Annotated in this window: 179 protein-coding genes, 1 tRNA gene, 3 pseudogenes and 1 riboswitch; of the genes and pseudogenes, 67 read left to right on the plus strand and 116 right to left on the minus strand. The window is 72.7% G+C overall.

Annotated elements, in window-relative coordinates:
* Positions 1-114 precede the first annotated feature (114 nt).
* The 11 genes from ABT354_RS14145 to ABT354_RS14195 form a co-directional block, all read right to left on the minus strand.
* Positions 115-450 (minus strand): RNA polymerase-binding protein RbpA, encoded by a 336-nt coding sequence (locus ABT354_RS14145; RefSeq protein WP_003957010.1) that lies wholly within the window; start codon positions 448-450, stop codon positions 115-117.
* A 135-nt stretch (positions 451-585) separates the two neighbouring features.
* The gene (secG, locus tag ABT354_RS14150; protein WP_351493655.1) at positions 586-813 is read right to left on the minus strand and encodes a preprotein translocase subunit SecG; all 228 of its coding nucleotides are present in this window, start codon (positions 811-813) and stop codon (positions 586-588) included.
* 118 nt (positions 814-931) lie between these two features.
* Positions 932-1,708 (minus strand): triose-phosphate isomerase, encoded by a 777-nt coding sequence (tpiA, locus tag ABT354_RS14155; protein WP_351493194.1) that lies wholly within the window; start codon positions 1,706-1,708, stop codon positions 932-934.
* A gap of 7 nt (positions 1,709-1,715) precedes the next feature.
* Positions 1,716-2,927, minus strand: a complete 1,212-nt coding sequence (locus ABT354_RS14160) for a phosphoglycerate kinase (RefSeq protein ID WP_351493196.1) — start codon at positions 2,925-2,927, stop codon at positions 1,716-1,718.
* A 144-nt stretch (positions 2,928-3,071) separates the two neighbouring features.
* Positions 3,072-4,079, minus strand: coding sequence for a type I glyceraldehyde-3-phosphate dehydrogenase (gene gap / locus ABT354_RS14165; protein ID WP_351493198.1), 1,008 nt, complete (start codon positions 4,077-4,079; stop codon positions 3,072-3,074).
* A gap of 445 nt (positions 4,080-4,524) precedes the next feature.
* On the minus strand, positions 4,525-5,514 hold the full coding sequence (whiA, locus tag ABT354_RS14170) for a DNA-binding protein WhiA (protein WP_009995792.1): 990 nt from the start codon (positions 5,512-5,514) through the stop codon (positions 4,525-4,527).
* Positions 5,505-6,539 carry a gluconeogenesis factor YvcK family protein gene (locus tag ABT354_RS14175; protein WP_351493202.1) on the minus strand — a complete coding sequence of 345 codons (1,035 nt, stop codon included), beginning with the start codon at positions 6,537-6,539 and terminating at the stop codon, positions 5,505-5,507. Before ABT354_RS14175 ends, whiA begins: the two co-directional genes overlap by 10 nt.
* Positions 6,536-7,474: an RNase adapter RapZ gene (rapZ, locus tag ABT354_RS14180; RefSeq protein ID WP_351493204.1), complete on the minus strand. Its 939-nt coding sequence runs from the start codon at positions 7,472-7,474 to the stop codon at positions 6,536-6,538. The genes ABT354_RS14175 and rapZ overlap by 4 nt, the downstream gene beginning before the upstream one ends.
* The gene (gene uvrC, locus ABT354_RS14185; RefSeq protein ID WP_351493207.1) at positions 7,471-9,576 is read right to left on the minus strand and encodes an excinuclease ABC subunit UvrC; all 2,106 of its coding nucleotides are present in this window, start codon (positions 9,574-9,576) and stop codon (positions 7,471-7,473) included. The genes rapZ and uvrC overlap by 4 nt, the downstream gene beginning before the upstream one ends.
* A 257-nt stretch (positions 9,577-9,833) precedes the next feature.
* On the minus strand, positions 9,834-10,667 hold the full coding sequence (locus ABT354_RS14190) for a hypothetical protein (RefSeq protein WP_351493657.1): 834 nt from the start codon (positions 10,665-10,667) through the stop codon (positions 9,834-9,836).
* Between the two features lie 5 nt (positions 10,668-10,672).
* Positions 10,673-11,314, minus strand: a complete 642-nt coding sequence (locus tag ABT354_RS14195) for a papain-like cysteine protease family protein (protein WP_351493209.1) — start codon at positions 11,312-11,314, stop codon at positions 10,673-10,675.
* Between the two features lie 264 nt (positions 11,315-11,578).
* Here ABT354_RS14195 and ABT354_RS14200 point away from each other — a divergent pair, with 264 nt between their 5' ends.
* The gene (locus tag ABT354_RS14200; protein ID WP_502983410.1) at positions 11,579-12,532 is read left to right on the plus strand and encodes a hypothetical protein; all 954 of its coding nucleotides are present in this window, start codon (positions 11,579-11,581) and stop codon (positions 12,530-12,532) included.
* Between the two features lie 127 nt (positions 12,533-12,659).
* On the opposite strand, the gene ABT354_RS14205 is transcribed toward ABT354_RS14200, so the two are convergent.
* Entirely contained in the window at positions 12,660-13,091 is a 432-nt protein-coding gene (locus ABT354_RS14205; protein ID WP_351493661.1) for a Rieske (2Fe-2S) protein, read from the minus strand.
* A 179-nt stretch (positions 13,092-13,270) separates the two neighbouring features.
* Here ABT354_RS14205 and ABT354_RS14210 point away from each other — a divergent pair, with 179 nt between their 5' ends.
* Positions 13,271-14,209, plus strand: a complete 939-nt coding sequence (locus tag ABT354_RS14210; RefSeq protein WP_351493211.1) for a carbohydrate kinase family protein — start codon at positions 13,271-13,273, stop codon at positions 14,207-14,209.
* Between the two features lie 72 nt (positions 14,210-14,281).
* Here the strand turns inward: ABT354_RS14210 and uvrA are convergent, their stop codons facing one another.
* Entirely contained in the window at positions 14,282-17,350 is a 3,069-nt protein-coding gene (gene uvrA, locus ABT354_RS14215) for an excinuclease ABC subunit UvrA (RefSeq protein ID WP_351493213.1), read from the minus strand.
* Between the two features lie 404 nt (positions 17,351-17,754).
* Between uvrA and ABT354_RS14220 the strand changes: the two genes are divergently transcribed.
* Positions 17,755-18,453 (plus strand): maleylpyruvate isomerase family mycothiol-dependent enzyme, encoded by a 699-nt coding sequence (locus ABT354_RS14220; protein ID WP_351493215.1) that lies wholly within the window; start codon positions 17,755-17,757, stop codon positions 18,451-18,453.
* 89 nt (positions 18,454-18,542) lie between these two features.
* Positions 18,543-19,199 (plus strand): MBL fold metallo-hydrolase, encoded by a 657-nt coding sequence (locus ABT354_RS14225; protein ID WP_351493217.1) that lies wholly within the window; start codon positions 18,543-18,545, stop codon positions 19,197-19,199.
* A gap of 124 nt (positions 19,200-19,323) precedes the next feature.
* Here ABT354_RS14225 and ABT354_RS14230 read toward each other — a convergent pair whose 3' ends face one another.
* The 5 genes from ABT354_RS14230 to ABT354_RS14250 all read right to left on the minus strand — a co-directional run bounded on the left by ABT354_RS14230 (position 19,324) and on the right by ABT354_RS14250 (position 26,686).
* Positions 19,324-20,352, minus strand: coding sequence for a TerC family protein (locus tag ABT354_RS14230; RefSeq protein WP_351493219.1), 1,029 nt, complete (start codon positions 20,350-20,352; stop codon positions 19,324-19,326).
* 280 nt (positions 20,353-20,632) lie between these two features.
* On the minus strand, positions 20,633-22,567 hold the full coding sequence (locus tag ABT354_RS14235) for a TerD family protein (protein ID WP_351493663.1): 1,935 nt from the start codon (positions 22,565-22,567) through the stop codon (positions 20,633-20,635).
* 136 nt (positions 22,568-22,703) lie between these two features.
* On the minus strand, positions 22,704-23,321 hold the full coding sequence (locus ABT354_RS14240; RefSeq protein WP_351493221.1) for a TerD family protein: 618 nt from the start codon (positions 23,319-23,321) through the stop codon (positions 22,704-22,706).
* Between the two features lie 223 nt (positions 23,322-23,544).
* Positions 23,545-25,659: an excinuclease ABC subunit UvrB gene (gene uvrB, locus ABT354_RS14245; protein ID WP_351493223.1), complete on the minus strand. Its 2,115-nt coding sequence runs from the start codon at positions 25,657-25,659 to the stop codon at positions 23,545-23,547.
* Between the two features lie 115 nt (positions 25,660-25,774).
* Entirely contained in the window at positions 25,775-26,686 is a 912-nt protein-coding gene (locus ABT354_RS14250) for an MHYT domain-containing protein (RefSeq protein WP_351493225.1), read from the minus strand.
* A gap of 288 nt (positions 26,687-26,974) precedes the next feature.
* Here ABT354_RS14250 and ABT354_RS14255 point away from each other — a divergent pair, with 288 nt between their 5' ends.
* The 5 genes from ABT354_RS14255 to ABT354_RS14275 all read left to right on the plus strand — a co-directional run bounded on the left by ABT354_RS14255 (position 26,975) and on the right by ABT354_RS14275 (position 32,336).
* Positions 26,975-27,901, plus strand: coding sequence for a glycerophosphodiester phosphodiesterase (locus ABT354_RS14255; RefSeq protein ID WP_351493227.1), 927 nt, complete (start codon positions 26,975-26,977; stop codon positions 27,899-27,901).
* Positions 27,902-28,010: 109 nt separating this feature from the next.
* Entirely contained in the window at positions 28,011-28,538 is a 528-nt protein-coding gene (locus tag ABT354_RS14260; RefSeq protein WP_351493229.1) for a methylated-DNA--[protein]-cysteine S-methyltransferase, read from the plus strand.
* Between the two features lie 398 nt (positions 28,539-28,936).
* On the plus strand, positions 28,937-30,163 hold the full coding sequence (locus ABT354_RS14265) for an MFS transporter (RefSeq protein ID WP_351493665.1): 1,227 nt from the start codon (positions 28,937-28,939) through the stop codon (positions 30,161-30,163).
* A 137-nt stretch (positions 30,164-30,300) separates the two neighbouring features.
* Entirely contained in the window at positions 30,301-31,200 is a 900-nt protein-coding gene (locus ABT354_RS14270; RefSeq protein ID WP_351493231.1) for a pseudouridine-5'-phosphate glycosidase, read from the plus strand.
* A 170-nt stretch (positions 31,201-31,370) separates the two neighbouring features.
* On the plus strand, positions 31,371-32,336 hold the full coding sequence (locus ABT354_RS14275; RefSeq protein WP_351493667.1) for a carbohydrate kinase family protein: 966 nt from the start codon (positions 31,371-31,373) through the stop codon (positions 32,334-32,336).
* On the opposite strand, the gene ABT354_RS14280 is transcribed toward ABT354_RS14275, so the two are convergent.
* The 8 genes from ABT354_RS14280 to ABT354_RS14315 all read right to left on the minus strand — a co-directional run bounded on the left by ABT354_RS14280 (position 32,270) and on the right by ABT354_RS14315 (position 43,099).
* Positions 32,270-32,680: a cupin domain-containing protein gene (locus ABT354_RS14280; RefSeq protein WP_351493233.1), complete on the minus strand. Its 411-nt coding sequence runs from the start codon at positions 32,678-32,680 to the stop codon at positions 32,270-32,272. The genes ABT354_RS14275 and ABT354_RS14280 overlap by 67 nt on opposite strands.
* Before the next feature lie 669 nt (positions 32,681-33,349).
* Entirely contained in the window at positions 33,350-34,081 is a 732-nt protein-coding gene (locus ABT354_RS14285) for a DUF7873 family protein (RefSeq protein WP_351493235.1), read from the minus strand.
* Positions 34,082-34,288: 207 nt separating this feature from the next.
* Positions 34,289-35,503: a cytochrome P450 family protein gene (locus ABT354_RS14290; RefSeq protein ID WP_351493237.1), complete on the minus strand. Its 1,215-nt coding sequence runs from the start codon at positions 35,501-35,503 to the stop codon at positions 34,289-34,291.
* Between the two features lie 149 nt (positions 35,504-35,652).
* Positions 35,653-36,078, minus strand: coding sequence for a hypothetical protein (locus tag ABT354_RS14295; RefSeq protein ID WP_351493239.1), 426 nt, complete (start codon positions 36,076-36,078; stop codon positions 35,653-35,655).
* 77 nt (positions 36,079-36,155) lie between these two features.
* Positions 36,156-37,592 carry an SWIM zinc finger family protein gene (locus ABT354_RS14300; protein ID WP_351493241.1) on the minus strand — a complete coding sequence of 479 codons (1,437 nt, stop codon included), beginning with the start codon at positions 37,590-37,592 and terminating at the stop codon, positions 36,156-36,158.
* Positions 37,589-40,696, minus strand: a complete 3,108-nt coding sequence (locus ABT354_RS14305) for an SNF2-related protein (RefSeq protein ID WP_351493244.1) — start codon at positions 40,694-40,696, stop codon at positions 37,589-37,591. The genes ABT354_RS14300 and ABT354_RS14305 overlap by 4 nt, the downstream gene beginning before the upstream one ends.
* 269 nt (positions 40,697-40,965) lie before the next feature.
* A complete protein-coding gene (locus ABT354_RS14310) occupies positions 40,966-42,009 on the minus strand; it encodes a slipin family protein (RefSeq protein WP_351493246.1) in 1,044 nt (347 codons plus the stop codon).
* A gap of 136 nt (positions 42,010-42,145) precedes the next feature.
* Entirely contained in the window at positions 42,146-43,099 is a 954-nt protein-coding gene (locus tag ABT354_RS14315) for an acyltransferase domain-containing protein (protein ID WP_351493249.1), read from the minus strand.
* 104 nt (positions 43,100-43,203) lie between these two features.
* On the opposite strand from ABT354_RS14315, the pseudogene ABT354_RS14320 reads away from it, so the two are divergent.
* Positions 43,204-43,479, plus strand: a pseudogene (locus tag ABT354_RS14320) (DUF6343 family protein); the annotation flags it as partial.
* Positions 43,480-43,644: 165 nt separating this feature from the next.
* On the opposite strand, the gene ABT354_RS14325 reads toward ABT354_RS14320, so the two are convergent.
* From ABT354_RS14325 to rpsA, 4 genes are all read right to left on the minus strand, one after another.
* Positions 43,645-44,013, minus strand: coding sequence for a DUF3592 domain-containing protein (locus tag ABT354_RS14325; RefSeq protein WP_351493253.1), 369 nt, complete (start codon positions 44,011-44,013; stop codon positions 43,645-43,647).
* 159 nt (positions 44,014-44,172) lie between these two features.
* The gene (gene coaE / locus ABT354_RS14330; protein WP_351493255.1) at positions 44,173-44,796 is read right to left on the minus strand and encodes a dephospho-CoA kinase; all 624 of its coding nucleotides are present in this window, start codon (positions 44,794-44,796) and stop codon (positions 44,173-44,175) included.
* A gap of 73 nt (positions 44,797-44,869) precedes the next feature.
* Positions 44,870-45,808, minus strand: coding sequence for a PAC2 family protein (locus ABT354_RS14335; RefSeq protein WP_351493669.1), 939 nt, complete (start codon positions 45,806-45,808; stop codon positions 44,870-44,872).
* Positions 45,809-46,261: 453 nt separating this feature from the next.
* On the minus strand, positions 46,262-47,755 hold the full coding sequence (gene rpsA / locus ABT354_RS14340) for a 30S ribosomal protein S1 (RefSeq protein ID WP_351493257.1): 1,494 nt from the start codon (positions 47,753-47,755) through the stop codon (positions 46,262-46,264).
* Between the two features lie 390 nt (positions 47,756-48,145).
* Here rpsA and ABT354_RS14345 point away from each other — a divergent pair, with 390 nt between their 5' ends.
* The gene (locus tag ABT354_RS14345) at positions 48,146-48,985 is read left to right on the plus strand and encodes a class I SAM-dependent methyltransferase (protein WP_351493260.1); all 840 of its coding nucleotides are present in this window, start codon (positions 48,146-48,148) and stop codon (positions 48,983-48,985) included.
* A 248-nt stretch (positions 48,986-49,233) separates the two neighbouring features.
* Complete coding sequence (gene hrpB, locus ABT354_RS14350) at positions 49,234-51,795, plus strand: ATP-dependent helicase HrpB (RefSeq protein ID WP_351493262.1); 2,562 nt, start codon at positions 49,234-49,236, stop codon at positions 51,793-51,795.
* Between the two features lie 91 nt (positions 51,796-51,886).
* On the opposite strand, the gene pgfA is transcribed toward hrpB, so the two are convergent.
* From pgfA to polA, 4 genes are all read right to left on the minus strand, one after another.
* Positions 51,887-52,846 (minus strand): cell envelope lipid trafficking protein PgfA, encoded by a 960-nt coding sequence (gene pgfA, locus ABT354_RS14355; RefSeq protein ID WP_351493264.1) that lies wholly within the window; start codon positions 52,844-52,846, stop codon positions 51,887-51,889.
* Between the two features lie 8 nt (positions 52,847-52,854).
* The gene (locus tag ABT354_RS14360; RefSeq protein ID WP_351493266.1) at positions 52,855-52,992 is read right to left on the minus strand and encodes an SPW_0924 family protein; all 138 of its coding nucleotides are present in this window, start codon (positions 52,990-52,992) and stop codon (positions 52,855-52,857) included.
* A 281-nt stretch (positions 52,993-53,273) separates the two neighbouring features.
* Positions 53,274-55,058 carry a lytic transglycosylase domain-containing protein gene (locus ABT354_RS14365; RefSeq protein ID WP_351493268.1) on the minus strand — a complete coding sequence of 595 codons (1,785 nt, stop codon included), beginning with the start codon at positions 55,056-55,058 and terminating at the stop codon, positions 53,274-53,276.
* A 320-nt stretch (positions 55,059-55,378) separates the two neighbouring features.
* Entirely contained in the window at positions 55,379-58,033 is a 2,655-nt protein-coding gene (gene polA / locus ABT354_RS14370; protein WP_351493671.1) for a DNA polymerase I, read from the minus strand.
* Between the two features lie 237 nt (positions 58,034-58,270).
* Between polA and ABT354_RS14375 the strand changes: the two genes are divergently transcribed.
* The 7 genes from ABT354_RS14375 (at position 58,271) to ABT354_RS14405 (ending at position 68,159) form a co-directional block, all read left to right on the plus strand.
* Positions 58,271-60,619 carry an FdhF/YdeP family oxidoreductase gene (locus tag ABT354_RS14375; protein ID WP_351493271.1) on the plus strand — a complete coding sequence of 783 codons (2,349 nt, stop codon included), beginning with the start codon at positions 58,271-58,273 and terminating at the stop codon, positions 60,617-60,619.
* Between the two features lie 160 nt (positions 60,620-60,779).
* A complete protein-coding gene (locus ABT354_RS14380; RefSeq protein WP_351493273.1) occupies positions 60,780-61,328 on the plus strand; it encodes a PaaI family thioesterase in 549 nt (182 codons plus the stop codon).
* Between the two features lie 1,189 nt (positions 61,329-62,517).
* Positions 62,518-63,750: a branched-chain amino acid ABC transporter substrate-binding protein gene (locus tag ABT354_RS14385; RefSeq protein ID WP_351493275.1), complete on the plus strand. Its 1,233-nt coding sequence runs from the start codon at positions 62,518-62,520 to the stop codon at positions 63,748-63,750.
* A 101-nt stretch (positions 63,751-63,851) separates the two neighbouring features.
* Positions 63,852-64,784 carry a branched-chain amino acid ABC transporter permease gene (locus ABT354_RS14390; RefSeq protein ID WP_351493277.1) on the plus strand — a complete coding sequence of 311 codons (933 nt, stop codon included), beginning with the start codon at positions 63,852-63,854 and terminating at the stop codon, positions 64,782-64,784.
* Between the two features lie 5 nt (positions 64,785-64,789).
* Positions 64,790-66,523 (plus strand): branched-chain amino acid ABC transporter permease, encoded by a 1,734-nt coding sequence (locus tag ABT354_RS14395; protein WP_351493279.1) that lies wholly within the window; start codon positions 64,790-64,792, stop codon positions 66,521-66,523.
* Between the two features lie 5 nt (positions 66,524-66,528).
* Positions 66,529-67,446 (plus strand): ABC transporter ATP-binding protein, encoded by a 918-nt coding sequence (locus ABT354_RS14400; protein WP_351493281.1) that lies wholly within the window; start codon positions 66,529-66,531, stop codon positions 67,444-67,446.
* Positions 67,443-68,159: an ABC transporter ATP-binding protein gene (locus tag ABT354_RS14405; protein WP_351493283.1), complete on the plus strand. Its 717-nt coding sequence runs from the start codon at positions 67,443-67,445 to the stop codon at positions 68,157-68,159. Before ABT354_RS14400 ends, ABT354_RS14405 begins: the two co-directional genes overlap by 4 nt.
* An 87-nt stretch (positions 68,160-68,246) precedes the next feature.
* Here the strand turns inward: ABT354_RS14405 and ABT354_RS14410 are convergent, their stop codons facing one another.
* Positions 68,247-68,900, minus strand: coding sequence for an ANTAR domain-containing response regulator (locus ABT354_RS14410; RefSeq protein ID WP_351493285.1), 654 nt, complete (start codon positions 68,898-68,900; stop codon positions 68,247-68,249).
* A gap of 99 nt (positions 68,901-68,999) precedes the next feature.
* On the opposite strand from ABT354_RS14410, the gene ABT354_RS14415 reads away from it, so the two are divergent.
* Positions 69,000-69,072: transfer RNA gene (locus ABT354_RS14415), tRNA-Leu, on the plus strand.
* Positions 69,073-69,144: 72 nt separating this feature from the next.
* Here the strand turns inward: ABT354_RS14415 and pyk are convergent.
* From pyk to ABT354_RS14455, 8 genes are all read right to left on the minus strand, one after another.
* Entirely contained in the window at positions 69,145-70,578 is a 1,434-nt protein-coding gene (pyk, locus tag ABT354_RS14420; protein WP_351493287.1) for a pyruvate kinase, read from the minus strand.
* A gap of 226 nt (positions 70,579-70,804) precedes the next feature.
* Positions 70,805-71,536 carry an SIMPL domain-containing protein gene (locus tag ABT354_RS14425; RefSeq protein ID WP_502983411.1) on the minus strand — a complete coding sequence of 244 codons (732 nt, stop codon included), beginning with the start codon at positions 71,534-71,536 and terminating at the stop codon, positions 70,805-70,807.
* A 169-nt stretch (positions 71,537-71,705) separates the two neighbouring features.
* Positions 71,706-73,118, minus strand: a complete 1,413-nt coding sequence (locus tag ABT354_RS14430) for a lysine N(6)-hydroxylase/L-ornithine N(5)-oxygenase family protein (protein ID WP_351493291.1) — start codon at positions 73,116-73,118, stop codon at positions 71,706-71,708.
* Positions 73,115-74,503 (minus strand): pyridoxal phosphate-dependent decarboxylase family protein, encoded by a 1,389-nt coding sequence (locus tag ABT354_RS14435; RefSeq protein ID WP_351493293.1) that lies wholly within the window; start codon positions 74,501-74,503, stop codon positions 73,115-73,117. The genes ABT354_RS14430 and ABT354_RS14435 overlap by 4 nt, the downstream gene beginning before the upstream one ends.
* A gap of 465 nt (positions 74,504-74,968) precedes the next feature.
* Complete coding sequence (gene pepN, locus ABT354_RS14440; protein ID WP_351493295.1) at positions 74,969-77,512, minus strand: aminopeptidase N; 2,544 nt, start codon at positions 77,510-77,512, stop codon at positions 74,969-74,971.
* Positions 77,513-77,664: 152 nt separating this feature from the next.
* Complete coding sequence (locus tag ABT354_RS14445; protein WP_351493298.1) at positions 77,665-78,444, minus strand: peptidoglycan-binding protein; 780 nt, start codon at positions 78,442-78,444, stop codon at positions 77,665-77,667.
* 289 nt (positions 78,445-78,733) lie between these two features.
* Positions 78,734-79,072: a chorismate mutase gene (locus ABT354_RS14450; RefSeq protein WP_351493300.1), complete on the minus strand. Its 339-nt coding sequence runs from the start codon at positions 79,070-79,072 to the stop codon at positions 78,734-78,736.
* An 11-nt stretch (positions 79,073-79,083) separates the two neighbouring features.
* On the minus strand, positions 79,084-79,968 hold the full coding sequence (locus ABT354_RS14455; protein ID WP_351493302.1) for a helix-turn-helix domain-containing protein: 885 nt from the start codon (positions 79,966-79,968) through the stop codon (positions 79,084-79,086).
* A 154-nt stretch (positions 79,969-80,122) separates the two neighbouring features.
* On the opposite strand from ABT354_RS14455, the gene ABT354_RS14460 reads away from it, so the two are divergent.
* A complete protein-coding gene (locus ABT354_RS14460) occupies positions 80,123-81,871 on the plus strand; it encodes a glycoside hydrolase family 35 protein (protein WP_351493304.1) in 1,749 nt (582 codons plus the stop codon).
* A 202-nt stretch (positions 81,872-82,073) separates the two neighbouring features.
* Here the strand turns inward: ABT354_RS14460 and ABT354_RS14465 are convergent, their stop codons facing one another.
* Complete coding sequence (locus ABT354_RS14465) at positions 82,074-85,133, minus strand: endo-alpha-N-acetylgalactosaminidase family protein (RefSeq protein WP_351493306.1); 3,060 nt, start codon at positions 85,131-85,133, stop codon at positions 82,074-82,076.
* A 337-nt stretch (positions 85,134-85,470) separates the two neighbouring features.
* Positions 85,471-86,250, minus strand: coding sequence for a S1 family peptidase (locus ABT354_RS14470; RefSeq protein WP_351493307.1), 780 nt, complete (start codon positions 86,248-86,250; stop codon positions 85,471-85,473).
* 377 nt (positions 86,251-86,627) lie between these two features.
* On the opposite strand from ABT354_RS14470, the gene ABT354_RS14475 reads away from it, so the two are divergent.
* Positions 86,628-87,587 carry a hypothetical protein gene (locus ABT354_RS14475; RefSeq protein ID WP_351493310.1) on the plus strand — a complete coding sequence of 320 codons (960 nt, stop codon included), beginning with the start codon at positions 86,628-86,630 and terminating at the stop codon, positions 87,585-87,587.
* Between the two features lie 32 nt (positions 87,588-87,619).
* Here the strand turns inward: ABT354_RS14475 and ABT354_RS14480 are convergent, their stop codons facing one another.
* Positions 87,620-88,549, minus strand: coding sequence for an SDR family oxidoreductase (locus tag ABT354_RS14480; RefSeq protein ID WP_351493312.1), 930 nt, complete (start codon positions 88,547-88,549; stop codon positions 87,620-87,622).
* A complete protein-coding gene (locus tag ABT354_RS14485; protein ID WP_351493315.1) occupies positions 88,546-89,397 on the minus strand; it encodes an SDR family oxidoreductase in 852 nt (283 codons plus the stop codon). The genes ABT354_RS14480 and ABT354_RS14485 overlap by 4 nt, the downstream gene beginning before the upstream one ends.
* 55 nt (positions 89,398-89,452) lie before the next feature.
* On the opposite strand from ABT354_RS14485, the gene ABT354_RS14490 reads away from it, so the two are divergent.
* Genes ABT354_RS14490 through ABT354_RS14505 form a run of 4 tightly spaced genes read left to right on the plus strand, consistent with a single transcriptional unit; the run spans position 89,453 to position 93,004 of the window.
* The gene (locus ABT354_RS14490) at positions 89,453-90,265 is read left to right on the plus strand and encodes an enoyl-CoA hydratase family protein (RefSeq protein WP_351493318.1); all 813 of its coding nucleotides are present in this window, start codon (positions 89,453-89,455) and stop codon (positions 90,263-90,265) included.
* The gene (locus tag ABT354_RS14495) at positions 90,262-91,146 is read left to right on the plus strand and encodes a CoA transferase subunit A (RefSeq protein WP_351493320.1); all 885 of its coding nucleotides are present in this window, start codon (positions 90,262-90,264) and stop codon (positions 91,144-91,146) included. Before ABT354_RS14490 ends, ABT354_RS14495 begins: the two co-directional genes overlap by 4 nt.
* Positions 91,143-91,958, plus strand: a complete 816-nt coding sequence (locus tag ABT354_RS14500; RefSeq protein WP_351493322.1) for a CoA-transferase subunit beta — start codon at positions 91,143-91,145, stop codon at positions 91,956-91,958. Before ABT354_RS14495 ends, ABT354_RS14500 begins: the two co-directional genes overlap by 4 nt.
* Entirely contained in the window at positions 91,958-93,004 is a 1,047-nt protein-coding gene (locus ABT354_RS14505) for an NAD(P)H-dependent flavin oxidoreductase (protein WP_351493325.1), read from the plus strand. Before ABT354_RS14500 ends, ABT354_RS14505 begins: the two co-directional genes overlap by 1 nt.
* Positions 93,005-93,057: 53 nt before the next feature.
* Here the strand turns inward: ABT354_RS14505 and ABT354_RS14510 are convergent, their stop codons facing one another.
* Positions 93,058-93,456, minus strand: coding sequence for a hypothetical protein (locus ABT354_RS14510; protein WP_351493327.1), 399 nt, complete (start codon positions 93,454-93,456; stop codon positions 93,058-93,060).
* Between the two features lie 318 nt (positions 93,457-93,774).
* Here ABT354_RS14510 and ABT354_RS14515 point away from each other — a divergent pair, with 318 nt between their 5' ends.
* Complete coding sequence (locus tag ABT354_RS14515) at positions 93,775-94,635, plus strand: SCO6745 family protein (RefSeq protein WP_351493329.1); 861 nt, start codon at positions 93,775-93,777, stop codon at positions 94,633-94,635.
* Between the two features lie 30 nt (positions 94,636-94,665).
* On the opposite strand, the gene ABT354_RS14520 is transcribed toward ABT354_RS14515, so the two are convergent.
* The 3 genes from ABT354_RS14520 to ABT354_RS14530 form a co-directional block, all read right to left on the minus strand.
* Positions 94,666-95,823, minus strand: coding sequence for an acetyl-CoA C-acetyltransferase (locus tag ABT354_RS14520; RefSeq protein WP_351493331.1), 1,158 nt, complete (start codon positions 95,821-95,823; stop codon positions 94,666-94,668).
* A 14-nt stretch (positions 95,824-95,837) separates the two neighbouring features.
* Positions 95,838-96,431: a TetR/AcrR family transcriptional regulator gene (locus ABT354_RS14525; protein ID WP_502983418.1), complete on the minus strand. Its 594-nt coding sequence runs from the start codon at positions 96,429-96,431 to the stop codon at positions 95,838-95,840.
* Between the two features lie 175 nt (positions 96,432-96,606).
* Positions 96,607-97,353, minus strand: coding sequence for an SDR family oxidoreductase (locus tag ABT354_RS14530; RefSeq protein ID WP_502983419.1), 747 nt, complete (start codon positions 97,351-97,353; stop codon positions 96,607-96,609).
* Positions 97,354-97,563: 210 nt separating this feature from the next.
* Between ABT354_RS14530 and ABT354_RS14535 the strand changes: the two genes are divergently transcribed.
* From ABT354_RS14535 to ABT354_RS14545, 3 genes are all read left to right on the plus strand, one after another.
* Positions 97,564-98,703 (plus strand): acyl-CoA dehydrogenase family protein, encoded by a 1,140-nt coding sequence (locus ABT354_RS14535; protein ID WP_351493338.1) that lies wholly within the window; start codon positions 97,564-97,566, stop codon positions 98,701-98,703.
* Positions 98,704-98,766: 63 nt separating this feature from the next.
* Positions 98,767-99,897: an acyl-CoA dehydrogenase family protein gene (locus ABT354_RS14540; RefSeq protein WP_351493340.1), complete on the plus strand. Its 1,131-nt coding sequence runs from the start codon at positions 98,767-98,769 to the stop codon at positions 99,895-99,897.
* A gap of 117 nt (positions 99,898-100,014) precedes the next feature.
* Complete coding sequence (locus tag ABT354_RS14545) at positions 100,015-101,511, plus strand: MFS transporter (RefSeq protein WP_351493342.1); 1,497 nt, start codon at positions 100,015-100,017, stop codon at positions 101,509-101,511.
* A gap of 266 nt (positions 101,512-101,777) precedes the next feature.
* On the opposite strand, the gene ABT354_RS14550 is transcribed toward ABT354_RS14545, so the two are convergent.
* From ABT354_RS14550 to ABT354_RS14560, 3 genes are all read right to left on the minus strand, one after another.
* Positions 101,778-103,238, minus strand: coding sequence for a glutamate synthase subunit beta (locus tag ABT354_RS14550; RefSeq protein WP_351493344.1), 1,461 nt, complete (start codon positions 103,236-103,238; stop codon positions 101,778-101,780).
* Positions 103,231-107,865, minus strand: coding sequence for a glutamate synthase large subunit (gene gltB, locus ABT354_RS14555; protein WP_351493346.1), 4,635 nt, complete (start codon positions 107,863-107,865; stop codon positions 103,231-103,233). Before gltB ends, ABT354_RS14550 begins: the two co-directional genes overlap by 8 nt.
* Positions 107,866-108,336: 471 nt before the next feature.
* Entirely contained in the window at positions 108,337-109,065 is a 729-nt protein-coding gene (locus ABT354_RS14560; RefSeq protein WP_351493348.1) for a VIT1/CCC1 transporter family protein, read from the minus strand.
* Positions 109,066-109,313: 248 nt separating this feature from the next.
* On the opposite strand from ABT354_RS14560, the gene ABT354_RS14565 reads away from it, so the two are divergent.
* The 8 genes and pseudogenes from ABT354_RS14565 (at position 109,314) to ABT354_RS14595 (ending at position 119,143) form a co-directional block, all read left to right on the plus strand.
* Entirely contained in the window at positions 109,314-110,465 is a 1,152-nt protein-coding gene (locus ABT354_RS14565; protein ID WP_351493350.1) for an ADP-ribosylglycohydrolase family protein, read from the plus strand.
* A gap of 974 nt (positions 110,466-111,439) precedes the next feature.
* Positions 111,440-112,627 (plus strand): ADP-ribosylglycohydrolase family protein, encoded by a 1,188-nt coding sequence (locus tag ABT354_RS14570; RefSeq protein WP_351493352.1) that lies wholly within the window; start codon positions 111,440-111,442, stop codon positions 112,625-112,627.
* Positions 112,590-113,759 (plus strand): ADP-ribosylglycohydrolase family protein, encoded by a 1,170-nt coding sequence (locus tag ABT354_RS14575; RefSeq protein ID WP_351493354.1) that lies wholly within the window; start codon positions 112,590-112,592, stop codon positions 113,757-113,759. Before ABT354_RS14570 ends, ABT354_RS14575 begins: the two co-directional genes overlap by 38 nt.
* Positions 113,756-114,052, plus strand: a pseudogene (locus ABT354_RS38060) (ADP-ribosylglycohydrolase family protein); the annotation flags it as partial. The gene ABT354_RS14575 and the pseudogene ABT354_RS38060, both read left to right, overlap by 4 nt.
* Positions 114,053-115,108: 1,056 nt before the next feature.
* Positions 115,109-116,155: pseudogene (locus tag ABT354_RS38065) on the plus strand (ADP-ribosylglycohydrolase family protein); the annotation flags it as partial.
* The gene (locus ABT354_RS14585; protein ID WP_351493358.1) at positions 116,152-117,060 is read left to right on the plus strand and encodes a PfkB family carbohydrate kinase; all 909 of its coding nucleotides are present in this window, start codon (positions 116,152-116,154) and stop codon (positions 117,058-117,060) included. The pseudogene ABT354_RS38065 and the gene ABT354_RS14585, both read left to right, overlap by 4 nt.
* Positions 117,057-118,328: a CaiB/BaiF CoA transferase family protein gene (locus ABT354_RS14590; RefSeq protein WP_351493361.1), complete on the plus strand. Its 1,272-nt coding sequence runs from the start codon at positions 117,057-117,059 to the stop codon at positions 118,326-118,328. Before ABT354_RS14585 ends, ABT354_RS14590 begins: the two co-directional genes overlap by 4 nt.
* Entirely contained in the window at positions 118,325-119,143 is an 819-nt protein-coding gene (locus ABT354_RS14595; protein ID WP_351493363.1) for an HpcH/HpaI aldolase/citrate lyase family protein, read from the plus strand. The genes ABT354_RS14590 and ABT354_RS14595 overlap by 4 nt, the downstream gene beginning before the upstream one ends.
* 116 nt (positions 119,144-119,259) lie before the next feature.
* Here the strand turns inward: ABT354_RS14595 and lgt are convergent, their stop codons facing one another.
* The 11 genes from lgt to hisI all read right to left on the minus strand — a co-directional run bounded on the left by lgt (position 119,260) and on the right by hisI (position 129,256).
* Positions 119,260-120,258, minus strand: coding sequence for a prolipoprotein diacylglyceryl transferase (gene lgt, locus ABT354_RS14600; protein ID WP_351493367.1), 999 nt, complete (start codon positions 120,256-120,258; stop codon positions 119,260-119,262).
* 88 nt (positions 120,259-120,346) lie between these two features.
* The gene (locus ABT354_RS14605; RefSeq protein WP_502983412.1) at positions 120,347-121,405 is read right to left on the minus strand and encodes a DsbA family protein; all 1,059 of its coding nucleotides are present in this window, start codon (positions 121,403-121,405) and stop codon (positions 120,347-120,349) included.
* Between the two features lie 97 nt (positions 121,406-121,502).
* Positions 121,503-122,327 carry a tryptophan synthase subunit alpha gene (gene trpA, locus ABT354_RS14610; RefSeq protein WP_351493369.1) on the minus strand — a complete coding sequence of 275 codons (825 nt, stop codon included), beginning with the start codon at positions 122,325-122,327 and terminating at the stop codon, positions 121,503-121,505.
* Entirely contained in the window at positions 122,324-123,562 is a 1,239-nt protein-coding gene (gene trpB / locus ABT354_RS14615) for a tryptophan synthase subunit beta (RefSeq protein ID WP_351493371.1), read from the minus strand. Before trpB ends, trpA begins: the two co-directional genes overlap by 4 nt.
* 334 nt (positions 123,563-123,896) lie before the next feature.
* The gene (gene trpM, locus ABT354_RS14620; RefSeq protein WP_351493373.1) at positions 123,897-124,094 is read right to left on the minus strand and encodes a tryptophan biosynthesis modulator TrpM; all 198 of its coding nucleotides are present in this window, start codon (positions 124,092-124,094) and stop codon (positions 123,897-123,899) included.
* An 8-nt stretch (positions 124,095-124,102) separates the two neighbouring features.
* Positions 124,103-124,912 carry an indole-3-glycerol phosphate synthase TrpC gene (gene trpC, locus ABT354_RS14625; RefSeq protein ID WP_351493375.1) on the minus strand — a complete coding sequence of 270 codons (810 nt, stop codon included), beginning with the start codon at positions 124,910-124,912 and terminating at the stop codon, positions 124,103-124,105.
* Positions 124,913-125,093: 181 nt separating this feature from the next.
* The gene (locus ABT354_RS14630) at positions 125,094-125,528 is read right to left on the minus strand and encodes a DUF2752 domain-containing protein (RefSeq protein ID WP_502983413.1); all 435 of its coding nucleotides are present in this window, start codon (positions 125,526-125,528) and stop codon (positions 125,094-125,096) included.
* A gap of 139 nt (positions 125,529-125,667) precedes the next feature.
* Positions 125,668-125,946 (minus strand): HGxxPAAW family protein, encoded by a 279-nt coding sequence (locus tag ABT354_RS14635; protein ID WP_351493379.1) that lies wholly within the window; start codon positions 125,944-125,946, stop codon positions 125,668-125,670.
* A gap of 717 nt (positions 125,947-126,663) precedes the next feature.
* Entirely contained in the window at positions 126,664-127,323 is a 660-nt protein-coding gene (locus ABT354_RS14640; RefSeq protein WP_351493381.1) for a TIGR02234 family membrane protein, read from the minus strand.
* A gap of 25 nt (positions 127,324-127,348) precedes the next feature.
* Positions 127,349-128,863: an anthranilate synthase component I gene (locus ABT354_RS14645; RefSeq protein WP_351493384.1), complete on the minus strand. Its 1,515-nt coding sequence runs from the start codon at positions 128,861-128,863 to the stop codon at positions 127,349-127,351.
* 9 nt (positions 128,864-128,872) lie between these two features.
* A complete protein-coding gene (hisI, locus tag ABT354_RS14650) occupies positions 128,873-129,256 on the minus strand; it encodes a phosphoribosyl-AMP cyclohydrolase (RefSeq protein ID WP_351493386.1) in 384 nt (127 codons plus the stop codon).
* Between the two features lie 84 nt (positions 129,257-129,340).
* Between hisI and ABT354_RS14655 the strand changes: the two genes are divergently transcribed.
* Positions 129,341-129,979: a TIGR03085 family metal-binding protein gene (locus tag ABT354_RS14655; RefSeq protein ID WP_351493388.1), complete on the plus strand. Its 639-nt coding sequence runs from the start codon at positions 129,341-129,343 to the stop codon at positions 129,977-129,979.
* Between the two features lie 82 nt (positions 129,980-130,061).
* On the opposite strand, the gene ABT354_RS14660 is transcribed toward ABT354_RS14655, so the two are convergent.
* The 8 genes from ABT354_RS14660 to hisD form a co-directional block, all read right to left on the minus strand.
* The gene (locus ABT354_RS14660) at positions 130,062-131,267 is read right to left on the minus strand and encodes a cytochrome P450 family protein (protein ID WP_351493673.1); all 1,206 of its coding nucleotides are present in this window, start codon (positions 131,265-131,267) and stop codon (positions 130,062-130,064) included.
* Between the two features lie 331 nt (positions 131,268-131,598).
* Positions 131,599-132,360: an imidazole glycerol phosphate synthase subunit HisF gene (gene hisF / locus ABT354_RS14665; RefSeq protein WP_351493390.1), complete on the minus strand. Its 762-nt coding sequence runs from the start codon at positions 132,358-132,360 to the stop codon at positions 131,599-131,601.
* Complete coding sequence (priA, locus tag ABT354_RS14670) at positions 132,357-133,082, minus strand: bifunctional 1-(5-phosphoribosyl)-5-((5-phosphoribosylamino)methylideneamino)imidazole-4-carboxamide isomerase/phosphoribosylanthranilate isomerase PriA (RefSeq protein WP_351493392.1); 726 nt, start codon at positions 133,080-133,082, stop codon at positions 132,357-132,359. The genes hisF and priA overlap by 4 nt, the downstream gene beginning before the upstream one ends.
* Complete coding sequence (hisH, locus tag ABT354_RS14675; RefSeq protein ID WP_351493395.1) at positions 133,079-133,723, minus strand: imidazole glycerol phosphate synthase subunit HisH; 645 nt, start codon at positions 133,721-133,723, stop codon at positions 133,079-133,081. The genes priA and hisH overlap by 4 nt, the downstream gene beginning before the upstream one ends.
* Positions 133,720-133,884 (minus strand): CG2302 family histidine operon protein, encoded by a 165-nt coding sequence (locus ABT354_RS14680; protein ID WP_351493398.1) that lies wholly within the window; start codon positions 133,882-133,884, stop codon positions 133,720-133,722. Before ABT354_RS14680 ends, hisH begins: the two co-directional genes overlap by 4 nt.
* 55 nt (positions 133,885-133,939) lie before the next feature.
* On the minus strand, positions 133,940-134,533 hold the full coding sequence (hisB, locus tag ABT354_RS14685; protein WP_351493400.1) for an imidazoleglycerol-phosphate dehydratase HisB: 594 nt from the start codon (positions 134,531-134,533) through the stop codon (positions 133,940-133,942).
* Entirely contained in the window at positions 134,530-135,660 is a 1,131-nt protein-coding gene (locus ABT354_RS14690; protein ID WP_351493402.1) for a histidinol-phosphate transaminase, read from the minus strand. Before ABT354_RS14690 ends, hisB begins: the two co-directional genes overlap by 4 nt.
* 22 nt (positions 135,661-135,682) lie before the next feature.
* Positions 135,683-137,005, minus strand: coding sequence for a histidinol dehydrogenase (gene hisD / locus ABT354_RS14695; RefSeq protein WP_351493404.1), 1,323 nt, complete (start codon positions 137,003-137,005; stop codon positions 135,683-135,685).
* A 260-nt stretch (positions 137,006-137,265) separates the two neighbouring features.
* Here hisD and ABT354_RS14700 point away from each other — a divergent pair, with 260 nt between their 5' ends.
* The 4 genes from ABT354_RS14700 (at position 137,266) to ybaK (ending at position 141,358) form a co-directional block, all read left to right on the plus strand.
* A complete protein-coding gene (locus tag ABT354_RS14700; protein WP_351493675.1) occupies positions 137,266-138,807 on the plus strand; it encodes an oxidoreductase in 1,542 nt (513 codons plus the stop codon).
* 164 nt (positions 138,808-138,971) lie between these two features.
* Positions 138,972-140,018, plus strand: coding sequence for a hypothetical protein (locus ABT354_RS14705; RefSeq protein ID WP_351493406.1), 1,047 nt, complete (start codon positions 138,972-138,974; stop codon positions 140,016-140,018).
* A gap of 40 nt (positions 140,019-140,058) precedes the next feature.
* On the plus strand, positions 140,059-140,799 hold the full coding sequence (locus ABT354_RS14710; RefSeq protein WP_351493408.1) for an LON peptidase substrate-binding domain-containing protein: 741 nt from the start codon (positions 140,059-140,061) through the stop codon (positions 140,797-140,799).
* A 64-nt stretch (positions 140,800-140,863) separates the two neighbouring features.
* The gene (ybaK, locus tag ABT354_RS14715) at positions 140,864-141,358 is read left to right on the plus strand and encodes a Cys-tRNA(Pro) deacylase (protein ID WP_351493410.1); all 495 of its coding nucleotides are present in this window, start codon (positions 140,864-140,866) and stop codon (positions 141,356-141,358) included.
* 258 nt (positions 141,359-141,616) lie between these two features.
* Here the strand turns inward: ybaK and ABT354_RS14720 are convergent, their stop codons facing one another.
* From ABT354_RS14720 to ABT354_RS14735, 4 genes are read right to left on the minus strand one after another with little or no spacing between them, the layout of a single operon-like run.
* On the minus strand, positions 141,617-142,303 hold the full coding sequence (locus tag ABT354_RS14720) for a DUF2567 domain-containing protein (protein ID WP_351493412.1): 687 nt from the start codon (positions 142,301-142,303) through the stop codon (positions 141,617-141,619).
* 34 nt (positions 142,304-142,337) lie between these two features.
* Positions 142,338-143,171 carry an ABC transporter permease gene (locus tag ABT354_RS14725; RefSeq protein ID WP_351493414.1) on the minus strand — a complete coding sequence of 278 codons (834 nt, stop codon included), beginning with the start codon at positions 143,169-143,171 and terminating at the stop codon, positions 142,338-142,340.
* Positions 143,168-144,133 (minus strand): ABC transporter ATP-binding protein, encoded by a 966-nt coding sequence (locus tag ABT354_RS14730; protein ID WP_351493415.1) that lies wholly within the window; start codon positions 144,131-144,133, stop codon positions 143,168-143,170. Before ABT354_RS14730 ends, ABT354_RS14725 begins: the two co-directional genes overlap by 4 nt.
* Before the next feature lie 46 nt (positions 144,134-144,179).
* The gene (locus ABT354_RS14735; protein WP_351493417.1) at positions 144,180-145,409 is read right to left on the minus strand and encodes an NYN domain-containing protein; all 1,230 of its coding nucleotides are present in this window, start codon (positions 145,407-145,409) and stop codon (positions 144,180-144,182) included.
* 411 nt (positions 145,410-145,820) lie between these two features.
* Here ABT354_RS14735 and ABT354_RS14740 point away from each other — a divergent pair, with 411 nt between their 5' ends.
* The gene (locus ABT354_RS14740) at positions 145,821-145,997 is read left to right on the plus strand and encodes a hypothetical protein (protein WP_351493419.1); all 177 of its coding nucleotides are present in this window, start codon (positions 145,821-145,823) and stop codon (positions 145,995-145,997) included.
* A gap of 151 nt (positions 145,998-146,148) precedes the next feature.
* Here ABT354_RS14740 and dnaE read toward each other — a convergent pair whose 3' ends face one another.
* Entirely contained in the window at positions 146,149-149,688 is a 3,540-nt protein-coding gene (dnaE, locus tag ABT354_RS14745; RefSeq protein WP_351493421.1) for a DNA polymerase III subunit alpha, read from the minus strand.
* A gap of 348 nt (positions 149,689-150,036) precedes the next feature.
* Between dnaE and ABT354_RS14750 the strand changes: the two genes are divergently transcribed.
* From ABT354_RS14750 to ABT354_RS14760, 3 genes are all read left to right on the plus strand, one after another.
* Positions 150,037-151,395, plus strand: coding sequence for a DUF2252 domain-containing protein (locus ABT354_RS14750; protein WP_351493423.1), 1,359 nt, complete (start codon positions 150,037-150,039; stop codon positions 151,393-151,395).
* A 114-nt stretch (positions 151,396-151,509) separates the two neighbouring features.
* A complete protein-coding gene (locus tag ABT354_RS14755; RefSeq protein WP_351493425.1) occupies positions 151,510-152,187 on the plus strand; it encodes a hypothetical protein in 678 nt (225 codons plus the stop codon).
* 137 nt (positions 152,188-152,324) lie between these two features.
* A complete protein-coding gene (locus ABT354_RS14760) occupies positions 152,325-153,137 on the plus strand; it encodes a DsbA family protein (RefSeq protein ID WP_351493427.1) in 813 nt (270 codons plus the stop codon).
* A gap of 38 nt (positions 153,138-153,175) precedes the next feature.
* On the opposite strand, the gene ABT354_RS14765 is transcribed toward ABT354_RS14760, so the two are convergent.
* Entirely contained in the window at positions 153,176-153,769 is a 594-nt protein-coding gene (locus ABT354_RS14765) for a dienelactone hydrolase family protein (protein ID WP_351493429.1), read from the minus strand.
* A 23-nt stretch (positions 153,770-153,792) separates the two neighbouring features.
* On the opposite strand from ABT354_RS14765, the gene ABT354_RS14770 reads away from it, so the two are divergent.
* Positions 153,793-154,995: a mechanosensitive ion channel family protein gene (locus ABT354_RS14770; RefSeq protein ID WP_351493431.1), complete on the plus strand. Its 1,203-nt coding sequence runs from the start codon at positions 153,793-153,795 to the stop codon at positions 154,993-154,995.
* An 8-nt stretch (positions 154,996-155,003) separates the two neighbouring features.
* Here the strand turns inward: ABT354_RS14770 and ABT354_RS14775 are convergent, their stop codons facing one another.
* The 4 genes from ABT354_RS14775 to ABT354_RS14790 all read right to left on the minus strand — a co-directional run bounded on the left by ABT354_RS14775 (position 155,004) and on the right by ABT354_RS14790 (position 159,270).
* The gene (locus ABT354_RS14775; RefSeq protein ID WP_351493433.1) at positions 155,004-156,590 is read right to left on the minus strand and encodes a Na+/H+ antiporter; all 1,587 of its coding nucleotides are present in this window, start codon (positions 156,588-156,590) and stop codon (positions 155,004-155,006) included.
* A gap of 181 nt (positions 156,591-156,771) precedes the next feature.
* Positions 156,772-157,713: an RluA family pseudouridine synthase gene (locus tag ABT354_RS14780; protein WP_351493435.1), complete on the minus strand. Its 942-nt coding sequence runs from the start codon at positions 157,711-157,713 to the stop codon at positions 156,772-156,774.
* A 145-nt stretch (positions 157,714-157,858) separates the two neighbouring features.
* Positions 157,859-158,425: a signal peptidase II gene (gene lspA / locus ABT354_RS14785; protein WP_351493437.1), complete on the minus strand. Its 567-nt coding sequence runs from the start codon at positions 158,423-158,425 to the stop codon at positions 157,859-157,861.
* A 62-nt stretch (positions 158,426-158,487) separates the two neighbouring features.
* Positions 158,488-159,270 (minus strand): TraR/DksA family transcriptional regulator, encoded by a 783-nt coding sequence (locus ABT354_RS14790; protein WP_351493439.1) that lies wholly within the window; start codon positions 159,268-159,270, stop codon positions 158,488-158,490.
* A gap of 600 nt (positions 159,271-159,870) precedes the next feature.
* On the opposite strand from ABT354_RS14790, the gene ileS reads away from it, so the two are divergent.
* Positions 159,871-163,014, plus strand: coding sequence for an isoleucine--tRNA ligase (ileS, locus tag ABT354_RS14795; protein WP_351493441.1), 3,144 nt, complete (start codon positions 159,871-159,873; stop codon positions 163,012-163,014).
* Between the two features lie 394 nt (positions 163,015-163,408).
* On the opposite strand, the gene ABT354_RS14800 is transcribed toward ileS, so the two are convergent.
* The 16 genes from ABT354_RS14800 to rsmH all read right to left on the minus strand — a co-directional run bounded on the left by ABT354_RS14800 (position 163,409) and on the right by rsmH (position 181,718).
* Positions 163,409-164,605, minus strand: coding sequence for a DivIVA domain-containing protein (locus tag ABT354_RS14800; protein WP_351493443.1), 1,197 nt, complete (start codon positions 164,603-164,605; stop codon positions 163,409-163,411).
* Between the two features lie 67 nt (positions 164,606-164,672).
* Positions 164,673-164,960: a YggT family protein gene (locus tag ABT354_RS14805; RefSeq protein WP_323446250.1), complete on the minus strand. Its 288-nt coding sequence runs from the start codon at positions 164,958-164,960 to the stop codon at positions 164,673-164,675.
* A 69-nt stretch (positions 164,961-165,029) separates the two neighbouring features.
* Complete coding sequence (locus tag ABT354_RS14810) at positions 165,030-165,647, minus strand: cell division protein SepF (protein ID WP_351493446.1); 618 nt, start codon at positions 165,645-165,647, stop codon at positions 165,030-165,032.
* 140 nt (positions 165,648-165,787) lie between these two features.
* A complete protein-coding gene (locus ABT354_RS14815) occupies positions 165,788-166,531 on the minus strand; it encodes a YggS family pyridoxal phosphate-dependent enzyme (protein ID WP_351493448.1) in 744 nt (247 codons plus the stop codon).
* Positions 166,528-167,328 carry a peptidoglycan editing factor PgeF gene (gene pgeF / locus ABT354_RS14820; protein ID WP_351493450.1) on the minus strand — a complete coding sequence of 267 codons (801 nt, stop codon included), beginning with the start codon at positions 167,326-167,328 and terminating at the stop codon, positions 166,528-166,530. Before pgeF ends, ABT354_RS14815 begins: the two co-directional genes overlap by 4 nt.
* Positions 167,325-168,524, minus strand: coding sequence for a cell division protein FtsZ (gene ftsZ / locus ABT354_RS14825; RefSeq protein WP_351493452.1), 1,200 nt, complete (start codon positions 168,522-168,524; stop codon positions 167,325-167,327). Before ftsZ ends, pgeF begins: the two co-directional genes overlap by 4 nt.
* 275 nt (positions 168,525-168,799) lie before the next feature.
* Positions 168,800-169,603, minus strand: a complete 804-nt coding sequence (locus ABT354_RS14830) for a cell division protein FtsQ/DivIB (protein ID WP_351493454.1) — start codon at positions 169,601-169,603, stop codon at positions 168,800-168,802.
* Positions 169,604-169,667: 64 nt separating this feature from the next.
* On the minus strand, positions 169,668-170,756 hold the full coding sequence (murG, locus tag ABT354_RS14835; RefSeq protein WP_351493456.1) for an undecaprenyldiphospho-muramoylpentapeptide beta-N-acetylglucosaminyltransferase: 1,089 nt from the start codon (positions 170,754-170,756) through the stop codon (positions 169,668-169,670).
* Between the two features lie 6 nt (positions 170,757-170,762).
* The gene (gene ftsW / locus ABT354_RS14840) at positions 170,763-172,130 is read right to left on the minus strand and encodes a putative lipid II flippase FtsW (RefSeq protein WP_351493458.1); all 1,368 of its coding nucleotides are present in this window, start codon (positions 172,128-172,130) and stop codon (positions 170,763-170,765) included.
* An 84-nt stretch (positions 172,131-172,214) separates the two neighbouring features.
* The gene (gene murD / locus ABT354_RS14845) at positions 172,215-173,633 is read right to left on the minus strand and encodes a UDP-N-acetylmuramoyl-L-alanine--D-glutamate ligase (protein WP_351493460.1); all 1,419 of its coding nucleotides are present in this window, start codon (positions 173,631-173,633) and stop codon (positions 172,215-172,217) included.
* On the minus strand, positions 173,630-174,700 hold the full coding sequence (mraY, locus tag ABT354_RS14850; protein ID WP_351493462.1) for a phospho-N-acetylmuramoyl-pentapeptide-transferase: 1,071 nt from the start codon (positions 174,698-174,700) through the stop codon (positions 173,630-173,632). The genes murD and mraY overlap by 4 nt, the downstream gene beginning before the upstream one ends.
* The gene (locus ABT354_RS14855) at positions 174,697-176,133 is read right to left on the minus strand and encodes a UDP-N-acetylmuramoyl-tripeptide--D-alanyl-D-alanine ligase (RefSeq protein WP_351493464.1); all 1,437 of its coding nucleotides are present in this window, start codon (positions 176,131-176,133) and stop codon (positions 174,697-174,699) included. The genes mraY and ABT354_RS14855 overlap by 4 nt, the downstream gene beginning before the upstream one ends.
* 4 nt (positions 176,134-176,137) lie before the next feature.
* Positions 176,138-177,823 (minus strand): UDP-N-acetylmuramoyl-L-alanyl-D-glutamate--2,6-diaminopimelate ligase, encoded by a 1,686-nt coding sequence (locus ABT354_RS14860; RefSeq protein ID WP_351493466.1) that lies wholly within the window; start codon positions 177,821-177,823, stop codon positions 176,138-176,140.
* 167 nt (positions 177,824-177,990) lie between these two features.
* Positions 177,991-179,967 (minus strand): peptidoglycan D,D-transpeptidase FtsI family protein, encoded by a 1,977-nt coding sequence (locus tag ABT354_RS14865; protein ID WP_351493468.1) that lies wholly within the window; start codon positions 179,965-179,967, stop codon positions 177,991-177,993.
* A 4-nt stretch (positions 179,968-179,971) separates the two neighbouring features.
* Complete coding sequence (gene ftsL, locus ABT354_RS14870; protein ID WP_502983414.1) at positions 179,972-180,694, minus strand: cell division protein FtsL; 723 nt, start codon at positions 180,692-180,694, stop codon at positions 179,972-179,974.
* Positions 180,695-180,761: 67 nt separating this feature from the next.
* Positions 180,762-181,718: a 16S rRNA (cytosine(1402)-N(4))-methyltransferase RsmH gene (gene rsmH / locus ABT354_RS14875; protein WP_351493470.1), complete on the minus strand. Its 957-nt coding sequence runs from the start codon at positions 181,716-181,718 to the stop codon at positions 180,762-180,764.
* Between the two features lie 351 nt (positions 181,719-182,069).
* Between rsmH and ABT354_RS14880 the strand changes: the two genes are divergently transcribed.
* The 4 genes from ABT354_RS14880 (at position 182,070) to ABT354_RS14895 (ending at position 187,938) form a co-directional block, all read left to right on the plus strand.
* Positions 182,070-182,612 carry a beta-class carbonic anhydrase gene (locus ABT354_RS14880; protein ID WP_351493472.1) on the plus strand — a complete coding sequence of 181 codons (543 nt, stop codon included), beginning with the start codon at positions 182,070-182,072 and terminating at the stop codon, positions 182,610-182,612.
* A gap of 368 nt (positions 182,613-182,980) precedes the next feature.
* Positions 182,981-183,988 carry an AAA family ATPase gene (locus ABT354_RS14885; protein WP_351493474.1) on the plus strand — a complete coding sequence of 336 codons (1,008 nt, stop codon included), beginning with the start codon at positions 182,981-182,983 and terminating at the stop codon, positions 183,986-183,988.
* Positions 183,988-185,433, plus strand: coding sequence for a DUF58 domain-containing protein (locus ABT354_RS14890; protein WP_351493476.1), 1,446 nt, complete (start codon positions 183,988-183,990; stop codon positions 185,431-185,433). Before ABT354_RS14885 ends, ABT354_RS14890 begins: the two co-directional genes overlap by 1 nt.
* A gap of 87 nt (positions 185,434-185,520) precedes the next feature.
* Positions 185,521-187,938 carry a transglutaminase TgpA family protein gene (locus tag ABT354_RS14895; protein ID WP_351493478.1) on the plus strand — a complete coding sequence of 806 codons (2,418 nt, stop codon included), beginning with the start codon at positions 185,521-185,523 and terminating at the stop codon, positions 187,936-187,938.
* A gap of 342 nt (positions 187,939-188,280) precedes the next feature.
* Here ABT354_RS14895 and ABT354_RS14900 read toward each other — a convergent pair whose 3' ends face one another.
* The 3 genes from ABT354_RS14900 to ABT354_RS14910 form a co-directional block, all read right to left on the minus strand.
* Positions 188,281-188,688 carry an SCO2097 family morphological protein gene (locus tag ABT354_RS14900; RefSeq protein WP_351493480.1) on the minus strand — a complete coding sequence of 136 codons (408 nt, stop codon included), beginning with the start codon at positions 188,686-188,688 and terminating at the stop codon, positions 188,281-188,283.
* A 249-nt stretch (positions 188,689-188,937) separates the two neighbouring features.
* On the minus strand, positions 188,938-189,654 hold the full coding sequence (locus tag ABT354_RS14905; RefSeq protein WP_502983420.1) for a class I SAM-dependent methyltransferase: 717 nt from the start codon (positions 189,652-189,654) through the stop codon (positions 188,938-188,940).
* 278 nt (positions 189,655-189,932) lie between these two features.
* Positions 189,933-190,499, minus strand: a complete 567-nt coding sequence (locus tag ABT354_RS14910) for an SAV_6107 family HEPN domain-containing protein (RefSeq protein ID WP_351493484.1) — start codon at positions 190,497-190,499, stop codon at positions 189,933-189,935.
* A 156-nt stretch (positions 190,500-190,655) separates the two neighbouring features.
* On the opposite strand from ABT354_RS14910, the gene ABT354_RS14915 reads away from it, so the two are divergent.
* The 5 genes from ABT354_RS14915 (at position 190,656) to ABT354_RS14935 (ending at position 196,881) form a co-directional block, all read left to right on the plus strand.
* The gene (locus ABT354_RS14915; protein ID WP_351493486.1) at positions 190,656-191,501 is read left to right on the plus strand and encodes an ATP-binding cassette domain-containing protein; all 846 of its coding nucleotides are present in this window, start codon (positions 190,656-190,658) and stop codon (positions 191,499-191,501) included.
* The gene (locus ABT354_RS14920) at positions 191,473-193,539 is read left to right on the plus strand and encodes a YhgE/Pip family protein (RefSeq protein WP_351493488.1); all 2,067 of its coding nucleotides are present in this window, start codon (positions 191,473-191,475) and stop codon (positions 193,537-193,539) included. Before ABT354_RS14915 ends, ABT354_RS14920 begins: the two co-directional genes overlap by 29 nt.
* A gap of 112 nt (positions 193,540-193,651) precedes the next feature.
* On the plus strand, positions 193,652-194,269 hold the full coding sequence (locus tag ABT354_RS14925; protein WP_351493490.1) for a TetR/AcrR family transcriptional regulator: 618 nt from the start codon (positions 193,652-193,654) through the stop codon (positions 194,267-194,269).
* Positions 194,270-194,709: 440 nt separating this feature from the next.
* The gene (locus ABT354_RS14930) at positions 194,710-195,351 is read left to right on the plus strand and encodes a DUF4126 domain-containing protein (RefSeq protein WP_351493492.1); all 642 of its coding nucleotides are present in this window, start codon (positions 194,710-194,712) and stop codon (positions 195,349-195,351) included.
* 30 nt (positions 195,352-195,381) lie between these two features.
* Positions 195,382-196,881, plus strand: coding sequence for a phytoene desaturase family protein (locus ABT354_RS14935; RefSeq protein WP_351493494.1), 1,500 nt, complete (start codon positions 195,382-195,384; stop codon positions 196,879-196,881).
* A gap of 156 nt (positions 196,882-197,037) precedes the next feature.
* On the opposite strand, the gene ABT354_RS14940 is transcribed toward ABT354_RS14935, so the two are convergent.
* The 6 genes from ABT354_RS14940 to ABT354_RS14965 form a co-directional block, all read right to left on the minus strand.
* A complete protein-coding gene (locus ABT354_RS14940; RefSeq protein ID WP_351493497.1) occupies positions 197,038-197,904 on the minus strand; it encodes a hypothetical protein in 867 nt (288 codons plus the stop codon).
* Positions 197,905-197,954: 50 nt separating this feature from the next.
* A complete protein-coding gene (gene metF / locus ABT354_RS14945) occupies positions 197,955-198,872 on the minus strand; it encodes a methylenetetrahydrofolate reductase [NAD(P)H] (RefSeq protein ID WP_351493499.1) in 918 nt (305 codons plus the stop codon).
* Positions 198,873-199,059: 187 nt separating this feature from the next.
* Positions 199,060-199,728 (minus strand): thiamine phosphate synthase, encoded by a 669-nt coding sequence (thiE, locus tag ABT354_RS14950; protein WP_351493501.1) that lies wholly within the window; start codon positions 199,726-199,728, stop codon positions 199,060-199,062.
* Positions 199,729-199,913: 185 nt separating this feature from the next.
* Positions 199,914-200,279 carry an Rv2175c family DNA-binding protein gene (locus tag ABT354_RS14955; protein WP_351493503.1) on the minus strand — a complete coding sequence of 122 codons (366 nt, stop codon included), beginning with the start codon at positions 200,277-200,279 and terminating at the stop codon, positions 199,914-199,916.
* Between the two features lie 237 nt (positions 200,280-200,516).
* A complete protein-coding gene (locus ABT354_RS14960; protein WP_351493679.1) occupies positions 200,517-201,731 on the minus strand; it encodes an NAD(P)/FAD-dependent oxidoreductase in 1,215 nt (404 codons plus the stop codon).
* 204 nt (positions 201,732-201,935) lie between these two features.
* Positions 201,936-202,274 (minus strand): avidin-fold protein, encoded by a 339-nt coding sequence (locus ABT354_RS14965; protein ID WP_351493505.1) that lies wholly within the window; start codon positions 202,272-202,274, stop codon positions 201,936-201,938.
* A gap of 161 nt (positions 202,275-202,435) precedes the next feature.
* Positions 202,436-202,549: riboswitch (TPP riboswitch) on the plus strand.
* On the opposite strand from ABT354_RS14965, the gene thiO reads away from it, so the two are divergent.
* The 5 genes from thiO (at position 202,546) to ABT354_RS14990 (ending at position 207,951) form a co-directional block, all read left to right on the plus strand.
* A complete protein-coding gene (thiO, locus tag ABT354_RS14970) occupies positions 202,546-203,916 on the plus strand; it encodes a glycine oxidase ThiO (protein ID WP_351493507.1) in 1,371 nt (456 codons plus the stop codon). (Overlaps the previous riboswitch by 4 nt.)
* Positions 203,913-204,173 carry a sulfur carrier protein ThiS gene (thiS, locus tag ABT354_RS14975; protein WP_351493509.1) on the plus strand — a complete coding sequence of 87 codons (261 nt, stop codon included), beginning with the start codon at positions 203,913-203,915 and terminating at the stop codon, positions 204,171-204,173. The genes thiO and thiS overlap by 4 nt, the downstream gene beginning before the upstream one ends.
* 5 nt (positions 204,174-204,178) lie before the next feature.
* Positions 204,179-204,973 (plus strand): thiazole synthase, encoded by a 795-nt coding sequence (locus tag ABT354_RS14980; protein ID WP_351493511.1) that lies wholly within the window; start codon positions 204,179-204,181, stop codon positions 204,971-204,973.
* A gap of 195 nt (positions 204,974-205,168) precedes the next feature.
* A complete protein-coding gene (gene pknB / locus ABT354_RS14985) occupies positions 205,169-207,091 on the plus strand; it encodes a Stk1 family PASTA domain-containing Ser/Thr kinase (RefSeq protein ID WP_351493513.1) in 1,923 nt (640 codons plus the stop codon).
* 8 nt (positions 207,092-207,099) lie between these two features.
* Entirely contained in the window at positions 207,100-207,951 is an 852-nt protein-coding gene (locus ABT354_RS14990) for a deoxyribonuclease IV (protein WP_351493515.1), read from the plus strand.
* A gap of 32 nt (positions 207,952-207,983) precedes the next feature.
* Here ABT354_RS14990 and ABT354_RS14995 read toward each other — a convergent pair whose 3' ends face one another.
* Entirely contained in the window at positions 207,984-208,616 is a 633-nt protein-coding gene (locus ABT354_RS14995; protein WP_351493517.1) for a sulfite oxidase-like oxidoreductase, read from the minus strand.
* Between the two features lie 160 nt (positions 208,617-208,776).
* Here ABT354_RS14995 and bfr point away from each other — a divergent pair, with 160 nt between their 5' ends.
* Complete coding sequence (bfr, locus tag ABT354_RS15000) at positions 208,777-209,256, plus strand: bacterioferritin (RefSeq protein WP_351493519.1); 480 nt, start codon at positions 208,777-208,779, stop codon at positions 209,254-209,256.
* Positions 209,257-209,308: 52 nt separating this feature from the next.
* Here the strand turns inward: bfr and ABT354_RS15005 are convergent, their stop codons facing one another.
* Positions 209,309-209,662, minus strand: a complete 354-nt coding sequence (locus tag ABT354_RS15005; RefSeq protein WP_351493681.1) for a (2Fe-2S)-binding protein — start codon at positions 209,660-209,662, stop codon at positions 209,309-209,311.
* A gap of 172 nt (positions 209,663-209,834) precedes the next feature.
* On the minus strand, positions 209,835-211,187 hold the full coding sequence (locus ABT354_RS15010; RefSeq protein WP_351493521.1) for a class II 3-deoxy-7-phosphoheptulonate synthase: 1,353 nt from the start codon (positions 211,185-211,187) through the stop codon (positions 209,835-209,837).
* Positions 211,188-211,522: 335 nt separating this feature from the next.
* On the opposite strand from ABT354_RS15010, the gene ABT354_RS15015 reads away from it, so the two are divergent.
* Complete coding sequence (locus ABT354_RS15015) at positions 211,523-213,523, plus strand: anthranilate synthase family protein (RefSeq protein ID WP_351493522.1); 2,001 nt, start codon at positions 211,523-211,525, stop codon at positions 213,521-213,523.
* Positions 213,524-213,547: 24 nt separating this feature from the next.
* Here the strand turns inward: ABT354_RS15015 and ABT354_RS15020 are convergent, their stop codons facing one another.
* The 4 genes from ABT354_RS15020 to ABT354_RS15035 all read right to left on the minus strand — a co-directional run bounded on the left by ABT354_RS15020 (position 213,548) and on the right by ABT354_RS15035 (position 217,665).
* Positions 213,548-214,576, minus strand: a complete 1,029-nt coding sequence (locus ABT354_RS15020; protein ID WP_351493524.1) for a 6-phosphofructokinase — start codon at positions 214,574-214,576, stop codon at positions 213,548-213,550.
* Positions 214,577-214,813: 237 nt separating this feature from the next.
* Positions 214,814-215,518: a response regulator gene (locus ABT354_RS15025; RefSeq protein ID WP_351493526.1), complete on the minus strand. Its 705-nt coding sequence runs from the start codon at positions 215,516-215,518 to the stop codon at positions 214,814-214,816.
* Positions 215,519-215,575: 57 nt separating this feature from the next.
* Positions 215,576-216,772, minus strand: a complete 1,197-nt coding sequence (gene macS / locus ABT354_RS15030) for a MacS family sensor histidine kinase (protein WP_351493528.1) — start codon at positions 216,770-216,772, stop codon at positions 215,576-215,578.
* Between the two features lie 77 nt (positions 216,773-216,849).
* The gene (locus tag ABT354_RS15035) at positions 216,850-217,665 is read right to left on the minus strand and encodes a lysophospholipid acyltransferase family protein (RefSeq protein ID WP_502983415.1); all 816 of its coding nucleotides are present in this window, start codon (positions 217,663-217,665) and stop codon (positions 216,850-216,852) included.
* A gap of 171 nt (positions 217,666-217,836) precedes the next feature.
* Between ABT354_RS15035 and ABT354_RS15040 the strand changes: the two genes are divergently transcribed.
* Together ABT354_RS15040 and ABT354_RS15045 are read left to right on the plus strand one after the other, a co-directional pair.
* Positions 217,837-218,616: an alpha/beta hydrolase gene (locus ABT354_RS15040; protein ID WP_351493686.1), complete on the plus strand. Its 780-nt coding sequence runs from the start codon at positions 217,837-217,839 to the stop codon at positions 218,614-218,616.
* Positions 218,609-219,187, plus strand: coding sequence for a hypothetical protein (locus ABT354_RS15045; RefSeq protein WP_351493529.1), 579 nt, complete (start codon positions 218,609-218,611; stop codon positions 219,185-219,187). Before ABT354_RS15040 ends, ABT354_RS15045 begins: the two co-directional genes overlap by 8 nt.
* Before the next feature lie 34 nt (positions 219,188-219,221).
* Here the strand turns inward: ABT354_RS15045 and ABT354_RS15050 are convergent, their stop codons facing one another.
* A complete protein-coding gene (locus tag ABT354_RS15050; protein WP_351493531.1) occupies positions 219,222-219,935 on the minus strand; it encodes an endonuclease/exonuclease/phosphatase family protein in 714 nt (237 codons plus the stop codon).
* Positions 219,936-220,189: the final 254 nt, after the last annotated feature.

The raw sequence follows: 220,189 nt of genomic DNA on the forward strand, positions 1-220,189 counted from the left end.
CCCGGGCGGGGCGCGGGGCGGGCGCGGGGCGGCTCCGCGTCCCGGCCCGGCCGGGGGGGGGCCGGGCCTGCGCGCCGGCGGGCCACCAGGGGTGCCCGGCCGGAGGGGGGTACGTCAGATCTCGCCCCGCAGTTTGGCCAGGGCCTCGGCGAGAATCGCCTCGCCGTCGGCGTCGCTGCGCCGCTCCCGTACATACGCGAGATGCGTCTTGTACGGCTCGGTGCGCGGCGGGTCCGGCGGATTGTCGCGGTCCTGTCCGGCCGGGAATCCGCAGCGCGGGCAGTCCCAGGTGTCGGGGACCTGTGCATCGCTGGCGAAGCTCGGCTGTGTCTCGTGCCCGTTGGAGCACCAGAAGGAGATGCGCAGACGCGGCGCGGACTCGCCGCGCTCGGCCTCGCCCATCGGCCCCGCCCCGACCCGGCTTCCCCGGATCGCGTTGCCACTTGCCACGGTCGTAACTCCCTGCGTGATGGTGCTGTACGGCGTCTCACAGCGGCCTGGCCGCGGTGCCCCAGTCTACGTAAGGCCCAACGCTCGTCCAGGGATTGGAGTTACCTCCCTGTCCCGGACAGGAAGCCCGTAGAACTAGTCCAGCTTCATCATCAGGCCCAGGACCACGATGCAGGCGAACCAGAGAAGACCGACCACCACCGTGATCCGGTCGAGGTTGCGCTCGGCGACCGAGGAGCCGCCCACGGAGGACTGCATGCCGCCGCCGAACATGTCGGAGAGGCCGCCGCCCTTCCCCTTGTGCATCAGCACGAGCAGCATCAGCAGCAGGCTGAAGACGATCAGGGCGATCGAGAACCCCATAACCACGGCTGGACCCTACTTCCTGGCAAATCTCTCGGAACATCTACGGACTGCGGGGGCCGGGTGGTCTGCCACCCCGGCCCCCGCAAGGGTACGACGGATCCGCCCTACCGCATACTCACTGGTCGCGGAAGCGGACGATCTTGACGAACTCGTCGGCGTCCAGCGCGGCGCCGCCCACCAGGGCGCCGTCAACATCGGGCTTCGCCATGATCGCGGCGACATTGCCGGACTTGACGGAGCCGCCGTACTGGATGCGGACGGCGTCGGCGACCTCCTGCGAGTACAGCTCGGCGAGGCGGGCGCGGATCGCACCGCAGACCTCCTGGGCGTCCTCGGGGGTGGCGACCTCGCCGGTGCCGATCGCCCAGACGGGCTCGTACGCGATCACGATGGTCTCGGCCTGCTCCGCCGGGACGTCCTTCAGTCCGCCGTCGAGCTGGGCGAGGGTGTACGGGACCTGCCGGCCGTCCTTGCGGACGTCGAGGCCCTCACCGATGCAGAGGATCGGGGTGAGGCCGTGCCGGAAGGCCGCCTTGACCTTGGCGTTGCAGATCTCGTCGGTCTCGCCGTGGTACTGGCGGCGCTCGGAGTGGCCGACGGCCACATAGGAGCACTTCAGCTTGGCGAGCATCGGGCCGGAGATCTCGCCGGTGTACGCGCCGGAGTCATGGGCCGAGATGTCCTGGGCGCCGAACTTCAGCTTCAGCTTGTCGCCCTCGACCAGGGTCTGGACGGACCGCAGATCGGTGAAGGGGACGAGCACGGCGACCTCGACGGCGGCGTGGTCCTTGTCCGAGAGGGCGAAGGCGATCTTCTGGGCGTGGGCGATGGCCTCAAGGTGGTTGAGGTTCATCTTCCAGTTGCCCGCCATGAGCGGGGTGCGGGTGGTCATGGGTTGTTCAGTCCTCCAGTGCGGCAAGCCCGGGAAGCGTCTTGCCTTCGAGGTATTCGAGGCTGGCGCCGCCGCCGGTCGAGATATGGCCGAATGCGTTCTCGTCGAAGCCCAGCAGCCGCACCGCGGCGGCGGAGTCCCCGCCGCCGACGACACTGAAGGCGGCGGAGTCGACGAGCGCCTGGGCCACGGCCTGGGTGCCCTCGGCGAAGTCGGGGTGCTCGAAGACGCCCATCGGACCGTTCCAGAAGACGGTGGCCGAGTCGGCGATCTTGGAAGCGAACAGCTCGCGGGTCAGCGGGCCGATGTCCAGGCCCTCCTGGTCGGCGGGGATGGCGTCCGCGGCGACGGTGGTGGGGTGGGCCGGGGCCTTGGTCTTCAGGTCCGGGAACTCCGGCGAGACCAGGACGTCGACGGGGAGCACCAGCTCCACGCCCTTCTCCTCGGCACGCTTCAGATAGCCCTGGACGGCCGGCACCTGCTCCTCCTGGAGCAGCGAGATCCCGACCTCGTGGCCCTGGGCCTTGAGGAAGGTGTAGGCCATCCCGCCGCCGATGAGGATGCGGTCGGCCTTCTCCAGGAGGTGGTCGATCACCCCGAGCTTGTCGGAGACCTTGGCACCGCCGAGGACGACGGTGTAGGGGCGCTTGACGTCGTCGGTGAGCTTCTTCAGCACACCGACCTCGGTGGCGATCAGCTGGCCGGCGGCGTGCGGGAGGCGCGCGGGCAGGTCGTAGACCGAGGCGTGCTTGCGGTGCACGGCGCCGAAGCCGTCGCCGACATAGAGGTCGGCGAGGGTGGCGAGCCGGTCCGCGAAGGCGCCGCGCTCGGCGTCGTCCTTGCTGGTCTCGCCCGGGTTGAAGCGGAGGTTCTCGATCACCGCGACCCGGCCGTCGGCGAGGGCGTCGACGGTGGCACGGGCCGACTCACCGACGGTGTCGGTGGCGAAGGCGACCTCGGCGCCCAGCAGCTCGCCGAGGCGGGCGGCGGCGGGGGCGAGCGAGAAGGCAGGGTCGGGAGCGCCCTTGGGGCGGCCCAGATGGGAGGCGACGACCACGCGCGCGCCCGCCTCGGCGAGCCTGGCGACGGTCGGGGCGACGGCGCGGATCCGGCCGTCGTCGGTGATGGTGGTGCCGTCGAGCGGCACATTGAGGTCGGCGCGGACGAATACCCGCCGGCCCCTGACCCCTTCGTCAAGAAGCTGGTCGATCGTCTTCATGGGACGGGACTCCTCGGATGGCTTGGCTGAGACGCGCGAGAGGGGCCCGGCGGCGCTTCCGTGCGCCGTCCGAGCCCCGTCGCTCACTTCGCAGAGCTGATCAGAACCGTACAGTCCGGATCTGGCCGGTCAGAGCCGTGCCCCTCAGAGCTGGTTGCCGACGAAGACGGTGAGGTCCACCAGGCGGTTGGAGTAGCCCCACTCGTTGTCGTACCAGCCGAGGATCTTCACCGAGTTGCCCTCCTGGACCATGGTCAGGGAGGAGTCGAAGGTGCAGGAGGCCGGGTCGCTGACGATGTCCGAGGAGACGATCGGGTCCTCGGTGTAGGCCAGGATGCCGGCCAGCTCGCCCTCGGAGGCCTTCTTGAACGCGGCGTTGACCTCGTCCTTGGTGACCTCGCGGCTCAGCTCGACCACCAGGTCGGTGGCGGAGCCGGTGGGGACCGGGACGCGCATGGCGATGCCGTCCAGCTTGCCCTTGAGCTGCGGGAGGACCAGCGCGGTGGCCTTGGCGGCACCGGTGGTGGTCGGGATGATGTTCTCCGCGGCGGCGCGGGCGCGGCGCAGGTCGGAGTGGGGGAAGTCCAGGATGCGCTGGTCGTTGGTGTAGGCGTGGACCGTGGTCATCAGACCGCGGACGATGCCGAAGTTCTCGTCCAGGACCTTGGCCATCGGCGCCACACAGTTGGTGGTGCAGGAGGCGTTGGAGATGACGTTGTGCTGCGCCGGGTCGTACTGGTCCTGGTTGACGCCCATCACCAGGGTGATGTCCTCGTCCTTGGCCGGAGCCGAGATCAGGACCTTCTTGGCGCCGCCGGCCAGGTGCTTCTCGGCGTCGGCCTTCTTGGTGAAGATGCCGGTGGACTCGATCACGATGTCGACGCCCAGCTCGCCCCACGGAATGTCGGCGGGGTTGCGCTCGGAGAGCACCTTGATCGTGCGACCGTCCACGGTGATGGTGTCGGCGGTGTGGGTCACCTCCGCCTTCAGCCGACCGAGGATGGTGTCGTACTTCAGCAGGTGGGCCGTGGTCGCGGTGTCACCCAGGTCGTTGACAGCCACGATCTCGATGTCTGCACCCTGCTCCAGCAGCGCGCGGAAGTAGTTACGACCGATGCGGCCAAAGCCGTTGATGCCTACGCGGATCGTCACGAACCGATCTCCTCGTTGGTACGCCGGGTTAACGCTTCCGGCGAGTTGTATGGGATGTCCCCGACCGCTTACGACCCTACCTCCCTGGAAGCCCCGAAGTGACATCGGAGGGCCCGTCCGTGGCCCGCTCGGCCACTGTCTTCCGGCGGAGCGCCGGAACCGCCTTTCACCTGCGCAAAGGTCGCTTCGGATGAGCGCTCAGAGGTCGTGTCGATGCTTCGTTTGAGCGCTTCGACGACCCTTCCGGACGGCCGGATCCAAGCCCTGCGAATCGCTCAAGCGTTCGAGTGCAAATCCATCCATAGCGGCATCGCCGGTGGTCATCGCGGTGCGACGGAAACGCCCCGGCCCGCCGACCCCTGGGCGGGGTCCGGCGGGCCGGGGCGAAGGACGGAGAGAGGGAAGCGGGAGCGGTAGCGGATTCCGGGGCGGGAGTGGAGGCGGGTCAGACGGCGAGGCCGTCGGCCATCTCCTCGGTCAGATTGGACTCGGTGCCCGGGATCCCCAGATCCTGCGCCCGCTTGTCGGCCATCGCGAGCAGCCGCCGGATCCGCCCGGCGACCGCGTCCTTGGTCAGCGGCGGGTCCGCCAGCGCCCCCAGCTCCTCCAGCGACGCCTGCTTGTGCTCCATCCGCAGCCGTCCGGCCGCCGCGAGATGCTCCGGGACCTCCTCGCCGAGGATCTCCAGGGCCCGCTGGACCCGGGCCCCGGCGGCCACCGCCGCCCGCGCCGACCGGCGCAGATTGGCGTCGTCGAAGTTGGCGAGACGGTTGGCCGTGGCGCGCACCTCGCGCCGCATCCGGCGCTCCTCCCACGCCAGCACCGACTCATGGGCGCCGAGCCGGGTCAGCAGCGCGCCGATCGCGTCGCCGTCCCGGACCACGACCCGGTCCACCCCGCGCACCTCCCGCGCCTTGGCGGCGATGGAGAGCCGGCGGGCGGCGCCGACCAGGGCGAGGGCCGCCTCGGGGCCGGGGCAGGTGACCTCCAGCGAGGAGGAACGTCCCGGCTCGGTGAGCGAGCCATGGGCCAGGAAGGCACCGCGCCAGGCCGCCTCGGCATCACAGGTGGCACCGGAGACCACCTGCGGGGGCAGCCCCCGGATCGGCCGGCCCCGGCCGTCGACCAGCCCGGTCTGCCGTGCCAGCTGATCACCGCCCGCGACCACCCGCACCACATAGCGCGAACCCCGGCGCAGCCCGCCCGGGGCCATGACCATCAGCTCGGAGGTGTGACCGAAGATCTCCAGGATGTCGCGCTTCAGTCGCCGTGCGGCGATACCGGTGTCCAGCTCCGCCTCGATCACGATCCGCCCGCTGACCAGGTGCAGTCCGCCCGCGAACCGCAGGATGGCCGAGACCTCTGCTTTCCTGCAGCAGGTCCGGGTGACGGGAAGCCGGGAGATCTCGTCCTTCACCGCTGCCGTCATCGCCATGGGCCGATCCTTCCATGCATCCGAAAAATACGGTCGTACGCGGCGGCCAACAGCTCCGGATCGTGCTTCGAGGCACTGTCGGGCGACGCCACGGGAGCCAGCTCGACCGCTGCCCCCAGGCGTTTGGCGGCGTCGGCGAGGCACTCGCGGTCGGGCACGGCTGCCTCGTCGGCGAGCACCACGTCCAGAGTGAGTTTAGGGGCGTGTCGTCCCAAAACCTCCAAATGACGCTGCGGGGAGAACCCTTCCGTCTCGCCCGGCTGCGGGGCCAGATTGAGGGAGAGCACCCGCCGGGCCTTCGTCTCCACCAGCGCGTCCAGCAGATCCGGGACCAGGAGATGCGGGATCACCGAGGAGAACCAGGACCCGGGACCCAGAACCACCCAGTCGGCGTCAAGAACGGCGGCGACCGCCTCCGGCACGGCGGGCGGATCGTGCGGAACGAGATGCACGGACTGCACATCGCCCGGGGTGAGGGCGACCGTCGCCTGGCCGCACACCGTCTGGAGCTCGTCCGGACGGGCCTGGTCATGGCCCCGTACCAGCGCCTGGAGCTCCAGCGGGACCGCCGACATCGGCAGCACCCGGCCCTGCGCCCCGAGCAGCCTGCCGACCAGGTCCAGGGCCTGGACATGGTCGCCCAGCTGCTCCCACAGGGCCACGATCAGCAGATTGCCCACGGCGTGCTCATGGAGATCGCCCTGGGACTGGAAACGGTGCTGGATCACCCGGGCCCAGGTCTGACCCCAGTCGTCGTCGCCGCAGAGCGCGGCCAGCGCCTTGCGCAGATCGCCCGGGGGCAGCACGCCCAGCTCCTTGCGGAGCCGGCCGCTGGAGCCGCCGTCGTCGGCGACGGTGACGACGGCGGTGAGGTCCCCGGTGATCCGGCGCAGCGCCGCCAGCGATGCGGAGAGCCCATGGCCGCCGCCGAGGGCGACGACCTTGGGCTGGGCGCCGCGCCGGCGGCTCACGGGCGTGAGTGCGGTCCTGCGCAGCCGGCGCAGGCGCAGGGAGCGAGTGGTCACTCGCGCCCCATGTCCCGGTGGACGACAACGGTCTCGATGCCCTCGGAGGCCAGGCGCGCGGCGAGCTTCTCGGAGGTGGCGACCGAGCGGTGCTTGCCGCCGGTACAGCCGACCGCGACGGTCACATACCGCTTGCCCTCGCGCCGGTAACCCGCCGCGATCAGCTGGAGCAGCTCCGTATACCGGTCCAGGAACTCCTTGGCGCCGGGCTGGTTGAAGACATAGTTCGACACCTCCTCGTTCAGTCCGCTGAAGGGGCGCAGCTCGGGGACCCAGTGCGGGTTCGGCAGGAACCGCATGTCGACCACGAGGTCCGCGTCGACCGGGAGTCCGTACTTGAAGCCGAAGGACATCACGGTGGCCCGCAGCTCGGGCTCCTCGTCGCCCGCGAACTGGGCGTCCATCTTGGCCCGCAGCTCATGGACATTGAGGCTGGAGGTGTCGATGACCAGGTCCGCGTCGCCGCGCAGCTCGCGCAGGAGATCGCGCTCGGCGGCGATGCCGTCCACGATCCGGCCGTCGCCCTGGAGCGGGTGCGGCCTGCGGACCGACTCGAACCGCCGGACCAGGGCGTCGTCGGAGGACTCCAGGAAAACGATCCTCCGGGTGACCTGCTTGGCGTCGAGGTCGGCCAGGGAGTCGCGCAGGTTGTCGAAGAAGCGCCGGCCGCGCACATCCACGACCACGGCGATCCGGGCGACATTCCCCTGCGAGCGGGCGCCCAGCTCCACCATGGTGGGGATCAGCGCGGGCGGCAGGTTGTCGACCACGAACCAGCCGAGGTCCTCAAGACATTTGGCCGCCGTGCTGCGGCCCGCACCGGACATACCGGAGATGATCACCAGCTCGGGGATGGCCGCCTCGGCGGCTCCGCCGGCCTCGGTGCTGCTGCCCGTACTCACGTCTGCTGCTCCGTCTGTGTCGTGCTCGTTCATGTGCTGCCCCCGTCGTTCTCTTCCATGATCTCTCCTGTCGCGGTGTTCACGGCAGGTGCGGCCACAGGTGTCCGGGCGAGGGCCGTGACCACGGACTCGGCGGTCTTGCGGCCCATGCCCGGCACCTCGCAGATCTGCTCGATTGTGGCCTGTCGCAGCCGCTTGACCGAGCCGAAATGCTTGATGAGGGCCTGTTTCCTGGTCTCCCCGAGACCGGGTACGTCATCGAGGGGGCTGGTCCGGACCCGTTTGGACCGTTTGGAGCGCTGATAGCGAATGGCGAAGTCATGGGCGGTGTCGCGGACCCGCTGGAGCAGATAGAGCCCCTCGCTGGAGCGCGGCAGGACCACCGGGTCGTCCTCGCCGGGCAGCCAGACCTCCTCCAGCCGCTTGGCCAGTCCGCAGACGGCGACATCGTCGATACCCAGCTCGTCCAGGGCCCGCTGGGCGGCGGCGACCTGGGGGGCGCCGCCGTCGACCACCACCAGCTGCGGTGGGTAGGCGAACCGCTTGGGGCGGCCGTCGTCGGCGGTGTCCCCTTCCATGATGGCCCCGGTGACCGCCGGAGCGCCTGTGGCCCCCGGGACGCCGGTGGTGCCGGGGCCTGCGCCTGCGGTGGTGCTGATGGCGCCGGTGGTGCCGGTGTTCCCCTCGTGGGGGGCGTCCTCCGGGCTGTCCGCGCCGATCCACTCCCCCGTCCGGTCCTTCTCGGCCAGATAGCGGCGGAAGCGGCGGCTGACCACCTCATGCATGGAGCGGACGTCGTCCTGCCCCTGGAAGCTCTTGATCGCGAAGCGGCGGTACTCGCTCTTGCGGGGCAGGCCGTCCTCGAAGACCACCATCGACGCCACCACGTCCTCGCCCTGGAGGTGGGAGATGTCGAAGCACTCGATCCGCAGCGGTGCCGAGTCCAGATCCAGCGCCTCGGCGATCTCCTCCAGCGCCCGGGAGCGGGTGGTCAGATCGCTGGCCCGCTTGGTCTTGTGCAGCGCGAGCGCCTGCTGGGCATTGCGCTGGACCGTCTCCATCAGGGCCTTCTTGTCCCCGCGCTGCGGAATCCGCAGGGAGACCAGGGAGCCCCGGCGGGCGGCCAGCCACTCGGCGACCGCCGTACTGTCCTCGGGCAGCGCCGGGACCAGCACCTCCTTGGGGACGGCGTCGCCGCTCTCCTCCCCGTACAGCTGCTGGAGGGCGTGCTCGACCAGGCCCGCCGTGTCGACGGCCTCCACCTTGTCGGTGACCCAGCCGCGCTGCCCGCGCACCCGGCCGCCGCGGACGTGGAAGATCTGGACGGCGGCCTCCAGCTCGTCCTCGGCGACGGCCATGAGGTCGGCGTCGGTGGCGTCGGTGAGGACGACGGCGCTCTTCTCCAGGGCGCGCCTGAGGGCGGTGATGTCGTCGCGGAGCCGCGCGGCCCGCTCGTACTCCATCTCCTCGGCCGCCTCGGCCATCCGGCGCTCCAGCCGGCGGATGTAGGCGCCGGTGCGCCCGGCCATGAAGTCGCAGAACTCCTCGGCGAGTTCCCGGTGTTCCTCGGGGGTGACCCGGCCGACACAGGGCGCGGAGCACTTGCCGATATAGCCGAGGAGGCAGGGGCGGCCCTTCTGCTGGTGGTTCCTGAGGACCCCGGCGGAGCAGGTGCGGACGGGGAAGACCCGCAGCATCAGATCGACGGTCTCCCGGATGGCCCAGGCATGCCCGTACGGACCGAAGTACCGCACGCCCTTGCGCTTGGCCCCGCGCATCACCTGCACCCGGGGGAATTCCTCGTTCAGCGTGACCGCGAGATAGGGATAGCTCTTGTCGTCGCGGTACTTGACATTGAAACGGGGGTCGTACTCCTTGATCCAGGAGTACTCCAGCTGAAGCGCCTCGACCTCGGTGGCCACCACGGTCCACTCCACCGAGGCGGCCGAGGTGACCATGGTGGCGGTCCGCGGGTGCATGCCGGCCAGGTCCTGGAAGTAGTTCCCGAGCCGCTGGCGCAGGTTCTTGGCCTTCCCGACGTAGATCACCCGGCGGTGCTCGTCACGGAACCGGTAGACCCCCGGGGAGTCGGGGATCTCTCCCGGCTTGGGACGGTAGCTGGAGGGGTCTGCCATGCCGTCCACCCTACTGGCGGGGACTGACACTCCGGTCGCCGCCGCCCACCCCCGGGGGACCCGCACCGGGAGGCGGTGCGACCGCTGTCGGGACCGGACGCCGGTGTGCCCGCCGACCGCCCCCCTCGGGGAGGGAACGGCCGGCGGGCACGGTCCGGGTGGCTCCGGCGGCGCGGTGCGTCAGCGGTCGGACATCAGCCGGTGACAGCGGACCGGCAGCCGGTAGCCGATGGCTGCCGGCCAGGGGCCGGTGACCGTCAGACGCTGCCCCGCCGTCGGGCCACGATCAGGCCGCCCAGGGCCAGGGCGAGGACCACCCCCGCTCCGGAGGCCACCGAGGTGACGGTGACCGTACCCGGGTCACGGTCGGCCGCGACGGTCGTCGCAGCCGCGGGAGCGGCCGGTGCGGGCTCCGCGGCCGGTCCGTACCCGCCGGCCACACCCTTCTTCGCGTAGGCGGAGCCGGGCAGCTTGTCGCCGTAGGCGTCCTGGACCCGGTCGCGGTAGGCGGTCAGGGTGGTCCCCTTCGCGCCGACCGCACGGATCGCGTCCCGGTCCAGCGGGAGCACCTTCGCCCCCTTGCTGACGTACCAGGCGTCGATCTGCGGCTCCCGGAAGACGGTGCCGCCGGGCAGCTTGCGCTCCCCCAGCCGGGCGTAGCGGAACTCGTCGTCGCCGGTGGCTATGTTGACGACCTGCCAGGAGCCCGCCTGGCGGGCCGCCCAGACCGACGCCCGCTGGCCGTCGGAGGAGGCCGCCGGGGTGGCGATGAACTCGGTACGGGCCACCGCCGCGCCCTTCTTGCCCGCCACGAACCCGGGGTCGAGTACGCGGACGGGGACGGACTTCCCGTCGGTGCGGGGCGCTGCGGCCGATCGGGCCACGGCGCCGTCGCGGGCGAAGAAACGGGAGAGGGTCTCCTGGGTGGCGGGGGCCGTGGCCGCCTTCCGCGCCGCCGTGAGATCGGCGGCCGAGGGGGCGGGTACGGCCACCGGTGCGGCGGGGTCCGCCTGGGCGACTCCCGCTCCCAGCGCCCCGACGGCGAGGCAGGCGGCGGCGCAGGCTCCGGTGAGGGTCGAGGTCCGCTTCATCGTGCTCACGCCCCGATCCGGTAGAGCGAGTGGGTCCAGGAGAACTCGTTGTTGTTCACGTACCAGGCGTGCGAGGCCCAGTTGTAGCGGCTGCTGGTCTGCCAGGGATCGCCCCAGTAGACCATCGAGTTGGCGTCGTCATACCCGTAGATGACATGCATATGACCGCCGCCGCTGGTCCACTGGATCCGGGTCTCGATGGGCCGGTTGGCGTTGATCTCGGTCTGCACGGCGGGGTAGCGCAGCCAGTTGCTGATGTACGACCCGGAGCTGACGCCCGCCCAGCGCAGCCCGGTCTGCACATTGGCGAGGGTGGCCTGGTTGTTGGGGCACTCGGTGTTCTGCTGCCGGTTGAAGGCGGCGTTGCAGAACTGGTTCTGGGAGTAGGAACGGCCGTAGTAGGTGGCGATGGTGTTACCGGCCGCGGCCCAGCACCAGTTGGTCTTCAGCTGGGCCTGCATGGTGATGTTGAGCCGCTTCCAGGCGAGGGCGCCCTGGCCGTCGCGGGCCTGGGAGGTGCCCTGGGTGACGGAGGGCCCGCCGGCGGGGTCACCGGCGGGAGCGGCGGTGGCGGAGGAGAGGGGAAGGGTGAGAAGAGTGGCGAGCACGGCCGCCGCCGAGGCGAGCCGTCTCCTGGTGGTGCGCATCGCGTTCCTCCCTGAGGGATGGGGGGTGGAGGAGCGCGTCCGGACGCTGCTGGTTGAGCATCGATCCTTGTCCGGAGCAGGTCAACAGGATTCAATGCGAACCACACGGAGCTGTGAACACGGCAGCCGGAGTGTGAATCCGTGCGCCCGCTGCCACCAAGGGCGCCCGCCACCGTCCGACCGCCGGGAGCCACCCCGTCGTGAACGTTCACCGCGACCGTGCGGTGTTCACGCGGGACCGTACGACCGGCTGGAGGATCCACCATGGGCCACACCGAAGCGGACATCGGCCACACCGAGGCCGACCTGGCACAGATGCTGCACACCGGCCCCTTTCACCTGGCTCTGAGGGCGGCCCTCGCGGTGCGCGGACTGCCGCTCCAGCGGGTGCGGCACCATCTCGCCCACCGGGGGATCACGGTGGGGGTGACCAGCCTCAGCTACTGGCAGCAGGGGGCGCGCCGCCCCCAGCGGCCGGAGTCCCTGCGGGCGGTGCGCGCGCTGGAGGAGGTGCTGGAGCTGCCGGGGAACTCCCTGATCCGGCTGCTGGACACCGGGGAGGGGACGGTACGCAAGGAGCTGGACCGGCCGCCCTCACGCTCGTACCGCTCGCTCCTGGAGGCATCGGGGACGGTGGAGCGGATGCTCGCGGAGCTGGAGGCCCCGGCCGACGGCGGGCTGCACACGGTGGGCCATCACGAGCGGGTACGGATCGGGGCCCGGCGGGAGCTGCTGGGCCGCGACTCCCAGCAGGTGGTACGGGCGCACCGGGACGGGGTGGACCGCTATGTCGCCATCCACCACGGGGACGCGGGGTGCGATCCCGCGCGGGTACGGGTGAGCGCGCTGGAGAACTGCCGGACCGGCCGGGTCCGGCGGCACCCCGGGACCGGTCTGGTCATGGCGGAGCTGCTCTTCGACGCCCGGCTGCGGGCGGGCGAGACCTATGTCTTCGGCTATGGCTTCGAGGACGGCACCGGCGGCCCCGGCCAGGAGTACGTCCGGGGGTTCACTTACGCGGGCGGGCAGTACGTGCTCCAGATCCGCTTCGACGAGGGGGCCCTGCCGGTGCGGTGCCGGAGGTTCGCCCAGGCGACGACGGGGGCGCCGCGCGGTGCCCGCACCGATCTGACGCTGAGCGGGCGGCACCGCACGGTCCATCTGGTGGAGCACGGGGTACGGCCGGGGATCCTGGGGATCGACTGGGACTGGGACTAGCCGGGGTCCCGGGGACCGTCCGGCACCGTCCGGGACCGGCAGCGGCCGGGCTTCCTGGGGCTCAGGCGTCGGGACCGGGGAGCCGGGGGGCCCGGGGCTCAGGCGTCGGGACCGGGAGGCCCGGGGCTCAGGCGTCGGGGCCGGCGATCAGGACGCCGCCCTCGGCCTTGATCGGCACCTCCGGCAGCGGCACGGTCGCCGGCCCGTTGAGCGCCTTGCCGGTGGTGACATCGAAGCGGCTGCCGTGGCAGGGGCAGTTGCCCTCATTGGCGACGATCTTGTCCAGGGCGCAGCCCGCATGGGTGCACTGGGCGCTGAACGCCTTGTACTCGCCCTTCTTCGGGCAGCTCACGATCAGCTTCTGCTCGCGGTAGAGCTTGGCGCCGCCCACCGGGACCGCCTCGGCGGGACCGAGGTCCACGGGGGCGGTGGGGGTGGGGACGGTGGCCCGGCCGAGCTTGGAGTCGGTGGAGCAGGCGGCGGCCCCGAGACCGGCGGCACCCGCGAGGGCGGCGCCTTTCAGCACGGTACGGCGGGCGGCTGGGGTGGGGCCGGGCATGGGGGACTCCAGATGTTCGGTGCCGCCGACGGTGGTGACGGGACCGGCGGCGCGGGCCGGGATGGCGGCGGAATCGACCATACCGAGCGGGAACGGCCGCCCGGCGGGCGGGCCCGCCCCCAGAGTGGCGCAGGTGCTCCTCTCCCGGGCGCGGGGGGTGATGGGCTACCTTCTGGGCCGTGATCGTCGTCGCCGGAGAATCCCTGATCGACCTGGTCCCCCAGCCGGACGCCCCGGTGGTACCGGAGGGCGGGCCCGGTCTGCCCCCGCTGCTGCCACGGCCGGGCGGCGGACCGTACAACACCGCCGTGGCCCTGGGACGGCTGGGGGCGCGGGCCGCCTTCTGCTCCCGGATGTCCACGGACGGTTTCGGGGCGGCCCTGCTGACGGGGTTGCGCGGCGCGGGCGTTGACACCTCCCTGGTGACCCGGGGCCCGGAGCCCACCACCCTGGCGGTCGCGTCCATCGGCGCGGACGGCTCGGCCGGGTACGGCTTCTACGCGCAGGGCACGGCCGACCGGCTCTTCGAGCTGCCGCCACCGCTCCCCGACGCGGCGCGCGCGGTGGCCTTCGGCACCTGCTCACTGGTGCTGGAGCCGGGGGCGACCGCCTATGAGCGGCTGCTGCGGCGGGAGGCCGGACGCGGTCTGCTGACCCTGCTGGACCCCAATGTGCGGCCCGGTCTGATCGGGGACGCGGACGCCTACCGGCGGCGGTTCACCGGCTGGCTGCCGTCGGTCTCGCTGCTGAAGCTCTCCGACGACGACGCCCGCTGGCTCGGCGGGGTGCCCCGGGGGCCCCGGGCGGTGGTGGTCACCCGGGGCGCCGGGGGGCTGACCGTACGGACCCGGGAGGGCCTGGAGGTCTCGGTCCCGGCGACCCCGGTCCGGGTCGCCGACACCATCGGCGCGGGCGACACCGTGAACGCGGCGCTCCTCCACGGTCTGGCCCAGCGGGACGCCCTCACGCCCGAGGCGCTGTCCGCCCTGGACGCGGGGGCCTGGCGGGAGCTGCTCGGCCTCGCCTCCCGGGCCGCCGCCCTCACCTGCTCCCGGCCGGGTGCCGAGCCCCCGTACGCGGCGGAGCTGGCCCGGTACCCCGGACCGGCGGACGGCTGAGCCCCACCGGCCCGGACCCACCGACCTGATCCGTCCGACCCATGGGCCCACGGGTCGGACGGATCAAGCGGATCAGGCGGACCGGGTACGCGCGGTCGCCTTCTTGGCCGCTCCCTTCGCCGGGGCGGCCGTCTTGGCCGTGGCCGACTTCGCCGTCTTGGCCGCCGTGGTCCTGGCGGCGCCCTTGGCCGTGCTCTTCGTGTTGACGGTCTTCGCCGGGGCGGCCTTCCGCGCGGCGGCGGTCTTCCTGGCCGGGGCCCTGCGGGCGGGGGCCGGCCCGGCGGCGTCGCTGATCCGCTCGGGGTCGAGGATGCCCCGGAGGAACTTGCCGGTGTGGCTCTCGGGCACCCCCGCGATCTGCTCGGGCGTCCCCTCGGCGACGACGAGACCGCCGCCGCTGCCGCCCTCGGGCCCCATGTCCACGACCCAGTCGGCCGTCTTGATCACATCGAGGTTGTGCTCGATGACGATCACCGTATTGCCCTTGTCGACCAGACCGGCGAGGACCGTGATCAGCTTGCTGATGTCCTCGAAGTGGAGACCGGTGGTGGGCTCGTCCAGGACATAGACCGTACGGCCGGTGGAGCGCTTCTGGAGCTCCGAGGCGAGCTTGACCCGCTGGGCCTCACCGCCGGAGAGGGTGGGGGCGGACTGGCCGAGCCGGACATAGCCGAGCCCCACCTCGTTGAGCGTGCGCAGATGGCGGGCGATGGTCGGCACCGCCTCGAAGAAGGCCAGCGCCTCCTCGATGGGCATGTCCAGCACCTCGGCGATGGACTTGCCCTTGTAGTGGACCTCCAGGGTCTCCCGGTTGTACCGCGCTCCGTGGCAGACCTCGCACGGGACATAGACATCCGGCAGGAAGTTCATCTCGATCTTGATGGTGCCGTCGCCGGAGCAGTTCTCGCACCGGCCGCCCTTGACATTGAAGGAGAAGCGGCCGGGGAGGTACCCCCGGACCTTCGCCTCCGTGGTCTCGGCGAACAGCCTGCGGACATGGTCGAAGACCCCGGTGTAGGTCGCCGGGTTGGAGCGGGGGGTACGGCCGATCGGCGACTGGTCGACATGGACGACCTTGTCGACCAGATCGTCGCCGTCGACCCGGGTGTGGCGGCCGGGAACCGACTTGGCGCCGTTCAGCTCGCGGGCGAGATGGGTGTAGAGGATGTCGTTGACCAGGGTCGACTTACCGGATCCGGAGACACCGGTGACCGCGGTGAGCACACCGAGCGGGAAGGACACATCGATGTCCCGGAGGTTGTTCTCCCGGGCCCCGTGGACGGTCAGTGCCCGGGACGGGTCGGTGGGGCGCCGCAGGTCGGGCGTGGCGATGCTCCTCTTCCCGGAGAGGTACTGCCCGGTCATCGACTCCTTGTTGGTCAGCAGCTGCTTCAGCGGTCCGGAGTGGACGACCTTGCCGCCGTGCTCACCCGCGCCGGGGCCGATGTCCACGACCCAGTCGGCGATCTTGATCGTGTCCTCGTCGTGCTCGACCACGATCAGGGTGTTGCCCATGTCCCGCAGCCGGACCAGGGTCTCGATCAGCCGGTGGTTGTCCCGCTGGTGCAGACCGATGGAGGGCTCGTCCAGCACATAGAGCACCCCGACCAGCCCGGAGCCGATCTGGGTGGCGAGCCGGATGCGCTGGGCCTCACCGCCGGAGAGGGTACCGGCGGCGCGGTTGAGCGAGAGATAGTCCAGGCCCACGTCGACCAGGAAGCGCAGCCGCTCGTTGACCTCCTTGAGGACCCGCTCGGCGATCTTCTTGTCGCGGGCGTTGAGCTTCATCCGGCCCAGGAAGTCCGCGCACTCGCTGATCGACATCGCGGAGACCTCGGCGATGGACTTCTCCATCACCGTGACCGCGAGCACGATCGGCTTCAGCCGGGTGCCCTCACAGGTGGGACAGGGCACCTCGCGCATATAGCCCTCGAAGCGCTCCCTGCTGGAGTCGGACTCGGCCTCCTGGTGCCGCCTGCGCACGAACTGCACCGCGCCTTCGAAGGCGGGGGTGGTGTAGGCGCGCTCCCTGCCGTAGCGGTTGCGGTAGCGGACCTCGACCTGGGTCTTGTGGCCGTACAGCAGGGCCTTCCTCGCCCGCAGGGGCAGCCCGGCCCAGGGCATCTCGGTGGAGAAGCCCAGCGCCTGGGCGAGCCCTCCGATCAGCCGCCCGAAGTACTCCTTGGTGTGGCCGTGGGACCAGGGGTGGATCGCCCCCTCATCCAGCGAGCGGTCCTCGTCCGGGACGATCAGCTCGGGGTCGACCTCCATCCGGGTGCCGATGCCGGTGCAGTCCGGGCAGGCCCCGAAGGGGGAGTTGAAGGAGAAGGAGCGGGGCTCCAGCTCCTCGAAGGAGAGGTCGTCGTACGGGCAGTAGAGATGCTCCGAGTACATCCGCTCGCGCTCGGGGTCGTCCTCGGGGAGGTCGACGAAGTCGAGCACGACCATGCCGCCGGAGAGACCGAGCGCGGTCTCGACCGAGTCGGTGAGCCGGCGCTTGGCGCCGTCCTTGACGGTGAGGCGGTCCACGACCACCTCGATGGTGTGCTTCTCCTGCTTCTTGAGCGCGGGCGCCTCGGCGAGCTGGACCGTCTGCCCGTCGACCCGGGCACGGCTGTACCCCTTGGTCTGGAGGTCGGCGAAGAGATCGACGAACTCTCCCTTGCGCTCGCGCACCAGCGGGGAGAGCACCTGGAACCGGCTGCCCTCGGGCAGCTCCAGCACCTTGTCCACGATGGCCTGGGGCGACTGGCGGGAGATGGGCCGGTGGCACTCGGGGCAGTGCGGCTTGCCGATGCGGGCGAAGAGCAGCCGGAGGTAGTCGTAGACCTCGGTGATGGTGCCGACCGTGGAGCGGGGGTTGCGCGAGGTCGACTTCTGGTCGATGGAGACGGCCGGGGAGAGGCCCTCGATGAAGTCCACGTCGGGCTTGTCCATCTGCCCCAGGAACTGGCGGGCGTAGGACGACAGCGACTCCACGTAGCGGCGCTGCCCCTCGGCGAAGATCGTGTCGAAGGCCAGCGAGGACTTGCCCGACCCGGAGAGCCCCGTGAAGACGATGAGGGAGTCACGGGGGAGGTCGAGCGAGACGTTCTTGAGATTGTGCTCGCGAGCGCCACGGACGATGAGACGGTCGGCCACGCCGGGTCCGCACCTTTCTTGAGGGGGTCCTACGGGATCTGGGGGTCCCACAAAATCTGGAGGTTCTGCGGGCTCTATGGGGTCCTGCGGATCTGGGTCCTACGGGATCTGAGGGGTCCTGCGGATCTGGAGGGGTTCTGCGGATCGTGAGCGGGTCCCGCACGGTCCGTGAGGACCCGCGAGGTCAGGGGGGAAGCGGGGTGGGCCCCCGGTCCGGGAACGTCCGGACCTTCCAGCCTAGGGGGCCACCGGTCGGTCGGAGGCCGGGCGGCCGGTGGACCGCCGGGGGCGGTGAGTGCCCGACTTCCAAGGATGCACCGCTCCAGGCTATAGCACGCACATTCGAATTATCGTGCCCGGCGACCTCCTTCACCCGAACGAGTGGCAGGGCTATCGTCTGGCCCATGATCAATCCCTTGCGCGACCTGGACTCTGTACGCGAGGCGACCGAGCGACTGCTCAGCGCGGTCGAGGCCCTGGACCGGGAACGGCTGTCCGGACCCTCCCGGCTCCCCGGCTGGACCAGGGGTCATGTCCTGGCCCACCTCTCCCGTAACGCGGACGCGATCGTGAATGTTCTCGAAGGGCGCCCGATGTACGCGAGCGCCGGGGCGCGCGAGGCCGACATCGAGCGGGACGCCCCCCGCCCGCTCGATGTCCAGCTCGCCGATGCGCACGACAGCGACGCCCGCTTCCGCTCGGTGGCCCGGCTCCCCGCCGACTGGAACCGCGTCGTCGCCCTGCGCAACGGAGTCACCGACCGGGCCGCCCGGCTGCCCTTCCGGCGCCTGGTCGAGGTCGAGCTGCACCATGTCGACCTGGACATCGGCTATGAGCTGGAGGATCTGCCCGAGGAGTTCACCCGGCGCGAGATCGCCTTTCTCGCGGAGCGGTTCACCGGCGCCCGGGACGTACCGCCGATCGCCCTCACGGCCGCCTCCGGGGAGACCTGGAGCACCGGCGGCACCACGGGATCCCCGATGCGCGTCGAGGGCCCCGCACCCGCCCTGCTCGGCTGGCTCGCCGGGCGCCGCGACCCGGACGCCTCCCGGGCCGCGCTGACCGCCGGGGGCGGCACCCTGCCCGCCCTGCCCCCGCTCTGAGGGCTCCCCGCACACCTCCCGCCCAAGGGTCCCGGGACCCGGCTCCCGGGGCCTGCTGGGCCCCGTGGCACGCCGATAGGCTGCCCCCCATGACGTACAGCGGAGCGGTAAAGGTCGGCGGCCCCGCCGATGTGCACGAGCTGACGGATCTGATCATCTCCAAGGTCGCCGTCGGCCCCATGGACAACAACAGCTATCTGCTGCGCTGCCGGGCCACCGGCGAGCAACTGCTGATCGACGCCGCGAACGAGCCGGAGACCCTGCTGCGGCTCATCGGGGACGACTCGATCGCCTCGGTGGTCACCACCCACCGGCACGCCGACCACTGGCAGGCCCTCGCCGCCGTGGTCGGCGCGACCGGGGCGACCACCTACGCCGGGGCCGAGGACGCCGAGGGGATCCCCGTCCCCACCGATGTCCCGGTCCGGGACGGCGGGGCCGTCCGGGTGGGACGGGTCGAGCTGCGCGCCCGCCATCTGGTGGGACACACCCCGGGCTCGATCGCGCTGGTCTACGACGACCCGCACGGCCATCCCCATGTGTTCACCGGTGACTGCCTCTTCCCCGGCGGGGTCGGCAACACCCGCGACGACCCGGAGGCCTTCGCCCGGCTCCTCCATGACGTGGAGACCCGGCTCTTCGCCGAGCTGCCGGACGAGACCTGGGTCTACCCGGGCCACGGCAGGGACACCACGCTGGGGGCCGAGCGCCCGCAGCTGCCCGAGTGGCGCGCCCGCGGCTGGTGACCCCGCGCACGGGAACGCCGTGCGGGAAACGGCCTGCGGGGAACGGCCTGCGGAAACGACGAAGGGGGCGGACGGCGATATGCCGTCCGCCCCCTTCGGGGTTCAGGGAGGAGTGCCGGAGCCGTCAGGCCTCGACGCTGTCCTTGCCCTTGTCCTTGTCCTCGCCGGCTTCCGCGCCGCCCTCGGCGGCAGCCTCCGCCGCCTCGCGCTCCGCCTGCTTCTTGGAGGCGATCAGGCTGGTGATCGTGGTGATGACCAGAACACCGCCGATGACCGAGAGGGAGAACGGAATCGAGATCTCCGGGACGTGGACGCCGCTCTCGTGCAGTGCGTGCAGCACCAGCTTGACGCCGATGAAGCCGAGGATGACCGAGAGGCCGTAGCTCAGGTGGACCAGCTTCTTGAGCAGTCCGCCGATGAGGAAGTACAGCTGGCGCAGACCCATCAGGGCGAACGCGTTCGCCGTGAAGACGATGTACGGGTCCTGGGTCAGGCCGAAGATCGCCGGGATGGAGTCCAGGGCGAAGAGGATGTCCGTGGTACCGATGGCGAGCATGACCACCATCAGCGGGGTCATGATGCGCTTGCCGTTGCGCTGGATGAACAGCTTGGTGCCGTGGTACTGGTCGGCGACGCCGAACCTCTTCTCGACCGACTTCAGGAGGCGGTTCTCCTCCCAGTCGTCCTCGTCGTCATCGGCACGCGCCTCCTGGATGAGCTTCCAGGCGGTGTAGATCAGGAACGCGCCGAAGATGTAGAAGACCCAGGAGAAGCTGGCGATGATCGCCGCGCCCGCCGCGATGAAGATGGCCCGCAGGACCAGCGCGATGAGCACACCGACCAGCAGCACCCGCTGCTGGAGGTGGGACGGGACCGCGAACTTCGCCATGATCAGAACGAAGACGAAGAGGTTGTCGACGCTCAGGGACTTCTCGGTGATGAAGCCCGCGAAGAACTCTCCGGATGCCTGGCCCGAGCCCCAGATCGCCAGGCCGACGCCGAAGAGCGCGGCCAGCACGATCCAGACGATGGTCCAGATTCCGGCTTCCTTGATCGACACGTCATGGGGCTTGCGCCCGATGAAGAAATCGACCGCGATCAGGGCTGACAGACCAAGAATGGTCAACACCCATGTGGTCAATGAAACGTCCACTGCGCCTCCGGCTTCGTACGGCTACTGATCAGCGTCGTCGCTGCCGGAGGTCTCTTCCACCCGAGCGGTCCTTGCCGCACGGGCCGACGCCCCGGGATCAGTGGTGATCCGTACTGACGGGAACGTCACAGTTCGGGAATACTCCCCTCCGCTGAGTGGAGCGTACAGGAGTCGCCAAGTGACGGTAAAGAGCTTGGTAAAGAGAGTTTCAAATCGCCTGGTCAGAGGCTTCTTATTGGTCTATACCGGTTGACTTTCCGGGGCTCTGGCGCCCCTTTCGTCACCCTGGCCCCGCCCCGCCGCGCCCCGCCTCGGCCACCTGGGCGAGGACCCGGTCGAGCACCTCGCTCCCGGGCGGGACCGTGAGCGGATGACAGGTCCAGGAGTGCCGTACCCAGGGATCCGCCAGGTGGTCGTCCGGCACCGGGCTGATCCGCAGCAGCGAACGCCACAGCGGATCCAGCTCCGGTCCATGGGCCGCGGCCTCCTCACGGTCCGCCACCATCATCAGATGGACCCCCGCCGCCGGTCCCTCGTCCGCGAGATAGCGCAGCCGGGCGACGGAACGGTCGTCGAAGCCGTGCGGGAAGTCGTGGACGATCAGCAGCTGCTCGGCCAGGTCCAGCCCCGGCGGCAGCGCGTCGGCGGCTCCCCCGCGCAGCGCCATGGTGACCAGATCGACCCGCTCCGTGAGCTGGGCCAGGGTCGCGGCGACCGCCGCGGCTCCGACGGCGGGCGGCACGGGCCGGACCCCGGAGGCGAGCAGCGGCGCCAGGGCCCCGGTGCCGCTCCCCACCGGGTCGATGACCCGCAGGGTGATCGACCCGGGGCGGTGGACGGCGAGCATCCGCGCGGCATGGGCGACGGCGCACTCCAGGGCGAGCCGTTTGAGCCGGTCGCTGTCGAGCGCCATCGCCGCCTCGGACCCGGTGCGCCCGCTGTCCACCCAGATCCCGCGCTCCAGCGGCAGCCGGACGAGGAAGGGGATGACCAGGCCGGGGGCCTCGGGCAGGCTCAGATCGCCGAGCCGCAGCGCCATCGGGTTCTCCTCGGGGACCCGGTAGGCGTGCCAGACGGGGTTGTCCCAGCCGGCCAGTGCGGGCGGCAGGGCGGGCTCGACCACATCGGACTCGGCGGTGAGCTGGACGAGGTCCCGGTCGAGGGCCTGGCGGGCCTGCCCGATCAACTCCTCGGAGCGGGTACGGGCGGCCTCGCGGGCGAGGTCGGCGGCGCCGCTGACCCGGGTGCGCGGGTCGCCCAGGATCCGGTCCAGCTCCTGGTCGAGCCGGGACTCGGCGAACTCGACGGCGCTGCGGTAGGCGGCGACGGTACGGGCCAGGTCCTCGAACATCCCCCAGACCTGGTTGTAGAGCCGCTCCTCCATGGACCAGCCGCCGGCGTCGCCCGCGACCGGCCCGGCGGAAGCACCCGGGGTCGCGGCGGGCGCGGCGGTCGGTGGTGCCGAAGGGCCCGGGGCCATGGCGGGCGCGGTCGGCGGCGGTACCGGAGGACCCGGGGGCGGGGACGGGCGGCGGCGGGGGTGGGCGTAGCTGACCGGGGTGGTGCCGGCGGGGTTCCGGGGGGCCTCACGGGTGGGCCGGGGGCCGGTGGAGCCGGGGAGCGCTCCGGTGGTGCCCGGGGTGGCCGGCCGGGCGGACGCGGTCGGGGCGGGCGGCACGGCGGCCCGCTGGATCTCCGCCGCTCTCTCCGGGGCCCGGTCGAGCCCCTGGTCGGCGAGGAGCCGGGCGAGGCCGTCGGCGTATCCCTGGCCGACGGCCCGGATCCGCCAGGCGCCCTGGCGGCGGTACAGCTCGACGGCGACGAGGGCGGTCTCGGTGTCCAGTCCGGTGATGGTGAAGGTGGCGGTCACGGCGGAGCCGGGCGCGGCGAGGGCGATCGACGGGGCGGCGGTGGCCCCGAAGCGGCCGGGTCCCCCGGCGCCCTCGGGCAGGGCGAGGACCAGGCTGATCCGGTGCACGGCGGCGGGGACCTCGGCCAGGTCGACGGTGCAGCGGGAGTCGGTCCCGGTGGCGCGGGGCACCTCGACGCCGGGGAGGGCGGGGGCGCCGGGGTGGGCGACGGCCGGGCCGGTGCGGGGGGCGTGCTCGCCGGAGCAGGTGGCGCAGACCAGGAGCGGGTGGCCCCCGGACACCCGGATCTCCAGCAGGGTGTCGGTCAGCGGAAGGTTCTGTCCCCGGACCAGTTCGGCCGTCATCGCCTGCTCCCCCATGTCACTGTTCTTCGGTTCCGCGCACGGCCCCGACGCCGTGCGGTCCCGCCGGCCGGGGCCGGGCGGTGGCACCCTGGGCCCGGAAGGCGCGGGTCCGCCGGCCCGGCGGCGGCGTCCCAGGTCAGAGATGCGGCAGGATCGCCGGGATGAGGTCCTGGAAGGTGCGGCCGTTGGCGGGGTTGCCGAGGGCGGTCATCGTCCAGCCGCCGGGGGTGGGCTCCTTGGAGTATCCCTGCGGGGGGCCGCTCCTGGCCCGGTGCACCTTGGCCATGATCTGGGCGGTGTAGTGGCCTCCGCCGTCGAGGGTGTAGCGGGCCAGCTCCTGGCCGTTGGTCTCGTCCACGATGCGACAGAAGGCGTTCTGCACCTCCTGGAAGGTCTGGCCGGTGAAGGAGTTCACCGTGAAGACGATCTGGTCGACATGGACGGGGACCCGGGCGAGATCGACCAGGATCGCCTCGTCGTCGCCGCCGGAGCCGACGCCGCCGATCAGATTGTCGCCGGTGTGGCGGACCGAGCCGTCATCGCTGACCAGATGGCGGAAGAAGACGACATCGACGGGCTGCTTGTCGGCGAAGAGGACGGCGGAGGCGTCGAGGTCGACCTCGCGGGTGCGGGAGCCGAACAGACCGCGCCGGGGGGCCGCCTGCCAGCCGAGTCCCATCCGGACCGCCGTGAGGGTTCCCCCGTCGCTTTTCCGCAGGCTGATGGCCTGACCCTTGGTCATATTGACCGTCACGCGCTGTCCCCTTTTCCCTCGGTGCCGCCGCCGCTCCGGACGGCTGGCAGCACCCTACGCAGTGGTATGAACTGAGCGGCACAATGGGCCAGTTATTGTGTCGCTCTTGCAACACAGCCCATGACATGAGCGGAATTTCGCCTTCCGATCATGTCCCCGGTGCCGCCTCCGGCCCTCTCCCGACGCTCTCCCGCCGCTCTCCCGGAAGGGGACCGTCCGGCCGTCAGGCCAGCCCCGCCTCCTTCATCTGACGCAGTTCCTTCTTCAGCTCCCCCACCTCGTCACGGAGCCGGGCGGCGATCTCGAACTGGAGGTCGGCGGCGGCGGCGCGCATCCGCTGGGTCATCTCCTCGATGATTCCGGCCAGCTCGGTGGCGGGCCGTCCGCTCGCCGCCGCCTTGCCGCCGGCCCGGTCGCCCAGCGCGGGCACCGGCGCCCGGCCGCCCTTGCCCGCCTTCTCCTTCGGCCTGCGGTAGTCGGTGCCGAGCAGCTCCTCGGTGTCGATCTCCTCGCGGGCGATGGTGGCCACGATGTCGTTGATCTTCTTACGGAGGGGCTGCGGGTCGATGCCCTTCTCCTTGTTGTACGCGATCTGCTTCTCCCGGCGGCGGTTGGTCTCGTCGATGGCCTTCTCCATCGCCGCGGTGATCTTGTCGGCGTACATATGGACCTGTCCGGAGACATTGCGCGCCGCCCGGCCGATGGTCTGGATCAGCGAGGTGCCCGAGCGGAGGAAGCCCTCCTTGTCGGCGTCGAGGATCGCCACCAGGGAGACCTCGGGCAGGTCGAGACCCTCCCGCAGCAGATTGATGCCGACCAGGACGTCGTACTCACCGGCGCGCAGCTCGCGCAGCAGCTCGACCCGGCGCAGGGTGTCGACATCGCTGTGGAGATAGCGCACCCGGATGCCGAGTTCGAGGAAGTAGTCGGTGAGGTCCTCGGACATCTTCTTGGTGAGGGTGGTGACAAGGACCCGCTCGTCCCGCTCGGTGCGCAGCCGGATCTCGTGGACCAGATCGTCGATCTGGCCCTCGGTGGGCTTGACCACGACCTCCGGGTCGACCAGACCGGTCGGGCGGATGATCTGCTCCACGAAGCCGTCGCCCCGGGACAGCTCATAGGCGCCGGGGGTGGCCGACAGATAGACCGTCTGCCCGATCCGCTCGGTGAACTCCTCCCACTTCAGCGGGCGGTTGTCCAGCGCGGAGGGCAGCCGGAAACCATGGTCGACCAGGGTCCGCTTACGGGAGGCGTCGCCCTCGTACATCGCGCCGATCTGCGGGACGGTCACATGCGACTCATCGATGACCAGCAGGAAGTCCTCGGGGAAGTAGTCGAGGAGGGTGTTGGGCGGGGAGCCGGGCTCCCGGTCGTCGAAGTGCATCGAGTAGTTCTCGATGCCGGAGCAGGAGCCGATCTGGCGCATCATCTCGATGTCGTACGTGGTGCGCATGCGCAGCCGCTGGGACTCCAGGAGCTTGCCCTGCTTGTCCAGCTCCGCCAGGCGCTGCTCCAGCTCCGCCTCGATGCCGTTGACCGCCTTCTCCAGGCGCTCGGGCCCGGCCACATAGTGGCTGGCGGGGAAGACATGGAGCGACTGGTCCTCGCTGAGGATCTCGCCGGTGAGGGGGTGGAGGGTGGAGAGCGCCTCGATCTCGTCGCCGAACATCTCGATCCGGACGGCGAGTTCCTCGTAGACCGGGAAGATCTCGATGGTGTCGCCGCGGACCCGGAAGGTGCCCCGGGTGAACGCCACGTCGTTCCGGGTGTACTGGATGTCCACGAAGCGGCGGAGCAGCTCGTCGCGGTCGATCTCGTCGCCGACCCGGAGCGGGACCATCCGGTCGACGTACTCCTGCGGGGTGCCGAGTCCGTAGATGCAGGAGACGGAGGCGACCACGATCACGTCCCGCCGGGTGAGCAGCGAATTGGTCGCGGAGTGGCGCAGCCGCTCGACCTCCTCGTTGATCGAGGAGTCCTTCTCGATGTAGGTGTCCGACTGGGGGACGTACGCCTCGGGCTGGTAGTAGTCGTAGTACGAGACGAAGTACTCGACCGCGTTGTTCGGCAGCAGCTCGCGGAACTCGTTCGCCAGCTGGGCGGCGAGGGTCTTGTTGGGCGCCATGACGAGGGTGGGGCGCTGGAGCCGCTCGATCATCCACGCGGTGGTCGCCGACTTGCCGGTGCCCGTCGCGCCGAGGAGGACCACATCCTTCTCACCCGCGCGGATCCGGCGCTCCAGCTCGGCGATGGCCGTGGGCTGGTCACCACCGGGCTGGAAGGGACTGACGACCTCGAAAGGCGCCACCGTACGTTCGATCTGGGAAACGGGCCGCATGGATCCACCGTACGACCCCCCACTGACAAGCGGGGGCGACCGCCGCCCGCCGCACCCCTCACGGATCTCCGCCACCGGTCGTTTGACCTGGTCACAGGGGTGCGGCGGGGGTTGATCACCAGCTGTCGGAGTAGGGCTGCTCCCGGTGGTGGGGGCGCTGCTCGCCGGGCCAGGGGTTCTGCCAGGGGTCGGCCGGGCGGGCGTCGGCGCGGCCCGCCGGTGCGTCGGGCCGCATTCCGGCGGCGACGCCGGGCAGGGGGACCTGCTTGCGGACCGGCTTGTCCCACGCGGGGTCGCCCATCACCAGCATCGGGTCGAACATCACCACCACGGCGGCGAGCAGCAGGAAGACCCCGGGGCCGAGCAGCATCGGCATGAGCAGGGAGGCGGGCGTGTCGCCGCCGGTCCGCGCGAGGGCGCTGCTGTGCAGATGGACGCTGACCGAGGCCATGCCGGTGTAGTGCATGCCGGTGACCGCGACACCCATCACCAGGCTGGCGCCCAGGCTGGCGCGGAAGCCATGGATGGAGACGGCGGCCCAGAGGGCGGCGGTGGCGGCGACGACCGCGATCACCACCGAGAGGGCGACGATCGGGGTGCTGTACTCGACCCGGCCCTGGAAGCGCATTCCGGCCATGCCGAGATAGTGCATGGTGGCCACGCCGAGACCGGTGATGGTGCCCCCGGTGACCAGGGCCATCCTGGTGGCGCCCCGGTATCCGACAATGAAGATGCCGATGCCGACCATGACGATGGCGACGCCGAGGCTGGCGTAGGTGATGGGCCGGTCGTAGGTGATGGGGGCCTCCGCGATGCTGAAGCCCATCATGGCGATGAAGTGCATCGTCCAGATCCCGGAGCCGATGGCGACAGCGCCCATGGCCAGCCAGCCGGGTTTGAAGGATCCCTCGGTGCGCACCGAACGGGTGGTGCAGCGGAGGCCGAGTGCCCCGCCGAGAGCCGCCATCACAAAGGCGGCCACGGGAGTGACCAGCCCATAGGTGAAGCCGTCGAGAGTTCCTTGCATCCGTGTGTCCTTCGCTCCGTGTGGTTCGCGTCGATCCCCTGGCGGTGATCCCGTGAGCCGCTGGTGGAACGTCTTTCCCGAGGTGAGGTTAGGGCCTGGCCATGCGGCGGCACACATGCGGGGTGTGATTTATCTGCGGAGAAACCGGCACGTGGGGTGCTCTGGGTGGATCTGTTCATATTTTGGCCGCACTTCACCTGTTCGCCGTGGGCACCACGTGGCAGGCTCGGCCGGGTCGCCACCCGTCCGCCACTTCACCGCTGCACCGTTCCGCCGTGAGGAGTCGAGATGTACGTGCGTACCGTCGCGACCGCCGCCGTCCTCGGGGCCGCCGCCGTCCTGAACCCCGGCCCGGTGGCCGCTCCGGCACAGCCCCCGGCAGCCCTCTCCGCCCTCGCGGGGATCCCGGAGGAGAGCGGAGCACCGCTGGTCATCGCCCACCGGGGGGCCTCCGCCCAGGCACCCGAGAACACCCTGGCCGCCGTCGACGCGGCGGCCCTGCTGGGCTTCCGCTGGGTCGAGAACGATGTCCAGCGCACCCGGGACGGCGAGTTGGTGGTGGTCCACGACGAGGGCCTGGCCCGCACCACGGATGTGGAGGAACGATTCCCCTCACGGGCCCCCTGGCGGGTCCGGGACTTCACGGCGGCCGAGATCGCGACCCTGGACGCGGGCGGCTGGTTCGGCCCCGCCTGGGCGGGCGCCCGGGTGCCCACCCTCAGGGCCTATCTCCACCGGCTCGACCGCAACCGGCAGCGGCTGCTGCTGGAGGTGAAACGGCCCGGGCTCTATCCGGGCATCGAGGGCGACATCCTGCGGGTCCTGCGCGCGGAGGGCTGGCTCGACCCCGACCGGGTACGGCGCCGGCTGGTGGTGCAGAGCTTCGACGCGGAGAGCCTGCGGACGGTGCGCCGGCTGGCGCCCCGTGTGGTCACGGGGTTCCTGGGCACTCCGCCGGTGGCCGAACTGCCCGCGTACGCCGCCTTCACCGATCAGATCAACCCCCCGCACACCACCCTCACCGCCGACTATGTGGCCGCCGTACAGCGCCTCAAAGGGCCGCACCACCGGCCCCTGCGGGTCAACACCTGGACCGTGAACGACCCGGCGGGCGCCCGCCGGGTGGCCGCCGCCGGGGTGGACGGGATCATCACCGACCGGCCGGACCTCGTCCGGGAGGCACTGGAGGAGCGGACGGAGCCGGGGAAGCGCTGACCGCCGTACCCCGGAGGGATCCGGCCTTGCCGGCCCTGTCGACCCTGTCGGCGTTGTCGGCGTTGTCGGCGTTGTCGGCGTTGTCAGTGGGGCGCCGTACCGTGGACGCATGAACAGCTTCACGTGGGCCGTCGTGGACTCCGGCATCGGGCCGCTGCTGCTCGCCGCCACCGGCCAGGGCCTGGTCAGCGTGGTCTTCCACGCCGACGAAACCGTCCGGGACCGGTCCCTGGACCGGCTGGCGGACCGGCTCGGGGCGCACCCCGTCGCCGACGGCACGGGTCTGCTCGCCGAGCCCATGGCGCAGCTCGCCGCGTACTTCCGCGGCGGGCTGAAGGAGTTCTCCCTGCCGCTCGACTGGACCCTGACCGGCGGCTTCCACCGTGCGGTGCTGCGTGAGCTGACCACCGTCCCCTACGGCACCGTCGTGGGGTACGGAGAGCTGGCCGCCCGGGTCGGGCAGCCGGGTGCCGCCCAGGCCGTGGGCGCCGCGATGGGCGCCAATCCCCTGCCGGTGGTGGTGCCGTGCCACCGGGTCGTGGAGGCCGGCGGCGAGCTGGGCGGATTCGGGGGCGGGCGGGAGACCAAGCGCCGGCTGCTGGAGCTGGAGGGGGTACTACCCCAGCCGCTCTTCTGACGCTCCTCCCCCGGAGCCGCTCCCCTGAGCCGCGGGCACGCCCCGGCCCGGCCGGAACGGCATCACTGACCTGCACGGGGACAGGGAGCAGCCGGGCGGGGGTGCGATGCCCACCGGGCGGGGCGGGCTGACACACTGCGCGAGTGAGCACCAGTCCCGACGCATCCGACACCTCTGGCATATCCGGCGGCCACGATCCCTCGCGGGCCCGACCGGGGCCGGACGGTCCGGCGGACGGGCGGGCCCACCTGGCGGCCGCCCCGGCGGACGGCCCCGTACCGGACACTCCCCCGGTGCTCGCTCCGACACCCGTCCCGCCACCCGCTCCGGCGGACACGGCGGAGGGCACGGCGGAGGGGCGGACGGCAGCGGCGGAGGGTGCCCCGGCGCCGGGGGCGGTGGTCCCCAAGTCGGCACTGCCCGAGCTGCGGCGGCGGATCACCACGGTCCTGGTCATCAGCCAGATCCTCGGCGGGCTCGGGGTCGCCACCGGGATCGCGCTGGCCGCCGTGCTCGCGGAGCGGGTCAGCGGCTCCCCCGCGCTCTCCGGGCTCGCCCCGACCGCGACCGTGGCCGGTACGGCCCTGCTCTCCATGCCGCTGGCCGCGCTGATGACCTCACGCGGCCGGCGCCCCGGCTTGGTGCTGGCCTATGCCATCGGGGCGCTGGGCGCGGGTGTGGTGGTGGCCGGGGCCGTCGTCGACAGCTTTCCGCTGCTGCTCATCGGCATGGCCGCGTTCGGCGCTGGCTCCTCGGCCAATCTCCAGGCCCGGTTCGCCGCCGCCGACCTCGCCCCGCCCGACCGGCGCGGCCAGGCGATCTCCCAGGTCGTCTGGGCCACCACCATCGGCGCGGTCCTCGGCCCGAACATCGCGGCCCCGGCGGGCCGCAGCGTCTCCGGTCTGGGCATCCCCGCCGAGGCCGGGCCGTTCGTCTGGGCGGCGGGGGTGTTCCTGGTGGCCGCCGTCGTCGTCCAGGCCCTGCTCCGGCCGGACCCGCTCATCACCGCACGGGCGCTGACCCCGGGGGACCACTCCCCGAAGGGACGCTCGCTGCGGGCCGGGATCGAGGCGGTACGGGCCTCCCCCGGCGCCCGGCTCGCCCTGGTCACCATCGCCGTCTCGCACACCGTCATGGTCGCGATCATGTCGATGACCCCGCTGGCCCTCGGCCACCACGGGGCCGGGATCGAGCTGATCGGCCTGGTGATCAGCGGTCATATCGCGGGCATGTACGCGTTCTCGCCGCTGATGGGGCGGCTGGCCGACCGGGTCGGCCGGTTCTCGGTGATCGCTCTGGCCGTGGGCCTGCTGGCGACATCGGCCCTGCTCGCGGGGACGGCGGGACCGAGCCACACCCAGGTGGCCGCCGGGCTCTTCCTGCTGGGGCTCGGCTGGTCGGCGGGGGTCGTCGCCGGTTCGGCGCTGCTCACCGACTCGGTGCCGCAGCCGGTGCGCGCGGCCGTCCAGGGCCTCTCCGACCTCGCCATGAACACCGCGGCGGGGATCGGCGGAGTGCTCGCCGGAGTGATCGTCGCCCAGCAGGGGTACGGGCTGCTCAATCTGGCCGGTGCCCTGCTGTTGCTGCCACTGGCCTGGAGCGTGCTGCGCGCCCGGCTGCGCTGAGCCCCCTGCCCCGTACCCCATAACCCGTAACCCGATCACCGGCCACCGGCCACCGGCCACCGGCCACCGGGAACGGTCCCGAGCCACACGGCCGACCGCCGGGTTTGGACCGCCCGTCGCCGTGCCAGGGATGGGACATGCTGCTCACCGAGGTGACCGAGGAAGTACGGGAAGCGCTCGACGCCCGCCGGCCCGTGGTGGCCCTGGAGTCGACGATCATCGCGCACGGCCTGCCCCGCCCCCGCAACCAGGAGGTGGCGCGGGAGCTGGAGGGGCTCGTACGGTCCGCCGGTGCCGTCCCGGCGACGATCGCCGTCCTGGGCGGCCGGGTCAGGATCGGCCTCGACCAGGAGGGGCTGGAACGGATCGCCGGGGACGGGGGGATCCGCAAACTGGGCCGCCGGGATCTCGCCCCCGCCCTGGCCGCCGGGGCCGACGGGGCGACCACGGTCTCGGCGACGGCCTTTCTGGCGGCACGAGCGGGGATCGAGGTCTTCGCCACCGGCGGTCTGGGCGGAGTGCACCGGGACTGGGCGCACGCCCAGGACGAGTCGGCGGATCTGCGGGAGCTGGCCCGGACCCGGATCACCGTGGTCTGTGCCGGGGTCAAATCGGTCCTGGACGTCCCCGCCACCCTCCAGCGGCTGGAGACCCTGGGTGTGGGGGTGCTGGGCTATGGCACCGACCGCTTCCCGGGGTTCTATCTGACCTCGTCGGGCGAACCGGTGGACTGGACGGTCCACTCCCCCGACGAGGTCGCGGCGGTGGTCCGGGCCCGCGCCGCGCTGGACGGACCCGGGGCACTGATCGTGGCCCGCCCGGTCCCCGAGTCCGAGCAGCTCGACCCCGCCCTGCACGACCGGGTCCTGGGCGAGGCGCTGGACGCCTGCCGGGAGCGGGGCATCTCGGGCCAGGCCGTGACCCCCTTCCTGCTGGACTATCTGACCCGGCGGACCGGCGGGGCCTCGCTGGAGGCCAATGTGGCGGCGGTACGCGGCAACGCCCGGCTGGCGGCGCTCATCGCGGCGGCCCTGTGACCGGCCCCCGTCCCGCCGAGCCCGGCACCGGCGGCGCCCCTGGTGACCGGCGGGTGGCCCCCGGCCCCGAGGCATCCGGTCCGGAGGCATCCGGACCCAAGGCGTCCAGTCCCGAGGCATCCGGCCGCGAGGCATCCGGTCCCGGGCCGTCGGGCCCCGCACCGGCGGGTCTGCTCGTCATCGGCGATGTGGTCGACGATGTGATCGTGCGGCACGGCGCACCCCCTCGGCAGGGCACCGACACCGCCGCCCGGATCCGGATCCTCCCCGGTGGCGCGGGGGCCAACGCCGCCTGCTGGGCCGCCCACCGGGGACTGGCGGACGTACGGCTCCTCGGCCGGGTGGGCCGGGCCGATCTCGCCCGCCACGAGGAACGATTACGCGCCGCCGGAGTCCGCCCCCTGCTGATCCCCGACGACACCGCCCCCACCGGCACGGTGGTCGTCCTGGTCGGCCCGGACGCCGAGCGCACCTTCCTCACCGACAGCGGGGCGGTCACCCTCGTCTCCCCCGACGACTGGTCGCCCGATCTGCTCTCCGGGACCGGCGGACTCCATCTCTCCGGATATCTCTTCTTCTCGGGAACCGCCCCCGCCCTGGCCCGGCTGGCGATGGACACGGCGCGTTCCCTGGGCGTCCCGGTGAGCGTGGACCCGGCCTCCACGGGCTTCCTCCGCACACTGGGCCCGGACCGGGCGCTCACCTGCTACGACGGGGTGGACATCCTGTTGCCCAACGCGGACGAGGCCCGTTGTCTCACCGGCCGTGCCGATCCGGCCGAGGCCGCCGCGGCACTGAGCCGGCGGGTGGCCCTGGTCGTGGTCACCCTCGGCGCGGCGGGCGCGCTGGTGGCCGAGAACGGGGTCGTCACCGCGCGGGTGCCCGCGCCCCGGGTCCGTCCACGGGACTCGACCGGCGCGGGGGACGCCTTCACGGGAGCGTTTCTCGCCGCACGGCTGGCGGGCGCCGACGCGCCGGCCGCGGCGGAGGAGGGCTGCCGGGCGGGCGCGGAGGCGGTCACCCTGATCGGCGGTCGGCCCGGGCACGCGGACCTGTCCCCCGCAGGCGCTCACTCGACCGCGCAGGACGGGGCGTCCGCCTCCTCGGCGAGCCGGCTCCCCTGGGGCAGCACATAGGTGGCGTACAGCACCACCGGCTCGGTGCCGAGATTCCGCCCGATGTGCCGGTGCTCCACCCCGGAGGGCTCGGTGAAGGCCGACCCGGCGGGCATCACCTCGACCGAGCAGTCGTGCAGGGTACGGGTCAGGGTGCCGGACTTGACCACCACCAGAAGCTGGCCGTCGTGGTAGTGCCAGCCGGTGGAACCGCCCGGTTCGATGGTGATCGTCCGTACCACCACATCGGTCGGCCCCTGCGCCTGGATCTTCAACCGCTTCGCCGAGACCCCCTGGGCCAGCAGTTGTCCGCTGACCCCGCCGGCCGGAGCGGCACCGGCCGGGGACGGCACCGTGGCGATCATCCCCAGGCACCCCGCCAGGACCACGGCCCCCGGGGCACGTCCCTGCCGTCCCGTGCTTCCCGGCCTTCCTTTGAACCTCATGGGAGCCCTCCAACTCATCCGCACCATAACGGTGTTGCTGTGCGCACTTCGGCGGCAGCCTGCCGTCAAAATCCGGATCACGCCACCGAAGCGGAAACAGTGAGAGAGAAGAGAGAAACGAAAGCACTCGGCTGGAAAGCGAGCACCGTGAAGCGACCGGACGGACACCGGACGGACATAAGTGGACCCGGGGGCGTAGCCGACCCCCGGGTCCTTTGGTGCCACCGCTCTTCGCACGCCCGATCGTTCGAGAACCGGGTCAGTCCTCATGTCGCCGCGTCCTGCCTTTGGACCACCGCGCATCGAGCTGCGCGGGCCGGACTTGAACCGGCATTTCGACGTCCCGTGGCCCGGTTCATTCGATCGGGCGATCGGTGGCGCATACTGAGTCTGGAGCAATAGTCTGAGTCTGACTGCGGTCGCCTCTGCCAGTGTTGGGCCACCGCGGCCCGGGGTATCCCGAGACCGCGAGGAGGACTCGAACCTCCACCGGAACCGCACCGATCACGACAAGCCTCAGCTTCAGCTTGCGCTCCTCGCGCACCCCGCCCGCTTTTCCCGCGGCCGGGGATCCTCACAGGCTACCCGTCAGCCGAACAGGTAACCGAAAACCGCGTCACCGACCCGCTGGTCGGCGACCTCCCCGCCATTGGCCTCCTCGCGGGCGTACTTCACGGCCTGCTGAAGTCGCTCCACCCGCTCCAGCAGCTCGTTCACCCGGCGGGCGGGCAGCGCGCCGGAGAACTTCACCGTCGTCCAGTAACCGACCGGGATGTCCTCGTAGTACACCTCGACCTGGGCCGGGTGCTTCTCGGTCGCCTCCGCCTTCACATGGTTGCGGGGGACCTTCTTCGTCCGTACGGTCCGGACCGCCTCGGTCTTCCACGCGTCGGTGGACGGATCCTGGGTCCAGGACTCGGATGCGTCCAGCACCGGGAGCTTCCGGATCAGCGAGGTGATCTCCGTCAGCTGCTTCTCCAGGAAGAGGAGATAGCCGACGGGCACATCGGCGACCAGCACCCGTCCGTCCACGGACACATCGGCCCGCGCGGTGCAGTTGGCCCAGTCCTTGGTGGCGGTGACATCGAACAGCCTCGTCAGGGACTTCGCGGCGGTACGCAGCACATCCTCGGCCTTCACCTGGACCCGGGTCGACTCGGGCGGCAGCTGCTCGCCCTCCTCGTCCTTCGGCTGGTACGTCCGCGCGATGCCGGCGAGCAGCGCGGGCTTCTGGAGCTGGTGGTGCGTGCTCGCGAGTTCCTGGTGCGCCTTGGTCTTGACGCCTTTCTCGACCGCGATGATCTGATTCAGTTTCGCCACGCCGTCAAAGTAGCAGCGCTCGCGCGGCCGTTCGAACGAATTACCGGGACGGGCCGGAGGGCGGGGCAGCTGGAGGGGGCGAGGGCGGGGTACCGGGACGGGCCGGAGGGCGGGGTGCGGACCCCGGCGGCTCCGGCGTCCCCTCGGCCCCGCCCCCTTCACCCCATCGAGTGGGCCGATCAGCGAGTGGGTCGGTCAGCGAGTGGGTCAGTAGCGGACGGGAAGGGCGATCAGCCCCCGGGCCCGGATCGACGGCCGTCGGCGCAGCTCGCTCTCGGGAACGTCCAGCGCCAGCCGGGGAAAGCGCTCCAGGAGCGCGCCCAGCGCCACCTCGGTCTCCAGCCGCGCCAGGGGGGCGCCCAGACAGTAGTGGATGCCATGGCCGAGGGAGAGATGGCCGGTGGCGTCCCGGCGGAGATCGAGCCGCTCCGGGTCGGGGAACCGCCCGGGGTCGCGGTTGGCCGCGCCCAGACAGAGCAGGACCGTCTCCCCCGCCGGGACCCTGGTGGTGCCGATGGTGAGGTCCTCCAGCGGGAAACGGCGGATGGCGAGCTGGGCCGGGCTCTCGTAACGGGCCAGCTCCTCCACCGCGCCCGCGATCCTGCCCGGTTCGGAGCGGAGCAGTTCGAGCTGGCCGGGGCTGCGGAGCAGGGCGTGCACGGCGTTGCCGATGAGCTGGACGGTGTTCTCGTACCCGGCCAGCAGGATCAGGAAGACCAGGGAGATCAGCTCGTCCTCGGTGAGCCGGTCGTCCGGCCGTCCACCGCCGTCCTCCCGCCCGTCCCGCTCCTCCCGGACCGCGATCAGCGCCGAGACCAGGTCGTCACCGGGGCGTTCGCGCTTGTGTGCCAGCAGGTCCGAGAAGAAGGCCAGCAGCCGGGCGACCCCGTCCCTGGCCCGCTGCGGATGGGCCGGGTCGGGCAGCAGCATGGCGTCGGACCACTCCCGGAAGTCCTGCCGGGAGTACTCGGGCACACCGAGCAGTTCACAGATGACGATGATGGGCAGCGGCGCGGCGTAGGCGGTGATCAGATCCGCGCGGCCGTGCTCCGCCATGGCGTCCAGCAGCTCATCGGCGGTCCGCCGGACCGGTTTCCGCAGCTCCTCGATCCGGCGGGCGGTGAAGGCACGGGTGACGAGTCTGCGGATACGGGTGTGGTCGGGCGGATCCATGTTGAGCAGATTGGCGTCCAGCGCGGGCGGCAGGCTGAAACCCCGGTAGTTGCCCGGCAGCGCATGGCGTTTGTCCAGGGAGAGCCGGGGGTCGGCGAGTCCCTGCCGGACGTCGTCGTACCGGGTGACGATCCAGACGGGCAGCCCGTCGGGCCCGGTGATCCGGTGGACGGGGGCGGAGGTCCGCAGGCGGTCGTAGACCGTGTACGGGTCGTCCAGCAGCTCACGCGTGGGGTCTTCGTGCGTCATGCGGTCACCCTAGACAGCGGGAGGGCGCCCGCCGCCCACCGTGCGCGCGTGCCGCGCGACGAGCCGCTGACGAGGGAGGAGGGGCGCGGCCGAGAGGCGGCGCCCTGCGGCCGGCCGCGGCCCGTGCGGGGCGAACACCCGGCGGGGGCTCAGGGGTTCGGACCCCCGAGGCGGAGTTCGCCGATGACACCCGCCTGGACGACCGTGCCGTGCTGGACGCCGCCGGTGATGGTGTTCTGGGTGACGACCGGGGCGGCGGCGGAACCGGGGGCCATCTCGTCCAGCAGCGCGCGCAGTTCGGCGGCGGCCCGGGGGTCGGCCTGGAGGGTGCGGCGCATTCTGATCCGCCACTCGGCCAGCACATCGGCGGCGGCCCCGTCGTCCTCGGTCCGCCGGGCGCCCAGCAGTTCGGCGCGGGAGGTCTCCAGCTCGGCGGTGACACCGTCGGGATCGGCCCCGCCCCGGGAGAAGAACCGGGCCAGCCGGTCCCGGGCGGGACCCCAGCTCTCCTGGATCATCTGCTGGACCAACGCCGCCGCCCCGGCCGTCGCCAGAGCCACCAACTCGGCTTCCACTGGGCCTCCTACGGATAGGCGACGGGCCTGCCCCGGCGGGGCTTTCCTGCCCTCCCCGGGTCCCCCGAGGGTAGCGGTCATCCGCCGAGGAGGGCGGCGAGTACGGCACAGGGATCCGGGCCGGGGCTCCCGCGCGGCCACCAGTCCTCCGCGCCGGGCTCTGACTCGTACCCGTACCAGAGGCCGTCGCGGCCCAGCCGGAGCTGATGGCGGTCGCCGGAGAGGCGGTTGCGCCAGGGGCGGAGGGCGGTCCGCTCGGCGGCGCCCGGGAGCCGGGCGGCGATGAGTGCGGGCCTGGCCCGGTCGAAGGGGCCCGCGGGCGGGTCCCACGCCTCCTCCAGCACGGCGAGGGCGGCCCGCCCGCCCTGCCGCCAGGCCGCGACCGCGCGCGCCAGCTCGGTCGGGGTACGGCCGGTGGCCCCGGCGAGATCGCGGTAGAGGGCGCGGGTGGAGGCGGTCAGCCCGGAACCCGGATGGGCGGCGGCCAGCCGGACCGCGTCCTCGTGGACGCTCAGCCCGGCGACCGGGTCGGTGCCCTCGGCGAGCAGGGCATGGGCCCGCACGGCGGACTCACCGGCCAGCAGATCCAGCGCCATCGGGTCGGGCGCGCCGGGAGCATGGGGGTACGAGGGAGGCCGGCCGGGGCGCTCCGGCGGGGGGAACGGGGGCGGCAGCGGGGGCAGTCGGCGCGGCGCCGACGCGGTGTGCGCCGGGACCGTGGCGGGCGGTGGCCCGGCCGGTGGCGGAGCGGGGTGGTCCGCATGACGGCGGGTCAGCTCCGCGAGGATGTCGTGCTCGCTCCGGCCCCGCATCAGGAAGAGGACGAAGGGGTCCTCGTCCAGCAGCCGCGCCGCCTGGTAGCAGAGGGCCGCCGCGTGCTTGCAGGGGTAGCCGTCGTCGGGGCAGGAGCAGTCGGGGACGAGATCGCCCGCCGTGGGCAGCAGCTCCGCCACCTCGGCCAGCTCACGGGGTACGTCCTTGTCGAGCAGGGCGGCGATGTGCTCGGGGCGGGCGGCGGCGGTGGCCAGCAGCAGCTCCCAGCTCTCGTCGGAGAGGGTCCGCAGCCGGATCTCGGTGCGGTACGGGCGGGCCCGGCCGCCCTGGACGGAGGCGGTGATCCGGCCCGGGGTGACGGTGACGGCGGCGACCCGGCCCCGGGCCGCGTATCGCCGGCCCCGGCCGAGCCGGGCGGGGTCGAGCGCGGCCTTCTCCAGCGCCTCCACCCAGGCATGTCCCCACCAGGTGGTGGCCGCGCCCGGGCCGCCGCTGCCGCCCGTGTTGTCTGTGCCGCCTGCGCCGCCCGCGCTTTCTGTGCCCTCTGTGTCTTCCGTGCCTTCTATGTCTTCGAAGGGAGGCGGCGCGAGGAAGGTGCGGCGCCGGTCGTCCGGCCGGGCGGCCCGGGTGGCCCGGCCGGTGTGCCGGACGCGCTCCCGGACGCCGGGGGAACGGCGGGGGACGGCCCCGGCGTCCTGGCCCGGAAGGCGGTCGTCGGTGCGGTCCGGCGGCGGGGTCATCCCGGCCCCCTCCTCAGCGAGACAAGATCGGCCAGCTCACGGTCGGTCAGCTCGGTCAGCGCCGTCTCCCCGCCGCCGAGGACCGCGTCGGCCAGGGCCTTCTTGGCGGCGAGCAGCCCGGCGATCCGGTCCTCCACGGTGCCCTCCGTGATCAGCCGGTGCACCTGGACCGGGCGGGTCTGGCCGATGCGGTACGCCCGGTCGGTCGCCTGCTCCTCCACGGCCGGGTTCCACCAGCGGTCGTAGTGGACGACATGGCCCGCCCGGGTGAGGTTGAGCCCGGTGCCGGCCGCCTTGAGCGAGAGGACGAAGACGGGGACGCCACCGGACTGGAAGCGGTCCACCATCCGCTCCCGCTCGGCCACCGGGGTCCCGCCATGGAGGAGCTGGCAGGGGATCCCCCGGGTGGTGAGATGCCGTACGAGCAGCCGGGCCATGGTGACGTACTGGGTGAAGACAAGGACCGAGCCGTCCTCCGCCAGGATGGTCGTCAGCAGTTCGTCGAGAAGGGCGAGCTTGCCGGAGCGGCCGGCGATCCGGGGGCCGGGTGCGCGCGGGACGGCGGAGGCCGGGGCCGTGGCGGAGCCCGAGCGGGTCCGGGGGCGTCCGGAGGCACGCTCGCGGGGCGGCTGTTCCTTGAGGAACTGGGCGGGGTGGTTGCAGATCTGCTTGAGATCGGTGAGCAGCTTCATCACCAGCCCCCGGCGGGCCATGCCCGCCGCCCCCTCGATGGTGGCCATCGCCTCGCGGACCACCGCCTCGTACAGCACGGCCTGTTCCCGAGTGAGGGGGACGGGGTGGTCGGACTCGGTCTTCGGCGGCAGCTCGGGGACGATCCCCGGGTCGGACTTGCGGCGCCGCAGCAGGAACGGCCGGACCAGCCGGGCGAGCCGCTCGGCGGCCTCGGGGTCCTCGCCCAGCTCCACCGCGCGGGCATGGCGGGCCCGGAAGGTCTTCAGGGGGCCCAGCAGACCGGGCGTCGTCCAGTCCAGCAGGGCCCACAGCTCGGAGAGGTTGTTCTCGACGGGGGTGCCGGTGAGCGCGACCCGGGCGGGCGCGGGAACGGCGCGCAGTGCTCGGGCGGTGGCGGAGCGGGGGTTCTTGACGTGCTGGGCCTCGTCGGCGATCACCATCCCCCAGCGCTGTCCGGCGAGGCGCTCGGCGCGGCCCCGGAGGGTGCCATAGGTGGTGAGGACGAAGCCGCCGCTCCCGCCGGTGCCGACCTCGTCGGTGTCGGTGGTGTCTGCGTTGTCGGTGTTGTCGGTGTTGTCGGTGGCGGTGTCATCGGTGGGGATGGGGTCGCCGGGGAGGGAGCGGTCGGCGCCGTGGAAGCGCCGGACCGGCACCCCGGGGGCGAACCGGGCGATCTCCCGCTGCCAGTTGCCCAGCAGGGAGGCGGGGCAGACGACCAGGGTCGGCTCGGGCCGGGCGCGGTGGAGGTGGAGGGCGATCACCGTGACCGTCTTGCCGAGACCCATGTCGTCGGCGAGGCAGCCGCCCAGGCCCAGTGAGGTCATCAGGTCCAGCCAGGCGAGCCCGCGCGCCTGGTAGTCGCGCAGGGTGGTGGCCAGCCCGGCGGGCGGGGCCATCGGGAGGGCGCCGCTGGTCAGCCGGTCCCGGAGTTCGGCGAGGGCCCCGGTGGGCACGGCCTCGACCGTCTCGCCGTCGACCTCGGTGGTGCCGCCGAGCACCGCGGCGAGGGCGTCGACGGGGCTCAGCAGACCCAGCTCCCGCTTCCGGGCCTTGCGGACCAGTGCGGGATCGACCACCACCCAGCTGTCCCGCAGCCGGACGACGGGGCGGTGGGACTCCGCCAGGACATCCATCTCGCTCTCCGTCAGCGGATCCCCGTCGAGGGCGAGCTGCCAGTGGAAGGCCAGCAGATCCTGGCTTTCGAAGAAGGGGGTGCCGTCGGTGGCGGAGCCCGGGGCGGGACGGACGGCGGCCCGGGCGGTCAGGGAACGGGCCAGCTCACGCGGCCAGTGGACGCTGACCCCGGCATCGGCGAGCCGGGCCGCGCCGGGACCGAGCAGCTCGGTCAGCTCGTCCTCGGTGAGCGCCAGCACATCCGGCGCCGCCCGCTCCAGCAGCCGGGCGAGCGGGGGCCAGACCCGCGCCGCCCGGCGCAGGGCGAGCACGGTGTCGATCCGGGCACGCGGCCCGAACCCCGGCGCCTCCCCCGCCCAGAGCCGGGCGGCGTCCACCACGAGGGTGGGGTCGGCGAGGCTGTGGACCTGGACGACGGCGGCCCCCGCGTCATGGACCGCTCCGGCGACCGGGACCGCCCCGGCGGGATCGGACGGCCCGATGGGATCAGCGGACTCGGGCTCGGTGGGCTCGCTGTCGAAGAGCCGGAAGGCCGAGAGGTCCAGCCGGAGCGAGACCCGGACCCCCGCGTCCATCGCCGCCGACGCGTCGGCGGCCCAGGCGCGCAGGGCGGGCAGCCGCCTCGGCTCGGCGGCGGCGAACGGCTCCCCCGCCGCGTGCGCCGCGGCCGGGGTGCGCGGCATGCTGTCGGCGACCACGTCGAACAACGCCCGTACCAGCGCCTCCGGCTCGGGCAGCAGCACGGCGGCCGGCCCGGGGACGGGTGTGGCGTACGCCTCGTACGGCATGGCGGCGGCGATCGCCCGCAGCTGGGCGATGTCATCGGCGTCGAGCGGCCCCGCCCGCCAGGTGTCGTGGTCGGTGGGGGTGAGTCCGGGCAGCAGCCGGCCGCGCGCCACGAGATGGAGCGCGTGCAGTACGGCGGCCCCCCAGCAGGCCGCGGCGGGGTGGGCGGCAGGGTGGTGCCGGGCCCGGATCAGGGCGGGCAGGGCCTCGGCGACGGGGAGGACGACGGCGGGCACGGTCCGGTGCCCGGCGGGTGCGGGTGCGGGTGCGGGTTCGAGGTCGGGGGCGGCCGGGGCGGACGGCGGACGGGTGCCGGGCGGGGGCTCCGGCCGCGGGGCGGCCACGACGGTGATCGTGTCCAGGGCGCCGGGCGGCGCGGTGCCATCGGGGTGCCAGAAGGCGATCCGGCCCCGGCGGGGCGGATCGGCGGGGAGGAAGACGGCCGCACAGGAGTACGGAGGGTATGGCGTGTCCGGGGTCCCGGCTGTCATCGCGGTCGCCTCCCTCCCTGTGGTCCCGGTGCCGACCGGCCGTGGGGGGGGCGCGGCCGGACGGCTCCGATGGCCGACGGCCTCGTACCCGCGTACCGCTTCCCCGCTCCACGACTTCCTTGCTCCACGAGCCTACGACGGGGGTCTGACAACGCGGCTCGGGCGCCCGTCCCTCCTGGTCGGAGCGGTGGGGGTGGCGGGCGGCACAGGGAGCGCCCGGGCACGGAAGGGGGCGCCGGGTGGGGTACGGGAGGGTCGGGGCGAGGGGGTCATCCGGGCGCCTGTTCCGGCCCGATGGGGTCGTCGGCCACCGGCCGGGCGGCGGAGTCGGGCCCGTCCGGCGCCGGGGCGGGAGAGCCCGCCCCGTCCGGTGGTACGGCCCCAGCGCCTCCGGGCGGTCCGGACCCCCGGTTTCCTTCGTCGCCCTCGGTCAGCTCCGTCAGCTCGGGCCGCTCGATCGGGGTGCTTCGCTCGGCCGGCTCGATCGGAGGGGTCCGCTCCGGCTCCCGCACGGCCGGTTGGGCGGGCCGCGCCTCCGGGGCGGCGACCGGGGTCTGCTGTGCCCGTTCCAGGAAACGCAGCAACTCCACCGGGAAGGGCAGCACCAGGGTGGAGTTCTTCTCCGCGGCCACCGCCACCACCGTCTGCAACAGCCGGAGCTGGAGCGCGGCGGGCTCCTTGGACATCTCCCCCGCCGCCTGTGCCAGCTTCTTCGACGCCTGGAGCTCCGCGTCCGCGTTGATCACGCGCGCCCGGCGCTCACGGTCGGCCTCCGCCTGCCGGGCCATCGACCGTTTCATGGTCTCGGGCAGCGACACATCCTTGATCTCGACCCGGTCGATCTGCACACCCCACCCCATGGCCGGGCTGTCGATCATCAGCTCCAGCCCCTGGTTGAGCTTCTCCCGGTTGGAGAGGAGATCATCGAGATCGCTCTTGCCGATGATCGAACGCAGCGAGGTCTGGGCCATCTGCGAGACCGCGAACCGGTAGTCCTCCACCGCGATGATCGCCTCGGGTGCGTCCACCACCCGGAAGTAGACGACGGCGTCGACACGTACGGTGACATTGTCCCGGGTGATGCCCTCCTGGGCCGGTACCGGCATCGTCACGACCTGCATATTGACCTTGCGCATCCGGTCCACCACCGGAACGACCATGGTGAATCCGGGGCCCCGGGCCTCGCCGTGCAGCCGGCCGAGCCGGAAGACCACACCCCGTTCGAACTGCTTGACGACCCTGGCGGCGGCCAGCGAGTACACCACCAGCGCCACGATCAGGGCCACACCCGCAGTCACCAGCGCCTCGACCATCGGGGGGCACCCCCTTGCGTCCGAGCCGACCACTCCCTACCACGGTATGCCCGCGGCACCCCGTACGACCAGGTATGGCCGACATGGCCGACACTCTGCCGGGTCCGGCCCCCTCGGACGGGGGCCGGACCGGGGGTCAGCGGCGGAGCCAGCCGTGGCCGACGTACCAGTGCCCGCCGGAGCGCAGATGGTCCCCGATCGCGCGTTCCAGGGAGGTGCGGCGCGGCAGCGTTTCCACGGGGAGTTCCGGGTCACCGAAGACGAAGCCGATGACCGCGGAGTCTGCGGGCTCGGTCCACTCCCCGTGCACGGAGAAGCGTTCCTGGAAGCGCCGGATATTGGAACGCTCGGGCAGCACCTCGGCGAGCTGGGGATCGAGCAGCCAGGAGTGGCAGGTCAGCAGGGGATAGGACGCTTCGGGGAAGCACCGGGCGAAGAAGGTCTCCGCCGCCTTGAACGCCCGGTCACAGGCGTCGGGGGTGAACGGGCCGAGGAAGTCGGGGATGTGCAGATCCAGCACGGAGTCGTCCGGGCCGTAGGGCTCCCCGATCGACCGCAGCCCGTTCGCCATGCGCTCCTCGAGCCGGGTGGGCTGGAACTGGAGCCGTCCCAGCTGGTACAGCTCGCCCCGGAAGTGGAGCGCGGGCCAGCCGGGGTGGTCCAGTCCACCCGTACCATGACGCCTCCGGTGCAGCGCCATATGACGGCCGAGATCGGCCAGCGTGCGGCGGGAAACCGCCTCGGGCACGGACCTCTCCCGGTGGTGGGCCCGGATGTACGGGAGCATCGCGACCAGCACACACACCGGGAAGTAGCGCCGCAGCGCGTCCCCCGGGGCGCCTTCGGCACCGTACGCGCCCTCGCCGAGGTCGGGCTCCGGACTGTGCTCCTCCCAGTCCCCGCAGATCCTGCCGATGCCCTCCACCTGCCGGCCCGCCGTCGCCGCCAGCAACCGCCGCAGACCGGGGTCGGCCCTGGTCCGGGCGGAGACGGCGAGCAGTTCGGCCATGTCCTCATGGGGGACGGTGAGATCGATCAGCGCGTCCGCGAGGTCGTCGTGGTCCGGCAGTGCGATATCGAAGGTGGTCATCCGGTTTCCCCTCCCGTGATTCCGGCGGCCCCGTCCCCCCGCCGGGCCTGCGGTGCGGGGGCCGGCCGGTCCCGTGGGGCATCCTGGAAGGCGGAGGCGAGACCATGCGCACCGGAAGTGAACCCGTCACCGCGCGCAGCGCGCTGCGGATGCGGTTCTGGCTGAGTGTATGGGGTGTGGTGTGGACGAGTGCGGGTACGGCGCTCTTCGCCCTCGCCGGTCATCCGGGCTGGGCGGCGCTCTGCGGGGCGCTGCTGGTGGTCGTCCTCGCCGATCTGGTGATCGTCGTCCGCCACATCCGGCAGGGGCCGCATTTCCAGCCGGGCCGGGACATCCCTCCGTATGAACCGGTCCATGACCGGCCGCTGCCGCCCCGCCCTCCGGAGTCCGGAAACCCGCCCTGGCCAGGGACGATACGAAGAGATCCCCCGGGTGACGGCGAAGACCCCGGGCAGGGCGGGCCCACCTCCCCCTGACGGGCCCGGGGCCCGCATCCGACAGCCCTGACACCCCGCCGGCGCGTCGGCATCCCCTGGCCGACGGGCCTAGGCCCCCAGGACCGCGACCAGCAGACCCACCGCCGCTATCACCAGACCGGCGGCCACGAATCCCCGGTCCACACCGGTCCGTTCATGTCCGGCGACGACGACCTCGCGCGGATCGTCCGGGTCGTAGGCGAGCCGTACATCCGTCCCGGCGGGCAGCGGCACCGGGGAGACGATCTCCATGATCCGGCCGTCCCGGGTCTCATACGCCAGCGACGGGCGCTCGGCCCCCGGCGGCGGGGACTTCACCAGGGCGATGGCGTAGTGGCCGGAGCGGGTCACCCGCCGGGTGCGGTACAGGCCATGGAGGCCCGCGACCACGGCCACCAGCCCGCCCAGGGCGGTGAAGACGGCGAAAACGATCTGCACTGGCGTGATGCTAGCGCCGTCGGGGCACCGGCGCGGGCGGCTTGACGGAAGCCTGATGCCGCCCCGGAGCCGACGTCATCCCGGAGCCGACACATTCCGGCGCAGGTGTCGTTCCGGAACGGGCGTCGTTCCGGAACAGGCGTCGTTCCGGAACAGGTGTCATGCCGACCCATCGGCTCCCGGGGCCGGGGCGGCCCGGCGGCCCAGTTCCGCCCAGACCTCCCGGACCTGCCGCTCCAGCTCCTCACGCGAGCCGTCGTTGTCGATGACGAGATCCGCGATGGCGCGCCGCTGCTCCCGGGTGGCCTGTGCCGCCATCCGTGCCCGCGCTTCGGACTCGGTCATGCCGCGCAGCTCCACCAGCCGTCCCAGCTGGGTCGCGGGGTCGGCGTCGACCACGACGACCAGGTCGTAGCGGGGGGCGAGTCCGTTCTCGGTGAGCAGCGGAACATCGTGGACGACGATCGCGTCGGGGCCCGCAGCGCCCTCCAGTTCCTGGGAGCGCGCGCCCACGAGCGGATGGACGATGGCGTTGAGCGTGGCCAGCCGCTCGGGGTCGGCGAAGACGACGGCGCCGAGAGCGGGCCGGTCGAGACTTCCCTCGGGGGTGAGGATCGCGGGGCCGAAGGCGTCCACGACGGCGGCGAGCCCCAGCGTACCGGGCTCGACGACCTCGCGGGCGATCCGGTCCGCGTCGATGACCACCGCGCCGTACGACGCCAGCAGCCGGGACACCTCGCTCTTGCCGGCGCCGATTCCGCCGGTCAGTCCTACGGACAGCATGGGCCGCAGCCTAGCCGCCCGGCCGGTGACCCGGCCGCCGGGGTGCGGTCCTGAGGTCTCCGGTGACCGGGGCTCAGGAGTCGCCCTCCCGTTCGGCGAGGAAGCGCTCGAACTCCTGCCCGATCTCATCGGCCGAGGGCAGATCCGCCGGTTCGGCGACCAGGCTGCCCCGGGTCTCGGCGCCCGCCAGCGCGTCGTACTGGTGCTCGAGGCCCTGCACCAGGGCGACCAGCTCGGCGTCGCCCTCGCCGATCTGACGCTCGATCTCGTTCTGGGTGCGGTGGGCCTCGGTGCGCAGGGCGTGCGCGACCCCGGGAAGCACCAGTCCGGTGGCGGCGGTGATGGCCTCCAGCGCGGTCAGCGCGGCGTCCGGGTAGGCGGAGCGGGCGACATAGTGCGGCACATGGGCGGCGACACCGAGGACATCGTGGTCCGACTCCATCAGCCGGTACTCGATCAGCGACTCGGCGCTTCCGGGCACCTGGGCCTCGTCGAAGGGGCTGCGATGGCCCGGCATGAGATCGGTGCGGTTGCCGTGCGGGGTGAGACCGACGGGACGGGTGTGCGGTACGCCCATGGGGATGCCATGGAAGTTCACCGCGAGGCGGACCCTGAGCCGGTCCACTATCTGGGTGACGGCGGCGGTGAACCGCTCCCACTCCACATCGGGCTCCGGGCCGGAGAGCAGCAGGAAGGGGGCGCCGGTCGCGTCCTGGACGAGCCGCAGCTCGATGCCCGGGGTCTCGTACGCGGTCCAGCGGTCGCGCCGGAAGGTCAGCAGCGGGCGGCGGGCCCGGTAGTCCACGAGCCGGTCGTGGTCGAAACGGGCGACCACCTGGTGGGGCAGGGTTTCCAGGAGGTTGCGGACAATCTGCTCACCGGTCTCCCCCGCGTCGATGTATCCGTCGAAGTGGTACAGCATGACCAGGCCGGCGGACTCCTGTGCGAGCGCCATGTCGACGACCGCGAGCCCCTTCGGCTCCCATTCGTACAAGCCCTGCGGATCATCCAGCACGATTACCGTTCCTCCTCGTGTTCACTACGCCACAACGTGCGGTGGCGGACGGGCATTCCCGTCACCCACGCGGACAGGCATTCCTGTCGACCCATCAGCACCAGGAGGACACCCCTGGCACGCCCCCTCGGAGAGGGCAGGGGTCCGCCGTATCCCCAGGTGATGGGTGCGCGGGACGAGGACGGTGCGGCGTGGTGCGGTGCTGTGCAGCGGTACGGGCGTGGCCCGGGGATCTCCGGCGGTGGGTGGCCCGGTGTCCCCGGCCGTGTGCAGTCTGCCCCGCCCCCCCCCAAAGCCGATCCGGAGGGAAGCCGGAGTGGAACCGGAGCCTCCAGGGAGCGGGGCCGCAGCCGTGGCGGCGACGTGCCCCGGACATGACCGAGGCCCGCTCCCCCAAGGGGGAGCGGGCCTCAGCTGTGGCTATCCGTCAGCCGCTGGTGGCGTCGAGCGTCAGCTCTGGCCGCCGGCCAGCTTCTCGCGGAGGGCGGCGAGCGCCTCGTCCGACGCCAGGGCGCCGGAGTTGTCGTCCGACTCCGAGGAGTAGGAACCACCGGTCGGCGCGGCGGCCGGAGCGGCGGTGCCACCCTCGGCAGCGGCGGCCTCGTCGGCCTCGCGGGACTTGATGACCTGAGCCTGGTGCTGCTCGAAGCGCGTCTGCGCCTCGGCGTACTGGGTCTCCCACGCCTCGCGCTGGGTCTCGTAACCCGGCAGCCAGTCGTTGGTCTCCGGGTCGAAGCCCTCGGGGTAGATGTAGTTGCCCTGGTCGTCGTAGGACGCGGCCATGCCGTACAGGGTCGGGTCGAACTCGACCGACGCCGGGTCGGCACCGAAGGACTCGTTGGCCTGCTTCAGCGAGAGGCTGATGCGGCGACGCTCCAGGTCGATGTCGATGACCTTGACGAAGATCTCGTCGTTGACCTGGACGACCTGCTCCGGGATCTCCACGTGGCGCTCGGCCAGCTCGGAGATGTGGACCAGACCCTCGATGCCCTCGTCCACGCGGACGAACGCACCGAACGGAACCAGCTTGGTGACCTTACCGGGGACGACCTGGCCGATCTGGTGGGTCCGGGCGAACTGCTGCCACGGGTCTTCCTGGGTCGCCTTCAGCGACAGGGAGACACGCTCGCGGTCCATGTCGACGTCGAGAACCTCGACGGTGACCTCCTGGCCGACCTCGACAACCTCGGACGGGTGGTCGATGTGCTTCCAGGACAGCTCGGAAACGTGGACCAGACCGTCGACGCCACCCAGGTCCACGAAGGCACCGAAGTTGACGATCGAGGAGACGACGCCGGAGCGGACCTGACCCTTCTGGAGGGTCGTGAGGAACGTCTGGCGGACCTCGGACTGGGTCTGCTCCAGCCAGGCACGGCGGGACAGGACCACGTTGTTGCGGTTCTTGTCCAGCTCGATGATCTTGGCTTCGAGCTCCTTGCCCACGTAGGGCTGGAGGTCGCGGACACGGCGCATCTCGACCAGGGAGGCCGGGAGGAAGCCGCGGAGGCCGATGTCGAGGATGAGACCACCCTTGACGACCTCGATGACGGTACCGGTGACGATGCCGTCCTCTTCCTTGATCTTCTCGATGGTGCCCCAGGCGCGCTCGTACTGGGCACGCTTCTTCGAGAGGATCAGGCGGCCTTCCTTGTCCTCCTTCTGGAGAACCAGGGCCTCGATCTCGTCGCCGACCTTGACGACCTCGTTCGGGTCGACGTCGTGCTTGATCGAGAGCTCGCGGCTCGGGATGACACCTTCGGTCTTGTAACCGATGTCGAGCAGGACCTCGTCCCGGTCGACCTTCACGATGACGCCGTCGACGATGTCGCCGTCGTTGAAGTACTTGATCGTCTCGTCGATCGCGGCGAGGAAGGCTTCCTCGTTACCGATGTCGTTGACCGCAACCTGCGGGGTGGTGGCGGTGGTCTCGGTGCTGCTCGTCATGTGGGAAAGGGCTCCGGTACGGACATTGAAGTCGTAGGTACTGCTACGCCGAGAGCCCGTATCGCAGCTGCAAGAAGCCGGACAGCCTTGGAGACACCGGCCGGCGGGGACTTCCGGTGAACCGGAAGCGATCCGCCCTAGGGCGCCTCGTGAACCGAGGGGACATACATACAGATGCGAGCGCGGCCTGCTCTGTCTGAGGCGCGCAGGCCCGCAGCGCAACTTGTAGCATACGGGGGCAGCCGGAGACGGTCAATGCGCGAAGACGCACACCCGGGGCGGATCGTTCCATTTCCGGCGCACCACCTGCGCGTGAAGGGCGTTTCGAGACCCTCGGCCACCCGCTCACGCCACCATGCGTCCGAAGCGCAAACTACAACGACGGTGAAGATGAGCCAATACATCAAGGACGCCGCTGACTCCCCCGCGACGGCCGGGGACGAGCCGGAGGCCACCCGCCGTGACACCGGCGCCACCGAGAGCAGCCGGGCGAGCCGGAGCTGGTGGGACCGGAACGCCGATGACTACCAGCGCGAGCACGGCCCCTTCCTCGGGGACGACCGTTTCGTCTGGGGACCGGAGGGCCTGGACGAGGCGGAGGCGGGGCTCCTCGGGCCGGCCGCGTCGCTGAAGGGCCTGGACGTACTGGAGATCGGCGCGGGCGCCGCGCAGTGCTCCCGCTGGCTGGCGGCGCAGGGCGCGCGGCCGGTGGCGCTGGACCTCTCCCACCGGCAGCTCCAGCACGCGCTGCGGATCGGGGAAGGACTGCCGCTGGTGGAGGCGGACGCGGGGGCCCTCCCCTTCCGCGACGGCTCCTTCGACCTCGCCTGCTCCGCCTATGGGGCGGTGCCCTTCGTGGCCGACCCGGTGGCGGTCTTCAGAGAGGTGCGCCGGGTGCTGCGGCCCGGGGGCCGCTGGGTCTTCTCCGTCACCCACCCCATCCGCTGGGCCTTCCCCGACGAGCCGGGGCCGGAGGGGCTGAGCGTGGCCGGCTCGTACTTCGACCGGACGCCGTACGTGGAACAGGACGAGCGGGGCCGCGCGGTCTATGTGGAGCACCACCGGACCCTCGGCGACCGGGTGCGGGACGTGGTCGCGGGCGGCTTCCGGCTGGTGGATCTGGTGGAGCCGGAGTGGCCCGCCTGGAACAGCCAGGAGTGGGGCGGCTGGTCCCCGCTGCGGGGGCATCTGATCCCGGGGACCGCGATCTTCGTCTGCGAACGGGACTGAGGGCGGGGCCCACGGGGGCCGGAGGCGGGGCCGCGGCGGGATCCGGGGCCCCGCCGTTGCGTGTGCGGGCCCTGGGCCGGGCCGCGCGGGTCCGGACGGGCCCAGGCCGCGCACGGGAGGGGCCCCGGGACGGGCCGCCGGGACGGGACCCGCCTCCCCTCCACCCCATTAGTCATATAAACCGATCACCATTTCGAAGCTGTGGAACAGTCGACGCGGGGCCCGGCCCGGCGTACGAGACTGGGCACATGATCCGAACCGACGCACTCGACCGTCTCCCGGTACGCGAGGCCCTGCCCGAGCTCTTCGCCGCGCTCGACGGGCACGGGACGGCCGTCCTCTCCGCGCCGCCCGGCACCGGCAAGACCACGCTGGTGCCCCTGGCCCTCGCCGGGCTGGCCGGGGAGCGGCCGGCCGCGCGGGTGCTGGTGGCCGAGCCCCGGCGGATGGCGGTACGGGCCGCCGCCCGCCGGATGGCCTGGCTGCTGGGACAGGAGACCGGGGACGCCGTCGGCTACACCGTCCGGGGCGAGCGGCGGGTGGGACGCTCCACCCGGGTCGAGGTGGTCACCACCGGCGTCCTCCTCCAGCGGCTCCAGCGCGACCCGGAGCTGCCCGGGGTCGATGTGGTGCTCCTGGACGAGTGCCATGAGCGCCATCTGGACGCGGACACCGCGATGGCGTTCCTGGTGGACGTCCGGGCCACCCTGCGGCCGGATCTGCGGGTGATCGCCGCCTCCGCGACCGGCGACACCGACGCCTGGGCCCGGCTGCTGACCTCGCTGGACGGGACCGCTCCTGCGCCCGTGGTGACCGGCCGGGGCGAGGGCCACGGCGCACGGGTGATCCAGGCCCCGCCGCCGGCCGGGATCCGTCCCGCCCACGGCACCTGGGTCGACCCGGCGCTGCTGCGCCATGTGGCGGCGACGGTGCGGGGCGCGCTCGACCGGGACGACGGGGACATCCTGTGCTTCCTGCCCGGCACCGGGGAGATCGCCCGGACGGCGGGGCTGCTGGACGGGGTCGACGCCGAGGTGCTGCAACTGCACGGCCGGGCCCCGGCGGCGGTCCAGGACGCGGTCCTCCGGGGCGGCGGCGGTCGGCGCCGGGTGGTGCTGGCGACCTCGGTGGCGGAGTCCAGCCTGACCGTGCCCGGGGTCCGGGTGGTCGTGGACTGCGGCCTCGCCCGTGAGCCACGGGTCGACCACGCCCGGGGGCTCGGCTCCCTGACGACGGTGACGGTGTCCGCGGCGGCGGCGGCCCAGCGGCTCGGCCGGGCGGGCCGGGAGGCGTTCGGCACGGTCTACCGGTGCTGGCCGGCCGCGGACGACGTCCGGCGGCCCCGCTTCCCCTCCCCCGAGATCAGGATCGCGGACCTCACCTCCTTCGCGCTGCGCGCGGCCTGCTGGGGCGACCCCTCGGCGACAGGGCTCGCCCTGCTGGACGCGCCCCCGGCGGGAGCCATGGCGGCGGCGGGGTCGGTGCTGACCGCGATCGGAGCGGTGGACACGGAGGGGCGGGCCACCGGGCGGGGGCTCGCGATGTCCAGGATGGGGGTCCACCCACGGCTGGCCAGGGCGCTGCTGGACGCGGCGCCCGAGGTCGGGGCGGAGCGGGCCGCCGCGGTGGTCGCCCTGCTCTCCGAGGAACCGCCGCGCGAGTACGGGGACGATCTGGCGGAGGCCTGGCGCCGGGCACGGCGGGGCGGTGACGCCTATGCGGCACGCTGGCGGGCGGAGGCCCGCAGACTGGCCGGGGCACTCCCCCGCCCGGACATGGGCGGCGGGGCGGCCCCGGGCGGCGGCGGGGGCCTCGGGGACGACGCGGTGGTCGGTCTGGTCACCGCGCTGGCCTTCCCCGAGCGGGTGGCCCGGGCGCGGGGCGAGGGGGCGTTCCTCATGGCCTCGGGCACCGGGGCGGAGGTGGGCGCCGGGTCCCCGCTGCGGGGGGCCCGCTGGCTGGCGGTCGCCGTCGCGGACCGCCCGGCGAACGCCGCGTCGGCCCGGGTTCGGCTCGCGGCGGTGGTGGACGAGGGGACGGCCCGGTCGGCGGCGGCCCATCTGCTGCGCTCCGGGACCGAGGTCGGCTGGCGGGACGGCGATGTGGTCGCCCGCCGGACGGAGCTGCTGGGTGCGATCGAGCTGGCCTCCCGCCCGGTGCGGGAGCCCGACCCCGGTGCGCTGCGGGCGGCCCTGGTGGAGGGGTTGCGGGAGGAGGGGCTCGGGCTCCTCTCCTGGAGTGCCGACGCCCGGGGGCTGCGGGAGCGGCTGGCCTTTCTCCACCGGGAGCTGGGCCCGCCCTGGCCGGATGTCTCCGACGAGGGGCTGCTGGCGGTCACCGACGAGTGGCTGGAGCCGGAGCTGTCCCGTGCCCGGCGGCGGGCCGATCTGGGGCGTGTCTCCGCCGGTGAGGCGCTGAGACGACTGCTGCCCTGGGCGGGCGGTGTGGCCGCCCGGCTGGACGAGCTGGCGCCGGAGCGGATCGAGGTGCCCAGTGGGTCCCGGATACGGCTGGAGTACGGGGGCGGCCGCCCGGTCCTCGCGGTCAAGCTCCAGGAGATGTTCGGGCTCCGGGAGACCCCCCGGGTCGCGGGTGTGCCGGTCCTCGTCCATCTCCTCTCCCCGGCCCGCAGACCGGTCGCGGTCACCGCCGACCTGGCGTCCTTCTGGGCGGACGGCTATCGCGCGGTCCGCTCCGAGCTGCGCGGGCGCTACCCCCGGCACCCCTGGCCCGAGGACCCCTCGACCGCGGAACCGACCCGCCACACCAAGGCCCGCCAGGCCAGGGAGCGCCCCTCCGGCCCCGCCTGACGCACCGCCCCGCCCACGCGGGGCCACCGGGGACGAGCCACGGAAACAGGGGGGCGGGGGCGGGGGGGGGGAGCCCCCCCCGGGGGGAAGGTCAGGTGGAGTGGGGGCGGGAGCGGGAGCGGGCTTCGAGGAGGAGGGAGAGGGCCAGCAGGGTGGCGCCGAGGAGGAGGAAGGCCCGGGGCAGGTGGGTGGTGAGCAGCAGGACCAGGGTGCGCTGGGAGCGCACCAGGTCGACGGTGTGGTCGACATAGTCGGGGCGCATCTTCACATGGCCGGCGAAGACGGTGACCCGGTCCCGGCCGCCCAGCAGGGTGCCGCCGCGCAGTTCCTCCCGGTGGATCTCCTCGCCGTTGACCGGTGCCCCGGTGACGGGGTCGACCCAGAACATGCGGCGGGTGGTGTACCAGCGGGTGGTGCCGGTCCCCTTCTCCAGGGTGGTGGCGTCGATGCCGGGGATGGGCATCTTCCGGGGGTAGGGGACCTTGGTCCAGGGGACGGTCTGCTCGAAGTAGTAGACGGTCAGCCCGCGGAAGGTGCGGGTGCCCCGGTAGTGGATGGGGGCGGAGGTGCGGGTCTGGGCGTCGAAGTAGCGGTAGTCGCGGCGTTCGGTGAGGAAGGGCCATTTGAAGGCGATGCCGTCGCGGCGGACCGGGGTTCCGTCGACGCTCTCGCCGGGGGCGTGGACGGGTGCCTGGGTATGGGCGTCGAAGATGTAGCGCTCGGGGATCTGGGAGATCATCCGGCCGTCGGGTCCCTGGACATGGGCGAGGGCGTCCCAGACGACGACATCGCGGCCGGTGGTCCGTTCGATCCGCTCGGACGCGGCCACATCGCCCTTGAGGGTCTGGACGATGGTGACCTTCTCCACCCGGCGGGAGCGCAGGGTGGTGTAGTCGAGGAGGGTGGCGGGCCGTGCCTCCATCACCACCTCCTGGTACTGCCCCGGGGGGACCTTGGCGAGGCGGGGAAAGGCGTACCAGCGCAGCAGCGGGGAGAGGGTGGCGAAGAGGACGGCGAGGGCGAGCAGCACCAGGGAGGCGCGACGGCGCATGGGCCCTCCTACTTCTTGGGGCCGGGGACGGTGGTGAGGAGGGGCCGGGGGGAGGTGTCCTCCTGGGGCGGGCCGACGGCCGTGACGGTGAGGACGAGGGCGACGGCGGCGAGCAGTCCGACAGCGGCGGCGGCTAGGGCGCGCATGGCTCGGCCTCCCGGTCTCCGGTTCCCTGGGAGCTGATGGCTCGTCAGGGGCAGGGCACCGTAGCAATCGGGCCGTGAGATGAGAACAGCCGTGCGCCGGGCAGGGCCGGGTCACCGGACGGGAGCACTGGAGGGGATCACCGGAGCGGGGCCGCGCCGGGGTACGGGACCGCCGGAGTACGGGATGGCACGCGGACGCGGGAGGGCGCCCGGACGCGGGACCGCCCCGCTGCCCGGGTGGGCGGCGGGGCGGTATCAGGTGGTACGGGCCGGGCGGAGCGTCAGCGGCGGGACGAGGCGCTCGACGAAGCGCTCGGCGAGGCGCTGGTGCTCGCGCTGGGCGAGGCGCTGCTGGTCGGGAGGGTGCTCGGGCGGGAGGTCGGCGCGGCGCTCACGGTCAGGTCCACGGAGATGGACTCGGCGCCGAAGGCGGTGAGGCGGAGGACATAGGTCCCGGCCTGTCCGTCGGTGAAGATCTTCGGCAGTTCGAGCAGACCCTTGGCGTCGGTGGTGAGACCGGTGAGGCTGCGCAGCGGCTTGCCGTCGGCGCCCTTGAAGAAGGGGCCGTTGGCGGGCGGCTTGTCCTCGCCCTTCTTCACCAGGGTCGCGGTGACGCCGACCTTGGCCGCGACGGCGCCCTTCAGGGTGGCCCTGACCTTGACCTGGTCGGCGAACTCGGCGTCGGTGACGGCCGTCAGCGGCTTGTTGCCGACGCGCAGCAGCTGGTCCGCCGTGCGGGCGGTGACCTGGGCGTTGACATCGACCGGGTCCACCGTGAGGCCGACGACGGTGGCGCGCACGGTGAACGCCTCGGTCTTCTCGCCCGCGGTGAGCACCGGCGCGGTGACCTTGCCGTCGGCGGCGGTGGTCCGGATGGCGGTGGTGCGGTCGCCGGGGAAGCGGGCGTCGGTCGCCCCGATGATCTCGAAGCGGATGCCCTGCCGGGCGACCGGGCGGCCCTTGGTGTCCTGGGCGCGGAGGATGATCCGCCCGGCGAAGTCCTGGCCGGCGACGGCGGTGATGGTGCCGGGGCCGGTGTTCTCGATCCGCTCCACGGTGGGCGCGGCCGGGGGCTTCGTCGGCGGGTCGGTGGGCTTGGTCGGCGGCTTCGTCGGGGGCTTGGTGGGCGGCTGTGTCGGCTTGTCCCCGCCCCCGGGCTTCGGCTTGGTGACCGGCGGGTCGGCCTTCGGCGGGATCGTGGGTCCGTCGGGGCGGGTGGCCGGGCTGTCGGGGGTGTTGGTGGAGGGCAGCTGGCCGGTGCCGTCGGGCACGGAGTGCGTGCCCTTCTTGTAGTACTCGAACCAGGAGAGGACGGTCCGCAGATAGGCCCGCGACTGGTTGTAGCTGAGGATGGCGCGGTCGAGGTCGGCCTGCCGGTCCAGGTCCCGCTCACCGGCGCAGAGGTAGCGGGCGGCGGCGAGCGCGGCGTCGTGGATGTTGTTGGGGTCCTTGCGGCCGTCGGCGTTGGCGTCCTGGCCCCAGGTCGCCCAGGTGGAGGGGATGAACTGCATGGGGCCGACGGCGCGGTCGTAGGTGGTGTCGCCGTCGTAGGCGCCGTTGTCGGTGTCGGAGATATTGGCGAAGCCGACGCCGTTGAGGACCGGGCCGAGGATGGGGCTGCGGGTGGTGCCGTCGGCGGTGACCTGTCCGCCGCGCGCCTGGCCGGACTCCACCTTGCCGATGGCGGCCAGCAGCTGCCAGGGCACATGGCAGCCGGGGTCGGTGGCCGCGACGGTCTTCTCGGCGTTCTTGTACGCGGTCAGGATGGTCGCGGGTATGCCCGCCTCGGACGCCGGCTTCCCCTGGGCGGGGAGGTCGATGCTGGCTCCCGGCTTGTCGGGGGTGGTCAGCGGCGGGAGGTCGGTGTAGTAGGGGGAATTGCCGGTGGCCGCGGGCTCGTTCCCGGGCTCCCCGTCGGGGGCGCCCTGCCCTGCGTCACCGCCGCCCCCGAGGTTCGCGTGGGTGATGCCGGGCGCCTGCGAGGCGGAGAGGGCCGCGACAGCCGCAGCGGCCACCGCCGTGGTCGTCGCTCCCCTGCGCAGCCGTCGGCTGAATTCCGCTGCCATACGTCTGTTTCCCTCCCCGAAAGCGGCTGTTCGCGCTCCCCAGTGCGATAACGGAAATATCTCTGGCGACCCTACGACACCTGTCGGCCGGGGAACACCACACCCTGACCGGTTTTCACCAGTTCGCCATCTCACGGACCGGAAACCCCCCGAGCCGGGCGGTTTCCCCGGTCCCGAGGTCACCGGCGGCGGTGGAGCCCCGCCCGTGCCCCGCCCGCGGTGGTGGTCGTCGGCGGGCCCGCCCCGGCCGGCGGCTGCCGCCCGAAGGAGCCGTTCCGCGGGGCCGGGTGGCGCGGTCGCCACCCGGCCCGGGAAGGGGCTCAGTGCGCGGCGGACTCCCAGTCCCGGCCCACGCCGACCGAGACATCCAGCGGGGCGCTCAGCTCGGCGGCGGCGGACATCTCCCGGCGCACGACGGCCTCGACCGCCTCGCGCTCGCCCGGGGAGATCTCCAGCACGATTTCGTCGTGGACCTGGAGCAGCATCCGGGAGGAGAGTCCGGCCTCGCGCAGGGCCCGGTCCACCCGCAGCATCGCAATCTTGACGATATCGGCGGCGGTGCCCTGGATGGGGGCGTTGAGCGCCATCCGCTCGGCGGCCTCGCGGCGCTGGCGGTTGTCGCTGTTGAGGTCGGGCAGATAGCGGCGGCGGCCCAGCATGGTGGCGGTGTAGCCGGTGGCTCGGGCCTCGTCCACGACATCGCGGAGATAGTCCCGGACGCCGCCGAACCGCTCGAAGTAGGTGTCCATCAGCGCCCGTGCCTCGCCCGCCTCGATATTGAGCTGCTGGGAGAGGCCGAAGGCGGAGAGCCCGTACGCGAGGCCGTAGGACATCGCCTTGATCTTGCGCCGCATCTCGGCGTCGACGTCGGAGGTCGCAACGCCGAACACCTGGGAGGCGACGGTGTTGTGCAGGTCCTCGCCTGAGGCGAAGGCGCGGATGAGCCCTTCGTCCTGGGAGAGGTGGGCCATGACCCGCAGCTCGATCTGGCTGTAGTCGGCGGTCATCAGCGACTCGAAGCCGTCGCCGACGACGAAGCCCCGGCGGATGGCCCGGCCCTCGTCGGTGCGGACCGGGACGTTCTGGAGGTTGGGGTCGGTGGACGAGAGCCGGCCGGTGGCCGCCACCGTCTGGCTGAAGGTGGTGTGGATGCGTCCGTCGCCCGCGACGGTCTTGATCAGGCCTTCGACGGTGGAGCGGAGCCGGGCCTGCTCGCGGTGGCGGAGCATGATGACCGGCAGCTCGTGCTCGGTCTGGGTGGCGAGCCAGGCGAGCGCGTCCGCGTCGGTGGTGTATCCGGTCTTGGTCTTCTTGGTCTTGGGGAGGTTCAGCTCGCCGAAGAAGACCTCCTGGAGCTGCTTGGGCGAGCCCAGGTTGAACTCATGGCCGACGGCGGCGTGGGCCTCCTTGACCGCCTGCTGCACCGCCCCCGCGAAGAGCTGCTCCATGGACTCCAGATGGTCGCGGTCGGCGGCGATGCCATGGCGCTCCATCCGGGCCAGGAGGATGGAGGTGGGCAGCTCCATGTCGTGGAGCAGTTCGGTGGCGCCGACCTCCTGGAGCCTGTCGGTGAAGGCGTCGCCGAGGTCGAGCACGGCACGGGCCTGGGCCATCAGGGCCTCGGCCTCGGCGTGCTCGTCGGTGCCGAAGGCGAGCTGCCCGTCGGCGGTGGCGGGGGCCAGCTCGCGGTGGAGGTATTCGACGGAGAGGGCGTCGAGGGCGAAGGAGCGGCGGCCGGGGGTGACGAGATAGGCGGCGAGGGCGGTGTCCATGGTGATGCCGTCGATCTGCCAGCCGCGCTCGGGGAAGACCCGCAGGGCGTCCTTGGCGTTGTGCATCACCTTGGGCCGGGCGGGGTCCTGGATCCAGGCGGCGAAGGCGTGCTCGTCGCTCTCGTCGAGCCGGGTGGTGTCGAACCAGGCGGCGTTGCCGTCGGCGGCGGCGAGGGCGATCTCGCTCACCTCGCCGGTGCCGAGGGCCCGGCTGGTGACGGTGGCGACACCGAGCGGCTGTCCGCCGTGGCGCTCCAGCCAGGGGGCCAGCTCTCCGGTGGCGAGGACAGCGCCGTCCAGCTCGACCCCGGCGTCGGGTACGGGGGCCTGGTCCTCCTCGGCGCCCGGGTCGACGGCGAGCAGCCGGTCGCGCAGGCTGGGGTTGCGGATCTCCAGGATCTCCAGGAAGTTCCGCAGGGCGGTGCGGTCGTACGGGGCGCGCTCCAGGCCGGCGACGGTCCTCGGCAGCTCGACGTCGCGGACCAGCTCGGTGAGGTGGCGGTTGAGCTTGACCGCTTCGAGGTGGTCGCGGAGGGACTGGCCGACCTTGCCCTTGACCTCGTCGGCGCGCTCGACCAGCTCGGCGAAGGAGCCGAACTGGTTGATCCACTTGGTGGCGGTCTTCTCGCCGACGCCGGGGATGCCGGGGAGGTTGTCGGACGGGTCGCCGCGCAGGGCGGCGAAGTCGGGGTACTGGGCGGGGGTGAGGCTGTACTTCTCCTGGACCTTCTCCGGGGTGAAGCGGGTCAGCTCGGAGACGCCCTTGGTGGGGTAGAGCACCGTGGTGTGCTCGCTGACGAGCTGGAAGGAGTCCCGGTCGCCGGTGACGATCAGGACGTCGAAGCCCTCGGCCTCGGCCTGGGTGGCGAGGGTGGCGATGATGTCGTCGGCCTCGAATCCGTCGACCGCGAACCGTGCCGCGTTCATGGTGTCGAGGAGCTCGCCGATCAGCTCGACCTGGCCCTTGAAGGCGTCGGGGGTGGCCGAGCGGTTCGCCTTGTACTCGGGGAAGTCGTTCGACCGCCAGGTCTTGCGGGAGACGTCGAACGCCACGGCGAAGTGGGTGGGCGCCTCGTCACGCAGGGTGTTCGCCAGCATCGACGCGAAGCCGTAGATGGCGTTGGTCGTCTGGCCGCTCGCGGTCGTGAAGTTCTCCGCGGGCAGCGCGAAGAACGCCCGGTACGCCAAGGAGTGCCCGTCCATGAGGAGCAGGCGGGGACGGGGGTCTTCTGGGGTCTTCTTCGATGCTGTCCGATCCACGGACACGATCCTGCCACGGACCACTGACATCGCCGTCCACACCGCCCGGAGGGGCGCCGTTGTCGGTGGCGCGTGACAGGATCGGTGGGTGGGTGGTGGTGTCCCGGTCCACCGCTCCGTAACCGAGGACCGCGTACCGAGGACCGCGTACCGAGGACGCCACACCGAAGGGGGAGCACGATGGCCAGTGGACCGCCCGCGGACGATCCGGTGCAGGACGCGCCGGAGGTCACCGCGCCCGCGCACGCGGCGGCCGGGCTGCCCGCGATCGGGCACACCCTGAGGGCCGCCCACCGCCAGATGGGGGCGCGGCGCACCGCCGCCACCCTGCTGAAGGTGAACCAGAAGGACGGGTTCGACTGTCCCGGGTGCGCCTGGCCCGAGGGTGAGAAGCGCCATGTGGCCGAGTTCTGCGAGAACGGCGCCAAGGCGGTGGCGGAGGAGGCGACGCTGCGGCGGGTGACGCCGGAGTTCTTCGCCGGGCATCCGCTGTCGGAGCTGGACGGCCGCAGCGGCTACTGGCTGGGCCAGCAGGGCCGGATCACCCATCCGATGTACCGGGAGCGGGGTGCGGACCACTATGTGCCGATCACCTGGGAGCGCGCCTTCGCGATCGTCGCCGAGGAGCTGAACGCGCTCTCCTCCCCCGATGAGGCCCTCTTCTACACCTCCGGCCGCACCAGCAACGAGGCCGCGTTCCTGCTTCAGCTGTTCGCCCGTGAGTTCGGCACCAACAATCTCCCCGACTGTTCGAACATGTGCCATGAGTCGTCGGGGTCGGCCCTCACGGAGACGCTGGGGGTCGGCAAGGGCAGTGTGTCGCTGGAGGATCTGCACCAGGCGGATCTGATCATCGTGGCGGGGCAGAATCCCGGCACCAACCATCCCCGGATGCTCTCGGCGCTGGAGCGGGCGAAGTCGTCGGGGGCGCGGATCATCTCGGTGAACCCGCTGCCCGAGGCGGGCATGGAGCGGTTCAGGAATCCGCAGACCCCGCGCGGGATGCTCCGGGGCACCGCGCTCAACGATCTCTTCCTCCAGATCCGGATCGGTGGCGACCAGGCCCTGTTCCGGCTGCTGAACCGCCTGGTCATCGAGGCCGACGGGGCGGTGGACGAGGAGTTCGTCCGGACGTACACCCATGGGTACGAGGAGTTCCGCGAGGCCGCCCTGAAGGCGGAGTGGGACACGACCCTGACGGCGACGGGCCTGGACCGCGCGGGGGTGGAGCGGGCCCTGGCGATGATCCTGGAGTCGCGGCGGACCGTGATCTGCTGGGCGATGGGGCTGACCCAGCACAAGCACGCCGTCGCCACCATCCGCGAGCTGGTCAATCTGCTGCTGCTGCGGGGCGCCGTCGGGCGCCCGGGGGCGGGGGTCTGCCCGGTGCGCGGCCACTCCAATGTGCAGGGCGACCGGACCATGGGGATCTTCGAGCGCCCCGCTCCGGCCTTTCTGGACGCCCTGGAGAAGGAGTTCGGCTTCGCGCCGCCGCGCCACCACGGGCTCGATGTGGTCCGCTCCATCCGGGCGCTGCGGGACGGCGGGGCGAAGGTGTTCTTCGCGATGGGCGGGAACTTCGTGGCGGCGACCCCGGACACGGCGGTGACGGAGGCGGCGATCCGCCGCGCCCGGCTGACGGTCCAGGTCTCCACCAAGCTGAACCGCTCCCATGTGGTGACCGGTGAGCGGGCGCTGATCCTGCCCACCCTGGGCCGTACCGACAAGGATGTGCAGCGTTCGGGGCGCCAGGTGGTGACCGTCGAGGACTCCATGGGGATGGTGCACGCCTCGCGTGGCAATCTGCCCCCGGCCGGTCCCCAGCTGCTCTCCGAGCCGGCGATCGTGGCCCGGCTGGCGCGGGCGGTGCTCGGGGCGGGTTCGAGGACGCCCTGGGAGGAGTTCGAGGCGGACTACGGGACGATCCGCGACCGGATCGCCCGGGTGGTCCCCGGCTTCGAGGACTTCAACGAGAAGATCGCCCGGCCCGGCGGGTTCACCCTGCCGCACGCGCCGCGCGACGAGCGCAGATTCCCGACCGCGACGGGCAGGGCCAACTTCACGGCGGCGCAGGTGGAGTGGCCCGAGGTGCCCGAGGGGCGGCTGCTGCTCCAGACGCTGCGCTCGCACGACCAGTACAACACCACGATCTACGGCCTGGACGACCGCTACCGGGGCATCAGGAACGGACGGCGGGTGGTGCTGGTGCACCCGGAGGACGCCCGGGAGCTGGGGCTGGCGGACGGCGCGTACACCGATCTGGTGAGCGAGTGGCGGGACGGGGTGGAGCGGCGGGCCCCCGGTTTCCGGGTGGTGCACTATCCGACCGCGCGGGGCTGTGCCGCCGCGTACTACCCGGAGACCAATGTGCTGGTGCCGCTGGACTCCACGGCGGACACCAGCAACACCCCGGTGAGCAAGTCGGTGGTGGTGCGGTTCGAGACACCCGGGACGAGCACTTCCGGGACGGGCGCTTCCGGGACGGGTGCTTCGGAGGCGGGCGCTTCCGGGGCGTCGCCCGCCCCCTAGCCGGGGGTGCGCGCCGTACCCAGGGGGGCGGGGTGCCGCACCCCGCCGGGGTGTGATCTTTCCTCCGGGGGAATCCCCGCCCTCGCCTAAGCGTTCGCTCAGCCAAGGTGATAGGAACGGTGGCCAGAGCACGCGACCGCACCGAGATCGGAGTCGGCCCATGGGCGAGCAGCCTTCCGTGAAGTTCCCGCACGAGGTCCTGGAGGAGTACGCGGCGCTCGGGGTGGATCTCACCGCGCTGTTCTCCGCCGGGCATCTCGGCAGCCGGATCGGGATCCAGGTGGTGGAGGCGTCGGCGGAGCGGGTCGTCGGCACCATGCCGGTGGAGGGGAACACCCAGCCGTACGGGCTGCTGCACGGGGGCGCGTCGGCGGTCCTCGCGGAGACCCTGGGTTCCATCGGCGCGATGCTCCACGGCGGTGTCTCGAAGATCGCGGTCGGGGTCGACCTCAACTGCACCCATCACCGGGGGGTGCGGTCGGGGCTGGTGACCGGGGTCGCGACCCCGGTCCACCGGGGGCGGTCGACCGCGACCTACGAGATCGTCATCAGCGACGAGCGGCAGCGGCGGGTGTGCAGCGCACGGATCACCTGCCTGCTGCGGGACGCTCCGGCGACCGGGGATCGGACGACCGAGGGCCGGACGGCCGGCGAAGACCGGACGGCCGGGGGCCAGACGACCGGGGCGGGGACCGACAGTACGGCCTGAGGCGTCGACCCTCCCGGGGCCACCCGGGGCCACCCGGGGCCACCCGCACGGGACCGGCCCCCTGGCGCCCCACCCCGTAACACCGCACCCCGCAAGGCCCCAGCCGGGGCGCCACGGCACCGTCGGCGGCCCGCACCGCCCCTACGCACAGCGACCGCCCGGATCATCTGTGTGTCCCCGGCGGCCGGACCGTCGGCGGCCGGCCACCCGTCCGACCCTCCGGCGCCCGGCGCGCCGTACTCGGCGCGGGAGCGGGCCCGACGGCGCGGAAGCGGCGCGGGGGCCGTGCGGAACGCAAGGGTCCGAGGCCCCGCCCGCCCCTCGGGAGCACCCCTGGAGCGCCTCCCCGGCACCGGGACCCCGCACCTCCGGCCCTCCGCGCCCCCACCGGCCGACGGGGGCGCCCCGGGCGTGTCCCGTCCGGCGCCGACCGCACGGCAGGGCCGCCCGGAGCCCTCCCGGATGCCTGACGGGACATCAATTCCCGTATGCCCCACTGAAGATCGGGTGTCACGGGAGTGACGCACCCCGTCCCGGACCCATCACCCCCGGCCCGGCGCACGGCCTCCACCGCACCCTCCCCGACCCTCTCCGGCCCCCGCCGGGCCTTCCCCCGACCGCCGGAGGGACGAGTTCCGGACACCGGGCGCCCCCGGGCGCGCGGGCACCCCCGGCGGACGGGTGCGGCGCGCGGCCCGTAACGACACGCCGGGCCCCGCCACCACGCCGCGATACCCCTCGGCACCCTGGGGGGCAGTACCAGGACACACCCCTCCCCCATCGAAAAATATGACCCTCCGTAATCACCGTCCGGAGGGGGGAGTCCGGCATCCGTACGCCGCGCGCCGCCCTCCGGGGCGACAACCGGACCCCAGGGGCACCCGCACCCCTGTCAGCACCATCACCCCCTCAAGGCCCTTAGCAGTACTGGCCGTTACGGACTTTTGAACAGATGTTTCATGACCCCAATCGCCCGATCTGCCCCACTCCCACCATCAACTCTTGGCCAGGTCATAACAAGAACGTCACATCCTGACGACCGTAGTGACCCTCCCCCTGGCATGCGCTTAGAGTCACCGCCAGTTACCGCGCCGCCGGGCGCAGTCAGCACGGCCCGTGTACCTCCATGTACGGCCCGGCGACCTCACGGCACCTCAGGAGAGGGGCCGCGCCAGGGAAAGGACTCATCGTGCGCAACCGTTCCTTGCTCATACTCACCGCCGTGGTCACCACGGGGGCCCTGTCTCTCACCGCCTGTGGATCGCGCGACGACGGCGGGTCCGATAGTGACAAGGGCGGAAAGACCACCGTGGTCATCGGCGTCGACGCCCCCCTGACGGGCTCGCTGTCGGCGCTCGGCCAGGGCATCCAGAACTCCGTGGACCTCGCCGTGAAGACGGCGAACAAGAACAACGAGGTCCCCGGCATCGAGTTCAAGATGACGGCCCTGGACGACCAGGCCATCCCCGCGTCCGGGCAGGCCAATGCCCAGAAGCTGGTGGCGGACAAGAACGTCCTCGGCGTCGTCGGCCCGCTGAACTCCGGTGTCGCCCAGTCGATGCAGGGCGACTTCGCCAAGGCGAACCTGGCCCAGATCTCCCCCGCCAACACCAACCCGGCCCTCTCCCAGGGCGACGACTGGGCCAAGGGCACCAAGAAGCGGCCCTTCGCGACGTACTTCCGCACCACGACCACCGATGTGATCCAGGGCAAGTACGCCGCCCAGTACCTCTACCAGGACGCCAAGAAGCGCAAGGTCTACATCGTCGACGACAAGCAGACCTACGGCGCCGGCCTCGCGGCCATCTTCAGCCAGGAGTTCAAGCGCCTCGGCGGCAAGGTCGTCGGCACCGACCATGTCACGGTGAAGGAGACGGACTTCTCCAGCACCGCCGACAAGATCAAGTCGTCCGGTGCGGACGCGGCCTACTTCGGCGGCCAGTACCCCGAGGGCGGTCTGCTCTCCGACCAGATCAAGAAGGCCGGGGCGAAGATCCTCACCATGGGCGGTGACGCCCTCTACGACCCGGCGTTCATCAGCGCCTCCGGTGAGTCCAACGACGGTGACATCGCCACCGGTGTCGGCCACCCGATCGAGAAGCTGGCGACCGCCAAGGAGTTCGTGGCCAACTTCGAGGCCGGCGACTACAAGGACCCGTACGGCGCCTACGGCGGCTACGCCTACGACGCGGCGTGGGCCATCGTGCAGGCCGTGAAGACGGTCGCCGCCGCCAATGACGGCAAGATCCCCGGCGACGCCCGCGCCAAGGTGACCGAGGCCCTCTCCAGCGTCTCCTTCTCCGGTGTCACCGGCCAGGTCGCCTTCGACGAGTACGGCGACACCACCAACAAGCAGCTCACCGTCTACACCGTCAAGGACGGCAAGTGGACGGACCTGAAGAGCTCCACCTTCAAGGACTGACCCGGGCCGTTCCGCCCCGTTTCCCCTGAACCAGCCGCGCGAGGGCGCACACAGCGCCCTCGCGCGGAGTCATATCCGACACGCTCATCGGAGGCTCTGCGGTGAACGAACTGCCGCAACAGCTGGCGAACGGCCTTGCCCTGGGTGCCCTCTACGGTCTTATCGCCATCGGGTACACCATGGTCTACGGCATCGTGCAGCTCATCAACTTCGCCCATGGCGAGATCTTCATGATCGGGGGCTTCGGCGCCCTCACCATCTACATCTGGCTCCCGAGCGGTGTGTCGCTGCCGGTCGCGATCCCCTTGATGATCATAGGTGGAGCGGTCGCGGCCGTGGCCGTCGCGACCGCCGCCGAACGCTTCGCCTACCGTCCCCTGCGCGGTGCTCCCCGCCTCGCACCCCTGATCACGGCGATCGGTCTCTCCATCGCCCTCCAGCAGATCGTCTGGGGCTTCTACCCCGACGCCAAGAAGCACAAGAGCTTCCCCGAGTTCGGTGGCGAGGCGTTCCGGGTCACCGACCATCTGCTGCTCCAGCGCGCCGATGTGTTCGTGCTGGTCCTGGCCCCGCTCTGCATGCTGGTCCTCGGTCTGTTCGTCTCCAAGAGCCGCAGCGGACGGGCCATGCAGGCCACCGCCCAGGACCCGGACACCGCCAAGCTCATGGGCATCAACACCGACCGGATCATTGTGATGGCCTTCGCCATCGGCGCTGCCTTCGCCGCCGTCGCGGCCGTCGCCTACGGCCTGGACAAGGGCCAGATCAACTTTGAGATGGGCTTCATCCTCGGGCTGAAGGCGTTCACCGCCGCGGTCCTCGGCGGGATCGGCAACATCTACGGGGCGATGGTCGGCGGGGTCGTCCTGGGGCTCGCCGAGTCCCTCTCGATCGCGTACATCGAGGAGATCCCCGGTATGCACCAGCTCGGCGGCGGTGCCTGGTCCAACGTCTGGGCCTTTGTCCTTCTCATCCTCGTGCTGCTCGTCAGGCCCCAGGGTCTGCTCGGTGAGCGCGTCGCGGATCGGGCGTGAGAACCATGACCACTGACACCACCAAGGCCACCGCGCCGGCCGGTCCCACCTCCTCGTACCCGCCCCGGGCGGTGCTCTGGACCACCGTGGCGGGCGGTGCCGCCACCATCGCGAGCGCCTTCCTGGCCTGGACCTTCACCTCCGAGTTCCCCGGTGATCTCACCGTCTACGGCTATCCGGGCGGCCTCCAGATCCTCACCCTCGCCGCGGGCGTCCTCGTGGTCGTCGGCGCGCTGGCCGTGCTCGGCGTCAAGGGGCTGCGCTGGCTGGTGCCTGCGGGGGGCACCCGGGCGCTGCGGATGTTCGCCCTCGGGGCGTTCGCCGTCACCTGGTTCACGGTCGTCGCCATCGCCGTCCAGCTCGGCGGGCTGGTCAATCTGGAGCCCGGCGGCTTTGTCGCCGCGGTGGCCTCGGCCATCCCGCTGGTCTCCTTCCTCCTCCCCGATGACACCCACCGGGCGGAGCGCGCCCGGGAGCTGCCGTCCTGGGCCGAGATCCTGATCATCGTCGCCGTCTTCGGCTTCGGTCTCACCGTGATCACCTATGGCATCGACACCGAGGGCGCCGAGCTGTTCAGCGGCTATCTCGTCACGGTCGGGTTCGCCACCGCCGGTCTGATCAGGTCGGGGGCGGTCGCCCGGCTCTCCGCGCTCACCGCCCGGTACCGCCAGGTCACGATGATCTCGGCCTTTGTCGCCGCGGCGGTCTTCCCGTTCACCCAGAACACCGATATGTACACCCTGATCGCGGTCAACATCCTGATCTTCGCGACCGTGGCCCTGGGGCTCAATATCGTCGTCGGCCTCGCCGGTCTGCTGGACCTCGGCTATGTGGCCTTCCTCGGGGTGGGCGCGTACACGGCGGCGCTGGTCTCCGGCACCACCGCCTCCGCGTTCGACGTCCAGTTCCCGTTCTGGGCCTCGGTGCTCACCGGGGCCCTCGTCTCGCTGATCTTCGGCGTGGTCATCGGCGCCCCGACCCTGCGGCTGCGCGGCGACTACCTCGCCATCGTGACCCTCGGCTTCGGCGAGATCTTCCGGATCGCGATGGGCAACCTGGACGGGGTCTCGGGGCCGCACATCACCAATGGCCCCAATGGCATCCCCAACATTCCCGACCTGGAGTTCTTCGGCTACAACTTCGGGGAGTCGCACACCGTCCTCGGATTCCAGCTGGGCTCCTACGCCAACTACTACCTGCTGATGCTGCTGGCGATGGTGCTGGTCGTGGTGGTCTTCACCCGGGCCGAGAACTCCCGCATCGGGCGTGCCTGGGTGGCCATCCGCGAGGACGAGACCGCCGCGACCGCCATGGGCATCAACGGCTTCCGGGTGAAGCTGATCGCCTTCGCGCTCGGCGCCACCCTCGCCGGCCTCGCGGGCACCGTACAGGCCCATGTCCAGCACACCGTGGTACCCGAGATGTACCAGTTCGCCGGGCCGGTGCCGCCCAACTCCGCCTTCCTGCTGGCCGCCGTGATCCTCGGCGGCATGGGCACGGTCAGCGGGCCGCTGCTGGGCGCCACGCTGCTCTACATGATCCCGGCCAAGCTCCAGTTCCTCCAGGACTACCAGCTCCTCGGCTTCGGCATCGCGCTGATCCTGCTGATGCGCTTCCGCCCCGAGGGCCTGATCGCCAACCGCCGGGCGCAGCTGGAGTACCACGAGTCCGATCAGACCGACGTACCGGACAAGCCGCTGGGCGAGTCGGGCGCCGGCCTCTCCAAGGCGGGGGCGTGACACCCATGACCACCACCACCGACAGCCCCGCCGTGCCGGTCCTGGACGCCACCGGGGTCACCATGCGGTTCGGCGGTCTGACCGCCGTCCGCTCGGTGGACCTCACCGTGGGGGCGGGCGAGATCGTCGGTCTCATCGGCCCCAACGGCGCCGGTAAGACCACCTTCTTCAACTGCCTCACCGGGCTCTATGTCCCCACCGAGGGGCAGGTCCGCTTCAAGGGGACGGTGCTGCCGCCGAAGCCGCATCTCGTCACCACGGCGGGGGTCGCCCGTACCTTCCAGAACATCCGGCTCTTCGCCAATATGACGGTGCTGGAGAACGTCCTGGTCGGGCGGCACACCCGGACCAAGGAGGGGCTCTGGTCGGCGCTGCTGCGCGGGCCCGGCTTCAAGAAGGCGGAGGCCGCCTCCCATGAACGGGCCAGGGAGCTGCTGGAGTTCGTGGGTCTGAGCGCCAAGGCGGATCACATCGCGCGCAATCTCCCCTATGGCGAGCAGCGCAAGCTGGAGATCGCGCGGGCGCTGGCCAGTGATCCCGGGCTGCTGCTGCTGGACGAGCCCACGGCGGGCATGAACCCGCAGGAGACCCGGGCGGCCGAGGAGCTGATCTTCGCCATCCGGGACCAGGGGGTGGCGATCCTGGTGATCGAGCACGATATGCGTTTTATCTTCAATCTCTGCGACCGGGTGGCCTGTCTGGTGCAGGGCGAGAAGCTGGTGGAGGGCACGGCCGAGGTGGTCCAGGGCGACGAGCGGGTGGTCGCCGCCTATCTCGGTACGCCGTTCGAGGGGGCGCCCGGCTCGGAGGAGGTCGCCGAGGTGGAGGCCGCCGAGGCCCACAGCGGCGGCCGTACGAGCGGTTCGTTCGGCCCCGCGTCCGCCGGTGACGGCACCGCGGGTGAGGAAGGGAAGGGCCAGTGACCGCACTCCTTGAGGTCGAGGACCTGCGGGTCTCCTACGGCAAGATCGAGGCCGTGAAGGGGATCTCCTTCAGTGTCGAGGCGGGTCAGGTGGTGACCCTCATCGGCACCAATGGCGCGGGGAAGACGACGACCCTGCGGACCCTCTCCGGGCTGCTGCGGCCGACGGCGGGGCGGATCGTCTTCGACGGTCAGCCGCTGGGTACGGTCCCGGCGCACCGGATCGTCGCGCTGGGTCTGGCCCACTCGCCGGAGGGGCGGCATATCTTCCCCCGGCTGACCATCACGGAGAACCTCCAGCTGGGCGCCTTTCTCCGGACCGACAAGGCGGGGATCGAGCGGGACATCCAGCGTGCCTATGAGCTGTTCCCCATCCTCGGGGAGCGCAGCAGGCAGGCGGCGGGCACGCTCTCCGGCGGTGAGCAGCAGATGCTGGCGATGGGGCGGGCGCTGATGTCCCGGCCGAAGCTGCTGATGCTGGACGAGCCCTCGATGGGGCTGTCGCCGATCATGATGCAGAAGATCATGTCGACCATCACCGAGCTGAAGCGGGACGGGACCACCATTCTGCTGGTGGAGCAGAACGCGCAGGCCGCGCTCTCGCTGGCGGACCGGGGTCATGTGATGGAGGTCGGCAGCATCGTGCTCTCGGGCACGGGCCGGGATCTGCTGGTGGACGAGTCGGTCCGCAAGGCGTATCTGGGCGAGGACTGAGGAGCGTCCTCCGGTGGTACGGGGGTACGCGACCGGGCCCGCATCCCGTAGGGGAGGCGGGCCCGGGGCACGGCGCGGGGAGGGCTGTTACTGCCCCTTCGCCGCCTTCTTCTCCTCGGAGTCCTGGATGACCGCCTCGGCGACCTGCTGCATGGAGAGCCTGCGGTCCATGGAGGTCTTCTGGATCCAGCGGAAGGCGGCCGGCTCGGTCAGCCCGTACTCCGTCATGAGGACGCTCTTGGCCCGGTCGACCAGCTTGCGGGTCTCCAGCCGCTGGGAGAGGTCGGCGACCTCCTGCTCCAGCGCCTTCAGCTCGGTGAAGCGGGAGACGGCCATCTCGATGGCGGGGACGACATCGCTCTTGCTGAACGGCTTGACCAGGTAGGCCATGGCTCCGGCGTCCCGGGCGCGCTCGACCAGCTCCCGCTGGGAGAAGGCGGTGAGCATCAGGACGGGTGCGATGGACTCGGCGGCGATCTGTTCGGCGGCGGAGATACCGTCCAGGATCGGCATCTTCACATCGAGGATGACCAGGTCGGGCCGGTGCTCACGGGCCAGGTCGACCGCGCGCTGGCCGTCCCCGGCCTCCCCGACGACCGCATAGCCCTCTTCCTCCAGCATCTCTTTGAGATCGAGCCGGATCAGGGCCTCGTCCTCCGCGATCACCACGCGGGTCGTCAGTGGAGGAATGTGCGATGCGTCGCCTTCGGCGGCGGGCTGGGGCGAGTCGGGGGCGGTCACGGGACTCCTCATTCCAAGGCAGGGTGCTCCCCATGAGCCTACCCAGCTCCTGTAAGGTGGGGACACGAAGGGTGTCCCAACCCCTTTGTTTCCAAGGGCACCCCGGTAGCCCAGCGGTAGAGGCAGTGGTCTCAAACACCATCCAGCGTGGGTTCGAATCCCACCCGGGGTACTTTACCTATCTTTCCAAGGTCACGATTGAGGCCCCTCACGTAGGGGCCTCCTCGCGTTTTCCGTGACCCCGTCAGTGGAAGCTCTCGCTCTCCCCGATGCGGTGCACCCGGACCAGATTGGTGGAGCCGGCCACTCCGGGCGGCGATCCCGCCGTGATCACCACGAGATCACCGCGACGGCAGCGGCCGATCCTCAGCAGCTCCTCGTCCACCTGGGCGACCATCGCGTCGGTGGATTCCACCCGGGGCCCGAGGAAGGTCTCGACACCCCAGGTCAGGGTGAGCTGTGAGCGGGTGGCCGGGTCGGGGGTGAAGGCCAGCAGCGGGATCGGCGAACGGTAGCGGGAGAGCCGCTTCACCGTGTCCCCGGACTGGGTGAAGGCCACCAGCAGCCCCGCCCCGAGGAAGTCCCCGATCTCCGCCGCGGCCCGGGCCACGGCCCCGCCCTGCGTCCTCGGCTTGTTCCGCTCGGTCAGCGGGGGCAGCCCCTGGGCCAGCACATCCTCCTCGGCCGCCGCGACGATCCGGCTCATCGTCCGTACCGTCTCGACCGGGTACTTGCCCACACTGGTCTCACCGGACAGCATCACCGCGTCGGTGCCGTCGAGCACGGCGTTGGCGACATCGGAGGCCTCGGCACGGGTGGGCCGGGAGTTGTCGATCATCGAGTCCAGCATCTGGGTGGCGACGATGACCGGCTTGGCGTTCCGCCGGGCCAGCTTGATCGCCCGCTTCTGGACGATGGGGACCTGCTCCAGCGGCAGCTCGACCCCGAGGTCGCCGCGGGCGACCATGATGCCGTCGAAGGCGGCGACGATGCCCTCGATGTTCTCGACCGCCTGCGGCTTCTCGATCTTGGCGATCACCGGGACCCGTCGGCCCGCCTCGTCCATCACCCGGTGGACGTCCTCGATGTCCCGGCCGCTGCGGACGAAGGAGAGCGCCACCGCGTCCACACCGATCTCCAGCGCCCAGCGCAGATCGGCGATGTCCTTCTCGGAGAGCGCGGGGACGGAGACCGCGACCCCGGGGAGATTGAGCCCCTTGTGGTCGGAGACCATCCCGCCCTCGATCACCGTGGTGCGCACCCGGGGGCCCTCGACGGCCGTCACCTCCAGGGTGACCTTGCCGTCGTCGACCAGTATGCGCTCACCGGGCGTGACATCGGCGGCGAGACCGGCATAGGTGGTGCCGCAGCCGGTGCGGTCGCCCGCGTGCTCCTCGACGGTGATGACAAAGGTGTCCCCGCGTTCGAGGAGTACGGGCCCCTCCTGGAACCGCCCCAGCCGGATCTTCGGGCCTTGAAGGTCGGCGAGGACTCCGACGCTCCGGCCGGACTCGTCCGACGCCTTGCGGACGCGGTGGTACCGCTCCTCGTGGTCGATGTACGAGCCATGGCTGAGATTGAAGCGGGCCACATCCATTCCGGCCTCGACCAATGCCTTGATCTGGTCGTACGCATCGGTGGCCGGCCCGAGGGTACAGACGATTTTCGCTCGGCGCATGGGCCCGACCCTACGCCTTACCGATGGGTAGAACGTGGGCCTCCGGTGAGTCCTCAATAACCTTGGCACGCAAGGACATTGACAACTGTTGAACTGTGCGCGACCCCGCTCCCATGAGCGCGATTCGGGCTCCCCCAGGGCCGGAATTCCGTATTCCGGCCCTGTCTCCGGCCCGGCCCCCCACCCGGGTGTCACTCGGTGTCACCCGAGGGGGGACCCTCCCGGGTCAGAGCCGGGGCGGGGACATCAGAAAGCGCGCGGTGACCTGAGCCTGGACGGTCTGGCGCTGCGGCTCCAGATCGAGCGCGGGCACCGACTCCGGCCCCCCGCCCCCCGCGAAGGCCGCCATGCGCAGACCCCCGTCCAGAGCGCCGTACGGAACTGGCTGCTCCGCTCCCTGGTCCGCCAGCTCCACCAGGGCGGTCAGCCGGGCGCCCAGGGCCTCCGCGTACTCACGGGCCCGCTGCACCGCCTCCCGTACCGCCGTCCGCCGGGCCTCGCCATGGGCGGGTGAGTCCGGTCGCAGCGCCCACCAGGGGCCGTCGATGCGGGTCAGCTCCAGATCGGCGAGGCGGGTGGTCAGCTCGCCCAGCGCGGTGAAGTCCCCCAGCTCGGCGCTGAGACGCACACTGCCCTGGTACGCCCGTACCCGCTCGCCCCGGCCGGACCGGGTCAGCTCCGGGCTGATGGAGAACGCGCCCGTCTCCACCTTCTCCACCGCCTCCCCGTACGACCTGATCAGCTCCAGGGCGGCGGCGTTGCGGCGGGTGAGGTCGTCCAGGGCGGCCCGCCGGTCGGCGCCCCGGGCGCTGACGGTGACCCCGATCCGGGCGATCTCCGGGTCGACCTCCAGCCGGGCCTCCCCGATGACGGCGACCCGGGGCGCCTCGGGTGTCCCGAAGGGCACGGGCCCCGGGTGCACTGCGGAAACTGCGGGGACGGGTGCGTCGGCGGTCAACGGTGGCCTCCCTCGTACGGCGGTCCGTCCGGACGGCGCGGACCGCGGCGATGGGCACCAGAGTACGGACGGCCCGCCACCGCCCGTCGCCACCGGGTCGGTGCCACCGCCCGCCGGGGCCGCCGGGTCCGGGCCGCCGTCCGCGGAAGCCACGCGGCGGCCACCCGGGTCAGAACCCCCCGGCGAGCGGGGTCAGCTGCACCGACTGCCCCGGGATGGCGGAGGCGGGGGCCCGGTCCAGACCGAAGCTGGTGAAGGCGGTACGGCGCGGCAGCGGATACGGCTCCTTGCCGGTCAGGGTGTTCAGGATGGCGGCGCTGCGCCAGGCCATGAGGCCCAGGTCGGGGGTGCCCACGCCATGGGTGTGGGTCTCGGCGTTCTGCACATAGACCGAGCCGGTCACCGAGCGGTCGAGGAGCAGCCGGAAGTCGCGGTCGATCCGGGGCCGGCCGGCCGAGTCATGGCGCTGATAGGGCTCCAGACCGGCCAGCATCGCCCCGACCGAGCGGTTCCGGTAGCCGGTGGCGAGGACGACGGCCTCGGTGGTCAGCCGGGTGCGGGCGCCCTGCTGGACATGTTCCAGATGGAGTTCGACCCGGGTGGTCGCGAGCCGGCCGGCGGTCCGCACGGTGACCCCGGGGGTGAGCACCGTGTCCGGCCAGCCGCCGTGCAGGGTGCGGCGGTACAGCTCCTGGTGGATGGCGTCGATCGTCCGGACGTCGATGCCCTTGTGGAGCTGCCACTGACGGGGGATCAGCCGGTCCCGGGTGGGCTCGGTGAGGGCGTGGAAGTAGTCCGTGTAGTCGGGGGTGAAGTGCTCCAGGCCCAGCCGGGAGTACTCCATGGGGGCGAAGGCGTCGCTGCGGGAGATCCAGTGGAGGCGTTCGGCCCCGGCCGGGCGGTGCCGGAGCAGATCGAGGAAGACCTCGGCACCGGACTGGCCGGATCCCACGACGGTGACATGGCCCGCCGCCAGCAGCCGGTCCCGGTGGGCGAGATAGTCGGCGGAGTGGATCACGGGGGCGCCGGAGGCGGTGGTGAGGGGGCGCAGCGCCTCGGGGACATGGGGTTCGGTGCCGACGCCGAGGACGATATTGCGGGCGTGGGTACGGCCGAGGGCCTCGGCCGCGCCGTCGGGGCCGGTCCGGGTGACGTCGACTTCGAACACCTGGCGTTCGGGGTTCCAGCGGACGGCGTCGACCCGGTGGCCGAAGTGGAGGTCGGGGAGGTGGTCGCCGACCCAGCGGCAGTAGGCGTCGTACTCGGCGCGCTGCACATGGAAGGTCTGGGCGAAGTAGAAGGGGAAGAGCCGGTCGCGGCCGCGGAGGTAGTTGAGGAAGCTCCAGGGGCTGGCGGGGTCGGCGAGGGTGACGAGGTCGGCGAGGAACGGCACCTGGAGGGTGGTGCCCTCGATCAGCAGCCCGGGGTGCCAGCTGAAGCGGGGGTGCTGTTCGAAGAAGGCGGTGGCGAGTCCGCCGGGGACGCCGTGGGCGAGTGCGGCGAGGGAGAGGTTGGACGGGCCGATGCCGATGCCCACCAGGTCGTGGGGCTGATCGGGGGCGGCTGTGGGCAGGGCGCTCATGTGGGGGTGCTGCCTTCCACGAGGTCGATCAGACGGGCCAGGTCATCAGGGGTGGTGTGGGGGTTGAGGAGGGTGGCCTTCAGCCAGAGGCGGCCGTCGGCGCGGGCCCGTCCGAGGACGCAGCGGCCCTCGGTGAGCAGGGTCCGGCGGATGGCCGCGATCTGTTCGTCTTCGGCGTGGGTGGGGCGGAAGAGGACGGTGGTGAGGGTGGGGTGCTCCCACAGCTCCATCCGGGGGTGGGCGGCGACCAGGCGGGCGAAGTGCCGGGCGCTGTCCATGACGGTGTCGACCAGCTGGGCGAGGCCGTCCCGGCCGAGGGCCGCGAAGGTGACGGCGATCTTGAGGACATCGGGGCGCCGGGTGGTGCGCAGCGAGCGGCCGAGGAGGTCGGGGAGTCCGGCGTCGGTGTCGTCCTCGGCGTTGAGGTAGTCGGCGGTGAGGCCGAGGGGGGCGAGGCGGTCGCGGTCGGCGACGGCCAGCACTCCGGCGGCGACCGGCTGCCAGCCGAGTTTGTGCAGGTCGAGGGTGACGGAGTCGGCGCGGTCGAGGCCGTCCAGGAGGGGGCGGTGGCGCTCGGAGAGGATCAGGCCGCCGCCGTAGGCGGCGTCGATGTGGAGTTCGGCGCGGTGGCGGGCGCAGAGGTCCGCGATGGCGCGGAGGGGGTCGATCCGGCCGGTGTCGGTGGTGCCCGCGGTGGCGACGACGAGCCGGGGGCCGGGGAGGTCGCCGAGGGCGGTGTCGAGGGCGGCGGGGTCGAGTCCGCCGTCGCCGGGGAGGGTGACCGGCGCGGGCAGTCCGAGGAGCCAGGCGGCCCGCCGGACGGAGTGGTGGGCGGCGGGGGAGCAGAGGACCCGGAGGGGGCCGGGGGCGCGCTCCCGGGCGAGCAGCAGGGCGAGGTGGTTGGACTCGGTGCCGCCGCTGGTGATCACGGCGTCGGGGGCGGGGGCGCCGGGGTGGATCTCGGCGGCGAGCGCGGTGGTGACGGCGGCTTCGAGGGCGGAGGCGGCGGGGGCCTGGTCCCAGGAGTCCAGGGAGGGGTTGAGCGCGGAGACGGCGAGGTCGGCGGCGGTGGCGAGGGCGAGGGGCGAGGTGTGCAGATGGGCGGCGCACGCGGGGTCGGCGGGGTCGGCGGAGCCCCGGGCGACGGCGTGGACCAGCCGGTGCAGTGCCTCGGCGGCGCCGGCGCCGTGGCGGGGCAGTACCTCGCCGACGGCCCGGCGCAGCGCGTCGCCGACCGCGTCGGGGCCGCCGGCCGGCAGGGGCCCGCCCCGGTCGGCCGCGCCACCGCGCAGCGCGTCGAGCACGGTCTCCAGGAGGGGGCGCAGGGCATCGGCGCCGGTGGGCCCCCCGGCGAGGGGCGGCAGGGGCGGCGGGGTCGCGGGCATACGGGGTCCTTCGGCGGGTCGTCGTCTGCTCAACGAGCGGGGGGCGGGGGAGTTTTGGGTGGGGTGCGTATGGGTACGGGGTGGTCTCCCCCGAGCGCGCCCCGCCGAAGCCCGGTTCCGGTACGGGAATGTCCCCCGGCGCCCACGCCGCCCGGCGCACCCGTGACCTGCCGAGGACATCACGACGGCCGGGCCCGTCACCCGGCCGGACGCGTCGGAACGTCCGCCGGAAACCCGGACCCCGGCCCCGGAACGCCGAACGCGGGTCACGGGACGCGAGAGGGGGTTCCTCACGGTCCGGCCGCCCGGGCCACGCGCGACGCATCGCGGAGCCCGGCGGACGGCGGACGGCACCTGGCCGGCGCGGGACCTCGGGAGCACCGCGTGCCCGCGCGGGCGGTGGTCTCCGGGAACGGCTGTGCCCCGGCCGGGGCCGGGGCACAGGGGGTCGGGTGCGGGGTGGGGCTAGTCGGTGACGGAGGCGCGGACCGCGAGGGCGCGGCGGAGGTCGTCCAGCTGGTCGGCGAGCCTGCGCCGGAGCGCGGGCAGCAGACCGGGCCGGTCGAGCGCCGCCTCCCCCTGGCGCAGGGTCTCCTCGTCCACCGCGTGCAGCGGGAAGGCGTATCGCCCCGCCGCCTCCGCGATGGCCGGGCCCCGCCGCTCGGCCAGGTCGATGACGGCCGGCCAGAAGCGCTCGATGTACTCCCGTACCAGCTCGGCCTGCTCCGGCTGCCAGAAGCCCTGCGCGGTGGCGGTGAAGAGGTAGTTGGTGAGCGTGTCCGAGGTGTACATCCGCTCCCACGCCGCCGCCTTGGCCTCGGCGGTGGGCAGCGCCGCCCGGCAGCGGGCCGCGCCCTCGCGCCCGGTGGCGCTGGGGTCCAGCTCCAGCTCCGCGGCGATGGCGCGCTCGTCGACCGCGCCGAGGACGGCCAGCCGGTAGAGGATCCGCCAGCGCAGCTCGGGGTCCAGCTCCGGCCCCCCGGTGACGCTGCCGTCGGCGAGCCACTCCTGGATGGTCTCGGGCTGCGCGGCGGCGGCGATGGCATGGCGTACGGCGATCAGCCGCAGCCCCGGGTCGCTGCCGTCCTCGGTGCGGCGCATCAGCGCCCGGCAGATGTCGCGGATCACCCCGAGCGCCGCGGGGCGCCGCCCGGCGGGCAGGCAGCGGTCGGCGATCTGTCCGGCGGCGAAGGAGAGGACGCCCTGCACGATGGCGAGGTCGCTCTCGCGCGGCAGATGGAGGCGGGCGGCCTCCAGATACTCCAGGGGGGCGAGTTCCCCGTCGCGGACCATGTCCCGGGCCGCGTTCCAGATCACGGCGCGGGTCAGCGGGTCCGGCACCCGGGAGAGGATCCGTACCGCGGTCTCCCAGGAGGTCGCGTCGAAGCGGATCTTGGTGTAGGTGGTGTCGTTGTCGTTGAGGACGACCAGGGCGGGGCGGCGGCCCGGGAAGGGTCCGGCGGGCTCCGTCTGGGGGATGTCCAGGTCGAACCGGCTCCGGACGACGACCCGCTCGGGGTCGACGGGGTCGAGGTCGTACGCGCCGACGGTGACGCGGTGTGGGCGCCCGCCGTCCCGGGCGACCGTCAGCGACCAGGTGCCCCCGGTCTCGGTGACGGCGGGCCGCAGGGTGTCGACGCCGGTGGTGCGCAGCCACTCCTCGGCCCAGGCGTGGACATCGCGGTCGGTGGCCCGGCCGAGGGAGTCGATGAAGTCGGCGAGGGTGGCGTTGCCGAATTTGTGCCGGGCGAAGTGGTCGTTGATCCCGGTGAGGAAGTCCTTCTCGCCCATCCAGGTCACCAGCTGCCGCAGTGCGGAGGCGCCCTTGGCGTAGGAGATGCCGTCGAAGTTGAGCATCGCGGAGGCGGTGTCGGGGACGGCCTCGGGGTCGGGGGCGACGGCGTGGGTGGAGGGCCGCTGGTCGGCGTCGTACCCCCAGCCCTTGCGGTTGACGGCGAAGTCGGTCCAGGTCTCGGTGAAGCGGGTGGCCTCGGTGAGGATCTGGAAGCCCATGTACTCGGCGAAGGACTCATTGAGCCAGAGGTCGTCCCACCAGACCATGGTGACGAGGTCGCCGAACCACATATGGGCCATCTCATGGGCGATGACCATGGCGCGGGTCTGGCGCTCGGTGTCGGTGACGGCGGAGCGGAAGACGAACTCGTCCCGGAAGGTGACCAGACCGGGGTTCTCCATCGCGCCCGCGTTGAACTCGGGGACGAACGCCTGGTCGTAGGAGTCGAAGGGGTAGGGCTCCTCGAACTTCTCGTGGTAGCGGTCGTAGCACTGCCGGGTGATCTCGAACAGCTCGTCGGCGTCCGTGTCGAGGTGTTCGGCGAGGGAGCGCCGGCAGTGCAGTCCGAAGGGGAGCCCGGCGTGCTCGGTGCGGACGGAGTGCCAGGGGCCGGCGGCGACGGCGACGAAGTAGGTGGCGAGCGGCGGGGTGGGGGCGCAGCTCCAGACGCCGTCGCCGCGGTGGGTGGCGACCCCGTTGCCGAGGACGGTCCAGCCCTCGGGGGCGGTGACGGTCACCTCGAAGACGGCCTTGAGGTCCGGCTGGTCGAAGGCGGCGAAGACGCGCTGGACGTCCTCCATGAAGAGCTGGGTGTAGAGGTACACCTCCCCGTCGCTGGGGTCGGTGAACCGGTGCATCCCCTCACCGGTGCTGGAGAAGCGCATGTCCGCCTCGACGGCCAGCTCGTGCTCGCCCGCGCCCAGCCCGGTCAGGGGGAAGCGGTTCCCGTCGAGGAGGGCGGGGTCGAGGTGTTTCCCGTCCAGCGTGACGGAGTGCAGCAGGGCCGGCTTCAGCTCGACGAAGGTGTCCCCGTCCGCACGGGCGGTGAAGTGTATGACGGACCGGGAGCCGAAGGTCGGCCCGGCCGCTCCACCGTCGTCGGCCGGGTCGGGCGGCCCCCCGGCCGCCCGGGACAGATCGAGGGCGATCGTGTACCGGTGGACGTCGAGGAGCTGGGCACGGATCTGCGCCTCATCGCGCGTGAGTACGGACATGGGGGCCATGCTGCCTGATGGGGGCGGTCGAGCACACGGGGAATGGGTTGCGCTGTGAGCACAGCCACGTGCCCGGACGCCCCGGGGCGCGCCCGGGGCGGGGAGCGGGGGCCTCCGGGGAGTGCGGGGCCATGCCGCCGGGCGTCGGGCGGTCAGGTGTTCGGGACCTTGAGCCGGGCCCAGCTGTCGGGGCCCGGGATGCCGTCGGCGGCCTGGCCGGTGTGGCCGAGCCTGCGCTGCCAGGCGGCGTAGGAGCGGCGGTCGGCCTCGGTCCACCGCGGCCCCGGACCGGACTGGTACCGTCCGCAGCCCTCGGCGACCAGCCGTCTGCCCATGGCGGTGATGACGGGGCTGCGGCGGCCGGGGGCGAAGAACGCGGCGCCGGGGTAGGGCTCGTACGCGGGTGGCTTCGACGGGGGCCGGACGGTCCCGCCGGGGCGGGGTGCCCCTCGGCGCACCCATGCGTACAGCGGTTCACCGGGACACTCGGTGGCGAATCCGTCGCGGTGGCCCTTGATCTCCGTCCCGGCCTTCCCGCGCTCCCGGAGGTACTCGATGGCGTCCCGTAAGCCGCCCAGCATGGCGTCGGTCGGCTGGGTGAGCCCGGTCTTGCCCAGCAGGGCGCAGACCGCGTAGTGGTCGGTGTTCAGCGCGGTGGAGCCGTTGGCGCCGGAGCGGCGGAGCGCGCCCCGGCCCTCGAAGACATGGCCGTGCTCGCAGACGAGCATGTTGTAGGCGATGTCGACATAGTTCTGGTCCGGGTCGTTGAGGTGGGTGGTGCGGATGGAGCGGACGGCGTCGTCGCAGCGGTCATGGGCGCGCGCGGGGTAGGCGGAGCCGACGTAGTGCACCTTCACGCCCCGCGTCGAGGCGATCGGGGAGGCGGCGGACTGGGCGGGCGCGCCCCACTGGGCGCGGGTGATCAGCTTCATGGCGTTCCTCCTGAGGGTCGGAACGGTCAGGGCCCGTAAGGGTCCTTCCCTCAGAGAGGCGGCCCGCACCGGAAGCGCGGGCGGTGATGGTGCGCGGGGCCCCGGAAGCGGGGCCGGTCGTGGTGGGGCCGGTGATGGTGGGGCGGGTGGTGGTGGGGCGGGTCACCGGGAGCACGGCCGGTGACGATGCGGGCCACTAGGAGCGCGCGGCCGGTGACGGTGCGCGGGTCCCGGCCGCCCGCGCCGTCACCACGGGGTGATGCCCCCGCGTATCACCCCCGGGCGGTCCTCAGGAGACCGGTCCGGTCTCCCCGTCGGTCGGCGGGGTGCCCGCGAGCTGCTCATGGTGGCGGATGACTTCCGCGATGATGAAGTTCAGCAGCTTCTCCGCGAAGGCGGGGTCGAGCCGGGCGCTCTCGGCCAGCTCCCGCAGCCGCCCGATCTGGCGGGCCTCGCGCGCCGGGTCGGCGGGGGGCAGATGGTGCCGGGCCTTGAGCCTGCCGACCTGCTGGGTGCACTTGAAGCGCTCGGCGAGCATATGGACGACGGCGGCGTCGATGTTGTCGATACTCCCCCGCAGCGCGTCCAGCTCGGCCCGTACGTTCTCGTCGATGTCCCTGGTGGTCATGGTCGCCGAGCTTACGTGGCGCCGGTCGGGATCGTCGGCGGGTGTTCGGGGTCCGGGACACGGTCGCTCCAGCCGCCGGGGACGGTCCGTCCCTGCTGCTCGCGGAAGCGGACGGGGGCGGTGCCGACCCGGCGGGTGAAGAGCCGGGAGAAGTAGGCGGGGTCCTCGTAGCCGACCCTGCGGGCGACCGAGGCGACCGGCAGTTCGGTGGCGGCGAGGAGTTCCTTGGCGCGGCCCAGCCGGATGGAGAGGAGATAGTCCTTGGGCGAGCAGCCCGCGCCGCGCCGGACGGCGGTGCGCAGCTCGGCGGGGGTCATGCCGTGGCGGGCGGCGTGTTCGGCGACGGTGAGCGGGAGGAAGGCGTCCCGGGCCAGCGCGGCGAGGACGGGGTCCCCGGCGGGGTTGGTGTCGGCGCGGGCCCGGCGCAGCGCGACCAGCAGCTCATGGACGGCGGCGGAGGTCTCGACCTCCAGGAGGGGGTTGCCCCGGCGGGCGGCGCGGGCGATCCGGCCGATGACGGAGCGGGGTCCGGCGCAGTCGCGGAGCGGGACCACGGTGCGCTCGGTGTCGATGTAGCCGAGTTCGGTGTACGTGGTGACGGCGGGTCCGGTGAAGTCGACGAAGCTCTCGTCCCAGCCGCCGGGGTCGGGGCCGTAGTGGTGCCGTTCGCCGGGCCGCAGCCAGAGCAGGGCGGGGGCGGCGATCCCGGTGCGGCGGCCGTCGGTGCCGATGGTCCAGCCGCCTCCGGCGCTGATGACGACGGCGACATGGTGGTCGAGGGCGCGGGGGCCGACGGCGGGCAGCGTGCCGTGCTGGAGGCCCACGCCGAGGCAGACCAGGCCCAGCCCGTGGTGGACGGGTCCGGGGGTGAAGTAACGCATCCAGGTGTGGTACATCCGCCTCTGCCCCGCTCCCGGCCGATGCGACGGCCTCTGTCCGCGCGCCGGCCGTACCGCCCATGGCTCGTCCACGGCCCGGTGCGAGCTTGCGTCCAAACAGCGCCGATCTTTGTCCATGGACCGGCCCGCCGCCAGAGCCGAAGGTGGGGCAATGGCGGATTTCTGTGTGGGCGAGAAGGACTTTCTGCTGGACGGGCGGCCGGTGCGGCTGCTGTCGGGGGCGCTGCACTACTTCCGGGTGCACGAGGAGCAGTGGGGGCACCGGCTGGCGATGCTGCGGGCGATGGGGCTGAACTGCGTCGAGACCTATGTGCCGTGGAATCTCCATGAGCCCGCGCCGGGTGAGTACCGGGATCCGGAGGCGCTGGGCCGGTTCCTGGACGCGGCGCGGGCGGCGGGGCTGTGGGCGATCGTCCGCCCCGGCCCGTACATCTGCGCCGAGTGGGAGAACGGGGGGCTGCCGCACTGGCTGACCGGTCCGCTGGGGCGGCGGGTGCGCACCGCCGACGAGGCGTTCCTCGGCCCGGTGGAGCGCTGGTTCGCCCGGTTGCTGCCGCAGGTGGTGGAGCGGCAGATCGACCGGGGCGGGCCGGTGCTGATGGTGCAGATCGAGAACGAGTACGGCAGTTGGGGCACCGACGGCGGCTATCTGCGGCGGATCGAGGGGGCGCTGCGCTCCTCGGGGGTGACGGTGCCGCTGTTCACCTCGGACGGGCCCGAGGACCACATGCTGACCGGGGGTTCGGTGCCGGGGGCGCTGGCGACGGTGAACTTCGGCTCGGGTGCGGCGGCGGCCTTCCGCACCCTGCGGCGGCACCGGCCGTCGGGGCCGCTGATGTGCATGGAGTTCTGGTGCGGCTGGTTCGACCACTGGGGCGACGAGCCCGCGGTCCGGGATCCGGCGGCGGCGGCACAGGCGCTGCGGGAGATCCTGGAGTGCGGTGCCTCGGTCAATGTCTATATGGCGCACGGCGGCACCAGCTTCGGCGGCTGGGCGGGGGCGAACCGTTCCGGCGAGGTGCAGGACGGCTCGCTGGAGCCGACCGTCACCTCGTACGACTACGACGCCCCCGTCGACGAGGCCGGCGGGGTGACCGAGAAGTTCCGGCTCTTCCGCGAGGTGCTGGCGCCGTACGCGGAGGGGCCGCTGCCGCCGGTGCCGCCCGCGCCGCCCCGGCTGGCGGCGCCGGTGGCCGTGCGGCCCGGGGTGTGGACCCCGCTGGCGGCGGTGGCCGACGCGCTGGGCGGCCCGGAGCACACCGGCGCCCTCCCGCCCTCCTTCGAGGAGCTGGATGTCGACCGGGGCCTGGTGCGTTATCGGGTACGGGTCCCCGGGCCGCGCCGCCCCTACCCGCTGCGGGCGCCCGGGGTGCGGGACCGTGCGGTGGTGTACGTCGACGGGGAGCGGGCGGGGGTGCTGAGCGAGGACCACGACACCCTCCCGGAGCCGGTGGCCGGCCCGGCCGAGGTGGAGCTGTGGGTGGAGTCGCTGGGCCGGGTCAACTACGGCCCCCGGGTGGGCGAGCCGAAGGGACTGCCCGGGGGGCTGCTGCACGAGCGCCAGTTCCTGCACGGGGTACGGGCCCAAGGGCTGCGGCTGGACTCCTTCACCGGCCCGGCGGTGGCGGCGCTGGACGGCGGACCGGTGACGGGCCGGGCGCCGGGGCTGTACCGGGCCTCGGCGACGGTGACGGGCGCCGGTGACGCCCGGCTGGGCCTGCCGGGGTGGGGCAGGGGCTTTGTCTGGGTCAACGGCTTCTGTCTGGGCCGGTACTGGTGGGTGGGGGCGCAGGACGCCCTCTTCGTGCCGGGTCCGGTGCTGCGGGAGGGGGAGAACGAGGTGTGGGTGCTGGAGCTGGAGGAGTCGGGGGACGGGATCTCGCTGACACCCGCCGGCTGAGCGCCGGCCGGCTGGGCCCCGGGGACCTCGACGGCGATCTGCCACCCGCAGGGTCTGTACGGGCCGGTCAACGCCGTGACCGAGCGGTAACGAACCCCGGCGGAGGGGCGGGAAGCCCCGCCCCTCTGCCCCGGGGGGAAGTGGCAGAGAGACGGGGCGGCTCGGTGGCGGCCGGGGCTCCACGCGCCGCCGGCCTCTCGGGTCAGACCTCGCGGACCTCGAAGGAGTCCAGGACGAACTCCGCGCCCCAGGCGTCACCGGTCTTGCGCAGGCCCACCCAGCTCTCGCCCTCCCCGGGGGCGGTGAACTCGTACTCCCAGAGCGTCGGCGCGGTCGCCACCGGCACCGGGACCCGGTCGGTCTCGCGGTCGTCGACGCCGGTCACCCAGGCGTACTGGCCGGCGCGTTCGTTCTCGTACCGGAAGGCGACCCGGTAGCGGCGGCCCGGCTCGAAGCGGACCAGGTGCTGGACGGTCCGGTAGACCAGGCCCTGGTTCTCGCCGCGTGACTTGAGCGACTCGGTGCCGTCGATGACATCGTCGATCGCCTTGCCGTTCCAGCCCCGCTGGGTGTAGGGGGCGTGCCGCTGGGCGATGTGGGTGCGCGGGTCGGTGGCGCCGCCCGCGTCGCCCTTGACGAAGACGCCCCAGCCCTGGGGGACGTTCTCGAAGTTCTCGTACGCGACGGTGCCGGGCCGGGTGGTGCGCCGCCCGGGGACGACCCGGAGGTTGTCGAAGCGGATCCGGGCCGTCCCGGGTGCCGCGCGCAGTTCCAGATCGGTGGGGCCGCCACCCTCGGGGACGGTGAACCAGGTGAACATCCGCTGGAAGCGGGTGCCGTGCTTGCGGTCGGCGGCGACCTGGTTGACGGCGGTGGAGACATCGGTCCAGTTGGTCGCGGTGACCCCGTCGGCGGTACGGACCACCAGGCTCGCCCGGCGCCGCTCCCCCGCGCTCTCCCCCACCTCGACCTGGACGGAGGCGGCATAGGTGCCGGGCCGCAGCCGGTGCAGCCGCTGGCCGACCGAGGCGGTGCCCGCGCCGATCACCAGTTCATGGTCGCCGAGGGCGCTGCGGACGACCGAGGCGTCCCCGGCGACCTCCCAGCCGTCCAGGGAACCGGCGCAGAAGCCGGGGTCGTACAGCGGGGTGCCCTGCCCCCAGCGGGGGTCGGCCGGCGGGCGGACCCGGGTACGGAAGAGCACATAGGGCTGGTCCGGGTCGGCGTCGACGGTCACCCGGCCGGAGCGGACCGGCAGGCTCCGCTCGTAGACCCGGCCCTGGTCGGTGAGGCGGTAGAGGGCCACCTCGGACTCGCCCGCCCAGCCGCGCGGCAGCCGCCAGGTGCTGGTGCCGCCGGCCGGGTTCCAGTGGTAGAGCTTCGGCGGGTCCAGCGCCCGGCGCGGCTCCCAGGGCAGCAGATAGCGGCCGTCCTCGTAGACCGTGCGGCCGTCGGTGACGATGGTGCGCACCCCGTCGTGGTCGCCGACGGAGGTGGCGCCGGGGCCGAAGAAGGTGATCTCGTGGTCGGTCCACTTCTTGATGGGCCGGGCCTGGAGGTACTTCGCGGGCAGCGACTCGGTCCAGATCAGCCGGTAGAAGACGGTCCAGTCGGTCTTGCCGACCCAGCCCTCGAAGTTCCCGGTGCGCGGGATGCCGAGGAGGGTGGGCCAGCGGTCGGCGAAGACGTCCTTCTGGTGGTTGCGGACGAAGCGGATGAGCCGGGAGTTGATGCCCCGGGAGGTGTCGGGGCCGTAGTCGGTCTCGGTGGCCCAGTGCGCCCAGAGGGCGGAGCGCTCCAGCCCGTGGCCCCACTCGGTGGTGATCTGCCAGCCCTGCTCGCGCAGCGCCCGCTGGAGGCGGTCGGAGGTCCAGCCGGACTCCCGGAAGACATCGATGTAGAGGGTGTTCAGCGCGGGGTGGGTCTCGGCCCGCAGATCGGCGAAGCGCCGGATCACATCACCGCTGACCAGGTCGCGGCGCTGGTCGATGCGGTACGACTGGTCCAGCCAGTCCCACTGCTTGTTCTCCTTGTCCACCAGCGTCTCGGAGAAGGCGCGGGCGACCGGGTAGGACTCGGTGCAGTTGACATGGACTCCGAAGTCGCTGTTCCACTTCCGGCCCTCGCGCAGCAGGGTGTTGAGGTCGGCGAGTCCGCCCGCGCGCCGGTTGTGGTTGCCCGCGTAGTCGGGGTGGGCCGAGTCGTGCCCCTCGGACTGGTAGCCCTTGAGGAGGGTGTACTGCCGCAGCCCGTCGGTGGCCAGATGGATCCGCTTCACCTGGTCGAGGGTGGCCAGAAAGGGGTTGGTCGCCTGGGAGGCGAAGTTGAAGGGGATGTGCGGGACCACCCGCAGATGCTGGTCGTCGGCGCCGAGCGGGTCGACCATGATGTCCCGGAAGGCGATGGCGGCGTCCTGCCAGTCGACGATCCCGTCGCCGTTGCGGTCGCCGGTGATGACCACGGTGGCGTACGGCAGCGGTTCGGTCTGACCGACGGGGGCGGTGGCGGCGCGGTGGGTCCACTCGCCGGGGGTCAGCCGGGCCTCCACGCGGCCGTCGTACGCCACCAGGCGCCGCCAGAGCCGGCCGTTCTCCCAGGTGGTGCCCGCCGCGCCGGTGGGCCTGTCGTAGACGGTATTGGTCTCGATCGCACCGCCGAGCCGGTCGTGCGCGACGACGGCGTAGGCGCAGCCGGTGGGCCGGTCCTCGGTGGGGGTGCCGGGGAGGGGCCGGACCAGGGTGTCGCCGTCGCCCGCCTTGTCCAGCTGGATCCGGGCGGCGAGCAGGACGGCGCCCGGCTGGTCGTCGCGGACGGAGAGCAGGGCGAGGCCGGGGAGCCGGAGGGTGCCGACCCGCAGGGTGTCGGTGTCCGCGATGCGGGTGACCCGCCAGTGGACGGTACGGCCGGTCACCCGGATCTCGACATCGATCTCGGTGGGGCCGAAGGCGAGGGTGTACGCGGCACGGTCGCGGCGGGTGCGGGCGGTGACCCGTCCCGGGGAGCGCTCGACGGAGTCGATCAGGACGGAGGTGACCGGTTCCCGCTGTCCGTGGAGGACCGCCCCGGTGGCGCGGTCGGTGTACGAGACGATGCGCGGGAAGCCGCTGTCGACCCGGACCTCCAGCTCCGGGGAGCGGAGCACCGCCTCGGCGGAGGGGGCGGCGAGGGCGGGTGCGCCGGTGCCCAGGGCGGCACCCGCTCCGGCCAGGGCGGTGGCCGCCACGACGGTCCTGCGGCTCGGGCCGGCCTCCGGTATGTGCACGGGTCTCCTCCTCCAGGCGGCGGATCCGGTCGGCGCCCGGGGCCCGCCGGTCCCGGGCGTCCGGGCGGCGGCCGGGGGATCCGGATCACGGCGGTGGTCTCAGGGACAATCTGCGGCCGGAGCGGTGCGGGGCCCATGGACAAAGCGGGGGCAGATGTTGGACTTACGGAGCCCCGGGCCGCGGTGACGGGGGCGGCAGGAGCCGCGGGGCCCCGGGGACGAGGGCCCCGGGGACGCCGGGCGCGGGCATGCGGCGGGCCCCCGGCCGCCCGCCGTGGGGCGGGTGACCGGGGGCCCGGGAATCCGCGGTGCCGTCGGACCGGAGTGTGCCGTCGGATCAGAGCGTGGCGGCGGCGGCGCGGATCTGGGCGGCGAAGGTGGAGACCTCGGCGTAGACACCGGGCCGGTTCGGCCGGGCGCAGCCCTCGCCCCAGCTCACGATGCCGACCTGGATCCAGGCGCCCGCGTTGTCACGGCGGAACATCGGGCCGCCGGAGTCACCCTGGCAGGTGTCGACGCCGCCCTGGGTGTAGCCCGCGCAGATCTCCTCACCGGCGACCAGAGTCGGGTAGGAGCTACTGCACGAGGCGTCCGACACGAACGGGACGGTCGCCTTCAGCAGATAGCGCTGCTGGGCGCCGCCCTCCCGGGCCGAGCCCCAGCCGGCCACGGTGAAGGTGCCGGTGTTGTACTCGGTGGAGTCGGCGATGTTGAGGGTGGGCAGGTTGATCGGCTGGGCGAGCTTGACCAGGGCCCAGTCCTTGCCGGTTCCGTTGTAGCCGGGGGCGCGGTAGACCTTGGTGGAGCGGACCCGGACGGCGCTGGCGCTGTTGAGGTCGACCACCCCGGCGGTCGCGGTGATGCTGGTGTTGTTCCCGGTGGCGGGGACACAGTGCGCGGCGGTGAGGACGATCTGCTGGGTGAGCAGGGAGCCGCCGCAGCCCATGGAGAGCCGGACCATGAAGGGGAACTCGCCCTGGGCGGCGCGCTGCCCGCCGACGACGGGCGGCGCCGGCGAGGAGGCCGCGGCGGAGGCGGACGAGGGCTGGAGACTGACGGCCGCGAGGACGGCGGCGCCGGCGACGGCACACCTCTTGAGCGTACGGAGAAGGTTCAACGGTCTGCCCTTCGTGGGGGGTTGGGAACCGGTGGAACAACGGGAGGTTACTGACGGGAACATGACAGAACAACAGGACGGAAGGGACCAATTTCTGTCATGGGCCCGACAATCAGATGATCGGGATTATGGGCAGTGGGTGACCCGGGCCACAAGGATCGTTTTTCGGCCAGGCGCGGGAACGACCGCTCCGGGACCGCGTCTGCGGCACCGTCACAGGGGGCTCGTACGCCCCTGGGGCACCAGGGATCCGGCGGGGGCGACCGTACAGTGGAGAGCGGGCCGACCGTCGTCGCCGAGGCGGTCCAGGGGTGCGCCGGGGGTACATCGGGAATGCCGCGGGGGTGCGGCGGGATGCTTCGGGGGAGGTGCGGAGGATGACGCGACCGGGCGAGGTGGTCCGGGGCTATCCGCATCTCGACACGGTGCGGGCCGCGATCACCGCGCTCTACCGGCGGCTCTCCCCCGAGGGCGTGCTCGCCTACGCGCCCAGCGTCCTCCCGGCGGAGGTGGCCTTCGACGACCGGGACGACCTGCACCTCGGGGTGCAGCGGGTGGCCGGGGCGCTGGTGCGCCATCTGCGGCTGCCCCAGGCCCGGATGATCGTGGGCTTCCGGGAGATGACCCATGCCGCGACGGTGGAACTGACCGCCGGGCCGGAGTACTTCATCGAGCTGAACGACCGCTTCCGGAACCATCGCCGGGACATCGGGGCGGCGCTGGCCCATGAGATCACCCATGTCCTGCTGCACCGGCTCGATCTGTCGTTCCCCGGCACCCGGCGGAACGAGATCCTCACGGACACCGCGACCACCTATCTGGGCGCGGGCTGGCTGCTCCTGGACGCGTTCCGGGAGTCCCGGCTGAGCAGCCAGAAGCTGGGCTATCTGACGCCGGAGGAGTTCGGCTATGTCCTCGCCAAGCGGGCGCTGGCCTTCGACGAGGACCCCGCGCCGTGGTTCACCAGTCCGCAGGCGTACACCGCGTACACCCAGGGGCGTGCGCTGGCCCTGCGGGACCTACGGCAGCCGCCGTTGACGACGGCGGGCCGGACGGGCCGCGTCCGCTACGCCCGGGACCGGCGGTACGCGGCCCGGTACGGCGGGCGCGCACCGGCGGGCGACCGGCCGGGCTTCCCGGGGCCCGCCCGCGCTCCCTGGCTCCCGGGTGGCCCGGGAGCCGGCGAGCACCCGGGGTACACCTTCGAGCCGGGCGAGAACGCGCTGCGGGTCTCCTTCCCCTGCCCCGTCTGCCATCAGCGCATCCGGCTGCGGGTCCAGGGCCGGGTCCGGGCGCGGTGCGGGGTGTGCGGGTCGATCCTGGAGTGCGATACCTAGGTCGTCTCTTTCGGATCTTGCCGGGCTCGCCGTCAGGGAGCAGGCGGGCGGGCGCCGTAGACCGGGCGGGGCTCGGTGGCGCGGGTGAGCAGGGCGCGGGCCGCCGGGCCCACGGTGGCGGGGGTCCAGCCGGGGCCGGGGCCGGGGGCCGTGGCGGTGGGGCCCGGGTGCCAGCCCTCCATGACGGTGACCCGGCCCGCCTCCGCCTCGAAGACCCGGCCGGTGACCCCGGCGCTGTCGGCGGAGCCCAGCCAGACCACCAGCGGGGACACCTCATCGGGCCGGGCGGTGAGCCCGGCGAAGGTGCCCTCCGTCATCCGGGTACGGGCCGCCGGGGCGATGGCGTTGACCTGGACGCCATAGGGGGCCAGCTCGGCGGCGGCGACCAGGGTGAGGGCGACGACCGCGGCCTTGGCGGCGGCGTAGTTGCCCTGCCCCACACCGCCCAGCAGACCCGCGCCGGAGGTGGTGTTGACGACCCGGGCGGCGGCCGGACGGCCCTCCTTGGCCAGGGTGCGCCAGTACGCGGCGGCCTGGCGCAGCGTCAGGAAGTGGCCCTTGGCGTGGACCCGCAGCACCGCGTCCCAGTCGTCCCCGGTGAGGTTGACCAGCATCCGGTCCCGCAGGAAACCGGCGTTGTTGACCAGGGTGTCCAGCCGCCCATAGGTGTCGAGGGCGGTGGCGACGAGGGAGGCGGCCCCCTCCTCGGTGGCGATGTCGCCGGTGTGGGCGACGGCGTCGCCGCCCGCCGCGCGGATCTCCTCGGCGACGGTGTGCGCGGGGCCGTCCGGGCCATCGGCGCGGCCCCAGCCGTCGAGGGCGGTGCCCAGGTCGTTGACGACGACCCGCGCCCCCTCGGCGGCGAACGCCAGGGCATGGGCGCGGCCGAGCCCCCGGCCGGCGCCGGTCACCACGACCACCCGGTCCCGGCGGCCGTCCGCCGCCGGTGTCGTCCCGTTCATCGGTCCTCCCGGTGTGCTGTCGCGGCGTCGAGGAAGGCGGGCCGCTCACCGCCGCCGTGCAGCTGGAGCGAGGCGCCGGTGATGTATCCGGCGCGTTCGGAGGCGAGGAAGACGGCCGCCTCGCCGACCTCGTCCGGTTCGGCGAGCCGCCCCAGCGGGACGGTGCGGGCCACGGCCGCGATCCCGGCGGCGTCGCCGTAGTGCAGATGGGCGCGTTCGGTCCGGACCATGCCCAGGACCAGGGTGTTGACCCGGACCTCGGGGGCCCATTCGACGGCCATGGAGCGGGCCAGGCTCTCCAGCCCGGCCTTGGCCGCCCCGTACGCGGCCGTCCCCGGCGAGGGCCGCCCGCCGCTGACGCTGCCGATCATCACGATGGAGCCCCGGGCGGCGCGCAGATACGGGTACGCGGCGAGCGAGACGGTGAGCGGGGCGAGCAGATTCAGCTCCACCACCCGTGCGTGCCGGGCCGGGCCGCCCTCGCCGAGCGGGCGGAAGGGGGTGCCGCCCGCGTTGTTGACCAGGGTGTCCAGCCGTCCGTGGCGGCGTACGACGGTGGCAAGGAACTCCTCGACGGCATCGGGGTCCCGCAGCTCGACCCGGTGGAACTCGGCCCCCGCGACACCGCGGGCCGAGGGGCCCCGGGGCGGCGGACGGAACCGCCCCCCGCCGGGCCGGGGCCCCGGGGCAGCCGGGGCGGCCGGGGCGGCCGGGGCGGCCGGGTCGTCCGGGGGGTGGCGAGCGCAGATGATCACATGGGCGCCGGTCCGCAGAAAGGCGCGGGTGAGGCCCGCACCGACACCCCGGGTGCCTCCGGTGACGACCACGACTCTCCCGTCCGGCCCCATCCGCTGCTACCTTCCGACCTAACAAACGTTTGGTGGAAAGGTAGCTGATCCTCCTATGGGTGTCTCCACCACCGACCCGGCCGACGGAATCCGCCGGGTCACCGTCGACCACCCGCCCGTCAACGCCCTTCCGGCGCACGGCTGGCACGCGCTGGCCGACGCGGTCCGCGCGGCGGGCCGGGACCCCGCCGTCCGCTGTGTGGTGCTGGCCGCCTCGGGCCGGGGCTTCAACGCCGGGGTGGACCTCAAGGAGATCCAGCGGGACCCCGGCCATGACGCCCTGCTCGGGGCCAACCGGGGCTGCGCGGACGCCTTCGCCGCCGTGTACGAGTGCGAGGTCCCGGTGGTCGCGGCCGTCCAGGGCCACTGTCTCGGCGGCGGGATCGGACTGGTGGGCAGCGCGGACGCGGTCGTCGCCGCCGAGGACGCCGTCTTCGGCCTCCCCGAGCTGGACCGGGGCGCCCTCGGCGCCGCCACCCATCTCGCCCGGCTGGTACCGCCGCAGCTGATGCGGGCCCTGTACTTCACCTCCCGTACCGTCACCGCCGCCGAACTGCACCGGCACGGCGCCGTCTGGCGGGTGGTGCCGCGCGCCGCCCTCGCCGCCGCCGCGCTGGAGCTGGCGGCGGAGATCGCCCGCAAGGACGGCACCCTGATCCGCCTCGCCAAGGCGGCGATCAACGGCATCGACCCCGTCGACATCCGCCGCGCCTACCGCTTCGAGCAGGGCTTCACCTTCGAGGCCGCGCTCAGCGGCGTGGCCGGCCGGATCCGCGACACCTTCGGCACGGGCACGGGCACGGGCACGGCCGCAGCGGATACCGGAGCGGCGGGCACGGCGGATCCGGCCGGGGGGAGTAAACCGTGACCGACAAGACCATGACCCCCGACGAGGCCGTCGGCCGGCTCCGCAGCGGCATGACCCTCGGCATCGGCGGCTGGGGCGCCCGCCGCAAGCCCATGGCACTGGTCCGGGCGCTGCTCCGGTCCCCGGTCACCGATCTCACCGTGGTCTCCTGCGGCGGCCCCGATGTGGGCCTGCTCGCCGCCGCGGGCCGGATCCGCCGGCTGGTCACCCCCTTCGTCACCCTGGACTCCGTACCGCTGGAACCGCACTACCGGGCCGCCCGCGAACACGGCACCCTGGCCCTCACCGAACTCGACGAGGCGATGTTCCTGTGGGGGCTGCGCGCCGCCGCGTACCGGCTGCCGTTCCTGCCGCTGCGGGCCGGGCTCGGCTCGGACGTCCTGCGGATCAACCCGGAGCTGCGTACCGTGGTCTCGCCGTACGAGGACGGCGAGGAGTTCATCGCCGCGCCCGCGCTGCGGATGGACGCGGCGCTGGTCCACCTCAACCGCGCCGACCGGCGGGGCAACGCCCAGTACCTGGGCCCCGACCCGTACTTCGACGATCTGTTCTGCGAGGCGGCCGACACCGCCTATGTCAGCTGCGAACGGCTGGTGGACGGGTTCGCGGGCGCGGTGCCGCAGACCCTGCTGGTCTCCCGGCACCGGGTGACGGGTGTGATCGAGACCCCCCGGGGCGCCCACTTCACCTCCTGTGCCCCGGACCACGGCCGCGACGAGGAGTTTCTGCGGATGTACGCGACCACCCCCTGGCCGGAGTTCGCCGGGCGCTTCCTCGCCGGCGACGAGGCCGACTACCACCGGGCCGTCGCGGAGTGGCGGAAGGAAACGGAAACAGAACGGGACCGGCGGGAAGACCGGCGGACGGAGCGGACCCGATGACCGCGCGGACAGACGGCGGGACCGGCGGCGGGACAGGTGACGGGGCGGGGGCAGGGGCCGGGGCGGGGGCCGGGGGCCCGGCCTCCCGGGCCGAACAGGCCGTGGTCGCCTGCGCGGACGTCTGGCGCGGCGACGGCGAGATCCTCGCCGCCCCCATGGGGCTGATCCCCTCCCTCGGCGCCCGGCTGGCCCGCCGGCTCTTCGCCCCCGATCTGCTGCTCACCGACGGCGAGGCCCTGCTCGTCGGGGACGACGGGGAGCTGGAGGGCTGGCTCCCGTACCGCCGCCATCTGGCCCTCGTCACCGGCGGACGGCGCCATGTGATGATGGGCGCCAGCCAGCTCGACCGCTTCGGCAACCAGAACATCTCCTGTGTGGGCCCCTGGGAGCGGCCCGCGCGCCAGCTCCTGGGGATGCGCGGGGCGCCCGTCAACACCCTCAACAACCCGGTCAGCTACTGGATCCCCCGCCACTCCCCCCGGGTCTTCGTCCCCCGGGTCGACCTGGTCTGCGGCGTCGGCAACGACCGGGCCCGGGAGGCGGGCCCCGCCGCGACCCGCTTCCACCGGCTGCGCCGGGTGGTCACCGATCTCGCCGTGCTGGACTTCGCCACCCCCGACGGCGCCCTGCGGCTGGCCTCCACCCACCCCGGGGTCACCGCCGCCGAGGTCCACGCGGCGACCGGCTTCGACCTCGCCGTCACCGGCCCGGTCCCCGCCACCCGGGAGCCCACCGGGCCGGAGCTGCGGCTGATCCGGGAGGTCCTCGACCCCCGGGGGCTGCGCGAGCGGGAGCTGGGGGCGAGGCGCTGATGGAGACGGCGCTGACCCGGCTCACCGGGGTGCGCCACCCCGTGGTGCAGACCGGAATGGGCTGGGTGGCCGGGCCCCGGCTGGTCACGGCCACCGCCGAGGCGGGCGGGCTCGGCATCCTGGCCTCCGCCACCCTGACCGTGCCCGAGCTGCGGCGGGCGGTGCGCGCGGTCCGCTCCCGTACCGCCGCCCCCTTCGGGGTCAATCTGCGCGCCGACGCCGAGGACGCCCGCGCCCGGGTGCGGATCATCGTGGAGGAGGGGGTACGGGTGGCGTCCTTCGCCCTCGCCCCGACCCGGGAGCTGATCGCGGAGCTGAAGGACGCGGGGGTGGTGGTGATCCCCTCCGTCGGGGCCCGCCGGCACGCCGAGAAGGTGGCCGCCTGGGGCGCCGACGCGGTGATCGTGCAGGGCGGCGAGGGCGGCGGCCACACCGGCGAGGTGGCCACCAGTGTGCTGCTGCCGCAGGTGGTGGACGCCGTACCGCTGCCGGTGGTCGCGGCGGGCGGCTTCCGGGACGGCCGGGGGCTGGTGGCGGCGCTGGCCCTGGGCGCCGCCGGGATCGCCATGGGCACCCGCTTCCTGCTGACCTCGGACTCACCGGTCCCGGACGCGGTGAAGGCCCGCTATCTGGCGGCGGGGGTCGGGGATGTGACGGTCACCACCGCCGTCGACGGGCTGCCGCACCGGATGCTCCGCACCGAACTGGTCCGCTCCCTGGAGGGGCAGGGCCGGGCCCGGACCCTGCTGCGCTCGCTGCGCCACGCGGCGGCCTTCCGCAGGCTCTCCGGGACGGGCTGGGCCGCACTGCTCCGCGAGGGCCGGGCGATGCGCCACGGCCGGGAGCTGAGCTGGGGGCAGACCCTGCTCGCGGCCAACACCCCGATGCTGCTGCGGGCGGCCATGGTGGAGGGGCGCACGGATCTCGGGGTGATGGCGGCGGGACAGGTCACGGGGGTGATCGAGGACCTGCCGAGCTGTGCGGAGCTGATCGCCTCGGTCATGGCGGAGGCGGAGACGGTGATCCGCGACCTCCCCGGCCGGTAGGGCCCGCCGGAGCCGGTAAAGGCCTCCCGGGGTGGCGGGGCACCGGCCTCCGCTCACCCCGTACGGGCCCCCTGGCCGGAGGGGGCCAGGGCGAGCACCGCGAAGGCCGAACCACGGATGATCAGCGCGCCCAGCACGATGGTCAGCGGCCCGTCGCTCGCCAGCCCCTGGTCGTACCGGTCCGCGATCCAGTCGAGACCCCACAGCACCAGACCGTCCTGGAGCACGCCCAGCGCGCCGAAGACCAGCAGCCCGACCGGGTCCATCCCCCGTACATCGTGCGGGTACACGCTCACCAGCCGCACCAGCACCGCGAACCAGAGGGCGACGACGACGGTGGTCCAGACCGGGGGATAGCCGCCGGCCGGGGAGAGCCCGGGAAGCAGAACGACCGCCGCGATCACGCCGAGCAGCGTCCCGTACCGGCCGGGATTCTTTCTCTTTCCTGTCATGATTAATCGTTTCATCGGGGCAGGAAGTCCGGGAAGTACTTCCGGACCATCACCGGAATCCGGACCCGGGTCCGGTACGACGGGACGCCCGGCGGCGGCCCACCGGAGCACCCGGGGGGACGCAATTGGCGTACCCGGGGCGGCGTGACCGGAGCACCCGGGGCGACGCGACCGGCGGGGACACACCCGCGCACATTCCCGGCAATCTTCTGTTCGTGTCGGTCGCAGTTCTGTCCGGGGAAGAGATCTTCCCGCCCTATTGGTACCGCTGTCACCGAAGGTATGTCCCTGATCACTGATTTCGGCACAATGCCCCTCATGACAACTACCGCTGCCACCACGGCAGTCACCCCCCGTGAGCTGTGGACCCTGTTCGAGCCGATCCATGCCGTCACCTACTTCTCCCCCGAGGCCGTGACCGCTTTCGAGGAGGCGGGTCTGCGCGGCTTCTGGCGCGGCTACTTCGCCGGACGGTCGGCCCCCCTCGGCACGGTGGGCCCGGAGCCGGTCGCCGCGGCCTTCTGCTCGTTCGCGCCGTCGATGGTGGCCCAGTCCCTGCCCGCGGTCTGGGAGGTCATCAGCCCCGAACAGGCCCTGGAGGTACGGCGGGCGGGGGCCCGCGCCGCGCTCGCCCGGCTGCTCGCGGACCGCGACGACGAGGTGGAGCGGGCGGGCGGGGCGCTGGCCGTCGCCGTGGAGGCGGCCGAGGCCACCGGGCGCCCGCTGACCGCGGCGAACCGGGCCATCGGCGCGCCCAAGGACCCGCTGGACCTGCTCTGGCACTCGGCCACGGTGCTGCGCGAGCACCGCGGGGACGGGCATGTGGCGGCCCAGGTGGCGGCCGATCTCGACGGCTGCGAGATCCTGGTGCTGCGGGTCGGCATCGATCTGCCGCGCAGCGAACTCCAGCCCTACCGGGGCTGGACCGACGAGGAGTGGGAGGCCGCCGAGGCCCGGCTGACCGGGCGGGGGCTGCTGACGCCGGACGGGAAGGCCACGGACGCGGGCCGGGCGGTCCTCGCCGGGATCGAGGAGGCGACGGACCGGGCGGCGGCCCGCCCCTGGGCCGCGGTGGACACCGTACGGCTCCGTCAGGCCCTGGAGCCGCTGGCGCGGACGGTGGCACGGACCCTGCGCTTCCCGAATCCGATCGGGCTGCCGGAGAGCACCGGGGGCTGAGACCCGGCCCGGGGGCCGTTGCCGCGGGTGTCAGAGCCGTTCGATGACGGTCACATTGGCCTGGCCGCCGCCCTCGCACATGGTCTGGAGCCCGTATCCGCCCCCCGTGCGCTCCAGTTCATGCAGGAGCGTGGTCATCAGCCGGGCCCCCGACGCGCCCAGCGGATGACCGAGGGCGAGGGCGCCGCCGTTGACGTTCACCCGTTCCGGATCGGCGCCGGTCTCCTGGAGCCAGGCCAGGACGACCGGCGCGAACGCCTCGTTGATCTCGACCAGATCGATGTCGGCCATCCGCAGCCCGGTCCTCCGCAGGGCGTGCGCGGTGGCCGGGACGGTGGCCGAGAGCATCCGTATCGGATCCTCGCCCCGTACCGACAGATGGTGGAAGCGGGCGCGCGGGGTGAGCCCATGGACCCGTACCGCCCGCTCATTGGCGATCAGCAGCACCGCCGCGCCGTCGGAGATCTGGGAGGAGCAGGCGGCGGTGACGGTGCCGCCCGGCAGCACCGGGGCGAGGGCGGCCATCCGCTCCGGGGTGGTGTCCCGGCGCGGCCCCTCGTCGGCCGTGACCGCGCCGAGGGGTGCGGTCTCCCGGGCGAAGCGCCCCTCGTCCTGGGCGCGGACGGCGCGGCGGTGGGAGCGGAGCGCGAACTCCTCCTGGGCCTCCCGGGTGATGCCCCACTCCCGGGCGATCTGCTCGGCGCCGTGGAACTGGTCGACCGGGCGGTCCCCGTACCGGGCGCGCCAGCCCGTACTGCCCGCGAAGGGGCCCTCGGTCAGTCCGAGGGGTCCGCCCGCGCCCCGGGCGGAGAAACCGATGGGGACCTGCGACATGTTCTGGACCCCGCCCGCCACCACCAGGTCCTGGGTGCCGGAGAGCACCGCCTGCGCGGCGAAGTGGAGCGCCTGCTGGGACGATCCGCACTGCCGGTCGACGGTGACCCCGGGCACCTCCTCGGGGAGCCCCGCCGCGAGCCATGCCGTCCGGGCGATGTCCCCGGCCTGCGGCCCGACGGTGTCGACACAGCCGAGGATCACATCGTCCACGGCGGCGGGGTCGACACCCGAACGGGTCATCAGCGCGGTGAGCGCGTGCGCGCCCAGATCGGCCGGGTGGACGGCGGCGAGCCCGCCGCGCCGCCTGCCGACGGGGGTGCGGACCGCTTCGACGATGAACGCCTCGGCCATGACGGCTCCTCGGGTCAGGTGCGCGGGGTGTCCCCGCCTTCCGGGGTCCTCGCGCCGCGTACGGCGATCCCGTCCAGCACCATCGACAGATACTGACGGGCGATCTCCTCGGGACGGTGCAGCCCGCCGGGCCGGTACCAGGAGGCGGCCACCCACACCGTGTCGCGGACGAACCGGTAGGTGAGCCGGACATCGAGGTCGGCGCGGAAGGTACCGTCCGCGACCCCGCGCTCCAGGGTGCCGAGCCAGGCCCGCTCGAACCGCTCCTGGGAGGTGGTGAGATAGCCGAACCGGGGCTGGGTGACGAGCTGCCGGGACTCCCGCTGATAGATGGCGACGGCGTCGCGATGCCGGTCGATCTCCCGGAACGACTCCGTGACCAGGGCCTCGATGGTCTCGCGGGGGCCGAGCCCGGCGGCGAGCACCCGGTCGTACCCCTCCCACAGCTCATCGAGGAAGGTGGCGAGGATCTCGTCCAGCATCGACTCCTTGGAGTCGAAGTGGTAGTAGAGGCTGCCCGCGAGCAGGCCCGCCTCGTCGGCGATCCGGCGGACGGTGGTCGCGTTGTAGCCCTGGGCCGCGAACACCTCGGCGGCGACCCGGAGCAGCTCCCGGCGGCGCTCGGGGGTGGCGGCGGGCTGGGTCGTGGGCTTCGCGGGGGGCTGGGTCGCAGACCGGGGCGTGGGCTTCGCCGAGGGCCGGTTCGCGGTCTGGGGCGTGGGCTGGGGTGTGGTCTTTCGCTGGGGCACGGCGTCCATTCTCCGCCCGTCGCCGGGTGCCGGATCACGGATGCCGGCTGCTGACGGAGATCACCTCGCCGGTGAGGTACGAGGTGTAGTCGCTCGCCAGGAAGACGATGGTCTGGGCGATCTCCCGGGGCTCGGCGCAGCGCCCGTACGCCTCCCGTCCGGTCAGCTCCGCGAGGAGACCGGGGGAGGTGACCTTCGCCAGATGGGGGTGGAGGGCGAGGCTGGGGGCGACGGCGTTGACCCGGACGCCGTACTCGGCCGCCTCGACGGCGGCGCACCGGGTGAGCGCCATGACGCCCGCCTTGGCGGCGGCGTAGTGGGCCTGGCCCGCCTGGGCGCGCCAGCCGAGGACGGAGGAGTTGTTGACGATCACTCCGCCCCGGCCGCTCGCCCGGAAGGAGCGCAGCGCGGCGCGGAGACAGCGGAAGGTGCCGTTCAGGGTGACGTCGAGGACCTGCTCCCACTGGGTGTCGGTCATCTCCACCAGGGTGGCGGTGCCGCCGAGCCCGGCGTTGTTGACGACGATGTCCAGGGCGCCGAACTCGGCCTCGGCGCGGGCCATCAGGGCCCGTACCTGCTCCTCGTCGGTGACATCGCAGGGCTGGGCGCGGACCCGGCCGGCACCGTGGACGGCGGCGAGGGCGGTCTCGGTCTCCCGGAGCCGGCGCGGATGGGCGTCGCTGACGAGCACCCGGGCGCCCTCCGCGAGGAAGGCGCGCGCGGTCGCGCCGCCGATGCCCGCTCCGGCGGCGGCGGTGATCACGGCGGTACGGCCCTTCAGGAGGCCATGGCCGGGTACGGGGCGGGCCGCCGTGCGGTCGTCCGTGGTCCCCGGCCGGGCCCGGGTCCGCCCCGGCCGTCCCGTCTCGTCCTGCCCCGTCCCGTCCTGCCCCGCCCCGTCCCGCGCGGGCCTGTCGTCCGTCACAGCGGCACGTTAACCTACCAAACACTTGTTAGGGAAGGATCGTCGCACCGGAAGGCGGGCGCGCGGATGGATCTGGACCTCTCCCCGGAGGACGAGGAGTTCCGGGCGCGGGCCCGGGAGTGGCTGGCGGAACATGTGCCCCGGACACCGCTGCCGTCGCTGGAGACCCGGGAGGGGTTCGCGGCCCACCGCGCCTGGGAGGCCGAGCTGTTCGCGGGCGGCTGGTCGGTGGTCTCCTGGCCGGTCCGGTACGGGGGGCAGGGGGCGGGGATCGTCCGCTGGCTGCTCTTCGAGGAGGAGTACTGGGCGGCGGGCGCCCCCGGCCGGGTCTCGCAGAACGGGATCAGTCTGCTGGCACCCACCCTCTTCGACCACGGGAGCGAGGAGCAGCGGACCCGGGTGCTGCCGTCCATGGCCGACGGTACGACGGTCTGGGCGCAGGCGTGGTCGGAGCCGGAGGCGGGGTCGGATCTGGCCGCGCTGCGCTCCCGGGCGGTGCGCGCCCCGGGCGGCTGGCTGCTGAGCGGGGTGAAGACCTGGTCCTCCCGGGCGGCCTTCGCGGACCGCGCGTTCGGGATCTTCCGTACCGACCCGGCGGCGGAACGGCCCCATCAGGGGCTGACCTGTCTGATGTTCGATCTGCGCGCCCCGGGGGTGACGGTCCGGCCGATCGGGCGGCTGGATGGCCGGCCGGCCTTCGCCGAGATCGCCCTGGACCGGGTCTTCGTCCCGGACGGGGAGGTGATCGGCGAGCCGGGGCAGGGGTGGCGGATCGCGATGTCCACGACGGGGAACGAGCGGGGGCTGACGCTCCGCTCCCCCGGCCGCTACCGTGCGGCGGCGGACCGGCTGGCCGGGCTCTGGCGGGCGTCGGGCGGACCGGCCGAAACCCGGGACCGGGTGGCGGACGCGGTGATCGGGGCGCGCGCGTACACCCTCTTCGCCTGGGCGGGGGCGAGCCGGTTCCTGGCGGGCGGGGCGATCGGCGCGGAGTCCAGTCTGAACAAGGTCTTCTGGTCGGAGTACGACATCGCGCTCCATGAGACCGCCCTGGATCTGCTGGGCGAGGAGGGCGGGTTCGCGGACACCGAGTGGGCCGAGGGGTATGTGTTCGCGCTGGCGGGGCCGATCTACGCGGGGACCAATGAGATCCAGCGGGACATCGTCGCGGAGCGGCTGCTCGGGCTGGGAAAGGGGCTCCGCTGATGAGCGTCGGACCGGGAAAGGGGCACCGCTGATGCGCTTGGGGCCGGGGAAGGGACACCGGTGATGCGTTTTCTGCCGACGGAGGAGCAGCGGGCGTTCGCGGGGACGGTGGGAGCGGTCCTGCGGGCGTCAGCGGCGGGCGGGGGTGCCCCGGCCGCCGCGCGCGCCTGGGCGGCGGGCGACGTGGGGCCGGGCCGGGAGCTGTTCCGGCGGCTGGCGGCGGCGGGGGTGTTCGCGCTGGCGGTGCCGGAGCGGCAGGGCGGCGCCGGGGAGCACCGGGTGGAGCTGGTGCTGGCCTGTGTCGAACTGGGTCGGGCGGCGGCGCCGGGGCCGCTGGTGGAGACGGTGGCGGCGGGGGCGCTGCTGGCGGGGGTGGCGGAGGGGGCGGACACCCGGGGCGGCGGTACGGGTGGGCCCGGCGGCACGACGGTGGACCGGGCGGCGGTGGACCGGGCGGCGGTGGACCGGCTGCTGGCGGGGGTGCTGGCCGGGGCGCCGACCACCCTGGCCCCGCCGGGGGGCTCCGGCCATGCCCTCGACGCGGACACGGCGGACGCGGTGCTGGTCCTGGAGGGGCCCGGGTGCGGGGTGGTGCGGCTCGCGGGCGGGCACGGGCCGTCGCGGGTCTCGGTCGATCCGGTACGGCGGGCCGCCGTCCCCCGGGGCGGCGGCGCCGTGCTCGCCTCGGGCCCCCGGGTGGCCCTCGCGGCGGCCCGCGCCGGGGAGCTGGCCCGGCTGCTCACCGCCGCGCAGTCGCTCGGCGTGGGCCTGGCGCTGCTGGAGCGGACAGTGGCCCATGTCCGCGCGCGTCACCAGTTCGGCCGCCCGATCGCGTCGTTCCAGGCGGTACGGCACCGGCTCGCGGACACCCTCATCGCGATCGAGTTCGCCCGGCCGCTGGTGCACGGGGCGGCGGTCACCGGCGCCCGCGCGGACATCGCGGCGGCGAAGACGGCCGCGGGCGAGGCCGGGTACGCCGCCGCCAGGACCGCGCTCCAACTGCACGGCGCCATCGGCTACACCGACGAGCTGGAGCTGTCGCTCTGGCTGCGCAAGGCGCGACCGCTGCGGGACGCCTGGGGGACGCCGTCCGCGTGCCGGGCGGCGGTCCTGGCGGCCCTCCCCGGGGAGACCCCGCCCGAGGGGGCCCCGCCGGGGGATCCCGGGCGCCCCGCCGGGCCCGCCCCCGGATGAACGCGGACCGGTGAACGCGGGCCTCGTGGACGCGGACCGGCGGGCGCGGGCCGGTGAACGCGGGCCGCTCCAGCGCGGTCTTGACCTCAAGCAAGGTTGAGCCCCGACCGTGGAGCCATGACCTCACGACGGTTCTCGCGTTCGACGCTCACCCTGCTGGTGGTCCTCTTCGGCTATCTCACCCTGCCCATGGGGATGACGGGCACCTCGGTCGCCCTGCCCGACATCGGCCGTGACCTGGATGCCTCGGGCGCCGCCCTCCAGTGGGTGGTCACCGGCTATGTCCTCGCCGCGACCTCGGTGATGCTGGTCACCGGCTCCCTCGGCGACCTCTTCGGGCGGCGCCGGGTGTACGCCACGGGCCTCGGCATCTACGCGGTGGGCACCCTCGCCGGCGCCGGGGCACAGGACATCCTGCTGCTGGACATCGCCCGGACCTTCGCCGGGATCGGCGCCGCCGGGGTGATGACCACCGGTGTGGCGATCCTGGCCGGGATGCACGAAGGGCCCGCGCGGGCCCGGGTCTTCGCCACCGTGGGCACCACCGCCGGTTTCGGCATAGCCATCGGGCCGACCCTCTCCGGCTGGCTGGTCGGCGCCTTCGGCTGGAGGGCCTCGTTCCTCCTCTTCGGCGGCGCGGCGGTGCTGATCCTGCTGCTCACCCGGCTGATGCCGGCGGCGCGCCCCGAGGGGCGGCCGAAGGTCGACCGGCCGGGCGTGGCCACCTTTGTCGCCGGTCTCGCGCTGCTGATGTTCGCGGTCACCCGGGGCGGCGAGTCCGGCTGGGGCAGCGCCCAGGTGCTGGTCCCGCTGCTGCTGGGGATCGGGCTGCTCGCCCTCTTCGTCCGGGTGGAGCGCCGCAGCGACCATCCGGTGCTCGATCTCTCCCTCATCCGGAACCGCACCTTCCGGGGCTGGCTGACCGGGGCCACCTTTGTCGTCCTGGGGTCGACGGGGGTCACGGTCTTCCTGCCGACCTATCTCCAGGGCACCGGGGACCGTTCGGCCTCCGCGACCGGAGTGATCATGCTGCTGCTGACCGTGCCGGTCTTCGTCCTGCCGTCGGTGGCCGGACGGCTGGTCACCTCGTACGGGGTACCGGCCCGGCGGCTGCTGCTGACCTCGCTGCTGCTGTCGGCGGCGGGCAATCTGTGGCTCGCGTCGGTCCTGGCCCCCGACGCCGGTGCCGCGCGGCTCGCCGTACCGCTGCTGCTGATCGGTGTCGCCAACGGCCTGGGCCTGGGACAGATCGACGCCCAGGCGCTGAGCGCGGTGGCGCCGGAGCGGGTGGGCATGGCCTCCGGGCTGCTGAGCACGGCCCGGGGCGGGGCGGGGGCGCTGGCGCTGGCCGGTTTCGGCGCGGCGCTGCTCACCCTGGTGGAGTCCCGGGTGGGCGATCCCGGGCTGGCGGACCGGGTGGCGTCGGGCCGTACCGCCGAGGTGGCGGGCGAGTTCACCGACGCCTGGCAGATCCTGGTGGGGACGGTCGGGGTGACCCTGGCCCTCGCGGCGGTGGTCGTCCACCGGCTGCTGCGGCCCCGCCCGGAGCCCCTGGCGGATCCCGTCGCGGACCCGGAGCCCGAGCCGGTCGGGGCGCCGGGCCGGGCGGCGTGAGCGATACGCGCGCCACGGGCCTTGACCCCCGTACCGCAGACCTCGCACTCCGTACCCGTACCGCAGGCCTCGCACTCCGTACCGCGGACCTCGAAGCCCGCACCACGGGCCTCGCACCCCGTACCGCGGGCCGGAAAAGCCGTACGGCGTCTGCCCTACCGGTCGGGGAAGGGGCAGACGCCGTACTCAGTTCCGTACGCCGTTGTACGGGACGATCAGGGTCCGTCCGGCCGGGCGGGGGCCGCCGGGCCGGACGGAGGGGCGGGTCAGACGGTCAGCGCGCGGTCCGTGGGACGGACCGGGGCGGGCAGCTCGCTGGCACCGGTGAGATAGCGGTCCACCGCACGGGCGGCCGAGCGGCCCTCGGCGATGGCCCAGACGATCAGCGACTGGCCGCGCCCCGCGTCACCGGCGACGAAGACACCGTCGACATTGGTGGTGTACTCGCCGTCGCGGGCGATATTGCCGCGCGCGTCCAGCTCCAGGCCGAACTGCTCGACCAGGCCGTTCGCCTGGTCCGTGCCGGTGAAGCCCATGGCGAGGGTGACCAGCTGGGCCGGGATCCGGCGCTCGGTGCCCGCCTTCTGCGCCGGCTTGCCGTCCTTGAACTCCACCTCCACCAGGTGCAGCGCCTGGAGGTTGCCGTCCGCGTCGCCCTCGAAGTGGGTGGTGGAGACGGAGTAGACCCGCTCGCCGCCCTCCTCGTGCGCGGAGGTGACCTTGTAGAGCATGGGGAAGGTGGGCCAGGGCTGGTTGGTGTTCCGCTCCTCGCCCGGCCGGGGCATGATCTCCAGCTGGGTGACGGAGGCCGCGCCCTGCCGGTGGGCGGTGCCCACACAGTCCGCGCCCGTGTCGCCGCCGCCGATGACCACGACATGCTTGCCCTCGGCGGTGATCGGCGGGGCGATGAAGTCGCCCTCCTGCACCTTGTTGGCGAGCGGCAGATACTCCATGGCGAAGTGGACGCCGTTCAGCTCACGGCCCGGGACGGGCAGATCGCGGGAGACGGTGGCCCCGGCGGCGATGACGACCGCGTCGTAGCGGCGGCGCAGCTGGGCCGCGTCGATGTCCCGGCCGATCTCCACCTCGGTACGGAACTTGGTGCCCTCCGCGCGCATCTGCTCGATACGGCGGTTGATGTGCACCTTCTCCATCTTGAACTCGGGGATGCCGTACCGCAGCAGTCCGCCGATGCGGTCGGCCCGCTCGTAGACGGCGACGGTGTGCCCGGCACGGGTGAGCTGCTGGGCGGCGGCGAGCCCGGCCGGTCCCGAGCCGATGACGGCGACGGTCTTGCCGGAGAGGCGCTCGGGCGGCTGCGGGGTGACGTCCCCGGCCTCCCACGCCTTGTCGATGATGGAGACCTCGACGTTCTTGATGGTGACGGCGGGCTGGTTGATCCCGAGGACACAGGCGGCCTCGCAGGGCGCGGGGCAGAGCCGGCCGGTGAACTCCGGGAAGTTGTTGGTGGCGTGCAGCCGCTCGGAGGCGGCGGACCAGTTCTCGCGGTAGGCGTAGTCGTTCCACTCGGGGATGAGGTTCCCGAGGGGGCAGCCGTTGTGGCAGAACGGAATGCCGCAGTCCATGCAGCGCCCGGCCTGCTTGCTGATGATCGGCAGCAGGGAGCCGGGGACGTAGACCTCGTTCCAGTCCTTGACGCGCTCGCCGGCCGGGCGGGACTGTGCGCCCTGGCGCCCGGTGGTCAGGAAGCCCTTGGGGTCAGCCATTGATCGCCGCCTCCATCATCTTCTCGGTGGTCTCCTGCTCGGAGAGACCGGCCAGCTCAGCGGCGTCCTTGGCGGCGAGCACTGCCTTGTACGTGGTCGGGATGATCTTGCTGAAGCGCTCGGCGGCGGCGGACCAGTCGGCGAGCAGCTTCTCCGCGACGGTGGAGCCCGTCTCCTCCTGGTGGCGGCGCACGACATCGTGCAGCCACTGCCGGTCGGTGTCGTTCAGGGGCTCGACGGCGGAGAGATTTCCGGAGTTGACGTTGTCCCGGTCGAGGTCGATCACATAGGCGATACCGCCGGACATCCCGGCCGCGAAGTTCCGCCCGGTCTCGCCGAGGACGACGGCGTGGCCTCCGGTCATGTACTCGCAGCCGTGGTCGCCGACGCCTTCGGAGACGACGGTGGCGCCGGAGTTGCGGACACAGAACCGCTCACCGGTACGGCCCCGCAGGAAGATCTCGCCGCCGGTGGCTCCATAGGCGATGGTGTTGCCCGCGATGGTGGAGTACTCGGCGAGATGGTCGGCGGCCCGGTCCGGGCGGACGACGACCCGGCCGCCGGAGAGGCCCTTGCCGACGTAGTCGTTGGCGTCGCCCTCCAGCCGGAGGGTGATGCCGCTCGGCACGAAGGCGCCGAAGGACTGGCCCGCCGAGCCGGTGAAGGTGAGGTCGATGGTGTTCTCGGGGAGACCGGCGCCGCCGAACCGCCGGGTGACCTCATGGCCGAGCATGGTGCCGACGGTGCGGTTGATGTTGCGGATCTGGATCTGGGCGCGGACCGGGCGGGCGTCCTCGGCGGAGTCGGCCGTGAGCGCCTCGGCGGCCAGCTCGATCAGCTGGTTGTCGAGCGCCTTGGCCAGCCCGTGGTCCTGCTCGATCAGGGCGTGGCGGACGGCGCCGTCGGGCAGCTCGGGAACGTGGAAGAGCGGGGCCAGCTCCAGGCCCTGGGCCTTGAAGTGGTGGACCGCGCGGGCGGTGTCCAGCAGCTCCGCGTGGCCGACGGCCTCCTCCAGGGTGCGGAAGCCCAGCTCGGCGAGGAGTTCGCGGACCTCTTCGGCGATGAACTCGAAGAAGTTGACGACATACTCGGCCTTGCCGGAGAAGCGCTCGCGCAGCACCGGGTTCTGGGTGGCGATGCCCACCGGGCAGGTGTCGAGGTGGCAGACGCGCATCATGACGCAGCCGGAGACGACGAGCGGCGCGGTGGCGAAGCCGAACTCCTCGGCGCCGAGGAGGGCGGCGATGATGACATCGCGGCCGGTCTTCAGCTGGCCGTCGGTCTGGACCACGATCCGGTCCCGCAGGCCGTTGAGGAGCAGGGTCTGCTGGGTCTCGGCGAGACCCAGCTCCCAGGGGCCGCCCGCGTGCTTGAGCGAGGTCAGCGGGGAGGCACCGGTGCCGCCGTCGTGACCGGAGATCAGGACCACATCGGCATGGGCCTTGGAGACACCGGCGGCGACGGTGCCGACGCCGACCTCGGAGACCAGCTTGACGTGGATCCGGGCCCGGGGGTTGGCGTTCTTGAGGTCGTGGATCAGCTGGGCCAGATCCTCGATGGAGTAGATGTCGTGGTGCGGCGGCGGGGAGATCAGGCCCACGCCGGGGGTGGAGTGCCGGGTCTTGGCCACCCAGGGGTAGACCTTGTGGCCGGGCAGCTGACCGCCCTCGCCGGGCTTGGCGCCCTGGGCCATCTTGATCTGGATGTCATCGGCGTTGACCAGGTACTCGCTGGTGACGCCGAAGCGGCCGGAGGCGACCTGCTTGATGCTGGAGCGCCGCTCCGGGTCGTACAGCCTGTCCGGGTCCTCGCCGCCCTCACCGGTGTTGGACTTGCCGCCCAGCCGGTTCATGGCGATGGCCAGGGTCTCGTGCGCCTCGCGGGAGATCGAGCCGTACGACATGGCACCGGTCGAGAACCGCTTGACGATCTCACTGGCGGGCTCGACCTCGTCCAGCGGGACGGAGTCGCGGTCGGTCCGGAAGCCGAAGAGGCCGCGGAGGGTCATCAGCCGCTCGGACTGCTCGTTGACCCGGTCGGTGTACTGCTTGAAGACGTCGTAGCGACCGCTGCGGGTGGCGTGCTGGAGGCGGAAGACCGTCTCCGGGTCGAAGAGGTGGGGCTCGCCCTCGCGGCGCCACTGGTACTCGCCGCCGATCTCCAGCGCGCGGTGGGCCGGGGCGATCCCGGAGGCGGGGTACGCCTTGGCGTGGCGGGCGGCGACCTCACCGGCGACGACGGCGAGACCCGCGCCGCCGATCTTGGTGGCGGTGCCGTTGAAGTAGGTCTCCACAAAGGCCTCGTCCAGGCCGATGGCCTCGAAGACCTGGGCGCCCCGGTAGGAGGCGACGGTGGAGATGCCCATCTTGGACATGACCTTGAGGACGCCCTTGCCGAGGGCGTAGATCAGGTTGCGGATGGCCTGCTCGGCCTCGATGTCCTGGATGAACGTTCCGGCGCGGACCAGGTCCTCGACGGTCTCCATCGCGAGATACGGGTTGACGGCGGCGGCGCCGTACCCGATCAGCAGGGCGACATGGTGCACCTCGCGGACGTCGCCCGCCTCCACCAGCAGCCCCACCTGGGTGCGCTGCTTGGTGCGGATGAGGTGGTGATGGACGGCGGAGGTGAGGAGCAGGGACGGGATCGGGGCGTGCTCGGCGTCCGAGTGGCGGTCGGAGAGCACGATCAGCCGGGCGCCGTCCTCGATGGCCGCGTCGGCCTCGGCGCAGATGGCGTCGATCCGGTCGGCGAGGGAGTCCCCGCCGCCGCTGACCCGGTAGAGGCCGGAGAGGGTGACCGCCTTCATCCCGGGCATGTCGCCGTCGGCGTTGATGTGGACGAGCTTGGCCAGCTCATCGTTGTCGATCACCGGGAAGGGGAGGGTGACACTGCGGCAGGAGGCCGCGGTGGGCTCCAGGAGGTTGCCCTGCGGGCCCAGCGAGGAGCGCAGGGAGGTGACCAGCTCTTCCCGGATCGCGTCCAGCGGAGGGTTGGTGACCTGCGCGAAGAGCTGGGTGAAGTAGTCGAAGAGCAGCCGGGGGCGCTCGGAGAGCGCGGCGATCGGGGAGTCGGTTCCCATGGAGCCGAGGGGCTCGCCGCCGGTCCTCGCCATCGGCGCGAGGATGACGCGAAGCTCCTCCTCCGTGTAACCGAAGGTCTGCTGGCGGCGGGTGACCGAGGCGTGGGTGTGCACGATGTGCTCCCGCTCGGGCAGGTCCTCCAGCTCGATGGTGCCGGCCTCCAGCCACTCCCGGTACGGCTGCTCGGCGGCGAGGACGGCCTTGATCTCGTCGTCCTCGATGATCCGGTGCTCGGCGGTGTCCACCAGGAACATCCGGCCGGGCTGGAGACGGCCCTTGCGGACCACCCGGGCGGGGTCGATGTCGAGGACGCCGACCTCGGAGGAGAGGACGACCAGGCCGTCGTCGGTGACCCAGTAGCGGCCGGGGCGCAGACCGTTGCGGTCCAGGACCGCGCCGACCTGGACACCGTCGGTGAAGGTGACACAGGCGGGGCCGTCCCAGGGCTCCATCATCGTGGAGTGGTACCGGTAGAAGGCCCGCCGGGCCGGGTCCATCGTCTCGTGGTTCTCCCACGCCTCGGGGACCATCATCAGCACCGCGTGCGGCAGCGAACGGCCGCCGAGGTGGAGCAGCTCCAGCACCTCGTCGAAGGAGGCGGAGTCGGAGGCGTCGGGGGTGCAGACCGGGAAGATCCGGTCCAGCTCGCCGGCCCCGAAGGCCTCGGTGAGCAGCTGCGACTCCCGGGCCCGCATCCAGTTGCGGTTGCCCTTGACCGTGTTGATCTCGCCGTTGTGGGCGACGAAGCGGTACGGGTGGGCCAGCGGCCAGCTCGGGAAGGTGTTGGTGGAGAAGCGGGAGTGGACCAGGGCGACGGCGGTGGCGCACCGGCGGTCGGAGAGGTCCGGGAAGAAGGGCTCCAGCTGGCCGGTGGTCAGCATGCCCTTGTAGACGATGGTGCGGCAGGAGAGGGACGGGAAGTAGACACCGGCCTCGCGCTCGGCCCGCTTGCGGACGACGAAGGCACGGCGGTCCAGGGCGATGCCGGTGGCACCGGTGGTGCCGGCGGTGTCCGTGGCATCCGCGGTGCCCGTGGCGCCTTCGGTGCCGGCCGTGCCGACGGTGCCTGCCGTGTCGGCCAGGAAGAGCTGGCGGAAAACCGGCATGGTGGCGCGGGCGCCGTTGCCGAGGAGATCGGGGGTGACGGGGACCTCGCGCCAGCCGAGGACGTGCAGCCCCTCACTCTCCGCGATCGTCTCGATCCGTGCGGCGGCCTCTTCGGTGCCCGTCTCGGGGAGGAAGGCGATCCCGACGGCGTACGCGCCGGCCTCGGGGAGTTCCAGACCGCTGACCGCGCGCAGAAAGGCGTCCGGCACCTGGAGCAGGATGCCCGCGCCGTCGCCGGAGTCGGGCTCGGAGCCGGTGGCGCCCCGGTGCTCCAGGTTGCGCAGCACGGTCAGCGCCTGCTCCACCAGCTCATGGCTGGCCACACCGGTGAGGGTGGCCACGAACCCGACGCCGCACGCGTCGTGTTCGTTACGGGGGTCGTACATCCCCTGGCGGGCGGGGCGACCGTCCATGGGCGACCAGGCGTCGGAACGCATGGGCTCTCCCGTCGTCGTCGTGGCATGTTCAGTGCCGAGGGACGACGTTGGCCCTCCGCGGAAATTTCGTGCAGGTTACATGATGGGGTCGATCTCGAAAAGCGGATTCTTGATTCCAGCATACGGACAAAAGAGCGAACACGGGAGCGGACACAAGAGGTGACCGGCCGTGACTGAGGCCGGACGGATCGGGCATCCACAGAATCTTCGCGGAGCAGGCGTCATTGCCCTCGGCGCCTTCGGCTCATGCCCCGTGTCCGTGTCGTCGAAACCGGCGACTTACGGCTACTTTTGCGCCCCTCCGCATAATCTCTCATTTTTGCCGGTTCCGCCAGAGAGCGGGAGAGCGGGCGCTCAGCCGCCTCCGGGCCCCGGACGCGGACCGGGGACCCCGACCCGGTCCGGGGTCGGGGTCCGGGCCGGGGCAGGGTCCGGGGGTGCGGGGGGACGGGGGTACGGGAGCGGCCCGGCTCAGAGTGCCGCGCCGAAGGCGGACCCCAGGGCGTAGGTCACCCCCGCCGCCAGACCACCGAGGGCGAGCTGCCGCAGCCCGCTGTACCACCAGGAGCGGGCGGTCACCCGGGCCACCAGCGCGCCGCAGGCGAAGAGCCCGGCCAGCGCGAGCAGCACCGCGGGCCAGAGCGTGGTGGCGCCGAGCAGATACGGCAGCAGCGGCAGCAGGGCACCCAGCGCGAAGGAGCCGAAGGAGGAGACCGCCGCGACCATGGGCGAGGGCAGATCGTCGGGGTCGATGCCCAGCTCCTCCCGGGCGTGGATCTCCAGCGCCTGGTCGGGGTCGCGGGAGAGCTGCATCGCCACCTCGCGGGCGAGTGCGGGCTCCACGCCCCGGGAGACATACAGCGCCGCCAGCTCCTCCATCTCGTCGACGGGGTGCTTGCGCAACTGGTGCCGTTCGATCTCCAGTTCCGCGAGGACCAGCTCACGCTGGGAGGCGACCGAGGTGTACTCCCCCGCCGCCATCGAGAAGGCGCCCGCGGCCAGTCCGGCGAGCCCGGTGACGACCATGGTCTGCTGGGAGACCACGGAGCCCGCGACACCGGTCATCAGGGCGAGGTTGGAGACGAGCCCGTCCATCGCGCCGAAGACCGCGGGCCGCAGCCAACCGCCGTTGACATCGCGGTGGGTGTGGTTGTCGCGGTGCGCCTCGTGGAGCGGCGCCTCGGTGGTGATGATGGACATGCCTCTTTAACCCCTTCCCGGGTTGCGGAATTGATCATTCCGACCCCTTCAACACCTTCGAAAATACGCGCGATGTAACACCTCCGCCAGCAAGGCAGGCCGTACTTACCTACGGGGACCGACTGCTGGCCGAGTGGGTGACAGAAACCTTTCTTCGCGTCAGTGCGGGGCCTCCGGGGCACAGATGGGGACAGACCGGTCGCGGGCCGTCTGGCCTGCGACTCCCGTGCGCGAAAGGGGCCGGCCCCATGGAGTCGATCGCCTGCGGTCCGGCGGCTCCCGCCGGGCCGCGCGCCGATACCGGGGCGGTGACCGGACCCGTCGGCGCGGCGGATACGGAAGCGGGGGCGGGGGCGGAAGCGGAAGCCGGTCCGGGGCCCGGGGACCGGCCGCCGTCGCGGGAGGCCCTGGCCGCCCTGCGCGAACGGGCCAGGGGCGCACTGCTCGGGCTCGCCGTGGGCGACGCCCTGGGCGCCCCGGCGGAGAATCTGCGGCCCTCCGAGATCCGCCGCCGCTGGGGCAGGATCGAGGGGTTCGTCACCGACGACCCGGCGGGTACGGACGACACCGAGTACGCGATCTTCTCCGGCCTGCTGCTGGCCCGGCACGGCTCCGCCCTGACGGTGGCCCAGGTGGAGCGGGCCTGGCACCACTGGATCGCCGATCTGGACGAGGGCCCCTTCCGGGGCGCCGGGTTCAGCGAGCGCGGCACCCTGGAGAATCTGCGGCGCGGGCTCGCCGCCCCGATCTCCGCCCAGCACCGGCACGCCTGGAGCGACGGTCTGGCCATGCGGGCGGCGCCCTTCGGCGTGTACGCGGCGGGCCGCCCCCTGGAGGCGGCCCGGCTGGTGGCGATCGACGGCACGGTCAGCCATGAGGGCGAGGGCATCTACGGCGGCCAGGCGGTCGCGGCGGGAGTGGCGGCGGCGATGGCGGGCGCGGGCCCCGCCGGGGTGATCGGGGCGGCCCTGTCGGTGATCCCGATGGACTCCTGGACGGCGCGCTCGCTGCGCCGCGGGGTGGTCGCGGCGCAGCGCCCGTACGGGACCGCACTGGAGACCGAGCGCGCGGTGCGCTCGGCGGTGGTCATCGGCGGCTACCCCTGGACGGATCTGGCGCCGGAGGCGGTGGGGCTGGCCTTCGGGGCGTTCACGGCGGCCCGGGGGGAGTTCCGGGCGTCGGTGCTCACGGCGGTCAACATGGGCCGTGACGCCGACACCACGGCGGCGGTGGCGGGGGCGCTGGCGGGCGCGGTCTCGGGGCTGTCGGCGATCCCGCCGGAGTGGGCGGAGGCGATCGGCCCGGCGCGCGGACGGTGTCTGCCGGCGATGCGCGGCCGGGGTGTCCTGGAGATCGCCGACCTCCTGATCCCGGACCCCGCGCCGGGCCCGCCGTCATGACCTCCGACGCCGAGCCGCCGCCGCTCCCCGCGCACCCCGCCCCATCCGACGGGACGGCCGGGACGGACCGGACGGCCCCGCACCGGCCGACGGCGCCCGACGACCGCGCGGCACTCCCACCGTCCCCCGGCCCCGGCCGCCCCGTCACGGCGCATCCGGCGGAGCACCCCGCCCCACCGGCCGAGGACCGTACGACGCCCCGCCGCCCGGACCCCGCGCCACGAACCCCCGCCCCCGGCCACCGGCCCGAGCCGTCGGCCCGGGAGCGGTACACACCCCCGCCTCCCACGGATCCCGCTCACCGGGCTGCCGCGGTCCACGGCGCCGTCCCCGGCGGGTACGAGGTCCTCCCCCGGCGCGGCGCCGCTCCCCCGGGGGTGCGTGATGTCCACCCGCCCCTCGCCTCCGCAGCACCGGGGGCTCCGGAGGCCACCGCCCCCGACCGGGGGAAGCCGACGGCCCACCGGCCCGCCGGGCTCCCGGGTGCTCCGGGTGTCCCGGGTGTTCCAGATATGCCGGGCGTCCCGGGTGTCCCGGGGGCGGGCGCGCCCGCGCGGGCGGGGGAGCCGGGAGCGATCCACGTGGTGGGCCGCCCGGAGCCCCCGGCGGAGATCGCCGGGCCGGGCGGCCCGGACGGACAGGGGGCCGCGAAGCCGTCGCGGGCGGGCCGGTCCGCACCCCCGGCGAGCACCGGCCCGGCGGACACCCCCACCTGGCCGCGACCGGCCGCCCGGGAGCACCCCCCTGCGGCGGACACCGGAACGCCCGGCCGACCGGACACCGGAGAGGCCGGGCACCCGGGGTACTCCGGCGCGACGGAGACACCGGATCCCTCCCCGCCCCCGGCACGCACGGACCGGCCGGAGACACCTACCGCGTCCCGGGCGACCCGGCGGAAGCACCCACCCACCGCGAACACCGCAACGCCCGGCGGAGCGGCCACGCGGGCGGTGCGTCGGGGGCCGCGGCGGGGGGTGGGCTGTTCCCGGGCGGGTACGGGGAAGGTCGAGCGGCCCGTCGAGGGGCTGCTGCTCGGGCTGGCCGCCGGGGACGCGGCGGGCTGGCCCGCCGCACGCCACCGGGCCGCGCGGATGCCCGAGTGGACCCGGCGGCTCACCCGGGAGCTGGACACCTTCGCGGAGCAGAACGCCACCACCACCCTGCCCGTCCCCATCGCCCTCAACCAGCCCCCCGAGCCCCTGCGGCTCGGCCCATCCGACGACGCCGAGTGGGCCGCCTTCGCCGCCGAGTGCGTCCTGTCGGCCGCCGGGCCGCTGTTCGCCGGGCTCACCCCGGGGCGCCGGCTGCGCTCCGCCGTCGACCTGGCCTGGAACGCGCTCGCCGCCGAGGTCGCCGCCGCCGCCGAACGCGCCCCCGAGGTGGAGTCCGCCGTCCTCCCGCTGCGCGCCCGGATCTCCGTACGGGCCGGGCTCGGCAATCTCGCCACCGGGCTGCGGCCCCCCGCCACCGGCCATGACAACCCGCACTACTTCGACGACGCCGCCTGCGTCCGGGCCGTCGTGCTCGCCGTCGTCCACCCCGGGGACCCCGCTTCGGCGGCCACCCTCGCGGAGTTCGACGCCCGGTACACCCAGGACGGCGACGGGGTCCACGGTGCCCGCGCCATGGCCGCGGCCATCGCCGCCGCCCTCGGCGGCTGCTCCGTCGACGACGCCGTGGACGCGGCCCTCGCCCAGCTCCCCGGCACCACCGAGATCGGCCGCAACGCCCGGCACGCCGTCGCCCTGGCCCGGAACACCACCGCCGCCTTCGACCTCGTACCCCTGCTGGAGCATCAGATCGTCGACCATGTCTACAGCTACGGGATCGCCGCCGCGGAGACCGTTCCGGTGGCGCTCGCCGTCGCCACGGCGGCCCGCGGCCGGGTCTGCGAGGCGGTGCCGACCGCCGCCTGTCTCTCCCGGGTCGCCGACTCCGCCCCCGCCCTCGCCGGGGCGCTGACCGGCGCACTCGGCGGCGGCCCGGCCATCCCGGCGAGCTGGCGCGCGGCCTGCCGGACCCTGCCCGGGTGTGCCCTGCCCCATCTCGCCGGGGTCGATCTGGTGGAACTCGCCGGGCTGCTGGCAGACACGGAACGGGACATCCCGGGTGGACAATTCCGCCATGACGGATACAAACCCAGCGAACCCGACTCTCGCTGACCGGATCACCGGCAGCCTGGTCGGCGCGGCGGTCGGGGACGCGCTCGGCGGCCCCGTCGAGGGCTGGTCCCCCGAGCAGATCGCCGAGCGCCATGGCGGCCCGGTCCGAGGGATCGTCGGCCCCTGGCACGGCGACGCCTGGCGCACCGCCCGGCCGATCGCCCCGTACCACAAGGGCGACGGCCACATCACCGACGACACCCTGATGACCCATGCGCTGATCCGGGTGTACGGGGTGGTGCGCGACCATCTCGACGCCCATGCCGTCGCCGACCATCTGGTGCCGGACCTGATGACCGTCCCCCGCTGGATCCCCGAGCTGGAACGCGAGGAACTGCCGCTGCACCGGCTCTTCCTCGCGGAGAAATGGCTGGTCGCCCGGATCCACTACGGCCACGTGGACCCCCGCGAGGCGGGCAGCGGGAACATCGTCAACTGCGGTGCGGCGATGTACATGGCCCCGGTCGGGCTGGTCAACGCGGCCCACCCCGAGGCCGCCTACGCCGAGGCCCTGGACATCGCGGGTGCCCATCAGTCCTCGTACGGGCGGGAGGCGGCGGGGGTCTTCGCGGCGGCGGTCGCCGCGGCCTGTGTCCCCGGCGCCGACCCCGCCTCCGTCGTCCGGGCCGCGCTCGGCCTCGCCCGGGACGGGACCCGGGCGGCGATCGAGGCGGTGGCCGAGGCCGCCGGGGGCCGGACCGACCCCGAGTCCGCGCGGGCCGCGCTGCGGGCGGCGGTCGCCCCCTTCGACACGGTCGGCCCGGACTACCGCACCCCCGCCCCCGGCGCCCGGCGGCCGTCCCGGCTGCACGCGGTGGAGGAACTTCCCATCGCCCTCGGCATGCTGCTGGTGGGCGGGGGCGACTACCGGCGTACGGTGCTGGGCGCGGTGAACTACGGCCGGGACTGCGACTCCATCGCCTCCATGGCGGGGGCGCTGGCGGGCGCGCTGCACGGCGCGGACGCGGTGCCCCGGGAGTGGGCCAAGGCGGTGGCCGAGGCCAGCCGGACCGATCTGCACGCCCCGGCCCGGGAGCTGACGGCGGTCACCCGGGAGATCTTCCACCGGGACCGGGAGCGGCGCCGCGCCCATGAGACGGCCTTCGCCGGGCTGACGGCGGGCGAGCGATGACCGGCACGCTGCGGCTCACCTGGGCGCAGCCCGAGGATCTGATCGGGCATGAGCTGCGGCAGGCGGCGGAGGACGGCCGGGACACGGCGTCGGTCGCCGCGGCCTGGCGGGCCGGTGGCGGCGCCCCACCGCCCCCGGCCTCGGGTGCCTCCCCGGCCCCCGCGCCCCCGGCGGTGCGCGCGCTGGCCCTGCGGCTGCTGGACGAACTGGCCATGCTGCCCTCCCCGCTGGCCCCGCTGGAACCCACCGGCCTCACCGCGATCCGGTCCCTCTGCCCGGACTGGCCCACCCCGGACGGAACCCCGGTGCCCGGCACCCCCGCCGCTCCACCCGTGCCACCGGGAGCGAGTGGCCCCGCCGCCCGTACCTCGCCCGGTGGCGGCACCGACCCTCATGACCTCCCGTCGGGCCCGGACCGTCGCACCACCGACCCCCAGGACCGGCCCGCGCCCCCCATCCCTTGTGCCGGCCCCGACCGGGCGGCGGCGGCAACGGCCACCGCCCACCGGCCCACCCGGACAGCCCCCGACACCCGTTCCTGCGCCGGCACACCGCCCACGGGCGCGACACCGACCGCGGATGCCGCCCGCGCCGTGCCCACCCCGGCCACCGGCACTCCGGGCCATGCCTCCACGGGTGCCACCGACACCCCGGGCTCCCCGCCCACGGCCGCCGTCCCCTGCGCAGGGCCCGACCGGGCAGCGGCCGCAACCGGCACCCGCACTACCGGCACGGCCCCGCCCGCCCCCTCGGCCCCAGGAACGCTCGACACCACCGTCCCGACCACCGCCACCGGCCACCCGGGCAACGTCCCCGTCCCGTGCGCTGGCCCCGCCCGGGCCGGAGCGGCGGCGACAGCGGGCGCAGCACCACCCGCCGGGCCGGCCCACGGCCGCGCCACCACTCCCGGCACCGGCCACCCGGGCAGCCCATCGCCCACGGGCTCCGCCCCCTGCGCCGGACCCGCCCCGGCCACCGCGGGGGCGCATCCACCCGACACCCCCACCACGGACGGGGTCCACTCCCCACGCGGCCCCCGGCCCACCGCCCCCACGGACACCGCAGGGCCCACCCACGGCGCAGCGGGCAGCGCCGACCCCGACCGGGCCGCAGTGGCAGCGGACACGGCGCCGCGCTCCGAGTCTGCCCCCGGCCCCGACGTCGTCGCGGCGGTCAGGGCGGCCGTACCGGACACGGGCCGGAACGCGGCCCGCGTGGAGGGCCTGGTGCGGCGGCAGCAAGGCTCCGGGCACCCGGTGGCCGGCGAGGACGGGGCATCCGGGTGCCCCGGAGGAGAGGGCGAGGCCCCCGAGGGCTGGGGCTGCCGTCAGGGTGGGGCCGCGTACACCGACGCGCTGCACGCCGCATGGCTCGGCCGGGCCGTGGGGTGCCTGCTGGGCAAGCCGGTGGAGAAGCTGCCGCTGCACGGCATCCGGGCCATCGGCCGGGCCACCGGCAACTGGCCCGTCACCACCTGGTTCACCGCGCGCGGGCTCCCCGCCGACCTGGCCCGGACGCACCCGTGGAACCGGCGCTCCGCCACCGTCGCCCTCGCCGAGAACATCGACGGGATGCCCGAGGACGACGACCTCGACTACCCCCTGCTCAACCTCCTTCTGCTCCAGCGCCATGGACGGCACTTCCGCACCACCGACGTGGCTCGGGTATGGCTGGACGAACTCCCCGCCGGCCGGACCTTCACCGCCGAGCGCGTCGCCTACCGCAACCTCCTCTGCGGCGTCGAACCCCCGTACACCGCCGTCTTCCGCAACCCCTTCCGGGAGTGGATCGGCGCTGCCATCCGCGCCGATGTCCATGGCTGGACCCACCCCGGCGCACCCGGCACCGCCGCCGAGCGGGCCCACGAGGACGCCGTGCTCAGCCATACCGGCAGCGGCGTCCACGGCGCGATGTTCCTCGCCGCCGTGATCGCCGCCGCCGCGGGCGGCGGCCACGATGTGCACGGGGCGCTCGCCACCGGGCTGACCGTGGTGCCGCCCGGCTCACGGCTGGCCCGCGCCATCCGCTTCGGCATCGGCCAGGCCCGCGCCGAGACCTGCTTCGACACCGTGGTGGACCGGCTGCACACCGCCTACGGCCACTACCACTGGGTGCACACCGTCCCCAACGCCGCACTGCTCGCCGCCGCCCTCACCCACGCGGACGGGGACTTCTCCGGCTCCATCTGCCGGGTCGTCTCCGGCGGCTGGGACACCGACTCCAACGGCGCGACCGCCGGGTCCCTCACGGGGCTGCTCGCCGGACACCCCGACGCCCTGCCCGACCGCTGGACCGCCCCGCTCAAGAACCGCCTGGCCACATCGGTCGCCGGATTCGACGGGGTCGGCTTCGACACCCTCGCCCGGCTCACCCATCGGGAGGCGTGCCGCCCATGACCGGCATCGTGGTACTCGGCGGCATCCAGATGGACCTGGTCGCCCTGGTCACCCGGGCGCCCGGGACCGGTGAGACCGTCACCGGGCGGGAGCTGCTCACCCTCCCCGGCGGCCGGGGCACCGACCAGGCCGTCGCCGCCTCCCGCGCGGGCGGGGACGTGGCGGTGATCGGGGCGGTCGGCACCGACCGCTTCGGCACCACCCTCCGCCATACGCTGGACTCCTGCGGCGTCGACACCGATCTGCTGCGCACCATGGAGGGCCCCTCCGGCACCGCCCATCTGGTCGTGGACGACGACGGCGTCCGTACGGGGGTCCTCCTGCCCGGCGCCAACGCCACCGTCACCTCCCTCGATCCCGGGGACGAGGCCCTGATCGCCTCCGCCCACACCCTGCTGCTCTCCCTCGGGACGCCCCTCTCCGCCGTCCTCGACGGCGCCCTCGTCGCACGGCGCCACGGGGTACGGACCGTGCTCACCCCCTCGCCGAACGGGCCGCCGCCGCCCGAACTCCTCGCCGCCACCGATCTGCTGGTCCCCACCGCCGCCGAGGCCAGGGCCCTCACCGGCGCCGATGACACCGAGACGGCGGCCAGGGCCCTGCTCGACCGGGTGCCGGAGGTGGTGGTCGTCCTCGGCACGGCGGGGTGTCTGTACCGCGCGCGGGGCACCGGGCCACTGACCGTCCCGGCCCCCGGCGGCCCGGCCGGGGACCGTACCGCCACCGCCGTGGAGCCCCGGGGTCCGGACGACGCCTTCGCCGGGGCCCTCGCCGTCGCCCTCGGCGAGGGCACGCCCCTGCCCCGGGCCCTGCGCTTCGCGACCGCCGCCGCCGCGCTCCGCGCCCGCCGCCCCGGGGCCGCCACCGCCATGCCCTTCCGACCGGAGATCGAGAGCGCCTCATGAACCGGCCCCCCGCCCCCGATGCGCCCGCATCCGATACGCCCGTGCCCGATCGACCCGTACCCGATGGGCCCGCCCCCGCCTCCCCCACGGCCCTCGGCGGGCTGCGGGTGCTCGATATCGCCACTCTCTTCGCCGGTCCGCTCGCCGCCACCCTCCTCGGTGACTTCGGTGCCGAGGTGATCAAGGTGGAGCACCCCGACCGCCCCGACCCGTCCCGGGGCCATGGCCCCGCCCGGGACGGGGTGGGCCTGTGGTGGAAGCTCCTCGGCCGGAACAAGCGGACCATCACCCTCGATCTCTCCGCCCCCGGCGGCCGGGACACCCTGCTGAGGCTCGCGGCCACCGCCGATGTGGTGATCGAGAACTTCCGCCCCGGCACCCTGGAACGCTGGGGCCTCGGCTGGCCGGAGCTGAGCGCGGCCAACCCCCGGCTGGTCCTCACCCGGGTCACCGGCTTCGGGCAGTTCGGCCCCTACGCCCACCGTCCCGGCTTCGGCACCCTCGCCGAGGCGATGAGCGGCTTCGCCGCCGTCACCGGGGAACCCGACGGACCGCCGACCCTTCCCCCCTTCGGACTCGCCGACTCCATCGCCGCCCTGGCCACCGCCTACGCCGTACTGACCGCGCTGCGGGCCCGGGACATCACCGGCCGGGGCCAGCTGGTGGACATGGCGATCATCGAGCCGATCCTCACCGTGCTCGGCCCCCAGCCGATCTGGTACGACCAGCTCGGCTATGTCCAGCCCCGTACCGGCAACCGCTCCCGCAACAACGCGCCCCGCAACACCTATCGCACCGCCGACGGCCACTGGCTGGCCGTCTCCACCTCCGCCCAGTCCGTCGCCGAACGGCTGCTGCGGCTGGTGGGACGGCCGGAGCTGACCGAGGAGCCGTGGTTCACCAGCGGCACCGGGCGGGCCGGGCACGCCGATGAGCTGGACGAGGCCGTCGGCGGCTGGATCGCCCGCCGCTCCCGCGACGAGGTCCTGGCCGCCTTCGAGAAGGCCGAGGCGGCCGTGGCCCCGGTCCAGGACATCCGGGAGGTGATGGAGGACCCGCAGTACCGCGCGCTGGACACCATCACCGAGGTGGACGACCCGGAACTCGGCCCGCTGCGGATGCAGAACGTCCTCTTCCGGCTCTCCGGCACCCCGGGCGCGATCCGCTGGGCCGGCCGGCCCCATGGCGCGGACACCGAGGAGGTCCTCACCGGAATCGGTCTCACCCCGGCCGATATCGCCGCGCTCCGGGACCAGGGAGCGCTATGACCACCACGCCCCCGCTGACCTATCTCTATGCCCCCGGCGACCGGCCGGAGGTGGTGCTCAAGGCGCTCGCCGCCCCCACCGACGCCGTGATCATCGATCTGGAGGACGCGGTTCCGCCCGCCCGGCGGAAATACGCCCTCGCCGCCACAGCCGAACTGCTCGCATCCCGTCAGCCGCTCCCGGTCCATGTGCGCGTCAGCTCCCCCCGCTCCGCCCAGGAAATCGAGACGCTGACCGGACTGCCCGGCCTCAGCGCCCTGCGTCTTCCCAAGGTCGCACACACCACTGACATCCACCGGGTCGCCCGGCTGGCGCCCGGGGTCCCGCTCCATCCGCTGCTGGAGTCCGCGCTGGCGATCGAGCACGCGTATGCCATCGCCACCGCCCACCCCGCCGTCCACGGGATCTCGATCGGGGAGGCCGATCTCCGCGCCGACCTGGGGGTACGGGAGGGCGCCGCGCTCGACTGGCCGTGCTCCAGGATCGTGGTCGCCGCCCGTGCGGCGGGGCTGCCGCCCCCGCCGCAGTCCGTCTTCCCGGACATCCGCGATCTGGCGGCGCTGCACGCCTCCTGTGTCCGGGGCCGTGCGTACGGCTTCCTGGGCCGGGCCGCCATCCACCCCCGGCAGCTGCCGGTGATCGAACGGGCCTTCCGCCCCGCGCCCGAGGAGGTCGAGGCGGCGGCGGAGATCGTCGCGGCGGCGGGCCCCGGCACCGGGGCGTTCGCCCTGCCCGACGGGCGTTTCGTGGACGCGGCGATCGTCGCCGCCGCCCGCCGCACCCTGGGCCTGGCCCAGCGCCGGCTGCCCTCCTGAGCCCCCCGGGCCGGGGCCACCGACACACGGGCCCCGGAACCAGGAGGTTCCGGGGCCCGTGCGGGAGGCTCATGGCCGGTACGGAGGCCTCAGGGCGGTCCGTACGGCCGTCGCCGTCAGCTCTTCACAGCCTTCTCCGACGCGTCCGGCTTCCCGGCATCAGCGGTCTTCCCGGAGCCGGTGGTCTTCTCGGAACTGGCTGCCTTCTTGGAGGTACCGGCCTTGGACGTGCCGGCCTCGGCAGCGTCGGCCTTCGCCCCGTCCGCAGCCGGAGCAGTACCGGAGCCGTCGCCCGCGCCCGGACGCTCCGGCTCCACGATCTCCTCCCGGCCCGGCCGCAGCCGCGCCGAGACCACGATGTAGACCACCGCGAGGACGAAGACCAGGATCGAGGTCCAGACATTGAGCCGCAGCCCGAGCACCTCATGGGCCTCGTCGACCCGCATGTACTCGATCCAGCCCCGGCCCGCGCAGTAGGCGGCGACATAGAGCGCGAAGGCACGGCCGTGCCCGAGCCGGAAACGGCGGTCGGCCCAGATCACCAGCAGCGCGACCCCGATGCACCACAGCGACTCGTACAGGAAGGTCGGGTGGTAGAGCCCGGCCTCGCGGTTGAGGCCCTCGCTGATCTCCAGCGCCCAGGGCAGGTCGGTCGGCTTGCCGTACAGCTCCTGGTTGAACCAGTTGCCCCAGCGGCCGATGGCCTGGGCGATGGCGATACCGGGCGCCACGGCGTCCGCCCACGCGGGGAGCGGGATGCCCCGCCTGCGGCAGCCGATCCAGGCACCGAGGGCACCGAAGGCGATGGCCCCCCAGATACCGAGGCCGCCCTCCCAGATCTTGAGGGCGTCGACCCAGTTCTCACCCTCGCTGAAGTACAGCTGGTAGTCGGTGATCACGTGGTAGAGCCGGCCGCCGACCAGGCCGAAGGGCACCGCCCAGACGGCGATGTCGGCCACGGTGCCGGCCTTGCCGCCACGGGCGACCCACCGCTTGTTGCCGTACCAGACGGCTACGAAGACACCGATGATGATGCAGAACGCGTAGCCGCGCAGCGGAAGTGGTCCGAGATGGAGCACTCCGGTCGACGGGCTCGGAATGTAGGCAATATCCATGGCACCTCGACGCTACCGTGCCACACGGCGGACGGGACAACCCGCCCGCGCAACGTATGGGTAACGGGCCCGCCGCGCGGCCAGGCCGCTACGGCGTCCCCGGACCTCCCTGAGGTGCCGGAACGGCCGGGGGAACGGCCGGGGGGACCGCCTCGGGAGCCCCCGCGCCGGCGGGCTCCGACGGGGGCTGGGCGGACTGCGGCGGGGCGGCCGAGGAGGCCGCGGTCGCGCCCCCGGCCTGCGGGGCGGCGGGCGAGGTGGGCGCACCGGAGGCGGGCGGTGCCTGCGCCGGTGAACCGGAGGGCGGCGCCGGGGTACGGGTCCCCGGCTTCTTGTCCTTGTTGGCCTCGGCCACCCACTTCTTCAGGTTGGCCACCGAGATCTGCTCCCCGCCCTTGTCCGGGAAGATCGACTCTCCGTTGAGCAGGACCGTCGGGGTGCCCCGGAAACCGCCCTCGGAGAACGCCTTGTTGGACGCGGCGACCCAGGAGTCATGGGTGCCGTCCTCCACACAGCTGCGGAACGTGCTGGTGTTCAGCCCCGGCACCTTGTCCGCCAGCTCGATCAGCCGGCTGTTCTTCCCGAAGGCGTCGTCCGGCTCCGGCGGCTGGTTCTGGAAGAGGACATCGTGGTACGCGTCGAACTTCCCGGCGTCCTGGGCGCAGGCCGCGGCGTTGGCGGCGCGCAGCGATCCGCTGCCGCCCATGTTCCCGTCGATGATCGTGGCGAGGTGGTACTCCACCTTGATGGCGCCGCTCTTCTCCAGGTCATGGATGGTGTCCCGGAAGATGTTCTCGAACTGGGCGCAGACCGGGCAGCGGAAGTCCTCCCAGACGGTGAGGGTGGACGGGGCGTCCTGCGCGCCCACCGGGATCGCCAGCCGGGTCGCGCCCCGGGCGCCCGCCGGGGGCACCACACGGCCGGAGCGCGAGCCGCCCTCGTCGGAGGAGTCGGTGTTCGCCGCGATCACGCCGACGACGGCGGCGAGTCCGAGGATCACCACCACCGCCGATGAGACGATCACCACTCTGCGGCGGCGCTCCCGGGTCTTCTCGCGCTCGCGCTCCCGCTCGATGCGCTCCCGGGCGGACGGCCGGGGGGCCGCGCCGCCGGTGCCGTGGTCGTTCCTGTCGTTGCTCTCGTTCACATCCCGCAAACGAACCGGGGAGGCACCTGCGCGCCTCCCCGGTCGCACTTCCACCCGTACGAGTGATCAGGGGGTGATCCCGTACGAAAGGGGCGTGTCAGTCGTTGGCGCGCCCCCGGCGCACTCCCTGGGCCAGCTCGGCGGCGAGCCCGCGCACGGCGGTGATGCCCGCCGCGGTGTCGGGGGCGTCCAGGATCCGCTTGACGAAGGCGGAGCCGACGATCACTCCATCGGCGAAGGAGGCGACCTCGGCCGCCTGCTCCGTGTTGGAGACGCCGAGGCCCACGCAGACCGGCAGATCGGTGGTGCTCCGGGTGCGCTGCACCAGGTCCTGGGCCTGGGTGCCGACGCTCTCGCGGGTGCCGGTGACCCCCATCAGCGAGGCGGCGTAGACAAAGCCGGAACCCGCCTCGGCGATGGTGCCGATCCGCTCGGTACGGCTGCTGGGCGCGACCACGAAGACGGTGGCGAGACCGTGCTTCGCCGCGTGCTCCCGCCAGGTCGCGGACTCCTCGACCGGCAGGTCCGGCAGGATGCAGCCGGCGCCGCCCGCCTCGGCCAGCTCGGTGGTGAACCGCTCGACACCGTACCGGTCGATGGGGTTCCAGTACGTCATGACCAGCACCGGCTTCCCGGTGGCGGCGAACGCCTCCCGGACCGTGCGCAGCACATCGGCGATCCGTACCCCGCCGCGCAGGGCGATGTCGTCGGCGGTCTGGATGACCGGCCCGTCGAGGACCGGGTCGCTGTGCGGCAGACCCACCTCGACCACGTCCGCGCCGCCGTCCAGGACCGCGGTGACCGCCGCGATCCCGTCGTCGACCGTGGGGAACCCGGCCGGGAGATAGGCGATGAGTGCCGCCCGGTCCTCGGCCTTCGCCGCGGCGAGCGTGTCGTTCAGCAGTGCCAGATTCCCGCTCACTGGGCGTTCTCCCCCTCGTACAGCCCGAAGTAGCGGGCGGCGGTGTCCATGTCCTTGTCGCCACGTCCGGACAGATTGACGAGGATCAGCCCCTCGCTGCCCAGTTCCCGGCCGACCTCCAGCGCTCCGGCGAGGGCGTGCGCCGACTCGATCGCCGGGATGATGCCCTCGGTACGGGAGAGCAGCCGCAGCGCGCTCATGGCGTCGTCGTCGGTGACCGCGCGGTACTCGGCCCGCCCGGAGTCCTTGAGGTACGAGTGCTCCGGGCCGATGCCCGGGTAGTCGAGCCCGGCGGAGATCGAGTACGGCTCGGTGATCTGGCCCTCGTCGTCCTGGAGGACATAGGACCGCGAACCGTGCAGAATGCCCGGCTCGCCCGCGGTCAGGGTGGCCGCGTGCTCCCCGGAGGCGATGCCGTGCCCGCCCGGTTCACAGCCGATGAGCCGCACGGAGGCGTCCGGGATGAAGGCGTGGAAGAGCCCGATGGCGTTGGAGCCGCCGCCGACACAGGCGAGCGCCGCGTCGGGGAGCCGGCCCGCCCGCTCCAGGATCTGGCGGCGCGCCTCCACCCCGATCACCCGGTGGAAGTCGCGCACCATGGCCGGGAAGGGGTGGGGCCCCGCGACGGTGCCGAAGAGGTAGTGGGTGTGGTCGACATTGGCGACCCAGTCGCGGAACGCCTCGTTGATGGCGTCCTTGAGGGTGCGGCTGCCGGACTTCACCGGGACGACCTCGGCGCCGAGCATCCGCATCCGGGCGACGTTCAGCGCCTGCCGCTGGGTGTCGACCTCGCCCATGTAGATGGTGCAGTCCAGGCCGAAGAGGGCGCAGGCGGTGGCGGTGGCGACGCCGTGCTGGCCGGCGCCGGTCTCGGCGATCACCCGGGTCTTGCCCATGCGCCGGGTGAGCAGCGCCTGGCCCAGCACGTTGTTGATCTTGTGTGATCCGGTGTGGTTGAGATCCTCCCGCTTGAGGAAGATCCGGGCCATGCCCGCGTGCTCGGCGAACCGGGGCACCTCGGTCAGGGCGCTGGGCCGGCCGGTGTAGTTGACCAGCAGATCGGTCAGCTCGGCGGTGAAGGCCGGATCGGCCTTGGCCTTCTCGTACTCGACGGCGACCTCGTCGACCGCGGCGACCAGCGCCTCGGGGATGAACTTGCCGCCGTAGTCACCGAAGTAGCCCGCGGCGCTGGGCACCGCGCCCTCGGGGTCCGGGATGAAGAAATCGGTGGACATCCGGTGCACTCCTCACAGGGGCCCACGGCCCCTGACGTTCCGATGGATACGAGGACGGAGGGCGCACACGCCGACGCCGCTCCCCGCCGTGGGTCCGCTCCGTCCCGCGCCCGCCCGCCGGACCCGGCCGGGGGCACAGGGGTGCGCCCGGCCGTCCGGAGGGCGAACGGAGAGGAAGGTTCAGCGGCGGCGGGAAGGCTCCGGCCGCGGGCCGCACCCCGGGTCACCGTGCGGATACGCCCGTACACGACTGCGGTGTACGGCCGTACCCGGGTGGGCGGGGACGGTCACGCGGCACACGGGCGGGGCGGGCCGGAAAGGATCCGGCCGGGCCTCAGCGGTGCGCGGAGCCGGGCCGCCATCGCATGCCGTTGACCTGGCCGGGCTCCGAGCCGATCACATAGCGGACCCGCCGCCCGTGGACCCGCCGTGCGGGCGCGCGGCAGCCGCGGGGGCGGCAGCCACGGGCCAGGCGCGCGTACGCGGCCCCGGGGGCGGGGCGCGGACGACGGCGGGCGGCGGCGGTGGTCATGGCAGGGGTCAGCCCCGCCCGTGGCGGAGCGCCGGGTGGGCTCCGGCGGCGACCAGATCGGCCACGGCGGCCCGGGGGTCACGCCCGGTGACCAGGGACTCCCCGACCAGGACGGCGTCGGCGCCCGCATTGGCGTAGGCGATCAGATCATGGGGGCCGCGCACCCCGGACTCGGCGACCTTGACGATCCCGGCGGGGATGTCGTCGGCGACCCGCTCGAAGGTGCCCCGGTCCACTTCCAGCGTCTTGAGGTTACGGGCGTTGACGCCGATGACCCGGGCGCCCGCGTCCACGGCGCGCTCGATCTCCTCCTCGTCGTGCACCTCGACCAGCGGGGTCAGCCCGATCGACTCGGCGCGCTCGATCAGCGAGACCAGGGCCTCCTGCTCCAGCGCGGCGACGATCAGCAGCGCGAGGTCGGCACCGTGGGCACGGGCCTCCCAGAGCTGGTAGGCGGTGACGATGAAGTCCTTGCGCAGGACGGGGATGTCGACCCGGGCGCGCACGGCCTCCAGGTCGGCGAGGGAGCCGCCGAAGCGGCGCTGCTCCGTGAGGACGGAGATGACGGCCGCGCCGCCCGCCTCGTAGTCGGCGGCGAGCCCGGCGGGGTCCGCGATGGCGGCGAGCGCGCCCTTGGAGGGGCTGGAGCGCTTCACCTCGCAGATGACCTGAACGCCTTCGCCGCGGAGCGCGGCGGCGCCGTCCCGGGCGGCGGGGGCCTTGGCGGCGCGCTCCTTGAGCTCGTCGAGGCTGACACGCGCCTGCCGTTCCGCGAGGTCGGCGCGGACGCCTTCGATGATCTCGTCGAGCACACTCACCCGAGCGGCCCCCTTTCGGCACGTTTGGTGTTCGGATCCCTGCCCCTCGATGGTATCCGGACCGGCCTGTGCGCTGCGCATCAGGCCGGTCGGCGTCCCACTGGGTGGGACACCGCGGGAGCACGGCGGCGGCGGGTCGCGGACCGGCGGAAATCCCGCGCACCGGCGTGCGCGGGCCCGCTCAGGGGGCGAGCGCCGCGCCGAAGGGAAGATTGCGGATCACCGCGAAGATCAGCAGTACTCCGCCGAGCGACCACCACCACAGCGGCGCGGGGGTGCGCAGCGGGGGCCGGGCGCGGGCGGCGCGGACCAGCCAGAGGACCCAGACGACGGCGAGGACCGCGTACGCGACGACGGCCAGGGCGTTGGCGCCGAGGGCGGCGGGGAGGTCGCCGTGGACGACGGCGTGGGCGCTGCGCAGCCCTCCGCACCCCGGGCAGTAGAGGCCGGTGAGGTTCAGCAGCGGGCAGACGGGGTAGTGGCCGGGCTCGTTCGGGTCGACCGCGCCCACATAGGCGAAGGCCCCGGCCGCCGCGGCGGCGACGGCGAGCGGGGCGACGATCCGCCGGGCGGCGCGGGGCGCTCCGGCGGCGACGGGAGGAGGCATGGCGTCCACTCCGTGATTGTCCCCGATCACCCGGGTGACCCGGATGATCCCGGGGCCCCGGAGCGGCGCGGAGAGCGCGAAGAGGCGCGGCCCGGTGTGCGGGGCCGCGCCTCGGGTCCGGGCCCCGTCGCTACGGGGCCGGGGGCGTTCAGGAACGCGAGGCGAGGGCTTCCTGGTGGCGCAGCCGGGCGGCCTCGGTGGCCTTCTCGCGGGCCTCCAGCTGCTCGGCGGTCCGCTTCGGCATCCCCATGCCGGCCATGCGCATGGCCAGGCCGACGGCGCCGCCGAGGAAGACGACCGCGATGCCGCCCCAGAAGCCCAGGGGGTTGGCGGCGACCATGAAGACGCCGGCGATGCAGAAGCCGACGAAGGAGATGACGACGCCGGTCCAGGCGGCCGGGGTGTGTCCGTGGGCGGTGGCCGACATGAGTTGCTCCTCGCTGACGATGCTCTGCTGGTGCTCGTGGTGGGGCGGGCGTGGGTCGCACCGCGTCCCGGGGGTGAGCCAGGGGCTCTTGACCATTGTTCCGTACGGGGTGGACCCGCACGCGCGCGGGGCGCCCTCCGGGCGGGTTGCGGCACACCCCGGGGCCCCGGCCCCGGCCACACCGACCCGCCCCGCGCCCCGGCCGGAAAGCCTCACCGCAGGCCCGCCGGCCCGCCGGCCCCGACACGGCTCCCCGGCGCCCACCCACAGCCCGGCCCCGCCGACTCCAGCCCGGACCCACCAGGCGCCGGCCCGGAGCCTCCCCGAACCCCCGGGAGCCCGACACGGGCCCCCAGGCCCGCCAGGACCCGGCGTGGCGCCTCCCCAGGCCCACCAGAGACCCAGCGTGGGGCCGCCCCGGACCCGCTGGAGCCGGCACGGGCCGCCAGGCCCGCCAGGGCCAAGCATGGCCGGGGACCTAGCGTGGGGCCTCCCGGACCCGCTGGGGCAGGCACGGGATCTCCCGGACCCTCAAGGGCCGATCAATGGAGCCTGCCCGGACCCGCCGGAGACCCAGCCTGGGGCCTCCCCGGACCCGGGCCGGCACCCGATCCCCCCAGACCCCCAGAGGGCCCAGCACGGGGCCTCCCCAGGCCCCCCCCAGGGCCCAGGGGAAGGTCCGCGAGCCGGAGGCCCCCGTACCCGCCCGGCAGGGCGTTACGTGTCGGTGGGGTCCTCGCCGCGGTCCAGGGCCTTCCAGAGGTCCTCGGGGCGGTCCGGGTCGGTGGTGGCCGGGGTGCGGGCGGAGCGGGGCGAGCCGTCGCGTTCGTAGCGGCCGGACATCGCGGGCCAGGAGGAGCCGTGGCGGAGCGCGAGCACCCCGGCGAGCAGCAGCAGGACCGCGCCCGCCACGCTCACATAGGGCCACGCCGTATGGCTCAGTCCGGAGAGGACGACGGCCGAGTCGCCGGTGGTCCGGATGGCCTTGTCGCTCAGCGCGTCGTCCGCCGTACCGGCGAGGTAGGACATGGTCCCCGCCGCCGCGCCGGAGAGGACGAGCAGTGCGGAGACCAGGATCCGGCCGACGCCCCGGACGGCGAAGACGGCGACGAGCGCGGCGAGGGAGACCACGGCGAGGGCGGTGGGCAGGCCGGTGACCTCGCCGCCGTCGGCCGTCACGGGCAGGGCGCCGCCGACGACGGCGGCGTTCCCCTCGGCCCAGGTCCGGCCGGAGCTGAGCAGGACGACACCGGCGCCCGCGGCGCCGAGCACCAGCGCCGCCACAAGACTGCGGCGGGCGGTGTTCGCGGCCGTGGCCGCGGCCTCGGCGGAGGTGGCACGGGGCTGGGGTACGGGTACGGCACTCACGTACCCCACTATCCCCTACGCCCGTCCGGGCCCGTCAGCCGGTCGGCTCCCGGTGGCCCAGCCGGTTGGCCGTATGGACCGCGCGGAGCACCGCCGCGGCCTTGTTCCGGCACTCGGTGTCCTCGGCCACCGGGTCGGAGTCCGCCACCACACCCGCTCCGGCCTGCACAAACGCCGTTCCGTCGCGGAGCAGTGCGGTACGGATGGCAATGGCGGTGTCGGTGTTGCCCGCGAAGTCGAGATAGCCGACACAGCCGCCGTACAGCCCGCGCCGGGAGGGCTCCAGCTCATCGATGATCTGCATCGCGCGCGGCTTGGGCGCCCCCGAGAGGGTGCCCGCCGGGAAGCAGGCGGTGAGGACGTCGAAGGCGGTCCGCCCGGTGGCGACCCGGCCGGTGACGGTGGAGACGATGTGCATCACATGGGAGTAGCGCTCGATGGACATGAAGTCGACCACCTCGACGCTGCCGGGCTCGCAGACCCGGCCGAGGTCGTTGCGGCCGAGGTCGACCAGCATCAGATGCTCGGCGCGCTCCTTGGGGTCGGCGAGGAGTTCCTCGCCGAGCGCCTGGTCCTCCTGCGGGGTCGCGCCGCGCGGGCGGGTCCCGGCGATGGGGTGGACCATGGCGTGTCCGTCCTCCACCTTGACCAGCGCCTCGGGGCTGGAGCCGACGACATCGAAGCCGTCGAGGCGGAAGAGGTACATGTACGGGCTGGGGTTGGTGGCCCGCAGCACCCGGTACACATCCAGGGCGCTCGCGGTGCAGACGGTCTCGAACCGCTGCGAGGGCACCACCTGGAACGCCTCGCCGGCCCGGATCCGCTCCTTGATGTCCTCCACGGCCTCCTGGTACCGCTCGCCGCCCCACTGGGCGGAGAAGTCGGGCAGCTCGGAGGGGGGCAGCGCGGTCGGCTCCGAGACCAGCGGGCGGCGCAGATCGGCCTCCATGGCGTCGAGGCGGGCGACCGCGTCCGTGTACGCCTCGTCGATCCCGGTGTCGAGGTCGTTGTGGTTGATCGCGTTGGCGATCAGGAGCACGGTGCCGTCCCAGTGGTCGAGCACCGCGAGGTCGGAGGTGAGCAGCATGGTCAGCTCGGGGAGCCGCAGATCGTCGCGGTCGCCGGGGCCGATCTTCTCCAGCCGGCGGACGATGTCGTAGCCGAGGTAGCCGACCATGCCGCCGGTGAAGGGCGGCAGGCCCGGCAGATCGGGGTCGTCGGCGGGGTGGGCGGGGGTGTGGAGCGTCTCCACCGTGGCCCGGAGCGCGGCGAGCGGGTCGCCGTCGACGGGAACCCCGACGGGCGGGGTGCCGTGCCAGTGGGCCCGGCCGTCCCGCTCGGTGAGGGTGGCGGCGCTGCGCACGCCGACGAAGGAGTACCGGGACCAGGACCGGCCGTTCTCGGCGGACTCCAGCAGGAAGGTGCCGGGGCGTTCGGCGGCGAGCTTGCGGTAGAGCGCGACCGGGGTGTCCCCGTCGGCCAGCAGCCGGCGGCTGACGGGGATGACACGCCGGTCGGCGGCGAGCTTGCGGAAGGTCTCCAGTTCCATGGCGTGACCCTACTGGCCGAGCGGGAGAAGGCCCGCGTCGAAGCAGGTGCGGTCGCCGGTGTGACAGGCGGCGCCCTCCTGGTCGACCCGGACCAGGACGGTGTCGGCGTCGCAGTCGAGGGCGACCGACCTCACCCGCTGGACATGGCCGGAGGTGTCGCCCTTGACCCAGTACTCCTGGCGGCTGCGGGACCAGTAGGTGGCACGCCCGGTGGTGAGGGTGCGGTGCAGCGCCTCGTCGTCCATCCACCCCAGCATCAGCACCTCACCGGTGTCGTACTGCTGGGCCACGGCGGGGAAGAGGCCGTCGGCGCCACGCTTGAGGCGGGCGGCGATCTCGGGGTCCAGGCCGCTGGGGGGTACGGGGGCGCTCGCGGGGGCACTGCTGCTCATGCCGCCCATTGTGCCGCGCCCGTGCGCCCGGCGGGCGGGCGCGTCCACTGGGCGGACCGTGGTGGGCGGCCGTAGGCTGGGCCCATGTCGACCCATGCCAAGCGTGAACGGCTTCTGCTCGCGGATCTGTTGGAGGCGTCCGGGCCGGACGCGCCCACGCTCTGCGAGGGCTGGACGGCTCGTGATCTCGCGGCCCATGTGGTCGTGCGGGAGCGCCGCACGGACGCGGCGGCCGGGATTGTCGTCGGGGCGCTGCGGGGCCGGCTGGAGCGGATCCAGTCGGAGTTCGCGGCGAAGCCCTTCGAGGAGCTGATCCAGCTGATCCGCACCGGGCCGCCGAGGCTCTCCCCGTACGCGCTGAAGCAGGTGGACGAGGCGGCGAACACGGTGGAGTTCTTCGTCCACGCCGAGGATGTGCGCCGGGCCCAGCCGGACTGGACCGCGCGGCCGCTGGACCGGGTCTTCGAGGACGCGCTCTGGGCGCGGCTGGAGAAGGGTGCGCGGCTGCTGGGGCGGAAGTCCCCGGTGGGTCTGGTGCTGCGGCGGCCGGACGGTCAGACGGCGGTGGCGCGCAAGGGGACGCCGGTGGTGACGGTGACGGGTGAGCCGAGCGAGCTGACGCTCTTCGCCTTCGGGCGGCAGGGCGCGGCGCAGGTGGATCTGTCGGGTGACAAGGAGGCGGTGGAGCGGGTGCGCACCGCCCGGCTGGGTATCGCGCTCTGAGCGGTCCCGGGCGCCGCCCCTGAGCGGTACGCACCGGGGTGTTCCCGGCCCCGGGCGGGGCCGGGAACACCCCGGCCTCGGCTCACCAGGCGATCGGCAGCTCCTTGACCCCCCGCATCAGCATGCCCTTGACCCAGGGCAGCTCCTTCTCGTCGGCGGTGAGCGTCAGATCGGGACAGCGCTCCAGCAGGCTGCGGAAGGCGATCCTGGCCTCCAGCCGGGCCAGCGGTGCCCCCAGGCAGTGGTGGATGCCGTGGCCGAAGGCCATATGGCCCCGGGCGTCACGGCGGACGTCGAAGGTCTCCGGCCGGTCGAAGCGGGCCGGGTCACGGCCGGCGTCCCCCTGGACGATCAGCGCGGCCGACCCCTTGGGTATGGTCACCCCGCCCAGCTCCACATCCTCCAGGACCAGCCGGATGGTGCTGGTCTCCACGGGTCCGTCGTAGCGCAGCATCTCCTCGACGGCCCCTTCGAACAGCTCGGGGTCCTCGCGCACCGCGGCGAGCTGCTCCGGGTGGTCGTGCAGGGCCCGCAGGCCGTTGCCGATGAGGTTGACGGTGGTCTCATGGCCGGCGATCAGGAGCAGCGCGCACATCCCGATCAGCTCCGGGGGCGAGAGCCGGTCGCCGCCCTCGTCCACGGTGTGGATGAGGCCGCTGAGGAGGTCCTCGCCGGGGGCGGCCCGTTTCGCCTCGATCAGTTTCAGGAGATAGGCGCCCATCTGCTCATAGGCGTCCTTCTCGGCGGAGGTGTCGACCGGTGAGACGATCTGGTTGGACCAGGCGCGGAAGGCGTTCCGGTCCAGTTCGGGCACGCCCAGCAGCTCGCAGATGACGGCCATGGGCAGCGGGAAGGCGAAGGACGCGATCAGATCGGCCCGGTGGTCCTCCCGGGCGAGCATGGTGTCCAGCAGCTCGTCGGTGATCTCCTGGATGCGGGGGGCCAGCCCCTCGATCCGCCGGGTGGTGAACTCCCGGCTGACCAGCCGCCGCAGCCGGGTGTGGTCCGGCGGGTCCATCATCAGCATGTGCTGGAGGGCGGGGGCGGCCGGGTCGATCTCCATGATCTCGGTGATCTGGTCGGACTTCAGCCAGTCCCTGCTGAAGCGGGGATCGGTGTAGGCGGTGCGGCAGGCCTCATGGCCGAGGACGAGATACAGCTCCACCCCCCTCGGCACCCGCACATGGTGGACGGGCCCCTCGGCGCGGAGCGCCGCGTACACGGGGTAGGGGTCGCGTTCGAAGTCGGGGCTGAGCTGTAACAGATCGGCGATGGGCCGGGCCGCCATGCGGGTCTCCCTGATCAGGATCATGAGTCGAACACACGTTTACCCTGATTCGGGGTCCCGAGAACGCCACTTCTCGGACAGTTCGTCCATCGAGAACGGCCCGCCGACGGCCGGTGCCGCGGCGGGCCGTAAAAGACCCAAAGGATCCCCCGGGGGGCTAGGTCGTGTCTTCAAAGTCCCGTCTGCCGGCCGTGCCCTGGCACGCACACTCGCGATGTTGTCGTCGGTCGCCGATGCTCCGCATGGACTCCCTCCTCCGCCTTGCGATTGCACGCACCAGACCCCGCCCGGCACGCCCTCCGGGCGAACGACGCTACTTTGAAGACACTCCCTAGCGGACCGGGTGGCCCGCCTCCCGGAGAGCGTCCTTGACCTGCGCGATCCGCAGATCGCCGAAGTGGAAGACGGAGGCCGCCAGGACCGCGTCGGCGCCCGCCTCGATCGCCGGCGGGAAGTCCTCCGTCCGGCCCGCGCCACCACTGGCGATCACCGGGACGCCGACATGCCGGCGGACCGCCCGGATCATCTCGATGTCATAGCCGCCCTTGGTGCCGTCGGCGTCCATCGAGTTCAGCAGGATCTCGCCCGCGCCCAGCTCGGCGGCGCGGTGCGCCCACTCCACGGCGTCGAGGCCGGTGCCCCGGCGACCGCCGTGGGTGGTCACCTCGAAGGAGCCGGAGGGGGTGCGCCGGGCGTCCACCGAGAGCACCAGCACCTGACGGCCGAAACGCTCCGCGATCTCCTGGATCAGCTCCGGACGGGCGATGGCGGCGGTGTTCACGCCCACCTTGTCGGCGCCCGCGCGCAGCAGCCGGTCCACGTCCTCGGCGGAGCGCACCCCGCCGCCCACGGTCAGCGGGATGAAGACCTGCTCGGCGGTGCGGCGCACCACGTCATAGGTGGTCTCGCGGTCACCGGAGGAGGCGGTGATGTCGAGGAAGGTCAGCTCGTCGGCGCCCTCCGCGTCGTACACCTTGGCCATCTCGACCGGGTCACCGGCGTCCCGGAGGTTCTGGAAGTTGACCCCCTTGACGACCCGGCCGTTGTCGACGTCGAGACAGGGGATGACCCGGACCGCGAGGGTTTCGCTCACTGGGCGACCACCGCCAGCGCCTCCTCCAGGGTGAACGCCTTGGCGTAGAGCGCCTTGCCGACGATGGCGCCCTCCACGCCCTGGGGCACCAGCGAGGCGATGGCCCGCAGATCGTCCAGGGAGGCGACCCCGCCGGAGGCGACCACCGGCTTGTCGGTACGGGAGCACACCTCGGCCAGCAGCTCCAGATTGGGGCCCTGGAGGGTGCCGTCCTTGGCGATGTCGGTGACGACATAGCGGGCGCAGCCCTCGGCGTCGAGCCGGGCCAGCGTCTCGTAGAGGTCGCCGCCGTCACGGGTCCAGCCCCGGCCGCGCAGGGTGGTGCCGCGGACGTCGAGGCCGACGGCGATCCGGTCGCCGTGCTCGGCGATGACCTTGGCGACCCACTCGGGGGTCTCCAGGGCGGCGGTGCCCAGATTGACCCGGGTGCAGCCGGTGGCCAGCGCGGCGGCGAGCGAGGCGTCGTCCCGGATGCCGCCCGACAGCTCGACCTTGATCTCCATCGTGCGGGTGACCTCGGCGATCAGCTCCCGGTTGTCCCCGGTGCCGAAGGCGGCGTCCAGGTCCACCAGGTGCAGCCACTCGGCACCCGCGCGCTGCCAGGCGAGGGCGGCGTCGAGCGGGGAGCCGTAGGAGGTCTCCGTACCGGACTCGCCGTGGACGAGACGGACGGCCTGACCGTCGCGGACATCGACGGCGGGGAGGAGTTCGAGCTTGCTCACAGTGTTCCGATCCAGTTGGTCAGCAGCTGGGCACCGGCGTCGCCGGACTTCTCGGGGTGGAACTGGGTCGCCCACAGCGCCCGGTTCTCCACAGCGGCGACAAAGCGCTCACCATGGGTGGCCCAGGTGACCCGGGGGGCGCGGATGGCCGGATTGGTGACCTCCAGCTCCCAGTCGTGCACCGCGTAGGAGTGCACGAAGTAGAAGCGGGCGTCGGCGTCGAGCCCGGCGAACAGCTCGCTGTCGGCCGGGGTCTCGACGGTGTTCCAGCCCATATGGGGAACGACGGGGGCCTTCAGCGGGCCGACGGTGCCGGGCCACTCGTCCAGCCCCTCGGTCTCGACGCCGTGCTCGATGCCCCGGGCGAAGAGGATCTGCATCCCGACGCAGATGCCCATCACCGGGCGGCCGCCGGAGAGCCGGCGGCCGATGATCCAGTCGCCCCGGGCGGCCCGCAACCCGTCCATGCAGGCGGAGAAGGCGCCGACGCCGGGGACGAGCAGTCCGTCGGCGTTCATGGCGGTGTCGAAGTCGCGCGTTATCTCCACCTCGGCGCCGACCCGGGCCAGGGCCCGCTCGGCGGAGCGGATGTTGCCGAATCCGTAGTCGAAGACGACGACCTTTTTGCGTCCCCCGCTCATGCCCACACCTCCAGCCGCATCACTCCGGCGAGCAGGCACATCGCCGCGCCGAAGGCGAGCAGGCCGATCACCCCGCGCGGCAGCTTCTGCTTCGCGAAGGAGTAGACACCGCCGAGGAGGAAGAGCCCCACGACGATGAGGGTGGTCGAGAGGCCGTTCACAACACCGTTCCGTTCACTGTGCCACTGTCTGTCACTGCCGCTGCCCGTGTGTCCGTCACAGGGCCCCCTTGGTGGAGGGGAGGATGCCCTCGGCCCGCGGGTCGCGCTCGCTGGCGTAGCGCAGGGCCCGCGCGAGCGCCTTGAACTGGCACTCCACGATGTGGTGGGCGTTGCGCCCGTACGGGACGTGGATGTGCAGCGCGATCTGGGCCTGGGCCACGAAGGACTCGAAGATGTGCCGGGTCATCGTGGTGTCGTACGTACCGATCATCGGCGCCATGTTCTCGGGCTCGGTGTGCACGAGATAGGGGCGCCCGGAGAGGTCCACCGTCACCTGGGCCAGCGACTCGTCCAGCGGGACGGTGCAGTTGCCGAAGCGGTAGATGCCGACCTTGTCGCCGAGTGCCTGCCTGAAGGCGGCGCCCAGCGCGAGCGCGGTGTCCTCGATGGTGTGGTGGGTGTCGATGTGCAGATCGCCCTCGGTCTTCACCGTGAGGTCGAAGAGACCGTGCCGCCCGAGCTGGTCGAGCATGTGGTCGTAGAAGCCGACCCCGGTCGACACCTCGACCCGGCCGGTGCCGTCGAGGTCGATCTCGACGAGGACGGATGTCTCCTTGGTGGTGCGCTCCACCCTGCCCACGCGGCTCATGCGTTCTGCTCCTTCTTCAGCTCACGGACCGCGTCGAGGAACGCGTCGTTCTCGGCGGGGGTGCCCGCGGTCACCCGCAGCCACCCGGGTACGCCGTTGTCACGGACGAGGACGCCCCGGTCGAGGATGCTCTGCCAGGCGTCGTGGGTGTCGGCGAAGCGGCCGAACTGGACGAAATTGGCGTCCGAGTCGGTCACCTCGTACCCGATGGCACGCAGCTCGGCGACGAGCCGGTCCCGCTCGGCCTTGAGCTGTTCGACGTACCCCAGCAGCGTATCGGTGTGCTCCAGCGCGGCGAGCGCGGTGGCCTGGGTGACCGCGGAGAGGTGGTACGGCAGCCTGACCAGCTGGACGGCGTCGACCACGGCGGGGTGGGCGGCGAGATAGCCGAGGCGCAGCCCCGCGGCGCCGAACGCCTTGGACATGGTGCGGGAGATCACCAGCTCGGGTCGGCCCTCGATCAGGGAGAGCAGCGAGGGCCGGTGGCTGAACTCCACATAGGCCTCGTCCACGACCACCAGCGAGGGCTTGGCCGCCTGGGCCGCCTCGTACAGGGCGAGCACGGTGCCGGCGTCGACGGCGGTGCCGGTGGGGTTGTTGGGCGAGGTGATGAAGACGACATCGGGGCGGTGCTCGGCGATGGCGTTCCGGGCGGCGTCGAGGTCGACGGTGAAGTCGTCGTCGCGCGGTCCGGAGATCCATTCGGTGCCGGTGCCCCGGGAGATCAGTGCGTGCATCGAGTACGAGGGCTCGAAGCCGATCGCGCGGCGGCCGGGGCCGCCGAAGGTCTGGAGCAGCTGCTGGATGATCTCGTTGGAGCCGTTGGCGGCCCAGACGTTCTCCCGGGCGACCGGGTGGCCGGTGGTGCGGGTGAGGTACCCGGCGAGCGCGGTGCGCAGCTCGACCGCGTCCCGGTCGGGGTAGCGGTTGAGGCCGCGCGCGGCCTCCCGTACCCGCTCGGTGATCCGCTCCACCAGGGCTTCCGGCAGGGGGTAGGGGTTCTCATTGGTGTTCAGCTGGACGGGTACGTCGAGCTGGGGGGCGCCGTACGGGGACTTGCCGCGCAGCTCCTCACGGATGGGCAGATCGCCGATCCGGATTCCGCCCCGGTCGGGGGTATCGCTCACTTGCCGGGCACCTTCCGCTCGCTCACTTCCCGGGCACCTTCCACTCGAACCGCGCCTTCATGGCCGCGCCGTGCGCGGGCAGGTCCTCCGCCTCCGCCAGGGTCACCACATGGTGGGTGACCTCGGCCAGAGCGTCGCGGGAGTAGTCCACGACATGGATGCCGCGCAGGAAGGACTGGACCGAGAGCCCGGAGGAGTGGCAGGCGCAGCCGCCGGTGGGCAGGACATGGTTGGACCCGGCGCAGTAGTCGCCGAGGGAGACCGGCGACCAGGGGCCGACGAAGATCGCTCCGGCGTTGCGCACCCGGGCGGCGACGGCGGAGGCGTTCTCGGTCTGGATCTCCAGGTGCTCGGCGCCATAGGCGTCGACCACCCGCAGGCCGTCCTCGACCGAGTCCACCAGGACGATCGCGGACTGCTTGCCGGTGAGGGCGGGCACGATCCGGTCGTCGGCGTGCCGGGCGGCGGCGACCTGCGGTTTCAGCTCCCGCTCGACGGCCTCGGCCAGCTCGGCGGAGTCGGTGACCAGCACGGCGGCGGCCATCGGGTCGTGCTCGGCCTGGCTGATCAGGTCGGCGGCGACATGGACCGGGTCGGCGCTCGCGTCGGCGAGGACCGCGATCTCGGTCGGGCCGGCCTCGGTGTCGATGCCGATCTTCCCGGTGAAGTAGCGCTTGGCTGCGGCGACCCAGATATTGCCGGGCCCGGTGACCATATTGGCGGGGACGCACTCCTCGGTGCCGTACGCGAACATCGCCACGGCCTGGGCGCCGCCCACCGCGTACACCTCGTCCACGCCGAGCAGGGCACAGGCGGCGAGGATGGTGGGGTGGGGCAGCCCGCCGTGGTCGCGCTGGGGCGGGGAGGCGAGGGCGATCGACTCGACACCGGCCTCCTGGGCCGGGACCGCGTTCATGATCACGGAGGAGGGGTAGACGGAGCGCCCGCCCGGGGCGTACAGCCCCACGCGCTCCACCGGCACCCACTTCTCGGTCACGGTGCCGCCGGGGACCACCTGGGTGGTGTGCTCGCTGCGGCGCTGGGCGCGGTGGACGATCCTGGCGCGCCGGATGGACTCCTCCAGCGCGGCCCTGACCTCGGGGTCCAGCTCCGCCAGGGCCTTCGTCAGGGCCTCGGCGGGCACCCGGGTGCGCGCCAGCCGTACGCCGTCGAATTTCTCCGCGTAGTCGATCAGTGCCGCCGTGCCACGATGATGGACGTCCTCGCAGATGGGCCGCACCTTCTCCAGGGCGGCCGTGACATCGAAGTCGGCACGGGGCAGCAGGGCGCGCAGCGCGGCCCCCTCGGGGAGGGCGTCGCCGCGCAGATCGATTCGGGAGATCACGGGGTCAATTCTCGCAGACCCGATCCGGGTGCTGTCGTCCGTATCACTGGCTGATACACGCCGCGGGACGCTGCGGGACCTTGATGACCATTAGCGTTCAGCGGGTCACCCAGGGGGAAGAACGCCAGCGAGGGATCGCGCGTACGCAGCGCGACCGGTCGATGACACCGAGGAGCGGAGGAGCGGCCTTGACAGAGCCGCTGGACGAGGTGCTGGACGACGAGGGGCCGCCGGACGGGCTGACCTCGACCGAGCAGCGGATGTGGAACGCGTTCCGGAACGGGAGCACCTACGATCTCAGCGATCCCGACCCCCTGCTCAACGATCCCTTCTCGCCGCGCCCCTGGGGCCCGGAGCGCAGTGTGCGGGCCTCCGTCGTCGCCCGGCTGCTGCTGAGCGGGCCGTCCCCGCAGCCGGGCCGGGTCAGCGCGTTCAAGCTGCGCGGCGGGCAGATCACCGGCACCCTCAAGCTGGCGGGCGGCAGCGTCTCGCCCTATGTGGAGCTGTACAACTGCCGTTTCGAGAACGAGGTGTGGTTCCCGGAGGCGCACTTCACCACGGTCCGGATGGTCGGCTGTGCCATCCCGCGGATCGAGGCGGCCCGGGTGCGCACGGAGGGCGATCTCCATCTGCCCCGCTGCCGGGTGGAGCACGGGATACGGCTGACGGACGCGCAGATCGGCACCGATCTGCTGATCAACCAGATCCATGTACGGCCGGACCGCCGGGGCCGGGCGATCACCGCCGACGGGCTCTCGGTGGCGCAGGACCTCCAGGCGGAGCTGATCGAGACCTATGGGGAGGTGAGTCTGCGGGGCGCCAAGGTCGGGGTGTCGCTGAGCCTGCGCGGCAGCCGGCTGCGGGCGGCGGGCCAGCGCCGGGCGCTGAACGCCCCGCAGCTCACCGTCGAGCGCACGCTCTATATGACCGGCGCCTGGGTGAGCGAGATCACCGGCAATCAGAACGCCACCCCGCCGTTCGGCATCCCGGTCGGCCCGGCGGGCCGCAACAGCAGGCTTCAGCCCTTCGAGTGCTACGGCGGGGTGCGGCTGGACGACGGCCGGTTCGGGGACGCGGTCGATCTGCACCGGGCGCGGTTCGTCCTGAGCCAGGGCGAGGAGCTGTCGCTGCGCCGGATCGTCAGCCCCGAGCTGCGCTTCAACGCCCAGCGCCCGGAGGAGGGACGGGTGGTGCTCAACGGCGCCAAGGTGGTGACCCTGGTCGACCAGGCCGCCAGCTGGCCGGGGCCCGGGGGGCTCGCCATGGGCGGTTTCGTGTACGAGAACCTGGTGCCGTACGAGGAGTTCCCGCTCTCCCGGCGGCTGGAGTGGGTGGCCTCGGCGACCCCCGAGTACTCGCCCGAGCCCTATGAGCGGCTCGCGACGGTGCTCCGCAACAGCGGGGAGGACGCGGACGCCCGTGAGGTGCTGCTGGCCAAGCAGCGCCGCCGCCGGGAGACGCTGCCGCTGGCGGCGAAGCTCTGGGGGTATCTCCAGGACTGGACGGTGGCGTACGGCTACCGGCCGGGCCGGGCCGCGCTCTGGATGGCGGTGGTGTGGGCGGCGGGGGCGCTGGCGTTCGCGCAGATCGAACCGGACCCCATCAAGAAGGACGAGCATCCGCAGTGGAACGCGGCGCTGTACGCGCTGGATCTGCTGATCCCGGTGATCAACCTCGGCCAGGACGGGCACTGGAAGCTGCTGGGCGGCTGGCAGTGGGTGGCGGCGGTGCTGGTGATGCTGGGCTGGATCCTGGCGACGACGGTGGCGGCGGGGGCCTCCCGGCTGCTCAGCCGGGGGTAGCTGCCCCGGGCACGCGGGACGGCCCGCACCGCGGGGGGACAGGGCGGGTCTCCTCGGGTCCGCCCCTTTCTTTACCGTCTCTTGATCTGCGTCAGGACAACCCTCGACGCCGCCACCAAAGCTTCACAGCTCCCCTCTGGCGCCGCCCCCACCTGCGCCTTTCAATGGTCCGCACCATGTCATTGCTTCGAGCACTGCTGCGCGCCTCGCGCGTGATCCGCCATGCGCCCCGGCTGGCCGACGGTCTGACTCCGGATGACGCGGTTCTGCTCGACGCGCCCGACGGACGGATCGGCCCGGCCCTGGTGGCGGCGGCGCTCGGGGAGTACGGACCCGCCGCCAAACTGCTGGCGACCACCCGGGAGGCGGCCGAGTGGGAGAACCGCGACCGCTATGTCATGCGGCTGGCGTACTTCGCCCACTCGCGCGGGGAGTGGCTCTCCTCCTGGCTGGCGGCGGCCCCCCGGGACCCGGACGCGCTCACCGTCAAGGCGGAGCTGGCCGTCCGCCGGGCCTGGGACTCCCCCGCGCGGGCCGAGCGGCTGCGGGAGATCGGCCCGCTGATCGACGCGGCGGCCCAGGCCACCCCCGGTGACCCGGTGCCCTGGCGGATCGCGCTGGACCACGCCCGCGGCACCCACGCCGGGCACACCGACTTCGAGTCGCTGTGGGAACAGGCCGTACGCCGCTCCCCCCACCACTACGGCTGCCATGTGGCCGCACTGCGCTATCTCTCCGCGCAGTGGTACGGCTCGCACCGCGAGTGCTTCGACTTCGCCGAGCAGGCGGCGGTGGACGCCCTGCCCGGCTCCCTCGTCCAGGCGCTGCCGGTGCGCGCCGCCTTCGCGCGGATGGAGGCGTGCGCCCCGCCCACCGGGGAGCCGCACGGGGCCGTGGGCCTGGAGGACGAGCGGACCGACGCGGCGGCGGACCGGGCCATCGCGCTCTCGGCGACCTACCCGGTGGGGGACCCCTGGCCCGCCGAGGTCCGCAATCTGACCGCCTGTGTCCTGGTGCGGCAGGGCCGCTGGGCGGAGGCGCTGGAACAGTTCCGGCTGATCGGCCCCTGCGCGACCTCGTTCCCGTGGAACCGGCTCTCCGGCGATCCGCTCGGCCAGTTCCTGGAGACCCGCGGCTGGGTACGCGTCCAGGTGGCCTCGGCAACGCCGCTGCGCGGCAGGGCACCGGGCGGCCGGGGCTCCGCCCCCTGATCCACCCCGATCCCCCGGACAGGGCCTAGTCTTGTCCGTCGTGACCTCCGCACGGCTGCCCCTCTTCCCACTGAACTCGGTTCTCTTCCCGGGTCTCGTCCTGCCACTCAATGTCTTCGAGGAGCGGTATCGCGCCATGATGCGCGCGCTGCTGGCCCAGGACGCCTCCGAGCCACGGCTCTTCGCGGTCGTCGCCATCCGCGACGGCCAGGAGGTCGCGCCGACCCTGCCCGGCCTCCCCGACCCGACGGCACTGCCCGAGCGCGGTGCGGCGGCGGGCTTCGGCGACGATCCGATGAAGGTCTTCCACCCCGTCGGCTGTGTCGCCGACGCAGCCACCGTCCGGGAGCGCGAGGACGGCGGCTTCGAGGTGATCGCGACCGGGACCACCCGGGTCCGGCTGCTCTCCGTGGACACCGGCGGCCCCTATCTCACCGCCGAGCTGGAGGAGATCCCGGAGGAGCCGGGCCAGGACGCGGGCGCCCTCGCCGAGGGGGTGCTGCGGGCCTTCCGCAGCTACCAGAAGCGGCTCGCCGGGGCCCGCGAGCGGACCCTGACCACCGGCGCCGAGGTGCCCGACGACCCCTCGGTCATCTCCTATCTGGTCGCCTCGGCGGCCGTCCTGGACGTACCCGCCAAACAGCGTCTGCTGGAGGCGTCCGACACGGCGACCCGGCTCCGCGAGGAGCTGCGGCTGCTGCGGACCGAGACCGCGGTGCTCAAGCACCTCCCGTCGGTGCCGATGGTGCATCTGACCCAGACGCCGACCCATCCCAACTGAACCGGCACCGAGCCGGCGCCGAACCGACCCCGAACCGGCAGCGAAGCGATCAGGAGCCCGTGGAGTGGCGAAGAAGACGAGGAAGCAGGGCGGCACCCCGGCGACGGTGGCCCTGACGGCGGCGGGCACCGCGTACACCGTCCACGCCTATGACCACGACCCGGCCGCCGCCTCCTACGGCGGCGAGGCCGCCGAGGCCCTGGGCGTCTCCCCGGAGCGGGTCTTCAAGACCCTGGTCGCCGAGGTCGACGGCGAACTGACGGTGGCGGTCGTCCCGGTGGCGGGGCAGCTCGATCTGAAGGCCCTGGCGACGGCGGTGGGCGGAAAGCGGGCCGTCATGGCCGACCCCGCCGCGGCGGAGCGCACCACGGGGTATGTACGGGGCGGTATCTCCCCGCTGGGCCAGCGCAAGCGGCTGCGCACGGTGCTGGACGACTCCGCCACCGGCCATCCCACGATCTGTGTCTCCGCCGGCCGGCGGGGGCTGGAGGTGGAGCTGGCCCCGGACGACCTCGCGGAGCTGACGGGCGCGGTCCTGGCCCGGATCGGCCGGGGTTAGGGGCTTTCAAGCCCTCCGGGGCGGGTAGGGGTGCGCGGGGGCTCGACGGCGGCGCGGCGGTCGGATACGACGGTAGGAGACGGCCGGCGGACCACCGTCCGGCCGGGCCAGGGGAGGCGAACACCCAGTGTCCAAGCGCACCCGTAAACGCAAGTGGCGCACGCGCAAGGCCAACCACGGCAGGCGGCCCGCCTGACGGCCCGCCCCGCCCGGGTCCCGGAGGTGGTGCCGCACGGGACCCGGCCCGGGGCCGGTGGCTCAGCCGCCCTGCGGCGGCGGAGACGACTGCGGCGGGGGCGGCGGGGGTGACTGCGGCGCCCGTTCCGGCCACTCGGCCGGAGCGGGCGGCGGCACATACTCCGCCCAGGGCTCCGGATCGCGCGGACCGAAGGCGGCCGTCAGCCCGAGATGGGTGAGCATCGCCGCGAGCGGCCAGGCGATCAGCATCCCCTTGGCGGTGAGTTCCAGCGGCGCGTCGAAGACGACCCCCCGCCCCACCTGACGGGCGTGGGCGGCGACATCCTGCTCGGGCCCCAGGAAGACCCCGAGCCGCCAGGCGACCACCGAGCCCAGGATCCCGCCCAGCGCCAGCGCGGCCACCAGCACCACACCGCCATGACGGCGGAAGAGAAAGACCGCGGCGGCGGAGAGCACCCCGAAGCCCAGGGCCAGCAGGGCGAAGACGCCGTCCGCGCCCACCGCCTCCTCGCCCTCGGAGTTCCTCAGGAAGACCGCCTCACCGTCGGAGACCAGCGGCACCCGGGGGGCCAGCCAGAGCCAGAGCAGCCCCAGCGCCACCCCGGCCGCCGTGACGGCCAGCAGCACCAGCAGCCCGGTCCGTACCTCCGCGGCACCCTCCGCGCGCACGGCGCTCGGATCCTCGGGCGGCGGCACGGCCTGCCACGGATCGTGGTTCGGCGGGGGCGGTGTCAGCGGTGCGGTCACCCGGACATCGTGCCAGGCGGTCGCGGACCCCGCCTCACCGGACCGCCGCGCGCCGGTACGCCCAGGTGGCGACCGTCAGCGAGACCACGCCCACCGCCGCGCAGACCAGCAGGTCGATGCCGACCGCCGTCCAGTCGGGCCGGGCCTCGAACGTCCTGGCGAGGGCCTCGACACCATAGGTGGAGGGGAGGAGATCACGGGCGTACGAGATGGGCTCCGGCATCCGCGCCTCCGGGAGCACACCCAGCAGCAGCGCAGCCGACATGCCCAGCTGCCCCAGCAGGGTGGCCAGCTCCTGGCGGGGGGCCAGCAGCCCGAGGGCCGCGCCGAGGCCCGCCAGGGCCGCCCCCGCCAGCGGGATCACCGCCACCAGCACCCACAGATGGGTGAGGGGCAGCGAGAAGAGGAAACTGCCCACCACCGCCGTGACGACCGTGCCGGGCACCGTGAAGGAGGCATACGCCCCGGCCGCGCCCAGCACCACGGCGGCGGGCGGCACCGGCAGTGTGGCGTAGTGGTCGAGACCCCCGCTGGCACGGAGCTGTCCGAAGTACTGGGCCAGCAGATTGAGCGCGACGAACGCGACGACCAGGACGGCGGAGCCCGCCACCACGGCCCGTGCCTCGTCCCCGCCGTCGACCACCCCGCGCATCAGGACCATGATCCCGATCGACTGGAAGGTCGCCACGAACAGCAGCGGGATCCGGGCCACCCGGGCCCGGGACAGCTGGGCGCGGTAGACGGCGGCGAGCGCGGGCAGCAACTGGGCCACGGGCGCGAGCGGCGCCGCGGCGACCACCTCCACCGGCTCGGTCGTCTCCCTGCCGCGCGTCCGTCCGGACACCGCCTCCGCGGGCACGATGCTCACGCCTTGACCAGCCCTTTCATCGCGTTCCCCCCGAGCGCCAAATACACGTCCTCCAGACTGGGCGTCGCCAGCGTGAAGTCGTCGAGCGCGGAGAAGGCCGCGCCCCCCGTCACCGCGGCGACCGCCGCGCGCGCCGCGTCCGGCGCCAGTCTGAGCACCCAGCGGCGCCCGGACTCCTGGGCGATGTCCTGGAGCGCGGCCACCTCGGGCACCTCCAGCGGCGCCCTCTCACGCCACACCAGCTCCACCCGTACCTCGCCCGCGATCCGTTCCTTGAGCCCGCCGGGGGTGTCGCAGGCGATCACCCGGCCCCGCTCCAGTACGGCGACGCGGTCCAGCACCGTCTCGGCCTCGATCACATTGTGGGTGACCAGGACGACGGTGGTGCCGTGCTCGGCCCGCCGGCGGTCGACGGCGGCCCAGACGGCGCGCCGCGCGACCGGGTCCATCCCGGTGGTGGGCTCGTCCAGGACCAGCAGCGGGCGCCGTCCGACGAGGGTGGCGGCGAAGCAGGCGAGCCGGCGCTGTCCCCCGGAGAGCTTCTTCAGGGGGCGCTCGGCCAGCTCGGTCAGACCGAGTTCGCCGAGGACCCCGTCCCGCTCCGCGCGGGCGTCCCGCAGGGAGAGCCCGCGCAGCCGGCCGGTGGTCTCGGCGGCGAGCCCGACGGTCAGCTCGTCCAGGGCGGTGGACTCCTGCCCGAGATAGCCGATGAGCCGCGCGGCCCGCTCCGGATGACGTACGAGATCGTGGCCGAGGACCTCGACACCGCCCGCGTCGGGGCGCATCAGCCCGGTCAGCTGGCGTACCAGGGTCGACTTGCCGGCGCCATTGGGTCCGAGCAGGCCGAAGATCTCGCCGCCCCGGACCTCCAGGCTGACGCCGTCCGTCGCCCGGACCTCGGGGGTCGCCGGGACCCCTCGGCGCGCGCGCACGGCAGGGTAGGTCTTGACCAACCGCCGCACCGCACACACCGTACTCACGAGGTACGAGAGTACGGGGTCCCCGGGGCTACTCCCCCGCGGGGGCGTGTTCCGCGGCGGCCCGTACGTCGATCTCCCGCCAGAACCCCGCCCGGATGGCATAACGGTCGTGCTCGTCGATCTGGTCGTCCTTGTGGGCGAGGAGTCCGAACCGGGCCGCGTACCGGAGGAGTTCCCCGTCGATACGGTGCGGGATCCGCGGGTACAGGGTGGAGAGCTTCTGTGCGTGGGCACTCTCCGGCAGCCGCTCCATCCAGCGGCGGGCGAAGACCTGGCCGACCTCGAAGGGGTCGCCGCCGACGGTGGTGATGTCCTCCTCGCGGTCGGCCCAGCGCTGCTCGGCGCTGGTGAGCTGGGCGAGGGTGGGCAGGGACGCGGTCTCCGGCGGTTCGCCGAGCGGCCCGGCGCCGGGGCGCTCGATCCAGCCCTTGTCGGAGGACCAGCGCAGGGTCGCGGTCGCCGGGTGCTGCGGGGTCTGGCCGCCGGGGGCGCGGAGGCTCGCGAGGTCCTTGGGGGTGGGGACGCCCTTGGTGGCGGGCGCGGCGGGCTGCTCCCCCGCCGGGGCGGGCCGGGAGCCGTTGCGGGCCGGTTCGGGGGCGGTGGTCCGGGCGGCGGCGAGCGCCGCCTCGGGCAGCGGGGCGGAGAGGATGGCGGCGATCTCCGGCCGGGGCACCGGCTGGGGGGCGCAGACCCCGGTCAGCTCCTTGGCGCGGACGGCGGTGGTGATCCAGGCCCGGTCGAGGACCCGGCGCTCATCGGCCTCGGCGACCAGGTCCTCGGACTGGTTGTAGTCGCCGTCGGCGGCCTGGACGGCCCAGAGGTGGACGGCGACACCGTGTTCCTTGGCGGACATCAGACCGGGCAGCAGATCGCCGTCGCCGGTCACCAGCACCACATCGGAGCAGGCGCGGTTACGGGCCAGCTCGGTCAGTTCGGCGTGCATGGCGGCGTCCACGCCCTTCTGCGCCCAGCGGCCGTCGCTACGGGTCAGCGCGCCGAGGCGGACGGTCACCCGGGGCATCACCCGCAGCCGCCGGTGCTCGGGCTGGGGCACCCGGTCGGGCGCGCCGTCGAACCAGTAGATACGGAGCAGCGGACGTTCGGTGTCCTTCTCCGCCAGCTCGCGCAGGCCCTGGATGAGGGCGGTGTGGTCGACGGTGATCCGGGAACGCACCGGTTCCCCGGCCAGCAGGCTCGCGGCGGCGCCGAGCAGATAACCGGCGTCCACCAGCACAACGCAGCGGTCCACGCGCTCCACCCTCTTTCCGGTACTCGGTATCAGGTGCTCGATATCAGGCTTCTGAGGACTGGGATATGGGACTGGGATATCAAGGAAAGCTGGGCAATCTGGAAATCTGAGCGATTCGATCTTGAAGAGTCGTCCCCCGGCGGGGTTTCCGGCGCGTCGGGAGGGCTGGGCGGGCCGGTGACTCCGGCGGCGCCACGACCCGAGGACCCCTCCGGACCGGGGATTGTTCCGGGTTTTCCACGAGTCTGCCCGACGGTCCACGGGTTAACGGCCGGAACTCGATCATCGGCGTGGCGGAACCCGGGGAACGTCCACGACAAGTGCCCTCTTACCCAGAGCAATGATCCAAAATGCGACTTATCGCCCTATGTGTGAGTCTGGTCGCGGCCCCGGACCCAAGACCCCCGTTGGAGGCATCCCATGGCCAAGAACAAGAACCGCAAGGGCAGCCAGCAGCAGCGCGCCGCGGCGGCGGAACGCGCCAAGGAGGAGTCCCGCTCCACCGCCTATGAGTCCCAGGCACAGCCCCAGACCCAGGCCCAGGGCAGCCCGGCGGATGTCGCGCGGAAGCATCAGCGGCGCTTCGGCCACAACTGACCACCGGCCCGGTCCCCACGACCGGACCGGCGCCCCGAAGACAGCAGGGGGCGCGCCCGTCACCACGGGCGCGCCCCCTTTTCACCGCTCGCGCCGTGCGCGCCGGGTCAGCCGGCCAACAGACGGGCGGGCCGACCGGCCGACGGGCGGATCAGCCGGCCAGGCAGGACGGGCCGAGCAGCACCTTCAGATCGCCGAAGAGCGCGGGGTCGGGCTGGACCCGGTGCCGGTCGAGCCGGAGCACCGTGGTCGAGCGCGGCCCCTGGAGCTTGATCCGGACCTCGGTGTTGCCCCGGTGGTGGCTGAGGATCTCCCCCAGCCTGGTGACCATGGGCGGGGTGACCCGCACGGTGGGGATGGTGACGATCACGGGGGCGTTGGTCCCGGCGTTCGACAGATCGGGGACCTGCATCTCCATGGCGACCAGCCGGGGCACATCCTCGCGCTTGTCCAGGCGTCCCTTGACGAAGACCACCGTGTCCTCGACCAGCTGGGTGGAGACCAGCTGATAGGTGGCGGGGAAGAACATGCACTCGATGGATCCGGCCAGGTCCTCCACGGTGGCGATGGCCCAGGCGTTGCCCTGCTTGGTCATCTTCCGCTGGAGTCCGGAGATGATGCCGCCGATCGTCACCACCGCGCCGTCCGCGTGCTCACCCCCGGTGAGCTGGGAGATCGACGCGTCCGACTTGTCGGTGAGGACATGCTCGATCCCGAAGAGCGGATGGTCGGAGACATAGAGTCCGAGCATCTCCCGCTCCTGGGCGAGCAGATAGGACTTCTCCCACTCCACATCGGAGAACTCCACATCCATGCCGAACCCGGGCTCGTCGCCGCCCTCGTCGCTCATCCCGCCGAAGAGGTCGAACTGTCCCTCGGCCTCCTTGCGCTTGACCGCGACCACATTGTCGATCATCGGCTCGTGGTGGGCGACCAGCCCCTTGCGGGTGTGGCCCAGCTCGTCGAAGGCGCCCGCCTTGATCAGCGATTCCACGGTCCGCTTGTTGCAGACCACCACCTCGACCTTGTCCAGGAAGTCCGGGAAGGAGGAGTACTTCCCCTTGGACTTCCGGCAGCGGATGATCGACTCCACCACATTGGTACCGACATTCCGCACGGCGGAGAGGCCGAAGAGAATGACGTCGTCACCCTGGGCGGCGAAGTTCGACTGCGACTCGTTGACATTCGGCGGGAGCACCTTGATGCCCATCCGGCGGCACTCGTTCAGATAGACGGCCGACTTGTCCTTGTCGTCCTTCACCGAGGTCAGCAGGGCCGCCATGTACTCGGCCGGGTAATTGGCCTTGAGATACGCGGTCCAGTAGGTGACCAGTCCGTACGCGGAGGAGTGCGCCTTGTTGAAGGCGTATCCGGCGAACGGGACCAGCACGTCCCAGAGCCCCTTGATGGCCTCGTCCGAATATCCGTTCTTCCGCGCGCCCGCCTGGAAGATGGTGAAGTTCTTCGCCAGTTCCTCGGGCTTCTTCTTGCCCATGACGCGACGGAGGATGTCGGCCTCGCCGAGGCTGTACCCGGCGATGATCTGGGCGGCCTTCTGCACCTGCTCCTGGTACACGATGAGGCCGTAGGTGACATCCAGGACCTCCTTGAGCGGCTCCTCCAGCTCAGGGTGGATCGGGGTGATCTCCTGCTGCTTGTTCTTCCGCAGCGCGTAGTTCGTATGGGAGTTCATTCCCATCGGGCCGGGCCGGTACAGGGCCGACACGGCGGAGATGTCCTCGAAGTTGTCGGGCTTCATCAGCCGCAGCAGCGAGCGCATCGGTCCGCCGTCGAACTGGAAGACACCGAGGGTGTCACCCCGGCAGAGCAGCTCATAGGTCGTGGGGTCGTCCAGCGGGAGGGCGAGCATCTCCAGCTCGATCCCCTTGTTCGCCTTCACCATCTTGACGGCGTCGTCCATGATGGTGAGGTTCCGCAGGCCCAGGAAGTCCATCTTCAGCAGGCCGAGCGACTCGCACTGCGGATAGTCCCACTGGGTGATGGTGACACCGTCGGTGTGCCGCACCCAGACGGGGGCGTGGTCCACGATGGGCTCACTGGACATGATCACGCCGGCGGCGTGCACACCCATCTGCCGGACCAGTCCCTCGACGCCCCTGGCGGTGTCGATGACCTTCTTGACGTCCGGCTCGTTCTCGTACATCCCCCGGATCTCGCCCGCCTCGCTGTAGCGGGGGTGCGAGGGGTCGAGGATGCCGGAGAGCGGGATGCCCTTGCCGAGCACATCGGCGGGCATGGCCTTGGTGAGCCGGTCGCCCATCGCGTACGGGTAGCCCAGGACCCGGGCGGAGTCCTTGATCGCGTTCTTGGCCTTGATGGTGCCGTAGGTGCCGATCATGGCGACCTTGTCGGCGCCGTACTTCTCGGTCACATACCGGATCACCTCGACGCGCCGACGCTCGTCGAAGTCGATGTCGACATCGGGCATCGAGACACGCTCGGGGTTGAGGAAGCGCTCGAAGATCAGTCCGTGCTCGATCGGGTCGAGGTCGGTGATCCCCATCGCGTACGCCACGATCGAGCCCGCCGCGGATCCACGGCCGGGGCCGACCGCGATGCCGTTGTTCTTGGCCCACATGATGAAGTCGGCGACCACGAGGAAGTACCCGGGGAAGCCCATCTCCAGGATGACGCCCATCTCGTACTCGACCTGCTTGAGGCGGTCCTCCGGGATGCCGCCCGGATAGCGCCGCGCCATGCCGCGCATGGTCTCCTCGCGGAACCAGGTGACCTCGGTGTATCCGTCGGGGATGTCGAACTTCGGCATCAGGTTCCGCTCGACGAACATCCCGGAGGTGTCGATCTGCTCGGCGACCAGGAGGGTGTTGCGGCACCCCTCCTGCCAGGCGTCGGAGGAGTCGATGGCGTACATCTGGTCCGTCGACTTCAGGTAGTACCCGGTGCCGTCGAAGCGGAAGCGGTCGGGGTCGGAGAGGTTCTTGCCGGTCTGGATGCAGAGCAGCGCGTCGTGCGCCTGGGCCTCGTGGTCATAGGTGTAGTGGGAGTCATTGGTGACCAGCGGGGGGATGCCCAGCTTCTTGCCGATCTCCAGCAGCCCGTCCCGGACCCGGCGCTCGATCTCGATGCCGTGGTCCATCAGCTCCAGGAAGTAGCGGCCCTTGCCGAAGATGTCCTGGTAGTCCGAGGCCGCCTTCAGCGCCTCGTCGAACTGGCCGAGGCGGAGCCGGGTCTGGAGTTCGCCGGAGGGGCATCCGGTGGAGGCGATCAGACCCTCGGACCACTGGGCGATGGTCTCCCGGTCCATCCGGGGCCACTTCTGGAGCCAGCCCTCGGCATAGGCGTCCGAGGAGAGCCGGAAGAGATGGTGCAGACCGGTGCTGTTCGCCGCCCAGATGGTTTTGTGGGTGTAACCACCGGAACCGGACACATCGTCCCGCTTCTGGTGCGGCTGTCCCCACTGGATCTTCCGCTTGTTCCGCCGGGACTCGGGCGCCACATACGCCTCGATGCCGATGATCGGGGTGACGCCCGCGCCCTTGGCCTGGTGGAAGAAGTCGTACGCCCCGTGGAGGTTGCCGTGGTCGGTCATGGCGATGTGCGTCATCCCCATGTCGTTGCAGGCGGCGAACATGTCCTTGAGCCGGGCCGCACCGTCCAGCAGCGAGTACTGCGTGTGCACATGCAGATGCGTAAAGGGCGGTTTGGTCACGGTGTGGGCCTCCGGAGGAACGGGCGACGGCGGGCTGCGGAGTGTCTGGGGGGACAGCGTGGAAGTCTACGACTTGGCGCCGGTGGACGCGGGGGGTCCGCGAGGTCTCCGGGCACTCCCGGGGCGCGTCGGGCGTTGCCCCTGAGGGGGCACCTTCCCGGGAGGCGGACGCGGCCGCGGCACCGGGCCGTCCCCCGGTATTTTCGCCCCGTGTTCTCGCGGTGTATTCCTTCTCACGTCCGCCGCACCCCCCGCCGTACCGCTTTCCGCTTTGTCCTTCTTTCCCTTCCTTTCCCTTCCTTTTTCGGCTCAGAACGACGCATTTCGCGCACCAGGAGGCACCCAGTGATGTCGGTTCCGTATCTCGCCGAGGTCTCACCCGAGAAGCGGGGCGAGCAGATCCTCGGTGAGTTCGACGCCGCCTTCGGCGAGCTGCTGGCCGCCGACCCGGCCGCCTTCCGGGTCAAGTTCCGCAAGATGGCCTCCTCCGCCTTCGCCTTCTACCGGGGGGCGGCCTGTCTCTTCTACGCCGACCTGGAGCGGGAGCACACCACCCGCGGCGACGGCGCGATCACCACCGGTCCCTATCTGGACGAGCGCACCAGCCGGGTATGGATCCACGGCGATCTCCACGCCGAGAACTTCGGCACCTATATGAATGCGAACGGCCGTCTGATCTTCAATGTGAACGATTTCGACGAGGCGTATGTGGGCCCCTTCACCTGGGACCTCCAGCGGCTGGCCGCCTCGCTGGCGCTGATCGGCTACACCAAGGCGTACAGCGACGAGCAGATCACCGAGCTGGTGCGGATCTGTGCCACCGCCTACCGGGAGCGGATCCACGCCCTCTCCGCCGGGGCCAGGGACGAGGAGGTGCCGCCCTTCACCCTGGACTCCGCCGACGGCCCGCTCCTCGGAGTGCTGCGGGACGCCCGCTCCCGTACCCGCTTCGAGCTGCTGGAGTCGATGACGGAGATCCGTGAGGCCGAGCGGCGCTTCGCCGACGGCGGCGGCGCCATCGAGCTGGACGCCGCCACCCGGTACAAGGTGCTGGCCGCCTTCGACGGCTATCTGGAGACCCTGCCCGAGTCCAGCCTCACCCGCCCCGACTCGTACCGGGTCAAGGACGTCGTCGGGCGGCGCGGCATCGGGATCGGCTCCGCCGGGCTGCCCTCGTACAACATCCTGCTGGAGGGGAACAGCGACGCCCTGGAGAACGATGTCGTGATCTACATGAAGCAGGCGCAGACCCCGGCGGTCTCCCGCCATATCGACGACCCTTCGGTACGGGGGTACTTCCTGCACGAGGGCCACCGCACCGTGATCTCGCAGCGGGCGCTCCAGGACCATGCCGACCCCTGGCTGGGCTGGACCGAGCTGGACGGGGCCGGTCAGCTGGTCGCCGAGGTCTCGCCGTACGCGGTGGACCTGGACTGGACCGATCTGGACGACCCGGCGGAGGTCGCCGCCGTCGTCGCCGACCTCGGCCGGGCGACGGCGACCATGCACGCCGCCGCGGACGAGGGCAGCGGGCACTCGCTGGTGCCGTTCTCCACCGAGCGGGCCATCGACGCGGCCATCGCGGCGGACGAGGAGGGCTTCCCCGCGCTGCTGGTGGACTTCGCCCACCGGTACGGCGCCCGGGCGCGGGCGGACCACCAGATCTTCGTGGACCTCTTCCGCAACGGGCGCATACCGGGACTGTGACCGGCGCCGCTCCGGGGCCGGCTCACCGGCTCCGGGCGGGCGCGGGCGGGCACGGGGCTCGCGAGGGAGCCACCCTTAAGACTCCTCTCACCCGGACATGGCACACTCGCGGTGATGGATGTATCGGGTAGGCAGCTCCGGACGGTGCGGGCAGCGATCTTCACGGCTCTGGTCGTGACGCTGTCCGCCGCCTCCCATGTGCTGCTCTCCCGGACCCCGCTGCCGTGGGTCACGGTCGCCGGCCTCTCGGTGGTCGTCTTCGCCGTCGCCTGGGCCCTCGCCGGGCGCGAGCGCGGCTACTGGCGGATCGCGAGCCTGCTCATCCCGCTGGAGCTGGCCGCCGACACGGTCTTCACCAGCGGCCAGGAGCTGTGTTACGGCCCCGGCGGCGGACCGGTCACCGGCTCGCTGCGGGCCCTCGGCCTCGAAGTGCTCTGCGGCGGCTCCGCCGGGGCGCAGCTGCCCGGGGTGAGCGCCGCCGGGCACCAGGCCGCCGGGGTGCTGGGCTCCTCGCATCCGGCCCTGCCCTGGCTGCTGCTGGCCGCCCATGTCTCGGTCGGGCTGCTCGCCGCCGCCTGGCTGCGGCACGGCGAGGCGGCGCTGGCCTCGCTGGTACGGGCGCTGGGCGCGCTCGCCCTCGGTCCGCTGCTGCTCGCCTTCGGCCTGGCGGTACGGGTGGCCCGCCCGGTGCGGCGGATGCCCCGTACCCCGGTGCGCTCCGCCGTCTCGCGTACCCGGCCGCTGGTCCACTCCGTCGGCCGGCGCGGACCGCCCGTCCTCGTCCTCGGCTGACGATCTCCCGGCTGTCCCGGGCCCCCTGGGCCCGCTCCCCTCGTGGAGCCCTTCGCCGGGGACCGTTTCGCCCACGCGACATCCCCTTACTTCTCCGTGCCCGCTGCGGCACGGCGTACCCCTCGGAGTGAATCACCATGAGCGCACGGAACAGCAAGGCGAACAAGGCGGCGGCGCGGGAGCGGATCCGCCAGGAGCAGGAGCGCCAGGCCAGGAAGGACCGCACCCGGCGGCAGCTGATCGTCGTCGGCTCGACCCTGGGCTCGCTGGCCCTGGTCGGCGGTATCGCCTTCGCCGTGAAGAAGGCGACCGAGCCCAGCGGCTGGGACGAGGCGAAGAAGGTCAAGAACGTCACCGCTCCCGCGAACACCAGTGGCACCAACGGCACCGAGCTGATCATCGGCAAGCCGGCCGCGAAGAAGACGCTGGAGCTGTACGAGGACTCCCGCTGCCCGGTCTGCGCCACCTTCGAGCAGGGTGTCGGCCCCACGCTGGAGAAGGATGTCGAGGCCGGCAAGTACAAGCTGAAGTACGTCGGCGCCACCTTCCTCGACGGCAACAGCGGCGAGGGCTCCAAGAACGCGCTGAGCGCGCTGGGCGCGGCGGTCAATGTCAGCCCCGAGGCGTTCCTGCACTTCAAGGCGGCCCTCTACTCCAAGGAGCTGCACCCCCAGGAGAGCGAGGACAAGCTCGCGGATGACGCGTACATCCTGAAGATCGCCGACAAGGTCGACGCGCTGAAGGACAACGCCCGGTTCGAGAAGGACGTCAAGGAGGGCACCTTCGACGCCTGGGCGATGAAGATGTCGGCGACCTTCGACGACAGCGGGGTCAAGGGCACCCCGACCCTGCGGATGGACGGCAAGAACGTCACCGCCGAGGGCTCGCAGAACGCGCCGATGACGGCGGAGCAGTTCCGGGCCTCCGTGGACAAGGCCCTCAAGGGCTGACCGGCGCGCCGGACCCCGGGGCCCTGGCCGGTCCCGGTTCAGGAGCCCTGGGGGTCCCGGGGCTCCAGCGAGTCCAGGAAACCGAGCGCGGAGCGCCAGGTCCGCTCCGCCGCCTCGGCGTCGAAGTCCGGCAGCTCCGGGTCGGTGTAGAGATGCCCGGCGCCGGGGTAGGTGTGCACCTCCACATCCGCCCCCGCCCGGGTCATCCGCAGATACCAGGCGGTCAGCCAGTCGTGCGGCTCAAAGGCGTCCGGGTCGGCCACATGCAGCTGTACGGGCAGCTCGTCCACGGAGGCGTTGTCGGCGATGTCCGAGGTGCCGTGGAGCAGCAGCAGCCCCCGGGCCTTCCCGTCGCCCAGCGCCAGATTCTGGGCGACCGCGGCGCCGAGCGAGAACCCCGCGTACACCAGCCCCTGGTCGGAGTGGGGCGCGGCGGCGGCGACGGCCCGCTTCAGCAGCCCCTCCGGGCCGATCTCGTCCTGGTACGCCCGCGCCTCCTCCAGGTCGTCGAAGACCTGTCCCTCGTAGAGGTCGGGGGTCCACACCTGGTGACCCGCCGCCCGCAGCCGGTCGGCGGCGGCGGTGACGGCGGGGCGGAGACCGTACACGGAAGAGAAAAGCATGATGTGCATGGGTTCAGGTTACGTTCGAGAACATGGAGAACGTACTGCGCCCACTGCTCGTGATCGGTGGCTCGGTCGTCCTCACGCTCCTCGTGGGATGGCTGGCCGACCTGTTGCTCCGCCGCGCCGACACCCGGCACCCGGAGACCCCGTTGTGGGGTCTGCTGCGCCGCTGCCGGCTCCCCCTCCAGGTGGTGCTGGCCACCGCGCTGCTGAGAGGCAGCTACCGGCAGACCGGGATCGCCTGGCTGGAGAGCCACCAGACCGCGATCGGACGGCTGCTGAGCCTGGTGCTGATCGGCGCCTCCGCCTGGCTGGTGGTGGGGATCGCCACGGCGGTGGTGGAGTCGGTCTACTCCCGTTACGCCGCCGCCACCCGGGACCCCGCGCGGGTGCGCCGGGTACGGACCCAGGTCACCCTGATCCAGCGGGTGGTCATCGCGGTCGTCGGGGTGGTGGCCGTCGCGGCGATGCTGCTGACCTTCCCGGCGATGCGGACCGTGGGCACCTCGATGCTGGCATCGGCCGGTGTGCTCGGCATCGTCGCGGGTGTCGCCGCCCAGTCCACCCTGGGCAATCTCTTCGCCGGGCTCCAGATCGCCTTCGGTGACATGGTCCGGATCGGGGACACCGTGGTGGTGGACGGCGAGTGGGGCACGGTGGAGGAGATCACCCTGACCTTCCTCGCCGTACGGACCTGGGACGAGCGCCGGATCACCATGCCGGTGTCGTACTTCACCAGCAAGCCCTTCGAGAACTGGTCGCGCGGCGGGGTGCAGATGACCGGGACGGTCTTCCTCCATCTCGACCACTCGGCTCCGGTGCCGGCGCTGCGGGAGCGGCTGCGGGAGGTGATCGGCGAGTGCCCCGCCTGGGACGGCCGGGACTGGTCGCTCGCGGTCACGGACAGCACGCCCACCACGATCCAGGTGCGGGCGGTGGTCACCGCGAAGGACGCCGACGACATCTGGACCGTCCGGTGCGTGGTGCGGGAGCGGCTGGTGGCCTGGCTGCACGAGCACCATCCGTACGCCCTGCCGAAGGTGGCGACGGCGCCCGCGCCGGGCGGCGGGCCCCTCCCGGGTCCCCGGAAGGCGGCCGGCGCCCCGAAGGAGAAGCCCTCCGCGCCGTCCGCCCCCTCCGCGCCCGCGCCTTCCGTACCTTCCGTGTCTTCCGCGCCGTCCGCCGAGGGCACCGGCACGGCCCCGGACGGTGCCCGTACCGGACGGGGGTGACCCCGGGGTCAGCGCAGGCTGCGGACATCCAGATGGCGCAGCACCCGGTCGACCACCTCGGGGTCGATACCGGGCTCGCTGCGGGCGGCCAGCACCTCATGGCGGGCCGCCGACAGCATCTCGCGCTGGATCCGGCGGAGGGTGCGGGCCCGCTCGGACCGGTGGTGGTACCACTCGCGCCGGTCCTCGTCCACGATGTCCGGGCTGATCCGCGCCCCCACCTCGTACGCCCCTCGCTGGAGCCGTTCGCTGACATCGTCCGGCAGCTGCTCGACCTCCTCGATCTCCCGGAGCCGGTGGCGGGCGGCACGGGCGGCGCGCAGGGCGAGGCTGTGCTCCAGCTCGCGTTCGGCGCCGATGTCGGCGCGCACCCCGAGCCGCCGGACCAGCCAGGGCAGGGTCAGCCCCTGGAGCACCAGCGTGGTCAGGATCACCACGAAGGCGATGAAGACGATCTCGTCGCGGCCGGGGAAGGGGGTCCCGCTGTCGGTGAGCAGCGGGATGGCGAGCGCCAGGGAGACGGAGGCGACCCCGCGCATGCCCGACCACCACATGACGACCGTCTCGCGCCAGCTGACGGGGATGTCCTCGTCGTAGTCCCGGCGGGAGTGCAGCCGCTGGGCCAGCCAGGTGGCGGGGAGCAGCCACAGCAGCCGGACCAGGACGACCACACCGGTGATCAGCGCGCCCCAGAGGAGCAGCCGGTCCATCCGGCCGTCGACGGTGACGATGACGGTCCGCAGCTCCAGCCCGATGAGTCCGAAGGCCACCCCGGTGACCAGGGTGTCCACGATCTGCCAGAAGGTGTTCCCGGCGAGGCGGCCGGCCACGTCGTCGGCGTCGGCGGTGTGCTCGGCGAGGAAGAGGGCGGTGGTGAGGACGGCGAGGACCCCGGAGCCGTGCAGCTCCTCGGCGAGGACATAGCTCGCGAAGGGCACCAGCAGCGACAGTCCGACCTGGAGGGTGGCGTCGCCGAGCAGGCTCATCAGATGGTTGGAGATCCAGCCGAGGGCGAGTCCGACGGCGACCGCGACGGCGGCGGAGAGGACGAACTGCCCGGCGGCGGCGGGCCAGGAGAAGGTTCCGCTGACGACCGCGGCGATGGCGATGTGGTAGAGCACGATCGCCGTGACGTCGTTGAACAGCCCCTCGCCCTCCAGGATGGAGATCAGCCGGCGGGGCAGGCCGAGCCGTCCGGCGACGGCGGTGGCGGCGATGGGGTCGGGCGGGGCGACCAGCGCGCCCAGGGCCACGGCGGCGGCGAGCGGCAGTCCGGGGACGACGGCCTGGGCGACGGAGGCGACGGCGGCCGTGGTGACCAGCACCAGGGCGATGGCGAGCAGCAGGATCGGCCGGACATTCGCGGTGAACTGGCGCCAGGAGGTGCGCTGGACCGCCGCGTAGAGCAGGGGCGGCAGCACCAGCGGAAGGATGAATTCCGGCGGGATGTCGACCGTCGGCGCGAAGGGCAGAAAGGCGACCACCGCCCCGGCGAGCGTCATCAGCACCGGGGCGGGCAGATCCAGCCGCTCGGCCAGGGGCACCGTGACCACGGCCCCGAGCAGCAGCGCGAGCAGCAGCGCCAACTGGTCCACGGGCACCCTCCGGGATGCCGAAGCGTCACGATCCGTGGTTCAGCCTGCCACGCGGAGTGGTGGTCATGTCTGAAAAGTGCGCCTCGGTCCGCCCGAATGAGCGGAGATCACACGCCGGAGGGTCGGTTCACCGGGTCACCGGGTCACCGGGTCACCGGGTCACCAGAGGGAGAGGGCCGGGTCAGCGGCTCTCGTCGGCGATCCGCTCCAGGGCGAGCCGCAGATCCTCGGGGTAGGTGCTCTCGAACTCGACCCAGCGCCCGTCCGAGGGGTGCTCGAAACCGAGCCGCACCGCGTGCAGCCACTGCCGGGTCAGGCCCAGCCGCTTCGCCATCGTCGGGTCGGCGCCATAGGTGAGATCGCCGACACAGGGGTGGCGGTGGGCCGACATGTGCACCCGGATCTGGTGGGTGCGGCCCGTCTCCAGCTTGATGTCGAGCAGCGAGGCGGCGCGGAACGCCTCCAGCAGGTCGTAGTGGGTGACCGAGGGCTTGCCCTCGGCGGTCACCGCCCACTTGTAGTCGTGCTGGGGGTGGCGGCCGATCGGGGCGTCGATGGTGCCGCTCATCGGGTCCGGGTGGCCCTGCACCAGCGCGTGGTAGCGCTTGTCCACCGTGCGCTCCCGGAACTGCTGCTTGAGCAGGGTGTACGCGCGCTCCGACTTGGCGACGACCATCAGCCCCGAGGTGCCCACGTCCAGGCGGTGCACGATGCCCTGGCGCTCGGCGGCGCCGGAGGTGGAGATGCGGTACCCGGCGGCGGCGAGGCCGCCGATCACGGTGGTGCCGGTCCAGCCGGGGCTGGGGTGTGCGGCGACCCCGACCGGCTTCATGATCACCACGATGTCGTCGTCGTCGTGGACGATCTCCATGCCCTCCACCGGCTCGGCCACGACCTGGACCGGGGCGGGCGCCGAGGGCATCTCGACCTCCAGCCAGGCACCGCCGTGCACCCGCTCGGACTTCCCCACGGCAGCGCCGTCGACCAGCACCTTCCCGGCGGCGGCCAGCTCGGCCGCCTTGGTGCGGGAGAACCCGAACATCCGGGAGATGGCGGCGTCGACACGCTCGCCCTCAAGGCCGTCGGGTACGGGCAGGGTGCGGATCTCGGGAAGGGTGCTCACCCGTCGAGTATGCCTTGTCCCGGTGGGCACCCGGTCCCGCACCCGGCTGGGCCCCCGGCCCGGGGCCCGGGGCTCCGAGCGCTTCCCCGGCCGCTTCCGCCGCCGGTCAGAGGCGTTGCGGAGGCATGGCCGGGGCCCTGCGGGCTCAGTCCTTGTGGACGGTTCCGTCGGGGTCCAGGCCCTTGAAGGAGAGGATCACGATCAGCACACCGCCGCAGACGATCGCGGTGTCGGCGAGGTTGAAGACCGCGAAGTTCGCGGGCGCGATGAAGTCGACGACCGCGCCCTTGAAGACCCCCGGCGCCCGGAAGATCCGGTCGGTGAGATTGCCGAGCGCCCCGCCGAGCAGCAGCCCGAGGGCGATGGCCCAGGGCAGGCTGTAGAGCTTGCGCGCCAGCCGGACGATCACCACGATCACCGCGGCGGCGATGGCGGTGAAGATCACGGTGAAGGCCTCGCCGATACCGAAGGCCGCGCCCGCGTTCCGTACCGCCTCGAAGCGCAGCAGATCCCCGATGACCTCGATGGGCTCGTGGTGCTCCAGCCGGGCCACCACGATCATCTTGGTGACGAGATCGATCAGATAGGCGACGGCCGCCACCGAGAACAGGACGGCGATACGGCGCCTGCCCCGGGGCTGATCGGCCGAGGCCGCGGCCTCGTCGGCCCCTGCTGGATCCGGCGTACCGATGACGCTCTCCGCCTCTGCCACGTGAGTCCCTCAACAACCTAGGTGCCTGACTGACCACGAGGGTACGGCACACACGTACGGACTCAGCCTCGGCGTTCCTGCTTCTGCTTGCACTCCACACAGAGCGTGGCCCGGGGAAACGCCTGCATACGGGCCTTTCCGATGGGCTTGCCACAGTTCTCGCAGAGCCCGTAGGTGCCCGCTTCCAGCCGCTGGAGCGCTCTTTCGGTCTGCTCCAGCATGTCCCGGGCGTTGGCCGCGAGGGACAGCTCGTGCTCACGGGTGATGTTCTTGCTGCCGGTGTCGGCGTCGTCACCGCTCGAACCGCCGCCGGAGTCCCGCATCAGCCCGACCAGGGCCGCCTCGGAGGCGGTCAGCTCGGCGTTCAACCGGGCCACCTCGGCCTCCAGCTCGGTACGGGCCTCGGCGACCTCCTCATCGGTCCAGGGCTCCTCGCCGGGGCGCACCGCCAGCTCACCCGGGGTCTGCGCGGGGGCCGTGCGGGCCGTGGGCACCGCTGTCGAGCTGTCGCCGCCCGTGGCCACCGTGTTCTTCGCTGCCACCGTCCCTGCTCCTGTCTGCTCCGCGGCCTCGGCCGCCCCCTGGGCCGCGGTCCTCTTCGCCGCCGCCTTCTTCGCCACCGCCTTCTTGGCGGCCGTCTTCTTGGCGGCCGTCTTCCTGGCGACCGTCTTCTCCGCAGCCGTCTTCTCCGCGGCTGTCTTCCTGGCCGCCGTCTTCTTCGCCGCCGTCTTCTTCACGGCCGCCTTCTTGGCCGTCTTCCTGGCCGTCTTCTTCGCGGCCACGGCCTCTCCGGCGGCGGTTTCCGTGGACGCCTGATCGCTCTCGGCGGTCTTTTTCACCACCATGGTCGCGGCCCCTTCACATATTGTGATCTTGCACGCGAATCGTGCTGGGACGATAAATCGACCCCAGCCCCGCGGCAAACGGGGCACACCGCCGCGACCACCCCGTCCCACCCCGGCGAAACAGACCTGCAAGCGTTGTGCCCAGCTCCCCGCCGGGTAATCCGCCGCCCGTCGGCGCCGTGGACCGTACCGGCGCGCATCTGGCCATTCGGGTCATGCGGACGACCCGCGCCCCGGATCGCGGGCACCCCCGCGGAGCGCCGCGTACGCCCCCCGCCCCGTACCCGGGGAAACCCGGTCGGCCGGTCCCGGCCCGGGCCCTTACACTGGGCGGAGCGAAAGGCTTGGATGGGGACGAGTAGCGTCGTACGCAGCCATGAGCGACCCGGGGACGGTGCGAGCCCGGGGGCGAGCGCGAGGTGAAGGATCACCCCGGAGCCGCCGGAAGAAAGCCATCGAGACACATCGAGGCGAGTAGAACCGGCTTCGTGACCCCAATGAGGGGGCGGTGCGCCCTGCGCCGCCAAGGAGGGTGGTACCGCGGGAGCCGACGCTCTCGTCCCTCCGACGGAAGAGAAGCTGTCCGCCGGAGGAGTTTCCATGACACCCCCGCAGTACCGTCAGGTGCCCGCCCAGGTCGACCTGCCCGCCCTTGAGCACGCCGTGCTCGACTTCTGGCGCGAGAACAAGGTCTTCGCCCAGAGCGTCACCCAGTCCGAGGGCCGCCCCGAGTGGGTGTTCTACGAGGGCCCGCCGACCGCCAACGGCATGCCCGGCGCCCACCACATCGAGGCCCGCGTCTTCAAGGACGTCTTCCCCCGCTTCCGCACCATGCGCGGCTACCACGTGGCCCGCAAGGCCGGCTGGGACTGCCACGGTCTGCCGGTGGAGCTGGCGGTCGAGAAGGAGCTGGGCTTCTCCGGCAAGAAGGACATCGAGGCGTACGGCATCGCCGAGTTCAACGAGAAGTGCCGGGAGTCGGTGACCCGCCACACCGACGCCTTTGTCGAGCTGACCGACCGGATGGGCTACTGGGTCGACCTGGACGACGCCTATCGCACCATGGAGCCCGAGTACATCGACTCCGTCTGGTGGTCGCTGAAGGAGATCTTCGGCAAGGGGCTGCTGGTCCAGGACCACCGGGTCTCCCCCTGGTGCCCCCGCTGCGGCACCGGGCTCTCCGACCATGAGCTGGCCCAGGGGTACGAGACCGTGGTCGACCCCTCGGTCTTCGTCCGCTTCCCGCTGACCTCCGGCCCGCTCGCGGGCGAGGCGTCGCTGCTGGTGTGGACGACCACCCCGTGGACCCTGGTCTCCAACACCGCCGTGGCCGCCCACCCGGAGGTCACCTATGTGGTGGCGACCGACGGCACCGAGAAGCTGGTCGTCGCCGAGCCGCTGCTGGAGAAGGCGCTCGGCGAAGGCTGGGAGGCCACCGGGCAGCGCTTCACCGGCGCCGAGATGGAGCGCTGGAGCTATGAGCGCCCCTTCGGCCTGGTCGAGTTCCCGGCCGAGGCGCACTATGTCGTCAACGCCGAGTACGTCACCACCGAGGACGGCACCGGTCTGGTGCACCAGTCCCCCGCCTTCGGCGAGGACGACCTCAAGGTCTGCCGCTCCTACGGCCTGCCGGTGGTCAACCCGGTCCGCCCCGACGGCACCTTCGAGGAGGAGCTGCCGCTGATCGGCGGCGTCTTCTTCAAGAAGGCCGACGAGGCGCTCACCGCCGACCTCGAAGCGCGCGGCCTGCTCTTCCGGCACATCCCGTACGAGCACAGCTATCCGCACTGCTGGCGCTGCCACACCGCACTCCTCTACTACGCCCAGCCGTCCTGGTACATCCGCACCACCGCGATCAAGGACCGGCTGATCGAGGAGAACGAGGGCACCAACTGGTTCCCCGACTCCGTCAAGCACGGCCGGTTCGGCGACTGGCTCAACAACAATGTCGACTGGGCGCTCTCCCGCAACCGCTACTGGGGCACCCCGCTGCCGATCTGGCGCTGCGACGAGGGGCACCTCACCTGCGTCGGCTCCCGTACCGAGCTGACCGAGCTGACCGGCACCGACCAGTCCGGGCTCGACCCGCACCGGCCCTTCATCGACGCGGTCACCTTCGCCTGCCCGCACGAGGGCTGCGGACTGACCGCCGTCCGGGTCCCCGAGGTCATCGACGCCTGGTACGACTCCGGCTCCATGCCGTTCGCCCAGTACGGCTACCCGTACAAGAACAAGGAGCTGTTCGAGAAGCGCTACCCGGCGCAGTTCATCTCCGAGGCGATCGACCAGACCCGGGGCTGGTTCTACACCCTGATGGCGGTCGGCACCCTGGTGTTCGACAAGTCCTCGTACGAGAACGTGGTCTGCCTCGGCCACATCCTCGCCGAGGACGGCCGCAAGATGTCCAAGCACCTGGGGAACATCCTCCAGCCGATCCCCCTCATGGACCAGCACGGCGCCGACGCCGTGCGCTGGTTCATGGCCGCGGGCGGCTCGCCGTGGTCGGCCCGCCGGGTGGGCCACGGCACCATCCAGGAGGTCGTCCGCAAGACGCTGCTGACCTACTGGAACACGGTCGCCTTCCAGGCCCTGTACGCCCGGACCGCCGGCTGGGCCCCGTCCGCCGCCGACCCGGCCCCGGCCGACCGCACGGTGCTGGACCGCTGGCTGCTGAGCGAGCTGAACACCCTGGTGGACGAGGTCACCCGGGCGATGGAGAGCTATGACACCCAGCGTGCGGGCAAGCTGCTCTCCTCCTTTGTGGACGACCTCTCCAACTGGTACGTCCGCCGCTCGCGCCGCAGGTTCTGGCAGGGCGAGCCGGCCGCGCTGCGCACCCTGCACGAGGTCGTCGAGACGGTGACCCGGCTGATGGCCCCGCTCACCCCCTTCATCACCGAGCGGGTCTGGCAGGACCTGGTGGTGCCGGTGACCCCGGACGCCCCGGAGTCGGTGCATCTGTCGACCTGGCCCGAGGCCGACCGGAGCGCCGTCGACCCGGAGCTGTCGCGGCAGATGGTGCTGGTGCGCCGGCTGGTGGAGCTGGGCCGGGCGACCCGTGCCGAGTCGGGGGTCAAGACTCGTCAGCCGCTCTCCCGCGCACTGGTCGCGGCGGCCGGCTTCGAGACCCTCTCCCCCGAGCTGCACACGCAGATCACCGAGGAGCTGAACGTCTCCTCGCTGGCCTCCCTCTCCGAGGTGGGCGGCTCGCTGGTGGACACCACGGCGAAGGCCAACTTCCGGGCGCTGGGCAAGCGCTTCGGCAAGCGGGTCCAGGCCGTGGCCAAGGCGGTCGCCGAGACGGACGCCGCCGCCCTCTCCCTGGCCCTGCGCCAGGGCACCGCCTCGGTCGAGGTCGAGGGCGAGACGGTGACGCTCGCCCCGGACGAGGTCATCATCACCGAGACCCCGCGCGAGGGCTGGTCGGTGGCGTCGGACTCGGGCGCCACGGTCGCCCTGGATCTGGAGATCACCCCCGAGCTGCGGCTCGCGGGGCTGGCCCGGGACGCCATCCGGCTGATCCAGGAGGCGCGCAAGAACAGCGGACTGGATGTGGCCGACCGGATCGCCGTGGTGTGGTCCTCGGACGAACCGGCCACGGCCGGGGCGCTGGCCGAGCACTCCGCGCTGATCGCCGATGAGGTACTGGCGACGGAGTTCACCCGTTCGGCGCCCGATGACTCCTTCGGGCCGGCCTTCACGGACGAGCCGCTGGGGCTCACCTTCCATCTCCGCAAGATCTGACACCGGATCCGGCGCACGATCTAACCATCTGCGCACGATCTGACGAATCACCCTGATAGGGGGTCGGAGCCCGCATACCGGGCCCGGCCCCCTATCAGCCGTTTGCCACACACACGACACCCGAACGGCCGTACGCGCACCCGGCGGTGCACCGATCCCGTACCCGCGGACCGTATCCGCCGACCGGAGCCGCCGGCCGTACTCGCGGACCGGAGCCGACCGCGCCGGTCCCGGGGTGCTCCGGAGCCTCAGGGGCCGCCGTCGCCCGGGTGCCCGGGTGCCCGGGTGCCCGGGTGCCCGGGTGCCCGCATGACAATGGGCCGGGCCCAGGACTCTCGTCCCGGGCCCGGCCCATTGCTCTGCCGACGGCTACGCGCTCACGGCGCGTCGCGCCTCAGTTGTCGTCCTCGTCGATGAGGAATCCACGCATCGGCGCGGGCGCCTGCTGCATCGGCTGCGGCGCCTGCGGCCGGACCGGTGCCATCGGCTGCGTCATCGCCGGGGACATCTGCTGCTGGCCGCCGTAGGACGGGGCGCCGCCCATCGACGGGTTGCCGCCCATGGGCTGACCCATGGAGGGAGCACCGCCCATGGAGTGGCCCATCGCCGGGGCACCGGCCGACGCCATCGAGGGCGACGGCGACGGCGGCAGCGAGGCGGCCGACGGGGCACGCGGCGGGGCCAGCGAGTCGTCCGCCTGGGTCTCCAGCTGACGCAGCTGGCTCTCCAGGTAGGACTTCAGACGGGTGCGGTACTCACGCTCGAAGCCGCGGAGGTCCTCGACCTTGCGCTCCAGCGTCGCCCGCGCGGACTCCAGGGAGCCCATGGCGACGCGGTGCTTCTCCTGCGCGTCCCGCTCCAGCGCGTCGGCCTTGGCGCGGGCGTCCCGCTCCAGACCCTCAGCGCGCGAACGGGCCTCGCCGACAATCTTGTTGGCCTCGGAACGGGCCTCGGCGATCGCCTGGTCGGCGGTCTGCTGGGCCAGCGAGAGGACACGGGCCGCGCTGTCGCCGCCGGGGCCCTGACCGGGCTGCTGCATCTGCGGGGCATGACCGCCCATGGGGTTGCCCTGCATCGGACCGCCCATGGGGCCGCCCTGCATCGGGTTGCCCTGCATGGGATTGCCCTGCATCGGACCACCCTGCATCGGGTTGCCCTGCATCGGACCGCCCATGGGGCCACCCTGCATCGGGTTGCCCTGCATCGGTCCACCCTGCATGGGGTTGCCGTGGCTGGGACCGGCCGGCAGCTGAGGCGCTCCACCCGGCAGCTGGGGGGGACCCATCTGCGGAGGCTGCTGCTGGACCGGCGGACCCGATATGGCGGCGGGTACCGGGGCCCCCGGGGCACCCCGTCCGTCCTGCGGCTCCGGAGCCTTGCGCATCCCCTGCTGTTGCTGCTGCTGGTTCTGCGCCGCGGCACGGGTCGCCGCCGCCAGCTTGGCGCGCAGGTCCTCGTTCTCCCGGAGCAAGCGGGTCAATTCGCCTTCGACCTCGTCAAGGAAGGCATCGACCTCGTCCTCGTCATAGCCTTCTCGGAGGCGGACGGTCGTGAACTGCTTGTTCCGCACGTCCTCGGGGGTCAACGGCATCTCTTCTTCACCTCTACGTAGTCGTCGGCAGTCGGCAAGACCGTATCGTCCACTCCTACCCTTCTCATCACGCGAAACGACCCACGATGCTGAGCAGGATCCAAACGATGATCATCAGAACGAAGAAGGACAGGTCCAGTGCCACGCCCCCGAGACGCAACGGCGGGATGAACCGCCGAAGAAGCTTGAGCGGTGGATCGGTGACAGTGTAGGTGGCCTCCAGGAGGACCACCATCGCCTTGCCGGGTTGCCATGAGCGGGCGAACTGGAAGACGTAGTCCATGACCAACCGGAAGAAGAGCACGACGAGGAAACACAACAGCGCGATGTAGACCACCTGTAGTGCGACGCTCATCCTGCGATTCCCTCTCCCCTGTGCGTCCCGGAAACGGGCCTCCGATGGGCCGCCCCGGTCCTTCTCTTCTCAGCTCTGGTTGAAGAAACCGCCCTCTGCGATACGGGCTTTGTCCTCCGCCGTGACATCGACGTTAGCAGGAGACAGCAGGAACACCTTCTGTGTCACCCGCTCAATGCTGCCATGGAGACCGAAGACGAGTCCTGCGGCAAAGTCGACAAGTCGCTTCGCGTCGGTGTCGTCCATCTCCGTGAGATTCATGATCACTGGAGTGCCCTCGCGGAAGTGTTCCCCGATGGTACGGGCCTCGTTGTAGGTCCTCGGGTGCAATGTGGTGATGCGGTACGGCTCCCGCTCGGACACGACCTTCGGCATGATCACCGGTGCACTCTTCTCCAGGCTCGGGCGTTCGGGTGTGATGGATGCCACGGGGGCAATTCGCGCCGGACGCCCGTTTTCTGCGGGTAGCGAAGTCGGTAGCGGCATCGGGTCACGCTGGGGCGGAGGCTGGACGGCGCGGACCGGCTCCTCACGCTCCACCGGATGCGCGGGCGGGTGCCGCCGGTGCTCCCGCTCGGGCTCCGGCTCGGGCTCGAAGTCGTCGTCGGGGTCGAACCCCCTGCCGTCGTACCCATCGTCCTCCACGAGGCCGAGGTAGACCGCCATCTTGCGCATCGCGCCGGCCATGCTCCGAGTCCTCCGCTCTGTGGTGGATCGCATTGTTCGCGTATGTCGCACAGCCACCAAGTGCCCGCGATCCACTGGGTCTGCCCACTTTGATGCGGGAATGACCATATTTTCTGCTGTGGTCCGACTTCCTGGCGACGTTACCCGAGCCGGGGACGGACTCCGAGTACCGCCGTGCCGACGCGCACATGTGTCGCCCCGGCGGCCACGGCCTCTTCGAGGTCCGCACTCATCCCCGCCGACACCATGTTCGCAGCAGGATGCACCACGCGCAGGCCGGATGAGATTTCCAGCAGCCGCCCGAACGCCGCGCGTTGGCGACCGGCATAGGTTCCGGCCAGGGGCGCGACCGTCATCAGTCCGTCGAGCCGCAGGCCCTTCGACTCCTCGATCGCCGCCGCGAGTTCCGCGACACCGTCGGGCGCGACCCCGCCGCGCTCCCCGCGTGCGCCGGCGTCCGCGTCCAGCGCCACCTGAATGAGACATCCCACGTCACGCCCGGCGCGAACGGCCCCCGCGGAGAGCGCCGTGACCAGCTTCATACGGTCCACGGACTGCACCACATCGGCATAACCCAGTACAGAACGGACCTTGTTCGTCTGGAGCTGGCCGACGAAGTGCCAGCGGAGATCGAGATCCGCACAGGCGGCGGCCTTCGGGGCGGCGTCCTGGTCGCGGTTCTCGGCGACATTCCTCACACCGAGTTCATGCAGAAACCGCACATCACTGGCGGGGTAGGTCTTGGTGACCACGATGAGGGTCACCTCCTCGCGCGGCCGGCCGGCGGCGGCACAGGCGGCGGCGATACGTTCCTCCACCATCGCCAGATTTTCGGCGAGTTCGGCCCGGCGTGCCGGGTCCGGAAGATCGTGGCGCTCCGTCATGCTGCTGTCTCTCCTGCCGGTGTCGCTCCTGCCGGGGAAGCGGTCTCCGACTCCTCGCGGAGCGGCTTCATCCAGACATATCCGGCGAGTCGCCCCGTGGTGCGGTCGCGGCGGTAGGAGTAGTGGTCCTGTGATTCCAGGGTGCAGACCGGCGATGCCGTCCGGTCCGTCACCCCGAGGGAGGCGAGCTGGGCGTGGACGCCCGCGACGACATCGACGGCCGGGGTGCCCCAGCGGGTGTCGGCCCAGGCGGCCGGCTCCACCGCGGCGACCTCCGCCCGCATCGCCTCCGGTACCTCGTAGCACCGGCCGCAGACGGCGGGTCCGGTACGGGCGGTGATCCGCGCGGGGTCGGCGCCGAGTGCGGCCATGGCCTCGACGGTGGCGGGAACGACTCCGGCGACCAGTCCGGGACGGCCCGCGTGGGCCGCGCCGACCACTCCGGCGACCGGGTCGGCCAGCAGAACCGGGACACAGTCGGCGGTCAGCACCGCGAGGGCGAGTCCGGGCCGGTCGGTGACGACACCGTCGACCGCCGGAACGGGACCGTCCGTCCAGGGTCCGGTGACCCGGGCGACCTCCCGGCCGTGCACCTGGTTCATCCAGACCACCCGGGCCGGGTCGAGCCCCAGCCCCTTGGCGGCGATCTCCCGGTTGGTCCGTACGGCGCCGGGGTCGTCGCCCACGGCTCCGCCGAGGTTCAGCTCCTCGTACGGAACGGCGCTCACCCCGCCCCACCGGTCGGTGAAGGCGAAGTGGGCGCCGTTCGCGTCTATCGCGTCGTGCCCCACGGTCACTTCAGGAAGTCCGGGACATCCAGTTCCTCGGCCGAGGTGTCCGGGTACGGACGGGCCGGCGGGACCTGCGGGGTGATCGCCGGACCGCGGTCGTTCACCGGGGCGGGCTCCGGCTTGGGCTCCTCGCGGAGGGGCACGGAACCCAGTCCGCCGATGGAACGGGACGCCGGCTCCGGGCGCTGGGCCGGGGGCTGCGGCTCCTCGCGCTTGGCCGAGGAACCGAGGACGGTGTCCCGGCGGGCGGGCGGCTGGCCGCCGTCGAACCCGGCGGCGATGACCGTGACCCGGACCTCGTCGCCGAGGGCGTCGTCGATGACCGCACCGAAGATGATGTTGGCCTCGGGGTGGGCGGCCTCGCTCACCAGCTGGGCGGCCTCATTGATCTCGAAGAGACCGAGGTCCGAACCGCCGGAGATGGAGAGCAGCACACCGCGGGCGCCGTCGATGGACGCCTCCAGGAGCGGGGACGAGATGGCCATCTCGGCCGCCGCCACCGCGCGGTCGTCGCCCCGGGCGGAGCCGATGCCCATCAGGGCCGAGCCCGCCTCGGACATCACGGACTTGACGTCGGCGAAGTCAAGGTTGATCAGGCCCGGTGTGGTGATCAGATCGGTGATGCCCTGGACTCCCGAGAGCAGCACCTGGTCGGCCGACTTGAAGGCGTCGAGCACGCTGACCTGGCGGTCCGAGATGGACAGCAGCCGGTCGTTGGGGATGACGATGAGGGTGTCGACCTCTTCGCGCAGCTCGGCGATGCCGTCCTCGGCCTGGTTGGCGCGGCGGCGGCCCTCGAAGGTGAAGGGCCGGGTGACCACACCGATCGTCAGGGCGCCCAGGGAGCGCGCGATGTTGGCGACGACGGGTGCGCCGCCGGTGCCGGTGCCACCCCCCTCGCCCGCGGTGACGAAGACCATGTCGGCCCCCTTGAGGACCTCCTCGATCTCCTCCCGGTGGTCCTCGGCGGCCTTGCGGCCGACGGCCGGATTGGCTCCGGCGCCGAGGCCCCGGGTGAGTTCACGGCCGACGTCGAGCTTGACGTCGGCGTCGCTCATCAACAGCGCCTGAGCGTCGGTGTTGATGGCGATGAACTCGACGCCCTTGAGACCGACCTCGATCATTCGGTTGATGGCATTGACACCACCGCCGCCGACACCGATGACCTTGATGACTGCGAGGTAGTTCTGCGGTGCTGCCACGTCGAAGGCCTCTCGCCTCGAAATACGTGCCGCCCGCCGCGCCCTGTGGCGCGGTGGCGGCGGATGCCGATGGGGCGGTCCGCCTGCCCGACCTGAACCCTAACGTTGAAGTTTAGGGTTACCTGTGCGTCTGTTCGCTGGACTCCCCGAACAGGACACTAAGTCGACAAGCGGGGCGCGTTCAATGAACACGCCGAACCTCCCGTTTTTCTTTTCACCCTATGTGATCAGCCGTTGCGCTGACCAGCCAGGGCCCCGAGAGCCGCCTTTCGGGGTCAACTCCCGGACACCGCGGGGGCGGTGGGAGCACTCACATCGAAGTGCCGGGCCCGAGGGGCGGCTTTCAGCAGCGCGGTGAGGGCGCGCGCCTTCGCCTCGCCCTCCTCCGGGCTCCCCCACACCACCGTGCGATCCCGGGTCAACTCCAGGACCATGTCGTCATATGAACGCACTACCAGGGTCCGCAGTTCGGCCGTGACCCTGCGGGGCAGGTCGCCCCGGACCCGTACCGCCTCCTCGGTGAGGCGCGCGACCGGGAAGCGGCGCAGACTCGGTGAGCCCTCGGCGGCGAGTTCCAGCCGGGGCACGCCCTTCACCGGCCGCTCCACCGTCGCGAAACGGACACCCTCGTCGTCCACTTCGACGAACCGCTTCCCCTGGACGAGCAGCAGCACGGGTTGACGTTCGGTCACCTCCAGGGTGACACCCCGGGGCCAGTCGCGGGCGACCGTCACGGAGTCCACCCGGGGCAGCCGCTCCCGGATCCGGTCCTCGACGGCGCCGGTGTCCAGGGAGACGACCGGCTCGCCGAGGGGGACATCGGCGGCCCGGACGATCTGGGCGACCGTCAGCACCTCGGCACCGGAGGTCCGTACCCGCTCCACCCTGGTCCAGGAGGAGCCGTAGAGCAGCCAGAGGACCCCGGCGGTGAGCGCCAGGGCCGCCAGGGCGATCAGCAGCCCTCTGCGGCCGGGACGGAAGCGGGCACGGGCGGGCGGGCCGGAGGGCGGGCCGGACTCCTGTCGCGGGCGGCGCGCGGGTCTGCGCGCGCCGCGTTCGGCGGTGGTGGGTCCGGCCACGCTCCGGTCTCCTTCCGGCCAGGGTGCGGGGCCCGGGTGTGCCCCGGGCCGGGCGGCCGCACGCCTATCGGCGGGCGGCAATCGCCTCGTACACCATGCCGACCAGCAGATTGTCGGCGTCCCTGCGGCCGAACTCGGCGGCCGAGCGGGACATCTCGTACAACCGGTGCGGATCGGCCAGCACCGGAAGGACATTCCCCTGGACCCATTCGGCGGTCAGCTCGGCGTCGTCGACCAGCAGCCCACCGCCCGCCTTGACCACGGGCTGGGCGTTGAGCCGCTGTTCGCCGTTGCCGATGGGCAGCGGGACATAGGCGGCGGGCAGCCCGACCGCCGACAGCTCGGCGACGGTCATCGCACCCGCACGGCAGAGCATCATGTCCGCGGCGGCGTAGGCGAGATCCATCCGGTCCACATACGGTACCGGGATATAGGGCGGCATTCCCGGCATGTTCTCCACATGCGGCATTTCATTCTTGGGGCCGACCGCGTGGAGGATCTGGATGCCGGAGCGCTGGAGCACCGGGGCCGCCTGCTGGATGACCTCATTGAGCCGCCGGGCGCCCTGGGAGCCGCCGGAGACCAGCAGGGTGGGCAGATGGGGGTCGAGCCCGAAGGCGTCGCGCGCCTCGGGGCGGACCCGCGCCCGGTCCAGGGTGGCGATGGAGTACCGCAGCGGGATGCCGATGTAGCGGGCGTTGCGCAGCTTGCTGTCGGGGGTGGCGACGGCCACCCCGGCGGCGTACCGGGAACCGATCTTGTTGGCGAGGCCGGGGCGCGCGTTGGCCTCGTGCACCACGATCGGCACCCCGAGCCGTTTGGCGGCGAGATAGCCGGGCAGGGCGACATAGCCGCCGAAGCCGACGACACAGTCGGCCTTGGTGCGCTCCAGGACCTGCTCGGCCGCCTTGATGGTGCCGCGCAGCCGCCCGGGCACGGTGATCAGCTCCGGGGTCGGCCGCCGGGGCAGCGGTACGGCGGGGATCAGCGCCAGCTCATAGCCCCGCTCGGGAACCAGCCGGGTCTCCAGTCCGCGCTCCGTGCCCAGGGCAGTGACCCCCACGGTCGGGTCCTGCCTGCGCAGGGCGTCCGCGAGGGCAAGCGCGGGCTCGATATGGCCGGCGGTCCCACCGCCGGCGAGTACGACATGCACCGAAATTCACCGCTCTCCGGACGGACGCTCTGTGACGCGCCGTCTCATCGACTTCCATCTCACCCCTGGCCTCCGCATGGCCAGGGCCGCCTTCGCGGCGGGTTCCTCTCGCGCGAAGGCGATCAGCAGCCCGATAGCGAACATGGTCGGCAGCAGCGCCGACCCCCCGTAGGAGAACAGCGGCAGGGGGACCCCCGCGATCGGCAGCAGTCCGAGCACCGCGCCGATGTTGACCATGGCCTGGGCCATGATCCACGTGGTCACGCCTCCCGCCGCGTACCTGACGAAGTGGTCCTCCGTGCGACCGGCCACGCGGATACCCGCATAGCCTAGAGCCGCGAACAGGCCGAGCACCGACAGCGTCCCCGCCAGGCCCAGTTCCTCCCCGGCGATGGCGAAGATGAAGTCGGTATGCGATTCGGGCAGTTGACCCCATTTTTCCACACTCGCACCGAGTCCGGAACCGAACCATCCGCCGGAGGCCAGGGCATAGAGACCGTGGACCGCCTGCCAGCACTGGCCCTGCGGCCCCAGATCCTCGGCACCCACACAGAAAAGTCTTGACATACGGTTCTGGCTGGTGCGAATCAGCATGAAACCGACAAGTCCCGCGATTCCCAGCACTCCGACAAAGAGCCGGGTCGGCGCGCCGGCCAGCCAGAGCAGCCCGAAGAGGATCGCGGTGAGGATGATCGAGGTCCCCATGTCCCCGCCGAGCATGATCAGCCCCAGCAGGGTGAAACCCACCGGGACCAGCGGAACCAGTATGTGCTTCCACTGGTTCAGCAGCCGCTTCTCCTGTTTGCGGGCGAGCAGATCCGCGCCCCACAGGATCAGCGCCAGCTTGCCGAACTCGCTGGGCTGGAGCTGGAAGGGACCGCCGAGGGAGAGCCAGTTCTGATTGCCGCCCACCGACTGCCCTATCCCCGGGACCTGCACCAGGACCATCAGAAAGACGGTGACCAGCAGCAGGGGATAGGCCAGGGCCCGGTGCAGCCGGGACGGGGTCCGGGCGGCGATCACCAGCAGCACGGTGCCGATACAGGCCGCGAGGAACTGTTTGCGGAAGAAATAGGTGCTCGGGAGGGAGAGCGAGAGCGCCTTGATCATCGAGGCCGAGTAGACCATCACCAGGCCGAGGACGGTGATCAGCAGGGCGCTGCCGATGATGACGTAGTACGCGGTGAGCGGCCGGTCCCAGGCCCGCCGGGCCCGCTCGTAGAGCCGCCGGGGCGCACCGCCGCGCGGGGGCCGGGAGGTGCCGCCCGGCGCGGGCCGGCGCGGCGCTCCGCCACGGGGCCGGGGGGTCCTGCCCCCGCGCGGGGCGAGGCCGGCGGAGCGGCGGGGCCCCGCGGTGCTGTCGTCGGCCGGCATGGAACGCTGTCCCCTCCAGTCGGGCCCGGCACGCCGCCGTGCGCCCGCGGTCCGGGGCGCGCGGCGGCGTGGAGGTCGGGCCGGTCAGGCGCGCTCGGCGGCGAGCGCGCGGACCGCGTCGGCGAACGCCTCGCCCCGCTTGTTGTAGTTGACGAACATGTCCATCGAGGCACAGGCGGGGGCCAGCAGGACCGTGTCGCCGGGCCGGGCGAGCCGGGCCGCCTCCTGGACCGCCGCCGACATCGCCCCAGTGTCGGTCCGGTCGAGGTCCACGACCGGGACCTCGGGGGCGTGTCGTGCCAGGGCTTCCCGAATCAGCGCGCGATCGGCCCCGATCAGCACGGCGGCCCGCAGCCGCCCGGCCGATTGTCGGACGATCCCGTCGAAGGTGGCTCCCTTGGCCAGTCCACCGGCGATCCATACGATCGGATCATAGGCGGCCAGGGAGGCCTCGGCGGCATGGGTGTTGGTGGCCTTGGAGTCGTCCACATAGGCCACCCCGGCCACCTCGGCCACCTTCTCGATCCGGTGCGGATCGGGGCGGAAGGCCCGCAGTCCCTCCCGTACCGCCGCGGCGGGGACGCCGAAGGCACGGGCGAGGGCCGCCGCCGCGAGGGCGTTGGCGATGTTGTGCGGGGCGGGCGGGTCGATGTCGGCGACCTCGGCCAGCTCCTGGGCCTGCTGGTGGCGCTTCTCCACGAAGGCGCGGTCCACCAGGATCCCGTCGACCACCCCCAGCTGGGAGGGGGCGGGGGCGCCCAGGGTGAAGCCGATCGCCCGGCAGCCCTCCTCGACGTCCGCCTCGCGCACCAGGTCCTCGGTGGCGGGGTCGGCCGCGTTGTAGACACAGGCGACGATGTTGCCCTCGTAGATCCGGCCCTTGTCGGCGGCGTACGCCTCCATCGAGCCGTGCCAGTCCAGATGGTCCGGCGCCAGATTGAGCACGGCGGCGGAGTGGGCGCGCAGCGAGGGCGCCCAGTGGAGCTGGTAGCTGGACAGCTCGACGGCGAGGACGTCGTAGGGCTCGTCGCCGAGGACCGCGTCGAGGAGGGAGACCCCGATATTGCCGACGGCGGCCGTCCGCAGGCCCGCCGCCGTGAGGATGGCGGCGAGCATGCGGACGGTCGTGGTCTTGCCGTTGGTGCCGGTGACGGCGAGCCAGGGGGCGGCGTCCGGGCCGCGCAGCCGCCAGGCCAGCTCCACATCGCCCCAGATCTCCACGCCCGCCTCGGCGGCGGCCCGGAAGAGGGGCTTGTCGGGGCGCCAGCCGGGCGTGGTGACGACCAGGTCGGTGCCCTCGGGGAGGGTGTCGCCGTCGCCGAGGCGGACGGTGATCCCCAGCTGGGCCAGTTCGGCGGCCTGGGCCCGGGAGCGCTCGTCGTCACCGTCGTTGACGACCGTGACGACCGCGCCCAGCCCGTGCAGGACCTTCGCGGCCGGGATCCCGGAGACCCCAAGTCCGGCGACGGTGACCCTGCGGTCCTGCCACTGCTCGGTACTCACTTGGCGGCTGCCCACCCTGCGTAGAAGATGCCGAGACCCACGATGACGCACATGCCCTGGATGATCCAGAACCGGACCACCACAAGGACCTCGGACCACCCCTTGAGTTCGAAGTGATGTTGGAGTGGCGCCATTCTGAAGACCCGCTTGCCGGTCATGCGGAAGGAGCCGACCTGGATCACCACGGACATGGTGATCAGGACGAAGAGTCCGCCGAGGACGGCGAGCAGCAGTTCCGTACGGGAGCAGATGGCGAGACCCGCGAGCGCGCCGCCGAGGGCGAGCGAGCCGGTGTCCCCCATGAAGATCTTGGCGGGTGAGGTGTTCCACCACAGGAAGCCGAAGCAGGCACCCATCAGGGCGGAGGCGACGACCGCGAGATCGAGTGGGTCCCGTACCTCGAAACACGCCTCGGGGTTGATGAGGTCGTTGGCGCTGGCGCAGGACTCCTGGAACTGCCAGAGACCGATGAAGGTGTACGCGCCGAAGACCATCACCGAGGCGCCGGTGGCCAGTCCGTCCAGACCGTCGGTGAGGTTCACCCCGTTGGACATGGCCAGGATCATGAAGAGCGCCCAGACCACGAAGAGCACCGGGCCGATGGTCCAGCCGAAGTCCGTGACGAACGAGAGCTTCATGGACGCCGGGGTGTTGCCCCGCTTGTCGGCGAACTGGAGCGCCAGCAGCGCGAAGGCGATGCCGACGATCAGCTGTCCGGCCATCTTCGCCTTGGCGCGCAGGCCCAGCGACCGCTGCTTGACGATCTTGATGTAGTCGTCCAGGAAGCCGACCAGGCCCATGCCGGCCATCAGGAAGAGCACCAGCAGACCGGAGACGGTGGGCGTCTCACCGGTGATCAGCTTGGCGCAGGCATAGGCGATCAGCGTGGCCAGGATGAAGGAGATACCGCCCATGGTGGGCGTCCCCTTCTTGCTGCCGTGGGTGCGCGGCCCGTCGTCCCGGATGAACTGTCCGTACCCCTTGCGGGCCAGCAGCTTGATCAGCAGCGGGGTCCCGATGAGGGTCAGGAAGAGCCCGATGGCCCCCGCGAAGAGGATCTGCCTCATCGACCGGCACCCTGCCCATCGGAGAGTCCGGCGGGGTCGAGCAGCGCCTGGGCGACCCGCTCCAGCCCCACCGACCTGGAAGCCTTCACCAGCACGACGTCTCCCGGTCGCAGCTCACCGCGCAACAGGTCGACCGCCGCCTGCGTGTCGGACACGTGCACCGACTCCTCACCCCACGAACCCTCGTTGTATGCGCCCAGTTGCAGCCAGGAGGCTTCCCTGCCCCCCACCGCGACGAGCTTGCTGACGTTGAGCCGGACGGCGAGCCGTCCGACGGCGTCGTGCTCGGCGAGCGCTTCGTCACCGAGTTCGGCCATCAGGCCGAGCACCGCCCACGTCCGTCCCCCCCGGGACTGTGCGCCTTGGCCCATGGCGGCCAGCGCGCGCAGCGCCGCCCTCATGGATTCGGGGTTCGCGTTGTAGGCGTCGTTGACGATCGTCACGCCGTCCGGACGCTCGGTGACCTCCATGCGCCAGCGGGAGAGGGTGCCGGCCTCGGAGAGCGCGAGGGCGATCTCGTCGACGGGCATGCCCAGCTCATGGGCGACGGTGGCCGCGGCGAGCGCGTTCGACACGTGGTGCTCACCGTACAGCCGCATGGTCACTTCGCTGCACCCGGTGGGGGTGTGAAGCGTGAAGGCGGGCTGACCTTGTCGGGTGAGCCGGACATTCGCGGCACGGATGTCCGCGGAATCGCGTTCGCCGAAGGTGACGACCCGGGCCCGGGTGCGGCTCGCCATGGCCGAGACGAGGGGGTCGTCGGCGTTGAGGACGGCGATGCCGCCCTCCTCGGCGGAGGGCAGGGACTCCACGAGTTCGCCCTTGGCCAGGGCGATGCGGTCGCGTCCGCCGAACTCGCCGACATGGGCGGTGCCGACATTGAGGACGAGTCCGATGCGCGGCGGGACCAGCTCGGTGAGGTAGCGGATGTCACCGACATAGCGGGCACCCATCTCCAGGACGAGATGGCGGGTGCCGGTGTCGGCGCGCAGCGCGGTCAGCGGGAGGCCGATCTCGTTGTTGAGATTGCCCTCCGGGTAGACGGTGGGGCCCCGGCGCTCCAGCAGCTGGGCGATCAGGTCCTTGGTGCTGGTCTTCCCGGCGGAGCCGGTGAGCGCGACGGTGGTGGTGCCGAGGCGTTCGACCACATGGCGGGCGAGGGCGCCGAGGGCGGCGGTGACATCGCCGACGACGACGGCGGGCACCCCGACGGGCCGGGTGGCGAGCACGGCGACCGCGCCGTCCGCGACGGCACGCTCCGCGAAGTCGTGTCCGTCGGCGTGCTCACCGGCGAAGGCGGTGAAGAGGGAGCCGGGCCGCACCTGGCGTGAGTCGGTGACGACGGGTCCGGTGACGAGCAGCTCCGGATCCGGTATGTCGTACGACTTCCCGCCGACGACGGCGGCGATCTCGGCGAGGGAGAGGGCGATCACTTGGTCATCCCCGGGGTTTCTGGTGGAGGGCGGCGCGGGAGGAGCGGATGGCCTCCCGCAGTACCTGGCGGTCGTCGAAGGGGCGGACGACTCCGGCGATGTCCTGGCCCTGCTCATGGCCCTTTCCGGCGATGAGCACGGTGTCGCCGGGTTCGGCGCGGTCGACCGCGGCGGCGATGGCGGCGGCCCGGTCGGCGTCGACCAGGACCTGGCCGCGTTCATGGGCCGGGACCTCGGCGGCTCCGGCGAGCATGGTGGCGAGGATCGCGAGCGGGTCCTCGGAGCGCGGGTTGTCGGAGGTGAGGACGGCCGTGTCGGCGAGCCGGGCGGCCGCGGCGCCCATGGGCGCGCGTTTGGTGGTGTCGCGGTCGCCGCCGCAGCCGAGGACGATATGGAGCCGCCCCTTGGTGACCTTGCGCAGGGAGCGCAGCACCGAGTCGACGGCGTCGGTCTTGTGGGCGTAGTCGACCACGGCGAGATAGGGCTGGCCCTCGTCCACCCGCTCCAGCCGGCCCGGGACACCGGGGACGGCGGCGACGCCGTCGGCCGCGGTCTGCGGGTCGATCCCGGCGGTGACCAGGGCGACCACGGCGGCGAGGGTGTTGGCGACATTGAACGGGCCGGGCAGCGGCGCGCGGGCGGCGACCCGTACCCCGCCGGGACCGGCGATGGTGAGGGTGGAGCCCATCGGGCCGACCTCCACGTCCTCGGCGCGCCAGTCGGCGTCCGGGTGGCCCTCGGCGGAGAAGGTGGTGACCGGGACGGTCGCCTCCGTCACCAGCCGGCGGCCGTAGGCGTCGTCCAGATTGACCACGCCGTGCCGGCTGCGGGCGGGGGTGAAGAGCTGGGCCTTCGCCTGGAAGTAGTCCTCCATGCCGGAGTGGAACTCCATGTGCTCCGGGCTGAGGTTGTTGAAGACGGCGACATCGAAGACACAGCCGTCGACCCGGCCGAGCACCAGGGCGTGGCTGGAGACCTCCATGGCGACCGCGTCGACGTCGCGTTCGCGCATCACGGCGAAGAGGGCCTGGAGGTCGGTGGCCTCGGGGGTGGTGCGCTCCGACTTGATCCGCTCGTCGGCGATCCGGGTCTCGACGGTGCCGACGAGTCCGGTGACCCGGCCCGCGGCGCGCAGTCCGCCCTCCATCAGATAGACGGTGGTGGTCTTGCCGGAGGTGCCCGTGATGCCGATCTGGAGCAGGTGCTCGCCGGGGCGGCCGTAGATCTCGGTGGCCAGCTCGCCCATGCGGGCCCGGGGGTCCCCGGTGACCAGGACGGGCAGACCGGTGGCGGCGGCGCGGTCGGCGCCCGCCGGGTCGGTGAGGATGGCGGCGGCGCCGAGTCCGGCGGCCTGGGCGGTGAAGTCGGCGCCGTGCAGCCGGGCGCCGGGGAGGGCCGCGTAGATGTCACCGGGGCGCACGGCCCGGGAGTCATGGGTGATGCCGGTGACCGTGACCTCGTCCGCCGCCGGGTCGCTCACCCCCAGGCGGGCGGCCAGCCCCCCGAGGGGTGTCGGGTGCGGCCGGGCGGGCCGGGGGGCTCCCGGCTGTCGCTCGGGGGCGTCCTGCGGGGTGGTTCCGTACTGATCAGCGTGTGGCACGGCGGTGAGCGTACCGGGCGCACCCGGCGCGGGGCGAAATGAGGCCGGAGTGGTGCCGTGGTTCCCGGAGTCGGGGGTGATGGTGGTCACTGAAATGGTTCCTCGGGTGGTTCAGGGGCCGGTGCGGCGGCGGCTCGGCGGGCGGGGGGCGCCTCCTTCGGGTGCGGCGGGGTGTCGGAGGTGACGGTGGTGGCCCAGGGGTCCGGGGTGGCCGCTCAGGGGTCCGGGGCCGTCTCTCCTGCGCCCGGGGCGGTCTCTCATGTGCCCGGGGCGTAGGTGACGGGGAGCCCGGGGGGCTTCTTGCCGGTGGGCGGGGTCCGCAGGGTCTTCAGGGCGAAGCGGGTGACCTGCTGGTGGACGGGTCCGCAGATCTGGCCGCCGAAGTAGCTCCCCTTGGTCGGGTTCTGGATGGCGCAGTAGACGGCGATCCTGGGCTGGTCGGCGGGGGCGAATCCGGCGAAGGAGGCGGTGAACCCCCGGTAGCGGCCCAGCTCGGGGTCGACCCGGTCGGCGGTGCCGGTCTTGCCCGCGACGCGATAGCCGGGGATACGGGCCTTGGTGCCGGTGCCCTCGTCGCTGGCGACCACCGACTCCAGCATCGCGGAGAGGGTCCGCGCGGTCTCCTCGCCGATGACCCGGGTCTTCTTGGGCGCGGGGGCGGGGGTGAACCGTCCGTCGGGGCCCTTGGTGCCGCGGACCAGGGTGGGTTCGATCCGTACGCCGCCGTTGGCGACGGTCTGGTAGACGGAGGCCGCCTGGAGCGCGTTGAGCGAGAAGCCCTGGCCGAAGGGGATCGTGTACTGCTGCGAGGTGGACCACTTCCCGGGCGGGGCCAGCAGCCCCGGGGTCTCCCCGGGGTAGCCGAGGCCGGTGGGCTTCCCGATGCCGAACTTCCGCAGATAGGAGTGGAGCACCTTGTTGGCCTCGGGCTGGGTGTCCCCCAGCTGACCAGTGGCCAGGATCGTCCCGATATTGCTGGATTTCGCGAGGACACCGGTAAGGGTGAGGTACCAGGTGGGGTGGTCGATGTCGTCCTTGAAGAGCCGGTCGCCCCGGTGGAGCCGGTTGGGGACCACCACATGGGTGTCCGCGGTCGCCGCCTTCTCCTCCAGTACGGCGGCGAGGGACATCACCTTGGCGGTGGAGCCGGGCTCGTACACATCCTGGAGGGCCGGGTTGCCGAGCCGGGTGGCGTCCGCCCGCGCGATGTCGTTCGGGTCGAACCCGGGGGCGTTGGCCATGGCCAGCACCTCACCGGTCCGGGTGTCCTGGACGATCACATAGCCCCGGTCGGCCCGGGACTTCTCCACCTGTTCGGTGATGGCGCGCTGGGCGGCCCACTGGATGTCCCGGTCGATCGTCAGCTCCACATCGGAGCCGGGGACGGCGGGGGTCTCCCGGGTGCCGTCGGCGGTGGGGACCCGGCGGCCGCCGGAGTGGGCATAGGTGATCTCGCCGTCCTTGCCCGCGAGGGCGGAGTCGAGCATGGACTCGATCCCGCCGCCGCCCCGGCCGTCGGCGTTGACATAGCCGAGTATCCCGGCGCCGAGGTCCCCATTGGGGTAGACGCGTTTGCTGCTGGGTTCCTGGAGGACCCCGGCGAGCACATTGGCGCCGGGGCCGCCCCGGGCCCGGTCGGCGCGGGCCTTCTCGGCGAACACCTTCTTGACGTCCTTGATCTGGTTCCAGACCTGGGGCGTCTGACGGCGGGCGAGCACGGTGTAGCGGGAGCCGGGGGCCTTGAGCTTGCGGGCGAGATCCCCGGCGTCCTCGCCGAGGATCGGGGCGAGCAGCGCCGCGGCCTGTTCGGGCGCGTTCGGCGACTTGCTCTCCTCGGGGGTGAAGAGCTTGGGGTCGGCGGTGATGTCGTAGGCGTCGACGCTGGTGGCGAGGGGGGTGCCGGTGCGGTCGGTGATCTCGCCGCGCTCGGCGGCGAGCACCACGCTCAGATAGCGCTGCTGCTGGGCCTTGGTGGCGAAGGTGTCCGCGTCGACGGCCTGGACCTGGAGCAGCCGGACGACGAAGGCGAGCATCACCAGGGTGAGGGCCAGGCTGATCAGCCGCAGCCGGGGGCGGGGGCTGCCGAGCCGCAGGGCCCTGGGGGCGGGTGACTTGGCCCGGGGCGGGGCCTGCCGGGCGGGGGGCCGCCGGCCGGGTGCGGGGACCCGGCGGCCGGGCGGGGCGGCCTTGGCGGCGGGGCGGGCCGGGCGGGCGGGGTGGTCCTTGGGAGGCACTGCGTCACCTGCCGGTGGGCGTCGGGGGCGGGCCGGCCGGGGCGGCGGGCACGGCCGCGGGGGGCTGCGGGGCGGTCGCGGTGCCGCCGGTGTTGTCCGTACCGGTGGCGGTGCCTGCGGTGTCGGCGGTGCCCTTGGTGCCGACGGTGCCCGCGGTGTTCGGGGCCGTGGCGTCCGCGCTGTCTGTGGTGTTCGCGTCGCCTGGGGTGCCTGCGTTGTTCAGGAGTGCGGTGGCGTCCGTACCGGGTACGGTGCCGGTCTCCTCGGTCGCGGCGGGCCCCGGGACCCCAGCGGCTCCGGTCCCTGCCGTCACTCCCGCCGCACCGGTCCCATCGGTCGCGGCGGACCCGGGTGTGGGTTCGGCCGCCGGGCCGGGGACGCCGCGTACGGTGCCGTCGGGGTCGAGGAAGGCCGGGTCGCCCCCGGGGACCATGCCCAGCTCCCGGGCGCGCCGCTCCAGCGCGTCGGGGGCCAGGAAGGCGTCGACGTCCCGCTGGAGCGCCTGCTGTTCATCGGTGAGTTCGGTGGTCTTGCGCTTCAGCTCGCTCAGTTCGAACGAGTCCTCGCTGAGCGCGGAGTTCAGCAGCAGCAGCATGATCAGTCCGCCGCCGAGCAGAACCACCACGAGCAGGACGAACGGGGTACGGGCGGCGGTCGCGGAGCCCGCCGGCATCATCCGGGCGAGCCGGGCGGCACCGCCCTTGAGCTGCTGGGCCGCTGGACTCACCGTGTCCTCCCGATCGTCTTCCGGCTCCCCGGGGGCGGGGCGGTCCGGACCCTGCCCGCCTGGCGGTTCACCGCACGTCCTCCCGGATGCGCTGTGCCCCCCTCAGACGCGCGGGGGCGGCCCGGCGGTTCTCGGCGACCTCGTCCTCGGTGGGGAGTTCCGCACCACGGGTCAGCAGCTTCAGCCGGGGCTGGTACTCCTCCGGTACGACGGGCAGACCGGCCGGCGCCGTGGAGGTGGCACCGGCGGTGAGGACCTGCTTGACCAGACGGTCCTCCAGGGACTGGTACGAGAGGACCGCGATCCGGCCGTCGACGGCCAGCGCCCCGACCGCCGCCGGGATCGCCCGCTCCAGCACGCTCAGCTCGCCGTTGACCTCGATGCGCAGGGCCTGGAAGGTGCGCTTGGCGGGGTTGCCGCCGGTACGCATCGCGGCCTGGGGCAGCGACTCCCGGATCAGCTCGACCAGCCGGGCGCTGGTGGTGAAGGGCTCCTTCGCGCGCTCCCGGACGATCGCCGAGACGATCCGCTTGGCCTGCTTCTCCTCGCCGTAGGCGCGCAGGACGCGGACCAGGTCCCCGGGCGGATAGGTGTTGAGGACCTCGGCGGCGCTGATGCCGGTGGTCTGGTCCATGCGCATGTCGAGGGGGGCGTCCTGGGAGTAGGCGAACCCCCGGTCGGCCTCGTCCAGCTGCATGGAGGAGACGCCGAGATCGAAGAGGATCCCCTGGACCTTCGGCACCCCCAGCCGGGCGACGACCTCGGGCAGCTCGTCGTAGACCGCGTGGACCAGGGTGGCGCGCGGGCCGAACGGCGCGAGGCGCTCACCGGAGAGCCGCAGCGCCTCGGTGTCCCGGTCGAGGGCGATCAGCCGCACCTCGGGGAAGCGGGTGAGCAGGGCCTCGCTGTGACCGCCGAGTCCGAGGGTGCAGTCGACGACGACGGCTCCCGGGACCTCCAGAGCCGGTGCCAACAGATCCAGACACCGCTGGAGCATCACCGGGACGTGTCGGGTATTGCTCACTGGGCCCTCTCAGGTCCGGCGCGGCGCCCGGTCGACGCCGTGGCCCGGTCCGGGGGTACGCCGCACACGCGGTGCGCGGCACGGCGCGCGCGGGGAAGATCGTGGTGGGGAAGGCATGGGGACATGGGAACGGGCGCATGGCTCCATGGACTCCGCGCCACTCTAGTCCACGCCCCGGCCCGGTCAATCAACCGGCCGACGGCGTGGCGGGCGGGCCCGGGAGGGTGGGGTTTCACCCGTACGGACGACGCACCGTCCATCGTGTGGGTTACCTCACAACAACGGATGTTGATGTTCTTTGTGACCTCTCACAGCAGGCCGGGACGGCCACCGCCCACTACCGTCGTCGGCATGACGACTTCCGCGCACCGCCCCGCCGACGCCCCGGGCCTCGGCGGCAAGGTCACCGACCGCCTCGTCGAGGCGAACCTGCGCTACGCCGCCGGCTTCCAGGACCCCGGGATGGACGCGCGCCCCGTGCTGCGGGTGGCCGTGGTCGCCTGCATGGACGCCCGGCTCGACCTGCATGCCGCGCTGGGCCTGGAGCTGGGCGACTGCCACACCATCCGGAACGCGGGCGGTGTGGTGACCGACGATGTGATCCGTTCCCTGACCATCAGCCAGCGGGCGCTGGGCACCAGCAGTGTGATCCTGATCCACCACACCGGGTGCGGTCTGGAGTCGCTGACCGAGGACTTCCGGCATGAGCTGGAGGACGAGGTGGGACAGCGTCCGCCGTGGGCGGTGGAGGCGTTCCGCGATGTGGACCAGGACGTACGGCAGTCCATGCAGCGGGTGCGGACCTCGCCCTTCCTGCTGCACACCGATGATGTGCGCGGCTTTGTCTTCGATGTGAAGCAGGGGCTGCTGCGGGAGATCGACCCCGCGGAGTGACGGCGGGGGCGCCCGCCGCGCCCCCTCCCCCGCCCTGTTTGTCCCCTCGCTCCCTGTCGTCCCTCTGTGTTCCGGTGCCGGTCGGGCCGGGTCGCGCTCCTGGTGCGCGGCCCGGCCCGGCTGTCTGCCGATGACCGGCGTCGGCCGCTTGTGGAAAAAGTCGTTCCCCGATCGGGGGACCGGGGCGAGGGAGAAAAATCAGTAAATCCGACATATCCCATGCCGTTGTCCACAGCCAAGTGACACGGCGCCACCAGGCCAACAACAATGCGGGGAACGCGGCGCCCGCTCCGGAACCTCCCGGAGCCGTTGTTCGTGTTTCGGGGTGGGCCGGACCGTCGGCCCGTGAATGGGCCGAGGAGGGCCGGGTGACGACCTATGACGATCGAGCGAGCCTCACGGATCTGACCACCACAGCGGATCGGGTCCGCAGATCGGTGGAGGGCGTGATCGAGGGCAAGCCGGAGGTCGTACGGCTCTCGCTGACCGTGCTCCTCGCCGAGGGCCATCTCCTCATCGAGGATGTCCCCGGCGTGGGCAAGACCATGCTGGCCAAGGCGCTGGCCCGGTCCATCGACTGCTCCGTGCGGCGCATCCAGTTCACTCCGGATCTGCTGCCGTCGGACATCACCGGTGTGTCCGTCTTCGACCAGCAGGAGCGCGACTTCGAGTTCAAGCCGGGTGCGATCTTCGCCCAGATCGTCATAGGCGACGAGATCAACCGCGCCTCGCCCAAGACCCAGTCGGCGCTGCTGGAGTCCATGGAGGAGCGCCAGGTCACCGTGGACGGCCGCACCTATGAGCTGCCCAGCCCGTTCATGGTGGTCGCCACGCAGAATCCCCTGGAGATGGAGGGCACCTACCCCCTCCCCGAGGCCCAGCGCGACCGCTTCATGGCCCGGGTCTCCATCGGCTATCCGAGCGCCGAGGCCGAGTTGCAGATGCTCGATGTGCACGGCGGGGCCTCCCCGCTGGACGACCTCCAGCCGGTCGCGCACGCCCATGACATCCTCAAACTGATAGACGCCGTGCGCCGGGTCCATGTGGCCGAGCCCGTGCGGCGGTACGCGGTGGAGCTGGTCTCCGCCACCCGGCAGCACCCCGACATCCGGCTGGGCGCCTCACCGCGGGCGACCCTGCATCTGCTGCGCGCCGCCAAGGCCACCGCCGCCCTCGCCGGGCGGGAGTACGCCCTGCCGGACGACGTCCGGGCCCTGGTGGTGCAGGTACTGGCGCACCGGCTGCTGCCCACCGCCCAGGCCCAGCTCAACCGCCGCACCGCGGAACAGGTGCTGCTGGAGATCCTCCAGCGCACCCCGGTGCCCACCGCCCAGGGCCCCGCCGCCGTCCGGCACCCGGGGGCGCGGCGGCCGTGATGCCCCAGCCGGACCCCGCCGCGGACACGGACGCCGTACCAGGAGCGCACAGGACCGGAGGAGCGGGAGAGACCGAGGGCCCGGGCGGCCCTCGGGAAACAGGGGGCGCGGGAGAGGGCGAGGGCCGGGACGCCTCCGGCCCCTGGGCCGCGCTGAGCGGTCTCACCACCCGCGGCCGGTCCTTCCTCGCGGCCGGGGTGGCCGCCGCGATCTGCGCGTACGTCCTGGGGCAGAGCGATCTGCTGCGGGTGGGGCTGCTGCTCTCGGCGCTGCCGCTGATCTGCGTGATCGTGCTCTACCGCACCCGCTACCGGGTGGCGGGCAGCAGACGGCTCACCCCCCACCGGGTCTCCGCCGGGACCGAGGCCCGGGTGCATCTGCGGGTGGACAATGTCTCCCGGCTGCCCACCGGGCTGCTGATGCTCCAGGACCATGTGCCCTATGTCCTCGGGCCCCGGCCCCGCTTTGTGCTGGACCGGGTCGAGGCGGGCGGGCGGCGGGAGGTCTCCTACCGGGTCCGTTCCGATCTGCGCGGACGCTATCCCCTGGGCCCGCTCCAGCTGCGGCTGACCGATCCGTTCGGGATGTGCGAGCTGACCCGGTCGTTCAGCGCCTTCGATCTGCTCACCGTGGTGCCCCGGGTGGAGGCACTGCCACCGGTGCGGCTGACCGGCGAGTCCCCCGGACACGGGGAGGGCCGCCAGCGCGCCCTGGCCCTCTCCGGTGACGACGATGTGATCCCCCGGGTCTACCGCCACGGCGACGATCTGCGCCGGGTCCACTGGCGCTCCACCGCGCGGTACGGCGAGCTGATGGTGCGGCGCGAGGAGCAGCCGCAGCGGCCCCGCTGCACCGTGCTCCTGGACACCCGCTCCATCGCCTACGAGGGCGTGGGCCCCGACGCGCCCTTCGAGTGGGCGGTCTCCGGGGCCGCCTCCGTGGTGATGCACATCCTGGAGCGGGGCTTCTCCGTCCGGCTGGTGACGGACACCGGGGAAGCGGTGCCCGGGGCCGGCGGGGGCGGCTTCGCGAGCCATGGCGCCGAGGCGGCGGATGTCGCCGGAGTGCTGATGGACATGCTCGCGGAGGTCGACCACTCCGACGGGACCGGATTCTCGGCCGCGCGCGACGCCGTGCGCGGCGGGGGCGACGGACTGCTGGTCGCGTTCCTCGGCGGGCTGGACGAGGAGCGGCTGACCGCCGTCGCCCGGATGCGCCCGCGCACCGGGGCCGCCGTGGCCCTGGTGCTGGACCCCTCGCTCTGGCCGGACGGCCCCGCCCGCGGCGGCGCGGTCGAGGACCGGCTGCGCAGGCTGCGGGAGGCGGGCTGGACGGCCCTCGCGGTACCGCAGGGGGCCGAGCTGGCCGAGCTGTGGCAGCTGGCCGACCAGCAGCGCGCCGAACCGTCCGGCCCCACCGGCCAGGGTTTTGGCGCATGGTCATGAGGGACCCGGCCGGATGCGGCCGGTCATGAGGCGGATGAGCGTGAACAGAGCGGACGAGCCGCACGGAGCGGACGGGGGGCCGGAGTGATGAGCGGTCGGGGACGGCTGGCGCTGTGCGCGTACGCCGCCACACTCATGGCGGCGAGTGCGCTGCTCCCGCTGTTGCAGAGCGTCGGCTGGATGGTGCAGTCGGCCCTGCTGCTGGGTCTCCAGAGCGGGGCGGGAGCGCTGGCACGGCGGGTGCCACTGGCCCGCCCGCTGACCATGCTGGTCCAGGCGATCACCGGTCTGGCACTGCTGACCTGGGTCTTCGCCCGGGAGCACGCACTGCTCGGGGTGATCCCGGTGCCGGAGACCTTCGGCCACTTCGGCGATCTGCTGGCCACCGGCGGCGAGGACGTCAATCGCTACGCGATACCCGCCCCGACGACCGACGGCATCGGGCTGATGGTGGTCGGCGGTGTGCTGGCCATCGGTCTGCTGGTGGACACCGTCGCGGTCACCTTCCGCAGCGCCGCCCCCGCCGGGCTGCCGCTGCTGGCGCTCTACTCGGTGGCCGCCGGGCTCGCGGGGGGCGAGGCCAGCTGGCTCTGGTTCCTCGTCGCCGCCTGCGGCTATCTGCTGCTGTTGCTGGCCGAGGGCCGAGACCGGCTCTCCCAGTGGGGGCGGATCTTCACCACCCCCGATCCCGCGGCACGCGGGGCGAAGGCGTTCGAGCCCGGGGGCCGTGCCCCGAGGGCCACCCTGCGCACCGGGCGCCGGATCGGTGTGGTGGCACTCGGGGTGGCGCTGGTGGTGCCCGCCGCGCTGCCCGCGATGGACGGCGGCCTGCTCACCGGGCTGGGCTCCGGGGAGGGATCCGGGGGCGGCGGCGGAGGCGGCACCATCTCCGCGGTGAACCCGCTGGTCTCCCTCCAGGACAACCTCAACCAGCCGACCAACCGCCCGGTGCTCCGCTATGTCACCAACGCGGAGGACACCGACGACCTCTATCTGCGGATCGTCGCACTGGACCGGTTCGACGGGTCGAGCTGGCAGTCCTCGGAGCGGGGGGTCGTCGAGCTGGAGGATCCGCTGCCGCAGCCGGCGGGCCTGGATCCGCGGATCTCGGCGAAGGAGGTGCGCACCAGCATCTCCGCCGCCGACTACTACCAGCAGAGCTGGCTGCCCATGCCCTATCCGGCGACCCAGGTCTCCATCAGCGGCCGGTGGCGGTTCGAGCCGACCGGGCGGACCGTGGTGGCCGAACGGGGCGAGAACACCGGCGGCTCGGTCTACGAGGTCACCAGCCTGGCGGTGCGGCCCACCGAGAAGCAGCTCGCCGAGGCGCCGCCCGCCCCCGAGGAGCTGCGGCGCGAATACACCCGGGTACCGGACGACCTGCCCGACGTGGTGCGGGAGACCGCGCTGCGGATCACCCGGGGCGCCACCAATGACCATGAGCGCGCGGTGCTGCTCCAGCGGTGGTTCACCGATGACGGCGGCTTCACCTATGACACCCAGGTGGACTCCGGCACCGGGGTGCGGGCGATAGCCCGCTTCCTGGAGAACAAGGAGGGCTTCTGCGTCCACTTCTCCTTCACCATGGCGGCGATGGCCCGGACGCTGGGCATCCCGGCACGGGTGGCGATCGGCTTCACCCCGGGCACGGTGGGGGCCGACAAGAGCGTGACGGTCCGGCAGCGGGACGCCCATGCCTGGCCCGAGCTGTACTTCCAGGGGGTCGGCTGGACCCGGTTCGAGCCCACCCCGAGCCGGGGCACCGAGCCCCCCTACACCGTGCAGGACACGGTGAGCGGCGCTCCCAGCGCCCCCGCCACCCCCACGGAGAACGCCTCCGACGCCCCGGTGACGGCTCCGACGGCGTCCGACAGCTGCCCGCCGGAGCTGCGGCGGGCCGGTGAGTGCGAGACCGCCGCCACGGCCACCGACACCCCGGAGCAGACCGGTGGCTCCCTGGGGACGGTGCTGCTGATCGCGCTCGGGGCGCTGGCAGCGGTGGTGCTCCCCCTGGCCCCGCTGCTGCTGCGGCTGCGGATCACCGCCCGCCGGCTGGGCGGACGGGGGCGGACCGAGGAGGAGAGCGGGGCCCGGACCCTGGCCGCCTGGCTGGAGATCACCGACACCGCCTGGGACCACGGCATCCCGCCGGACGGCTCCCTGACACCGCGCGGGACGGCGGAGCGGATGATCCTGCTGGGGAAGCTGGAGGGAGCCGCGGCGCAGGCCGCGCACCGGGCCGCCACGGCGGTCGAGGAGGTGCTGTACGCACCCCGGCCGCAGCCCGCCGGCGGGCTCACCGAGGATGTCCGCCGGATACGGGAGGGGCTGCGCGCCGGGGCGGAGCGCGGCACCCGGCTGAGGGCGCTGCTGCTGCCCCGTTCCACCGTTCGTGTGGTGTGGGAGGCGTCAGCGGCGTGGAGCGGCTTCCTGGACCGCGGCAGAAGCCGTCTCCAGGAGCGCTGGACGGCCCTGCGGAGCCGTCCCTCCCGCCAGGGGGGCTGACACCCGGGCCCGTGTGCCCCCCGGGGGCACACGGGCCACAGGGCCGATTCAGGACGGACGGGCCGGATCAGGCGGGTCGGACCGGGACGAGCCGGACCGGTATCGCGACGGATCAGTACGGGACGGCCCGGTATCGGGACGGATCAGGACGGGCGGCCCGGATCGGGGCGGTCGTCCGGGGGCCCGGCGGAATCCCGGGGCCGTCGGCACGGACCGGTCACCCAGGGCAGCGCGGGGGCCGCGACCGGTGACGGCGGACATGCCGAAGCGCCCGGCGGTGGGGAGTGTCCGTATCAACCGGACCGTCTCACCCCTCCGGGCGCCTGTGCTGTGGGGAGGGCCTCAGTGACCCTGCTCGTCGCGGCGGCGCTGCCACCGCTGCTCGATCCGGTCCATCACGGACCTGCGCTGACGCGACTGACGGGGGTGCGACCGGGGGGCTCCCGTGACATCACCCAGGGCCTGCTGCTCACCGGGCTTGGGCGCCTTGCGCCAGCCGGTGACCGCGAGCACCGCACAACCCAGCATGACCAGGAAGCCCACGACACTGACCCAGACCAGCTGTGAGACCATTCCGGCCATCAGGAGCGCGATACCCACCAGGAAGCCGGCAACCGCTTGGTAGACCCGTCGCCGGGTGTACGTACGCAGCCCGCTTCCCTCAAGCGCTGTCGCGAATTTGGGATCTTCGGCGTACAGCGCTCGCTCCATCTGCTCAAGCATTCGCTGCTCGTGCTCCGAGAGCGGCACGGAGTCCTCCTAGTCGTCGGCCGCGGAGGCGACCGTATGCGGCCCTTTCAGGATAGGCAGGGAATCGCCCCCGTGAAACCCGCCCTCTACGCCAGTTTCGCCACTCCCGGCCGCCACGGCGGCTTGGTCGCTGAGGCGTAGATTCCCCAACCTCCGATCCGTCATGCCGGATGCTGTCCCTCGATCATACGGGGCGCACGACCCGTCCGGGGGGTCTGTGGCGTACTCCATCTGCGGCTGCGTCGCTGATCAGCCGCGCTTCTCGCCGAGAATGTGCAGCTGGGCGGCGACGGAGTGGAAGGCGGGCAGCTCGGCGGCGGCGGCCTCCAGCCGGAGCAGCGCGTCCAGGGCGCCCGGCTCGGTGTCCACCAGGGCTCCGGGCACCAGATCGGCGAAGACCCGCACCCCGTGCACGGCACCGACCTCGACACCCGCCCCGGCGGCCAGCTCGGTGAGCTGGTCGGCGGTGAAGCGGCGGGGCACCGGGTCGGCCCCGCCCCAGCGCCCGGCCGGGTCGGTGAGCGCTTGGCGGGCCTCGGTGAAGTGTCCGGCGAGGGCACGGGCGAGCACGGCGCCGCCGAGCCCGGCCGCGAGCAGGCTGACCGCGCCGCCGGGGCGGAGCGCCGCGACCGCGTTCCGCAGCCCTTCGGCGGGGTCGTCCACGTACTCCAGGACCCCATGGCAGAGCACCGCGTCGAAGCCACCGCGCTCCACGACCTCGAAGAGGCCGTGGACATCGCCCTGCACCCCGCGGACCCGCTCGGCGACGGCGGCCTCGGCGGCCCGGCGCTCCAGCGCGAAGAGGGCGTTGGGGCTGGGGTCGACCACGGTCACCCGGTGGCCGAGCTGGGCGACCGGCACGGCGAAGGAGCCGCTGCCGCCGCCGGTGTCGAGGATGTCCAGGCTGTCCCGCCCTGTCGCCTTGACCCGGCGGTCCAGGGCGTCCTGGAGGACCTCCCAGACCACGGAGGTGCGCAGGGAGGCACGGGGCGGGCGCGGCGGGGTGGCCCCGCGGGCGGACGGGTCCGGCACGGCAGTTGACTCCTCGGGCGGGACGCCCCGGCCAGCGCGGACGCGGACGGGGCGGACGGTGGTCGGCGGCGGGACGGGTGCGCCCCGGGCCGCCGGGGCGGACCCACCCACCCTATTGCCTCCGTCTTCCCCACCCGCTCCCCCGCTCCGACCGGCCGGAAGCCCGCGAGCGCGGCTCCGGCGGGGACGGCGCACGGCGGAGCCGCCTCGGGTCACATAGCGTCCTCCGTCTCCGGGTGCCGGCCCCGTGGCCGGGGCAGGGCGGGCCGGAGGACCAGCATGCGCTCCACCAGCCGGAGGAACATCGCCGCGTCCCGCAGCAGCTCCTCGGCGTCGCGGCTGCTCGCCGCGCCCGCTATACCGGCCTCGGCACGGGCCCGGCGCGGGGCGCCCGAGGCGAAGCGGGTACTCCACTCGGACAGCTCGGGGGCGCTCTCCGAGAGCAGCTCCCAGGCGCTGCGGATCGCGGCCCGGCGGCCCCGGCGCACCGGGGTCCCGCCACCCGGTGCGGTGGGGCCGTCGGGGTACCCCCGGGCGGCGAGGACGGCCGCGGCGGTGCGGATGGCGGCGAGATGGGCGGTGGCGTACCGCTCGTTGGGCGTGGACAGGGCGGCGGCCTCGGCGAGACCGGCACGGGCCTGGGCGAGCAGATCGAGGGCCGCGGGCGGCGCCGACGCGCGCCGCGCGACGGGGTGGACATCGCCCGCCGGCCCGGTCAGTGAGGGGACAGGGCCGGTGGCACGACGGCCGTGCGGGGACGGCGTGTTCTTGCTGGCCATGACGAACCTCCTGTCGTCGTGTGACGGCACTGTGGCCGTATGTGTCCATCGTGAGGCCCACCACTGACAATCCGCGCTGACCTGCGGTTTTGCCACAACGCCCAGGCCGTCGCTACCTTTTGCACTGACCAGTCAGTGCAAAAACGGGAGGGGAACGTGGACAGCCCGCACGGGGCGGCCGTCATCGCCGAGGGGTTCGGGCTCAAGGGCCCGCGCGGCTGGGCCTTCCGCTCGATCGATCTCGACGCCGCCCCCGGTTCGCTCATCGCGGTCGAGGGGGCCTCCGGCTCCGGCCGCACCTGTCTGCTGCTCGCCCTCACCGGGCGGATGCGCCCCACCGAGGGCCGCTGCGAGGTCGGCGGGCTTCCGCTGCCGCGCCGGATGGCGGCCGTGCGGAGGTTCTCCGCGCTGGGCCCCGTCCCCTCCGTCAGCGAACTCGACCCGGCCCTGACCGTCGCCGAGCATCTGCGGGAACGGGCCCTGCTCCAGCGCCGCTTCGGGATCTCGCCGAGCGCCCTGCTCCGCCCCCGCGCCGCCCGCGCCGAGGCACGCGCCCGGGTCCGGGAGGCGCTGGACGCCGTCGGGCTCGACCCCGACACGCTGCCCCGGGGGGACCGTACGCCGGTACGCGCGCTGGAGCGGATGGAGACCCTGCGGCTCTCCCTCGCCCTCGCGCTGATCGGCCGGCCCCGTCTGATCGCCGTCGACGACGCGGATCTGAAGCTCTCCGACCCCGAACGGGCCGAGGCATGGGAGCTGCTGCGCTCCCTGGCCGAGGGGGGCACCACCGTACTGGCGGTGTGCAGCCAGGCGCCCCGAGGGGCCGTCGTCGTCCGCACCCTGAGCACCGGCGACACCCGGCCCCCGCGGACCGCACCCCTCACCGGCACCACCAGCACCACCGCAGCAACCGCAGCAACCGACGAGACGGCCGCCGGACAGGCCGCCGCACACCACCAGGGGGAGAAGGCCGATGCGCTCGCCGAGACTCGCCGCGCTTGAGCTGAAGCGGTTCGGCCGGGGCAGGCTGCCCCGGGCCGCCGTCGTCGCGATCGTCCTGCTGCCCCTGCTCTACGGAGCCCTGTACCTGTGGTCCTTCTGGGACCCGTACGGCCGCCTCGACCGCATCCCCGTCGCCCTCGTCAACGAGGACAAGGGCGCCACCGCCGAGGGCGAGAAGGTCACCGCCGGTGACGAGATCGCCCGGAACCTCCGCGACAGCGATGTCTTCGACTGGCACGAGGTGAGCGCGGCCGAGGCGCGCGAGGGCGTCGAGAAGGGTTCGTACTACCTCTCGCTCACCATGCCCGAGGACTTCAGCTCACGCGTCTCCTCCAGCTCGGGCGACTCCCCCGAGACGGGCGCGCTCCAGGTACGCACCAACGACGCCAACAACTACATCGTCGGCCAGGTCTCCCGGACGGTCTTCGCCGAGGTCCGCACCGCCGCCTCGACCAAGGCGTCCCGCTCCTTCCTGGACCGGATCTTCATCTCCTTCTCCGACCTGCACGAGGCCACCGAGAAGGCGGCCAAGGGCGCCGACGACCTCAAGGGCGGTATCGGTGACGCCAAGGAGGGCTCCAAGAACCTCGCCGACGGGCTCACGAGCGCCAAGGACAACACCGGGAAGCTGACGGGCGGTCTGACCCGGCTGACCGAAGCGGCGGGCACCCTGGAGAGCGGCGGCCGCCAGGTGGCGGAGGGCACCAGGACCCTCTCCGACCGGATCAACGGCTATCACGAGAGGATCAGCCCCTACCTCAAGGACCCGGGCAAGCCCGTGGAGGACATCTCCCAGGCCCTGCGCGACCGGCTGACGGAACAGGCCGCCGCCGCACCCGCCGCCGCCACCCGGACCAAGGAGGCGGCGGACGAGCTGACCCGGGTCCACACGGAGCGCTGCGCCGCCGACGCCGCCGAGCCCGACCCCGTCTGCCCCGCCCTGGAGCGCGCCCGGACCGCGCTGGGCGGCGCGGTGGAGACCACCCGGTCCGCCGGGGAGGCGGCCCAGGAGAACGCCGCGAGCCTGAAGAGCATCGACAGCTCGCTCGCCGGGCTCCGCGAACGGGTCGAGGGCCTGGCCGAGCGCGGCCCCGACCTGGAGAAGGAGCTGGCCACCGAGGTCGAGCGGATCAACGCGCTGAGCAACGGCGCCCAGGCGGTCTCCCGGGGCCTGACCGAGCTGCACACCGGTCTGAGCGGCGCCCGGACCGGCTCCACCGAGATCGACAGCGGGGTGGCCCGGCTCAAGCAGGGCGCGGGGGACCTGGACGGCGGGCTGTTCAAGCTCGTCGACGGCTCGGCCGACCTGGCGGGCGGCCTCCACGACGGGGCGGCGAAGATCCCCGACTACGACGAGAAGGACCGCGACCGGCGTACGGAGGTGATGGCCGACCCGGTGAAGCTGGCCAGCACCACCCTCAACCAGGCCGCCAACTACGGCACCGGCTTCGCCCCGTACTTCATCCCGCTCTCCCTCTGGGTCGGCGCGATGGTCGCCTACATGATCATTCAGCCGATGAACCGGCGGGCGCTCGCCGCGGGCGCCTCCGCGTGGCGGATCGCGCTGGCGGGCTGGCTGCCGGTGCTCGCCATCGGGCTGGTGCAGGTCGGCGCGCTGATGGCGGTACTCCACTGGTCACTGGGGCTCCAGCTGGAGCACGCGGCGGGGACGGTGGGCTTCCTCGCCCTCGCCATCGGCTGTTTCGCCGCCATCATCCAGTGGCTGAACGCCCGCTTCGGGGCGGCCGGGCGGATCCTGGTCCTCGCGGTGCTCATGCTCCAGCTGACCTCGGCCGGCGGCACCTACCCGGTACAGACCAGCCCCGGCTTCTTCAACGCGATCCACCCCTTCCTGCCGATGACCTACGTGGTGGAGGCGCTGCGCAGGCTGATCAGCGGCGGCGGGCTCGACCCGGTGTGGCAGGCGAGCGTGGTCCTGCTCGCCTTCACCGCGGGCGCGCTGGCGCTCACCGCGCTCACCGCCCGGCGCAAGCAGGTGTGGAGCTTCGACCGGCTCCACCCCGAGCTGAGCCTGTGAGGACCGCCCCGGGCCCACCGCGGCCCGGGGCCTCCCCCCGTCTGTCCCCTGCCTGCCTCCCTTGAACGGAACCGGCTTCGGCAAACCCCTGAGACCTGTGAGAATCGACACCATGGACGCGACGGACAGCACCAGCACCAGACGCAGGGCGACCCGGGCCAAGCTCTACGAGGCGGCGGTGACGCTCATCGCCGAGCAGGGTTTCTCGGCGACCACGGTGGACGAGATCGCCGAGCGCGCGGGGGTGGCCAAGGGCACGGTCTACTACAACTTCAAGAGCAAGACGGAGCTGTTCGAGGAGTTGCTGCGGTACGGCGTCGGCCTGCTGACCTCCTCGCTCCAGGAGGCCGCCGACGAGACGGCGCGGCACGGCGGCACCAAGGTCGCGGCCCTGGACGCGATGATCAGGGCCGGTCTGGTCTTCATCGACCGCTACCCCGCCTTCACCCAGCTGTTCGTCGCCGAGCTGTGGCGGACCAACCGCGCCTGGCAGTCCACCCTCCTGGTGGTACGCCAGCAGGCGGTGGCGGTGGTCGAGACCGTGCTGCGGGAGGCGGTGGAGAACGACGAGCTGAGCGAGGAGATCGACATCCCGCTCACCGCCGCCGCGCTGGTGGGCATGGTGCTGGTGGCGGCGCTGGACTGGCAGTCCTTCCAGCGGGAACGGTCCCTGGACGATGTGCACGCGGCGCTCTCCCGGCTGCTGCACGGGCGGGTGAGCGGTCGCTGAGACCCCGCACGGGGCACAGCTGTAGGGGCATACGGGCATACGGGCATACGGGCATACGGGCATACGGGAAAGGTGCCGGTCCGGCGTGACTCGATCCCCCCGAGTCGTCGCCGGACCGGCACCTTCCGGTCCCCCGTGCCTTCCCCCGTGTTTCCCCTGCTCCCCCGATTTCCCCCGTGCGGTCGTCCCCCGATGCTCCCGGCACCCGGTTCCCCGGGCCACCGGGTCTTCCCCCGTGTCACCTCGGGGGTCCGTACGCCGTTCCGCCACCCCGTGTCGGCGGTACCGGCGCCGCGGCCCCTTCGGTGGACTCCACTGTGTCGTCCGCAGGGCCCGGCACCCATCCGTGCCGCTACTCATCTCGCCACCTAGGTACAGGTACTCACTCCTGGGCGCGGATGCCCATGCCCCCGCCCTCCCGGGTGGTTACGATCACCTCCGTGTCCGTACTCCCTCTCGTCTTCACCAGCGGCTGGGCCAGCGGGATCAACGCGTACGCCGTCGTTCTGCTGCTGGGTGTCTTCGGTGCCACCGGCCTGACGGACGAGGTGCCCGAGGCGCTCCAGCGCACCGATGTCCTGATCGTCGCCGGGGTGCTCTTCCTCTGTGAGGCGGTCGCCGACAAGATCCCGTACATCGACTCCGCGTGGGACTCGGTCCATACCGTGATCCGGCCGGTCGCGGGGGCGGTGATCGCGGCGCTGCTGGCCGGGGAGTCCGGTTCACTGCCGGAGCTGGCGGCCGGCGCGGTGGGCGGGACCACCGCGCTCACCAGCCATCTCGTCAAGGCCGGCACCCGGATGGCGGTCAACACCTCACCGGAGCCCTTCAGCAATATCGGGGTGAGCACGGCGGAGGACCTGGGCGTCGCCGGGGTCCTCACCTTCGCGATGTTCCACCCGCTGGCGGCGGCGGTGATCGCCGCGGTGCTGCTGGCCCTCGGGATCGTCGTGGTGGCGCTGCTCGCGACCCGGATCCGGCGGTACCGGCGGCGCCGTGCCCAGCTGCGCGAGGAGAAACACCTGGCCGAGGCCGTTCTCCGGGACGAGCCACCGAACCCCGGGGACCCACCCCCGCCGTGACTGTCAGTCCCGGTCGCTAGAGTTTTCGCCATGGCACGGATTGCGGTGATCGGCGCCGGGATGGGCGCGATGGCTGCCGCCGCCCGGCTGGCCGTGGCAGGCCACCGGGTGACGGTGTACGAGCGTACGGCGACGTACGGCGGCTCGGTGGGCGCCTTCGAGCGCGACGGCTTTGTCTTCGACACCGGCCCCGGTCTGCTGCATCTGCCCGCCGTCTGGCGGGATCTCTTTCTGAAGACGGGCCGGGAGCCCCTGGAGAAGTGCGTCTCCCTGGTCCAGGTCGACCCGTCGAGCCGGCATCTCTTCGCCGACGGCACCGGGGTCACCCTGCCCAACGCCTCCCGGGCGGGGATCGTCTCGGCGCTGGAGGCGGCCCTCGGCGGCGGCGCGGGCGAGCGCTGGGGCGACTTCCTGGGCCGCGCCCGGGACGCCTGGGACCGTTCACGGCGGCCGTTGCTGGAGGAGCCCCTCTGGGCCGACTGGCACCGGCTGGAGCGCGACCCCTATCCCGCCCCCCGGCAGCGGCGTCTGCTGCGCACCCGGCAGGCGTCCACCGTGGCCGAGGTCGGCGCGTGGGAGCTGGCCGACCCCCGTCTCGCCACCCTGCTGGAGGGATACGCCCTGGGGTACGGGCTCGATCCCCGCGAGGCTCCCGCGAGCGCCGCGCTGCTGCCCTATATGGAGCAGACCTTCGGCAGCTGGTACGTGGCGGGCGGGCTGCGGGAGCTGGCCCGCGCGGTGCACGACCGGTGTGTGGCCCGGCGGGTGGAGTTCGTCCTCGGGACCGAGGTGGTCTCGGTGGTGGAGAAGGACGGCCGGGCCACCGGCGTCGAGCTGGCCGGGGGCGCGATCGTGGCGGCCGACCATGTGGTGGCGGGCGTCGACGCGGACCGGCTGACCGGGCGGGAGCTGTGGGCCGAGGGCGATGTCCGCCCCCGGGCGCGCACCGGGGACGCCTCGGCGCCCGGCCGGTTCACGGTGCTGCTGGCGCTGCGGGGGGAGCGCCCCGCGTCGGCGGTCCACCGTACGGTGGTCCACTCCCCCGACACCGGCGAGGAGGCGGCGGCCGTCTTCGGCGGGCGGATCGCCGGGCGGCCCACGGTCACGGTGCTCCGCCCGGACGACCCGCGGACCCGTCCCGACGGCGGGCACGAGGCGGTCACGGTCTCGGCGACGGTCGCGGGCCCCGGCTCCGGGGTCGACTGGTCCGACGAGGCACTGCGGGAGCGGTGTGCCGAGGTACTGGTGGAGGCGGCGGCCCCGGCCCTCGGCGGGAGCATCGCGGAGCTGCGGGAGCGGCTGCTGTGGCGGGAGGTGCTGACGCCCGCCGAGACCGGTCGGATATCCGCGCCCGCGCTCGCCGGGCCCGGCGGCCGTCATCTCCACCCGGCGAACACCACCCGGCTGCCGGGGCTCCATCTGGTCGGCGGCGGGGCCCACCCGGGCGGCGGGCTCGCCCATTCCGGGATGTCGGGCGCCCTGGTGGCGGGGCTGATCGTGGAGGGGGCCGACTTCCGGGGCTCCCAGTAGGCGCCCGACCGTACGGCCCACCCGACCGTACGCACGGCTCTCCCGGCCGTACGGCCCGCGCGACCACCCGGCCGCACGGGCGCCCCTCCGCCGGACGGCCGGACCGGCGCCTCGACCCACCGGCCCGGCGCCGGTCAGTGACGGTCGCGGCAGCGGTCAGTGGCGGTACTGCTGCTCGTTCGGGCCCTGGTCGTAGTCGTAGTCGAAGGCGGGGGGCTGCGGCGGATCGGTCTCCCGCTGCTGGGGCACCCAGACACCACCGGGGGGAGTGTCGTTGAGATAGGCCTGCTGGGCGTAGTACGGGTCCGGTTCGTACGGCTGGGCGTTGCCGAAGCTGTCGTTGCCGTCGAAGGGGTTCGGATACGGCTGCGCACCGGCGAAGGGGTCGGTGTACGCGGGGAACTGCTGGGTCTCCGGCGGCAGATCGTAGGCCGCGGCCGGGGCCCCATGGCCCACCGGGACACCGTGGTCGGGCACCTGGCCCGGGTACGGGTCGTACGGGGGGAAGTCGTCGCCCAGGGGGGCGTGGCCGCTTCCGGGGGCGGGCTCGCCCGGTTCGGTGCCGGGGGCGTCGAAGCCGCCGGTGTAGACGCCATAGCCATGGGTGTCGTCGGGCATCGGCTCCGGCCGGTAGACCGGGTCCGGCACGGCGGCGTCCATCACCGCGGTCTCCTCCGCCAGGTCGGAGACCTCAAGGCCGGGCAGCCGGGAGGCGCCGGGCTCGCCCGGTGCGTCCTTGCCCGCCCTGCGGCGGCGGCTGGCGCCGGGCCGCCCGCCCAGCGCCCAGCCGGTCGAGAAGCCCTTGCGGAAGGAGAGCGTCACACAGGTCTGTCCGGCGGCGAAGGCGATGGCGCCGAGTCCGATGACCACCACGGAGGAGAGCAGGACACCGATGACGACGCCCAGGAATCCGCCGAAGGCCAGCAGCCGCCAGCGCAGCCGTGCCTTGTACTGCAACAGCACTTCGCCCAGCAGCCACAGCGCGACAGCGCCGAACGCGATGTAGAGGACCGTCCAGCCCATGCCCGCCCCTCTCCCTCGGCCCCCGCCCCGGACGGGGCGGTCATGGCCGATCAGGGCTGCTGGTGCAGCCCGAGATTCTCGTATATCTCCAGTGTCGCAGTGGAGTTGTTGAGCGTGATGAAGTGCAGCCCGGGAACACCCTCGGCGAGCAGCTCCGCACAGAACTCGGTCGCGAACTCGATTCCCAACGAGCGTACAGCGGCGGGATCGTCCTCGACGCGGAGGATCCGTTCTTTCAGCTCCTCCGGTACCCGGGCATTGCTCAGCTGGGCGAAGCGTTCGAGCTGCTTGACGCTGGTGATCGGCATGATCTCGGGAATGATCGGGGTGTCGCACCCCGCCGCGGTGACCCGGTCGCGCAGCCGCAGATAGTCCTGGGGCTGGAAGAACATCTGGGTGATGGCGTAGTCGGCGCCCGCCCGGCACTTCTCGACGAAGTGCCGGATGTCGGTGTCCCAGTCGGTGGAGCGCGGATGCATCTCGGGGAAGGCGGCCACCCCGACGCAGAAGTCGCCGGACTCCTTGATGAGACGGACCAGGTCGGCCGCGTACCGCACGCCCTCGGGGTGCTTGATCCACTCGGCCATCGGGTCGCCGGGCGGGTCGCCCCGGACCGCGAGGATATTGCGGATCCCGGCGTCGGCGTACTGGCCGATCATATTGCGCAGCTCGGCGATGGAGTGGTTGACCGCGGTGAGATGGGCGACGGGCGTCAGGGTGGTGTCCGAGGCGATCTGCTCGGTGGCACGGACCGTGCCCGCACGGGTGGAACCGCCGGCCCCGTAGGTGACCGAGACAAAGCTCGGTGCCACGGCCTCGACCCTGCGCAGCGCGTTCCAGAGGTTGCGCTCGCCTTTCTCGGTCTTGGGGGCCCAGAACTCGAAGGAGTGGGTCGTCCTGCCGGTCGCCAGCAACTCGCGCACGGTCCGTGCGCGATCTGTCCTGGTCGAGGGGGTTCCAAGAGCCATGAACGCAGGCTATACAGCCTGGCCGGAGCGCCCAAACCGAAGTCCACCCATCGGACAGCGGATGCTCATGAATGGCGTGATCACGTCGTAGCGCCGGGCATGGGCATCACACCAGGTCGCAGCCCTCTCACCCGGACCGGGAGCGCCCATGCCGGGGGAGGGCGCCGGGTGCGCTCACTCCCGGGCGTCACGCCCGGGGGTCGCCGGGCAGCGGCAGGGCGCGCAGCCGGGCGCTGAGCGCGGCGGTCGCGGCGGCGGGGTCGTCGGCCTCGGTGATCGCCCGGACCACGACGATCCGGCGGGCCCCGGCCTCCAGCACCTCGTCCAGCCTCGCGTGGTCGATCCCGCCGATGGCGAACCAGGGCCGGCCGGTCGCGAGCGCGGCGGTGGCGCGGACGAGGTCGAGGCCGGGTGCCGCCCGGCCGGGCTTGGTGGGGGTGGGCCAGCAGGGGCCGACGCAGAAGTAGTCCACACCGGGCTCGACGGCCGCGGCGGCCGCCTCGGCGGGGCTGTGGGTGGAGCGCCCGATGAGCGGGGCCGGGCCGACGATCGCCCGCGCGGCGGGGACCGGCAGATCGCCCTGGCCCAGATGGAGCACATCGGAGCCGATGGCGTGCGCGATGTCCGCGCGGTCGTTCACCGCGAGGAGCTTGCCGTGGCGGCGGCAGGCGTCGGCGAAGACGGCGAGCCGGTCCAGCTCCTCGGCGGCCTCCAGGCCCTTCTCCCGCAGCTGGACGATGTCGACCCCGGCGCCGAGGACCGCGTCCAGGAACTCGGGGAGGTCGCCCTGGCGGGTGCGGGCGTCGGTGCAGAGGTAGAGCCGGGCGTCGGTGAGCGAGGCGCGCGCCGTTGACATGCTGGTGTGTCCCCCCGGGATGGTTCGTTCGGTGTGCGGGCGGGCCGGTCCACGGCTCCGCCCGCACACCGTACGACGTACTGCCCGGGCGCGGCGACGCGCGGTCGCGCCCCACCGGTCCGGCCACGGCTGTGCGGCCCCGTGCCACCGGCCGCGACGGGCCCGGTGGCACGGAAGCCGGGGGCTCAGACCGCGAGGGCCTGGGCCCGGCGCTTCACCTCCGTGCCGCGGTTCTCCCCGAGGGCCTGCACGGGGGTGCCGGGCAGGGTCGGGTCGGGAGTGAAGAGCCACTCCAGCATCTCTTCGTCGGTGAAGCCGTCGTCCCTCAGGAGCGTCAGGGTCCCGGAGAGGCCCTTGACGACCTTGTCTCCGCTGATGAAGGCGGCGGGCACATGGAGGGCCCTGTTCTCCCCGCGGCGCACGGCGATCAGCTGGCCCTCCTTCACCAGCTGCCTCACGCGCGTCACCTCGACATCGAACTGCTCCGCGATATCGGGCAGCGTCAGCCAGGCAGGGACGAGAGCATCGGTCTTTGCGTCAATCTCGGTCACAGGACAAGCGTGCCATCCGGGACTGACAGCCGGTAGCCGGGGGGCCGTGGGCAGGGCGCACCCCTGACCCATCCCGGGGGTGTCGCCGCAGTTCAGCGCCGTATCGCCGGAGAACGCGGGGTTCGGATGGACGCGCCCTTCAGAGGTAACGCGCCCCGGGGCCGCCGGAGGCGCACGCCCCGGGCACCGCCGGAGGCGCGCACCCGGGCCCCCGGGAGGCAGGGGCCCGGCGGAGCCTCAGCGGACGGCCGCCTTCAGGGGTACGGAGGGATCGGCCGCGCGGTCGGGGTCCAGCCGGGCCCCGGCGAGCAGCAGCTTGCGGCCCTGGGCGAGGTCCCGGGGGCTGTCGACGGTCAGCAGCGCGGTCGGTACACCGTCCCGCAGCCAGAGCACCGTCCACGGCCCCTCCCCGGGCCGCCCCCGCCAGAGCAGGGTGTCGGCGCCGCCGTGGTCCCCCGCGTACTGCACGAAGCGGCCGAACTGCTCGGACCAGAAGTACGGCACCGGGTCATAGGCCGGCACCCCGCCCGCCGCCCCGGTGTCCTTCCCGGCGTCGGCGGCGATGATCTGGGCGGCGACGGTCTTCGGCCCCTGGAGCGCGTTGTCCCAGTGGTGGACGAGCAGCCGCCGGCCGTAGCGGGCCGAGGGGAAGGAGGCGCAGTCCCCCACCGCGTACACATCGGGCCGTGAGGTGCGCAGCCACGCGTCGGCGGTGACCGAGCCGTCCGGTCCCGTCGTGACACCGGATCCGGCGAGCCAGCCGGTGGCGGGCCGGGCTCCGACCCCGACGACCACGGCCTCGGCGGCGAGCCGGCGGCCGTCCGCCAGGACCACCTCACCCTGCTCCACGGCCGCCACCCGGGCGCCGGTGATCAGCTCCGCCCCGCTCTCCGCGTACCAGTCGGCCATGGGGGCGGCGACCTCGGCGGGCAGCGCTCCCGCCAGCGGGCGGTCGGCGGCCTCCACCACGGTGACCGCGCACCCGGCCGCGCGGGCGGCGGTGGCGAACTCCGCGCCGATCCAGCCCGCGCCGACGACCACGAGGGAGTGCCCGCACTCCAGGACGGGCCGCAGCCGGGTGGCGTCGTCGAGGGTGCGCAGCAGATGGACCCCGGGGATGTCCCCGGTGCCGGGCAGGGTGATCGGTTCCGCGCCGGTGGCGATGACCAGGGCGTCGTACGGGACGGGCCCGGTGGCGGTGTCCAGCTCCCGGGCCCCGGGGCGGAGCCCGGTGACCGTGACCCCGAGCCGCAGCTCGATGTCGCGGCCCTCGAAGTCGACCTCGAACGCGGAGTGCTCGGCGGCGCCGAGCAGGACCGCCTTGGAGAGCGGCGGCCGGTCGTACGGCTGGTGGGGCTCGGCCCCGATCAGGGTGACGGGGCCGGTGAATCCCTGTTCGCGCAGGGCGATGGCGGTCTGTACCCCGGCGATGCCCGCGCCGACGACGACCACGCGCCCCGGCCCCCGGCCCCGCCCGGGAGCGGACCCGGGGTCCGCCGCCGCTCCCGCCCCGGCCGTCCGCGCCCCGTCCGCCTGCGCACCGTCCGCCTGCTCTGGCTGCTCTCGCTGCTCGGTCACGCGTCAACCTTACGCAGTGGCGCCTGACACCACGTCAGAGGGAATCCGCCGGCTCGCCACCGGACGAACCCGGGCCGGTCAGCGCGGCTCCTCCACCACACTGGTGCCCCGGCCCTCCTGGGACTCCCACTCCCAGCTCTCCTCCAGCCGGAGACGGCCGTCCGGCAGTTCGACCACGGCGGAGACGCAGTGCCCCGACGCGGTGCTGCCGTCGGTGCGCAGCTGGACATAGCGGAAGTCGATCCGGTCGCCCTCACGGGTGCCGATGAGATGGCCCCGGACCACATCGCCGCCCGTGTACTCGGCCCAGACCGTACCGCCGTCCTCGTGGTAGACGAACCGGGTCCCGGTCCCCACCTGTCCGGGTGCCTGATCCGCCACGGGTACCAGCACCCGTCCGTCGAGCGAGCCTGCCATCCTCGTCCACCGCCCCTTCGCCACCATGACCGTCGCGCCATGACCGTCGCCATGGCTCCCTCCCCGCCGCCGGGCCGGGCGCCGTCCGGCGGACCCGGTGAACCGGCCCGGACCACGCCGTACTTAACGGCCGTGGAGCCCGGGGGTTAGGCTGGCCACCGTAAAGCACTCGCGGGAGCCCGGACGCACCGGGCTGAGAGGGAGGCTGGCCGGCCTCCGACCGTACGAACCTGATCCGGGTCATGCCGGCGAAGGGAGGAGCCGAACACCCATGCCATCGAATCCCGGCGCCCCTGACGGAACACCCTCGGGCCCCGCACCGGATGTGCTGGTCATCGGCGGTGGACTCATCGGCCTGGTCACCGCCTGGCGAGCCGCGCTGCACGGGCTGACGGTGACCGTCGCCGATCCCTCGCCGGGCGGCGGGGCGGCCCGGGTCGCCGCCGGGATGCTCGCCGCCGTCACCGAACTCCACTACGGCGAGGAGCGGTTGCTCGCCCTCAACCTCGCCTCCGCACGGCGCTATCCCGGCTTTGTCGCCGAGCTGGAGGAGGCGAGCGGGACCGAGGTGGGCCACCGTGCCTGTGGCACCCTCGCCGTCGCCCTCGACACCGACGACCGGGCCCATCTCCGGGAGCTGCACGCCCTTCACCAGCGGTGCGGACTGGATTCGGAGTGGCTGACCGGGCGCGAGTGCCGCCGGCTGGAACCGATGCTGGCACCGGGGGTACGGGGCGGTCTGCGGGTGGACGGCGACCACCAGGTCGACCCCCGGCTGCTGATCGAGGCTCTGCTCATCGCCTGTGAACGCGCCGGGGTGACCTTCCGCCGCGCCCACGCCGAGCGGCTCTCGGTCGCCGGGGACCGCGCCACCGGGGCGGTCCTCTCCGACGGCACCGCCGTGGCCGCCGGACAGGTGGTCCTGGCCGCCGGAAGCCTGAGCGGCCGGCTCGCCGGGGTGCCGGAGGAGGTCGCCGTCCCGATCCGGCCGGTGAAGGGCCAGGTCCTGCGGCTCTCGCTGACCCCGGCCGGCTCCGGGGGGCGTTCCGGCGCCCTCGCCGCCCTTCCGCCGCTGCTCTCCCGGACGGTGCGCGCCATGGTCCGCGGCAGCCAGGTCTATCTGGTGCCCCGGGCCGGCGGTGAGCTGGTCGTCGGCGCGACCAGCGAGGAGATGGGGTGGGACACCACGGTCACCGCGGGCGGGGTCTACGAGCTGCTCCGGGACGCCCATGAGCTGCTCCCCGGCATCACCGAGCTGCCGCTCACCGAGACCCTCGCCGGGCTGCGGCCCTGCTCCCCGGACAATGCCCCGCTGCTGGGCGCGACCGCGCTGCCGGGGCTGCTGCTGGCCACCGGCCACCACCGCAACGGCGTTCTGCTGGCCCCGGTCACCGGTGACGCCCTGGGGGCCGCGCTGACCGGCGGGGCCCTCCCCGAGGAGGCCCGGCCCTTCACCCCCCGCCGCTTCTCCGCCGTTCCCCCTCAGCGGACCCGCCCGGCACAGACCTCACACTCCCCTCGGCAGACACAGCAGACACAGCAGACACAGCAAACGCATCCAGCACAGCAAACGCCGCAGACGCAGACCCAGCAGACCCAGCAGGTCCAGCAGCCCCAGCCCCGCCAGGAGCAGCCCGTATGAGCACCCCACCGCCACCCAGCACAGGGACCGCAAGCAGCACCGAGGGCACGGCCGTCGTGGAGATCTCGGTCAACGGCGAGCGGCGCGCCCTCGCCCCGGGGACCACGCTGGACACTCTGGTCACCCAGCTCACCCCCGCCACCAGCGGGGTCGCGGCGGCGGTGAACGAGACGGTCGTCCCGCGCGGCAGCTGGGGCCGGACCCCGCTGGGCGCTGGCGACCGGGTGGAAGTCCTGACCGCCGTCCAGGGAGGGTGACCGCGATGTCCGACGACCGGCTCGTCATCGGCGACACCGGCTTCACCTCCCGGTTGATCATGGGCACCGGAGGGGCGCCCAGCCTGGAGGTGCTGGAGCACGCCCTGGTCGCCAGCGGCACCGAGCTGACCACGGTCGCCATGCGCCGGATCGACCCGACGGTCCAGGGGTCGGTCCTCTCGCTGCTGGAGCGGCTGGCCATCCGGGTGCTGCCCAATACGGCGGGGTGCTTCACCGCCGGTGAGGCGGTGCTGACCGCGCGGCTGGCGCGGGAGGCGCTGGGGACCAACTGGATCAAGCTGGAGGTCATCGCGGACGAGCGCACCCTGCTGCCCGATCCGATCGAGCTGCTGGACGCCGCCGAGACCCTGGTGGACGACGGCTTCACGGTCCTCCCGTACACCAATGACGACCCGGTGCTGGCGCGCCGGCTCCAGGAGGTGGGGTGTGCCGCGGTGATGCCGCTGGGGTCGCCGATCGGCTCCGGTCTGGGCATCCGCAATCCGCACAACTTCCAGCTGATCGTGGAGCAGGCCCGGGTACCGGTGATCCTGGACGCCGGGGCGGGGACCGCGTCGGACGCGGCGCTCGCGATGGAGCTGGGGTGCGCGGCGGTGATGCTGGCGTCCGCGGTCACCCGGGCCCAGGAGCCGGCGCTGATGGCGGAGGCGATGCGGCACGCGGTCGAGGGCGGCCGGCTGGCGCACCGGGCGGGCAGGATCCCGCGCCGGCACTTCGCCGAGGCGTCGTCGCCGGTCGCCGGGATGGCCCTGCTGGACCCGGAGCGCCCGGCCTTCTGAGCCCTGGCGGGTGCCCCGGCCCGACGCCGTCCGAACCCCTGTCGGGTGCCCCGGCCCGGCACCCTCCGAGCCTCTGGGGGGTGCCACCGTGTGACACCCTCCGGGCCCGTGGTGGGTGTCACAGCTCGGCACCGGTACGGGCGGCCGCGGGCCCGGCGCGGTCGGCGGGCCGGGAGCGGCTCGTAGAATCGCGGGGTGGACACGACCCTTCAGGACCCTCTCGTCGGGCAGGTGCTCGACGGCCGCTATCGCGTCGACGCGCGGATCGCCGTCGGCGGTATGGCGACGGTCTACCGGGCCGTCGACACCCGGCTCGACCGCGAGCTGGCGCTCAAGGTGATGCATCCCTCGCTCGCCACCGACTCCGGCTTCGTCCAGCGGTTCATCCGGGAGGCCAAGTCGGTCGCCCGGCTCGCCCACCCCAATGTGGTGGGCGTCTTCGACCAGGGCACGGACGGCGCGTACGTCTATCTGGCGATGGAGTACGTCGCCGGGTGCACCCTCCGCGACATCCTGCGCGAGCGCGGGGCGCTGCGGCCGAGGGCGGCGCTGGACATCCTGGAGCCGGTGCTGGCCGCGCTCGGCGCCGCGCACCGCGCGGGCTTCGTCCACCGGGACGTCAAGCCGGAGAATGTCCTGGTCGGGGACGACGGCCGGGTCAAGGTCGCCGACTTCGGTCTGGTACGGGCCGTGGGCTCGCAGACCAACACCTCCGGGGCGCTGCTGGGCACGGTCTCCTATCTGGCGCCGGAGCAGATCGAGGACGGGGTCTGCGGTACCCGTACCGATGTCTACGCCTGTGGTGTGGTGCTGTACGAGATGCTGACCGGCGCCAAGCCGCACACCGGGGACACCGCCGCCCAGGTGCTCCACCGGCATCTGCACGAGGATGTCCCGCCGCCGTCCGCCGCCGTGCCGGGGCTCGCGGTGGAGCTGGACGAGCTGGTGACGGAGGCCACCGCGCGCGATCCGCTGCTCCGGCCGCATGACGCGGTGGGGATGCTGGCCGAGGTCCAGGCGGCGCGGGCGGCGCTCCGCGACGATCAGCTGGATCTGGTGCCGCCGGGGGCGCGCGCCGACCGGGCCGGGGTGCCGGGCTCCGCCGACGGGGAGCGTACGGATGTCATCGCCCGGCCGCTGCCGCTGGAGGAGGCGCCGGGCCGTACCGCGCGGCTGACGTTGCCGCCCGATCCGCCGGAGCCCGCACGGCCTCCGTTCCGTCCCGCACTGCCCCGGCGCGCCGTGCTGGCGATCGTGGGCGCGGTGCTGCTGGTCCTCGGTGTCGGTACCGGTGTCTGGTACATCAACTCCGGTCAGTTCACCCGGGTCCCGGCGGTGATCGGCAAGAGCGAGAGCGAGGCCCGGCGGCAGCTGGACCGTGCCGGGCTGGATGTCCGGACGGTACGGGAGCGGTACAGCGCGGCGGCGGAGCGCGGCACGGTGGTGAGCACGGAGCCCCGGACGGGCGAGCGCATCCGGGGCAATGGTTCGGTGGCGCTGGTGATCTCGCGCGGGCCCGAGGTGGTCCGGGTGCCCCCGCTGGAGGGGAAGCCGCTGGCGGCGGCCGAGCGTGAGCTGGAGAAGGTGGGGCTGGCGCCGGGGAAGGTGTCCCGGGAGTTCAGCGCCACGGTGCCGCGGGGTTCGGTGGTCCGTACGGAGCCCGGGTCGGGGGTGCGGCGCGATCCGGAGTCCGCGGTGGCCCTGGTGGTGAGCGACGGCGCGCCGATCGAGGTCCCCGAGGTGGTCGGCGCCGAGCCCGGGGAGGCGCGGGCGGAGCTGGAGGGCGCGGGCTTCCGGGTGGAGATGGCCTCCGGACGGGTGCACTCCGGGCAGCAGGCGGGGACGGTGGCCCGTCAGTCGGCCCCGGCCGGTTCCGACCTGGCCGAGGACGACACCATCACCCTGACCGTGTCCAAGGGCCCCCGTACGGCGGCGGTCCCGGATGTGACCGGGCGGGGGGCCGAGCGGGCGAAGGAGGAGCTGGAGTCCGCCGGTTTCCGGGTGAAGGTCGAGAAGAACTTCCCCTACCTCGGCGACACCGTGGAGTCGCAGTCCCCCGGCGGGGACGACCGCGCCCCCGAGGGCAGTACCGTCACCATCAAGATCAAGGGATTGTAGAACCACTCATGCGCAACCCCGTCGGCGGACATGTACCCGTGGCGGGCGGACTCGCCAGGATCGGCCTGGGATACGCCCAGGAGCTGAAGGCGGAGGCGGTCCAGGTCTTCGTGGCCAATCCGCGCGGCTGGGCGACGCCCCCGGGCAACCCGGCCCAGGACGAGGCGTTCCGTTCCGGATGCGCCGAGTCGGGTGTCTCGGCCTGGGTGCACGCCCCGTATCTGATCAACTTCGGCTCGCACACGGAGGCGACCGCCGAGCGCTCGGTGGAGTCGATGCGCCATTCGCTGCGGCGGGGGCGGGAGATCGGCGCCCGGGGTGTGGTGGTGCACACCGGTTCGGCGACCGGGGGCCGGGCGCGCGAGGTGGCGCTGGCCCAGGCACGGGAGCTGATGCTGCCGCTGCTGGACGAGCTGACCCGGGACGACGATCCGTTTCTGCTGCTGGAGCCGACGGCCGGACAGGGTGCCTCGCTCTGCTCCCGGGTGGCGGATCTGGGTCCGTACTTCGAGGTGCTGGAGTCCCATCCGATGCTCGGGGTCTGTCTGGACACCTGCCATGTCCATGCGGCCGGGGACGATCTGGCGGCGCCCGACGGGGCGCGGGGGGCGCTCGATCTGCTGGCCCGGACGGTGGGCACGGGGCGGCTCAAGCTGATCCACGCCAATGACTCCCAGGAGCCGGCCGGGGCGCGCCGGGACCGGCACGCCAATATCGGCGCCGGTCATATAGGCGTGGAGCCCTTCGCCGAGCTGATGCGGCACCCGGAGACCGAGGGGGTGCCACTGATCATCGAGACCCCCGGGGGTCCGGAGGGGCACGCAGCCGATGTGGCCCTGCTGAAGAGCCTGCGGGACTGAGCGGACCGGGAGGGCGGACCGGGAGGGGACTCCTACAGCTCCGGGCCGTCGCCCGGTTCCTCCTGGTAGGAGTAGCGCTGCTCACTCCAGGGGTCACCCAGATTGTGGTAGCCCCGCTCCTCCCAGAAGCCCCGGCGGTCCGCCGTCATGTACTCGACACCCCGGACCCATTTGGGCCCCTTCCAGGCGTACCGGGTCGGCACGATCAGCCGCAGCGGGAAGCCGTGCTCGGCGGTGAGCAGCTCACCGTCCTTGTGGGTGGCGAAGACGGTGCGCTCGCCCAGGAAGTCCGCCAGCGGCAGATTGGCGCTGTAGCCGTACTCCGCCCAGACCATCACATGGGTGACCTGCTCGGACGGGGGTGCCAGCGCGGCGACCGTCCGGGCGGGGACGCCGCCCCATTCGGCCCCCAGCATGCTGAACTTCGTCACACAGTGCAGATCGGCCACGACCGTGGAGAACGGGAGCGCCGAGAACTCCTCATGGTTCCAGCAGTGCTTCTCACCGTCCGCGGTGGCGCCGAAGACACGGAATTCCCAGCGTTCCGGCCGGAACTTGGGGACCGGACCGTAGTGGGTGACGGGCCAGCCACGCTGCACTCGCTGTCCCGGGGGGAGCGCGGACTCCTCTGGTACGCGGTGACCCCGGCTCTCCGCCTGACCCATGCATCCATGGTGACAGACCGGGAGGGGTGGTCATGACCAGGTCTGGGCGGATTCGGGCAACTCCTACTAAGGAGGCACTTACTGGACGGCTTCCAACGGCGGTGCGAGGATGCGCGCACCTGTCCGACCGCTAGGCCGACCCGTGGAAGGAGCATCCGCGATGCAGGGCGACCCCGAGGTCATCGAGTTCCTCAATGAGCAGCTGACCGGCGAGCTGACCGCGATCAATCAGTACTGGCTCCACTACCGCATCCAGGAGAACAAGGGCTGGTCAAAATTGGCCGCCTACACCCGCGCGGAATCCATTGACGAGATGAAGCACGCGGATGTGCTCACCGAGCGGATCCTCTTCCTGGACGGACTCCCCAATTACCAGCGGCTGTTCCATGTACGGGTGGGCCAGACGGTGACCGAGATGTTCCAGGCGGACCGCCAGGTCGAGGTCGAGGCGATCGACCGGCTGAAGCGCGGGATCGAGGTCATGCGGGCCAAGGGGGACATCACCTCGGCGAACATCTTCGAGGCGATCCTGGAGGACGAGGAGCATCACATCGACTACCTCGACACCCAGCTGGAGCTGATCGCGTCCCTCGGCGAGCCGCTCTATCTGTCCCAGCAGATCGAACAGCCGAGCAGCTGAGCGCCACCCCAGCGGGTCAAGGCCCCGCGTGGCTCCCGGGGGATCCCCGGGGTCAGGCCGCCCGGCCGAGCGAGGGCACACCCGGGAGACCCGGGACGCCCGGAATACCCGGCACACCCGGGACGCTCGGAACACCCGGGACGCCCGCCGCGCCGGAAGCACCCGTCACGGCCGGCACACCGGGAACCCCCGGCACCGCCGCCGTCAGCGCGGGCCTGCCCTGATCGGCCAGCTCACGGCGGGGGCAGCTGCCCCGGCCCAGCAGTGACTGGATCCTCCGGACACAGGAGCCGCAGTCCGTGCCCGCCTTGGAGGCGGAGGCGATCTGGCGGGGGGTGCAGGCACCGGCCGCCGCGTGCTCCTTCACCTGCTGCTCCGTGATACCGAAGCAGGAGCAGACGTACACGCGGCTCACCTCCCGGGGGGACTGTCGGACACGCCGTCCCGTCAACCGGTCATTCCCGTCAATCGGTGAGGCAAACCTAACCTTACCCGGCTACCAAGATCCATCAAAGCGGACAAAAGACAGGTGGGGCGCGGATCACATCGATCCACGCCCCACCCGGTCGTTCAGGAACTCACTGGTCGCGGTACATCTCCGCCACCAGGAAGGCCAGGTCCAGCGACTGGCTGCGGTTGAGCCGGGGGTCGCAGGCCGTCTCGTACCGCTGGTGCAGGTCGTCCACGAAGATCTCGTCGCCGCCGCCCACGCACTCGGTGACATCGTCACCGGTCAGCTCGACATGGATGCCACCGGGGTGGGTGCCGAGCGCCTTGTGGACCTCGAAGAAGCCCTTGACCTCGTCGAGCACATCGTCGAAGCGGCGGGTCTTGTGGCCCGAGGCCGCCTCGAAGGTGTTGCCGTGCATCGGGTCGGTCACCCAGGCCACGGTGGCACCGGAGGCGGTGACCTTCTCCACCAGCTCCGGAAGGTGGTCGCGGACCTTGTCCGCGCCCATCCGGACGACGAAGGTCAGCCGGCCGGGCTCCCGGTCCGGGTCCAGCCGGTCGATGTAGGTCAGGGCCTCGTCCACGGTGGTCGTGGGGCCGAGCTTGATCCCGATGGGGTTGCGGATCTTCGAGGCGAACTCGATGTGCGCCCCGTCGAGCTGGCGGGTCCGCTCACCGATCCAGACCATGTGCCCGGAGACGTCGTACAGCTGCCCGGTGCGCGAGTCGACCCGGGTGAGCGCCGACTCGTAGTCCAGCAGCAGCGCCTCGTGGGAGGCGTAGAACTCGACGGTACGGAACTCCGCCGGGTCGGTGCCGCACGCCTCCATGAAGTTCAGCGCGTTGTCGATCTCGCGGGCGAGCTGCTCGTACCGCTGGCCGGAGGGGGAGGACTTCACGAAGTCCTGGTTCCAGGCATGGACCTGGCGCAGATCGGCGTACCCACCGGTGGTGAAGGCACGGACCAGGTTGAGCGTCGCCGCGGAGGCGTTGTACATCCGCTTCAGCCGCTCGGGGTCCGGGATCCGGGCCTCCTCGGTGAAGGCGAAGCCGTTGACGGAGTCGCCCCGGTAGGTGGGCAGGGTCACCCCGTCCCGGGTCTCGGTGGGCTTGGAGCGCGGCTTGGAGTACTGGCCGGCGATACGGCCGACCTTCACCACGGGCACCGAGGCGGCGTAGGTGAGCACCGCACCCATCTGGAGCAGGGTCTTCAGCTTGGCGCGGATGTCATCGGCGCCGACGGCGTCGAAGGACTCGGCACAGTCACCGCCCTGGAGCAGGAACGCCTCGCCCCTGGCGACGGCTCCCATCCGGGCGCGCAGCTGGTCGCACTCGCCCGCGAAGACGAGCGGCGGATACGATTCGAGGTCCGCGATCACATCGCGCAGAGCCTCGGCATCGGGGTACTCGGGCTGCTGCGCCGCGGGCAGGTCTCGCCAGGTGTTGCCACCGGCAGCGGTGGTCTTAGCGTTCACGGTCACACCGCCAACAGTACGGGGTCGGCGGGAGTGATCCGGGGGCCGCCCATTAAATGAGACACATGGATGAGACACCTGGATGGGAGCCGGGCTTGTGACAGGGGACGGGACCCGGCGATGCGGTAGGGTTCCCGCCATGCTCACGCTCGGTGTTCGGCAGCAGCCGAATCGATACTGGTGGTGGACCGCGGATCCGGCGGCCCACTGACCGAGCACGCGCTCGACAGGCATCGCGAAGGCCGCCCCAGGGGCGGCCTTCCGTGTTTCCCGGGACAACCGGCCGTTCCCCCCGCGGACCCTCGCACTCCCGCAGCCGGAACGAACCGGAGGAACCGCCGATGCACCAGCCCGGCCCCACCACCCACCGCACCGCCCCGTCCGACCCCGTCGCCCCGTCCGACCCCGTCGCCGCGGAGACCACCGCCGGCCCGGCAGCCGCCGTGGGCCCCGGCCCGGAGGCCGACCCCGCCGCCGTGGTGGCGCGGCTGCTCGCCGACGACCGCCCCTTCGCCCTGCTCCACCGGCGCACCCCCGGCCGTGCCCCCGACACCGTCGAGCTGCTGACCGGCCCGGTCCGGGTCTGCGAGACCCTCGCCGAGCTGCCCGTCGGCCCGCTCCCGACCCTCGCCCTGGTGCCGTTCCGGCAGATCAGGGAGCGGGGCTTCGAGGTACGCGACGACGGAACCCCGCTCGCCGCGCTGACCGCCGAGGAGTGCCTCGACCTGCCGCTGGGCGCGTTGCTCGACGCCCTGCCGGACCGTCCCGTCCAGGTCACCGACGGCGCCTTCGACGTCCCCGACGAGGAGTACGCGCGGACCGTCCAGCGGGTGATCACCGACGAGATCGGGCAGGGCGAGGGCGCCAACTTCGTCATCCGCCGCACCTACCGGGGCTCGATCCCCGGCTTCGGACGGGCGGACGCGCTGGCCCTCTTCCGGCGGCTGCTGGCGGGCGAGCGGGGGGCGTACTGGACCTTTGTGGTCCACACCGGCGAGCGCACCCTCGTCGGCGCCAGCCCCGAGGTCCATGTACGGATGACCGGCGGCACGGTGGTCATGAACCCGATCAGCGGCACCTTCCGCTATCCGCCCGGCGGCCCCGACGCCGACACGCTCCTCCGCTTCCTCGCCGATCCCAAGGAGCGGGACGAGCTGTCCATGGTGGTGGACGAGGAGCTGAAGATGATGTGCACCGTCGGCGATCTGGGCGGGGTGGTCGTCGGCCCCCGGCTCAAGGAGATGGCGCACCTCGCCCATACCGAGTACGAGCTGCGGGGCCGCAGCTCGCTCGATGTACGGGAGGTGCTGCGGGAGACGATGTTCGCGGCCACCGTCACCGGCTCGCCGGTGCAGAACGCCTGCCGGGTGATCGAGCGCCACGAGAAAGGCGGGCGCGGCTACTACGCGGGCGCGCTGGCGCTGCTGGGCCGGGACGCGAGCGGTGCGCAGAGCCTGGACTCGCCGATCCTGATCCGTACCGCCGACATCGACCCCGGGGGCGGGCTGCGGGTGCCGGTGGGGGCGACGCTGGTACGCCACTCCGACCCGGCGGGGGAGGTCGCCGAGACCCATGCCAAGGCGGCGGGGGTGCTGGCCGCGCTGGGCGTGGTCCCCGCCCGGCCCCGGCCGGCGGCCGGCCCCGTACGCCTCGCCGACGATCCCCGGGTACGGGCCGCGCTCGACGGCCGCCGGTCCTCGCTCGCCCCGTTCTGGCTCCGGCTCCAGGAGCGACTGCCGGAGCCGACCGGGCGGGCGCTGGTGATCGACGCCGAGGACACCTTCACGGCGATGCTGGCCCATCTGCTGCGCTCGGCGGGGCTCGATGTGCGGGTGCGGCGGTACGACGAGCCGGGGCTGCGGGAGGCCGCCCTCGGCCATGACGGCCCGGTGGTGCTGGGGCCCGGCCCCGGGGACCCCGCCGACCCCGCCGACCCGAAGATGCGGCTGCTGCGCCCGCTCACCGCCGAACTGCTGCACGGGCACCGCCACGGGGTGCTGGGGGTCTGTCTCGGCCATGAGCTGATCGCGGCGGAGCTGGGACTTCCGCTGGTCCGCAAGGCGGCTCCGTACCAGGGGGCGCAGGAGCGGATCGAGCTGTTCGGCGGGGTCGAGACGGTCGGCTTCTACAACAGTTTCAGCGCGCGCTGCGACGAGGTGGCGGCCGGGCGGCTGGCGGAGCGGGGCATCGAGGTGGCCCGGGACCGGGTCTCGGGCGAGGTCCACGCGCTGCGGGCGGCGGGCTTCGCCTCGGTCCAGTTCCACCCCGAGTCCGTGCTGACCCTGGACGGCCCCCGGCTGGTGGCCGAGCTGCTGTCGGGGGCGGTCCTGCCCCGGGTCTGAGCCGGGGTCCTCCCCGGCGCGGGATCAGCCGAAGAAGACGCCCGCCTCGGCGTAGAGCGCGGGGTCGACGGTCTTCAGCCGGGCGGTGGCGTCGGCGATGGGGACCCGGACGACATCGGTCCCCTGGAGGGAGACCATCCGGCCGAAGTCCCCGTCCCGGACCGCGTCGATGGCGTGCAGCCCGAAGCGGGTGGCGAGCCAGCGGTCGAAGGCGGTCGGGGTGCCCCCGCGCTGCACATGGCCGAGGACGGTGGTCCGGGCCTCCTTCCCGGTGCGGCGCTCGATCTGCTGGGACAGCCACTCACCGATGCCGGAGAGCCGGACATGGCCGAAGGAGTCCAGGGTGCCGTCCTTGAGCACCGCGTCGCCGCCCTGGGGCATCGCCCCCTCGGCGACCACCACGATCGGGGCGTAGGTCGCCTGGAACCGCGAGGTCACCCAGGCGCAGACCTGGTCCACATCGAAGCGCTGTTCGGGGATGAGGATGACATTGGCGCCGCCGGCGAGCCCGGAGTGGAGGGCGATCCACCCCGCGTGGCGGCCCATCACCTCCACCACCAGGACCCGCATATGGGACTCGGCGGTGGTGTGGAGACGGTCGATGGCCTCGGTGGCGATGGAGACGGCGGTGTCGAAACCAAAGGTGTAGTCGGTGGCGGAGAGATCGTTGTCGATGGTCTTGGGAACGCCGACGCAGTTGATGCCGTAGGTGTCGTGCAGTTCGGCGGCGACCCCGAGGGTGTCCTCGCCGCCGACCACGATCAAGGCGTCCACCTCGTCCTTGGCGAGGTTGTCCTTGATCCGGCGGACGCCGTTCTCCGCCTTGAGGGGGTTGGTCCGTGAGGAGCCGAGGATGGTTCCGCCCCGGGGCAGGATGCCCCGGACCTGCGGGATGGCGAGCGGGACCGTGTCCCCCTCCAGGGGGCCCCGCCACCCGTCGCGGTAGCCGATGAACTCGTACGCGTACTCCTGGACGCCCTTGCGGACGACCCCTCGGATGACAGCGTTGAGGCCGGGGCAGTCGCCGCCACCGGTCAGCACTCCGACGCGCATGGATACTTCCCTTCGCCTGATGGGTCCTGGGACACCGCCACGCTAATGGTGATCCACGTCACTACGGGATGGCCACAAAGGGCCATTTCTGTCCCGTACCGAGCGTTTTGCGCCGCCGGAGACGGCCGGAACCCGCCCCGCACCGGGGGTACCCGGGCACGGGGCGCACCGGAGGGCCCTCCGCCGAACCACTCGTGAGGGTGAGGTCACGCACGCGCGTTCGCCCACCTCGGGGGGTCAGGGGGAGTCGGCGGGATCGTCGAGACCGCGCTCGATCGCGTACCGCACCAGCTCCACCCGGTTGTGCAGCTGAAGCTTGCCGAGGGTGTTCTGTACGTGGTTCTGCACGGTGCGGTGCGATATCACCAGCCGGTCGGCGATCTGCTTGTACGAGAGGCCCTTCGCCACCAGCCGCAGCACCTCGGTCTCCCGGTCGGTGAGCCGGGGCGCCCCGGGGTCGGCGGTGCCCCGCTCGGCGACGGGCTCGGCGGCGAGCCTGCGGTACTCCCCCAGCACCAGCCCGGCGAGCCCCGGGGTGAAGACCGCGTCCCCGTCGGCGGTGCGGCGGACGGCGGCGACCAGTTCCTCCGTACTCGCCGACTTGAGGAGATAGCCGGTGGCGCCGGACTTCACCGCCTCCAGCACATCGGCGTGCTCACCGCTGGCGGAGAGCACCAGCACCCGCATCCCGGGGAGCGAGCCCACCAGCTCCTTGCAGACCTGGACCCCCGGCAGCTCCGGCAGATTGAGATCGAGGACCAGGACGTCCGGGGCGGCGGCACGGGCCCTGCGGACCGCCTGGCGGCCGTCGCCCGCCGTCGCCACCACCGCGAAGCCCGCCGCCGCCAGATCCCGGGCGACCGCGTCCCGCCACATCGGATGGTCGTCCACGACCATCACCTTCACCACGGCCCGTGCGCCGTCCGTCGCCGTCTCCGTCATATCCGTTCCGTCCCGCACCGTCGTCACTGTTCCTCCCCCGTCATCGTGCGTCCCCCGTCATCGTGCGTCCCGCCCCGCCGGGCCGGTGGCCGGGGCGCGCGGGACCGTCAGTTCGACCTCGGTGCCCTGCCCGGGGACCGAGACCACCTCGGCCGCGCCGCCCAGCTCCCGCAGCCGGCCGCGGATCGAGAGGGCGACCCCCAGCCGCCCCTCCCCCTCCGCCTGGGCGAGCCGGCCCTCGGCGATCCCGGGGCCGTCGTCCCGGACGGTGACGATCACCTGGTCCGGCCACTCCTCCACCAGGATCCACGCCCTGGCCTCCGGCCCCGCGTGCCGCTCCACATTGTCCAGCGCGGCGCCGACGGCGGCGGCCAGCTCCCGGGCGGCGGACGGCTCCAGGACGACCGGGGCGCCCGGCTCGGAGAGGGTCACCCTCGGCCCCGCGTACCGGGTCAGCAGCGACCGCAGATCCAGGGGCCCGGCGGGCGGGCCGTCCCCGCCGGAGGGGTCGCCGTCCGGCGGGCCCCCCGCCGCCTCCGGGTCCACCGGCACCAGCCCGCTGGAGACCAGCGACCGCAGGGCGATCTCCTGCTCCCCCGCCATCCGGCCCAGCTCCGCGGCCTCCCCGCCCAGCGCGGAACCGCGCCGCTGGACCATGGCCAGGACCTGGAGCACGCTGTCATGGATGTCCCGGGCGAGGCGCTCCCGCTCCCGGGTCGCCGCCTCGATCTCCAGCGCGCGGGCGAGCGTCCGCTCCGAGGCACGGGCCACCTCCACCACATAGCCGATGGCGATGGAGGCGATCCACACCAGCAGGACATTGTGGATGGTCTCGCCGCTGGGCTGGCCGCGCTGGACCAGATTGGCGGCGGCGACCAGCGACGAGGCTGCGGCCGCCCAGCGCCAGCCGCCGCGCAGCGCGAACGCCAGCACCGAACCGGCCGTCCAGATCGACGGCAGGGTGGGGCTGTCGATCTGCTGGGCGTGCTTGTCCGCGAGGACGGTGAGCAGTATCCCGCTGAGCGCGATGGTCAGATCCGCCCCGAGGAAGCGCTTGGTGCAGCGGGCCGCGTCGAGCACCCGGGGCAGGGTGACCAGCGTCCAGACGGCGAGCAGCGTCAGAAAGACGGCCGCGATCCAGGCACGCTCGTACCGATCCCGGTTGTAGAGGAAGATCAGCACCGCGTAGACCATGGTCAGTACGCGGTACCCGGCGAGCGCGCGCCACAGCGGCAGCTCGACCGACATCCTCATGACCCGCTCAGGGCCGGGCCCTCTCCCCACGCCTTCCCCCCGTGTGTACGACGCGCAGACCCGCGCGGCCGGTTTCCCTAAGCGGCCGGACGGTCCTCGGTGGTGTCCGGGGCGTCCGTGCTGTTCCGGGCATCCGGCGCGGTGTCCTGCGCGGCCTCCGCCTTCCGGTCCCTCTCGGCGGCCCTGGCCGCGGCCTTCTCCGCCTTCTCCGCGTCGGCGATCTGCCGCTTGGCGACCGTGGCGTAGATGTCCACGTACTCCTGGCCGGAGAGCTTCATGATCTCGTACATGACCTCGTCGGTCACCGAGCGGAGGATATAGCGGTCCTCCTCCATGCCCTGGTAGCGGGTGAAGTCCAGCGGCTTGCCGATCCGGATACCCGGGCGCATCAGCTTGGGCATCACCTTGCCCGGCGGCTGGATCTTCTCCGTGTCGATCATCGCGATCGGGATCACCGGCGCGCCGGTGGCCAGCGCCACCCGCCCCAGGCCGCCGGGCTTGCCCCGGTAGAGCCTGCCGTCCGGGGAGCGGGTGCCCTCGGGGTAGATCCCGAAGAGGCCGCCGCCCTCGATCACCTCGATACCGGCCTTGATCGCCGCCTCGGCGGCCCCCCGGCCGCCCGAGCGGTCCACCGGGAGCTGGCCGACGCCCTTGAAGAAGGCGGCGGTGAGTCTGCCCTTGACCCCCGGCGAGGTGAAGTACTCCGCCTTCGCGACAAAGGTGACCTTGCGGTCGAGCACGGCCGGCAGGAAGAACGAGTCAGAGAACGAGAGGTGGTTGCTCGCGAGGATCGCCGGCCCGGAGGTGGGAATGTTCTCCAGACCCTCCACCCAGGGCCTGAAGGCCACCTTCAGGCCGCTCCCGATCGAGAGCTTCATTGCGCCGTAGATCAACTCGAATGCCTCCTATTGCTGTCGAACAGACCTTATCCCGAGGTGACCGGGGTTCTCCGCGTCGAAGGCCGTGCGGATCTGGCCGGTGTCAGCCCCGTCGCGTACCGTGAGGTGGATCCCGCCCGCGCCCGCCCCTCCCCGTCGCGTCACGCCACAGAACAGGAGATCCCGGTGCCGGTCCTTCCCGGAGCCGAGCCCTACCGCCATGACGGCGGAGAGGTCGGCGTCCTTCTCTGTCATGGATTCACCGGTTCCCCGCAGTCGCTGCGCCCCTGGGCCGACTATCTGGTGGAGCGGGGACTGACCGTCTCCCTCCCGCTGCTCCCCGGGCACGGCACCCGCTGGCAGGACATGCAGCTCACCCGCTGGCAGGACTGGTACGCGGAGGTCGACCGGGCGCTGACCGAGCTGAGCGCCCGCTGCTCCCGGGTCTTCGTCTTCGGCCTCTCCATGGGCGGGGCGCTGACCCTGCGGCTGGCCGCCCGGCACGGGGACGCGATCACGGGCATCGTCCTGGTCAACCCGGCGAACAAGGTGCACGGACCGGCCGCCCCCTTCCTCCCGCTGGTCCGGCATCTGGTGCCGTCCACGCCGGGCATCTCCAGCGACATCGCCAAGGAGGGCGGGTACGAGGTCGGATACGACCGGGTCCCGCTGCACGCCGCCCACTCCCTGCGGAACTTCCTGCGGCTGGTCGACGCGGAGCTGCCGCAGGTCACCCAGCCGCTGGTGCTGCTGCACAGCCCGCAGGACCATGTGGTGCCGCCCGTCGACTCGGCGCGGATCCTCGGCCGGGTCTCCTCCACGGATGTCACCGAGATCCTCCTGGAACAGAGCTACCACGTCGCGACGTTGGATCACGATGCGGAGCGGATTTTCCAGGAGAGCCACGATTTCGTCTGCCGGTTCGCTCCCGAGGCCGCAGAGAAGGGGAGCAGCGCCGGTGGCTGAGCAGCACGACGCCGACAGAGAGCCGCAGCCCATCGACGAGGAGGCCGCCTGGGCGGCCATCGTCGCGGGGTACGGCCAGGAGCCCGTGGACCCGCCGGGGGCGAAACCGTTCAAGTCGGTGGAGTCCATGGCCGGGCTGGAGACGGAGGAGCCCGCGGAGCGGGCCGATCCGCCGAAGGGGCCCCAGAAGCCGGAGGAGCCGGAGGACGAGCGGCCCGCGCTGGGCAGCTCGATCACCTTCGCGCCGGGGGTGGGCGGTGCGGGGCCCCGGGACTACAAGCCCGCCGAGCCGCGCGAGGACGATCTCGACGCGAGCGACGAGGGGCACTTCGTCCCGCCGGAGCCGCCGCCGCTGCCGGAGGCGGACACCACCGCGAAGTTCGCCTGGCTGGGGGTGATCGGCGGGCCGGTGCTGATGCTGCTCGCGGTGCTCTTCCGCTGGGACATGACCTGGTGGCTGACGACGCTCTGTGTCGGCGGCTTCCTGGGCGGCTTCCTCACCCTGGTGGCGCGGATGTCGTCCGGCGACGACGAGGAGAACGACGACCCGGGGCGGGGCGCGGTGGTCTGAACCCCTGGCCCCCGGGCACCCGGGCCCCGGTCGCTCAGGCGGTGCCGGGGGCCGGGAGCCGGAGCACGGCCAGTACCGGCAGATGGTCGGTGGCGGCGCGCAGATCCCCGGGGGTGACCCCGGGGAGTTCCCCGGGGACGCCGCACCCCAGCACCTCGACGCCCGCGGTCGCGAACACCGCGTCGATACGGCGGCGGGGGTCAGCGGCGGGAAAGGTGTGCTCACCCCCCTGCGGGGCGGCCACCCGGCAGTCCGTCAGCCGTGCGGCGAGCCGCCGGAAGGCGGGGCCCGAGGGGTCCTCGTTGACATCGCCCGCGGCGACGGCGTACGGGGTGTCCAGGGCGGCGATCCGGTCGAGCAGCAGGCCCGCGTGGGCCTGGCGCTCGGCCTTCCGCAGCCCGAGGTGGAAGCTGACCACGCCGAGCCGTACGGCGCCGAAGCGGACGACGGCGGTGGCGAGGCCCCTGCGGTGCAGGCCGGGGGTGGGCGGCAGCAGCAGGTCCTCGGTCCGCTCGACCCGCGCGCGCGGCGAGCAGAGCAGCAGCGGCCCGGTGGCGGGGGCGCCGCCGCCGAGGTAGACGAGCCCGGTCCTGGCGGCGAGCCGGGTGGCGTGGCGGCGCCAGCGGAAGAAGCGGGGGGCCTCCTGGGCGAGGAGGAGGTCGGGGGCGGTGGCGCGGATGACACGGACGAGGGCGGCGTCGTCGTCCCGGAGGGACCGGATGTTGTACGCGAGCACACGGATGACCATGCGGTGACCCTATTTTCCACGGTGGGCCCGCGCCGCCTCGGCAAAGTCAGCCTCGCCGGCGTTTGAGGCGCGGGGGTCGGGGCTGGCCCCGACGGAAGGCCGAGGTCACGAATTTCAGCCCCTCCGGCGATTGAGGCGCGGGGTTCGGGGCTCGCCCTGACGGAAGGCCGAGGTCACGAATTTCAGCCCCTCCGGCGATTGAGGCGCGGGGTTCGGGGCTCGCCCTGACGGAAGGCCGAGGTCACGAATTTCAG

It is taken from the genome of Streptomyces sp. NPDC000594 (genome assembly GCF_040299965.1).
Taxonomy (GTDB): Bacteria; Actinomycetota; Actinomycetes; order Streptomycetales; family Streptomycetaceae; genus Streptomyces.

Bases quoted from the DNA above. Each gene is read 5' to 3' on its own strand.
- secG (WP_351493655.1), bottom strand. From the start codon at position 813: ATGGGGTTCTCGATCGCCCTGATCGTCTTCAGCCTGCTGCTGATGCTG.
- tpiA (WP_351493194.1), bottom strand. From the start codon at position 1,708: ATGACCACCCGCACCCCGCTCATGGCGGGCAACTGGAAGATGAACCTC.
- ABT354_RS14160 (WP_351493196.1), bottom strand. From the start codon at position 2,927: ATGAAGACGATCGACCAGCTTCTTGACGAAGGGGTCAGGGGCCGGCGG.
- whiA (WP_009995792.1), bottom strand. From the start codon at position 5,514: ATGGCGATGACGGCAGCGGTGAAGGACGAGATCTCCCGGCTTCCCGTC.
- rapZ (WP_351493204.1), bottom strand. From the start codon at position 7,474: ATGAACGAGCACGACACAGACGGAGCAGCAGACGTGAGTACGGGCAGC.
- uvrC (WP_351493207.1), bottom strand. From the start codon at position 9,576: ATGGCAGACCCCTCCAGCTACCGTCCCAAGCCGGGAGAGATCCCCGAC.
- ABT354_RS14190 (WP_351493657.1), bottom strand. From the start codon at position 10,667: ATGAAGCGGACCTCGACCCTCACCGGAGCCTGCGCCGCCGCCTGCCTC.
- ABT354_RS14195 (WP_351493209.1), bottom strand. From the start codon at position 11,314: ATGCGCACCACCAGGAGACGGCTCGCCTCGGCGGCGGCCGTGCTCGCC.
- ABT354_RS14200 (WP_502983410.1), top strand. From the start codon at position 11,579: ATGGGCCACACCGAAGCGGACATCGGCCACACCGAGGCCGACCTGGCA.
- ABT354_RS14205 (WP_351493661.1), bottom strand. From the start codon at position 13,091: ATGCCCGGCCCCACCCCAGCCGCCCGCCGTACCGTGCTGAAAGGCGCC.
- ABT354_RS14220 (WP_351493215.1), top strand. From the start codon at position 17,755: ATGATCAATCCCTTGCGCGACCTGGACTCTGTACGCGAGGCGACCGAG.
- ABT354_RS14225 (WP_351493217.1), top strand. From the start codon at position 18,543: ATGACGTACAGCGGAGCGGTAAAGGTCGGCGGCCCCGCCGATGTGCAC.
- ABT354_RS14235 (WP_351493663.1), bottom strand. From the start codon at position 22,567: ATGACGGCCGAACTGGTCCGGGGACAGAACCTTCCGCTGACCGACACC.
- uvrB (WP_351493223.1), bottom strand. From the start codon at position 25,659: ATGCGGCCCGTTTCCCAGATCGAACGTACGGTGGCGCCTTTCGAGGTC.
- ABT354_RS14250 (WP_351493225.1), bottom strand. From the start codon at position 26,686: ATGCAAGGAACTCTCGACGGCTTCACCTATGGGCTGGTCACTCCCGTG.
- ABT354_RS14255 (WP_351493227.1), top strand. From the start codon at position 26,975: ATGTACGTGCGTACCGTCGCGACCGCCGCCGTCCTCGGGGCCGCCGCC.
- ABT354_RS14260 (WP_351493229.1), top strand. From the start codon at position 28,011: ATGAACAGCTTCACGTGGGCCGTCGTGGACTCCGGCATCGGGCCGCTG.
- ABT354_RS14270 (WP_351493231.1), top strand. From the start codon at position 30,301: ATGCTGCTCACCGAGGTGACCGAGGAAGTACGGGAAGCGCTCGACGCC.
- ABT354_RS14280 (WP_351493233.1), bottom strand. From the start codon at position 32,680: ATGATCGCCACGGTGCCGTCCCCGGCCGGTGCCGCTCCGGCCGGCGGG.
- ABT354_RS14290 (WP_351493237.1), bottom strand. From the start codon at position 35,503: ATGACGCACGAAGACCCCACGCGTGAGCTGCTGGACGACCCGTACACG.
- ABT354_RS14300 (WP_351493241.1), bottom strand. From the start codon at position 37,592: ATGACCCCGCCGCCGGACCGCACCGACGACCGCCTTCCGGGCCAGGAC.
- ABT354_RS14305 (WP_351493244.1), bottom strand. From the start codon at position 40,696: ATGACAGCCGGGACCCCGGACACGCCATACCCTCCGTACTCCTGTGCG.
- ABT354_RS14310 (WP_351493246.1), bottom strand. From the start codon at position 42,009: ATGGTCGAGGCGCTGGTGACTGCGGGTGTGGCCCTGATCGTGGCGCTG.
- ABT354_RS14315 (WP_351493249.1), bottom strand. From the start codon at position 43,099: ATGACCACCTTCGATATCGCACTGCCGGACCACGACGACCTCGCGGAC.
- coaE (WP_351493255.1), bottom strand. From the start codon at position 44,796: ATGCTGTCCGTAGGACTGACCGGCGGAATCGGCGCCGGCAAGAGCGAG.
- rpsA (WP_351493257.1), bottom strand. From the start codon at position 47,755: ATGACGAGCAGCACCGAGACCACCGCCACCACCCCGCAGGTTGCGGTC.
- ABT354_RS14345 (WP_351493260.1), top strand. From the start codon at position 48,146: ATGAGCCAATACATCAAGGACGCCGCTGACTCCCCCGCGACGGCCGGG.
- hrpB (WP_351493262.1), top strand. From the start codon at position 49,234: ATGATCCGAACCGACGCACTCGACCGTCTCCCGGTACGCGAGGCCCTG.
- pgfA (WP_351493264.1), bottom strand. From the start codon at position 52,846: ATGCGCCGTCGCGCCTCCCTGGTGCTGCTCGCCCTCGCCGTCCTCTTC.
- ABT354_RS14360 (WP_351493266.1), bottom strand. From the start codon at position 52,992: ATGCGCGCCCTAGCCGCCGCCGCTGTCGGACTGCTCGCCGCCGTCGCC.
- ABT354_RS14365 (WP_351493268.1), bottom strand. From the start codon at position 55,058: ATGGCAGCGGAATTCAGCCGACGGCTGCGCAGGGGAGCGACGACCACG.
- polA (WP_351493671.1), bottom strand. From the start codon at position 58,033: ATGGACGGGCACTCCTTGGCGTACCGGGCGTTCTTCGCGCTGCCCGCG.
- ABT354_RS14375 (WP_351493271.1), top strand. From the start codon at position 58,271: ATGGCCAGTGGACCGCCCGCGGACGATCCGGTGCAGGACGCGCCGGAG.
- ABT354_RS14380 (WP_351493273.1), top strand. From the start codon at position 60,780: ATGGGCGAGCAGCCTTCCGTGAAGTTCCCGCACGAGGTCCTGGAGGAG.
- ABT354_RS14395 (WP_351493279.1), top strand. From the start codon at position 64,790: ATGACCACTGACACCACCAAGGCCACCGCGCCGGCCGGTCCCACCTCC.
- ABT354_RS14400 (WP_351493281.1), top strand. From the start codon at position 66,529: ATGACCACCACCACCGACAGCCCCGCCGTGCCGGTCCTGGACGCCACC.
- pyk (WP_351493287.1), bottom strand. From the start codon at position 70,578: ATGCGCCGAGCGAAAATCGTCTGTACCCTCGGGCCGGCCACCGATGCG.
- ABT354_RS14430 (WP_351493291.1), bottom strand. From the start codon at position 73,118: ATGAGCGCCCTGCCCACAGCCGCCCCCGATCAGCCCCACGACCTGGTG.
- ABT354_RS14435 (WP_351493293.1), bottom strand. From the start codon at position 74,503: ATGCCCGCGACCCCGCCGCCCCTGCCGCCCCTCGCCGGGGGGCCCACC.
- pepN (WP_351493295.1), bottom strand. From the start codon at position 77,512: ATGTCCGTACTCACGCGCGATGAGGCGCAGATCCGTGCCCAGCTCCTC.
- ABT354_RS14445 (WP_351493298.1), bottom strand. From the start codon at position 78,444: ATGAAGCTGATCACCCGCGCCCAGTGGGGCGCGCCCGCCCAGTCCGCC.
- ABT354_RS14450 (WP_351493300.1), bottom strand. From the start codon at position 79,072: ATGACCACCAGGGACATCGACGAGAACGTACGGGCCGAGCTGGACGCG.
- ABT354_RS14455 (WP_351493302.1), bottom strand. From the start codon at position 79,968: ATGTACCACACCTGGATGCGTTACTTCACCCCCGGACCCGTCCACCAC.
- ABT354_RS14460 (WP_351493304.1), top strand. From the start codon at position 80,123: ATGGCGGATTTCTGTGTGGGCGAGAAGGACTTTCTGCTGGACGGGCGG.
- ABT354_RS14475 (WP_351493310.1), top strand. From the start codon at position 86,628: ATGACGCGACCGGGCGAGGTGGTCCGGGGCTATCCGCATCTCGACACG.
- ABT354_RS14480 (WP_351493312.1), bottom strand. From the start codon at position 88,549: ATGAACGGGACGACACCGGCGGCGGACGGCCGCCGGGACCGGGTGGTC.
- ABT354_RS14485 (WP_351493315.1), bottom strand. From the start codon at position 89,397: ATGGGGCCGGACGGGAGAGTCGTGGTCGTCACCGGAGGCACCCGGGGT.
- ABT354_RS14490 (WP_351493318.1), top strand. From the start codon at position 89,453: ATGGGTGTCTCCACCACCGACCCGGCCGACGGAATCCGCCGGGTCACC.
- ABT354_RS14500 (WP_351493322.1), top strand. From the start codon at position 91,143: ATGACCGCGCGGACAGACGGCGGGACCGGCGGCGGGACAGGTGACGGG.
- ABT354_RS14505 (WP_351493325.1), top strand. From the start codon at position 91,958: ATGGAGACGGCGCTGACCCGGCTCACCGGGGTGCGCCACCCCGTGGTG.
- ABT354_RS14510 (WP_351493327.1), bottom strand. From the start codon at position 93,456: ATGACAGGAAAGAGAAAGAATCCCGGCCGGTACGGGACGCTGCTCGGC.
- ABT354_RS14515 (WP_351493329.1), top strand. From the start codon at position 93,775: ATGACAACTACCGCTGCCACCACGGCAGTCACCCCCCGTGAGCTGTGG.
- ABT354_RS14520 (WP_351493331.1), bottom strand. From the start codon at position 95,823: ATGGCCGAGGCGTTCATCGTCGAAGCGGTCCGCACCCCCGTCGGCAGG.
- ABT354_RS14535 (WP_351493338.1), top strand. From the start codon at position 97,564: ATGGATCTGGACCTCTCCCCGGAGGACGAGGAGTTCCGGGCGCGGGCC.
- ABT354_RS14540 (WP_351493340.1), top strand. From the start codon at position 98,767: ATGCGTTTTCTGCCGACGGAGGAGCAGCGGGCGTTCGCGGGGACGGTG.
- ABT354_RS14545 (WP_351493342.1), top strand. From the start codon at position 100,015: ATGACCTCACGACGGTTCTCGCGTTCGACGCTCACCCTGCTGGTGGTC.
- ABT354_RS14550 (WP_351493344.1), bottom strand. From the start codon at position 103,238: ATGGCTGACCCCAAGGGCTTCCTGACCACCGGGCGCCAGGGCGCACAG.
- gltB (WP_351493346.1), bottom strand. From the start codon at position 107,865: ATGCGTTCCGACGCCTGGTCGCCCATGGACGGTCGCCCCGCCCGCCAG.
- ABT354_RS14560 (WP_351493348.1), bottom strand. From the start codon at position 109,065: ATGTCCATCATCACCACCGAGGCGCCGCTCCACGAGGCGCACCGCGAC.
- ABT354_RS14565 (WP_351493350.1), top strand. From the start codon at position 109,314: ATGGAGTCGATCGCCTGCGGTCCGGCGGCTCCCGCCGGGCCGCGCGCC.
- ABT354_RS14575 (WP_351493354.1), top strand. From the start codon at position 112,590: ATGACGGATACAAACCCAGCGAACCCGACTCTCGCTGACCGGATCACC.
- ABT354_RS14585 (WP_351493358.1), top strand. From the start codon at position 116,152: ATGACCGGCATCGTGGTACTCGGCGGCATCCAGATGGACCTGGTCGCC.
- ABT354_RS14590 (WP_351493361.1), top strand. From the start codon at position 117,057: ATGAACCGGCCCCCCGCCCCCGATGCGCCCGCATCCGATACGCCCGTG.
- ABT354_RS14595 (WP_351493363.1), top strand. From the start codon at position 118,325: ATGACCACCACGCCCCCGCTGACCTATCTCTATGCCCCCGGCGACCGG.
- lgt (WP_351493367.1), bottom strand. From the start codon at position 120,258: ATGGATATTGCCTACATTCCGAGCCCGTCGACCGGAGTGCTCCATCTC.
- trpB (WP_351493371.1), bottom strand. From the start codon at position 123,562: ATGTCCACCGATTTCTTCATCCCGGACCCCGAGGGCGCGGTGCCCAGC.
- trpM (WP_351493373.1), bottom strand. From the start codon at position 124,094: ATGACCACCGCCGCCGCCCGCCGTCGTCCGCGCCCCGCCCCCGGGGCC.
- ABT354_RS14635 (WP_351493379.1), bottom strand. From the start codon at position 125,946: ATGTCGGCCACCGCCCACGGACACACCCCGGCCGCCTGGACCGGCGTC.
- ABT354_RS14645 (WP_351493384.1), bottom strand. From the start codon at position 128,863: ATGGAACTGGAGACCTTCCGCAAGCTCGCCGCCGACCGGCGTGTCATC.
- hisI (WP_351493386.1), bottom strand. From the start codon at position 129,256: ATGAGCAGCAGTGCCCCCGCGAGCGCCCCCGTACCCCCCAGCGGCCTG.
- ABT354_RS14655 (WP_351493388.1), top strand. From the start codon at position 129,341: ATGTCGACCCATGCCAAGCGTGAACGGCTTCTGCTCGCGGATCTGTTG.
- ABT354_RS14660 (WP_351493673.1), bottom strand. From the start codon at position 131,267: ATGGCGGCCCGGCCCATCGCCGATCTGTTACAGCTCAGCCCCGACTTC.
- hisH (WP_351493395.1), bottom strand. From the start codon at position 133,723: ATGAGCGGGGGACGCAAAAAGGTCGTCGTCTTCGACTACGGATTCGGC.
- hisB (WP_351493400.1), bottom strand. From the start codon at position 134,533: ATGAGCCGCGTGGGCAGGGTGGAGCGCACCACCAAGGAGACATCCGTC.
- ABT354_RS14700 (WP_351493675.1), top strand. From the start codon at position 137,266: ATGTGGAACGCGTTCCGGAACGGGAGCACCTACGATCTCAGCGATCCC.
- ABT354_RS14705 (WP_351493406.1), top strand. From the start codon at position 138,972: ATGGTCCGCACCATGTCATTGCTTCGAGCACTGCTGCGCGCCTCGCGC.
- ABT354_RS14740 (WP_351493419.1), top strand. From the start codon at position 145,821: ATGGCCAAGAACAAGAACCGCAAGGGCAGCCAGCAGCAGCGCGCCGCG.
- ABT354_RS14750 (WP_351493423.1), top strand. From the start codon at position 150,037: ATGTCGGTTCCGTATCTCGCCGAGGTCTCACCCGAGAAGCGGGGCGAG.
- ABT354_RS14755 (WP_351493425.1), top strand. From the start codon at position 151,510: ATGGATGTATCGGGTAGGCAGCTCCGGACGGTGCGGGCAGCGATCTTC.
- ABT354_RS14760 (WP_351493427.1), top strand. From the start codon at position 152,325: ATGAGCGCACGGAACAGCAAGGCGAACAAGGCGGCGGCGCGGGAGCGG.
- ABT354_RS14765 (WP_351493429.1), bottom strand. From the start codon at position 153,769: ATGCACATCATGCTTTTCTCTTCCGTGTACGGTCTCCGCCCCGCCGTC.
- ABT354_RS14770 (WP_351493431.1), top strand. From the start codon at position 153,793: ATGGAGAACGTACTGCGCCCACTGCTCGTGATCGGTGGCTCGGTCGTC.
- ABT354_RS14790 (WP_351493439.1), bottom strand. From the start codon at position 159,270: ATGGTGGTGAAAAAGACCGCCGAGAGCGATCAGGCGTCCACGGAAACC.
- ileS (WP_351493441.1), top strand. From the start codon at position 159,871: ATGACACCCCCGCAGTACCGTCAGGTGCCCGCCCAGGTCGACCTGCCC.
- ABT354_RS14800 (WP_351493443.1), bottom strand. From the start codon at position 164,605: ATGCCGTTGACCCCCGAGGACGTGCGGAACAAGCAGTTCACGACCGTC.
- ABT354_RS14805 (WP_323446250.1), bottom strand. From the start codon at position 164,960: ATGAGCGTCGCACTACAGGTGGTCTACATCGCGCTGTTGTGTTTCCTC.
- ABT354_RS14810 (WP_351493446.1), bottom strand. From the start codon at position 165,647: ATGGCCGGCGCGATGCGCAAGATGGCGGTCTACCTCGGCCTCGTGGAG.
- ABT354_RS14815 (WP_351493448.1), bottom strand. From the start codon at position 166,531: ATGACGGAGCGCCACGATCTTCCGGACCCGGCACGCCGGGCCGAACTC.
- ftsW (WP_351493458.1), bottom strand. From the start codon at position 172,130: ATGCCGGCCGACGACAGCACCGCGGGGCCCCGCCGCTCCGCCGGCCTC.
- mraY (WP_351493462.1), bottom strand. From the start codon at position 174,700: ATGAGGCAGATCCTCTTCGCGGGGGCCATCGGGCTCTTCCTGACCCTC.
- ABT354_RS14880 (WP_351493472.1), top strand. From the start codon at position 182,070: ATGACGACTTCCGCGCACCGCCCCGCCGACGCCCCGGGCCTCGGCGGC.
- ABT354_RS14890 (WP_351493476.1), top strand. From the start codon at position 183,988: ATGCCCCAGCCGGACCCCGCCGCGGACACGGACGCCGTACCAGGAGCG.
- ABT354_RS14895 (WP_351493478.1), top strand. From the start codon at position 185,521: ATGAGCGGTCGGGGACGGCTGGCGCTGTGCGCGTACGCCGCCACACTC.
- ABT354_RS14910 (WP_351493484.1), bottom strand. From the start codon at position 190,499: ATGGCCAGCAAGAACACGCCGTCCCCGCACGGCCGTCGTGCCACCGGC.
- ABT354_RS14920 (WP_351493488.1), top strand. From the start codon at position 191,473: ATGCGCTCGCCGAGACTCGCCGCGCTTGAGCTGAAGCGGTTCGGCCGG.
- ABT354_RS14925 (WP_351493490.1), top strand. From the start codon at position 193,652: ATGGACGCGACGGACAGCACCAGCACCAGACGCAGGGCGACCCGGGCC.
- ABT354_RS14935 (WP_351493494.1), top strand. From the start codon at position 195,382: ATGGCACGGATTGCGGTGATCGGCGCCGGGATGGGCGCGATGGCTGCC.
- ABT354_RS14940 (WP_351493497.1), bottom strand. From the start codon at position 197,904: ATGGGCTGGACGGTCCTCTACATCGCGTTCGGCGCTGTCGCGCTGTGG.
- metF (WP_351493499.1), bottom strand. From the start codon at position 198,872: ATGGCTCTTGGAACCCCCTCGACCAGGACAGATCGCGCACGGACCGTG.
- thiE (WP_351493501.1), bottom strand. From the start codon at position 199,728: ATGTCAACGGCGCGCGCCTCGCTCACCGACGCCCGGCTCTACCTCTGC.
- ABT354_RS14965 (WP_351493505.1), bottom strand. From the start codon at position 202,274: ATGGCAGGCTCGCTCGACGGACGGGTGCTGGTACCCGTGGCGGATCAG.
- thiO (WP_351493507.1), top strand. From the start codon at position 202,546: ATGCCATCGAATCCCGGCGCCCCTGACGGAACACCCTCGGGCCCCGCA.
- thiS (WP_351493509.1), top strand. From the start codon at position 203,913: ATGAGCACCCCACCGCCACCCAGCACAGGGACCGCAAGCAGCACCGAG.
- ABT354_RS14980 (WP_351493511.1), top strand. From the start codon at position 204,179: ATGTCCGACGACCGGCTCGTCATCGGCGACACCGGCTTCACCTCCCGG.
- ABT354_RS14990 (WP_351493515.1), top strand. From the start codon at position 207,100: ATGCGCAACCCCGTCGGCGGACATGTACCCGTGGCGGGCGGACTCGCC.
- ABT354_RS14995 (WP_351493517.1), bottom strand. From the start codon at position 208,616: ATGGGTCAGGCGGAGAGCCGGGGTCACCGCGTACCAGAGGAGTCCGCG.
- bfr (WP_351493519.1), top strand. From the start codon at position 208,777: ATGCAGGGCGACCCCGAGGTCATCGAGTTCCTCAATGAGCAGCTGACC.
- ABT354_RS15015 (WP_351493522.1), top strand. From the start codon at position 211,523: ATGCACCAGCCCGGCCCCACCACCCACCGCACCGCCCCGTCCGACCCC.
- ABT354_RS15020 (WP_351493524.1), bottom strand. From the start codon at position 214,576: ATGCGCGTCGGAGTGCTGACCGGTGGCGGCGACTGCCCCGGCCTCAAC.
- ABT354_RS15025 (WP_351493526.1), bottom strand. From the start codon at position 215,518: ATGACGGAGACGGCGACGGACGGCGCACGGGCCGTGGTGAAGGTGATG.
- macS (WP_351493528.1), bottom strand. From the start codon at position 216,772: ATGAGGATGTCGGTCGAGCTGCCGCTGTGGCGCGCGCTCGCCGGGTAC.
- ABT354_RS15050 (WP_351493531.1), bottom strand. From the start codon at position 219,935: ATGGTCATCCGTGTGCTCGCGTACAACATCCGGTCCCTCCGGGACGAC.